Annotated in this window: 211 protein-coding genes, 4 tRNA genes, 2 rRNA genes and 4 pseudogenes (2 of these 221 running past the window's edge); 148 read left to right on the top strand and 73 right to left on the bottom strand. The window is 68.6% G+C overall.

The window, feature by feature from the left end; genetic code table 11:
• The 10 genes from V1460_RS33980 to V1460_RS33935 all read left to right on the top strand — a co-directional run.
• Positions 1 to 1,042, top strand: a 23S ribosomal RNA gene (locus V1460_RS33980) (it extends 2,080 nt beyond the left edge of the window).
• A gap of 79 nt (positions 1,043 to 1,121) precedes the next feature.
• A 5S ribosomal RNA gene (gene rrf, locus V1460_RS33975) occupies positions 1,122 to 1,238 on the top strand.
• 135 nt (positions 1,239 to 1,373) lie between these two features.
• A complete protein-coding gene (locus V1460_RS33970; RefSeq protein ID WP_338677426.1) occupies positions 1,374 to 2,018 on the top strand; it encodes an HAD family hydrolase in 645 nt (214 codons plus the stop codon).
• Positions 2,019 to 2,067: 49 nt separating this feature from the next.
• Complete coding sequence (locus V1460_RS33965; protein ID WP_338678325.1) at positions 2,068 to 3,291, top strand: MFS transporter; 1,224 nt, start codon at positions 2,068 to 2,070, stop codon at positions 3,289 to 3,291.
• Positions 3,242 to 4,417, top strand: coding sequence for an acetoin utilization protein AcuC (locus V1460_RS33960; RefSeq protein WP_338677425.1), 1,176 nt, complete (start codon positions 3,242 to 3,244; stop codon positions 4,415 to 4,417). Before V1460_RS33965 ends, V1460_RS33960 begins: the two co-directional genes overlap by 50 nt.
• Positions 4,418 to 4,587: 170 nt before the next feature.
• Positions 4,588 to 5,403: a phosphatase gene (locus V1460_RS33955; protein ID WP_338677423.1), complete on the top strand. Its 816-nt coding sequence runs from the start codon at positions 4,588 to 4,590 to the stop codon at positions 5,401 to 5,403.
• A gap of 128 nt (positions 5,404 to 5,531) precedes the next feature.
• On the top strand, positions 5,532 to 5,741 hold the full coding sequence (locus tag V1460_RS33950) for a helix-turn-helix domain-containing protein (protein ID WP_338678324.1): 210 nt from the start codon (positions 5,532 to 5,534) through the stop codon (positions 5,739 to 5,741).
• A gap of 110 nt (positions 5,742 to 5,851) precedes the next feature.
• The gene (locus V1460_RS33945; RefSeq protein WP_003948845.1) at positions 5,852 to 5,950 is read left to right on the top strand and encodes a 30S ribosomal protein bS22; all 99 of its coding nucleotides are present in this window, start codon (positions 5,852 to 5,854) and stop codon (positions 5,948 to 5,950) included.
• 291 nt (positions 5,951 to 6,241) lie between these two features.
• Entirely contained in the window at positions 6,242 to 7,297 is a 1,056-nt protein-coding gene (locus tag V1460_RS33940) for an NAD-dependent epimerase/dehydratase family protein (protein ID WP_338677421.1), read from the top strand.
• A 109-nt stretch (positions 7,298 to 7,406) separates the two neighbouring features.
• Entirely contained in the window at positions 7,407 to 8,555 is a 1,149-nt protein-coding gene (locus V1460_RS33935) for a lysophospholipid acyltransferase family protein (protein ID WP_338677420.1), read from the top strand.
• Positions 8,556 to 8,687: 132 nt separating this feature from the next.
• Here the strand turns inward: V1460_RS33935 and V1460_RS33930 are convergent, their stop codons facing one another.
• From V1460_RS33930 to V1460_RS33920, 3 genes are all read right to left on the bottom strand, one after another.
• The gene (locus V1460_RS33930) at positions 8,688 to 9,920 is read right to left on the bottom strand and encodes a DUF5667 domain-containing protein (protein ID WP_338677418.1); all 1,233 of its coding nucleotides are present in this window, start codon (positions 9,918 to 9,920) and stop codon (positions 8,688 to 8,690) included.
• Positions 9,921 to 10,236: 316 nt separating this feature from the next.
• The gene (locus V1460_RS33925) at positions 10,237 to 11,076 is read right to left on the bottom strand and encodes an ECF subfamily RNA polymerase sigma factor, BldN family (RefSeq protein ID WP_338677417.1); all 840 of its coding nucleotides are present in this window, start codon (positions 11,074 to 11,076) and stop codon (positions 10,237 to 10,239) included.
• 580 nt (positions 11,077 to 11,656) lie between these two features.
• Positions 11,657 to 12,610: an HAD-IB family hydrolase gene (locus tag V1460_RS33920; RefSeq protein ID WP_338677416.1), complete on the bottom strand. Its 954-nt coding sequence runs from the start codon at positions 12,608 to 12,610 to the stop codon at positions 11,657 to 11,659.
• A gap of 195 nt (positions 12,611 to 12,805) precedes the next feature.
• Between V1460_RS33920 and V1460_RS33915 the strand changes: the two genes are divergently transcribed.
• The 8 genes from V1460_RS33915 to V1460_RS33880 all read left to right on the top strand — a co-directional run bounded on the left by V1460_RS33915 (position 12,806) and on the right by V1460_RS33880 (position 19,999).
• Positions 12,806 to 13,090 carry a glutaredoxin family protein gene (locus tag V1460_RS33915; RefSeq protein ID WP_338677415.1) on the top strand — a complete coding sequence of 95 codons (285 nt, stop codon included), beginning with the start codon at positions 12,806 to 12,808 and terminating at the stop codon, positions 13,088 to 13,090.
• Between the two features lie 274 nt (positions 13,091 to 13,364).
• Positions 13,365 to 14,243: a redox-sensing transcriptional repressor Rex gene (locus tag V1460_RS33910; RefSeq protein WP_338677414.1), complete on the top strand. Its 879-nt coding sequence runs from the start codon at positions 13,365 to 13,367 to the stop codon at positions 14,241 to 14,243.
• Complete coding sequence (locus tag V1460_RS33905; RefSeq protein ID WP_338677413.1) at positions 14,240 to 15,610, top strand: glutamyl-tRNA reductase; 1,371 nt, start codon at positions 14,240 to 14,242, stop codon at positions 15,608 to 15,610. Before V1460_RS33910 ends, V1460_RS33905 begins: the two co-directional genes overlap by 4 nt.
• Complete coding sequence (gene hemC, locus V1460_RS33900; protein WP_338677412.1) at positions 15,607 to 16,584, top strand: hydroxymethylbilane synthase; 978 nt, start codon at positions 15,607 to 15,609, stop codon at positions 16,582 to 16,584. The genes V1460_RS33905 and hemC overlap by 4 nt, the downstream gene beginning before the upstream one ends.
• Positions 16,581 to 18,248 (top strand): bifunctional uroporphyrinogen-III C-methyltransferase/uroporphyrinogen-III synthase, encoded by a 1,668-nt coding sequence (locus tag V1460_RS33895; protein ID WP_338677411.1) that lies wholly within the window; start codon positions 16,581 to 16,583, stop codon positions 18,246 to 18,248. Before hemC ends, V1460_RS33895 begins: the two co-directional genes overlap by 4 nt.
• A gap of 213 nt (positions 18,249 to 18,461) precedes the next feature.
• Positions 18,462 to 19,460, top strand: a complete 999-nt coding sequence (hemB, locus tag V1460_RS33890) for a porphobilinogen synthase (protein WP_338677410.1) — start codon at positions 18,462 to 18,464, stop codon at positions 19,458 to 19,460.
• A 12-nt stretch (positions 19,461 to 19,472) separates the two neighbouring features.
• Complete coding sequence (locus V1460_RS33885; protein WP_338677409.1) at positions 19,473 to 19,658, top strand: hypothetical protein; 186 nt, start codon at positions 19,473 to 19,475, stop codon at positions 19,656 to 19,658.
• Positions 19,659 to 19,729: 71 nt separating this feature from the next.
• Positions 19,730 to 19,999: a DUF1876 domain-containing protein gene (locus V1460_RS33880; protein WP_338677408.1), complete on the top strand. Its 270-nt coding sequence runs from the start codon at positions 19,730 to 19,732 to the stop codon at positions 19,997 to 19,999.
• Positions 20,000 to 20,104: 105 nt separating this feature from the next.
• Here the strand turns inward: V1460_RS33880 and argS are convergent, their stop codons facing one another.
• Complete coding sequence (argS, locus tag V1460_RS33875) at positions 20,105 to 21,874, bottom strand: arginine--tRNA ligase (RefSeq protein ID WP_338677407.1); 1,770 nt, start codon at positions 21,872 to 21,874, stop codon at positions 20,105 to 20,107.
• A 312-nt stretch (positions 21,875 to 22,186) separates the two neighbouring features.
• Here argS and lysS point away from each other — a divergent pair, with 312 nt between their 5' ends.
• On the top strand, positions 22,187 to 23,929 hold the full coding sequence (lysS, locus tag V1460_RS33870; protein WP_338677406.1) for a lysine--tRNA ligase: 1,743 nt from the start codon (positions 22,187 to 22,189) through the stop codon (positions 23,927 to 23,929).
• A gap of 248 nt (positions 23,930 to 24,177) precedes the next feature.
• On the opposite strand, the gene V1460_RS33865 is transcribed toward lysS, so the two are convergent.
• From V1460_RS33865 to V1460_RS33855, 3 genes are all read right to left on the bottom strand, one after another.
• Positions 24,178 to 25,452 (bottom strand): DUF2637 domain-containing protein, encoded by a 1,275-nt coding sequence (locus V1460_RS33865; protein WP_338677404.1) that lies wholly within the window; start codon positions 25,450 to 25,452, stop codon positions 24,178 to 24,180.
• Between the two features lie 255 nt (positions 25,453 to 25,707).
• A complete protein-coding gene (locus tag V1460_RS33860) occupies positions 25,708 to 26,442 on the bottom strand; it encodes a DUF3558 domain-containing protein (RefSeq protein WP_338677403.1) in 735 nt (244 codons plus the stop codon).
• A 157-nt stretch (positions 26,443 to 26,599) separates the two neighbouring features.
• Positions 26,600 to 27,472 carry a DUF3558 domain-containing protein gene (locus tag V1460_RS33855; RefSeq protein ID WP_338677402.1) on the bottom strand — a complete coding sequence of 291 codons (873 nt, stop codon included), beginning with the start codon at positions 27,470 to 27,472 and terminating at the stop codon, positions 26,600 to 26,602.
• Positions 27,473 to 27,757: 285 nt separating this feature from the next.
• Here V1460_RS33855 and V1460_RS33850 point away from each other — a divergent pair, with 285 nt between their 5' ends.
• The 4 genes and pseudogenes from V1460_RS33850 to V1460_RS33835 all read left to right on the top strand — a co-directional run bounded on the left by V1460_RS33850 (position 27,758) and on the right by V1460_RS33835 (position 31,465).
• Positions 27,758 to 29,014 carry an RtcB family protein gene (locus V1460_RS33850; RefSeq protein ID WP_338677401.1) on the top strand — a complete coding sequence of 419 codons (1,257 nt, stop codon included), beginning with the start codon at positions 27,758 to 27,760 and terminating at the stop codon, positions 29,012 to 29,014.
• Positions 29,015 to 29,226: 212 nt separating this feature from the next.
• A pseudogene (locus tag V1460_RS33845) lies at positions 29,227 to 29,442 on the top strand (NUDIX hydrolase); the annotation flags it as partial.
• 7 nt (positions 29,443 to 29,449) lie between these two features.
• A complete protein-coding gene (locus V1460_RS33840) occupies positions 29,450 to 30,007 on the top strand; it encodes a tyrosine-type recombinase/integrase (protein WP_338678323.1) in 558 nt (185 codons plus the stop codon).
• A gap of 333 nt (positions 30,008 to 30,340) precedes the next feature.
• On the top strand, positions 30,341 to 31,465 hold the full coding sequence (locus V1460_RS33835) for an NADAR family protein (protein WP_338677400.1): 1,125 nt from the start codon (positions 30,341 to 30,343) through the stop codon (positions 31,463 to 31,465).
• A gap of 86 nt (positions 31,466 to 31,551) precedes the next feature.
• Here the strand turns inward: V1460_RS33835 and V1460_RS33830 are convergent.
• Positions 31,552 to 31,896 (bottom strand): annotated as a pseudogene (locus V1460_RS33830) (hypothetical protein); the annotation flags it as partial.
• 91 nt (positions 31,897 to 31,987) lie between these two features.
• Complete coding sequence (locus V1460_RS33825) at positions 31,988 to 33,559, bottom strand: alpha/beta hydrolase (RefSeq protein WP_338677399.1); 1,572 nt, start codon at positions 33,557 to 33,559, stop codon at positions 31,988 to 31,990.
• A 289-nt stretch (positions 33,560 to 33,848) separates the two neighbouring features.
• On the opposite strand from V1460_RS33825, the gene V1460_RS33820 reads away from it, so the two are divergent.
• Positions 33,849 to 34,124: a WhiB family transcriptional regulator gene (locus V1460_RS33820; RefSeq protein WP_338677398.1), complete on the top strand. Its 276-nt coding sequence runs from the start codon at positions 33,849 to 33,851 to the stop codon at positions 34,122 to 34,124.
• 90 nt (positions 34,125 to 34,214) lie between these two features.
• Here V1460_RS33820 and V1460_RS33815 read toward each other — a convergent pair whose 3' ends face one another.
• On the bottom strand, positions 34,215 to 34,985 hold the full coding sequence (locus tag V1460_RS33815; RefSeq protein WP_338677397.1) for an SDR family NAD(P)-dependent oxidoreductase: 771 nt from the start codon (positions 34,983 to 34,985) through the stop codon (positions 34,215 to 34,217).
• A 156-nt stretch (positions 34,986 to 35,141) separates the two neighbouring features.
• Here V1460_RS33815 and V1460_RS33810 point away from each other — a divergent pair, with 156 nt between their 5' ends.
• Positions 35,142 to 35,681: a hypothetical protein gene (locus tag V1460_RS33810; RefSeq protein ID WP_338677396.1), complete on the top strand. Its 540-nt coding sequence runs from the start codon at positions 35,142 to 35,144 to the stop codon at positions 35,679 to 35,681.
• Positions 35,682 to 35,783: 102 nt separating this feature from the next.
• Here V1460_RS33810 and V1460_RS33805 read toward each other — a convergent pair whose 3' ends face one another.
• On the bottom strand, positions 35,784 to 36,518 hold the full coding sequence (locus V1460_RS33805; RefSeq protein WP_338677395.1) for a Mut7-C RNAse domain-containing protein: 735 nt from the start codon (positions 36,516 to 36,518) through the stop codon (positions 35,784 to 35,786).
• A gap of 131 nt (positions 36,519 to 36,649) precedes the next feature.
• On the bottom strand, positions 36,650 to 36,991 hold the full coding sequence (locus V1460_RS33800) for a hypothetical protein (RefSeq protein ID WP_338677394.1): 342 nt from the start codon (positions 36,989 to 36,991) through the stop codon (positions 36,650 to 36,652).
• 268 nt (positions 36,992 to 37,259) lie between these two features.
• On the opposite strand from V1460_RS33800, the gene corA reads away from it, so the two are divergent.
• On the top strand, positions 37,260 to 38,375 hold the full coding sequence (gene corA, locus V1460_RS33795) for a magnesium/cobalt transporter CorA (RefSeq protein WP_338678322.1): 1,116 nt from the start codon (positions 37,260 to 37,262) through the stop codon (positions 38,373 to 38,375).
• Here corA and V1460_RS33790 read toward each other — a convergent pair.
• Entirely contained in the window at positions 38,342 to 38,791 is a 450-nt protein-coding gene (locus tag V1460_RS33790) for a hypothetical protein (protein ID WP_338677393.1), read from the bottom strand. The two genes, corA and V1460_RS33790, sit on opposite strands and share 34 nt — an antisense overlap.
• A gap of 557 nt (positions 38,792 to 39,348) precedes the next feature.
• On the bottom strand, positions 39,349 to 41,517 hold the full coding sequence (fxsT, locus tag V1460_RS33785) for an FxSxx-COOH system tetratricopeptide repeat protein (protein WP_338677392.1): 2,169 nt from the start codon (positions 41,515 to 41,517) through the stop codon (positions 39,349 to 39,351).
• 762 nt (positions 41,518 to 42,279) lie between these two features.
• Here fxsT and V1460_RS33780 point away from each other — a divergent pair.
• Positions 42,280 to 43,362: an SAVED domain-containing protein gene (locus tag V1460_RS33780; protein WP_338677391.1), complete on the top strand. Its 1,083-nt coding sequence runs from the start codon at positions 42,280 to 42,282 to the stop codon at positions 43,360 to 43,362.
• Positions 43,363 to 43,450: 88 nt separating this feature from the next.
• Here the strand turns inward: V1460_RS33780 and V1460_RS33775 are convergent, their stop codons facing one another.
• From V1460_RS33775 to V1460_RS33735, 9 genes are all read right to left on the bottom strand, one after another.
• Complete coding sequence (locus V1460_RS33775; protein ID WP_338677390.1) at positions 43,451 to 45,214, bottom strand: ThiF family adenylyltransferase; 1,764 nt, start codon at positions 45,212 to 45,214, stop codon at positions 43,451 to 43,453.
• Positions 45,211 to 46,203: an SMODS domain-containing nucleotidyltransferase gene (locus tag V1460_RS33770; protein WP_338677388.1), complete on the bottom strand. Its 993-nt coding sequence runs from the start codon at positions 46,201 to 46,203 to the stop codon at positions 45,211 to 45,213. The genes V1460_RS33775 and V1460_RS33770 overlap by 4 nt, the downstream gene beginning before the upstream one ends.
• A 215-nt stretch (positions 46,204 to 46,418) precedes the next feature.
• Positions 46,419 to 47,222, bottom strand: a complete 804-nt coding sequence (locus V1460_RS33765; protein ID WP_338678321.1) for an aminoglycoside phosphotransferase — start codon at positions 47,220 to 47,222, stop codon at positions 46,419 to 46,421.
• Positions 47,223 to 47,343: 121 nt separating this feature from the next.
• Positions 47,344 to 47,556: a hypothetical protein gene (locus V1460_RS33760; RefSeq protein ID WP_338677387.1), complete on the bottom strand. Its 213-nt coding sequence runs from the start codon at positions 47,554 to 47,556 to the stop codon at positions 47,344 to 47,346.
• Positions 47,553 to 48,713 (bottom strand): radical SAM protein, encoded by a 1,161-nt coding sequence (locus V1460_RS33755; RefSeq protein WP_338677386.1) that lies wholly within the window; start codon positions 48,711 to 48,713, stop codon positions 47,553 to 47,555. The genes V1460_RS33760 and V1460_RS33755 overlap by 4 nt, the downstream gene beginning before the upstream one ends.
• A gap of 103 nt (positions 48,714 to 48,816) precedes the next feature.
• Positions 48,817 to 48,957: a hypothetical protein gene (locus V1460_RS33750; protein ID WP_338677385.1), complete on the bottom strand. Its 141-nt coding sequence runs from the start codon at positions 48,955 to 48,957 to the stop codon at positions 48,817 to 48,819.
• Entirely contained in the window at positions 48,945 to 49,181 is a 237-nt protein-coding gene (locus tag V1460_RS33745) for a hypothetical protein (protein ID WP_338677384.1), read from the bottom strand. Before V1460_RS33745 ends, V1460_RS33750 begins: the two co-directional genes overlap by 13 nt.
• Positions 49,178 to 49,591 (bottom strand): hypothetical protein, encoded by a 414-nt coding sequence (locus tag V1460_RS33740; protein ID WP_338677383.1) that lies wholly within the window; start codon positions 49,589 to 49,591, stop codon positions 49,178 to 49,180. Before V1460_RS33740 ends, V1460_RS33745 begins: the two co-directional genes overlap by 4 nt.
• Complete coding sequence (locus V1460_RS33735) at positions 49,591 to 50,007, bottom strand: hypothetical protein (protein WP_338677381.1); 417 nt, start codon at positions 50,005 to 50,007, stop codon at positions 49,591 to 49,593. Before V1460_RS33735 ends, V1460_RS33740 begins: the two co-directional genes overlap by 1 nt.
• 119 nt (positions 50,008 to 50,126) lie before the next feature.
• Between V1460_RS33735 and V1460_RS33730 the strand changes: the two genes are divergently transcribed.
• From V1460_RS33730 to V1460_RS33715, 4 genes are read left to right on the top strand one after another with little or no spacing between them, the layout of a single operon-like run.
• Positions 50,127 to 51,170: a hypothetical protein gene (locus tag V1460_RS33730; protein WP_338677380.1), complete on the top strand. Its 1,044-nt coding sequence runs from the start codon at positions 50,127 to 50,129 to the stop codon at positions 51,168 to 51,170.
• Complete coding sequence (locus V1460_RS33725) at positions 51,167 to 51,856, top strand: YdcF family protein (RefSeq protein WP_338677379.1); 690 nt, start codon at positions 51,167 to 51,169, stop codon at positions 51,854 to 51,856. The genes V1460_RS33730 and V1460_RS33725 overlap by 4 nt, the downstream gene beginning before the upstream one ends.
• Before the next feature lie 28 nt (positions 51,857 to 51,884).
• The gene (locus V1460_RS33720; RefSeq protein ID WP_407077650.1) at positions 51,885 to 52,610 is read left to right on the top strand and encodes a WbqC family protein; all 726 of its coding nucleotides are present in this window, start codon (positions 51,885 to 51,887) and stop codon (positions 52,608 to 52,610) included.
• Positions 52,607 to 53,161, top strand: coding sequence for a flavoprotein (locus V1460_RS33715; RefSeq protein WP_338677377.1), 555 nt, complete (start codon positions 52,607 to 52,609; stop codon positions 53,159 to 53,161). The genes V1460_RS33720 and V1460_RS33715 overlap by 4 nt, the downstream gene beginning before the upstream one ends.
• Here the strand turns inward: V1460_RS33715 and V1460_RS33710 are convergent, their stop codons facing one another.
• The 4 genes from V1460_RS33710 to V1460_RS33695 all read right to left on the bottom strand — a co-directional run bounded on the left by V1460_RS33710 (position 53,162) and on the right by V1460_RS33695 (position 57,700).
• Positions 53,162 to 54,838 (bottom strand): mobilization protein, encoded by a 1,677-nt coding sequence (locus tag V1460_RS33710; protein WP_338677376.1) that lies wholly within the window; start codon positions 54,836 to 54,838, stop codon positions 53,162 to 53,164.
• A 4-nt stretch (positions 54,839 to 54,842) separates the two neighbouring features.
• The gene (locus tag V1460_RS33705) at positions 54,843 to 55,244 is read right to left on the bottom strand and encodes a plasmid mobilization protein (protein WP_338677375.1); all 402 of its coding nucleotides are present in this window, start codon (positions 55,242 to 55,244) and stop codon (positions 54,843 to 54,845) included.
• Between the two features lie 388 nt (positions 55,245 to 55,632).
• Positions 55,633 to 56,802, bottom strand: a complete 1,170-nt coding sequence (locus V1460_RS33700; protein ID WP_407077649.1) for a DUF3631 domain-containing protein — start codon at positions 56,800 to 56,802, stop codon at positions 55,633 to 55,635.
• 664 nt (positions 56,803 to 57,466) lie between these two features.
• The gene (locus V1460_RS33695) at positions 57,467 to 57,700 is read right to left on the bottom strand and encodes a helix-turn-helix domain-containing protein (protein ID WP_338677374.1); all 234 of its coding nucleotides are present in this window, start codon (positions 57,698 to 57,700) and stop codon (positions 57,467 to 57,469) included.
• 668 nt (positions 57,701 to 58,368) lie between these two features.
• On the opposite strand from V1460_RS33695, the gene V1460_RS33690 reads away from it, so the two are divergent.
• On the top strand, positions 58,369 to 59,706 hold the full coding sequence (locus tag V1460_RS33690) for a tyrosine-type recombinase/integrase (protein WP_338678319.1): 1,338 nt from the start codon (positions 58,369 to 58,371) through the stop codon (positions 59,704 to 59,706).
• Positions 59,707 to 59,772: 66 nt separating this feature from the next.
• Here the strand turns inward: V1460_RS33690 and V1460_RS33685 are convergent, their stop codons facing one another.
• The gene (locus V1460_RS33685; RefSeq protein ID WP_338677373.1) at positions 59,773 to 60,351 is read right to left on the bottom strand and encodes a hypothetical protein; all 579 of its coding nucleotides are present in this window, start codon (positions 60,349 to 60,351) and stop codon (positions 59,773 to 59,775) included.
• Between the two features lie 127 nt (positions 60,352 to 60,478).
• On the opposite strand from V1460_RS33685, the gene hemL reads away from it, so the two are divergent.
• The 8 genes from hemL to V1460_RS33645 all read left to right on the top strand — a co-directional run bounded on the left by hemL (position 60,479) and on the right by V1460_RS33645 (position 69,087).
• The gene (gene hemL, locus V1460_RS33680; RefSeq protein WP_338677372.1) at positions 60,479 to 61,795 is read left to right on the top strand and encodes a glutamate-1-semialdehyde 2,1-aminomutase; all 1,317 of its coding nucleotides are present in this window, start codon (positions 60,479 to 60,481) and stop codon (positions 61,793 to 61,795) included.
• Complete coding sequence (locus V1460_RS33675; RefSeq protein WP_338677371.1) at positions 61,792 to 62,484, top strand: histidine phosphatase family protein; 693 nt, start codon at positions 61,792 to 61,794, stop codon at positions 62,482 to 62,484. Before hemL ends, V1460_RS33675 begins: the two co-directional genes overlap by 4 nt.
• A 170-nt stretch (positions 62,485 to 62,654) precedes the next feature.
• Positions 62,655 to 63,926: a hypothetical protein gene (locus tag V1460_RS33670; RefSeq protein WP_338677370.1), complete on the top strand. Its 1,272-nt coding sequence runs from the start codon at positions 62,655 to 62,657 to the stop codon at positions 63,924 to 63,926.
• Between the two features lie 131 nt (positions 63,927 to 64,057).
• On the top strand, positions 64,058 to 64,666 hold the full coding sequence (locus tag V1460_RS33665; protein WP_338677369.1) for a TlpA disulfide reductase family protein: 609 nt from the start codon (positions 64,058 to 64,060) through the stop codon (positions 64,664 to 64,666).
• A gap of 1 nt (position 64,667) precedes the next feature.
• Positions 64,668 to 65,405, top strand: coding sequence for a cytochrome c biogenesis protein CcdA (locus tag V1460_RS33660; RefSeq protein WP_338677368.1), 738 nt, complete (start codon positions 64,668 to 64,670; stop codon positions 65,403 to 65,405).
• A gap of 3 nt (positions 65,406 to 65,408) precedes the next feature.
• The gene (locus V1460_RS33655) at positions 65,409 to 67,343 is read left to right on the top strand and encodes a cytochrome c biogenesis protein ResB (RefSeq protein WP_338677367.1); all 1,935 of its coding nucleotides are present in this window, start codon (positions 65,409 to 65,411) and stop codon (positions 67,341 to 67,343) included.
• Entirely contained in the window at positions 67,340 to 68,425 is a 1,086-nt protein-coding gene (gene ccsB / locus V1460_RS33650) for a c-type cytochrome biogenesis protein CcsB (protein ID WP_338677366.1), read from the top strand. The genes V1460_RS33655 and ccsB overlap by 4 nt, the downstream gene beginning before the upstream one ends.
• A 128-nt stretch (positions 68,426 to 68,553) precedes the next feature.
• The gene (locus V1460_RS33645) at positions 68,554 to 69,087 is read left to right on the top strand and encodes an SRPBCC domain-containing protein (protein ID WP_338677365.1); all 534 of its coding nucleotides are present in this window, start codon (positions 68,554 to 68,556) and stop codon (positions 69,085 to 69,087) included.
• Here V1460_RS33645 and V1460_RS33640 read toward each other — a convergent pair.
• From V1460_RS33640 to V1460_RS33630, 3 genes are all read right to left on the bottom strand, one after another.
• On the bottom strand, positions 69,074 to 70,003 hold the full coding sequence (locus V1460_RS33640) for a 2-oxoglutarate and iron-dependent oxygenase domain-containing protein (RefSeq protein ID WP_338677364.1): 930 nt from the start codon (positions 70,001 to 70,003) through the stop codon (positions 69,074 to 69,076). The two genes, V1460_RS33645 and V1460_RS33640, sit on opposite strands and share 14 nt — an antisense overlap.
• Positions 69,993 to 70,448, bottom strand: a complete 456-nt coding sequence (locus V1460_RS33635) for a nucleoside deaminase (protein WP_338677363.1) — start codon at positions 70,446 to 70,448, stop codon at positions 69,993 to 69,995. The genes V1460_RS33640 and V1460_RS33635 overlap by 11 nt, the downstream gene beginning before the upstream one ends.
• A 141-nt stretch (positions 70,449 to 70,589) precedes the next feature.
• A complete protein-coding gene (locus V1460_RS33630) occupies positions 70,590 to 71,003 on the bottom strand; it encodes a PLD nuclease N-terminal domain-containing protein (RefSeq protein ID WP_338677362.1) in 414 nt (137 codons plus the stop codon).
• An 85-nt stretch (positions 71,004 to 71,088) separates the two neighbouring features.
• Here V1460_RS33630 and V1460_RS33625 point away from each other — a divergent pair, with 85 nt between their 5' ends.
• Together V1460_RS33625 and mqnP are read left to right on the top strand one after the other, a co-directional pair.
• Positions 71,089 to 72,540: a menaquinone biosynthesis decarboxylase gene (locus V1460_RS33625; protein WP_338677361.1), complete on the top strand. Its 1,452-nt coding sequence runs from the start codon at positions 71,089 to 71,091 to the stop codon at positions 72,538 to 72,540.
• Positions 72,537 to 73,439 (top strand): menaquinone biosynthesis prenyltransferase MqnP, encoded by a 903-nt coding sequence (gene mqnP, locus V1460_RS33620; RefSeq protein ID WP_338677360.1) that lies wholly within the window; start codon positions 72,537 to 72,539, stop codon positions 73,437 to 73,439. The genes V1460_RS33625 and mqnP overlap by 4 nt, the downstream gene beginning before the upstream one ends.
• 96 nt (positions 73,440 to 73,535) lie before the next feature.
• On the opposite strand, the gene V1460_RS33615 is transcribed toward mqnP, so the two are convergent.
• Positions 73,536 to 74,168 (bottom strand): rhomboid family intramembrane serine protease, encoded by a 633-nt coding sequence (locus tag V1460_RS33615; protein ID WP_338677359.1) that lies wholly within the window; start codon positions 74,166 to 74,168, stop codon positions 73,536 to 73,538.
• 96 nt (positions 74,169 to 74,264) lie between these two features.
• On the opposite strand from V1460_RS33615, the gene V1460_RS33610 reads away from it, so the two are divergent.
• A complete protein-coding gene (locus V1460_RS33610) occupies positions 74,265 to 74,957 on the top strand; it encodes a UbiX family flavin prenyltransferase (protein ID WP_338677358.1) in 693 nt (230 codons plus the stop codon).
• Between the two features lie 19 nt (positions 74,958 to 74,976).
• Here the strand turns inward: V1460_RS33610 and V1460_RS33605 are convergent, their stop codons facing one another.
• Entirely contained in the window at positions 74,977 to 75,132 is a 156-nt protein-coding gene (locus tag V1460_RS33605) for a hypothetical protein (RefSeq protein ID WP_338677357.1), read from the bottom strand.
• 114 nt (positions 75,133 to 75,246) lie between these two features.
• On the opposite strand from V1460_RS33605, the gene V1460_RS33600 reads away from it, so the two are divergent.
• From V1460_RS33600 to V1460_RS33580, 5 genes are all read left to right on the top strand, one after another.
• The gene (locus V1460_RS33600; RefSeq protein WP_338677356.1) at positions 75,247 to 75,702 is read left to right on the top strand and encodes an Lrp/AsnC family transcriptional regulator; all 456 of its coding nucleotides are present in this window, start codon (positions 75,247 to 75,249) and stop codon (positions 75,700 to 75,702) included.
• Positions 75,703 to 75,802: 100 nt separating this feature from the next.
• Positions 75,803 to 76,966, top strand: coding sequence for an aminofutalosine synthase MqnE (gene mqnE, locus V1460_RS33595; RefSeq protein WP_338677355.1), 1,164 nt, complete (start codon positions 75,803 to 75,805; stop codon positions 76,964 to 76,966).
• Between the two features lie 144 nt (positions 76,967 to 77,110).
• A complete protein-coding gene (locus V1460_RS33590) occupies positions 77,111 to 77,635 on the top strand; it encodes a GNAT family N-acetyltransferase (RefSeq protein ID WP_338677354.1) in 525 nt (174 codons plus the stop codon).
• A gap of 87 nt (positions 77,636 to 77,722) precedes the next feature.
• A complete protein-coding gene (locus tag V1460_RS33585; protein WP_338678318.1) occupies positions 77,723 to 77,974 on the top strand; it encodes a DUF4229 domain-containing protein in 252 nt (83 codons plus the stop codon).
• Positions 77,975 to 78,337: 363 nt separating this feature from the next.
• A complete protein-coding gene (locus V1460_RS33580; protein ID WP_338677353.1) occupies positions 78,338 to 79,684 on the top strand; it encodes a dicarboxylate/amino acid:cation symporter in 1,347 nt (448 codons plus the stop codon).
• A gap of 367 nt (positions 79,685 to 80,051) precedes the next feature.
• Here the strand turns inward: V1460_RS33580 and V1460_RS33575 are convergent, their stop codons facing one another.
• From V1460_RS33575 to V1460_RS33565, 3 genes are all read right to left on the bottom strand, one after another.
• Entirely contained in the window at positions 80,052 to 80,531 is a 480-nt protein-coding gene (locus tag V1460_RS33575) for a hypothetical protein (RefSeq protein ID WP_338677352.1), read from the bottom strand.
• A 78-nt stretch (positions 80,532 to 80,609) separates the two neighbouring features.
• Entirely contained in the window at positions 80,610 to 87,131 is a 6,522-nt protein-coding gene (locus tag V1460_RS33570) for an RHS repeat-associated core domain-containing protein (protein ID WP_338677351.1), read from the bottom strand.
• Positions 87,132 to 87,337: 206 nt separating this feature from the next.
• Positions 87,338 to 91,141: a LamG-like jellyroll fold domain-containing protein gene (locus V1460_RS33565; RefSeq protein WP_338677350.1), complete on the bottom strand. Its 3,804-nt coding sequence runs from the start codon at positions 91,139 to 91,141 to the stop codon at positions 87,338 to 87,340.
• A 264-nt stretch (positions 91,142 to 91,405) separates the two neighbouring features.
• Here V1460_RS33565 and V1460_RS36535 point away from each other — a divergent pair, with 264 nt between their 5' ends.
• Positions 91,406 to 91,480 carry a 50S ribosomal protein bL37 gene (locus tag V1460_RS36535; RefSeq protein ID WP_407077648.1) on the top strand — a complete coding sequence of 25 codons (75 nt, stop codon included), beginning with the start codon at positions 91,406 to 91,408 and terminating at the stop codon, positions 91,478 to 91,480.
• 130 nt (positions 91,481 to 91,610) lie between these two features.
• Positions 91,611 to 92,252 (top strand): TetR/AcrR family transcriptional regulator, encoded by a 642-nt coding sequence (locus tag V1460_RS33560; protein WP_338678317.1) that lies wholly within the window; start codon positions 91,611 to 91,613, stop codon positions 92,250 to 92,252.
• Positions 92,253 to 92,404: 152 nt separating this feature from the next.
• Here V1460_RS33560 and V1460_RS33555 read toward each other — a convergent pair whose 3' ends face one another.
• Positions 92,405 to 92,608, bottom strand: coding sequence for a cold-shock protein (locus V1460_RS33555; protein ID WP_017948713.1), 204 nt, complete (start codon positions 92,606 to 92,608; stop codon positions 92,405 to 92,407).
• 442 nt (positions 92,609 to 93,050) lie between these two features.
• Between V1460_RS33555 and V1460_RS33550 the strand changes: the two genes are divergently transcribed.
• Positions 93,051 to 93,863, top strand: a complete 813-nt coding sequence (locus tag V1460_RS33550; RefSeq protein WP_338678316.1) for a menaquinone biosynthesis protein — start codon at positions 93,051 to 93,053, stop codon at positions 93,861 to 93,863.
• A gap of 23 nt (positions 93,864 to 93,886) precedes the next feature.
• On the opposite strand, the gene V1460_RS33545 is transcribed toward V1460_RS33550, so the two are convergent.
• Positions 93,887 to 94,954, bottom strand: coding sequence for an alpha/beta hydrolase-fold protein (locus V1460_RS33545; RefSeq protein ID WP_338677349.1), 1,068 nt, complete (start codon positions 94,952 to 94,954; stop codon positions 93,887 to 93,889).
• 257 nt (positions 94,955 to 95,211) lie between these two features.
• On the opposite strand from V1460_RS33545, the gene V1460_RS33540 reads away from it, so the two are divergent.
• The 5 genes from V1460_RS33540 (at position 95,212) to V1460_RS33520 (ending at position 100,895) form a co-directional block, all read left to right on the top strand.
• On the top strand, positions 95,212 to 96,972 hold the full coding sequence (locus V1460_RS33540; RefSeq protein ID WP_338677348.1) for a serine/threonine-protein kinase: 1,761 nt from the start codon (positions 95,212 to 95,214) through the stop codon (positions 96,970 to 96,972).
• 297 nt (positions 96,973 to 97,269) lie between these two features.
• Positions 97,270 to 98,469 (top strand): cyclic dehypoxanthinyl futalosine synthase, encoded by a 1,200-nt coding sequence (gene mqnC, locus V1460_RS33535; RefSeq protein ID WP_338677347.1) that lies wholly within the window; start codon positions 97,270 to 97,272, stop codon positions 98,467 to 98,469.
• A gap of 19 nt (positions 98,470 to 98,488) precedes the next feature.
• Positions 98,489 to 99,190, top strand: a complete 702-nt coding sequence (locus V1460_RS33530) for an imidazolonepropionase-like domain-containing protein (RefSeq protein WP_407077568.1) — start codon at positions 98,489 to 98,491, stop codon at positions 99,188 to 99,190.
• Between the two features lie 68 nt (positions 99,191 to 99,258).
• Positions 99,259 to 99,954, top strand: coding sequence for a demethylmenaquinone methyltransferase (locus tag V1460_RS33525; RefSeq protein WP_338677346.1), 696 nt, complete (start codon positions 99,259 to 99,261; stop codon positions 99,952 to 99,954).
• Positions 99,955 to 99,971: 17 nt separating this feature from the next.
• The gene (locus V1460_RS33520) at positions 99,972 to 100,895 is read left to right on the top strand and encodes a glutaminase (protein ID WP_338677345.1); all 924 of its coding nucleotides are present in this window, start codon (positions 99,972 to 99,974) and stop codon (positions 100,893 to 100,895) included.
• A gap of 142 nt (positions 100,896 to 101,037) precedes the next feature.
• On the opposite strand, the gene V1460_RS33515 is transcribed toward V1460_RS33520, so the two are convergent.
• The 3 genes from V1460_RS33515 to V1460_RS33505 form a co-directional block, all read right to left on the bottom strand.
• Entirely contained in the window at positions 101,038 to 101,550 is a 513-nt protein-coding gene (locus tag V1460_RS33515) for a nuclear transport factor 2 family protein (RefSeq protein WP_338677344.1), read from the bottom strand.
• Between the two features lie 307 nt (positions 101,551 to 101,857).
• Positions 101,858 to 102,166, bottom strand: a complete 309-nt coding sequence (locus V1460_RS33510) for a hypothetical protein (protein ID WP_338677343.1) — start codon at positions 102,164 to 102,166, stop codon at positions 101,858 to 101,860.
• A 265-nt stretch (positions 102,167 to 102,431) separates the two neighbouring features.
• Complete coding sequence (locus V1460_RS33505) at positions 102,432 to 102,974, bottom strand: GNAT family N-acetyltransferase (protein ID WP_338677342.1); 543 nt, start codon at positions 102,972 to 102,974, stop codon at positions 102,432 to 102,434.
• Positions 102,975 to 103,070: 96 nt separating this feature from the next.
• Here V1460_RS33505 and V1460_RS33500 point away from each other — a divergent pair, with 96 nt between their 5' ends.
• Complete coding sequence (locus tag V1460_RS33500) at positions 103,071 to 104,357, top strand: geranylgeranyl reductase family protein (RefSeq protein ID WP_338677341.1); 1,287 nt, start codon at positions 103,071 to 103,073, stop codon at positions 104,355 to 104,357.
• Here the strand turns inward: V1460_RS33500 and V1460_RS33495 are convergent.
• The 4 genes and pseudogenes from V1460_RS33495 to V1460_RS33480 form a co-directional block, all read right to left on the bottom strand.
• Positions 104,358 to 104,910, bottom strand: a pseudogene (locus V1460_RS33495) (VOC family protein); the annotation flags it as partial.
• A 119-nt stretch (positions 104,911 to 105,029) separates the two neighbouring features.
• Entirely contained in the window at positions 105,030 to 105,263 is a 234-nt protein-coding gene (locus V1460_RS33490) for a hypothetical protein (protein ID WP_338677340.1), read from the bottom strand.
• A gap of 487 nt (positions 105,264 to 105,750) precedes the next feature.
• Positions 105,751 to 105,948, bottom strand: coding sequence for a DUF397 domain-containing protein (locus V1460_RS33485; protein WP_338677339.1), 198 nt, complete (start codon positions 105,946 to 105,948; stop codon positions 105,751 to 105,753).
• 10 nt (positions 105,949 to 105,958) lie between these two features.
• Entirely contained in the window at positions 105,959 to 106,813 is an 855-nt protein-coding gene (locus tag V1460_RS33480) for a helix-turn-helix transcriptional regulator (protein WP_338677338.1), read from the bottom strand.
• A gap of 247 nt (positions 106,814 to 107,060) precedes the next feature.
• Between V1460_RS33480 and V1460_RS33475 the strand changes: the two genes are divergently transcribed.
• Complete coding sequence (locus V1460_RS33475; RefSeq protein ID WP_338677337.1) at positions 107,061 to 107,510, top strand: ATP-binding protein; 450 nt, start codon at positions 107,061 to 107,063, stop codon at positions 107,508 to 107,510.
• A gap of 192 nt (positions 107,511 to 107,702) precedes the next feature.
• Here the strand turns inward: V1460_RS33475 and V1460_RS33470 are convergent, their stop codons facing one another.
• Positions 107,703 to 108,497: a C40 family peptidase gene (locus V1460_RS33470; RefSeq protein WP_338677336.1), complete on the bottom strand. Its 795-nt coding sequence runs from the start codon at positions 108,495 to 108,497 to the stop codon at positions 107,703 to 107,705.
• Positions 108,498 to 109,267: 770 nt separating this feature from the next.
• On the opposite strand from V1460_RS33470, the gene V1460_RS33465 reads away from it, so the two are divergent.
• The 15 genes from V1460_RS33465 (at position 109,268) to V1460_RS33395 (ending at position 125,798) form a co-directional block, all read left to right on the top strand.
• The gene (locus V1460_RS33465) at positions 109,268 to 109,627 is read left to right on the top strand and encodes an NADH-quinone oxidoreductase subunit A (RefSeq protein WP_017948722.1); all 360 of its coding nucleotides are present in this window, start codon (positions 109,268 to 109,270) and stop codon (positions 109,625 to 109,627) included.
• 19 nt (positions 109,628 to 109,646) lie between these two features.
• Entirely contained in the window at positions 109,647 to 110,201 is a 555-nt protein-coding gene (locus tag V1460_RS33460) for an NADH-quinone oxidoreductase subunit B family protein (protein ID WP_338677335.1), read from the top strand.
• Complete coding sequence (locus V1460_RS33455) at positions 110,198 to 110,962, top strand: NADH-quinone oxidoreductase subunit C (protein WP_338677334.1); 765 nt, start codon at positions 110,198 to 110,200, stop codon at positions 110,960 to 110,962. The genes V1460_RS33460 and V1460_RS33455 overlap by 4 nt, the downstream gene beginning before the upstream one ends.
• On the top strand, positions 110,959 to 112,335 hold the full coding sequence (locus tag V1460_RS33450; RefSeq protein ID WP_338677333.1) for an NADH-quinone oxidoreductase subunit D: 1,377 nt from the start codon (positions 110,959 to 110,961) through the stop codon (positions 112,333 to 112,335). Before V1460_RS33455 ends, V1460_RS33450 begins: the two co-directional genes overlap by 4 nt.
• 17 nt (positions 112,336 to 112,352) lie before the next feature.
• The gene (gene nuoE / locus V1460_RS33445; protein WP_338678312.1) at positions 112,353 to 113,213 is read left to right on the top strand and encodes an NADH-quinone oxidoreductase subunit NuoE; all 861 of its coding nucleotides are present in this window, start codon (positions 112,353 to 112,355) and stop codon (positions 113,211 to 113,213) included.
• Positions 113,213 to 114,577 (top strand): NADH-quinone oxidoreductase subunit NuoF, encoded by a 1,365-nt coding sequence (gene nuoF / locus V1460_RS33440; RefSeq protein ID WP_338677332.1) that lies wholly within the window; start codon positions 113,213 to 113,215, stop codon positions 114,575 to 114,577. Before nuoE ends, nuoF begins: the two co-directional genes overlap by 1 nt.
• On the top strand, positions 114,574 to 117,105 hold the full coding sequence (locus V1460_RS33435; RefSeq protein WP_338677331.1) for an NADH-quinone oxidoreductase subunit G: 2,532 nt from the start codon (positions 114,574 to 114,576) through the stop codon (positions 117,103 to 117,105). Before nuoF ends, V1460_RS33435 begins: the two co-directional genes overlap by 4 nt.
• A gap of 32 nt (positions 117,106 to 117,137) precedes the next feature.
• Positions 117,138 to 118,481, top strand: coding sequence for an NADH-quinone oxidoreductase subunit NuoH (nuoH, locus tag V1460_RS33430; RefSeq protein WP_338678311.1), 1,344 nt, complete (start codon positions 117,138 to 117,140; stop codon positions 118,479 to 118,481).
• On the top strand, positions 118,474 to 119,115 hold the full coding sequence (nuoI, locus tag V1460_RS33425) for an NADH-quinone oxidoreductase subunit NuoI (protein WP_338677330.1): 642 nt from the start codon (positions 118,474 to 118,476) through the stop codon (positions 119,113 to 119,115). Before nuoH ends, nuoI begins: the two co-directional genes overlap by 8 nt.
• The gene (locus tag V1460_RS33420) at positions 119,112 to 120,032 is read left to right on the top strand and encodes an NADH-quinone oxidoreductase subunit J (RefSeq protein ID WP_338677329.1); all 921 of its coding nucleotides are present in this window, start codon (positions 119,112 to 119,114) and stop codon (positions 120,030 to 120,032) included. The genes nuoI and V1460_RS33420 overlap by 4 nt, the downstream gene beginning before the upstream one ends.
• Positions 120,029 to 120,328, top strand: a complete 300-nt coding sequence (gene nuoK / locus V1460_RS33415) for an NADH-quinone oxidoreductase subunit NuoK (RefSeq protein WP_338677328.1) — start codon at positions 120,029 to 120,031, stop codon at positions 120,326 to 120,328. Before V1460_RS33420 ends, nuoK (V1460_RS33415) begins: the two co-directional genes overlap by 4 nt.
• 14 nt (positions 120,329 to 120,342) lie before the next feature.
• A complete protein-coding gene (gene nuoL, locus V1460_RS33410; RefSeq protein WP_338677327.1) occupies positions 120,343 to 122,247 on the top strand; it encodes an NADH-quinone oxidoreductase subunit L in 1,905 nt (634 codons plus the stop codon).
• A gap of 5 nt (positions 122,248 to 122,252) precedes the next feature.
• A complete protein-coding gene (locus tag V1460_RS33405) occupies positions 122,253 to 123,824 on the top strand; it encodes an NADH-quinone oxidoreductase subunit M (RefSeq protein ID WP_338677326.1) in 1,572 nt (523 codons plus the stop codon).
• The gene (gene nuoN / locus V1460_RS33400; protein WP_338677325.1) at positions 123,821 to 125,470 is read left to right on the top strand and encodes an NADH-quinone oxidoreductase subunit NuoN; all 1,650 of its coding nucleotides are present in this window, start codon (positions 123,821 to 123,823) and stop codon (positions 125,468 to 125,470) included. Before V1460_RS33405 ends, nuoN begins: the two co-directional genes overlap by 4 nt.
• 154 nt (positions 125,471 to 125,624) lie before the next feature.
• Positions 125,625 to 125,798 (top strand): hypothetical protein, encoded by a 174-nt coding sequence (locus V1460_RS33395; protein WP_338677324.1) that lies wholly within the window; start codon positions 125,625 to 125,627, stop codon positions 125,796 to 125,798.
• A 33-nt stretch (positions 125,799 to 125,831) separates the two neighbouring features.
• Here V1460_RS33395 and V1460_RS33390 read toward each other — a convergent pair whose 3' ends face one another.
• Positions 125,832 to 126,740 (bottom strand): DUF4190 domain-containing protein, encoded by a 909-nt coding sequence (locus tag V1460_RS33390; RefSeq protein ID WP_338677323.1) that lies wholly within the window; start codon positions 126,738 to 126,740, stop codon positions 125,832 to 125,834.
• A 121-nt stretch (positions 126,741 to 126,861) separates the two neighbouring features.
• Here V1460_RS33390 and V1460_RS33385 point away from each other — a divergent pair, with 121 nt between their 5' ends.
• Entirely contained in the window at positions 126,862 to 127,227 is a 366-nt protein-coding gene (locus V1460_RS33385) for a hypothetical protein (protein ID WP_338677322.1), read from the top strand.
• 63 nt (positions 127,228 to 127,290) lie between these two features.
• Here V1460_RS33385 and fahA read toward each other — a convergent pair whose 3' ends face one another.
• Positions 127,291 to 128,520 carry a fumarylacetoacetase gene (gene fahA, locus V1460_RS33380; protein ID WP_338677321.1) on the bottom strand — a complete coding sequence of 410 codons (1,230 nt, stop codon included), beginning with the start codon at positions 128,518 to 128,520 and terminating at the stop codon, positions 127,291 to 127,293.
• A gap of 381 nt (positions 128,521 to 128,901) precedes the next feature.
• Here fahA and V1460_RS33375 point away from each other — a divergent pair, with 381 nt between their 5' ends.
• Both V1460_RS33375 and V1460_RS33370 read left to right on the top strand, forming a co-directional pair.
• Positions 128,902 to 129,912, top strand: a complete 1,011-nt coding sequence (locus tag V1460_RS33375) for a polyprenyl synthetase family protein (RefSeq protein ID WP_338677320.1) — start codon at positions 128,902 to 128,904, stop codon at positions 129,910 to 129,912.
• Between the two features lie 198 nt (positions 129,913 to 130,110).
• Positions 130,111 to 131,415, top strand: a complete 1,305-nt coding sequence (locus V1460_RS33370; protein ID WP_338677319.1) for a DUF2092 domain-containing protein — start codon at positions 130,111 to 130,113, stop codon at positions 131,413 to 131,415.
• A 115-nt stretch (positions 131,416 to 131,530) separates the two neighbouring features.
• Here the strand turns inward: V1460_RS33370 and V1460_RS33365 are convergent, their stop codons facing one another.
• The 8 genes from V1460_RS33365 to V1460_RS33330 form a co-directional block, all read right to left on the bottom strand.
• Positions 131,531 to 132,877, bottom strand: coding sequence for a M28 family metallopeptidase (locus tag V1460_RS33365; RefSeq protein WP_338677318.1), 1,347 nt, complete (start codon positions 132,875 to 132,877; stop codon positions 131,531 to 131,533).
• A 226-nt stretch (positions 132,878 to 133,103) separates the two neighbouring features.
• Complete coding sequence (locus V1460_RS33360; RefSeq protein WP_338677317.1) at positions 133,104 to 133,553, bottom strand: VOC family protein; 450 nt, start codon at positions 133,551 to 133,553, stop codon at positions 133,104 to 133,106.
• Positions 133,554 to 133,740: 187 nt separating this feature from the next.
• Positions 133,741 to 134,733 (bottom strand): EamA family transporter RarD, encoded by a 993-nt coding sequence (gene rarD / locus V1460_RS33355; protein ID WP_407077647.1) that lies wholly within the window; start codon positions 134,731 to 134,733, stop codon positions 133,741 to 133,743.
• 262 nt (positions 134,734 to 134,995) lie between these two features.
• Complete coding sequence (locus V1460_RS33350; RefSeq protein ID WP_338677314.1) at positions 134,996 to 136,057, bottom strand: 2-oxoacid:ferredoxin oxidoreductase subunit beta; 1,062 nt, start codon at positions 136,055 to 136,057, stop codon at positions 134,996 to 134,998.
• A complete protein-coding gene (locus V1460_RS33345; protein WP_338677312.1) occupies positions 136,050 to 138,080 on the bottom strand; it encodes a 2-oxoacid:acceptor oxidoreductase subunit alpha in 2,031 nt (676 codons plus the stop codon). Before V1460_RS33345 ends, V1460_RS33350 begins: the two co-directional genes overlap by 8 nt.
• A gap of 301 nt (positions 138,081 to 138,381) precedes the next feature.
• Positions 138,382 to 139,062, bottom strand: a complete 681-nt coding sequence (locus V1460_RS33340) for a response regulator transcription factor (protein ID WP_338677311.1) — start codon at positions 139,060 to 139,062, stop codon at positions 138,382 to 138,384.
• A gap of 320 nt (positions 139,063 to 139,382) precedes the next feature.
• Complete coding sequence (locus tag V1460_RS33335; protein WP_338677310.1) at positions 139,383 to 140,708, bottom strand: sensor domain-containing protein; 1,326 nt, start codon at positions 140,706 to 140,708, stop codon at positions 139,383 to 139,385.
• 234 nt (positions 140,709 to 140,942) lie between these two features.
• Positions 140,943 to 142,217, bottom strand: a complete 1,275-nt coding sequence (locus V1460_RS33330) for a sensor domain-containing protein (protein WP_338677309.1) — start codon at positions 142,215 to 142,217, stop codon at positions 140,943 to 140,945.
• Positions 142,218 to 142,462: 245 nt separating this feature from the next.
• Here V1460_RS33330 and V1460_RS33325 point away from each other — a divergent pair, with 245 nt between their 5' ends.
• The 14 genes from V1460_RS33325 (at position 142,463) to V1460_RS33260 (ending at position 154,766) form a co-directional block, all read left to right on the top strand.
• Entirely contained in the window at positions 142,463 to 142,864 is a 402-nt protein-coding gene (locus V1460_RS33325) for an NADH-quinone oxidoreductase subunit A (RefSeq protein ID WP_338677308.1), read from the top strand.
• Positions 142,855 to 143,505 carry an NADH-quinone oxidoreductase subunit B family protein gene (locus V1460_RS33320; protein WP_338677307.1) on the top strand — a complete coding sequence of 217 codons (651 nt, stop codon included), beginning with the start codon at positions 142,855 to 142,857 and terminating at the stop codon, positions 143,503 to 143,505. The genes V1460_RS33325 and V1460_RS33320 overlap by 10 nt, the downstream gene beginning before the upstream one ends.
• A complete protein-coding gene (locus tag V1460_RS33315) occupies positions 143,502 to 144,800 on the top strand; it encodes an NADH-quinone oxidoreductase subunit C (RefSeq protein ID WP_338677306.1) in 1,299 nt (432 codons plus the stop codon). Before V1460_RS33320 ends, V1460_RS33315 begins: the two co-directional genes overlap by 4 nt.
• Entirely contained in the window at positions 144,797 to 145,765 is a 969-nt protein-coding gene (locus V1460_RS33310; RefSeq protein ID WP_338677305.1) for a complex I subunit 1 family protein, read from the top strand. Before V1460_RS33315 ends, V1460_RS33310 begins: the two co-directional genes overlap by 4 nt.
• Positions 145,762 to 146,376 carry an NADH-quinone oxidoreductase subunit I gene (locus V1460_RS33305; RefSeq protein ID WP_338677304.1) on the top strand — a complete coding sequence of 205 codons (615 nt, stop codon included), beginning with the start codon at positions 145,762 to 145,764 and terminating at the stop codon, positions 146,374 to 146,376. The genes V1460_RS33310 and V1460_RS33305 overlap by 4 nt, the downstream gene beginning before the upstream one ends.
• Entirely contained in the window at positions 146,373 to 147,017 is a 645-nt protein-coding gene (locus V1460_RS33300; protein WP_338677303.1) for an NADH-quinone oxidoreductase subunit J, read from the top strand. The genes V1460_RS33305 and V1460_RS33300 overlap by 4 nt, the downstream gene beginning before the upstream one ends.
• Positions 147,017 to 147,385: an NADH-quinone oxidoreductase subunit NuoK gene (gene nuoK, locus V1460_RS33295; protein WP_338677302.1), complete on the top strand. Its 369-nt coding sequence runs from the start codon at positions 147,017 to 147,019 to the stop codon at positions 147,383 to 147,385. Before V1460_RS33300 ends, nuoK (V1460_RS33295) begins: the two co-directional genes overlap by 1 nt.
• Positions 147,382 to 149,373 (top strand): NADH-quinone oxidoreductase subunit L, encoded by a 1,992-nt coding sequence (locus V1460_RS33290; RefSeq protein ID WP_338677301.1) that lies wholly within the window; start codon positions 147,382 to 147,384, stop codon positions 149,371 to 149,373. The genes nuoK (V1460_RS33295) and V1460_RS33290 overlap by 4 nt, the downstream gene beginning before the upstream one ends.
• 27 nt (positions 149,374 to 149,400) lie before the next feature.
• Positions 149,401 to 150,963 (top strand): NADH-quinone oxidoreductase subunit M, encoded by a 1,563-nt coding sequence (locus tag V1460_RS33285; RefSeq protein ID WP_338678310.1) that lies wholly within the window; start codon positions 149,401 to 149,403, stop codon positions 150,961 to 150,963.
• Positions 150,960 to 152,585: an NADH-quinone oxidoreductase subunit N gene (locus tag V1460_RS33280; protein WP_338677299.1), complete on the top strand. Its 1,626-nt coding sequence runs from the start codon at positions 150,960 to 150,962 to the stop codon at positions 152,583 to 152,585. Before V1460_RS33285 ends, V1460_RS33280 begins: the two co-directional genes overlap by 4 nt.
• A gap of 113 nt (positions 152,586 to 152,698) precedes the next feature.
• On the top strand, positions 152,699 to 153,157 hold the full coding sequence (locus V1460_RS33275) for an MscL family protein (RefSeq protein ID WP_338677298.1): 459 nt from the start codon (positions 152,699 to 152,701) through the stop codon (positions 153,155 to 153,157).
• Between the two features lie 180 nt (positions 153,158 to 153,337).
• The gene (gene htpX, locus V1460_RS33270; RefSeq protein WP_338677297.1) at positions 153,338 to 154,201 is read left to right on the top strand and encodes a zinc metalloprotease HtpX; all 864 of its coding nucleotides are present in this window, start codon (positions 153,338 to 153,340) and stop codon (positions 154,199 to 154,201) included.
• Positions 154,198 to 154,590, top strand: coding sequence for a YccF domain-containing protein (locus tag V1460_RS33265; protein WP_338677296.1), 393 nt, complete (start codon positions 154,198 to 154,200; stop codon positions 154,588 to 154,590). Before htpX ends, V1460_RS33265 begins: the two co-directional genes overlap by 4 nt.
• 26 nt (positions 154,591 to 154,616) lie before the next feature.
• On the top strand, positions 154,617 to 154,766 hold the full coding sequence (locus V1460_RS33260; RefSeq protein WP_338677295.1) for a hypothetical protein: 150 nt from the start codon (positions 154,617 to 154,619) through the stop codon (positions 154,764 to 154,766).
• Here V1460_RS33260 and V1460_RS33255 read toward each other — a convergent pair.
• Positions 154,747 to 155,991 (bottom strand): amino acid permease, encoded by a 1,245-nt coding sequence (locus V1460_RS33255; RefSeq protein WP_338677294.1) that lies wholly within the window; start codon positions 155,989 to 155,991, stop codon positions 154,747 to 154,749. The genes V1460_RS33260 and V1460_RS33255 overlap by 20 nt on opposite strands.
• 107 nt (positions 155,992 to 156,098) lie before the next feature.
• On the opposite strand from V1460_RS33255, the gene V1460_RS33250 reads away from it, so the two are divergent.
• On the top strand, positions 156,099 to 156,368 hold the full coding sequence (locus V1460_RS33250; protein ID WP_338677293.1) for a GlsB/YeaQ/YmgE family stress response membrane protein: 270 nt from the start codon (positions 156,099 to 156,101) through the stop codon (positions 156,366 to 156,368).
• 218 nt (positions 156,369 to 156,586) lie between these two features.
• Here the strand turns inward: V1460_RS33250 and V1460_RS33245 are convergent, their stop codons facing one another.
• From V1460_RS33245 to V1460_RS33235, 3 genes are all read right to left on the bottom strand, one after another.
• Complete coding sequence (locus V1460_RS33245; protein ID WP_338677292.1) at positions 156,587 to 157,105, bottom strand: methylated-DNA--[protein]-cysteine S-methyltransferase; 519 nt, start codon at positions 157,103 to 157,105, stop codon at positions 156,587 to 156,589.
• A 571-nt stretch (positions 157,106 to 157,676) separates the two neighbouring features.
• Entirely contained in the window at positions 157,677 to 158,198 is a 522-nt protein-coding gene (locus V1460_RS33240; protein ID WP_338677290.1) for an NUDIX domain-containing protein, read from the bottom strand.
• Positions 158,195 to 159,463 carry a helix-turn-helix transcriptional regulator gene (locus V1460_RS33235; RefSeq protein WP_338677289.1) on the bottom strand — a complete coding sequence of 423 codons (1,269 nt, stop codon included), beginning with the start codon at positions 159,461 to 159,463 and terminating at the stop codon, positions 158,195 to 158,197. The genes V1460_RS33240 and V1460_RS33235 overlap by 4 nt, the downstream gene beginning before the upstream one ends.
• A 1,262-nt stretch (positions 159,464 to 160,725) precedes the next feature.
• On the opposite strand from V1460_RS33235, the gene V1460_RS33230 reads away from it, so the two are divergent.
• Positions 160,726 to 161,664 (top strand): methyltransferase domain-containing protein, encoded by a 939-nt coding sequence (locus tag V1460_RS33230; protein WP_338677288.1) that lies wholly within the window; start codon positions 160,726 to 160,728, stop codon positions 161,662 to 161,664.
• A 10-nt stretch (positions 161,665 to 161,674) separates the two neighbouring features.
• Positions 161,675 to 161,917, top strand: a complete 243-nt coding sequence (locus V1460_RS33225; protein WP_338677287.1) for a DUF6087 family protein — start codon at positions 161,675 to 161,677, stop codon at positions 161,915 to 161,917.
• A 390-nt stretch (positions 161,918 to 162,307) separates the two neighbouring features.
• Here the strand turns inward: V1460_RS33225 and V1460_RS33220 are convergent, their stop codons facing one another.
• Both V1460_RS33220 and V1460_RS33215 read right to left on the bottom strand, forming a co-directional pair.
• Entirely contained in the window at positions 162,308 to 163,858 is a 1,551-nt protein-coding gene (locus V1460_RS33220; RefSeq protein ID WP_338677286.1) for a hypothetical protein, read from the bottom strand.
• Positions 163,859 to 163,986: 128 nt separating this feature from the next.
• Positions 163,987 to 164,475: a YajQ family cyclic di-GMP-binding protein gene (locus V1460_RS33215; protein ID WP_338677285.1), complete on the bottom strand. Its 489-nt coding sequence runs from the start codon at positions 164,473 to 164,475 to the stop codon at positions 163,987 to 163,989.
• Between the two features lie 212 nt (positions 164,476 to 164,687).
• Here V1460_RS33215 and V1460_RS33210 point away from each other — a divergent pair.
• Positions 164,688 to 164,769, top strand: a tRNA-Tyr gene (locus tag V1460_RS33210).
• 235 nt (positions 164,770 to 165,004) lie between these two features.
• On the opposite strand, the gene V1460_RS33205 is transcribed toward V1460_RS33210, so the two are convergent.
• The 3 genes from V1460_RS33205 to V1460_RS33195 all read right to left on the bottom strand — a co-directional run bounded on the left by V1460_RS33205 (position 165,005) and on the right by V1460_RS33195 (position 167,371).
• Positions 165,005 to 166,588, bottom strand: coding sequence for an FG-GAP repeat protein (locus tag V1460_RS33205; RefSeq protein ID WP_338677284.1), 1,584 nt, complete (start codon positions 166,586 to 166,588; stop codon positions 165,005 to 165,007).
• 92 nt (positions 166,589 to 166,680) lie between these two features.
• Positions 166,681 to 167,130 (bottom strand): amidohydrolase family protein, encoded by a 450-nt coding sequence (locus V1460_RS33200; protein WP_338677283.1) that lies wholly within the window; start codon positions 167,128 to 167,130, stop codon positions 166,681 to 166,683.
• A 7-nt stretch (positions 167,131 to 167,137) separates the two neighbouring features.
• Positions 167,138 to 167,371, bottom strand: a complete 234-nt coding sequence (locus V1460_RS33195) for a hypothetical protein (protein WP_338677282.1) — start codon at positions 167,369 to 167,371, stop codon at positions 167,138 to 167,140.
• Positions 167,372 to 167,611: 240 nt separating this feature from the next.
• Between V1460_RS33195 and V1460_RS33190 the strand changes: the two genes are divergently transcribed.
• The 3 genes from V1460_RS33190 (at position 167,612) to V1460_RS33180 (ending at position 169,796) form a co-directional block, all read left to right on the top strand.
• Positions 167,612 to 168,307: a L,D-transpeptidase gene (locus tag V1460_RS33190; RefSeq protein WP_338677281.1), complete on the top strand. Its 696-nt coding sequence runs from the start codon at positions 167,612 to 167,614 to the stop codon at positions 168,305 to 168,307.
• A gap of 339 nt (positions 168,308 to 168,646) precedes the next feature.
• Positions 168,647 to 169,135, top strand: a complete 489-nt coding sequence (locus tag V1460_RS33185) for a hypothetical protein (protein WP_338677280.1) — start codon at positions 168,647 to 168,649, stop codon at positions 169,133 to 169,135.
• Positions 169,113 to 169,796, top strand: coding sequence for a class F sortase (locus V1460_RS33180; RefSeq protein ID WP_338677279.1), 684 nt, complete (start codon positions 169,113 to 169,115; stop codon positions 169,794 to 169,796). Before V1460_RS33185 ends, V1460_RS33180 begins: the two co-directional genes overlap by 23 nt.
• A 52-nt stretch (positions 169,797 to 169,848) precedes the next feature.
• On the opposite strand, the gene V1460_RS33175 is transcribed toward V1460_RS33180, so the two are convergent.
• Both V1460_RS33175 and V1460_RS33170 read right to left on the bottom strand, forming a co-directional pair.
• Positions 169,849 to 170,505 (bottom strand): SDR family oxidoreductase, encoded by a 657-nt coding sequence (locus tag V1460_RS33175; RefSeq protein ID WP_338677278.1) that lies wholly within the window; start codon positions 170,503 to 170,505, stop codon positions 169,849 to 169,851.
• 122 nt (positions 170,506 to 170,627) lie between these two features.
• Positions 170,628 to 172,001, bottom strand: a complete 1,374-nt coding sequence (locus V1460_RS33170; RefSeq protein ID WP_338677277.1) for an amidohydrolase family protein — start codon at positions 171,999 to 172,001, stop codon at positions 170,628 to 170,630.
• A gap of 259 nt (positions 172,002 to 172,260) precedes the next feature.
• Between V1460_RS33170 and V1460_RS33165 the strand changes: the two genes are divergently transcribed.
• From V1460_RS33165 to V1460_RS33125, 9 genes are all read left to right on the top strand, one after another.
• A tRNA-Thr gene (locus V1460_RS33165) sits at positions 172,261 to 172,333 on the top strand.
• Between the two features lie 48 nt (positions 172,334 to 172,381).
• Positions 172,382 to 172,454 (top strand) — tRNA-Met (locus V1460_RS33160).
• A gap of 124 nt (positions 172,455 to 172,578) precedes the next feature.
• Positions 172,579 to 172,743: a 50S ribosomal protein L33 gene (gene rpmG, locus V1460_RS33155; RefSeq protein ID WP_003948671.1), complete on the top strand. Its 165-nt coding sequence runs from the start codon at positions 172,579 to 172,581 to the stop codon at positions 172,741 to 172,743.
• An 88-nt stretch (positions 172,744 to 172,831) separates the two neighbouring features.
• Complete coding sequence (locus tag V1460_RS33150) at positions 172,832 to 173,284, top strand: MaoC family dehydratase N-terminal domain-containing protein (protein ID WP_338677276.1); 453 nt, start codon at positions 172,832 to 172,834, stop codon at positions 173,282 to 173,284.
• Positions 173,285 to 173,289: 5 nt separating this feature from the next.
• Entirely contained in the window at positions 173,290 to 173,718 is a 429-nt protein-coding gene (locus V1460_RS33145) for a MaoC family dehydratase (RefSeq protein ID WP_338677274.1), read from the top strand.
• 183 nt (positions 173,719 to 173,901) lie between these two features.
• Entirely contained in the window at positions 173,902 to 174,504 is a 603-nt protein-coding gene (locus V1460_RS33140) for a TetR/AcrR family transcriptional regulator (protein ID WP_338677273.1), read from the top strand.
• Positions 174,505 to 174,587: 83 nt separating this feature from the next.
• The gene (locus tag V1460_RS33135) at positions 174,588 to 176,039 is read left to right on the top strand and encodes a DHA2 family efflux MFS transporter permease subunit (RefSeq protein ID WP_338677272.1); all 1,452 of its coding nucleotides are present in this window, start codon (positions 174,588 to 174,590) and stop codon (positions 176,037 to 176,039) included.
• A 74-nt stretch (positions 176,040 to 176,113) separates the two neighbouring features.
• Positions 176,114 to 177,169 (top strand): UDP-N-acetylmuramate dehydrogenase, encoded by a 1,056-nt coding sequence (locus V1460_RS33130; RefSeq protein WP_338677271.1) that lies wholly within the window; start codon positions 176,114 to 176,116, stop codon positions 177,167 to 177,169.
• Between the two features lie 138 nt (positions 177,170 to 177,307).
• A complete protein-coding gene (locus V1460_RS33125) occupies positions 177,308 to 178,120 on the top strand; it encodes a hypothetical protein (RefSeq protein WP_338677270.1) in 813 nt (270 codons plus the stop codon).
• A gap of 123 nt (positions 178,121 to 178,243) precedes the next feature.
• Here the strand turns inward: V1460_RS33125 and V1460_RS33120 are convergent, their stop codons facing one another.
• Positions 178,244 to 179,263, bottom strand: coding sequence for an adenosine deaminase (locus V1460_RS33120; RefSeq protein WP_338677269.1), 1,020 nt, complete (start codon positions 179,261 to 179,263; stop codon positions 178,244 to 178,246).
• Positions 179,264 to 179,399: 136 nt separating this feature from the next.
• Positions 179,400 to 180,626: a pyridoxal phosphate-dependent aminotransferase gene (locus V1460_RS33115; protein ID WP_338677268.1), complete on the bottom strand. Its 1,227-nt coding sequence runs from the start codon at positions 180,624 to 180,626 to the stop codon at positions 179,400 to 179,402.
• A 288-nt stretch (positions 180,627 to 180,914) separates the two neighbouring features.
• On the opposite strand from V1460_RS33115, the gene V1460_RS33110 reads away from it, so the two are divergent.
• The 13 genes from V1460_RS33110 to tuf all read left to right on the top strand — a co-directional run bounded on the left by V1460_RS33110 (position 180,915) and on the right by tuf (position 198,157).
• Positions 180,915 to 180,987 (top strand) — tRNA-Trp (locus V1460_RS33110).
• Positions 180,988 to 181,093: 106 nt separating this feature from the next.
• On the top strand, positions 181,094 to 181,381 hold the full coding sequence (secE, locus tag V1460_RS33105; RefSeq protein ID WP_338677267.1) for a preprotein translocase subunit SecE: 288 nt from the start codon (positions 181,094 to 181,096) through the stop codon (positions 181,379 to 181,381).
• 75 nt (positions 181,382 to 181,456) lie between these two features.
• Positions 181,457 to 182,338, top strand: coding sequence for a transcription termination/antitermination protein NusG (gene nusG / locus V1460_RS33100; RefSeq protein ID WP_338677266.1), 882 nt, complete (start codon positions 181,457 to 181,459; stop codon positions 182,336 to 182,338).
• A 185-nt stretch (positions 182,339 to 182,523) separates the two neighbouring features.
• Positions 182,524 to 182,958: a 50S ribosomal protein L11 gene (rplK, locus tag V1460_RS33095; RefSeq protein WP_067282281.1), complete on the top strand. Its 435-nt coding sequence runs from the start codon at positions 182,524 to 182,526 to the stop codon at positions 182,956 to 182,958.
• Between the two features lie 80 nt (positions 182,959 to 183,038).
• Complete coding sequence (gene rplA, locus V1460_RS33090) at positions 183,039 to 183,761, top strand: 50S ribosomal protein L1 (protein WP_338677265.1); 723 nt, start codon at positions 183,039 to 183,041, stop codon at positions 183,759 to 183,761.
• Positions 183,762 to 184,304: 543 nt separating this feature from the next.
• A complete protein-coding gene (gene rplJ / locus V1460_RS33085; RefSeq protein ID WP_338677264.1) occupies positions 184,305 to 184,835 on the top strand; it encodes a 50S ribosomal protein L10 in 531 nt (176 codons plus the stop codon).
• A 114-nt stretch (positions 184,836 to 184,949) separates the two neighbouring features.
• Positions 184,950 to 185,339: a 50S ribosomal protein L7/L12 gene (gene rplL, locus V1460_RS33080; protein ID WP_338677263.1), complete on the top strand. Its 390-nt coding sequence runs from the start codon at positions 184,950 to 184,952 to the stop codon at positions 185,337 to 185,339.
• A 531-nt stretch (positions 185,340 to 185,870) separates the two neighbouring features.
• Positions 185,871 to 189,356 carry a DNA-directed RNA polymerase subunit beta gene (rpoB, locus tag V1460_RS33075; RefSeq protein ID WP_338677262.1) on the top strand — a complete coding sequence of 1,162 codons (3,486 nt, stop codon included), beginning with the start codon at positions 185,871 to 185,873 and terminating at the stop codon, positions 189,354 to 189,356.
• Between the two features lie 97 nt (positions 189,357 to 189,453).
• On the top strand, positions 189,454 to 193,365 hold the full coding sequence (locus V1460_RS33070; protein ID WP_338677261.1) for a DNA-directed RNA polymerase subunit beta': 3,912 nt from the start codon (positions 189,454 to 189,456) through the stop codon (positions 193,363 to 193,365).
• Between the two features lie 434 nt (positions 193,366 to 193,799).
• Positions 193,800 to 194,171, top strand: a complete 372-nt coding sequence (gene rpsL, locus V1460_RS33065) for a 30S ribosomal protein S12 (RefSeq protein WP_003948652.1) — start codon at positions 193,800 to 193,802, stop codon at positions 194,169 to 194,171.
• A gap of 2 nt (positions 194,172 to 194,173) precedes the next feature.
• Entirely contained in the window at positions 194,174 to 194,644 is a 471-nt protein-coding gene (gene rpsG / locus V1460_RS33060; RefSeq protein ID WP_338677260.1) for a 30S ribosomal protein S7, read from the top strand.
• A gap of 39 nt (positions 194,645 to 194,683) precedes the next feature.
• A complete protein-coding gene (gene fusA / locus V1460_RS33055) occupies positions 194,684 to 196,810 on the top strand; it encodes an elongation factor G (protein WP_338677259.1) in 2,127 nt (708 codons plus the stop codon).
• A gap of 153 nt (positions 196,811 to 196,963) precedes the next feature.
• Complete coding sequence (gene tuf / locus V1460_RS33050; protein ID WP_338677258.1) at positions 196,964 to 198,157, top strand: elongation factor Tu; 1,194 nt, start codon at positions 196,964 to 196,966, stop codon at positions 198,155 to 198,157.
• Positions 198,158 to 198,263: 106 nt separating this feature from the next.
• On the opposite strand, the gene V1460_RS33045 is transcribed toward tuf, so the two are convergent.
• The 4 genes and pseudogenes from V1460_RS33045 to V1460_RS33030 form a co-directional block, all read right to left on the bottom strand.
• Positions 198,264 to 200,450 carry a PIG-L family deacetylase gene (locus V1460_RS33045; RefSeq protein ID WP_338677257.1) on the bottom strand — a complete coding sequence of 729 codons (2,187 nt, stop codon included), beginning with the start codon at positions 200,448 to 200,450 and terminating at the stop codon, positions 198,264 to 198,266.
• A gap of 163 nt (positions 200,451 to 200,613) precedes the next feature.
• Complete coding sequence (locus V1460_RS33040) at positions 200,614 to 201,036, bottom strand: hypothetical protein (RefSeq protein WP_407077567.1); 423 nt, start codon at positions 201,034 to 201,036, stop codon at positions 200,614 to 200,616.
• Positions 201,032 to 201,473: pseudogene (locus V1460_RS33035) on the bottom strand (RNA ligase family protein); the annotation flags it as partial. The pseudogene V1460_RS33035 and the gene V1460_RS33040, both read right to left, overlap by 5 nt.
• Before the next feature lie 80 nt (positions 201,474 to 201,553).
• Positions 201,554 to 202,489 (bottom strand): hypothetical protein, encoded by a 936-nt coding sequence (locus V1460_RS33030; protein ID WP_338677256.1) that lies wholly within the window; start codon positions 202,487 to 202,489, stop codon positions 201,554 to 201,556.
• A gap of 925 nt (positions 202,490 to 203,414) precedes the next feature.
• Here V1460_RS33030 and rpsJ point away from each other — a divergent pair.
• The 29 genes from rpsJ to V1460_RS32885 all read left to right on the top strand — a co-directional run.
• Positions 203,415 to 203,723, top strand: a complete 309-nt coding sequence (gene rpsJ, locus V1460_RS33025) for a 30S ribosomal protein S10 (RefSeq protein WP_003948644.1) — start codon at positions 203,415 to 203,417, stop codon at positions 203,721 to 203,723.
• A 17-nt stretch (positions 203,724 to 203,740) separates the two neighbouring features.
• Positions 203,741 to 204,385 (top strand): 50S ribosomal protein L3, encoded by a 645-nt coding sequence (gene rplC / locus V1460_RS33020; protein ID WP_093656392.1) that lies wholly within the window; start codon positions 203,741 to 203,743, stop codon positions 204,383 to 204,385.
• Between the two features lie 8 nt (positions 204,386 to 204,393).
• Entirely contained in the window at positions 204,394 to 205,041 is a 648-nt protein-coding gene (gene rplD, locus V1460_RS33015) for a 50S ribosomal protein L4 (protein ID WP_338677255.1), read from the top strand.
• The gene (rplW, locus tag V1460_RS33010) at positions 205,041 to 205,364 is read left to right on the top strand and encodes a 50S ribosomal protein L23 (protein ID WP_338677254.1); all 324 of its coding nucleotides are present in this window, start codon (positions 205,041 to 205,043) and stop codon (positions 205,362 to 205,364) included. The genes rplD and rplW overlap by 1 nt, the downstream gene beginning before the upstream one ends.
• Positions 205,365 to 205,405: 41 nt before the next feature.
• Positions 205,406 to 206,242 carry a 50S ribosomal protein L2 gene (gene rplB, locus V1460_RS33005; RefSeq protein WP_338677253.1) on the top strand — a complete coding sequence of 279 codons (837 nt, stop codon included), beginning with the start codon at positions 205,406 to 205,408 and terminating at the stop codon, positions 206,240 to 206,242.
• A gap of 12 nt (positions 206,243 to 206,254) precedes the next feature.
• Entirely contained in the window at positions 206,255 to 206,536 is a 282-nt protein-coding gene (gene rpsS / locus V1460_RS33000) for a 30S ribosomal protein S19 (RefSeq protein ID WP_003948639.1), read from the top strand.
• Positions 206,537 to 206,578: 42 nt separating this feature from the next.
• On the top strand, positions 206,579 to 206,926 hold the full coding sequence (gene rplV / locus V1460_RS32995) for a 50S ribosomal protein L22 (RefSeq protein WP_043264895.1): 348 nt from the start codon (positions 206,579 to 206,581) through the stop codon (positions 206,924 to 206,926).
• Positions 206,926 to 207,753, top strand: a complete 828-nt coding sequence (gene rpsC, locus V1460_RS32990; protein ID WP_338677252.1) for a 30S ribosomal protein S3 — start codon at positions 206,926 to 206,928, stop codon at positions 207,751 to 207,753. The genes rplV and rpsC overlap by 1 nt, the downstream gene beginning before the upstream one ends.
• 5 nt (positions 207,754 to 207,758) lie before the next feature.
• Positions 207,759 to 208,178: a 50S ribosomal protein L16 gene (gene rplP / locus V1460_RS32985; protein WP_005313579.1), complete on the top strand. Its 420-nt coding sequence runs from the start codon at positions 207,759 to 207,761 to the stop codon at positions 208,176 to 208,178.
• The gene (gene rpmC, locus V1460_RS32980; protein ID WP_031076670.1) at positions 208,178 to 208,402 is read left to right on the top strand and encodes a 50S ribosomal protein L29; all 225 of its coding nucleotides are present in this window, start codon (positions 208,178 to 208,180) and stop codon (positions 208,400 to 208,402) included. Before rplP ends, rpmC begins: the two co-directional genes overlap by 1 nt.
• Positions 208,402 to 208,689: a 30S ribosomal protein S17 gene (gene rpsQ, locus V1460_RS32975; RefSeq protein WP_338677250.1), complete on the top strand. Its 288-nt coding sequence runs from the start codon at positions 208,402 to 208,404 to the stop codon at positions 208,687 to 208,689. The genes rpmC and rpsQ overlap by 1 nt, the downstream gene beginning before the upstream one ends.
• 135 nt (positions 208,690 to 208,824) lie before the next feature.
• The gene (rplN, locus tag V1460_RS32970) at positions 208,825 to 209,193 is read left to right on the top strand and encodes a 50S ribosomal protein L14 (RefSeq protein ID WP_003956455.1); all 369 of its coding nucleotides are present in this window, start codon (positions 208,825 to 208,827) and stop codon (positions 209,191 to 209,193) included.
• A gap of 2 nt (positions 209,194 to 209,195) precedes the next feature.
• On the top strand, positions 209,196 to 209,519 hold the full coding sequence (gene rplX, locus V1460_RS32965) for a 50S ribosomal protein L24 (RefSeq protein ID WP_338677249.1): 324 nt from the start codon (positions 209,196 to 209,198) through the stop codon (positions 209,517 to 209,519).
• Positions 209,519 to 210,076, top strand: coding sequence for a 50S ribosomal protein L5 (rplE, locus tag V1460_RS32960; RefSeq protein WP_153486744.1), 558 nt, complete (start codon positions 209,519 to 209,521; stop codon positions 210,074 to 210,076). Before rplX ends, rplE begins: the two co-directional genes overlap by 1 nt.
• A 5-nt stretch (positions 210,077 to 210,081) precedes the next feature.
• Complete coding sequence (locus tag V1460_RS32955; RefSeq protein ID WP_003956452.1) at positions 210,082 to 210,267, top strand: type Z 30S ribosomal protein S14; 186 nt, start codon at positions 210,082 to 210,084, stop codon at positions 210,265 to 210,267.
• Positions 210,268 to 210,475: 208 nt separating this feature from the next.
• Positions 210,476 to 210,874: a 30S ribosomal protein S8 gene (rpsH, locus tag V1460_RS32950; RefSeq protein WP_338677247.1), complete on the top strand. Its 399-nt coding sequence runs from the start codon at positions 210,476 to 210,478 to the stop codon at positions 210,872 to 210,874.
• A 20-nt stretch (positions 210,875 to 210,894) separates the two neighbouring features.
• Complete coding sequence (gene rplF, locus V1460_RS32945; RefSeq protein ID WP_338677246.1) at positions 210,895 to 211,434, top strand: 50S ribosomal protein L6; 540 nt, start codon at positions 210,895 to 210,897, stop codon at positions 211,432 to 211,434.
• Between the two features lie 3 nt (positions 211,435 to 211,437).
• On the top strand, positions 211,438 to 211,821 hold the full coding sequence (gene rplR / locus V1460_RS32940; protein WP_338677245.1) for a 50S ribosomal protein L18: 384 nt from the start codon (positions 211,438 to 211,440) through the stop codon (positions 211,819 to 211,821).
• A gap of 38 nt (positions 211,822 to 211,859) precedes the next feature.
• Entirely contained in the window at positions 211,860 to 212,465 is a 606-nt protein-coding gene (rpsE, locus tag V1460_RS32935) for a 30S ribosomal protein S5 (protein ID WP_005313527.1), read from the top strand.
• Positions 212,465 to 212,647: a 50S ribosomal protein L30 gene (rpmD, locus tag V1460_RS32930; RefSeq protein ID WP_338677244.1), complete on the top strand. Its 183-nt coding sequence runs from the start codon at positions 212,465 to 212,467 to the stop codon at positions 212,645 to 212,647. Before rpsE ends, rpmD begins: the two co-directional genes overlap by 1 nt.
• A gap of 2 nt (positions 212,648 to 212,649) precedes the next feature.
• On the top strand, positions 212,650 to 213,105 hold the full coding sequence (gene rplO / locus V1460_RS32925) for a 50S ribosomal protein L15 (protein WP_338677243.1): 456 nt from the start codon (positions 212,650 to 212,652) through the stop codon (positions 213,103 to 213,105).
• 288 nt (positions 213,106 to 213,393) lie between these two features.
• On the top strand, positions 213,394 to 214,713 hold the full coding sequence (secY, locus tag V1460_RS32920; RefSeq protein WP_338677242.1) for a preprotein translocase subunit SecY: 1,320 nt from the start codon (positions 213,394 to 213,396) through the stop codon (positions 214,711 to 214,713).
• The gene (locus V1460_RS32915) at positions 214,713 to 215,378 is read left to right on the top strand and encodes an adenylate kinase (protein ID WP_338677241.1); all 666 of its coding nucleotides are present in this window, start codon (positions 214,713 to 214,715) and stop codon (positions 215,376 to 215,378) included. Before secY ends, V1460_RS32915 begins: the two co-directional genes overlap by 1 nt.
• A 166-nt stretch (positions 215,379 to 215,544) precedes the next feature.
• Positions 215,545 to 216,381, top strand: coding sequence for a type I methionyl aminopeptidase (map, locus tag V1460_RS32910; protein ID WP_338677240.1), 837 nt, complete (start codon positions 215,545 to 215,547; stop codon positions 216,379 to 216,381).
• Between the two features lie 232 nt (positions 216,382 to 216,613).
• Complete coding sequence (infA, locus tag V1460_RS32905) at positions 216,614 to 216,835, top strand: translation initiation factor IF-1 (protein ID WP_003956442.1); 222 nt, start codon at positions 216,614 to 216,616, stop codon at positions 216,833 to 216,835.
• A gap of 59 nt (positions 216,836 to 216,894) precedes the next feature.
• Positions 216,895 to 217,008, top strand: coding sequence for a 50S ribosomal protein L36 (rpmJ, locus tag V1460_RS32900; RefSeq protein WP_003956441.1), 114 nt, complete (start codon positions 216,895 to 216,897; stop codon positions 217,006 to 217,008).
• A 200-nt stretch (positions 217,009 to 217,208) separates the two neighbouring features.
• A complete protein-coding gene (gene rpsM / locus V1460_RS32895) occupies positions 217,209 to 217,589 on the top strand; it encodes a 30S ribosomal protein S13 (RefSeq protein WP_004946638.1) in 381 nt (126 codons plus the stop codon).
• A gap of 89 nt (positions 217,590 to 217,678) precedes the next feature.
• Positions 217,679 to 218,083 carry a 30S ribosomal protein S11 gene (gene rpsK / locus V1460_RS32890; protein ID WP_017949643.1) on the top strand — a complete coding sequence of 135 codons (405 nt, stop codon included), beginning with the start codon at positions 217,679 to 217,681 and terminating at the stop codon, positions 218,081 to 218,083.
• A gap of 167 nt (positions 218,084 to 218,250) precedes the next feature.
• On the top strand, positions 218,251 to 219,249 hold the 5' portion of the coding sequence (locus tag V1460_RS32885) for a DNA-directed RNA polymerase subunit alpha (protein WP_023587013.1). 24 nt of this gene lie beyond the right edge of the window; only the first 999 of its 1,023 coding nucleotides appear in the window; it begins with the start codon at positions 218,251 to 218,253; the stop codon falls past the right edge of the window.

Genomic DNA, 219,249 nt, shown 5'->3' with positions numbered 1-219,249 from the left:
CTCCATTTCGGTGGGGCGAAGCTGAGAACTTAAGCGCCAGTAAACGGCGGTGGTAACTATAACCATCCTAAGGTAGCGAAATTCCTTGTCGGGTAAGTTCCGACCTGCACGAATGGCGTAACGACTTCTCGACTGTCTCAACCATAGGCCCGGTGAAATTGCACTACGAGTAAAGATGCTCGTTTCGCGCAGCAGGACGGAAAGACCCCGGGACCTTTACTACAGTTTGATATTGGTGTTCGGTTCGGCTTGTGTAGGATAGGTGGGAGACTTTGAAGCGGCCACGCCAGTGGTTGTGGAGTCGTCGTTGAAATACCACTCTGGTCGTGCTGGATGTCTAACCTGGGTCCGTGATCCGGATCAGGGACAGTGTCTGATGGGTAGTTTAACTGGGGCGGTTGCCTCCTAAAGGGTAACGGAGGCGCCCAAAGGTTCCCTCAGCCTGGTTGGCAATCAGGTGTTGAGTGTAAGTGCACAAGGGAGCTTGACTGTGAGACCGACGGGTCGAGCAGGGACGAAAGTCGGGACTAGTGATCCGGCGGTGGCTTGTGGAAGCGCCGTCGCTCAACGGATAAAAGGTACCCCGGGGATAACAGGCTGATCTTCCCCAAGAGTCCATATCGACGGGATGGTTTGGCACCTCGATGTCGGCTCGTCGCATCCTGGGGCTGGAGTCGGTCCCAAGGGTTGGGCTGTTCGCCCATTAAAGCGGTACGCGAGCTGGGTTTAGAACGTCGTGAGACAGTTCGGTCCCTATCCGCTGTGCGCGTAGGAGTCTTGAGAAGGGCTGTCCCTAGTACGAGAGGACCGGGACGGACGAACCTCTGGTGTGCCAGTTGTCCTGCCAAGGGCATGGCTGGTTGGCTACGTTCGGGAGGGATAACCGCTGAAAGCATCTAAGCGGGAAGCCTGCTTCGAGATGAGGACTCCCACCCACTTGATGGGGTAAGGCTCCCAGTAGACGACTGGGTTGATAGGCCGGATATGGAAGCACGGTAACGTGTGGAGTTGACCGGTACTAATAGGCCGAGGGCTTGTCCTCAGTTGCTCGCGTCCACTGTGTTAGTTCTGAAGTAACGAACAGGCTGTTTGCTGGTTTGTGTTGGATATCTTCATAGTGTTTCGGTGGTCATAGCGTTAGGGAAACGCCCGGTTACATTCCGAACCCGGAAGCTAAGCCTTTCAGCGCCGATGGTACTGCAGGGGGGACCCTGTGGGAGAGTAGGACACCGCCGAACAATTCTTCAGCCTCAACCCCCGGACCATGTCCGGGGGTTGAGGCATTTCTGCGTTCAGTACCGGCTCAGTGGCATCCCTGCCATGTGCGTATGGGCGCCGTGCGCTGGCTGCTGTCGACTTCCTAGTCTGGACCCATGCGCTACGACCTGGTCATCTTCGACAACGACGGCGTGCTCGTGGACAGTGAGCCGATCGCCAACACGATCCTCGCGAAGTATCTGACGGAGCTTGGCCATCCCACCTCGTACGAGGAGTCCGTACGGGACTACATGGGCTCCGCCGTGCACCGGATCCACGACCTCGTGCGGGAGCGGACCGGGAAGCCGCTGCCCGAGGACTTCGACGACACCCTGCACGCGCGGACGTTCGCCGCCTTCGAGCAAGGACTCCAGGCCGTACCGGGAGCGGGTGCGGTGCTGGAGAAACTCGTGGCCGACCGGGTCCCGTACTGCGTGGCCTCGTCGGGGAGCCATCAGCGGATCAGGGTCGGGCACCGCAGGACAGGGCTTGACACCTGGTTCCGGGACGGGAACACCTTCAGCGCTCAGGACGTGGGCCGGGGCAAGCCGGCGCCGGATCTGTTCCTGTATGCGGCCGAGCGCATGGGGGTCGCTCCCGAGCGATGTGTGGTGGTGGAGGACAGCCCCCTAGGGGTGGCCGCGGCCCGTGCCGCGGGGATGGATGTGTACGCGTTCACCGCGATGACATCGGCCGGGAAGCTCGACGGTGCCAATGGATACTTCGGGGACATGGCTGAGCTGCCCGGATTGATCCTGTGATCCATCTACCCAGGGGTAGTTGAGCGCCTTACGCTGTGCGGCCATGACCATGGCTCAAGCGGCACTTCGGCACGGCCGGACTTCGCTGGCGCTCAGCTTCGGTGCGCAGGGTGTGACCTTCGCCCTGCTGGTGACCCGGATACCCGCGATCCAGGACCGGTACGGCATATCCGACGCGCTGCTGCCGGTCTTCCTGGCCGCCGTGCCGATCCTGGCCGGTGTGGGCAGTGTGGCCACGGAGAAGGCAGTGGCGCGCATACGCCCGAGTGCCGTGTTGCGCTGGTCCCAGCCGATCGTGCTGCTGGCCCTGCTGGGCGTGGGCGCGGGCACGGAGTTGTGGCAAGCAGCCGTGGCGCTGGGGGCGTTCGGGCTGGCCGTCGGGGCCTTGGACGCGGCGATGAACATGCTCGGGGTGCGTCTTCAGCGGGAGTACGGCCGGAGCATCATGCTCGGATTCCACGCCGTGTACAGCCTGGGCGGGATCGCCGGTGCCTCGCTGGCCTGGGCCGGTGCGCACTGGGAACTTCCGCTGGTGGCGCTGTATCTGCCGGTGGTGGCGGTGCTGTTGCCGGCGGCACTCGTCGGCAGCAACTGGTACCGGGACGCGGGTCGAGGGCCCGGGGACCCGGAAGGAGTGGGGAGCGGTGGCGGTTCGCCCGTGGCGTTCTCACTGCTGCTGCCGCTGTGCCTGGTGATGACGTTCGCGTATATCGGGGACTCGACGGTCTCCAACTGGAGTGCCAAGTACCTCCAGGACGTACTGGGCAGTTCGGAGGAGTTGGCGACCGTTCCGTACAACGCCTACATGGTGACGACCTTGCTGGGCCGGACGGTCGGGGACCTGGGCGTGCGGCGCTTCGGCGCGGTGGCCGTGGTGCGCTGTGGGACGGTGCTGGCTGCTTTGGGCTTCGCGGTGGTCGCGGTGGCGCCGGGGGCATGGACGGGACTGGCGGGGTTCACCCTGCTCGGCCTCGGGCTGTGTGTCGTCGTGCCGCAGACCTTCGCCGCCGCCGGGCGGCTGTTCCCCGGCGCCAGCGACGTGGCGATCGCACGGCTGAACATCTTCAACTACGTGGGCTTCCTGATCGGCTCGCCACTGGTCGGTGCGCTGGGAGACGCCTGGAACTATCGGGGCGCGATGCTTGTGCCGATGTGCCTGGTGCTTGTGACACTGCTGTATGCCCGCTCGTTCGCGGCGGAGCCCGACCGATACGGTGGCGTTCATGAGCGGTCGCGCACGGTTGATGTGGGACGAGGCGGTCACGAAGTATGACTTCGGCCCCGGCCACCCGATGGATCCGGTACGGCTCGCACTGACCATGGGGTTGGTGCGGGCGTACGGACTCGATCGCGCGCTCGACGTGGTGGCGGCCAAACCCGCGGGTCCGTCGACGCTGCGGTTGGTCCACCGAGAGGACTATGTGGCGGCGGTGCGGACCGCGTCCCAGGATCCGGGGGCCGCCGACGAGGCATACGGTCTGGGCACCATGGACGATCCGGCCTTCGCCGGGATGCACGAGGTGGCCGCGTTGATCGCCGGGCAGTCCGTGGGTGCCGCCGAGGCGGTGTGGCGCGGGGAAGCCGCGCACGCCGTGAACTTCGCCGGAGGGCTGCACCACGCCATGCCAGGGGCGGCGTCCGGGTTCTGTATCTACAACGACGCTTCCCTCGCCATCGCGCGGCTGCTGGAACTCGGAGCCGAGCGGGTCGCCTATGTGGATGTCGACGTGCATCACGGCGACGGGGTGCAGGCGACGTTCTGGGACGATCCGAGGGTGCTGACCATCTCGCTGCACGAGCATCCGCGGACGCTGTTCCCCGGTACGGGCTGGCCCGAGGAGACGGGTGGTGAGGGCGCGGCAGAGGGATCGGCCGTGAACCTCGCTCTTCCGGCCGGGACCGGCGACCAAGGCTGGCTGCGGGCGTTCCACGCGGTGGTACCCGAACTGCTGGCCGACTTCCGGCCGCAGGCGCTGGTGACCCAGCACGGGGCCGACACACACTTCGAGGATCCGCTGGCGCATCTGGCGGTCTCGCTGGACGCCCAGCGGCTCGTGCAGGAGGCCTGCCACAGCCTGGCTCATGAGCACGTCGAAGACGCGCGATGGCTCGCTCTCGGCGGTGGCGGATACGCGGTGGTGGATGTCGTGCCGCGGTCGTGGACGCATCTCGCGGCGATCGCGGCGCACGCCCCGGTGGATCCCGAGTCCGAGGTGCCGCAGGAGTGGCGCGACGAGGTCTACGCGCGGACCCGGCAGTTGGGGCCCGGGCGTATGACGGACGGACTGACTCCCGTGTGGCGGGAGTGGGAGAGCGGGTACGACCCGGCGGACCGACTCGACCAGGCCGTAATGGCGACCAGGCGGTCCGCGTTCCCGCTGCGGGGCCTGCTGGCATAGGGGCCGTTCCGGAGGCTCTGGCCGTGAGTCCGGCCACACCGCGGGGGTTCGGACGCGGCTGCGCACCGTGAACCGTGGTGGGGGCGAACAAGGGGCGGTGCGTTACGCCGACTGTGCGGATTTGCCCGGGATTCACGGCGCGGGTGCTGTGCCTGCGGGAGCATCGGGGGGTGTTGAGCAGGGGAGCGCTTCGAGCGCATCTGTTGGCGGCGCGGCTCGCGGGTCCGGTGGCCACCTCCAGGGAGGAGAGTCTGCGCAGCTACCGGCTGTTCGCGGCCAGGGACCCCCGGGTCACGCTCGGACTCGATCCCGAATGGGTATGGAGTGAACGGGATCTGATCGCGTTGATGGCCGACAAGTGCGGTGTCTCGGACGATCCCGCCGAGGTCTCCGGTCCCGATGTGATCAATCCCGAGCGGACGCTGAACGGTCTCGATGCCTTCGCCGCGCGAGTGGCCGAGGCCGCCCGGCAGCGGACGCCGGTGCTGTTCGGGACCGGGCATCCGCACCGTCTCCTGGGGTTCTACGCCGAGCTGGCAGACGCTCTGTCGGCGGCGGGCTGTGACGTCCTCACACCAGCGCAGGGGCGATGTGTCGACATAACGACCCGGTTCGGGGTACGCACGTACAACCTCGACTACGTACGGGGAGTTGCCCTGGTGCGAGAACCGCACGCGCGGGACGCCGGTCGGCGGCTCGGTGCGCACACCCACTCACCGCTCCCGATTCGGGCCGCTCTGGAGTGTCTGGCGGAGGCCGGAGGGCCGCTTCCGGGGCTGGTCGTGGGGGACCACGGCTGGGTCTGCGGCGCAGGTCAGCTCGGGTTCGACGCCATCGGGCTGGCGGACACCGACGATCCGGCGCTGTTCGTCGGGGAGGCCGAGGGGCGGATCGCGGTCGTCGTTCCGCTTGATGACGCTGTGCGGTCCGATTACTACCGGCCGCTTACTCGCTATGTACTCAATCGAGCGTGTCTGTCACAGTAAACGGCTGAAGGCTGCTCCTCTTCCCCACTCGCACCACCCGCCCCTAGTCTGGTGAGTGAGCGCACCGCGACGAAGAGTCACCGGAGGGGAAGCCGGTGGGCGTCGTGCGCGGAAGGTACAGGTGGGTCATGTCTGCTGGCGAAAGGCCTCTCAACGAGGTCAAGTTTCTGACCGTGGCGGAAGTCGCCTCGGTGATGCGGGTGTCGAAGATGACGGTGTACCGGCTGGTGCACAGCGGTCATCTGCCGGCCATCAGGGTGGGGAGGTCTTTCCGGGTGCCGGAGCAGGCGGTTCACGAGTATCTCCGCGAGTCCTTTGTGGGGGTCGAATCCGCCTGAGACATCCCCTCGGTTACAAGCGCGTCGCTCAGGCGGGTAGGCTAGGCCGACGTAGGTCGTGTGGGCCCAGACGCCCCGCACCGAGTGAGAAGAAGTGAGCGAGGGTAGTCGTGGGCTCTGTTATCAAGAAGCGGCGCAAGCGGATGGCTAAGAAGAAGCACCGCAAGCTGCTCAAGCGCACGCGCGTGCAGCGTCGCAACAAGAAGTAAGCGACAGCTGCAGGTGTATTCGCGGCCCTTCCACCGACCCGGTGGGAGGGCCGCGGTGCGTTTGTGGCTCGTGTCGCACTCCACGGCCCGCGTATACGTTCGCGTTGCGCTCGCACCGGCGTCGGTGTCGCTCGGGCCGGTGTGCGACACCCACGTCCTCGCGTGTTCGCGTTGCCGCGCCGTACGGCGTTGGGGGCAATGAGCCGTGAAGACCGGCTCGCGGTCATCACAGCGCAACATCAACCCGCTACGGTGACGCGTAGGGGGAGAAGCGAACGGAAGGCGCTGATCTTGGGCAAGGTCGTGCTCGTCACCGGTGTGGCCCGGCAGCTCGGGGGCCGGTTCGTGCGACGTATCCAGCGGGACCCCGAAGTGGACCGAGTGGTCGGCGTGGACGCGGTGCGGCCCGAGCATCCGCTCGGCGGCGCCGACTTCGTCCGTGCGGACATCCGCCAGCCCGCCATAGCGCGCGTGCTCGCCGAGCACGGGGTCGACACGGTCGTGCACATGGACGTCACGGGTACCCCCCTGGGCTCGGGCGGCAGAGCCGTGGTCAAGGAGACCAACGTCATCGGCACCATGCAGCTGCTCGGTGCCTGCCAGAAGTCCCCGACCGTCAAGCGCCTGGTCGTGAAGTCGAGCACCAGCGTGTACGGCTCCGCTCCCCGCGATCCGGCCGTGTTCACCGAGACCACCCCGGCCAAGTCACTGCCGAGCGGCGGCTTCGCCAAGGACGCTGTGGAGGTAGAGGGGTACGTCCGGGGCTTCGCACGCCGCAGGCCTGATGTGGCGGTGTGCGTGCTGCGCTTCGCCAACATCCTCGGGCCCCGGGCCGACTCCCCGCTCTCCGACTATTTCTCGCTGCCGGTGCTGCCGACGGTGTTCGGCTACGATCCGCGCCTCCAGTTCGTCCACGAGGACGATGTCATCGAGGTGCTGGGGCTCGCGTCCCATGAGCCCCGGCGCGGCACGCTCAACAGCGGGACGTTCAACATCGCGGGCGACGGGGTGCTGCTGCTGTCGCAGTGCTCGCGGCGGCTCGGGCGTCCCACGGTGCCGGTTCTGCTGCCCGCCGTCACCTGGGTCGGTTCGGCGCTGCGTACCGTCGGCGTCACCGATTTCTCGCCTGAGCAGATCCGACTGCTCACCCACGGCCGGGTGGTGAGCACGGTCCAGATGCGCGAGACGCTCGGCTTCACGCCCGCCTATACGACGGCAGAGGCCTTCGCCGACTTCGCCCGCAGCCGGGGACCCGGGCTGCTGCCGCCCGAGAGCGTGGCGAGGGCCGTGGACGGGCTTGGCGTGCTGCCGGCGCTGATGGGTCGAACGACGACGGGCTCGGCCTAGGCACCTCGGGCTCAGCCTGTCCCTCGCGGGACCGCAGCCGCGTCGTACCAGCGGCGCCGGACAGCGCGAAGACAACCGGTAGCGCCAGATATAAGGAGCGCAGTCAACGATGGCGGACGCCAAGGTCATTCCGTTCGACGACGACCGGTCACGCACGGGCGCGTCGCAGCGCCCGGTGCGGCGGCGCCCCGGGGCAAGCCTGCGAAGGCCCCCCGCCGAGGCGGTGGCGATGCGCGAGGTGCCCTCCGGCGCGGTGCCGGGGCAATCGGAAGGTGCCGAGGGTACTGAGGGGGCCGAGGCGGCGTTCGCGGGCACGGCTGACCGCGCGGGCTCCGTGAACGGTGTGCGCGCCGTGGGCGCCACGGGGGGCGGCGGTACGACGACCACGGCGGCGGCTGGACCAGATACCGAAGGCCGCGGCAGCTGGGACCGCCGTATCGCCGGCGGACTGGCGTTTCTGCGCCGCCGGCTCACCGGCGAGTACGAGGTCGACGAGTTCGGTTACGACAAGGAGCTCACCGACCAGGTGCTGATGTCGCTCGTCCGCCCGCTGTACGAGAAGTACTTCCGGGTCGAGGTGAAGGGCATCGAGAACATCCCGTCGGACGGCGGGGCGCTCGTGGTGGCCAACCACTCCGGGACGCTCCCGCTCGACGGGCTGATGATGCAGGTCGCGGTGCACGACAACCACCCTGCGGGCCGGCACCTGAGGCTGCTGGCCGCTGATCTGGTCTTCATGCTGCCGGTGATAAACGAACTGGCGCGCAAGGCCGGGCACACGCTGGCGTGTACGGAGGACGCGGAGCGGCTGCTGAGGCAGGGCGAGGTCGTCGGGGTGATGCCCGAGGGCTTCAAGGGCATCGGGAAGCCTTTCAGCGAGCGCTACAAGCTTCAGCGCTTCGGGCGGGGCGGCTTCGTCTCGACGGCGCTGCGGGCGGGCGTGCCGATCGTGCCCTGCTCGATCGTCGGGGCTGAGGAGATCTATCCGATGATCGGCAACGCGAAGACACTGGCGCGGCTGCTGGGCTTTCCGTACTTCCCGCTGACGCCCACCTTCCCCTGGCTGGGGCCGCTGGGTGCGGTGCCGCTGCCGACGAAGTGGACCATCCAGTTCGGGGAGCCGATCGAGACCGACGGCTATCCGCCGGAAGCGGCGGAGGACCCGATGCTGATGTTCAACCTGACCGACCAGGTGCGGGAGCAGATCCAGCACACGCTGTACAAACTGCTGGTGCAGCGGCGCTCTGTCTTCTTCTGAGGTCTTCTTCCGGCACCGGGCGAAGACCGGGCGAAGACCTCAGAAGAGCTCAGAGGAAGACACACGAGTGGGGGGAGAGGCCCACAGCCTTTCCCCCCACTCGCTGCTGGTCTCACTCGCGGTCGACCGCTGCTAGCCGTCGTCGTCCTCGACGTCGAGCCCGAGATCCGGCAGCAGCCCGGGCAGCAGCGGTGGGATGGTGACATCCGGCATGGGCGGCGTCGGATTGGCGTCGGATGAGAATGGCGGGGTGACCATGTCGTCCGACGGGTCGAGCAGATCGCCAGTGCCGCCGTCGAGCAGCCCTTCGTCTTCCGGTGAGTAGCCGGAATCCGACGGGGTGGGCTGCGTGTCGTCCTGTGCCTGTCCCTGGCCCATGGTGGGCGAGGAAGGCGAGGACTGGCCCGCACCGGACGAACCGGTGGAGCTGCCGGAGCTTTCCGGACTGGCTCCGCCGCGCTGAGGTCCGGTGCTTGCCTGACCAGGTGTGGCGGGCAGCAGCGAACGGAGCGGGCCGACCTCTTGGTCTATGGCGTCGAAGACCGAGTTCACCTCGTTTCCGACGTCGTTGAGCTGGACCGGGAGACGTTCGCGCAGCCCGTTCCACACCTCGCGGTGGGAGTGGGAGAACGAGGACAGAGCCGCGATCGGGGCGAGCGAGCCGTCCCGCTCGTATGCCTGGTGAAGCAGGCGGTGGCCCTCGGAGACATCGTGGCGCATGCCTGTCAGCGCGCGCCTGACCTCGCCGAGCGACTCATGGTCCAGCTGCCCGGACCGGCCGCGCTCCATCAGCCGACGGGCCTCGCTGAGCCGGGTGGACGCCTGGTCGAGGTAGATACCGCCGCGGTCGGCGTCGTCGTCCGCCATCCCCAGCTTGAAGTCCTCCATGCCCCGCTTCAGCCCGTAGAGGGAGTCCCCCGGGAGGGCATCGGAGCTGGCGGCTGCCACTCCGCCGAAGGCGCCGGCGGCGACTCCGACGGTGAGGCCGCCCGCCGCGAGGCCCTTGGCCCAGCGGGAGCGCGGCTTCAGCTTCCGGAGCTGCGATGCCCGGTGGGCGCCGTGGCCGGAGCCTCGCTGCCCCGGTACGGCTGGGCTTGCGGGCGCACCTCCTTCAAGCGCCGTGCCCTCCAGGAGCATGGCTTCCATGGCGGCGACGAGCTGGGCTCGCTGCACCACCTTGACCTCGGGATCCAACTCGGGCTTCGGCAGCTCGCCGAGGCCGTTCGCCAGGGCCAACAGCCGTGTCCGCTCGGCCGGTTCTGCCGAAGTGTCAGGCTGTTCGGCCGCCGCGCCCAGGAGTGTCTGATCCTCCAGGGCCTGGGCGAAGGCGTTCGCCCGCCGGTGTGCCGAAACGTTCGCGATCACTGGCGGCACCTCCTCTCATCATGACGGTCGACTCCTCGGGGGGTCCGGAAGGTTGCACACCTTGAGCGCATCCACACGAAAGAGTGAGTGGCCGCGGGCGTGACGTGACCGCAGGGAGTCTGCATTCCGCACAACGAGCGGCTCGGCAGTTGGGTTACGCGCGAAGGATGATCGGACCAGTGCGTCATCAGCCGCTCACGGGTGGTGAGTTGAAGGGACGGGACGGCGTGGGGGGCTGGTGCGTGGGGGCGGTACACGAAATGGGCGCGAGGCGGGGATGCAGGGTGCGGTGGGGGCGATCTCCATGACCGGGAGATCAGCGGGCATCGTCGGGGAGCAGCCGGGCCAGGGTGCGGACGGCCCGGTACTGAAGTGTTTTGATCGCACCTTCGTTCTTGCCCATCACCCGCGCGGTCTCGGCAACCGAGAGGCCTTGGAGGAAGCGCAGGGTGACGCACTCCTGCTGCTGGGGGTTGAGCTTGCGTACCGCTTCGAGCAGTGCGGCGTTGGAGAGGGACTCCAGCACCGAGTCCTCGGGGCTGCGCTCGACCTCGTTGGCGTCGAGCATCTCCCCGGTGGTCACTTCCAGTCGGAATCGGCTCGACTTGAAGTGGTCGGCGACCAGGTTGCGAGCGATGGTGACCAGCCAGGCGCCGAAGTCCCGGCCCTGCCAGGTGAAGGTGGAGATGCGCCGGAGCGCGCGCAGGAAGGTCTCGCTGGTGAGATCCTCCGCCGTCGCCTTGCCGCCGACTCGGTAGTAGATGTAGCGGTAGACGGTGTCGCTGTACTGGTCGTAGAGCCGGCCGAAGGCCTCCGCCTCACCTGCCTGGGCCCGCTCGACCAGGTCCATCATGCGCGCGCTGTCGCTGTCCGCGCTGGGGCGGCGGGTGGTGGCCGAACTGCCGCGACCGCCCCTGCGGGCGAGCTCCCGTCCGTCGCCGGAGCCGCGCCCGTCGACGACGCCGCTGCGTGCCGGCCCCTTCTCGATGCCACCCGTGAGGGCGTAGCAGGGGCCGACAGGGCCGAAGGCGGCTGGGCTCGGCGTGGCGAAGGCGGGGACGGCGTACGCGGTGGGGACGAAGCCGCGCAAGTGGTCGGCGACCGTTGCGCGCAGCGTAGCCAGGCCCGAGGCGTCAACCCCGACGTGTGGGTACACGGGACTCCCAGAGGCAGAGCTTCCATCACGTGCAGTGCGGGACCGTTCACTCGTCATGGCGACGTGCGGGGTCCTTAATGCGTCTGAGGAGAATAACGCTTCGTACAGGCAGCGCTACACCCAGTTGCTCAAATCATCGATTCCGTCGCTTCTGTTACGACAAAGCGACGGATGTAGCGGCAATTTGTGATCGATTGCCGATCGAAATGCTTCGAGATCTGCTTTTGTACGTCACGCGTTGTGTTCATGTGCCCGCAACGACGCTGGCCACGGGCGTGCGGGGGGTGTACGGCGGAATGCGGCGTGACGTGTGCTCCGGGGTGGTCGCGGTCGGCGTGGTGTCCGCGGGGAACGGGGTGAACGCACCCGGACGAATGAACCAGCGGGGAATTCGTGCGAATGTGCCCACCGTCCAAGCGGTTGCGGGCACGAGTGGGCAGTGGGTGGCTTAGCTCGGCGTAAATTCGTTCGGAATTGTTCGGGCGCGTGTGCGTGCGGGCGCAGGTGATGGGTGCGGGACGGGTGTGAGGGCGCGGGCCGGGGGTGGCGCGGCTCCGGGCGCGGGTGGCCGCCCCGCGCGTCAGCGGCGCCGTCGGTGCAGCGCGACCGCCGCCGCCGTACCGCCCGCCAGGGCGCCCACACCGGCGGCGGCCGGGATGCCGACCTTCGCCGCCTTGCGGCCCGTGCGGTAGTCCCGCAGCCGCCAGTCGCGCTCCCGCGCGTACTTGCGCAGCTTGGTGTCAGGGTTGATCGCGTACGGGTGGCCGACCAGCGAGAGCATCGGGATGTCGTTGTGCGAGTCGCTGTACGCCGCGCAGCGCCCGAGGTCCAGGCCTTCGGCCGCGGCCAGCGCGCGCACCGCCTCGGCCTTCGCGGGGCCGTGCAGCGGCTCACCCACCAGCTTCCCGGTGTAGACGCCGTCGACGGACTCGGCGACCGTGCCGAGCGCGCCGGTCAGTCCGAGCCGTCTGGCGATGATCGTCGCGGTCTCCACGGGCGCCGCGGTGACCAGCCACACCTTCTGGCCGGCGTCGAGGTGCGCCTGGGCGAGCGCACGCGTGCCGGGCCAGATGCGGTCCGCCATGTACTCGTCGTAGATCTCCTCGCCGATCGACATCAGCTCCGAGACCCGGTGCCCTTTGACGATGGACAGCGCCGACTCGCGCACGTCCTGCATGTGCTCGGGGTCCTCGACTCCGGCGACCCGGAACCACGCCTGCTGCCAGGCGAACCTCGCCAGCTCGCGGCGCTGGAAGAACTTCCGCTTGTACAGCCCCCGGCCGAAGTGGAAGATCGCGGCGCCCTGCATGACGGTGTTGTCCAGGTCGAAGAAGGCGGCGGCCAGGGAGTCTCCGACGACCGGGAAGTCCGGCTCCCGCCGCTGTGACTCCTCACCCTCGCCGACCGCCGTCTCGGCATCGGCTGCGAGCTGCTGCGAGGTCTTGCGGGCAGCCTCGGCGGCGGCCTCGCCTGCCAGCACGCTCCGTGCGGTGGCGGAGCGCCTGCGGGGGGTGAGCCATCCCAGTCCGGCCATGGCGTGAGCATAGCCAGTCCGTCCGCCACTTCCCGACTCGCGGGGATGCGAAGGCGTGAACTCTGCGTGGCCGGGTCGTTAAGCGCGATCACCGGCGTCAGCGGTGTCGGCGGCGCTTCGTATGTGTGGCCGAAAGCACGTTCACCAACTAGTCGGTGCGACCGCGAGTAGAGGGCCGGGGCGGAGAATGGGGGCATGAGTCCTCTGCTGCGGCGCGCGAGACAAGCGAAGAAGAACCCCGCCGAACGGGTCGTGACCCTGATCGGAAAGCCCGGGTGCCATCTCTGCGACGACGCCAGGGCGGTGGTCGAGCGGGTCTGCGCGGAGACGGGGGCCGCGTGGGAGGAGAAGGACATCACGCGTGACGCGGAGCTGCACCGGGCGTACTGGGAGCAGATCCCGGTCGTACTCGTGGACGGTGAGCAGCACACCTTCTGGCGGGTGGACCCGGACCGGCTCCGCCGTGAGCTGGGGGCGTGACCCGAAAGGGGGTTACCATCGTGGGCGTTTTGCCGGTGTCTCGTGGGCGTGGGTGCAAGGAGTGTGGAGCGCGATGCCCCCATCGGGAATTCCACGGCCGGGAGCGGCGAGTGGTTCCGGAATCCCGCTTTCAGTCCGCGTGACCCCGGTCACTTTGGTCGGACAAAGCGGACACCATCTTTGTGCACGCGTTCACAAAGACATAGCCTGCATTCGACGGGGCGGTCCTGGGACGTACGGCCGCCTACAGCCTCGCTCATCCCGCAGGAGCACCGTGGCAACTGGCCGAACTCACCGACCGGCGACTCGTAGCCGAGGAATTCCCGAGGCCACCGTCGCCCGGCTTCCGCTGTACCTGCGCGCGCTGACCGCGCTGTCGGAGCGCTCCGTGCCCACGGTCTCATCGGAGGAACTGGCCGCGGCCGCCGGGGTGAACTCCGCGAAGCTGCGGAAGGACTTCTCCTACCTCGGCTCGTACGGGACCCGCGGTGTCGGCTACGACGTCGAGTACCTCGTCTACCAGATCTCCCGCGAGCTCGGCCTGACTCAGGACTGGCCGGTCGTGATCGTCGGGATCGGCAACCTCGGCGCCGCCCTCGCCAACTACGGCGGCTTCGCCTCCAGGGGCTTCCGGGTGGCCGCGCTGATCGACGCGGATCCGGCGATGGCCGGGAAGCCTGTCGCCGGGATCCCGGTCCAGCACACGGACGAGCTGGAGAAGATCATCTCGGAGAACGGCGTCTCCATCGGGGTCATCGCGACGCCCGCGGGGGCCGCCCAGCAGGTGTGCGACCGGTTGGTCGCCGCGGGTGTCACCTCCATCCTCAATTTCGCGCCCACCGTGCTCTCGGTGCCGGACGGGGTCGACGTACGCAAGGTCGATCTGTCGATCGAACTCCAGATCCTCGCGTTCCACGAGCAGCGCAAGGCCGGCGAGGACACGGACGGCGAGGCGCCCGCCGCCGTACCGCCGGTGGCCGCGCCCGCCGGGGGTCATGCGAACCCCGGGAACCCCGAGGACGCCGCAGGTGCCGGGGCCGCGGCGGGCGCCGGGCCGAGCACCGATGCCGGAACCGGCTCGGGCACGGCAACCACCACCGGATCCGGCCGGAAAGGACCCGACGGGGATGTTCCCGCCGTGATGCCGGCATGAGTCTCCTGGTCGTCGGACTCAGTCACCGCAGCGCCCCGGTCAGCGTGCTGGAGCGTGCCTCACTGTCCCCGGACACGCAGGTCAAGCTGCTCCACGACACCCTCGCCGCGGAGCCCGCCGTCGAGGCGTCCGTGCTCGCCACCTGCAACCGCATCGAGCTGTACGCCGATGTCGACAAGTTCCACGCAGGGGTCGCCGAGCTGTCCACGCTGCTCGCCCGGCACAGCGGCGTCGGCCTGGAAGAGCTGACCCCTTATCTGTACGTGCACTACGAGGACCGCGCCGTCCACCACCTCTTCTCGGTGGCCTGCGGACTCGACTCCATGGTCATCGGTGAGGGCCAGATCCTCGGCCAGATCAAGGACGCCCTCGCACTCGGCCAGGACCTGCACACAGCGGGCCGACTGCTGAACGACCTCTTCCAGCAGTCGCTGCGGGTCGGCAAGCGGGCCCACAGCGAGACCGGGATCGACCGGGCCGGGCAGTCCCTCGTCACCTTCGGGCTCGAACAGCTCGCCCAGGGTGCCGATGTGCACGCCTGGGCGCGGGGCAAGCGCGCCCTGGTCATCGGTGCGGGGTCGATGTCCTCGCTGGCCGCCGCCACTCTCGCACGCGCCGGAGTGGCCGAGGTGGTCGTCGCCAACCGGACCCGTGAGCGTGCCGAGCGGCTGGTCCGGATCCTGACCGAGCCGGGCGGTACGGGCGTGCGCGCCGGCACCGCCGACATGGCGGCGGCCGGTGACGAGCTGACACGTGCCGACATCGTGGTCTCCTGCACCGGTGCGACCGGCCTGGTGCTGGGTGTGGAAGCGGTCGAGGCCGCGCTGAAGAACCGCGAGGCACACGGCGACGGGGCACCGCTCGCGCTGCTCGACCTCGCCATGCCCCGTGACATCGACGCTGCCGTACACCGCATCGGCGGGGTCCGGCTGGTGGACATCGAGTCGCTCGCCGAAGCCTCGGCGGACGCTCCGATGGCCGCCGATGTGGACCAGGTGCGGACCATCGTCGCCGACGAGGTGGCCGCGTTCGGCGCGGCCCAGCGCGCCGCGCACATCACCCCGACCGTGGTCGCGCTGCGTGCCATGGCCGCCGACGTGGTCGCCGGTGAGGTCGCCCGCCTCGATGGCAGGCTCCCCGACCTGGACGAGCGGCAGCGTGCCGAGGTCGCCCAGACCGTGCGCCGCGTGGTCGACAAACTGCTGCACGCACCCACCGTACGGATCAAGCAGCTCGCGGCCGAGCCCGGCGGCGCCGGGTACGCGGACGCGCTGCGCACACTCTTCGACCTCGACCCGGAGACGGTCGCCGCCGTCAGCCGGGCCGACCTGAACGACGCCGACGTCAAGAACCGAGGGCGAGTATGACCGAGAAGGCCGAGAGGGCCGGCAAGGCTCTGAGGCTGGGGACCAGGCGCAGCAAGCTCGCCATGGCTCAGTCCGGGCATGTGGCGGAGGCGGTGACCCGGCTGACCGGCCGACCCGTCGAGCTCGTCGAGATCACCACGTACGGCGACACGTCCCGTGAGCACCTCGCGCAGATCGGTGGCACCGGCGTGTTCGTCACCGCGCTGCGGGACGCGCTGCTCGCCGGCGAGGTGGACTTCGCGGTGCACTCGCTGAAGGACCTGCCGACCGCGCAGCCCGACGAGCTGACGCTGGCGGCGATCCCGCTCCGCGAGGACCCGCGGGATGTGCTGATCGCACGCGACGGGCTGACCTTCGACCGGCTGCCGAACGGCGCCAGGATCGGCACCGGCTCGCCGCGGCGGACGGCCCAGCTGCACGCTCACGCACGGGCGCTCGGGCTGGAGATCGAGACCGTGCCGATCCGGGGGAACATCGACACCCGCATCGGATACGTGCGGAACGGGGAGCTGGACGCCGTGGTGCTTGCCGCGGCCGGGCTGAACCGTATCGGCAGGATCAGCGAGGTGACCGACTTCCTGTCGGTCGACGCCGTGCTGCCCGCCCCCGGCCAGGGCGCTCTGGCGGTCGAATGCCTTTCGGGCAACACCGACCTGGCCGCCGCGCTGGGCGGACTCGACGACCCGGACACCCGGGTCGCCGTGACCGCCGAGCGTTCCCTGCTCGCCGCCCTGGAGGCCGGTTGCAGCGCACCTGTGGGTGCACTCGCCGACCTGTCGGCCGACGCACAGGATGTTCATGAACTGCGCCTGCGCGGAGTCGTCGGTACCACCGACGGCTCGACGCTGGTGCAGCTGTCCACCACCGGTCCCGTACCCATGTCGCATGACGCAGCCGTGGCCATCGGCCGCGAACTCGCGGACGAGATGCTTGCCAAGGGTGCGGCCGGTCTTATGGGGGAGCGAGCACTTTGAGCCCCACCACTACTGCCACATCCGCCTTTTCGGCGTTCTCCGCACGGGGCCATGTCACCTTCCTCGGCGCCGGTCCCGGCGATCCGGGGCTGCTGACGCTGCGCGCCGTCGAGGCGCTGGCGGGCGCGGACGTACTGATCGCCGAGCCCGATGTCCTGGAGGTCGTTCGCGGCCATGCGCGGGCAGGCGTGAGCACGCCGGAGCTGACGGTTCTTGACGAGGCGTCAACAACCGCTGATGTCCCTGTGTTGAGGGATGCGGCCAATCTTGTCATGGAGGCCGCACGGGGCGGCAAGCGGGTCGTGCGTGCGGTGGGCGGTGACCCCGGGCTCGACGGAAACGCAGGCCAGGAGATGCTCGCCTGCGCAGCCGCGGGCATCCCGTTCGAGGTCGTCCCCGGTGTCGCCACCGCCGTGGGTGTGCCCGCCTATGCGGGTGTGCCACTGCGCGACGGCCAGGGCACCGATGTGCGCTTCATCGACGCGCGAACGGCCGACGAGCGCTGCTGGACCGAGGTCGGCGCCTCGGACGGCACCGTCGTGGTGTCCACCTCGCTGGACGCGGTGGCCGCCGCGGCAGGCGAGCTGGTCGCGGCCGGGCGCAAGCCCGACACCCCGCTGACGGTGACCGTGGCCGGTACGACCACGCGGCAGCGGACGTGGACGGCGACGCTCGGGACCATCGCCCAGGTGTTCAAGCAGGGGAAGGTGCTCCCGTCGCCCGAGGGGCACCGGCCGGTCATAGCCGTGGTCGGCGAGCGCAGTGCCCCGGCCCGGCGTGAGCAGCTCGCGTGGTTCGAGTCCAAGCCGCTGTTCGGCTGGCGGGTGCTCGTACCGCGGACCAAGGAGCAGGCGGCCTCGCTTTCCGACCAGCTGCGCTCATACGGCGCTGTGCCGCACGAGGTGCCGACGATCGCCGTCGAGCCGCCGCGCACGCCCCAGCAGATGGAGCGAGCGGTCAAGGGCCTGGTGACCGGTCGCTATGAGTGGATCGCCTTCACCAGCGTCAACGCGGTCAAGGCGGTGCGCGAGAAGTTCGAGGAGTACGGGCTCGACGCCCGCGCCTTCGCGGGGATCAAGGTCGCCGCGGTGGGCGAGCAGACCGCGCACGCGCTGATCGACTTCGGCGTCAAGCCGGACCTGGTGCCCAGCGGTGAGCAGTCGGCGGCCGGACTGCTGGAGGACTGGCCGCCGTACGACCCGGTCTTCGACCCGATCGACCGGGTGTTCCTGCCGCGGGCCGACATCGCCACGGAGACCCTGGTCGCCGGTCTGATCGAGCTCGGGTGGGAGGTCGACGACGTCACGGCCTACCGCACGGTGCGGGCTTCGCCGCCACCGGCGGACACCCGTGAGGCGATCAAGGGCGGCGGTTTCGACGCCGTGCTCTTCACGTCGTCGTCGACGGTGCGCAACCTGGTGGGCATCGCCGGGAAGCCGCACAACGTCACCGTGATCGCCTGTATCGGCCCCGCAACCGCCAAGACCGCGGAGGAGCACGGGCTGCGGGTGGACGTGCTGTCGCCCGAGCCTTCGGTGCACAAGCTGGCTGAGGCGCTGGCGCAGTTCGGCGCACAGCGCCGGGAGGCCGCTCTCGAGGCGGGCGACCCGGTGACCCGGCCGAGCGAGCGGCGGCCGGGTGCGCGGCGGCGGCGTACGACGTGAGCTGAGTGGCGTGTGAGGGGCCACGGGCATGCCCCCGTGGCCTCTTCGTCATATACGGCGCCGTGTGGGTCCTTGTGCACGTCCGCGCATGTGTCCGTGCGTATGGGCACTCGTGCGCGTCGTCGTCCGTGGCGTCGTGAAGGCGGTGGGGCCGCGGGTGCACCGGCGCACTGTCGGTAAGTGCGCGCACAGGACGGGCGTAACGTGGGCCGTATGACTGTGTACGGATCCTTTCCCGGCGCGCGGCCGCGACGGCTGCGTACCAGCCCCGCGATGCGCCGCATGGTCGCCGAGACCCGGCTCCATCCGGCGGACCTCATCCTTCCCGCGTTCGTCCGGGAGGGGGTGAGCGCGCCGGTGCCCATCGCTGCGATGCCCGGAGTGGTCCAGCACTCGCTGGACACGCTGCGTAAGGCCGCCGTCGAGGCTCGGGAAGCCGGTGTCTCCGGGATCATGCTGTTCGGTGTGCCTGAGGACGCCAAGAAGGACGCGGCGGGGACCGCGGGCACCGACCCGGACGGCATCCTCCAGACCGCCATCCGAGCCGTGAAGGACGAGGTCGGCGACGAGCTCGTGATCATGTCGGACCTGTGTCTGGACGAGTACACCGACCACGGCCACTGCGGTGTGCTGGACGCCGATGGCCGGGTGGACAACGACGCCACACTGGAGCGGTATGCCGAGATGGCGCAGGTCCAGGCGGATGCAGGCGTCCACGTGGTGGGCCCCAGCGGGATGATGGACGGTCAGGTCGGTGTAGTCCGGGATGCCCTGGACACCATCGGCAAGGAGGACGTCTCGATCCTCGCCTACACCGTCAAGTACTCCTCGGCCTTCTACGGGCCGTTCCGCGAGGCCGTCGGGTCCTCCCTGACGGGCGACCGCAAGACCTACCAGCAGGACCCGGCGAATCTGCGCGAGTCCCTGCGCGAGCTGGCCCTCGACCTTGAGGAGGGCGCCGACATGGTGATGGTCAAGCCCGCGGGGCCGTATCTGGATGTGCTGGCACGGGTGGCGGACGCGGTGGACGTGCCGGTGGCCGCGTACCAGATCTCCGGTGAGTACGCCATGGTCGAGGCGGCGGCCGAGAAGGGCTGGATCGACCGCGACAAGGCGATCCTGGAGGCCCTGACGGGGATCAGGCGGGCGGGTGCGCAGATGATCCTGACGTACTGGGCGACGGAGGTCGCACAGAAGCTCGACCGCGACTGACATCTCTCGACCGTGTCCGGCGTCGGGCATCTGATGCCCGACGCCCGACGTTTGAGGGCGCTCGGCTGGACCAGGGGCGACGAGAAGGACACGGTGATCATCAAGGCAGGGGCGGCAAACCCTTCAGCACCCCGTGCGATCGGGGCGCGCAAGGTGTACGACTACTGGCCCGACAAGAAGGAGTGGGTCGCCCAGTGACGTGGTGATCATCGGCCGGACGGCGCACTCTGGGAACTGGTGGTGAGTGATACCGCTGGAGGTGATCTCTCATGGAGACGCTCACCGGATGGCATGTCGAGATGGAATTCCGTGAGGACGGCGACAAGACGAAGGCCGCCGCGATGCTCCGCCTCGCCGACGGTACGGAGGTGCGGGGCCATGGCAACGCCAACCGTCACCCCTCCGACCCGGGACAGCTCAGAGTCGGCGAGGAGATCGCGGGCGGCCGGGCGCTGAAGGACATCGCGAGCCAGTTGCTGGACAAGGCGCATGACGAGATAGAGGAGGCCACGGGTCGCTCCGCGCACCCCCTGAGGTGAGGTGACCGATCGGCGACCGGACAGGTGCCGGACACAGGGCGGCCCCCGGCGATACTCGATTGCCGGGGGCCGCCCTGTGTCGTGTGTCCGACCGGCGCCGCCGCGTCAGAGGCGCTCGGGGGTCCGGATGCCCAGCAGCGCCATGCCCTGGTGCAGCGTGCGGGCGGTCAGGTCGATCAGGAACAACCGGTTCTCGAAGACCTCCACCGTGTTGTCCGCGCTGATGACCTGGCACTGGTCGTAGAAGGTCGTCAGGTGGGTGGCCAGCTGGTAGAGGTACGCGGCCAGTTTGTGCGGTTCGTACGAGGTGGCCACCTCGGCGAGCACTTCGCCGAACTGGTCCAGGTGCAGCCCGAGTGCGCGCTCGGCCGGGGCGAGCTCCAGCTCCGGGTGCGCGGCGGGCTTCGCGTCGCCCGCCTTGCGCAGGATCGACCGGATTCGGGCGTACGCGTACTGGAGGTAGACGGATGTGTCGCCGTTGAGCGACACCATCTGATCCAGGTCGAACTTGTAGTCCCGCACCGCCGAGGTCGACAGGTCGGCGTACTTCACCGCGCCGATGCCGACCTGCGCGCCGTTCTCCACGATCTCCCGCTCGCTCAGGCCGACCTTGCCGGCCTTCTCGCGCACCACGGAGGTGGCCCGGTCGATCGCCTCGTCCAGCAGGTCGACCAGCCGCACCGTCTCGCCCTCGCGGGTCTTGAACGGCTTGCCGTCCTTGCCGAGGACCGTGCCGAAGGCCAGCTGGACGGCCTTGACCTCGTCGTTCAGCCAGCCGGCCCTGCGGGCGGTCTCGAAGACCATCTTGAAGTGCAGCGACTGCCGGGCGTCCACCACGTACAGCAGGGAGTCGGCGCCGAGGTTCTGCACCCGGTCGCGGATCGCGGACAGGTCCGTGGCCGCGTAGCCGTAACCGCCGTTCGACTTCTGGACGATCAGCGGCACCGGATTGCCGTCCGGTCCTTTCACATCGTCGAAGAACACGCACAGCGCGCCTTCGGAGCGCACGGCGACCCCCGACTCCTCGAGGATCCGGCAGGTCTCGGCCAGCATGTCGTTGTAGCCGGACTCGCCGACGACATCGGGGTCGCGGATGTCCATGTCGAGCTTGTCGAAGACCGAGTAGAAGTAGATCTTCGACTCGTCCACGAACTTCTGCCAGAGGGCGAGTGTCTGCCGGTCGCCGGACTGGAGCTCCACCACCCGGCGCCTGGCCCGCTCCTTGAACTCCTCGTCGGAGTCGAACAGAGCCCGCGACGCCTTGTAGAGGCGGTTGAGGTTGGACATGGCTTCTTCGCCGGAGACGGCGGCCTCGTCCTCGTGGTCCAGCTCGTGCGGGTGCTCGATCAGATACTGGATGAGCATGCCGAACTGGGTGCCCCAGTCGCCGATGTGGTGCCGCCGGACCACCTTCTCGCCGGTGAACTCCAGGATCTGCACCATGGCGTCGCCGATCACCGCCGAACGCAGATGGCCGACGTGCATCTCCTTCGCCACGTTCGGCTGGGCGTAGTCGATCACCGTGGTGCCGGCGCCGGCCGCGAACGGAACGCCGATGCGGTCGTCGGCTGCCCGGGCGGCGAGGGTCCTCACGATCGCCTCGTCGGAGATCGTGATGTTCAGGAAGCCGGGTCCGGAGACCTCGATGTCCTTCAGCACGTCACCGGCCGGGATCGCGTCGACCACCTTGGTCGCCAGCTCGCGCGGGTTGCCCTTCAGCTTCTTGGCGAGTGCCAGGATGCCGTTGGCCTGGAAGTCGGCCCGGTCGCTTCGTCGCAGCAGCGGGTCGACGGAGCCGGCTTCCGGCAGAGCTGCCGAAAGGGCGTCCGTGAGGCGCTGCTGCACGGTCGAAGCGAGGGAAGGGACCGAGGCCATGAGCTTCCGTTCCTGTCGGTTGTCGATGAGGGGCGCCGACCGTGTCCGGCCGGTGACTGAATCGGTAGTCAAGTGTCCCACGGGGTGGCAACCCGTTTCTCCCGCCCTCGCTGCTCCTGTGGAAAACCGCGTGACGCGGCGATCGGGCTCGTGGTGCCCTGTGGACAACCTCCGGGCCCACGGATTCGTCTGGGAGAATGACCGAGCCGGACTCGACAGGGTTCAGCCCCGGGAGCGGGGAGCAAGTCCCACACAGGTCCCGCACCAGCCCCATACCCGCCCTACCAAGCATTCGCCCGAGCATCCAAGGACGTGCCGATCGTGGCTCAGAGCAGCACCGAGACCGACTGGGTCTCCCGTTTCGCGGACGATGTCATCGCCGAGTCGGAACGGCGTGCGCCCGGGAAACCGGTCGTCGTTGCCTCTGGCCTGTCCCCGTCCGGCCCCATCCATCTGGGCAATCTGCGTGAGGTGATGACGCCGCACCTGGTCGCCGACGAGATCCGCCGGCGTGGGCACGAAGTCCGTCATGTCATCTCCTGGGACGACTATGACCGTTACCGCAAGGTCCCGGACGGCATCCCGGGCATCGACAAGTCCGCCTGGGCCGAGCACATCGGCAAGCCGCTGACTTCGGTGCCCGCCCCCGAGGGCTCGCCGCATCCGAACTGGGCCGAGCACTTCAAGGCGGCGATGGTCGAGTCACTGGCCGAGCTCGGTGTCGAGTTCGACCCGATCAGCCAGACCGAGCAGTACACCACGGGTGCCTACCGCGAGCAGATCCTGCACGCCATGAAGCAGCGCGTCGTGATCGACGGGATCCTCGACCAGTACCGCACCAAGGGCAAGGCTCCCGGTAGGAAGCCGCAGCAGAAGCCGGTGGACGAGGCCGAGCTGGAGGCCGCGGAGGGCTCCGGAGCGGCGAGCGAGGACGACGGCAGCGGCGGCTCCGCGGGGTACTTCCCGTACAAGCCGTACTGCGGCAACTGCGAGAAGGACCTCACCACGGTCACCTCGTACATCGACGCGACCACCGAGCTGACGTACTCCTGCACGGCCTGCGGCTTCTCCGAGACGGTCAGGCTGAGCGAGTTCAACCGCGGCAAGCTGGTCTGGAAGGTCGACTGGCCGATGCGCTGGGCCTACGAGGGCGTGATCTTCGAGCCCAGCGGTGTGGACCACTCCTCGCCCGGTTCGTCCTTCGTCGTGGGCGGGCAGATCGTCCGTGAGATCTTCGACGGAGTCCAGCCGATCGGCCCCATGTACGCCTTCGTGGGGATCTCCGGCATGGCGAAGATGTCGTCCTCCCGCGGCGGGGTGCCGACGGCCGCCGACGCGCTGAAGATCATGGAAGCGCCGCTGCTGCGCTGGCTGTACGCACGCCGCAAGCCCAACCAGTCCTTCAAGATCGCCTTCGACCAGGAGATCCAGCGCCTGTACGACGAGTGGGACAAGCTGGAGGGCAAGGTCGCCGACGGTTCGGCGCTCCCGGCCGACGCCGCGGCGCATTCGCGCGCGGTCCGTACCGCGGCGGGCGAGCTGCCGCGTACCCCGCGCCCGCTGCCGTACCGCACGCTCGCCTCGGTCGCGGACATCACGGCCGGCCACGACGAGCAGACCCTGCGGATCCTCAGCGAGCTCGACCCGGCCAACCCGCTGAGCTCCCTGGACGTCGTCCGGCCCCGGCTCGACCGCGCGGAGAACTGGATCACCACCCAGGTCCCCGCCGACGCCCGCACCGTCGTGCGCTCCGAGCCCGACACCGAGCTGCTCGGCTCGCTGGACGACGAGGGCCGGCAGTCACTGCGGCTGCTGCTTGACGGCCTGGACTCGCACTGGTCGCTCGACGGCCTGACGACGCTGGTCTACGGCGTCCCGAAGATCATGGCGGGTCTGGCGCCTGACGCCAAGCCCACCCCGGAGCTGAAGGTCGCCCAGCGGTCCTTCTTCGCCCTGCTCTACCGCCTGCTCGTCAGCCGGGAGACCGGCCCCCGGCTGCCGACGCTGCTGCTCGCCGTGGGCGCCGACCGGGTGCGCAAGCTGCTCGCGGCCTGACGCCGTGCCCGCAAGGGCCCCGGTCGCACCGGGACGCGGTGCGACCGGGGCCCTTGTCCGCTGTCCGCGCATGGTCCGTCCAGCGGTGGGATGTCCGGTGAGGGCACATCGGCGCGGCTCACGGATCCGGAGCGGTGCCGCACGCGCGCCCCACGGTGCCGCCGCTGTTCGCCGAGGCTGGAGAGCATGGTCGTCCGAGGTCGTCCGAGGTCGTCCGTGGGAGGAGAACCGCCGTCAGCGGGCAGGCCTCAGGCGATGTGGTCTTCCATCAGTTCGTTGTTGAGGCGTGCCGCGAACCGCTCGTAGTGCTGGCTCAGATCGCGGGCCGGTAGGCGCAGCCCGTACGCGGCCTCGACGTTCGACGCGAACGCGCCGGGCGTCGGCATGCCCTCGCCCTCTATCGACTGCCGGAACACCTGGTACAGGTTCTCCTCCGACGGCAGTGCTTCCTGCACTCCCTCACCCAGGGGGCGCGTGCCGCCTGCCCCGTTCGGAACCCGGAACCGCGCCTCGGCCTCGGACGCGGCCTCGGGTGCGGGCTGGGGCGCGGGAGAGGTCGCGGGCTCTGCAGTGCGTTGCCGAGGGACCGGGACCTGCTGCGGCTGCTCCTCGTACCAAGCCTCGTATTCCGGGACCGGAGTGTAGGTGGGCTGCTCGAAGTTCGGGTCGTAGCCGCCCTGGTACTCGACGTTCTTGGGGGTGGCGAACCACTGGCTCGTGTCCTGCTCGGCGCCTGCGACCGGCGCTTGGGCCCGGGGTTGCGCCTGGGCTTGGGCTGCTCTGGTGGGTTCGAGTTCCGGCGCCGAAGCCGCGGTGACCGCCGGGTTCGGCGGCAGCAGTACGGGGTCGATTCCGGCTGCCGCGAGCCCGGACGGGGCCGTCTCGGCAAGCGGTACACCGTAGCGGGCCAGCCGCAGCGGCATCAGCGCTTCGACCGGGGCCTTGCGCCGCCAAGCCCGGCCGAACCGGGCCTGGAGCCGCGCCTGGTAGATCAGCCGCTCCTGCTCCAGCTTGATGACCTGGTCGTAGGAGCGCAGTTCCCACAACTTCATCCGGCGCCACAGTCGGAAGGTGGGCACCGGTGAGAGCAGCCAGCGGGTGAGCCTGACGCCCTCCATGTGCTTGTCGGCGGTGATGTCCGCGATCCGGCCGACCGCGTGTCGCGCGGCCTCGACCGAGACCACGAACAGCACGGGGATCACGGCGTGCATGCCGACGCCCAGCGGGTCCGGCCAGGCGGCGGCGCCGTTGAACGCGATCGTGGCGGCTGTCAGCAGCCACGCCGTCTGGCGAAGCAGCGGGAACGGGATACGGATCCAGGTCAGCAGCAGGTCGAGCGCGAGGAGTACGCAGATGCCCGCGTCGATACCGATCGGGAAGACGAGGGAGAAGCTGCCGAATCCTTTCTGCTCGGCAAGCTCGCGCACGGCGGCGTACGACCCGGCGAAGCCGATCCCGGCGATGATCACCGCACCGGCCACGACGACGCCGATCAGTATCCGGTGCGTGCGTGTCAGCTGCATCGCGGCCACCCGCGACCCCCTCCCATCAAGCCCGATATCCAGTTCCGGCGCTCAGACCGCACCGCCCATCCGGGCCACCCGGTGCGCCATGGGCGCGTGCCCCGTGCCCGGACGCGGGCCAAGCCTGGCACATGTTTCCGGAACCCGGGCCTCCAGGCAGGTGGCGATGCCCGCCGACCGCCCGCGTGCCCCCCTGGACGTCGGGGCCGGGCCGGCACGGCACCCGGCCCCGGGGCGCCGGTGAGTCGGCGGCGGCTACTTGTTGGCCGCGGCGACCGCGGACGTCGCTTCCTTGGCCGCCTTGACCGCGTCCTTCATGAGGTCGCCGGCGTCGGGCGACTTGGCCCCGGCGTAACCGGCGCCGTTGTAGCCGAGGGTCACCACGATGTTGCCGGTGCGGGCCACGATGGTCGCGTACCTGAAGGTCTCGTCCGTCTTCTTGAGCTCGAACGCGACCGCGGCCGCCTCGTCACCCACGCCCGTGGCAGTGGACTTCGCGACCTTCTTGGCGCCGTCCGTGGCCGCGGTCTTGGCAACTGCCTTCTTGAACGCCTCCTGGGCGCGCTGCTGGCCGCTGCCGAGGCTCGCGTCGGACTCGTAGCGGAGGAAGGAGACGTCGAGCCAGCGGTAGTTCGAGCCCTTGACGCCCTTGTCCTCAAGGCCGTTCCAGGAGCAGCCGCCGCGGAGGCCGGAGTCGCTTGAGGTGCCCTCGGTGCCGGCCTTGTTCTTGACCTTGGGCACCAGGTCCTCGACGGTCTTGGTGCTGAGCGACTTGCACGGGGCGGGCAGCTTGGCGTACTTCGCCGGCGCGACGGTCGCGGCCGACTCCTTGGGGGCCGGGGACTGCTGGGACGAGCCGCCAGGGGAATTGCCCGACTTACCCGTCTTGCTCTCAGTGTCCGAATCCGACGAGCAGCCGGCGACGACGAGCATCACCGGGACGGCGGCGCAGGCGAGTATGCGGGTGAGTCGCGGGGCTGATCGGTGCATGGTTCCTTCAGTCGTGAGTCGTACGGTCCGCCGGTGCGAGCCGGCGGGTGCGGCCACGGTACGCCGGACACGTTACGCGGGCGGCGGTGTCGGGGAAGATCGCGACCTGGCGCCGACCGTGGCCCGCCGCGCCTCGCGCGAGGGGGGTGCGGGCGGGTCAGTCGTTGAAGCGCTCGGCCAGATTCCGGGCCAGGGCCTGCGCCTTTTCCTGGAGCTCCCCGCTGTCGGGCACCTCCGTGATGCGGCCGGGCTGCTCCGCGTACTCGACGGTCACGATCACATTGGATGTGCGGAATACCACGCTCACCGTGCGGCGCTGGGCGGTGGAACCGGAGCGTGTGAGGACATCGTCGATGAATGCCGCGTCGCCGAGTCCGTCGAGCTCGCGGGGTTCGAGCCCGTCGGGAGTGGCCGTCGCGTCCGGGGAGCCGGAGGTGCTCGGAGAGCTCGCGGCGCGGGGTGCGCCCGAGGGGCTCTCCTCGGGCGCGGGGGTGCCCGGGGTCGTGCCGCCCGCAGGGCTCGTGGAGCCGCCGGGGGTCCCGGACCGCTGGGCCGTCTCCTCGCGGGGGCCGACGACGGGCGCGGGGAGCTGTGCCGCCTCCTGCTTGCGGGCGTAGACCCCCTGTGCCTGGTCGTCGTCGCTGACGGCGGGGTCGTACGACACCACGCGCTCGACGTCGATCCGCAACCGGTGTGAGGCCTCCGTGCCGTCGGCCTTCCAACTGCATCCGACCCTGCGGTCCGTGTCGTAGGTGATGGCGGGCGTGCCCTGTACGGCCTTCGACTGCTGGTCCGCGGGCAGTTCGGCCGCGCCGGGGAGCATCTCCAGGAGGGTGGCTGCGGGGACCGCTCCGCAGGGTTCGTAGAGCGTGCGGTACTTGCCGGGGGCGGCGGCAGGGGCTTTGGAGCTGCCCGGCTTGGTGTCGTCGCCGGACCTACTGTCGCCGGCCCCCGAGGTGCAGCCGGCGGCGAGCACGGCGAGGAGCGCCGCCAGCGCGGGTACGTACGCCTTTGCCGCCTTGCGCTGCACAGTGCCGCTCCTCTTCTCTCGTCCCGCGCCGATGGGCTGCTCAGCTCGCAGGGTCCGCCGCGAGTCCGTTCGCGGGCCCCGTCTGCGGGTCTGCCGACGGGGCTGCGGACCGGTCTGCGGACGGGTCTGCCGGGGCCTGTCGCGGGAAAACTGCTTGCCGCCCGCTGCGGGCCGGTGGACACAATGTGTATCGCACGCGCAGCCGTGAACGCCGGTCGCCCATCCCCTTTGTCGGCCCTGGACGCGGATTTGCGTTATAAAGCTTTTCGGGGGAATCGAGTGGATATGTCGTATGTAGAGGTGCCTGGAGCGAAGGTCCCGATCCGGATGTGGACGGACCCGGCCACGGTCGAGGACGTCGCGATGCAGCAGCTGCGCAACGTCGCCACACTGCCCTGGATCAAGGGCCTCGCGGTGATGCCCGACGTCCACTTCGGCAAGGGCGCGACGGTTGGCTCGGTGATCGCGATGCACGGCGCCGTCTGCCCCGCCGCCGTCGGCGTCGACATCGGCTGCGGTATGTCGGCCGTGAAGACCTCGCTGACCGCGAACGACCTGCCCGGCGACCTGTCCCGACTGCGCTCCAAGATCGAGCAGGCCATCCCGGTGGGCCGCGGAATGCACGCGGACCCTGTCGACCCGGGCCGGGTGTACGGGTTCCCCGCGAGTGGTTTCGGCGACTTCTGGTCCCGCTTCGACCATGTGGCCGACGCCGTGAAGTTCCGCCGCGAGCGGGCCACCAAGCAGATGGGCACGCTCGGTGCGGGAAACCACTTCGTGGAGTTCTGCGTCGACGAGAGCGGAACGGTGTGGCTGATGCTGCACTCGGGTTCGCGAAACATCGGCAAGGAGCTCGCCGAGTACCACATCGGCGAGGCCCGGAAACTTCCGCACAACCAGGGCCTGATCGACCGCGACCTCGCGGTGTTCGTCGCGGACACCCCGCAGATGGCGGCGTACCGAAACGACCTGTTCTGGGCGCAGGAGTACGCGCGCTACAACCGCGCGATCATGATGGGGCTGTTCCAGGAGGTCGTCCGCCGTGAATTCCGCAAGGCACGGGTGACCTTCGAGCCGGTGATCTCCTGCCAGCAGGAAGATGCCGAAGGTCGGATGAGGACCGTTGAGTACCGCCCTGGCGTGATCAGCTGCCACCACAACTATGTCAGTGAAGAACGGTACGAGGGCATGGACATGCTGGTCACCCGTAAGGGAGCGATCAGTGCGGGCTCGGGGGAGTGGGGGATCATCCCCGGGTCCATGGGTACGGAGTCGTACATCGTTCGGGGCCTGGGCAACTCGAAGTCGTTCAACTCGGCGTCGCACGGTGCTGGCCGAAGGATGAGCCGGAACGCGGCGAAGCGGAAGTTCTCCACGAAGGATCTGGAAGAGCAGACGCGGGGCGTCGAGTGCCGCAAGGACTCCGGTGTCGTGGATGAGATCCCGGCTGCGTACAAGCCGATCAGTCAGGTGATGGATCAGCAGAAGGACCTTGTGCAGGTCGTCGCGAAGCTCAAGCAGGTCATCTGCGTCAAGGGCTGACGTCCAGCACTCCACCTGATCGACAGGCCCCGGACTCTGTGTCCGGGGCTTTGTTGTCCCCGCTGATTGCGGGCCGATCTTCTGACGGCTGGCCTCGGGTCAGCACCTGCACGCCGTTCCTGTATTCGTCAAGCTGACGCGAATTCGTCTCAACGTGGCCCCCGAGGGGACCTCCTCTGCGATGCTGGGGCTGATCGAGAGGGGCAGCAGCGATGCAGTGGAAGATCCACGGGGAACGTCCGATCTACGAGAACCAGTGGGTCAACTTGTGGTTGACCGATGTGGAGCAACCGGACGGGCGCCGGTGAGAGTGCCACGTCGTCAAGCTCCGGCACCTGGCCGTGGCCGTCGTGATCAACGACAAGCGAGAGATCCTGATGATGTGGCGGCACCGCTTCATCACGGACGCGTGGGCGTGGGAGCTCCCCCAGTAGTCTGTCGCTGCTTAGTTGTGGTGGCTGCCTCGACGCCTACCCGGACGGCACCCCGCGGCTGCGACTCGCGGCCGGCAAGGCCCTCAAGGAACGCACCGTTCCGCTGCACGAGGAGGCCGCCGAGGCGATCCGCGCGCTTGTCGCCCTGCGGCAGGCCCAGCACGACCGAGGCATCCACGACCCCGATCTCGGACGCCCGGTGCGCTACCTGTTCCTGCGCAACGGCCGCCTCGCGGGCCCCGACTACCTCTTCGCCAACCCGCTGCGCGCCATCTGCCAGGAGCTGGGCATCCTCAACGGCGTGGGCAAACCCGCGATCCACCCCCACCGCTTCCGGCACACCCTGGGCACCCAGCTTGCCGAGAAGGGGGCTCGCATGCAGACCATCATGAAGGTCCTCGGCCATAAGAGCCCCGGCATGTCGATGACCTACACGCACATCTCCGACCCCACGGTCCTGGCCGACTACCAGGCCGTGCTCACGCCCGGCGCGGTCATCGCCGGTCCGCTCGCCGACACCCTGCCCTCCGGACAACTCGACCAGGACGCGCTGGACTGACTCAAGACCAACTTCTACAAGACCGAACTCGAACTCGGCCGCTGCCTGCGCCTGCCCCAGGAAGGTCCCTGCGAGTGCGACCTCTACCTGAGCTGCGCAAAGTTCGTCACGACACCCCAGTACGCGCCCCGGCTGCGGGAACGCCTCTGCGTCGAACGGCAACTGATCGCCGACGCCCGGGACCGTGGTTGGGACCGCGAGATCGAACGCCACCAGCGGATCGCCGACCGCATCGCCGGCCTCCTGGATGACCTCGGCGAACCCCGCGACGAGCCAACCACACAGCGTCGCCGGACCGATCACGTGATCGCGGAAACCACTACCCTGTCGGCCATGGCGATACGACGGTGGACATGGCGGAACGTGGATGGCGAACGCATCGAGGGAACCTGGCGGCACGCCTTCATCCGCAATGCGGGGACGTACTTCCTCACCGACCTGCTGATCTACGCCGACGGGATGGTCGACTGCTGGGGGCTGGTGACCCTGGAGGAGTTCGCCGGCAAGCTCGCATCCGGCTGGGTGGCCACCGACTTGGCTGACGGCGCTCAGGCATCGGCCCATCACCTCGCATCGTGGACGTTCGCCGAGCCGGAGATGTGGCTGACCCCCGAGATGCTGCTCGGCGAGGTCCGCGACGACATCGACCAGCTCAACGGCCGACCGGACTCCACGGCACGCTGCCTGGCCACCCTGGACACCTTCCTGAGCCAGCCGACTGAGGACAATCGGGCGGCGCTTCGCGAAGCCTACGAAGCCATCCCCGAACACCTGCGGATCTACGCCCTCGGTGACATGGACTCCAAGGACTGGCCGCTGCGGGTGCTGGTGGCAGGACCCGGGCAGCCGCTCGAAGTCCACGGTGAGGACGAAGTAGTCACCGGGGACATGCATGCCGAGGCCCTGCAGTACTTCACCGACCGGGAGCAGCAGCGCCAGCGTTTCGCCGACAAGACGCCTGTGGACGGCCAGACAGAACCCGTCGAGACCAGCGTCCTCATTAACCACACGGTCTTTCCGCGCGGCTGGCCGCAGGATCCAGGCAAACTGGTGCTGCGCAACGAGTTCCCCGCGCCCGTTACTGTAGGTGATCTGACCTACCCGACCGTCACGCATGCCTACTGGGCGCTGTCGGTTGTCGAGGAGCCTCGTCAGGCTGAGATCCTTCGTGCTGGCACCCCGTACGCCGCGCAGAAACTTGCCAAGAGCGCCACCCTGCGCGACGGCTGGCCCCAGGCACGGATGGCGATCATGGCGGACCTGCTGCGTGCGAAGTTCAACCAGCACCCCGACCTCGCCGAAGCACTGACGAGCACGGGAACAACGCGAGTGATCTACGACGATATGGACTCGACGTTCTGGGGCCAGCACGGACTGGATGGCCGCAACTGGATGGGACGGCTGCTTGAACTGGTCCGCTCCGAACTGGCGGCCGGCAAGCTGAACACGCAGTTGTGAACGGCAGAAACTGTCGGACATGGATCGCCTCGGGGGAGTGACACACGGCCGTGTGAGTCCCTCCCGGAGACCATGAAAGTGTCCAGATAAGCCACGGCTACGGGTTCCCGCCGGTACGGGGCAAGCTCGTCATAGAACTCGCGCAGGTGCCCGGCCACACGCTCTGAGGCGACCGAGGAAGCGGGCCCCAATGCGTCCGTCGCCGTCTGGCACGCCTGGTCCAACTTGCCGAGGCTGAGTTGTGTCCGGGCGAGCCAGAACGCGTGGAATGCGCGTCCTCGCTGATTGGCACTGTTCTCCCGCCTCAAGGCGTCGGCGATCAGAGGCTCAGCGGTCGCTGCCTCGCCGAGCTGCCCGTGTGTGATGCCGGTGTCGACAATGAGCTTGGTCTCGTCGAAGTAGGTCACCCACGTGGGGGGCGCTGATCCACGCGGCCTGCCGGAGTGGCTTTGGTCGGTGTCCTGTTCGGGTTGGGGTCGGGCATGTGCAGGGGGCCGTACGCTGCCGGGCAACTGGCGGCGGTCACGGTGCGGCGTCGCCCGCCGTCCCGCCGCCGCCGGTGGCGAGCCCGCCGACCGGACGTGACTCGGAGAACGGAGTCCCGTCCTGGCGGCACCTCGTGCCCTTCGGTGGGAGGCCGCCGCCGATCAGGTAGCGGCTCACATGTGCCTTGACGCAGCTGCTGGGGTTGACCAGCGCGGTGTGCCCGTAGCCGTCATGCGTGAGGAGCCGGGCGTCGGCCAGGGTCGCGGCCATGGCCTGCGCTCCCCAGTAGGGAGTCGAGGGGTCGTCAGTGGTGCCGATCACCAGTACCGGGTGTGCCGTCGGCTTGTCCCACGGCCCGCGGTAGCGGTCGGCGGCGACTGCCGGCCAGGAAGCGCAGGGCTCCGCCGCCCAGGTCCAGTAGCGCCCCGCGTCACCCGTCAGGTGGGCGCCGGCCTCCTCAAGGGCGTGGTAGGCACCCGTGTCACGAGGGTTGGGGCTGTCGGAGCACAGCACGGCTGCCGCCTGTTCATCGCCCAGGTACGGTTCCGGCTCGCGCACCGGTTGCGCGGGCGGTTGCGCGGCGGGCTGCGGGGCGCGGCCGAGCCACAGCTCCTGCAGGCGCCCGGCGAGGTCGGCCCAGCCGGGGTGGACCGCGTAGAGGCTGTTGATCGTGTCGCCGGCCGTGCGGCCGTAGGTCCACCCGCCCACGGGGTGCTCCCGCAGTCGGCGCGTCAGCCGGTCGAACTTCTCTCGTGTCGCCCGGGGGCTGCCCGCGGAGAAGGCGCAGTGGGCGCTATCGGTGGACCCGCACAGGGTGAGGAACCTGTCCAGGACCGCCGCCGCGCTGCGGTCCGACCCCATCCGCAGGAAGGTGGTCGTCCGGGGGGAGTCGTCGTCCGTGTCGCCGGTCCAGGCGCGCGGGTCCACATTGCTGTCGAGGACCATGGCGCGGATGTTGCCGGGGAAGAGGCCGGCGTAGGTCGCGCCCAGATAGGTTCCGTATGAGATCCCCAGGTAGCTGAGCTGCCGCTCGCCCACCGCCTGGCGCAGCCGGTCGAGATCGCGGGCGGTGTCGGCGGTCGACACATGCCGCAGGAGTTCGGGGTCCCGCTCGTGGCAGCGGCGGGCCAGATCCTGGTACGCGGTGATCCAGGTCCTCCGCTCCTGCTCGCCCACCGGGAATCCGGCCGGTTTGCGCGCCGCCCATGCCGTGGCGTCGGCGGGACTGGCGAAGCAGTTCACGGCGGTGCTGCTGCCGATCCCGCGGGGGTCCCAGCTGACGATGTCGAACCGCTCCCGTACCTCGCGCGGGAAGGCGTCGTACAACTGCGGCATCTGGATGGTGCCCGGTCCGCCGGGGCCGCCCGGGTTGAAGAACAGCGTTCCGATGCGCCGCCCCGGGCCGGTTGCCTTGCGCTTCACCACCGCCAGCTCGATGGCCCGCCCGCCGGGTTCGGCGTAGTCCAGCGGCACCGTCGCGGTCGCACAGTTGTATGGACTGGCCTGGACGCAGGGCTGCCAGTCCAGCTCCACCGCGGCCGCGGGGGCGCCGTCGGTCGGTGCGCTCAGGGAGTAGCTGAGGGCGGCTGCGGCGGTGAGAGCGGCCATCGGCCCGGATATGTGCATGACCCGACGACATCGTGGCCGGCCGGTGCCCGCGAGCGGGATTCGGCCGAACGGACGCGGCTCCTCGATGATTACGGAAAGTGATGGCGTGAGGTTGGGTGTTACTGGTGGTGGCGCCGACGGTCGTTGCCGGGACCCGGCTTTCAGCCAGATGTGTGATGCGTAGGCGAATCGGTGTTTCAGCTTCCGCTTGTCGGCGAGCCGAAGAGGAGCGGCAGAGAGAGCGTCGACGAAAGCAATGTGTGACAGCGACGTGGAGGAGGTACTTCCCGTGGAGCGCGAGAACTGGCGACAGGACGCCGCATGTCTCGACGAGGACCCCGACCTGTTCTTCCCGATCGGCAACAGCGGCCCGGCGCTGCTCCAGGCGGAGGAGGCCAAGGCCGTGTGCCGCGGCTGCCCGGTCCGGGAGGAGTGTCTGGCCTGGGCCATGGAGTACGGCCAGGACTCCGGAGTGTGGGGCGGCTACGGCGAGGACGAGCGCCGAGCGCTCAAGCGCCGGATGGCCAGGCAGCGATCGAAGACGACCGCGCGCAGCGCGGGCTGAGCCCTGGAGCCGGCTTGGCCGCCCGTCGGTCGTCCCTCCGTCGGTCGCTCCCGCGGCCTCGGCCGTCTCTCCCCGCGACCGGCGTGAGGGTCAGTGCTCCCGGTGGAGCTTGGTGTTCGACGCCTGCGCGCGGGGGCGGACGATCAGCAGGTCGATATTGACGTGGGAGGGACGGCTGACCGCCCAGCCGATGGTGTCGGCCACGTCCTCGGCGGTGAGGGGCTCAGCTACTCCCGCGTAGACCTTCGCGGCCTTCTCGGTGTCCCCCCGGAACCGGGTCGTGGCGAACTCCTCGGTCTTCACCAGGCCGGGGGCGATCTCGATCACCCGGACCGGTGTGCCGACGATCTCCAGCCGGAGGGTCTCGGCGAGTACGTGGGCGGCGTGTTTGGCGGCCACGTAACCGCCGCCGCCCTCGTAGGTGCCGTGGCCGGCGGTGGAGGACAGCACGACCACCGTGCCGTCGCCGCTGGCGGTGAGGGCGGGGAGCAGGGCCTGGGTGACATGGAGCGTGCCCAGCACGTTCGTGTCGTACATCCGCTGCCAGTCGGCGGGATCGCCGCTCGCCACCGGATCGGCGCCATGGGCACCGCCCGCGTTGTTCACCAGCACCTTGACCTCCCGGCCCGCGCCGTCGAGGGACGCGGCGAAGGCGTCGACCGCGTCCCGGTCGGTGACGTCGAGTGCGTAGGGCGTGGCCTGGTGGCCGGCTTCGGTGAGCTCGGTGGCGAGGGCCTCGATCCGGTCCTTGCGCCGGGCGGTGAGGAACACGTGGTAGCCCGCGGCGGCCAGCGTCCGCGCGGTGGCGGCGCCGATGCCGCTGCTCGCTCCGGTGACGACGGCGACGGGGGCGGCGGTCATGACGGCTCCTCGGGCAGATGATCGAACCAGTGGCCAAAGGTCAGGATAGGCGGACGGTGTGAAGTACCGCCCGCGCCCGGTGCTCCTGAGGTATCAGGGACGCGCCGAGCGGTTGGATGATCTGCCTTATCAGTGATGGATCGGTATCTTTCGATCATGCCGGTTATGCGGGTCATGCGCAGCAGTCTGGTTGTGGCGTCCATCGTGACGGCGGCGGTGATGCCGACCGGAAGCGCCGGCGCGGCTCCGGCTGACGCGGTGGGCGGTGCGGGTACGGCGGGTGCGGTGCCCGCATCGTTCGCGGCGGCGGTCCCGGAAGCCGACACGGCTCATCACGGCCATGCCGTGCTGTGGGAGGGCCTGCTCGACGTCTGGTTGACGAGCGAGAACCACGGACCGGACGCCGTGCCCGGTACGACGGTGTGGCTGACCTTCTCGGCGCCGCCGGGGCCCGACGCCTCGCTGCCGGACGGCTGCCTGTGGGTCGGATACCGGACGGTCCTCTGCCATACGGGAGAGCTGAGGGCCGCGAGTACGGGGCCGGGGCGCGCGCTGCGCCTGCGACTGGCCGGTGAGCCCGCGGAGGTCGTCATCGCTGTGACCACGGTGTGGAACGGCGGCGCCGTCGACCGCAACCACGCGAACGACCGGCATATCGTGCTGGTCCCGGCCACCGGCGACCGCTACACCTTCTGAAGCTCCCCTCCGGAACTCCGGAACTCCGGAACTCCGGGCCCCCGCACCTCCGGACCATATGGACTGCCGGACCCGCAGGACTGCCGGTCTGCGGGGAGCGCCCTACGCGACCGGATCGCCGAACTCGCGCAAGGCCTCCTCCACGATCGCCTCAAGCCGCGAGTGGTGCGCCCCGCGCCAGTAGACGCGCTCACAGGACCGGCACTGGGCGAACACGTCGTATGTCCGCTGAGTGCCCTGCTCCAAGTGCTGCTCGACGGTCTCCTTGCAGGCGTCCGCGAGCTCGCCGTTGCATGCCGTGCAGCGGCTCCACGGCGCGAGGGCGGGCATGAACCGCTGCAGCACGTCCCGGAGCTGGTCATCGGGGCGGTCGCTGTAGATGTACGCACCGGCCCACAGCTCCCTGCGGCGCAGCAGGCCGCGGTCCCGGGACAGCAGCACGCGCTGCTCTCGCGCCGAGAGAGCGGCCAGCGCCGGATCACCGAGATCCTCGCTCTCGTACGCCGCGTCCACCCCGAGCAGCCGCAGCCGCCGGGCGAGCGTGCCGAGGTGCACATCGAGCAGGAACCGCAGCGGTGCCCCCGGCACCTGCTGCGGCCGCTCGACGCCGAGCACCTCGATGTCCTCGCCCGCCGCCGGGATGTGCGAGACCCGCACCGGGGTGCCGTCCGCAAGCAGCCGACCGGCCTCGGTGAGCGGCACGCCGAGCGACTCCACGACATGCCCCAGCGTCGAGGAGCCGTCCGTGGTGAGCGAGGTCCGCCCCAGGCGGCGCTCCGCCGCGACGAAGAGCCGCAGCTCGGGGGCGAAGCTGATGTGGATCTCCGGTCCGTTCACGCCGTCAGCATGCCACCGGGCACCGGGTACCTTCCACGGCTTTCCGCGCGTCTGCACGGAGGCTTTCCACGCGTCTGCACGGGTGGTGGACGTGCCGGACGGCGCGACTCCGTTCGAGCGGGTGCTCGCGACTACGGGGCGTGACCCGCGGTGGAGCCCTGGCCGCTGACGACATCGTCAGGCTCGCCCGCACGGGAATCCGGCCTCGAGTTCGCCGGGTTCTCGCGGTCCTCCGGGTTCTCGGGCTTCTGGGTCGAGCAGTTCGCGTACAACGGAGCGAGCCGGGAGTACGCCTCCGTCACGATCGCCTCGGCGTCCACGAGCATCTCCCGCTCCCGCAGCCGGGCGGCGGCGTGCGTGTACGGCGACGGCGGCGCCGGATGCCGGCGCCGCCACCAGCTCTCGCACACCGCGTAGATCCCGCTGGCGCACACCGTCAGCGGAATGCACAGGACCAGCAGCGTGTCGCCCATGTCCCGTCCCCTCATGGTCTCTGCGTCGTTGCGTAGGTGCGTCTTCGCATTCTCATATGCCTTACATTCGGGCCATCGGCAGAGATGGCGTCCGGCTCAATATAGGTTCACTGTCCAAAAACATGTCCGGATGGTGCGATGGACGCTCGGCGTCAGCTCACGTACCACCGGCGTTCCCGCCCGCGACCCCCGCCATGGACAAGCCGCCGCCGTGTCGGAGAGTGTGGTCGGCGAAAGACCGCCAGTCCGCCGGGAGTCCGCCTTGTCGATGATGCGCAACCTCCGACGCGCCGTACGCCGTACGTACCGGCGGACCGTCGACCTGAGCCACCCGGCCCGCTCGCCGCTGGGAAGCTCTGTGGTCAACTGCGTGGGCTACTCGGACGGGGTACGGCAGGCCGGCGGCTGCCCGGCCGACGAGGCGCTGCGCCGGGTACGCAAGGAGAACAAGGCGGCCCCCGGCAGCAACAGCTTCGTCTGGCTCGGACTACACGAGCCGACACAGGACGAGTTCGCTTCGATCGCCGAGCTGTTCGGCCTGCATCCGCTCACCATCGAGGACGCCGTCAACCCGCACCACCGCGCCAAGGTCGTCCCGTACGACGACATGCTGCTCGCCGTGTTCAGGACCGTCTCCTACACGAAGCACGACCAGCTCACCACCACCAGCGAGGTCGCGGAGACGGGTGAGATCAAGGTGATCACCGGCCGGGACTTCGTCATCACCATCCGCTACGGCCGCCACGGCTCACTCGGTCCGCTGCGCGAGGCCCTGGAGGCCCTGCCCGACCAACTGGCCAAGGGCCCCTCGTCCGTACTGCACGCGGTGGCCGACTTCGTCGTGGACGAGTACGTCGCCGTCGCCGACGCCGTGCAGGACGACATAGACGCGGTCGAGCTCGCGGTCTTCGCCGAGTACGCCGGTCGCGGTGAGAAGGGTCGCGGCGAGGCGGGGCGTATCTACCAGCTCAAGCGTGAACTGCTGCAGTTCAAGCGGGCGATGACTCCGCTGAACCGCCCGCTGGAAGCCCTCGCCACCCAGCCCGCCACGGTCATCGCCCCTGAGATACGGCCGTACTTCAGGGATGTGGCCGACCATCTCGCCCGCGCCGTCGAGCAGATCAACGGCTTCGACTCCCTGCTCGACTCGATTCTGCAGGCGCACCTGGCCCAGATGACCGTCGCCCAGAACGAGGACATGCGCAAGATCACCGCCTGGGCGGCGATCGTGGCGGTGCCGACGATGGTCTGCGGCGTCTACGGAATGAACTTCGACCACATGCCAGAGCTGCGCTGGGCCTACGGCTATCCGGTCGTCCTCGGCGTCATGGCCGTCGCCTGCTTGGTGATCTACCGCGGTTTCCGCCGCAACGGCTGGCTCTGACCCGGAGCCGTCCGCCCGAAGCCGTCCGCCCGAAGCCCCGCTCCGACTCGGGGTCGCACCACCAGACGAAGGATCCCGGCCCTGTCTCCGACGGCGTTGCGTATGTGGTGCCGGACCTGGTCGAGGTCGAGGGCGGTACCGGAGATCGTCTCGCAGTCCCGCCCCAGCCTGCGCAGGCGCAGGGCAAGGACGCGTACGCGCCGGTTGTCGACGCGCATGCGCGTGAAATGCCCGTAGTCCGTCAGGCCGAGAGCCTGGAGGGCATCGGGTTCCACGGGCCGTCCGTTGAGTTCCCACATGGCTCCGGCATGGCGGCTATGGATCGACCGCGGTGGCTCGTAGCCGCTTTGGCAGCCACTCGCGCCGACCTCGGAGCCGTACTCCCGCCCGAGCCGGCTCCCTGCGATCAGGGCCACACCAGGCAGTACGGCTGATGCCCCGCCTCATGCAGACGATGGCTGAAATCCTGCCATTCATGCAGCGATTGGGGGCGGGAGGGCGCTGACCTGGGGATTCTTGGCGATGTGTGTGCTGACCAGGGGAAACGTCTCTCGGTAGTTCTCACTGGTCTACGCCGTTTCCCGGGCTCATGTGCCCTGGATGTGCCCTCGGGCTCACCCCAAAGGGCGCCCTGCTCGGCCGACGGGTTGGTGGTGGGAGGTGCCGCCGCCAGGGTCACTCGTGTCTTGACGTTGATGGCACGAGGTTCCGTCGTCACGACGCCAGCCTCACGTAGTTGGCGGACGGTACTGATCACTTAGGCGGGCCGGTAGACGGTCTCCAAGAGGGCGTATTGATCGATCCCCCCCCGTGCGCATGCCGCCAGGGTGGTAGGTACTGCATGCGCGCAGTCCCGTGGATACAGCTGTCAGTGCTGGCCAACCAGATGCGATCGGGCGGAATCTGGTTGGCCTGGCGCACAGCTGGAAGACTTCGCACGCTCCAATTGCCACCCGCCACCGCGAGTTCAACCTTACTTCTCTCGACAGTCTTTCCCCGACCGAGATTCATCAGGGCGTTTACGCGTCTTGGCGGCCTGATATGCATTTTTGAGGTTCTTCTGGCTAGTCAAAGTGTGGGGGTGTTCGGCGCCGAGAACGCGCTCACAGTCGGCAAGGGTGGACCGGAACAGCGAAACTGCTTTTTTATGGTCGCCAGCGTCTTGATATGCGCCTGCGAGATTCCCCCGGGAGATAATAGCATCGGGATGGTCGGCGCCGAGGGCACGCTCAAGGTCGGCCAGGGTGGACTGCAGCAAGGGAATCGCTCGCTGAAGGTCACCCATGGCCTGGTAGGCGCACGCGAGACCATGGCGGCATATTAGGGTGTCGGGGTGGTCGGCGCCGAGAATACGCTCAAGGTCGGCCAGGGTGGACTGCAGTGAGGGAATCGCCTTTTTGAAGTCGCCGACATAGCGATAAGTGGCCGCCAGGTTGAAACGGAATTTAAGTGCTTGCGGGTGGTCTGCGCCAAGGATTGTTGCAGATTCGGCGACGTTAGTCTCATTTAGCCGGATTGCAGTTTTGAAGTCACCGGCAGCCCAGTAGGCCGTGGCTAGATTACTGCGACCGACCAAGGTGTCGCTGTGCCTTGTGCCCAACATGCGCTCGTTGATCTCAAGTGCACGGCACCCAATGGCGATGCTTCGATTGATTGATCCCGTCTGATAGAGGAATGCCGAGGCGTAAGTCAGCAGGCTGGCGGTGATAGTGCCCTCCAGCTCCCCTTGGCTAAGTTCGGCGTGAACAATCAGGTGAGGCAGCAATGGGCGCGACGCCTGCCAAGTGCTGGGATCGCTCGTGAGTTTTGGTATTTGGTGCGCCAATGAACTGCTCGCGGTTCGATGGGCATCAGCGATATCTCCCGCTTGGCGGTGGGGATCTTTTGGGTCAGATGTCCGGGCGAGGGTTTGAACCAATCGATGAACGGCGATATTTCCGTCTCGCTCTCCGATCATGCTGTAGGCGGCCAATCGCCCGATAGCATTGTTTAGTGCCAGAGGGTCAATCATTTGCTCCGCATATAGGTGTCTGAATTGGTGGATTCGGCCGCGCCAGCTCTTCGCGTCGTGCTTCCCGCACTGAGATCTTAGTCGTGTCATCTTTGCCCGCAGAGCAGGCGGGTAGCGGAGATCGTCAAGCAAGCTGCGGGGGATTCCGTCAGGGGCGTACCAAGCCAGGACCCGTAGTACTTCGCCAGCTAGAGGTGTATCCCTGAGGTGATCTAACGTGATACTCCAAATTCGGGCGATAGTACGGTCCGCTTCGCCATTTTCCGTGGTGGCCGCGAACATTTCTGCCGGCCTGTTCTTGAGCAGTTCCAGATAGGATCTTGGAGAGATGCCCGTCTCTGCGCAGTAGGACGCTGCCTGCTCTACAGCCAAGGGTAGACAGCCAACTTCGGCACAGACTTCAGCGGCGCCCTCGCTGGTCCTCGTCTTTCCGTGGTTTAGAATTCGAGTGAACAACTCGATGGATTCAGGTGCTTCCAGAACGTCGAGGGCTATGGCAGAGGAAAGTTGGTGCCAGCCGGTGGCACGGCGACTGGTGATGAGGAAGCGTCCGCCTCGGCCAGCCCGATCGATGACTGGACGGATATGTTGGGGATCGTTAACGTTGTCCAGCACGATAAGCCAGTTCCGATGCGTCGCAAGCCATAGAAGAGCCCACTCCCGCAGTTCGTCAGCGCCCGTCTCCGCGCTCCTGAAAGCAGGTTGGAGGGCAACCGCGAGGTCGGCCAGCCCGGAGTCCAGGGAGGTTCGTGAATCGGCCGTGATCCACCACTGTGGAGAGCTCCGCGATCGTTTCGTGGCCCAGTACGCGGCGAGCGTGGACTTACCGACCCCTCCCAGGCCATGGAGGGCCTGCACAATCACTTCGCCCGAGGTTGCGAACGCGGCATCCAGCATGGCCAGTTGACTGTCCCGCCCAACGAATCCGTGTGGCTGCGGCACGTTACTCAACCCCGTTGGCGCCTCCAGCTTTGGAGCTCTCTTCAATGCTCCTGCGGGCAATACCGTGGTGTGCGTGTGAAAAGAATTGGAGTTCTTAACGTCTCGGCCCGCCACGATCGAGCCGCTGTCGGCATACAGGACCGGTTCCTCATGGCTGCGTTTTGTACGACGGGGCTTTCGACGACCCATCACGAGCCCCGCCGTGCTTCAGAATCCTCGACATCGCCGCCAGCCGCGATCGATCCACTGTCAGCCGACGCCCCCGTTCCTCCCGAGGGTGCGGGCGACCAGACGGATGGAGGAGCACCTGAACCAGTGTCGATGGCCTTCGAACCACGCACACTTCCACTTGATGCGATCGACCCACTGCGCGCGACGGGAGATGCCCCGCGCGCAGACTGTTGCTGAGAATGGCTCACCAAGGCCAGCGCGAACCCGGCCACTGTGAAGAACAGACTCAACACACTGCTCAACTGATCCGCCCGATCAAGTCCCAGCAAGGCGAAGAACACGACCAGAGCGATCAGACCGACAGCGGCCCCCGCCCAACGCAAGACCTTCCAGACCGTCATACAAACATCATCCCAGAACGCCCGCGTGGTCGAAGGCTGTTCACGAATGTTTCTGACTTGCGGCACCACAGGTCCTGAAGATTGCTTCCCGACTTGCTGGAGATCGTTCCCAGAAATCGAGAGCGGTTGCGCGGTCAGAAGGCCCGGCCCCGTCGTTGTCGGGAGTGGCGAATCAAACCGGGCTGTACCAGGAGGCCGTGGACGGGAACGCACAATGGTTCCGGCAGGCGTGCTCCGAGACGGGAGGCAACGTATGGCGAGGAAGGCTGCCGGGCAGGGCGGCGGGAGACGGGCCATCCCAGCGCCTGTGCGCTTGGAGGTGTGGGTGCGTAGTGGTGGTCGGTGCGCGATCTGCAACAGGTATCTGCTCGATGGTGGGATGACGGGCCGCACCGTACGGCAGGGTGAGTTGGCACACATCGTCGGCCAGCAACAGACCGCAGGCTCCCCGCGCGGTGAACACGACCTGGTGGAGCGCGACACCGCCGACAACTTGATGCTGGTTTGTGCCGACGAGCACGACGAGATCGATGCTTCCGGCACCCTGGACGTTTTCACCGTGGAACGGCTGCGCGCGCTCAAACGCGCTCACGAGGACCGCATCAAGCACGTCACCGGGCTGGCCGACGACCGGGCGACCACGGTGCTGCGGATGGTGGGCCGGGTGCGTGGCCAGGAAGTCGAGCTGACCCGGCAGACCGCCGCTACCGCGGTGATCACCTCCGGGGACCGGTTCCCACTATTCCTGGAGTCCTATGAGCGGCACGGCGTGGAGATCGACCTGCGCCACGTGGCCGGCGAGATGACGATCGATCTGCGTGACATCCCCGACGAGGAGACTGGAGGCTCGCCCTACTACCGGGCAGCCACCGCCGTCATCGACGAGGTCATCGACAACCAGCTCAACCGCGGTATCGCCCGTGACAAAGTTGCGCACTTGAGTGTTTTCGGCTTCGCCCGGCTGCCACTGCTTGTCTACCTCGGATCCCGTCTGGACGACACCGTGCCCACCGACGTCTATCAGCGTCACCGCGAAGACGAGTCCTGGTCGTGGTCTTCGACAGCGCCTGCGGTCGGCTTCGCGGTCCACCTCGACGTTGACCAGCCGCCCGCGCATGAGGCGGTGCTCGTGCTGAACATCTCAGGCACGATCCAGCCCGAGGAGGTCCCACACCAGCTCGCCGGACTGCGCCGGTACCGCATCAGCCCTGTTGATGTTGCCGCCGCGCCGGACGTGCTGCGCAATCGCGTTTCCTTGACTCAGTTCCAGGAGGTGCTGCGGTCGCTGTTCGCGGATCTGGAGGCGAGCGCCAAGCAGGTGCGGCGCCTGCACGTGCTGTTCGCGGTGCCGCTCTCGGCCGGGGTAAGCCTGGGGCGGGTACGCGACCGCCAAGTGCACCCGGCGCTGGTGCTCTACGACCGCACGCCGAGCGGATATCGACGAGCCTTGGAGATTCCCTGACGCTGGCACTCGCTGGCGATCCGATAGCCAGTTACTGCGTTCCCGTTCGCCTTGGCGACAGCGCATCCTCCAGTGCACATGGGATGGGTCAGGGCGTGGTCGGTGTCGGGTCGTGGGCCAGGAAATGGTGATGGGGCGATCCGGCTGCGTGAGGGAGCGCGATCAGATGTGTGCCCGAGCCGGGAGTGATCAGGTGCATCCCCAGGAGGGACGTCAGCGTTCCGGCGACAGCAGCCAGGTCGGCCGATGCCCCGTGGAAGGTGGGCACCGAACAGCCGCGGGTTGGTACAAGTTCGTCGCCGTCCGGGGTGTCCTGCCACAGGCGGTGGTAAAGCTCCAGGGCGGGGTCGGCCAGTACGATCTTCCCGGCGGCAGTGTCGATGCTGCTGGGCCCCTGTGCGGTGGTGGGCGCGGAGACGCTCAGCAGGCCCAAGGTGCCGGTGCGGGTGTCGGTGGCTACCTGAGCCAGGACCGGGTGGCGTCCCCCGCTAGCCGCGAGGCGATCCAGGATGTGGCCCATGGCAATGCTCACGGTCGCGTCGATAATGACTTCGGCGCCTGCCAGAGCTGTAGCGTCGGGCAGTACGCCGTCGTGGACGTGGACCGCGACGGTGTCATCCACTGCTCGCAGCCGTCGGGCCAGGGCTTGGGCTTTGGAGGCTCCAACGTCAGCCTCGACGTAGTTCTGCCGGACCAGCAGTCCGCCGGTGACTGTTCCGGGGTCGCACACCGTCACCTGTGAGGCGCCGCCACGGACGACGAACTCGGCGATCCAGGAGCCAAGGCCGCCGCAGCCCCAGACATGCACGTGTTTCCCCAAGAAGCCCCCGATGAGGCTTCCGTCATCGCGACGTGTCGTCACGGCAGGCCGTTCATCGGACACAGGGCACCATTCGATCAGTAGGTCCGGGCGGATCTGGGAGGCGTCGATGTTCAGCGCGGAACCCTGCTCGTGGGCCATGCGCCGCAGTGCATCCGCGGTAGGCGCGGGAAGACGTGCACCCAAGAGATTGGGCGGGCCGCCCGCAGGGTGCGGGACTGCCAGGATCAGGTACTGCGGCGAGCCATCGGGGTTGCGGGCCGCACTGGCCGCGAGCGTGGTCAGGATCGCCGGAGACTGGGCGACTGCCTGCGGGGAGCTTCTCCTCTGGCGATCGAACGGAGGGTTGTCCACGTAGGTCAGCAGCTCGGCAAAGGTTGAGCCGCCGCCGAGCGGCAGCGCTCCCGCAATGGTGATTACTGGCACCCGTACGGCCCTGCCTTCCGGGGGCGGACTGTAGGCCAGGTCTAGTCGGTGCTCGGTGCGCGCGATCAGGTAGCCAGTCTGGATTCGCTGGTCAGGGCCGGGAACGCGTACGACCAGCGTCGGGGTTCCGGGCGTTTGGTGAAGCACTCCGCCGACGGCGTGGTACATCGCCTTTGATGCGTTGAACTGGCCCGCTGCCGCGTCGCTCAGCCAGGACCACAGCCGGTTCAGATACGCCCGTATGCCCCCGCGCAGCGGATCCCACTCGCGGGCGGGATCCAGGAAGATGCACAGTCGGCGTCCCTGGAGGACATGCGGGTAGCCGGCGAACCTCCAGTGCTCCACTTCGACGGTGGTTGCGGACAGCGGTGAGGCCGGCAAGGTCAGGACGAACTCCTCGTGCTCCTGCAGAACCAAGCCGCCGTCAGCAGTGGCCAAGGGCCCTGTGTGAAGCCGCAGCGTCACCCTGAGCACACCGTTCTGGCCGCGGGCTGGAACTCCCACCAGACGCAGCACGTCAGGCTGTTCGGCCGCGGCCTCGCGCAGCTCGGCCAGGGCCTCTCTCTGCCAGTCCGTCGGGGCGGGTCGGTTCTTGCCGCCGCTCACCCGGCGCGACCAGGCCGCGCGACAGCGGTGACCGTGGTGGCAGCCGCGGGGAACTTGGAGCCGCTGGTTGCCGAAACCGGGGCCTTGAACTCGGGGCCGAAAAGGTTCTGCCACAGCCGTAGGCTCGTGTCCTTGTCCTCGGCGTGGTAAGCGTCGTGGATCTCGGCGGCGTGCTTGTGGATGCGGTCGCGGAAGTAGGAGTACGTGTTCTGCTCCCATCGGTGGTCGAAGGTCAGCCCAGACCCTGAGGGGTCGGCGACCGAGGGCTTGATCTCGTTGGCCTGCAGATAGGTGTCCAGGTCAGCGACGATGTGCAAGAGCGCAGTTGGCACATCACGGTAGTAGCCCGGATCGGAGAACTTCTTGTAGGCATGGACTTGGTTGCCGAGCAGCGTCGTCAGGATCACCGACCGCGTCCCGGTGAACGATCCCTTGTGGTCGCGCAGGAATTTCATCAACCGGATGACCTTGCGCAGATTCCCCTGCGCGATCTGGTCCTGAGTGCGCATCCAAGTGCTGAAGCCCTGCGAGTTGGTGTTCTCCCAGGTGTCCTCGTCGCGGTTGACGATGACCTCTCGACCGTCGACTAGCATCACGTAAGGAACGATGTCCACGTGCATGGAGTTGCTGTAGACCAGCCGCACACATCGGCACTTACGCGAGTGCGGCATGTCCTTGTAGATGCTGTGTCGATGCAGGGCCGCATACACCTCTTCGATATACGTCTTCGGGCTCTGTGACCAGTCCGGGTTCTCGGCCATCAGCAGCATCACGTCAGCATCGAACTCCGTCCCGCCGACCGGGTCGATGATCGTGCGATGCGCCCATGAGCCCTGCGGAATCTTGCCCAGGACCAGCGAGCCGATTTCCTCGTCCGCCTTCAACGCCCGGTAGATCGCCTCCACCCTGGTGTCGAGAAGGTCGAGCTTGACTTGGCCCAGGTTCACCGTGGTGCGCAAAAACTCATTGAAATGGTCGGCGAGCTGCATGGTTGTCCTCGGATTCGAACGGGCCGACCGCCCCCGGACCGCATCAGAGGATGGGAGCTGACGGCGCAACACACTTGCCTCATCCAGCCTAGGCGTCACCACTGACATCACGCCGTCGCCAGCCCAAGCGGCCCCCGGCACCCTCGTCGACACGAGCACCGCTGAGAGCCGGGCAAGTCCGTCCGAACGCGTCCCCCCTTCCCAGTACGTGGCGTCTATAGGGCCCAGTCCCGGACGCGCGCGAACTCCGCCGCTCGCTTCGCCATCCCCAACTTCCATGGTGTCCGCTCCACTTCAGCAATCTCCCGCCACAGTGCCGCCGTGGCCAAGCTGAAGGCCGCGAGTGCCTCGGCCTTTGCGTCCCGCCAGGACGAGAACCGACTTGCGAAGGCGAGGGCCTCCTCCACCGAATGCCCGGCGTCCATGAGCTGGAGGATAAGTGCGCCGGGGTCGATCCAGGCCGCCCCTCGCGTCGGCCAGGCCCAGTCGATGAGTCGTGCGCGGGCACCGGTGATCAGGACGTTGTCCGGGGCGAAGTCGGTGTGCAGGAGAGTGTTGCCCTCGAAGTAGTGCAGCGTACCTGGCGGTGCGTAGTCCGCCCACCGGTCGACGGCGTCCTTGATCCCAATGCCGGCGGGCGCTGCAAGGCCCTGCAGTTCGACAAGCGCGGTTTCCACGAGCGGCAGGTCGGGTGAGCCTGGCGTGTAGTCGGCGTGGCGGCCGTCGATCACCTCGTAGCCGAGCAAGCTCCAGCCGCCGAACTCCAGGTGCCAGTACAGGCGTGGACAGGATGCCGGCAGGTACGGAGCGACGGCTGCCTCGCGGCGTTGGGCAGCGACCTGGGGATGGTCGGCCGGGATGCCCTTCACGAAGACCCGGCCGCCGTTCGTCGCCAGGACGGAGGCGATGCCGGAGTTCATGCCGCCTTGCACGGTCACCGCTTGGTGAACGGCGCCGCTCTTGTCGGCGACGGCTCGGCGGACGTCGGCGGGTAGCTGTTCGAAGGGGATGCGGGACATGGACACGCGCGGTTCCTCAAGGGTGCTCGGGTACGGGGAATGCCGCCCCGGCCAGGGTAAGGCCGGGGCGGCACTGAGGGGGTGGAACGAGCGGGCGGCACGGGCGCCGCCCGTGATGGATCTAGTACGGCTGGTCATCCCCAGCCGAGCAGCTGCACTCGGCGCCCTCGGCAGCCTCGTCCAGGTCGGCGATGATCTGGAACTCGTCGTCCTTGATCGACGCGGCGATCAGCGGCACCGGCAGGGCGCTGGTCGGGTTGTCCGCCGGACGTCGGCCGATGGTGAGCATGACCGGTTCGCGAGGCGGGGTCAGGAGTGCGGTGGGCGGAGTCATGATCCGTAACCTCCATGTTGGCAGTAGAGCTCTCGTCGGTCCCCCGCCTCCTGGTAGAGCCTGGCCAGCGGTCGGCACGTGCGGCACGTGCCGACCTTCGTGCAGCCGGAGCATCCACCGGTGCGGAGCTGTAGGGACTCGGCGACCGCGCCGAGTCGGGGGAGGGCTTCGACGCCCTCAGTGATGAGGTTCACGCTTGGGTCGCGACCGACCTTGCAGATCGACGCGATGCCGTGCGGGTTGACGTGGAAGAACGTGTGGCCGGCGTTGCAGCCGGTGAAGACGCTACGGGCTTTGAGATGGTCCAGTGCCTGCGTCGCCAGGGGGTTCGCCTCGCCATCGATCGTGGGCGACATGTTCGTGAAGACCTGGTGCGGGAAGCCGTACGACTTCGCGAGGCACACCATCGCGTCTGTCTCGTGCGCGTTGCCGTCCGAGACGATCACGTTCAGGCGGACCGGCAACCTGTCCTCGCGGGCGGCGTCCAGGCCCATCAGGAACCGGCCGAACGCCCCGCGGTTCCGCGTCACCTTGTCGTACGTCTCGGCGGTGGCTCCGTAGACGCTCAGGGTCAGTCGGTACGGCCGGTGGCGGGCGAACAGGTCCCGGATCGGCTGCTTCCGCAGCGAGGAACCGTTGGACGAGACCTGGACCATCATCCCGAGCTGGTGGGCGTACTCGTACGCCGCGCCGAACTCGCGGTCGATCAGCGCCTCACCGCCGGTGATCTGCAACCACAAGACACCGGCGTCCCTCAGCGTCTGCAGCAGCGCCTGCTTACCGGCCCAGTCCAGGCCCTCGAACCGCTTCTCCCCGAGGTAGCAGAACTCGCAGTCGTAGTCACAGCCGAGGTTGATCTCCCATGACGCCTTGCCGTACCCGTACCGGGACCGCTCGCGGACGAGGACGACATCACCGACCGGCGACGCGGGCAACTCGGTCCCCCACGCTTCCCGCGCCGCGTCGGCCAGCCAGTCCGGGACGGATCGGCCTTCCGCGCCCGCGGCCCACAGCTCCTCGTAGCGGACCTCCGGGATGCGCACGCCGGCCGCCCGGCCGGGCTGGACTAGGAGGTACTGGGCGAGAAACGGGCTGGCCACGAGCTGCGGAGCTGCTTTCCGCCTCGGCCTCTTGGCGCTGGTGTTCGTCTCGATCATGGGACCTCCACGAGGTGGGTGCGAGGGGTTGGTCGGGCCTGGTGGTGGGCGGCGATCAGGTTGGCTGCCCGCTCGGCCGGTGGATCCCTTCTCCAAGCGCGGGTCAGGGCGTGATCCGTGCGGTCAAGGCGGCCACGCCGATCACGAAGCCGCACGAGGCGGACACGAGCACGATCAGCAGTGGTCCGGCGTAGCGGGCGGCCCGGGTGACCTGGGCGGTGACACGGTGGTTCACGGCTTCCACCAGGCCCTCCATGGCCGGGTGATGATCTCCCGGTACGTATGGTGTGAGGGATTGCGGCCACCATGCGTGAACACCCAGCTCTGCGGTTCGGCGAAGTCGGTGCCCGGCGGTGAGGTCTCGCCGCAGACCGCGCACTGCATCGCGTACGTGGTGGGCTCGGCGTCGGGTTCCCGGTCGGGCTGGAGTGTCCACTTCTTGTGGCAGATAATCGCGCGGCTGGTCATCGAACCGTCTCCAGAGCCGTGGCGACGTACGGGTGCTGGAGTGCGGTACGGAGGGCGTGCGCGTTGGTGAGGGTCTCGTCGTCGGGCAGTTCGCACCAGCCGCCGAACCAGTCGTCGATCAACGGCAGGCTGGGCGCGACGAGCCACGAGTTGGTGGTGAGATGCCGGACCGGCAGGTCGCCCCAACTCCCTGCGGTGCCGGTGTCGATGGCGTAGTAGAGGCGTTCGTTGGGCCCGTCGTAGAGCACCGGGCCGATTGCCGTGCCAGTGGCCCGCAGGTGGGCCAGGGCCAGGAAACCGACCGCTGCGGGGGTGCGTACGAGGTCCCAGCCTTCGCCGACTCGGAGGAGGCGGAGTCCGGGCACGTCGTTGACCAAGGGTGCGCTGCGCAGCGCTTCACGGACGGACATCACGTATCCCCTTGGTGCTGGAGGCCGGAGCTCACGCCGAACAGAGGCGCACGTTCCGTCGGCGGCCTGATGGGGCGAACCACGATCAGACGGGTGTCTGTTGCTGTTATCTGCCGCTGCCGCTCGGATACGACGCGCCTTGGGCCGAGGTGGCTGAGGGAAGGGACCACGGCGCCATACGTGTCGGGCAATTCGAGTGCGTCCAGGAGGCCGACGAAGGCGGGCGAGCGGACGGCAACCGTCGCCTCGCGGTCGGTGAACACACCGCTCAAGGTCAGCTCGTGCTGCCGGCAGTACTCGGTGAGGCAGCCGATGAGCGCCGCGTGGCGGGCCGGGCCGCCGGTGACATGGCGCAGGTAGCCGAAGACCTGGGGGCAGGCGACGGAGCGTCGTTCGGTGATGAGGTCGTCGTCCATGCCCACAGCGTCGGCCGTCGTGAACGGCCTCGAAATGACCTGCTGTTGTACTTCCGTTGCACTTCCCGCCCCACGTCGTCACCGAGAGTGCTTCCATACATGACGGAGGGAGGTCATCCGTGGTCAGTGTGCAGCAATGGACAGGCCGGGAGGCGAGCGCCCTGCGCGCCGCGCTGCGTATGAGCACGCGCGCATTCGCAGAGCACCTCGGTGTCGCACTGCGCACGGTCGCCAAGTGGGAGAGCCTCGGTACAGCAACCCATCCCCGCCCGGATACCCAGGCCATCCTCGACACGGCACTGGCCCGCGCGGACTCCGCTGCTCAGGCCAGGTTCGAGGCGCTGATCTTCCCCGACAGGAAGAGCGTGCGGCCGGCGGACTACGAGACCTGGACCGAGGACATCGAGCGGGCTGTGGTCTGTGTCAGCCGCCAGAACTTTCCCTTCGCCACCTCACTGTTGAACCGCTGGCTGACCCGGCACGACCCCCATCACCTGGATGACAAGGGCCTTTACTTCTACGGCCGTTCCCTCGTGCTGCTCGGCGATCTCCAACGTGACCAGGGCGCGATCCTCGGCCCGCTCTCCGCCCGGCACTCCTACATGACCGCCCGCGGCATGTTCACCGAACTCGATATCCCGCGTCGAGTGGCTCAGATCGAGCTCTCCCTCGCCGTCGTTCAGGAAATGTCCGGCCAGCTGGAAGCCTCTGCCCGGCAGTACGAACTCCTTGCAGCGGACGAGCGCTTGAGCCCTCGCGACCGTGCCAGGGCCCGGCTCTGGGTCGGTACGGCACTGAGCAAGGAGGGCAACAACGGGTACGCCACCGGCGTCATGGTGGAGGCCACTCGCTCCTTCGAGGACCTGGGTGAGCCGGAGGACTGGTCTGTTGCCCACCAAAAGCTGGCCCTGGCCCACCGAGGCGTCGGCGACCTGAAGCAGGCCCTGCACTACATCGACATCGCGCGCACCACCGGCACGGTCGACTCCCCGATGCAGCGGGTGCGGTTGGACACCGCATACGGGCACATCCTTCTGTCGGATGCGGCGACCCGGAATGATGGGCTGTCCGTCCTCGATCAGGCGGCACAGGTGGCCCGCCAGTACGGGTTGAGCCACCAGCTGCACAGTATCGAGGGCATCCGAAAGGGCCAGCAGGGATGAGCCAGGGAGTGCCAGTGCCGGAGCACGAGCAACGCCAGATCACCGACGAGCAGTTCCACGACGCGACGCTGATCTGGAACTACCACCAGATGGGCCACGAGCAGCGTCCCTGCTCGGCGGCGATCGGCCTGGGCAGCCACGACCTTGGGGTGGCCACCACGGCCGCAGACCTCTACCGCGCCGGCCTCTTCCCGGTCGTGGTGTTCAGCGGGGGCAACAGCCCCACCACCCGGGCCCGCTTCCCACGCGGTGAGGCCGTCCATTACCGCGAGCACGCCCTGAGCCTCGGGGTGCCGGACGAGGCGATCCTGGTCGAGCCCAAGGCGGCCAACACTGGCCAGAACGTCACCTTCTCCCGCGAGATGCTGGCCGAGGCCGGCATCGCGGTCGAGTCGCTGCTGCTCATCTCCAAGCCGTACATGGAACGCCGCTCGTATGCGACCTCCCGCAAGCTGTGGCCCGAGGCTGAGGTCGTGTGCGCTTCCGAGCCGCTGGAGTTGGACGACTACATCAAGTCCATCGGCGACGAGAAGCTGGTCGTCGACATGCTCGTCGGCGACCTGCAACGGGTGATCGAGTACCCGAAGCTCGGCTTCGCCGTCGAGCAGGACGTACCGGGGGATGTGTATGACGCTTACGAGCGCCTTCTGCGCGACGGATTCGACAGCCGCCTCATCGGCACCTGACCTGTCCCACGCTGGTTCGCCGGGCGGGGTGTGCGCGATCCACCAACCGAACCTGTTCCCGCGGCTGTCCACTCTGGCGAAGCTGTACGCCGCCGGCCGGTGGATCGTCCTCGACGACGTCCAGTTCGCCCGGCGCGACTATCAGCACCGGGCTCGGCTCGCAGCCCTGGACAGCCCCGCCAGGCAGCAGTGGCTCACGCTCCCCACGCACCTGCCCGATGGGCGCACGACACTGATCAGCCGGGCGCGGCTCGCCGACCCCAGCCGCTCCCGTCGCACCGTCAGCCTGCTGATTCGCCAGTACTACGGCCGCAGCCGCCACTGGCCAGCGGTGCGTGGGGTCCTGGACGCGGTTCTCGATCAGTTCGAGACCACCGACCGCGTCTCCGGCATCGCCAGGGCGTCGACGATCACGCTGCTCACCGCACTTGGCTGGAGCGGCGAAGTACTGGACAGCAGCACGATCCCGACTCGGGAAGGCCGATCAGAACGGCTCGCAGACCTGGCCGTGGCCACGAGCAGTACCCACTATCTCTGCGGCACGGGTGGCTGGCGCTACCTCGACCCGGCTCCGTTCGATGCCCACGGCATCCCGGTGCTGGCTTTCCACACTCCTGTGGAGACGGAAGACCCACTCTGGCGGTGGTCCCGAGGGATCAGCAGTCTGTGGGCGCTGAGCCAGATCGGACCGGAAGTCCTGGCCGCCATGCTGGCGGCCCAACGAGACCAACTGCTTCTGGGGGGCTTCACGTGACCGAACCGCAGGCGCCGGGCAAAAAGCCGTTCCTGTACGTCGTCGTCTGCGCGGCCGGTGTCGTCGGCGACGTCGGCAAGCTGATCACGGCTGCTCAAGAGGCGAACTGGGACGTGGGCGTGGTGGCCACCCCGCAGGGTCTGGGTTTCATCGACACGGAGGCGGTCGAGGCCCAGACCGGCTACCCGATCCGATCGGCCTGGCGCTCACCCGACGATCCTCGCCCGCTGCCACCCGCCGACGCCATCGCGGTGGCCCCGGCCACCTTCAATACCGTCAATAAGTGGGCGGCAGGGATATCCGACACTCTGGCCCTGGGCATCCTGTGCGAGGCGTACGGCATGGGCCTCCCCACTGCCGTCCTGCCGTACGTGAACTCAGCCCAGGCCGCCCATCCCGCGTACCGGCAGAGTCTGGAGCGGTTGCGCGAGATGGGCGTCCTGATCGGTTCGTACGAGCCGCACCGGCCGAAGGCCGGCGGCGGGGCAGACCGCTACTGCTGGGAGGAAGCGCTGGAGCTGCTCACTCCCAAGGCGTCCGCGCGGCCGTGATCAGCGCCGCCGTGCCGAATGGGGCTGTGAGGGAGGAGCCGCTGCCGCAGGCTGGACGGGCGTAGTCCGGGCTGCCTCGGCTCGTGGACTGGGCGGATGGCGTTCGCCGAGGCGGCGGATGCGCCAGGTCAGTGCGCGGGCGGGGCTGTGGGCGTCATCCAGGGTGCGCTGTCCGAGCGCCTGGTCGAGGACGGTGGCTGCGTTGTGTCCTGCTGCTTCGGCCTCGGCGAGCACGGTGGCGAGTGCGTCCCAGGCGGAGTCGGCCAGGATGCGCTCGGAGTGTTCCGGTACCGCCTGCTGGAGGTGGTGGGCGAAGCGGAGTTTGGTCTGCGGGCTGGGCGCCCGGCTGGCGAGGCCGACCAGGACCGGCTCGGCGACCTGCGCGTACGCCACCTGCAAGTGGAGGAGGGCCTGCTCGGCTGCCGCCTCCTGCTGTGCGTGCTGACGGATGCGGTGCCAGTGAATCGCGAACGCCACCGCGGTGAGTGCGGCATCCAGAAGCATCGCGAATCCGGCCCCGTCCCTGTCCTGGGGGCGGTCGCGCCAGATCGCCTGGACGCTGCGGCGCAGGACGCGTGTGCTGTCGAGGTCGGCGGCGATGCGGGAGCGGGTGGCGCGCTCGAAGGCGGCCGCGGCCTGTTCGAGTTCGGCCTTGAGCACCGCCGGTCCGGTGGCCGGCAGGAGGTCCAGTGCGGCGCCGAGCGCGACCAGCTGTCCGTGAGCCGTGGGGTCGTCGCTGTGGGTGAGGTGGTAGGGGATGCGTTCGGTGGCGGCGGTGGCCTGGTGCCACAGGTTGCCCGGGCGGACGGTGACAGGTTCGGGGCTGGTGGTAACGAGGCGTTGGCGGATGTTGGGGAGGGAGAGGTCGGGGGCGAGCGTGGAGCCGGAGTAGAAGACCGGCTCGCCCTTGTCATTGGTGTCGCCGGGCAGAGCGAAGTTGCAGCCGAGGGCGTCGCCGGACGGGCCGAGCTTGAGGCGCACGGCAACGCCGGTGGCGTCCAGCAGGGCGAAGAACTCGGCCTCGTCGGCCGCGGCGGCGACGGCGCGGCGGACCCGCAGGCGCAGGATCTCGCGGGTGGCCGCTTCCTGGCCCAGGCGTTTGGCCTTGAAGTGCTCCTTGCTGGTGGGGCGTTTGGCGGCGGTGCCGTCGCCCGGCTTCAGTCGCCTCAGTCCGTAGTCGACCTCGATCTGGCGGGCTTCGCGCTGGACGGCCCGCTGGTCAAAGTCGCGCTGGGGGCGGCGACCGTCCTGGCGTACGAGGGTGGCGGCGATGTGGATGTGGTCGTCGGCATGGCGGACGGCCACCCAGCGGCAGGCTTCCTCGTCGCCTTCGGGGGCGATGCCGGCGGCGGCCACGATCCGGCGGGCGATATCCCCCCACTGGGTGTCGGTGAGGATCGGGTCTTCGGGGGCGGCACGGACGGGGCAGTGCCACACGGTGTGCTTGGGTGCTTTGTCGCCGAGCATCTTCACGGGCTGGTCGAGTTGTGCGGCGAGCTGGGCCTCCACGTCCTTGGGGTCGCGGTGGGGGCTGCGGCCAGGGTCGGGGGCGAAGTCGTTCCAGGAGGCCACCAGGTGCGGGTCGATGTGTTCGCTGGCCCGGCCTTTGCCGAAGAGGTAGCCGATCGTGCGGCGTGTGGCGTGGGGCCCCTTGCCGAGGATGATCTTCGGTATCAATGGCTCACCGCCCCTCGGTGATCTGGGCGACGGCGGTGTCCACCTCGGCGATGGATGCCTCGACGCGCTCCAGGAGCCGTTGGACGGTGTCGGGGTGGGGCCAGGAGCCGTCCCTGTTGAGGTGCCATGTGAGCTGGTTGAGGTTGTTGCCGATACCGCCGAGCTGCCGGTTGGCGGCCAACAGCGCCTTGACCATGGCGCGGTAGTCGGCGACGGCTGCGGTGGGGTCGTCGGCACGGGCGGCGGCGAGCGCGCACTCGGCGACGTAGCCGCCGGGCTGCATGCGGCTCAGGGCGGCGGCGTTCTGGACGAGGGCGAATTCGTCGTCGTTGTAGCGGGGGTGGACGCGGTGCTCGCGCAGCTGCTTGTCACGCAGACGGCGACGCTGCGCCGGCTGCCGCGGCACGCTCGACGACGGCTCGCTGCCCCCAGTCCCGGTCGGCTCCCCCGGGCCGGTCGACTCCGGTGCCCCTGCGCCGGATGCCTCCGCCTCCTCTGGGGCGGGGGTCGGGTAAGGACTCCTTACCCGACAACTTGCTGCGCGTGTGACGGGGGTGGTGGCCATCTGTTCCTGGGGCATGGGGTGTTCGTGGTGCTGTTCGTGCATCGGAGTGCTCCGGTGGTGAGGGGGCGGAACGTGTGTCACGTGCGTCGCATCCGTCCCATGCCTGGTCAGGGCAGGTACGGACACTCGGGCAGGTACGGAGAAGTCCGTCCCGGTGAGGACATCCGTCCCCGCGCTGACCTGCGCGGGGACGGATGCGACGCAGTGATACGGACCCAGGGGAAGCGGGTCAGCGGGCGCGTTTGGGGCCGGTGGGGCCGCCGGGCAGGCAGATGGGCAGCTGGCCCGCCGGGGCGGTGGGCGGCTTGCCCTGGGCTGGCAGGTGCGCGGGTGTGGCGTCGTGCGCGGGGGCGGGCGCCGTGTCGGTGAGGTCGGGGCAGTGTCGGGCCCAGCTGTCGAGGAACCGGTTACGGGCGTACCCCTTGGCCTGCCTGCCCTTGTCGAACCGGTAGTTGGCCGGGCGGATGTCGAAGTCCCGGAGCATTCTGCCCAGGTGGTAGGCGTTGAGCCCGTTGGTGCCGTGCTCTGCCCAGGGTGCGTCGGGGTCTTGGAGCAGGGTGGTGACCAGATCCAGGGAGGACAGGGCTTCGGGGTTGCCGTGTGCCTCGAAGATGCGGTGTATGTCGCGCAGCAGCCGCGTCTTCAGGTTGGTCTGCTCGTCCTTGACGGCCTCGTACCGGGTCATCGCCACGCAGGCCGCACGGGCGCTCGCGGGCCAGTGGTCGCCGGCCAGGTCGGCGATGATGACCAGCGGTTCCCAGGTGTCCGCCGCCCGGTCCTCCACCGGCATGGTCGGCGCCATGCGGCCGGCCGTGCCGCGCAGCGGGCCCAGCCAGGCGGCCAGCTTGTCCCGGAGCGCGTTCAGCTGTGGTGTGGCGTAGCGCGAGCGGAACGGGGTCACCTTCTCGCCCGGCTTGCGCTTTTGCATGCGGAGCACGACCGCCCGGTCCGTGATTGTGTCGGGCAGGTCGCCGATCGAGGCCAGCGCGGCCATGGCGAAGGTCGGGTACGGGGTCGGCTTGTGCTCCGGACCGGAGATGCGCCAGGCGGGCCGGTTGCGCTGGTGTCCGGCGTTCAACAGACCGCGCAGTTCTTCGTTGTCGCCGGCCTTGCTGAAGATGGTGTCGGCTTCGTCCACCAGGATCGTGCGCGGGTTCTTGCCGATGACGCGGAAGAGTACCGCCGTGGACATGTTCACCGTCATGATCGGCTGGTGGACGGTCTCGTGGAGCACGTCCAGCACGCGGGACTTGCCGCAGCCCTTCGTCGGGCCGACGACTGCCAGACGAGGCGCGTGCTGCAGAGCGGTCTGGATGTGCGTGGCAGCCACCCACAGGGTGACCGCGGTCAGCGCCTCGTCACTGGGCAGCACGACGTACTTGCCGATGGCCGCCCGCAACTCATCCAGTAGTTCCGCACCTTCACCGGAACCCCGTTTCACGGGGTCTGACGGTCCCCGAGAAGGCCGGGGACCGGCCTCGTGATCCGGTCGCGCGTCGATGGGACCCGTCCCCTCCGGCTGGACGGTCCCCGCAGCGGGACCATCGGTCCCCAGAGACTGGCGGGGACCGTGCTCACGGTCCCCTGGTGCAACTGCCGTCTCTTGGGGATCGGTCCCCGATTTCATGCCGCTGGCCTGCGGGTTTGTGTCGGATGCTGATACGGGGACCGGGACGTGCGGGGACCGAGCAGCGGGCACTTCGCGGGGACGGTCCCCAAAAGCGGCATCTGTAGGCGGCTGGGGACGGTCCCCGTGTGCTTCCACATGCGCCGAGTGCTCGACGGTCCCCGACGCGGGGGACCGTGTGTCCTGCTGATCCTGGCGGCGCCAGGGGACGCCCTCGCCGGGGACCGCGGGAGTGGGCCAGCCGGTGGGCGAGGTGTTCGTGGTGCTGGGGGACGTAGAGTCCTCCATAGGCGTTCCTCTCCGGTGAGGGGCAGGACGGGCAAGGTCCCGCCCCTCACCAGCTCGTTCGTTCAGGGATGGGCAATCGGCAGGGGAGTCTTCGGCCCTCGGCGTTGGCGCGCCGGGGGCCGCTTCGTTGTCCGCGTCAGGGGCGGGGTCAGGCTGTGAGGTCGTACGACGTCTGGGCGTCCAGCCATGCGTCCACCTCCCGCCAGCGGTAGCGCAGGTGACGGCCGACCTTGTGGACGCTGGGGCCGATGCCCCGGTACTTCCACTGGTAGAGGGTCTTCACCGGTACCCCGAGGTACGCGGCTACGTCGGCGGGAGTGGCGAGCTGGTCACGCTCGGCGCCGACAGGGCGCGGGGAGTGGTTCGGCAATGAGGTCTCCATATCGGAATCAGGGTTTTGGATGGCAGGCGTGGGCAACACATCCACACCGCCTGGGAAGCGTCCAGAGTGAATTCTGGAACTCCCGGACACTTCCCTCGGTGTCGCCGGGGAAGACCAAAACAGTAAGGGCGGATCCCCGGTTGCCGAAATCGCTCCCATGGAAACTGAAATTTTCTGCGGCGAAGTGAACGGCTGAGGTGCTGGAATCCGGTACCTCAGCAGCTCAGAGGCGGCGCCCAGTGCTGAGAAGTGGCGCGGCTTGCCCAGTGGACATTATATCCGATAGTCGCTCAAATCGCCCAATTCTTTGACGCGGAGGGAAGGTAGCACAACCTCCCCGCCAAAACGGCTCGTGATGTGCCGGAATTTGACGAGACGAACACCACTTCGCCTCCGGGCGACTTTTGGAGAGTTTAAGAACTAACTCTTGCCACGACGGTCGCCTGCAAGTTACAGCTATTTGTCATGCCCAACCGACCTGTCGAAATAGGCCCCGCTGGCCTCCACGCCGCCCGCGCCATCGAGCACCCACGCCTCGTGCCAGCCGGCCCCAGCACCAGTTCGCCGCTCCTCCCACAGCCCTGCTGCTCCCGTGGCTGACGCACACCGCCGCGACCCACGCCGCCCCCAGTCCCCAAACCCCATCCAGGAGGCCCTTCTTGGCTGACGTGTACGACCGCTGGCACAAGTCCCACCCCAAGCCCGCCGAGGCCGAGTGCGGCGAACACAAGAGCCGTACACGGCAGATGGTCGCCACCGCCGACCACGGTGTCGGCAAGCGCTGGCAAGTCCGCTACCGCGACCTTGACGGCCGGCAGCGCAAGGAGAATTTCCACACGAAGGCCGAGGCGGACAATCGCGCCGCCGAGGTCGACGTCGAGATCCGGCGCGGCTCCTACGTCGTCCCCGCCGAGACGAAGCAGACGCTCGGTGCCTACGCGCAGAAGTGGCTCGATGCGAACTCCGTCGGCCCGACGACCGCGCTCCGCTACGAGGCGACCGTCCGCAACCACATCGTCGAGCACCTCGGCCGACGCGAGCTGCGGTCCCTCAACCAGCCCTCGATCATTCAGGGTTGGATTCGCACGCTGCAGGACGCCGAACTGGAAGTGTCGACGATCGAGGGCATCTTCGACATCCTCTCCAGCATCCTCGGCATGGCCGTGGAGGACGGGCTGCTGCCGAAGAACCCCTGCAAGGCGAAGTCGGTCAAGCTGCCGACCGCGACCAAGAAGAGGATCATCCCTTGGCCGCTGGAGCGCGTACTCGCCGTGATAGCCGGACTCCCGAAGCGCTTCCAGGCTGGCGGCAAGCTCGCCTTCGGCTGCGGCCTTCGCCAGGGCGAGGTGTTCGGCTTCGCCGTCGAGGACATCGACTTCAAGGGCGGCTGGATACACGTCAACCGTCAGGTACGGCTCGTCGGTACGAAGCCCGTCTTCGCCCTGCCCAAGGGCAACAAGATCCGGTCAGTGCCCCTGTCGGCCCAGCTCGCCGCAGCCATCAAGGCTCACATGAAGGAGTTCCCGCCGACCGCCGTCACCCTGCCCTGGGCCAAACCGGACGGCGAGCCGAAGACCTTGCGCCTCCTCTTCGTCGACGCGAAGGAGCGGGCGTACAACCGGAGCGTCTTCAACATGGGCGACTGGAAGCGCGCCCTGGCCGCCGCCGGCGTGATCCCTCCCCGCGAGCGCGGCGCGCGCTACCTCCAAGCGGCCCCGGAAGACGGCATGCACGCTCTACGTCACGCCTACGCCTCCGTGCTCCTGGATGCAGGGGAGAGCATCAAGGCGCTCTCCGAGTACCTCGGCCACTCGGACCCGGGCTTCACGCTGCGGACGTACACGCACCTGCTGCCGTCCAGTGAGACCCGCACCCGCAAGGCGATCGACGACGCCTTCACGGAAACGGAAGCCGAGGCGGAAGACGACGGCGACCCGCCCGCCGACCAGGGCACATCAGCACCCCCAGCAAAACCAATGTGCCCTCAATGTGCCCTGGCCGCCTGACGGCCCCCTCCGGCACCAACAGGGGCGAGGCCCGAAGACCCCGCCCGATCCGCAAGAAACCCCAGCTCACGGCCATACAAGGCAATAAGGCTGATGCCCCGCCTCATGCAGCCGGTGGCTGAAGTCCTGCCACTCGTGCAGCAGCTGGTACACGTTGAAAGCGTCCCGCGGCCCCCCGCGGTCCGGGACCGTCGACCAGATGAAGGCGGCGGCGCCGACCGTCTCCTCGCCGATGTCGCGCAGCGGGTCGACGACCGTCATGGGGAGCTTGACCACCGCGTAGTCCGGGTGCAGGACCACCAGCTCCAGCGGCGGCACCTTGTTGAGGGGCATCCCCTGGATGCCCGTGAGGACCATCGCGGCTATCGTCTCGGGCTTGATCTTGCTGAACATCCCGCCCATGCCGAGCTCGTCCCCGCCGAGCTCTTCCGGGCGCATCGAAATGGGCACACGGGCGGCCGTGGCGCCGTCGGGGGCGCCGAAGTATCTGTATGTGACCCCCATGCCTCGGCCACTCCTGCTCTGTACGGGCTCGCGCGTGCTCTCCACGGGCTCGGGGGACCCGTGCCGCCGGTGCCTCCCCCGCCGGGCAGGCTCGGGACCCAGGTCGTCGGTACCCTCGCCCGGTCCGCCACCGCGATGCATATCTCCACCCGACTGCTTTTTATGACGCACAGCGCAGGCCGCGCAACCCGATCATCGTGACAGTGACCTCCCCCGCGGAGGGGTGGTGAAACACCTGTCCGCAAGAACGCCTGGGGCCTCTGACACCATGGATTCCGTGAGCTTTCCCTATGACGCCCCAGTTTCGCAGACGCTTTTCGACCGCGCGTCCCTCGTGACGCCCGGCGGCGTGAACTCTCCGGTCCGCGCCTTCCGTGCCGTGGGCGGTACGCCCCGGTTCATGGTGTCCGGTGCCGGCCCGTACCTGACCGACGCGGATGGCCGCGAATATGTCGATCTTGTCTGCTCGTGGGGTCCGATGATCCTCGGACATGCCCACCCGGAGGTCGTTGCCGCAGTTCAGGCGGCTGTTGCCCGTGGTACCTCGTTCGGTACGCCGGGGGAGGGCGAGGTCACGCTCGCCGAGGAGATCGTGGCCCGGGTCGCACCGGTCGAGCAGGTGAGGCTCGTCTCGTCCGGCACGGAGGCCACCATGTCGGCGATCCGGCTCGCCCGCGGCTTCACCGGGCGCGCCAAGGTGGTCAAGTTCGCCGGCTGCTATCACGGCCATGTGGACGCGCTGCTGGCCGCGGCGGGCTCCGGGGTCGCCACCTTCGCGCTGCCCGACACCCCCGGTGTCACCGGCGCACAGGCCGGGGACACCATCGTGCTGCCGTACAACGATCTGGAATCGGTTCGTGCCGCCTTCGCCGCGCACCCCGGTGAGATCGCCTGTGTGATCACCGAGGCATCCCCGGGCAACATGGGCGTGGTCCCGCCCCTGCCCGGTTTCAACCGGGGGCTGAAGGACCTCTGCGCCGAGAGCGGCGCCCTGTACATCTCCGACGAGGTCATGACCGGTTTCCGTACCTCGAAGGCCGGCTGGTACGGCGTCGACGGGGTGGTGCCGGACCTGATGACCTTCGGCAAGGTCATGGGCGGCGGCTTCCCGGCAGCGGCGTTCGGCGGCCGGGCCGATGTGATGGGCCACCTCGCCCCCGCCGGGCCGGTCTACCAGGCGGGCACCCTCTCGGGGAACCCGATCGCCACCGCGGCGGGCCTCGCCCAGTTGCGGCTTCTCGACGACGCGGCGTACGAGAAGGTCGACACGGCCTCCCGGCGGATCCAGGCACTCGTCACCGAGGCGCTCGCCGAGGAAGGCGTGGCGCACCGGCTGCAGACCGCGAGCAACATGTTCTCGGTCTTCTTCACCGCGCACGAGGTGCGCGACTACGACGATGCCCGGAAGCAGGAGGCGTTCCGCTTCAACGCCTTCTTCCACTCGATGCTGTCGCAGGGCGTCTACCTCCCGCCGTCCGCCTTCGAATCCTGGTTCGTGTCGACCGCCCATGACGACGCGGCGATCGAGCGGATCGCGGCGGCGCTCCCGGCCGCCGCCCGCGCCGCCGCGGAGGCCACCGCATGAGCAGCATGGACATCCATACGGAAACGACCGTGGTTCATCTCATGCGCCACGGAGAAGTGCACAATCCGGATGGCGTGCTCTACGGCCGCAGGCCCGGCTACCACCTCTCCGAGCTGGGCCGGCAGATGGCCGACCGGGTCGCCGGGCACCTGGCGGACCGGGACATCACCCATGTGGTCGCCTCACCGCTGGAACGGGCGCAGGAGACCGCGACGCCGATCGCCAAGTCGCACGGTCTGATCCTGGACACCGACGAGCGGCTGATCGAGGCCGGGAACGTCTTCGAGGGCAAGACCTTCGGCGTCGGTGACGGCGCGCTGCGCAAGCCGGGCAACTGGAAGCACCTCACCAACCCGTTCCGGCCTTCCTGGGGCGAGCCCTATCGTGAGCAGGTTGACCGGATGATGGCGGCCCTGGAGGCGGCCCGCGACGCGGCCCGTGGCCACGAGGCGGTACTCGTCAGCCACCAGTTGCCGATCTGGACGCTGCGCAGCCATGTGGAGCACCGCCGCCTCTGGCACGACCCGCGCCGCAGGCAGTGCACGCTCGCCTCGCTCACCAGCTTCACCTTCCAGGGCGACCGGATCGTCTCCGTGGGCTACTCCGAGCCCGCCCGCGATCTCGTACCGGCCCATCTGCTGGCCGGGGCCAAGCCCGTGAAGGGCAAGTCGAAGGCCTTCGGGGCGTAGCGGCGGGGGTCACCTGACGCATTGCGGTGCGGGTCCCGGGAACCCTCGTCGGCGGCACGCCATCTAACACATCGGCCTGTATGCGGGCCTTGTGTGGACTGAAGGCAGTCCGGGCGTGGCCTGTACGTGGCCGGTATGGCGAAACCGCCAGGCGACAGGGACGGGACAGCATGCGCGAGATCAGCCGAAGGGGCCTGCTCGGGGCGGGACTCGGTGCTGCGGCGGCGATGGGCATCGCCGGGTGCGGCCTGGGATCCGGTACCGGGGACGCGAACGACGGGAAGGGCGGGGCCGGACGGTCCGGGGGAGCGGGGGGTGACGGCACGTCATCCGGCTCTCCAGGCAAGTCCGCCCCGCCCTTCCGTTCCATAGGTGACGGTTCGACCGCCGACACCGGGAAGCAGCCCAACCAACCGGACAAGCCCGTGCCGCTCCAGCCGGGTCAGGCTCCGCCGCAGTTCGTGGTGTTCTCCTGGGACGGCGCGGGCGAGGTCGGCAACGGCCTCTTCCCGCGGTTCCTGGAACTCGCCAGGAACCACGACGCGGCGATGACCTTCTTCCTCTCCGGTATCTATCTGCTGCCCGAGGCGAAGAAGAAGAGCTACCGGCCGCCGGGCAACCCGGTCGGCGCGTCCGACATCGGATATCTCAGCGACGATCACATAAAGGACACCCTGAAGTACGTCCGCCAGGCCTGGCAGGACGGCCACGAGATAGGCACGCACTTCAACGGGCATTTCTGCGGCGGTTCCGGCTCGGTCGGGAACTGGACCTCCGCGCAGTGGCGGAGTGAGATCGACCAGGCCGTGTCCTTCGTCACCGAGTGGAAGACGAACAGCGGCTGGACGGACATCGACCCGTTGCCCTTCGACTACCGCAGGGAACTCGTCGGCGCCCGCACCCCCTGCCTGCTCGGGCAGGACAATCTGCTGCCGACTGCGAAGGAGCTCGGCTGGCGGTATGACGCCAGCTCGCCGGGCGGTCGGCAGCAGTGGCCGCGGCAGCGGGGCGGGCTGTGGGACCTGCCGCTCCAGGCGGTGCCCTTTCCCGGGCACTCCTTCGAGGTGCTGTCGATGGACTACAACATCCTCGCCAACCAGTCGCACAACTCCACCAAGGGGAATCCGGAGCGCTATCCCGGCTGGCGCAAGCAGGCCACCCAGGCGTATCTCAACGGATTCGACCGCGCCTATGAGTCGAATCGCGCACCGCTCTTCATCGGCAATCATTTCGAGCAGTGGAACGGCGGCATCTACATGGACGCCGTCGAGGAAGCCCTGAAGGCGATGGCGGGGAAGAAGGACGTACGTCTGGTGTCGTTCCGGCAGTTCTGCGACTGGCTGGACGTCCAGGACCCGAAGGTCCTCGCCAGGCTTCGGAGTCTGGAAGTCGGTCAAGCCCCGGCAGGGGGCTGGAAGACCTTCCTGAAAGCGGCCCCCTGAACGTCAGTGATCGCCCGTGATCGCTCTCCGAGGGGCGGACATCGGCGTGCTTAGGCGTCCTTGACAAGGGGCGTTGCGGGCATGGAGGGGGGTGCGGTAGATCCCCTGAACGCCCATGCGAAACTTTTCACATGAGCCTTGTCCGCGCCCATCGACGCATCCTTCTCGCCACCGGAGCAGGCGCTCTCGTCGCCGTGCTCACGCTGTCGGCGTGCAGTGGCGACCTCAATGGCAAGTCCGGTGGCGGCAACGACACCAACTTCGTGACCGGCACCGGCGGGATCTCCACCGTCGCCAAGGGCAAGCGGACGGCGGCGCCCGAGCTGACCGGCAAGGACCTTGAGGGAAAGCCGCTGTCCCTGGCCGACTACAAGGGCAAGATCACCGTGATCAACGTCTGGGGCTCCTGGTGTGCGCCCTGCCGGGGTGAGGCGGAGTATCTGGAGAAGGTCGCCACGGACACCAAGAGCAAGGGTGTCGAGTTCGTCGGTATCAACACCCGGGACGACGAGGTCGGCGCGGCGCTCGAATTCGAGGACGATTACGGGGTCGGCTACCCGAGCTTCCACGACCCCATCGGCAAGCTGATCCTGGAATTCCCCAAGGGCAGCCTCAACCCGCAGGCCATTCCGACCACGCTCGTGCTGGACCGGGAAGGAAAGATCGCCGCCCGTGCCCTGCGCGCCGTGGACGACGAGATGCTCCGCTCCATGATCGACCCGCTGATCGCGGAGAAGTAGCGTGAACGAGACGGTCTACAGCGGTGCGCTGCTGCTCGCGCTGCCCATCGCCGTGCTGGGAGGCCTTGTCTCCTTCTTCTCCCCGTGCGTGCTGCCGCTGGTCCCCGGTTACCTCTCGTATGTGACCGGGATCACCGGCGCGGATCTGGCGGAGGCCAGGAGGGGCCGGATGGCCGCCGGGGCGCTGCTCTTCGTGCTCGGCTTCACGGCGGTCTTCGTGTCGGGCGGGGCGCTGTTCGGCTACTTCGGCGACACCCTCCAGGAGCACCGCGAGACACTCAGCATCGTCCTCGGTGTGCTGATGATCCTCATGGGGATCTTCTTCATGGGCTTGATGCCCTTCCTCACCCAGCGCGAGTTCCGGTTCCACAAGCGGCCCACGGCGGGCCTGGCCGGTGCGCCACTGCTGGGCGTGCTGTTCGGCGTCGGCTGGACCCCGTGCATCGGGCCCACACTCAGCTCCGTCAACATCCTGGCCCTGGAGCAGGGCACAGCGGCCCGCGGCGCCCTGCTCATGGTCGCGTTCTGCCTCGGGCTCGGGTTGCCGTTCGTCCTCGCCGCCGTCGCCTTCCGCAAGGCGCTCGGTGCGTTCGGATGGGTGAAGCGGCACTATGCGTGGGTGATGCGGATCGGCGGCGGCATGATGGTCGTCACCGGTCTGCTGCTGCTCACGGGTGCGTGGGACGCCCTCGTACAGGAAATGCAGGGCTGGTCCGACGGCTTCCAGGTGGGGATCTGATCCATGAGTACGACCGACACGACCGGTGAGAGCGCCACCGGTCCGCAGGTCCCCTGTGCCGGGACGCCTGAGGTCCCCGAGCAGGAGACCCCCGCCCCCGGGCAGGGCGGCACGCGTGACTCCGGTGGCACCGGCGACTCAGGTGACTCCGGTGACCTCGGCAAGGCCGGTGCGCAGCTCTCCACCGCTCCCCAGGAGCGTGCCGTGCCCGGCTCCTTCGGAGGCCCGCGCACGCCGGGCGCCGCCGGTGCCGTCGCCTGGACCTTCCGCGAGACCATCGGGTGGGTGCGCTGGTTCTGGCGCCAGCTCACCTCGATGCGGATCGCGCTGATCCTGCTCTTCCTGCTCTCGCTCGGTGCCATCCCCGGCTCCCTCATCCCGCAGAGCGACGCCGACGAGCTGAAGGTCCGCACCTGGAAGCAGAACCACGAGTTCTGGGCACCGGTCTTCGACAAGCTCCAGCTCTTCGACGTCTACGGCTCGGTGTGGTTCTCCGCGATCTACATCCTGCTGTTCGTGTCGCTCATCGGCTGCATCGTGCCGCGCACCTGGCAGTTCGTCGGCCAGCTGCGCAGCCGCCCGCCGGGCGCCCCCAAGCGGCTCACCCGGCTCCCGGCCCACACCACCTGGCGCACCGACGCCGACCCCGAGGCGGTCCGCGAGGCCGCGCTCAGGCTGCTGCGCAAGCGCCGGTTCCGCGCCCATGTCACGGGCGACGCGGTCGCTGCCGAGAAGGGCTATCTGCGCGAGGTGGGCAACCTCGTCTTCCATGTCTCGCTGATCGTCATGCTGGTGGCCTTCGCCGTCGGACAGCTGTTCAAGTCCGAGGGCGGCAAGCTGATCGTCGAGGGTAGCGGCTTCTCCAACACGCTCACCCAGTACGACGACTTCAGGTCCGGCTCGCTGTTCGACGTGGACGAGCTGGTCCCGTTCAGCTTCACCCTGGACCGGTTCACGGGTACGTACGAGGCCAAGGGACCGCAGCGGGGCACGCCGCGCACCTTCGAGGCCGCGGTGACCTACACCGAGGGCGTCGGCGGCAAGGAGCGCAAGCGGACCATCAAGGTCAACGAGCCCCTGGAGATCGACGGCGCCAAGGTCTATCTGCTCTCCCACGGCTACGCCCCGGTGGTGACCGTCCGGGACGGCAGGGGCAAGCAGGTGTACAGGGGCGCCGTGCCGTTGCTGCCCGTCGACAGCAATGTCACCTCCACCGGCGTCATCAAGGTGCGGGACGGCTACCGGGACGCGAAGGGCAAGAAGGAGCAGCTCGGCTTCCCCGCCTTCTTCGTGCCGACGTATGCGGGCAAGGGCCAGGGACAGATGTTCTCCCAGTTCCCGGGGCTGGTCTTCCCGGCGCTGAACCTCGGCGCGTACCACGGTGACCTGGGCGGCAACCGCGGAGTCCCGCAGAACGTGTACCAGCTGGACACCAGCGGGTTGACCCCGTTCAAGACCGCCCAGGGCGATGTGTTCAAGCAGACGCTGCTGCCCGGCGAGACGATGAAGCTGCCCGACGGAGCCGGCTCGGTCACCTTCGAGAAGGAGATCAAGGAGTGGGCCAGCTTCCAGGTCTCCCAGCAGCCCGGCAACAGCCTCGCCCTCGCGGGCGCCGTCGCCGCGATCGCCGGACTCGTCGGCTCGCTGTTCATCCAGCGGCGCCGGGTCTGGGTGCGCGCCGTGCGCGATGACTCCGGCACGGGGCTGACCGTGGTCGAGCTGGCAGGGCTCGGCCGCACCGAATCGGCGAAGCTGCCGGAGGAGCTGGCGGAGCTGGCCGAACTGCTGCACGCTCAGGCGCCGACCGCATCCGGGCCTGCGGCCGAATCCGATGCCGGGGCGGAAGCCGACGCATCCGAACCCGTATCCCAAGCCGAAGCCGAAGCCGAAGCCGAAGCCGAAGCCGAAGCCAAGCCTTCCGAAGGGGCCGACAAGTGACGCTCGCCGCCGCCACCAACGAGAGCCTCGCGGAGTTCAGCAACGGGCTGATCTACTCCTCGATGGCCGTCTACACGCTGGCCTTCCTCGCGCATATCGCCGAGTGGGTGTTCGGCAGCCGCAGCAAGGTCGGGCGCACCGCCGCCGCGCTGACCTCCGCCGCCCCGGCGGCCGCCGCCGCACCGGCGGTCCGTGTCACCCGGCAGGTCGGCGGCACCGGCGTCCTGGAGCACCCCAAGGTCGTCACCCGTGCGGCCGCCGGACAGCGCGACGTCCCGGACGGCCCCGGAGCGGCCGGCGGCACCGTCAAGGGCGACCTCTACGGACGGATCGCGGTCTCGCTGACCGCCCTGGCCTTCCTGGTCGAGGCCGCCGGTGTCATCACCCGCGCGCTGTCGGTGCAGAGGGCCCCCTGGGGCAACATGTACGAGTTCTCCACCACCTTCTCCACCGTGGCGGTGGGCGCCTACCTCGGCTTCCTGCTGGCGAAGAAGAACGTCCGCTGGATCGGGCTGCCGCTGGTGACCACGGTGCTGCTGGACCTCGGCATCGCCACCACCTGGCTCTACACCGAGAGCGACCAGCTCGTCCCGGCGCTCCACTCCTACTGGCTGTGGATCCACGTCTCGACCGCGATCTTCTGCGGGGCGGTCTTCTACCTCGGCTTCGTCGCGACCGCGCTCTACCTCTTCCGCGACTCGTACGAGAACAAGCTGGCCACCGGTGGCAGCCCCGGCTCCTTCGCCCGCTCGGTGCTGGAGCGGCTGCCGTCGGCGGCCAGCCTGGACAAGTTCGCGTACCGCGTCAACGCGGCGATCTTCCCGCTGTGGACCTTCACGATCATCGCCGGTGCGATCTGGGCCGGTGACGCCTGGGGCCGCTACTGGGGCTGGGACGCCAAGGAGGTCTGGTCGTTCATCACCTGGGTGGCGTACGCGTCGTATCTGCACGCCCGTGCCACCGCCGGTTGGAAGGGCCGCAAGGCTGCGTACATCGCGCTGGTCGCCTTCGCCTGCTTCCTCTTCAACTACTACGGGGTCAACCTGTTCGTGAACAGCCTGCACGGCTACGCGGGCGTCTGACCCGCGCCCACGTCCGCCCCCGCCGCCAGTCGTCCGCCTCCCGTTTCCCGGCTCCGGTCGGCGATACGCGGTCGGCCGGGTGGGCGCACGCGGTAGCGACCCCCGGCCGCTCGGGCCACGCTGGTGCCATGAGCGAACCGATCCCTCATGGCACCAGCGAGACCCGCGACGGCGGGGACGGCACCGCGACCCACCTTCTGCACTTCGTGGTGCGGCTGCCCCATCCGGTCGTACGGGTATGGGCGGCCGTCGCGACTCCGGAGGGTCTGCCGCAGTGGCTGGCGGTCGCCGACCTGCTGGAGACACACCTGGGCGGCGGGGTACGGCTGCGCTGGCTCAACGCCCCCGGCGATGTCGAGGGGACGGTGGCCACCGGGCGTGTGACCGCCTGGGACATGGAGTCCGTCGCCGAGTACACCGTCGAGCCGCACGGCCGGATCCGCTTCCACCTGGAACCGGCGCCCGCCGACTCGCTCGCGACCGTGCTGCGTTTCACCAACGAGTTCACCGGGACCGACGAGCAGCGCCTCGACAACCTGGCGGGCTGGCACCAGCACTTCGAGTACCTCGAACGGGCGCTCGACGGGCACCCCGCCGACTGGGGAGCCCGGACACCGGAACGCTTCCGCGAACTGCGCGCCGACTACCTCAGCCGACCGTGATCGAGTCCAGCTTGGCCCGCAGGTACGCGTGCGAGTCGATGCCCCGGACATCCGTGCCCGGGTCGCACTCGTAGAAGTAGACGAGCGACATCAGCTCCTCAGCCGGTATGTCGGCGGGCGGCGGCAGCACCCGGTGGCGGCCCGAGCACCAGCGGCCGTCCGTCCAGCGGGCCATCAGATCGCCGATGTTGACGGTCAGCGAACCGGGCACCCAGGGTGCGTCCTGCCAGCCTCCGGTGTCCGTGAACACCTGGAGTCCGCCCTTGCCGGCCTGCCGGTCGAGCACGGTGACCGTGCCGAAGTCGGTGTGCGGGCCGATCCGGAACTGCCCCGGCTCCGGCTCCCCGACGGTGTCACGGCCCGGATACCAGTTGATGTTGAAACCCCAGGTCGGATGGCCTGTGTGCCGGGTGAAGAAATCCTCGGGCCCACCGAGCGCGGCACCGAGCAGCCCGAGCAGACGGTCCGACAGCTCCCGCATCTGCCGCAGATACGCCTCCACGGCAGGTCTGAGCGCGGGCACCTCACGCGGCCAGTTGTTGGGCAGGAACCACTCGGCGTCCACCGCCGGGACCCCGATCGGCTCGTCCGCCGCGAAGGAAAGCGACTCCTTCAGGTCGGGCGGTGTCGGGGTGCCCTCGGCGTATGCGTTGGCCTCCGCACCCGGACCGAGCCAGCCGCGCCCGCCGACCTTGACCCCGTACGGCTCCTTGGCCGCCGGCGGCAGCTTGAAGAAGTCATGCGCCGACTCCCGGATCCGGCCGCCCAGCTCCGGGTCCACACCGTGGTCGGTGACCAGCAGGAACCCAGCGGTGCGCAGCGCGGCGTCGACGGTGGCGGCGGTCCCGGCGCGGGCGGCCGGGTCCCCGGAGAACCACGGCTCCAGGGCGATGACCGGGATCACGTCATGTGTCATCGCCGATGTCCTCGTTCCACAGCTCGGGGCTGGTACGGATGAACTCGCGCATCAGGGCCGTGCAGTCCGGGTCCTTGAGCACGATCACATCCACCCCGTGCGCGGCCAGCCAGCCCTGGGCGCCGGGAAAGGTGTCCGCCTCGCCGACCACCACCCGCGAGATGCCGAACTGCCGCACGAGCCCTGCGCAGTACCAGCAGGGGGACAGGGTGGTGACCACCGTCGTGCCCCGGTACGAGCGCCGTCGCCCCGCAGCGCGGAACGCGGCGGTCTCGGCGTGCAGTGAGGGATCACCGTCCTGTACGCGGCGGTTGCGCCCGTGGCCGAGCAGCGCGCCGTCCGGGCCGTAGAGGGCCGCGCCGATGGGGATACCGCCCTCGGCGAGCCCCGCGCGGGCTTCGTCGAGCGCGGTGGTCAGCCACCGCCGTGCCTGCTCCTGGTCCATGCGCCCACTGTCCCGCGCAGGCGGCGCCGGATGCCAGAGCGACGCGGCTTCGGGCGATGAGACCCGGTCAGGAGCAGGGAGTCAGGCGCCAGACGGGCCGACTCTCGTCAGCCGGTCAGCCGGTCAGCCGGACGGCCCTCGTCAGGCCTGGCCACCGCCGGATTCGCCGCCGTCCCGCCTGCGTCGCTCCTGCTCGCGAGCGCTGTCCTCGTCGCGCCCCGGGCCCTGCTCGCCGCTCCGCTCGCCGTCCCGTTCCCGGCCGGGCTCGACGTCCTTGGCCTGGCGGTTCTCGTCACCCAGCGACTTCAGGAACTCCGGATTGTCGTCCGGCGCCACCCATCCGCCGCCGCCGCCGCGCCGCGAAGGGCGCCGCGCCGACCGGTCCTTCCCCGCGATCAGCCAGGAGATCGACCCGACGAGCGGGAACAGCAGCACGAGGATCGCCCAGATCGGTTTGGGGATGTACCTGATCTCCTTCTCGTCCGTGGAGATGCAGTCGATGAAGGCGTAGATGCTGAGCGCCAGCGGCACCAAGAACATCAGCACCCGGAACATTGGCGGCCCCCTGCGTGCGGAGATCGGGGCCGGTTAGCGGCCCCCGTGACGGTTCCAGCCTAGCGAGTGGCAGATACTGGACGGCATGGCTTACGACGATCTTCGCTCGCTGCTGCGTGCACTGGAGCGCGAGGGCGACCTCAAGCGCATCAAGGCCGAAGTCGATCCCTACCTCGAAGTCGGGGAGATCGTCGACCGGGTCCAGAAGTCCGGCGGCCCCGCTCTGCTCTTCGAGAACGTGCGCGGTTCCGCCATGCCGCTGGCGATGAACGTCTACGGCACGGACCGCCGCCTCCTCAAGGCGCTGGGCCTGAAGTCGTACGACGAGATCAGCGCGAAGATCGGCGGGCTGCTCAAGCCCGAGCTGCCGCACGGGTTCATGGGCGTACGCGAGGCGTTCGGGAAGCTGGGCGCCATGACCCATGTGCCGCCGAAGAAGGTCAAGGACGCCCCGGTGCAGGAGGTCGTGCTGCGCGGTGACGAGGTCGATCTGGAGCAGCTGCCCGCGCTGTTCACCTGGCCCGACGACGGCGGCTCGTTCTTCAACCTGGGGCTGACCCACACCAAGGACCCCGAGACCGGCGTCCGCAACCTCGGGCTCTACCGCCTCCAGCGCCACGACAAGCGCACCATCGGCATGCACTGGCAGATCCACAAGGACAGCCGCAACCACTACCAGGTGGCGGCGCGGCGCGGTGAGAGGCTGCCGGTCGCGATCGCCTTCGGCTGCCCGCCCGCCGTGACTTACGCCTCGACCGCGCCGCTCCCCGGCGACATCGACGAGTACCTCTTCGCGGGTTTTCTCCAGGGCAAGCGGATCGAGATGGTCGACTGCAAGACCGTCCCGCTCCAGGTCCCGGCGAACGCCGAGGTCGTCATCGAGGGCTGGCTGGAGCCCGGCGAGATGCTGCCCGAGGGCCCGTTCGGCGACCACACCGGCTTCTACACCCCGCAGGAGCCCTTCCCGGCGCTGACCATCGACTGTGTGACGATGCGCCGGCGCCCGCTGCTCCAGTCGATCGTGGTCGGCCGCCCCCCGACCGAGGACGGCCCGCTGGGCCGCGCCACCGAGCGCTTCTTCCTCCCGCTGCTGAAGGTCATCGTCCCGGACATCGTGGACTACCACCTGCCCGAGGCCGGCGGCTTCCACAACTGTGCGATCGTCTCGATCGACAAGAAGTACCCGAAGCACGCCCAGAAGGTGATGCACGCCATCTGGGGCGCGCACATGATGTCGCTGACCAAGCTGATCGTGGTCGTGGACTCCGACTGCGACGTCCACGATCTGCACGAGGTCGCCTGGCGGGCCCTCGGCAACACGGACTACGCCCGCGACCTGACGGTCGTGGAGGGCCCGGTGGACCACCTTGACCACTCCTCGTACCAGCAGTTCTGGGGCGGCAAGGCGGGTGTCGACGCGACCAGGAAGTGGCTTGAGGAGGGCTACACCCGGGACGGCGGCTGGCCCGAGATGGTGCTTTCCGACCCGGACACGGCGGCGCTGGTCGACCGCCGCTGGAAGGAGTACGGCCTGTGAGCGCTTCGGCCGCGGCGGTCCCGGGTCCCGGCCGCACCAAGGCGTTCCTGCGCCTGGTGATGATCGAGCATTCCGTCTTCGCGCTGCCCTTCGCCTACATCGCCGCGCTGACGGCCATGTTCCGGATCGACGGGCGCATCGACTGGGTGACGCTGCTGCTGGTCACGGTGTGCATGGTGGGCCTGCGCACGTTCGCGATGGCCTGCAACCGGATCATCGACCGCGAGATCGACGCCCGTAACCCGCGTACCGCCAACCGCGAACTGGTGACGGGCGCCGTGTCGGTGCGGTCCGCCTGGACCGGGGCGGGCATCGCCCTGGTGGTCTTCCTGGGCGCCGCCGCCCTGCTCAACCCGCTGTGCCTGGCGCTCGCGCCGCTCGCGGTCGTCCCGATGGTGGTCTACCCGTACGGGAAGCGGTTCACGAACTACCCGCACGCCATCCTGGGCCTCGCCCAGGCCATAGGACCGGTCGGGGCGTGGCTCGCGGTCACCGGCACCTGGTCCTGGGACCCGGTGATCCTCGGCCTCGCGGTCGGCATCTGGATCGGCGGTTTCGACCTGATCTTCGCCTGCCAGGACGTCCAGGCCGACCGGGCCCACGGGGTGAAGTCGTTCCCGGCCCGCTTCGGCATTCCGGCCGCGCTGTGGGGGGCGCGGGTCTGCCATGCCGTGACCATGGGCCTGCTGGTCTGGTACGCGCTGGCGACCGGCGCCGGGCTGTTCTTCTGGGCCGGTCTGGTGATCGTCGCGGTGGCGTTCGCCTACGAGCACACGATCGTGACGCCGCACGACCTGTCCCGGCTGAACCGGGCGTTCTTCACCGTCAACGGGTTCATCGGGATTGCCCTGTTCGTGTGTGCGCTGATCGATCTGGTCGTTCGAGGTCTCACCCTGTAGCTGCCGTGCAGCTGGTCGTCGTGGAGACCGGCATCGGCAAGCTCTCCCTGCACACGGGAGGCCTTCCGGTGGCCCCAGGCGCCCCTGGCTCGCCTCCTACGCCGTGAGCGCCGCGGCGCCCGTCGCCACCCGCCGCCTGCGGAACAGGAACGCCGCCGCGACGCCGCCCAGCAGTCCGAACAGATGCGCCTGCCAGCTGATCCCGCCGTCGACGGGCAGCACGCCCCACAGGATCGAGCCGTAGAGCCCGGCCACCAGCAGTCCGATCAGCACATCGCGGACGCTGCGGTCCACGAAGCCACGCGCGAGCACATAGCCGAACAGCCCGAAGACGACACCTGACGCGCCCAGGGTGACCGAGCCGGGAGGGGAGGTCAGCCACACCCCGAGGCCCGAGGCCGCGATGACGGTCAGGACGACCCCGGCGAACCGGCCCGTTCCGGCTCCCAGCGCGGCGAGGAAGCCGAGCACCAGCAGCGGCACGCTGTTGGCGGCGACATGGCCGAAACCGTAGTGGAGGAAGGCGGCGGGCAGGATGTCCGCCAGCTCGGACGGCTCACGCGCGGTGACCCCGTACGAGTCCAGGGCATGGCCGGTGGCGAAGTCGACGATCTCCAGCACCCACAGCAGGGCGATCCAGCCGATCATCAGCACGGCGGCCGTGGCGGCGCGCCCGGCCAGTCTGCCGCCCGAGGCCGATCCCGACGGTCTCGCGGATGCTGCTGCCATGACGGCCCCCTGTGGTCCCGCGCCCTGCGTCTCCCCCGGAAACGTCCGGGGTACCTTACTCGGTTCCGCCATCACATGGCCGGATAGGCTCGATCCATGAATGACGCCAACCGCACCGCCCAGCGCACCCCGTGGGTCGTCGGGGTCTCCGGGGCATCGGGCACCCCGTATGCGGCAGCCGTGCTGCGCGGGCTGCTCGACGCGGGCGAGAGCGTGGATCTGGTGGTGTCGCGCGCGTCGCGGCTCACTCTTCTGGACGAGACGGGGATCGCCTTCCGTGACGCGCACTGGCGGGACGATCTGCGCGAGTGGCTGTCCCGCGGGGCCGACGGCAAGCCGGGTACGTTCGCGGTGGCCGATGCGGCTTTGGCGGACGTACGCCACTGGTCGGCCGGGGACCTCGCCGCCGGACCGTCGTCGGGTTCGTACCCGGTCAGGGGGATGCTGATCGTGCCGGCATCCACGGCGTGTGTCGCGGGGGTGGCGCTCGGGCTCTCGAAGGACCTGCTCCAACGTGCGGCGAGCGTGATGCTGAAGGAGCGCCGCAAGCTGGTGGTCGCGTTGCGGGAGACTCCGCTGAACGGGCAGACCCTCAGGCATCTGGTGGCGCTGGACGAGGCGGGCGCAGTGGTGCTGCCCGCCTCTCCGGCGTTCTACGCGGGCGCGACGCACATCCAGGATCTGGTGGACTTCGTCGCGGGGCGGGTGCTGGACGCGGCAGGGGTGCCGCACCGGCTGTACCGCCGCTGGGAAGGGGAGCTGGGAGGTGCCCAGTCCCGTAGTGACTGAACGAGCAGCCGGCTGAGGACTAGCGCTTCTTGGCCGCGCGACGGGCGGAGCGGGCAGAGCCCCGGTCGATGCGGTAGGCGGCAGCAGGCTGGTGGGCACGCGAGCGGTTGGCCAGCTCCTGAAGCTGCCTCATGTGGGCGTGGGCCATCTCGATCGTGTACACGGTGAGTGTCATCTCCTGTATAGATCGTTTTTGATCGTTTGAAAGATTCACAGGGTGTCGCCCCTGTGTGCCTTAGATTCTACACGTAAACTTGCGGTATCGCTGAATAATGGAAGGCTCAGGCATATGGACGCCGTGGATAGGCAGCTCATCCAGGCTCTGCGCGAGAACGGCAGGGCTTCGTACGCCGAGCTCGGCCGGCTCGTCGGACTCTCCGGTCCCTCCGTCACCGACCGCATCAACCGTCTGGAAGCCGCCGGTGTCATCACCGGCTATCGGGCCACCGTCGACTCCGCCTCGCTCGGCCTGGGTGTCACCGCGCTCGTCGGCATCTCGCTCTCCGACGCGGCCGACCACGAGGACGTGGCGCGCCGACTGCGCGACCTGGCCGAGATCGAGGACTGCTGGTTCATCGCGGGCGACGACTCGTACATGCTCAAGGTCAGGGCCGGTGACGTGGACGGCCTGGAGAAGACCATCCGCCGGCTCTCCGGGACGAAGGGCGTCTCGCGCACGCGTACGACCATCGTGCTCTCCACGAAGTGGGAGAACCGGGTCGGGCATCTGCCCGAGCAGCCCTAGGCGTAACGTGGGTGCGGCCTCCGGGGTGGTCCGGGGGCGCGGGCCCTTCAGGGGGCGGCATGCTCCAGGACGACGAAGAAGACAAGTGGGAGGCGACCGCATGGATGCGGGGCTCAAGCGCGAGCTGGAGGAGAAGGTCCGGGCCGGCGAGCGGCTGAGCCGTGAGGACGGTATCGCCCTCTACGAGTCGGACGACCTGGCCTGGCTCGGCGGCCTCGCCCACGAGGTGCGCACGCGCAAGAACGGCGACGTGGTCCACTTCAACGTCAACCGTCACCTCAACATGACGAACGTGTGCACCGCGTCGTGCGCCTACTGCTCGTTCCAGCGCAAGCCGGGCGAGAAGGACGCGTACACCATGCGCATCGAAGAGGCCGTGCGCCTCGCCAAGACGATGGAGAGCGAGAACCTCACCGAGCTCCACATCGTCAACGGCCTCCACCCCAACCTGCCGTGGCGCTACTACCCGCGCTCGCTCAGCGAGCTGAAGAAGGCGCTGCCGAACGTCTCGCTCAAGGCGTTCACGGCGACGGAGATCCACCACTTCGAGACGATCTCGGGCCTCAGCGCGAGCGAGATCCTCGACGAGCTGATCGACTCCGGTCTCGAGTCGCTGACGGGCGGCGGGGCGGAGATCTTCGACTGGGAGGTCCGGCAGCACATCGTGGACCACCGCACCCACTGGGAGGACTGGTCCCGCATCCACCGCCTCGCGCACGAGAAGGGCCTCAAGACCCCGTGCACGATGTTGTACGGGCACATCGAGGAGCCCCGCCACCGGGTGGACCACGTACTGCGGCTGCGGGAGCTCCAGGACGAGACCGGCGGCTTCCAGGTCTTCATTCCGCTGCGCTACCAGCACGACTTCGTGGACATGAAGGACGGCAAGGTCCGCAACACGCTCCAGGCGCGCACGACGATGGCGACCGGCGCGGAGGCTCTCAAGACCTTCGCCGTCTCCCGGCTGCTCTTCGACAACGTCCCGCACGTCAAGGTCTTCTGGGTGATGCACGGCGTGCAGACCGCCCAGCTGGCGCTCCAGCACGGCGCTGACGACATGGACGGCTCGGTGGTCGAGTACAAGATCACCCATGACGCCGACAACTACGGGACGCCGAACAAGCTCACCCGTGACGATCTGCTCGACCTGATCCGGGACGCCGGTTTCCGCCCGGTGGAACGGAACACGCGCTACGAGGTCATCCGCGAGTACCCGGGCCCGGACGCGGACCGCCGAGAGTCGCCGCAGCCCATGCGGGTCTGACCCGTCCCGACGGACTCCGAGGCGCCGGCCGTTGAAGCCGGCGCCTCACCTCGTCCTTGCCCCTGTGGCTGTGGCTGTGGCTGCGAGCAGGCTCACACACCCCCACAAGCGGGACAGTCCGGGCCGGTTGTTACCGTCGACCGCATGACGTTGTCCTTCCGGTTCGACCCGCCTGTGGACCCCGCCCTGCGGGACGGCCTCCTCGGGCTCTGGACCGACGTGTCCAACGCGGGCGGCGCGGTCGGCTTCGTACCGCCGGTGACGGTGGAGGACATCAGACCGGAGTGGCTCACACACCTGACGGCCCTGGCAGAGGGTCGGCGGCGACTCCTGGTCGGCTACGACGAGGAAGGCCGACCGGCCGCCGCCGTGTTCCTCGGCCACAACTCGCACCGCCTGATGCGGCACTGGATCTGGCTCTACACCGTGATGGTCCACCCGCGCCACCAGGGCAAGGGCTACGGCCGCGACCTCCTCGCGGCTGCGGAGCAGTCAGCCCGTACCCTCGAAGGCGTCGAGGCGATACGCCTCACCTGCCGCGGCGGGACGGGACTGGAGAACTTCTACGCCTCCTGCGGCTACAAGGAGGTCGGACGGGTGCCGGGCGCGATACGGGTCGCCGAAGGCGACGACCGCGACGACATCACGATGCTGTTCCCCCTGAACTGATCACCGCCGATCACAGAGAAAGAAGTCACTGCCGTGTCCGACAGCAACAGCGACAGCAAGCTCAGCCCCACCGCCCGGTACACGCTGATGCGCCTGGGCATCTTCGCCGGCTGCTTCCTCGCCCTGTGGGGCCTGGTGTACCTGCGGGTGCTGCCGCGCGGACTCGGCGACTCCAACCTGCTGTGGGTCCTCGTGCTCGCTGTGGTGATCTCGGCGCCGCTGAGCTTCGTGCTGCTGCGCAAGCAGCGGGACGCGATGTCGGCGCAGATCGCCGTGAAGGTGGACCGCGCGAAGTCCCGCCTGGACTCCAACCGCTCCCAGGAGGACGGCGCCGCGTAAAGCGTGCCGCCGGACGTAAGCTTCCTCACGTTCATCCCTGTGCCCTGCGGGCCTGAGCACTCGCTCCGGCCCGCAGGGCACAGGCGTTTCGGGGCCTCGGGCGGCACCACTGGCTCAAAGCAGTCCTTTGAGTGCCTCAAAGTCCAGGTGTTAACGTAATCGCATGACGACAGCAGTGCGCCTCCACGCAGCCATGGGCATCCCGCTCGTGGCGCGCCTGCATGTCGATCTCTGCCGCTGTATGTCCGCGGTCTGTTGCCGCTCCATCTGACCCGGCATCACAGCGGCGCAGCCCTGTTCCCAAGGCACGTGCGCCGCACCCCCATCCCCCGTATTCACCCGATACGCCACCGGAGTGTGTCCGTGTCCGCGAACTCCGCGACGCCCACCCCTGCCCGCCGCCGGATACCCGGCATCTCAGCGATCCCGTTCTGGGCCCAGATCGTCACCGGTCTCGCCCTCGGTGCCCTGCTCGGCTGGCTGGCCCGCAGCCAGGACATCGGCTGGCTGCACACGACCCTCGGCCAGATCGGCGACACCTTCGTCCAACTGCTGAAGCTGGCCGTCGCCCCGCTCGTCTTCTTCGCGATCCTGGTCTCGATCACCAACCTGCGCAAGGTCAACAACGCCGCCCGGCTGGCCGGGCGCACCCTGCTCTGGTTCATGATCACCTCGCTGATCGCCGTCGCGATCGGCCTCGCGATCGGCCTGCTCACCGACCCCGGCGCAGGCACCGGCCTCACCCCCAAGGACGGCGCCAAGCCCGAGCAGGCAGGCTCCTGGATCGACTTCCTCACCGGCATCGTCCCGACCGACGTCGTGACTCCCTTCACCGAGCTGAACGTCCTCCAGATCGTCTTCATGGCCGCCGTCGCCGGTATCGCCGCACTGAAGCTCGGCGACCGCGCCAAGCCCGTGCTCGCCCTGAGCGAAGCCGTCCTGGAACTGCTCCAGAAGGCCCTGTGGTGGGTCATCCGCCTCGCCCCGCTCGGCACCGTCGGCCTCATCGGCTACGCCATCGCCGACTACGGCTGGGGCCTCATCGGCAAGTACGCCACCTTCACCGCCGACGTCTACATCGGGTGCGCCCTGGTGCTGTTCGGCGTCTACCCGCTGCTCCTGGCGACGGTCGCCAAGCTCAACCCGCTCCAGTTCTACAAGGGCGCCTGGCCCGCCATCCAGCTCGCCTTCGTCTCCCGCTCCTCGGTCGGCACGATGCCGGTCACCCAGAAGTCCACGGAGCGTCTCGGCGTCCCGAAGGAGTACACCTCCTTCGCCGTCCCCTTCGGCGCGACCACCAAGATGGACGGCTGCGCCGCGATCTACCCGGCCCTGGCCGCGATCTTCATCGCCCAGATCTTCGACGTCCAACTCGGCGTCCAGGACTACCTGCTGATCGCCTTCGTCTCGGTCGTCGGCTCCGCCGCCACCGCGGGCCTCACCGGCGCCACGGTCATGCTGACCCTGACCCTCTCCACCCTGGGCCTGCCGCTTGAGGGCGTCGGCCTGCTGCTGGCCATCGACCCGGTCCTCGACATGATCCGCACGGCCACCAACGTCGCCGGCCAGGCCCTGGTCCCGGTCATCGTCGCGGCCCGGGAGAAGATCCTCGACCTGGACGCCTACAACTCCGCGTCCGCCTCCCCGGTGGACGAGCCCGAGCCTCGCACCACCACCGAGTCCCCGAGCACGGTCCCGGCCACGGCGTAACCGTAGCCATACCCACAGTGCCCCCGAGTCGACCGACTCGGGGGCACTGTGCTGGGCGGCGCGTGGCCACCCGCCGTGGACTGCGGTGACAGGCACGACCTGCCGTGATCCCTTACGATCCCGGAGCCCCTGGCGAGTTCGGCGGTCAGCAAGGGGCTCGACGGTTAATCGGTGATCGTGCCCAGTCGCCGGAATCCGTGGTTCTTGCCGTCGCTACTGCCGTCAGCTGTTCAGCCCTCGCGAAGTGAATCCCTCAGCGGGGAGATTTCTCGGGCTCATCCAGTCTGGGGAGTCGGTCAGGCTGCTTGGTCGTGCGGGGGTCAGCTCGATGGCCAGTTGACGGCGTATCGAGGCTGTGGGCGAAGTGTCAGCGACTCTTGGGCTTGATGCGATTGAAGCGAATGTCAAGTCCGCATGCGAGATCGGGGTCGTCTGTGGCGCAAAGAGTGTCGCCTCCATCGACCACGCTAAGGGTAATTTCGCATTCGCCTGGCTGTACACCTTCGAATGTCAGGTTGATCGCGTCACCGGAATCCGCTTCTGTGGAGACGATGACAGTGCCGCCGGGCTTGCCTTCGTCCACCCAGAAACCCCATGTGCCCGCCGTTTCACCCTTCGGGCAGGATTCGCCTCCCAGGTTGATATCCCAGTTTATGGCCGAGGTGTTGAATTGGTGATCCTCGTGAAGGGTTACTCGTTCGCCAGTTGAATTCTCCCATGTTCCAACGACCGTATTTTCTCGTACTTTCGCGAGCTTATCCTGGTTGGAACACGAGGTAAGCAAGAGTACTGCCGCGGCGTAGGCTAGGATGCCTGCTCGCTTTGCTGGTCCCAGGCGGGAAATCAAACTCTCCTCCTATCGGGATTTATGCCGGCTGCGACTAAGCCCCTTGGCCAGTCGCAGCCGGATTTTACTCTCAGTATATTACTGGGCCCAGCATACGCAGGTGTTCAGCGGCCAGCGCTCCTCCCAGGAGAAGTTCTCTCTGACTGCCGCGCCGACTGTCGTCTTGAAGGCGGGGTTCCAACTTCTTGGTACGGCGTGCGTTGCCGAATTCCAGTCAGAAAGGTTGGTCGCCGTGAATTTAAGTCGCACTGTTCCCTTTCTTCTGTCCACGGCTTTAATTTGACCTGTCGCTGTGAAGCTTCCTAGAAAGGCGTCGGCTTGATTCTTCGTGCCGAGTTTGCCGTTGCTGAAGACTCCCAAGAGGTCGTTGGCGACACCGCGCGGAGTATTCAGGCGATACCACGGGCTTCCCGGCTCTGGCCCTCGGTCCTTGTACGCGAACTTGACTGGAGCGAGGGCTGCCTCAGCGTCCATTCCCTTGTGTACGGCTTGACCGACCAGTTTGTTTCGCATTTCCGTGAAGGTCTTGTCCTTGGCAAGGCTGGCGGTGAATGCATCGCCGCCGCGAAACTCTTGCGTCGGTCCCAATGGAATTCCGCCTCCCCAGAGCCAGCCGAAGAAGAGGGAAAGGGAAGTCTCCCACCCGTTGCGCTCGCCTCCGTCATCGAGGATTCCGTAGGCCGGGCCAAGACTCTGCAGGAAGTGTTGCGCATTGCCATAGTTTGCGAGTGGTGTATCCCAGGAGCCGGTGGTGAGGTTGAGGGTGGCCCCTGGTGTCCAGCCGCCGAGGCCGCTGCCATTGGCGGTCCCGCCAGTTCCACCTGCCCCGCCATCGCCGCCCCCGGCCGGCGAGTGGTACTTGCCGTAATCGCTGTTCGGGGTGACGTTCCAGTCGCCGCCGGAAGTGGGCGAGCAGCTATAGCCGCCTGTGGCGCATTCGGCAGGCTTGAGGCCGCTGGGGTCGCTGGACGTGACCGGGGTGTTGTTGGCGTAGGCGTAGCCGTTCAGCGACTGGTGCTGGTCCAGGGCCAGGATCGGGTCCACGCTGATGAACTGGCCGATGGCCGGGTCGTATTCGCGGGCGCCGATGTGGGTGAGGCCCGTCGTCGTGTCCGCCGGTTTACCAAGGAAGCCCTTGTCGTCCGGCCATGCCTTCGGAGCGGTGCCCCGGGGGGCGCCGAACGGAGTGGTGTAGCGCTTCGTCACCGCGAGCGTGTCCATGTCGATGGCGAGGCTCGAGGTGCCGTGGTGGTCGCCGGCGAGGAAGTTGACCTTGGTGCCGGTGACGCCCTGCGCGCCGGTGCGGACCGCGATGGTCTGGCTGCCCGACGCGTAGTACCGGGTGCCGGAGAGCGTCTTGGTCGCGCCCTTGACGGTGAGGCGCACCTCCATACCGGGGAGGTACAGGACGGTGTCCCCGTCCGTCTTGTCGCTGCGGCGGATGAGGAGTTCACCGCCCGCGTCGTACAGGTAGCTCGTACCGAGTGCGGGCTTGGAGCCCGCGGCGGGCTCGGTGGTGCCGGCCAGCTCGCCCTCGGCGTTCCACTTCAGGGTCTGCTTGGCCTGGGTGCCCGGGCGCTCGGTGGTGTTGCCGGACTTGTCGTACGCGTAAGTTGCCTCGCGGGCGCCCGTGGTCTTCGCCAGCGGGTGGGGCTGGCCGTTGCTCGTGCCGTAGGCGTACGTGGTGGTCTTGTCGCCCGATGACGTGTGCTGGGTCTCGGTCCTGCGCTGGCCCGAGTCCGTGTAGGTGTAGCTGGTCCAGTACGGTGCCGCACCCGACAGGTTGGCCGTGGTGCGGCCGGATGTGGCGCAGCTCGCGGTCTTGGGCGTCCATGCCTCGGTCAGACGGCGGTCACCGTCGTACGCGAAGCACTGGTTGTCCTTCTTGCCCGTGCCGCCCATGTCGGTGTCGTCGAAGATCGATGTGACGTTGCCGGCGTCGTCCTGGGTGAAGGTGAGGTCCTGGAGCCGGTAGGCACGGTTCGGGTCGTTGACCCAGGAGTGCTTGAGCCGACGTGTGCCGTCCTCGTACTCGTAGTCGAGGTTGATCACCTTCGACGGGAGGGGACCGAGCGCCAGGCGCTGGGTCTCGCCCAGCGGGGAGTAGCTTGCGCTCTGCTGGTATTTGGCGCTGCCTGCCACCTCGTATGTGAGGCCCACACCTCTGAAGTCGTACCGGTACCCGAGCTGTTCGGCCGAGAGTCCGGCTGCGGCCGGATACCCCGTGGTCTTGGGGCTTCCGTCGAGGTAAGAGCTGCTCGTGAACGACAGAGTCTGCGGTACACCCGCGTCGACCAAGGGCTCCTTGGTCTTGTCCGGCAGGACCAACTGGCTTCCGGTGGCCCGGTACAGCGCGTCGTACGCGGTGACCTTCTGCGTGTAGGCCTTGCCCGCGGTGCCCGCGCCGCCGTCATAGCGGACGGAGGTGTGCGGCTGGCCCTTGGCCACGGTGTCGAAGGTCCAGGCGGCCAGCTTCTTGGCGTCGGTCTTCTCGGCGTCCCACAGGCCCGTCTTGCGGCCGAGGACGTCGTACTCCGACACCAGGGTCTTGGCGCGGCCGTCCTTGGTGATGACGACCTGGTCGAGCTCGTTGTACGTCGTGGTGCTCGTGCCCTTGTCCGGATCGGTGGCGCTGGTCTGGCGGCCGAACAAGTCGTAGGCGTAGCTCCATCGGGCCTTGTCCGGGCCGGTGACCGTCGCCTGCTGCCCGGCGGGCGTGTAGGTGTACGTGGTCTTGGTGTAGCCGGAACCCGTGGGCTGAGGCCCCCCGTACTCGCGCCGCTCGGTCATGCGGCCCAGAGCGTCGGTGACGACAGCGGTGGCCTGGCCACCGGTCGGCGCCGAGGTGGTCACGGTGTCACCGGTGTAGGTGGTGTTGATCTTCCAGCGGTCGGTGCTTCTGACCTTGGTCACCGCGGTGATGGCGCGGCCCGCGCCGTCATATGTCGTCGTGGTCTGCAGGGGAGGCTGGCCGCCGTCGATCTCGACGAGCTTCCCGGACGGGTCCGTGTCGTGGTCCCAGATGTCGGCTTGGGAGACGGTCGCGAGCCCGCGCTCGTCGTACACCGTCTGGGAGACGATCATTCCACCGCCCGGCGACGGCTTCTGGACCTGGCGGGGGCGGAGCAGCGGGTCGTAGATCTCGTATGTGGTGTTGTAACTTCTGCCGTCGCCCCTGATGGCACCTGTGGCAACCCAGGGCAGCTCGGTCTGGGAAAGGCTGTAGGTGTAGACGTAGTTGGGCTCGTTGCCCGCTGCGCGGGTGCTGATCGGCAGCCACACTTTGGTGACTCGGCCCAGGGCGTCGTATTGGGACTCGGTGATCTTGCTGTTCGGGTCGGTGACCTTCTTCACCGCGCCGGTCGCGAAGTCGACCAGCGTCGTCGTGGAGTGTCCCAGTGCGTTGCTGACCTTGGTCGAGGTCAGTGGTCCGGCGTCTGCCGGGGTGTAGACCGTCGTGGCCGTGAGGGTGTCGTTGGTGTCCTTGGTGGTCAGCGACCGGCCGAGGGCGTCGTACGTGGTGGTGGCGGTCTTCTGCCAGATGGGGTTGTTCAGTGCCGTGTAACCCCGGGCGCGGCCCACCCACTTCGCCTCGCCCTTGGTCGGGACCTGAGTGGAGGACCAGGTGGTCGAGTCGTAGGCGATGCCCGTGTCGGAGACGACGTCGCCCGGACGGGTCGCATCGGTCGGGAGGTCGAGAGCGTCACCGGTGACGGCGCAGGGCTTCGTGGTGACCCGGGTGCGGGACACCAGGCTGTTGATGCCGAGATCGTCGTTTCGGGCATACCAGGTGGCGGTGCACTTCTCGTCGCCGGTGACGGCGGTGTCGCCCAGGTCCTGCGACCGGTACGCCATGCCGTAGGCGTCGTAGGTCGTCTCGACGGTGCGGACACGGTCGCGCGGTGTTCCGCTGCTGGTGATGTTGGTACGGCTGTGTGTGGCGCCGGTGCGGATGAAGTGCGCCTCGGTGTCGGCGTAGGACTTGTGTTGGGTGGCGGTGCGCTTGGACCACGGGTCGTTGACGCTGCCGGACACCTCCTGTGCACCGTTGTACGTCACGGACTCACGGGTGAATCCGGCGTACTGCCCGGAGTCGGTGAGGTCGGGCGCCTTCACACCGCGGACGGCGGCGCTCTTGCGCGCCGTGGGGTCGACGGTCTTCCCGTCCGACCCGAGGACGCGGTCGCCGTTCATACCGCGCATGTAGACCGTGACGGTCTTGGATTGGGTCTTGTCCGCCAGACCCGTGAGGTGCGTGACCTTCCCGAAGCCGCGCCAGGAGGACCAGGTGCGCTCCTTGGCCGGGGTCATCGGGTCGTCGTTGTAGTGCCAGGCGCCGCCGCCCTCGTAGGCGTAGGTGTGCTGTACCGCGACGGAGCCGCTGTTCGGCGCGGTGGTGCGCACGCCCTCGACCGGGTACTTGTGGAACCAGTCGAGCGTGGGCTCCGCGCCCCCGTTGGGGGACCAGTAGACCGGGTAGCAGCGCCGGGTGTTGGTGTCGACCTTGGGCTTGGACTGCTTGGCCAGGCAGTCGGCCTGCATGTAGCTGACAACCGTCTCGGCACCGGCTTCGGAGGTGATCGTGTAGAGCCGGGGCCGGTTCAGCGGCAGGATGTCGTCGGCCGCACCGTCCACGCGGTTCGCGCGGAACTCATGGCCGAACTTCACCGGAGGCAGCGTGATGGGCGTCCCGCGCTCTCCCGTGTGACGGATCGAGGACAGCCACAGCGACTGGTCGGTCGAGTCGCCCGTGTCACCGGGGTCGAGGTAGGTCTGCTTCAGCTCCCAGGAGTCCACCCGCGCCCAACCTGGGACGGCGGCAGCCGCGTCCCAGGCCTGGGTGGTGATGCCGGTCATGCGCTGGCGCGTGTAGAAGGTGGGACCGACGTTGCCGGTGCACTTCACGTTCGCCTTGCATTCGGCGTCGAACGGAACATCCGGCCAGTTGTCCCGGGTGTCCTCGGTCAGCGAGTCGCAGCCCTTGCCGGAGGCGACGCAGCGCTCCTCGTAGTCGAACAGCACGCGGTTGGAACCGGAAGGCGAGGCGAACAGGCTGTCCTTGCGCTGTCCGTAGTGGATCTCCTTGAGGATGCCGCCCCGGACATACGGGGTACCGGTGTCGTCGTCGCCGAGCATGTCGTAGTGGTTCTGCTCGGCCGCGTACCAGTACGACGAGGCGTTGTCGTGAGTGTCCACGACGTAGTCGAGGTTCCAGCGCCAGGCCTGCTTCGCGGAGCGGCCGGCGAAGCTGCTGCCCTTCTCGTAGCCCGGCTCGCCGTCGTCGTCGCCGAAGACGGGCACGGTCCACACGGACTGGGTGGCCTCGCCGGTGCCGCCGGGCAGTTTGTTCATCCCGAAGTGGTACTGGGTGCCGTCGCCGGTGATGACCGTCCAGTACTCGCGGTTGTCGTCACCGTTGTCGGCGCCGTCGGTGCCGGAGTGGTGGATGACGGTGGAGGCGTCGTCGTTCTTCAGCCGCCACTGGCCGCTGGTGTCGTCCTTGACGAGCTCGGATGCCTTGCCGTTCAGGACCAGGGAGGCGTTCTCGTACTTCCAGCACAGATCGTGCTTGCCGTCCTGCCCGTCGTCGTCGCACGAGCCGTACTTGCGCTCGATGTAGGACGACGTGATGTCGAAGCCCTCACCGATGACGGTGCCCTGGTTGTTCGTCGAGGCGGTACGGCCGTCCACGCTCCCGGAGTCGTACGAGATCTCCAGTTTCGGCGCGGGGCCGGCGGCTGCCGGAGGTGTACGCAGCGGATACGACCAGGTGAACGTGCCAGATGAGCCTCCGGCTTCCCAGGTCGATGACGAGGCCAGCGGAGTCGCCTTGTAGTCACCGCCGCCGGACTTGGTTCCGGCGGCGACCGCCAGGACCATCGTCTGCCCTGCGGCCGATGTCGCCGAACGTGCCGCTGAGCGCGCCGCTGACGACGAGGCGAAGGTCAGCTTCGTGTCCAAGTGCTGATCGGCACGCTTGTTCGTGGACTCCAGTGGCGTACGGGTGCGGCACTTCGCCCGGTCGGGCGTGGTCAGGGCGCAGGTAGGCAGCTGGAAGAGCTGCAGGCGCCCGGCCCAGTCACCGCCGTAAGCCGACGCGAATTCGGCATAGTCGAGGCCGAGTTGTGCGCTCCCGCCGTCCGCCGGACCGGTGGCGCTGAGCACCACACCCTTCACGCCGAGCCCGGCCGCGGCCTTCTGGTCCAGCACTTGGATCTTGACGGCTTCGGCACTCTTGAGCTTGGACTTCGCTCCCTTCTCGGGCGTCGCGCGCCCCAGCGTGACCGGGAGTTCGCCGGGAGTGGCACTGGCGACCCCCTGGGCGGGCAGCTTCAGCGCGGCCGATCCGGCGGAAGGCCAGGTCACCTCGCGGGCACGGTCAGCCTGTGCCCTGCGGCTGTCGCGGCGGCCGTCTTCGGCCGCTTTGCGCATCGCCGCGGCTGTCTTCTCGTCGGTCTTCGCCTTCAACGGCCGGACGTTGTCCTCGCGATGCGAGGGTGCCTTCGCCTCGGCTACCGGCTTGGCCTCGGCGACGAAGGAGACCGGGGTCAGCAGGCCGGGCACCAGGATGATGCCCGTGACGGTCGCGATGCGCCGCATCCAGCGGCCACCACCAGGGCTCCGTCCACCAGTACGAAGAAACGATCTTGCTTGGTTCATTTCTGCTCCCCCTGCGCACGGACTCGGCGCGCGCTCGATTCCTCGCGTCCAGCGAGGACGAAGAAGATGTGAGAAGTTCTCGGCGCCGTCGGCTTCGCCGAACGGCGGGCTCGGGCGGTGTCTGTCGCCGCCCGAGCCTCAGGGCGTCAGGTGGTCCCGAGGGTTGTGCCGATGCTGCCCTCACGCAGCGCACCCGCCCAGATCCGCAGTTGGTCGAGGCTTCCGGGGAAGTGGTGGCCGACGCGCCCGGCATGGCTGCCCCGACCGGCCGCGAGCTCGTTGGACCCCTGGGTTCTGGAGGTGAGCCCGGCCGGGGCGCTGAGACTTTCGGGGTTGGCTCCGATGAACAGACGAAGCTCGCCAGGTGCTGCGCTCGCGTCCGCTGGATTCGTCAACGTCGCGTCGAAGACAGCCGTCACATCGACCGAGGAGTCGAACCCCTCGTCTCCCAGGACGTCAATTGCTCGCACCGCCGCCGTCGCCGTCACCTTCCCCGCGCCGTCCACCGCTGTGCGCTCGAAGCGCCACCGGTAGTCGGCGTGCCCGTCCTCGTCGAGATCGATCTTGTCGAGCCACAGGGCCCACGAAGACTGTCCGCCGTTCTTCTGGCCGGCGACCATCCCGCTGTAGCCGACCGGCTTGGCCAGCCACTTGGCGCGGTCGACGCGGACCCGCGCGGACACCGTGAACGACCCGGTCTCGTCCACGACGGGACCGTTCGCATAGGCGTAGCCCTTGTTCCCGTCGAGTACCAGGGTCGTGCCTCCATCCGGGAGCGCCTCCAATTCGGCTCCGTCCGAAGACAGCTTCAGCGCCGGGCGGCCGTAGCCGCTTTTGTCCCCGATCTCGGTACCAGCGGCCGATTCCGCGTTCCAGTCCGCCACGAGCGTGGTGGCCGGTGTGCCGTCATCGCCGGTGACTTCGGACTCCGCGCGGATCTCGTCGGAGCTCAGCGCGCGCTGCCACACCGCGACCTCGTCCAGCGAGCCACGGAAGTAGTTCTGGTAGCTGCCATTGGCCTTCGTCCGGCCGAACTGGAGGCCGTTCGGCGATGCCCACGGCTCGTACGCCGGTGCGGAAGCGGCGAGCCGCACGGGGCTGCCCTGCGGGCGGCCGTTGACGTACAGCTGGATGGTGTCGTCCGACTTGTCCGAGTTGCCCTTCGTGTTGAAGACTCCGGTCAGATGCGTCCACACCTTGACCGGCGGGTTCACCGCGTCACCGTAGGACACCACGTCCGCTGTGCCCGCCTCGTCCTTCGCGCCGCGGTTGAACGCCCACTTCTTGTATCCGGCGGAGTAGTAGAGCGTGAACGCCGTGTCGTGCTCGCCCGGAGCGGAGAGTACGACACGAGTGGACGACGTGTCGGTCAGGTAGGCCCAGGCGGAGACGGTGAAGGAGTCGCGGGTGTTCACCGCGGAACTCGACGTGGAGGCAAAGGCATGTTGCTGAGCCGGGTCGCTCAACGTGAGTGAGGAGTCGCCGGCGCCTCGTCGGCCGAGGCCCGACCAGTCAGCGCCTCCGTTCAGGGTCGCGTCGAAGCTGGGCTTGTCCGGACCCCCGGGTGTCGCCGAGTCCTTGGGGCCGGTGTCCCGCGCCTTCTTCGACGACTGCTGGGAGGCCGACTCCGCGAACCGCCAGCGGGCCGACTCGCTGTCGCCCGGCTTCACCTTGAAGGCGAACGTCGCCGTGTCTCCGAAGCGCTCGCGGACGTCCTTGGCCTGGACGTAGAGCCGGTGCTCGCCCGCCACCTTCGGCGTGAAGGAGACCGCGGCGGCTTGAGCCAGAGTGACGTCCTGCGCCGTGGACTTTCCCGGAACCACCCAGTAGCGGAATCCGATGACGTCCTTGTCCGCGTCGTTCGGCCGCAGACGGAACGTGCCGAGTGTGCCGGGCCCACCCTCACCCACGCATGCGGTGCAGCCGCTGTAGGGGCTGTCGGAGGCGGGATCGACCCGCGGGGCCTTGGGAGCCTCGTAGTCCGTCTTGAAGTAGCACCAGGGCGTGTAAGCCGAGGCCATGCTCGACGTCTTGCCCTCGTGCGTCCAGTACGACAGGGTGCGCATCCGAACCCGGTAGAGGATTCCGTCGGCGCGGTAGGACATGGTCACCGCCTCCAGCGTGCCGTCCGGGCTGAAGCCGGTGCTGGGGGAGGTCGCCTCCCAGGTGCCGACCCACTTCTTGCCGACCGGGTCGTAGCGCTCTGCGTCGAAGTTGGCGCGCAGCGATCCCTTGAATCCGTTGGACTGGGGCGGCACCAGGGTCTGAGTGCCCGCCTCCACCACGGGTTCCGATCGTGTGGTGATCAGTGGATCGTTCTCGGGATTGCAGTGGCGCGAGGCGCCGTAGCCGGGGATCACTCCGTAGGGGGTCGGCAGGCCGGGCCTGGGCACGTAGTTGATCTGCAGTTCGGCGTTGTCGTCGAACCGCTTCCAGGCGTCCGGGTCGCCCTCGTCCTTCGCCCGCAGCATCAGGGTGAGCCGCGACATCTTGCCGTCGGCGAAGGCCCGTACGGTGGAGGTGAGGTTCTCGTCGGGCTCAGCCGGGTTGTCCTGGAACTCGACCCAGCGGTCCGGCTGGTCGGGGTCGCAGTCGGCGCCGCGTCCTGCGGAGATGTGCCGGTCGCCCATCAGGTCCAGCTGCGCCGGACCAGGCCACTTGCTCCCCTCGGAGATGTTGTTGGTGCGCCACAGGTCGACCCATTGCGAAGTGCAGGAGAACGACCAGGTCTCGTAGGCGCGGAAGACCGCGTCCACCACGTACTTGCCGGCCAGGTTGGTCGGGGCGAACTCGAAGTACATCCGGTTGGTGTAGTTCGTGCCGCAGTACCACGGTCCCAGACGGTTGCAGTTGCCTACGCCGAGGTCTCCGTTGAAGCCGTAGAACGTGTCGCCGTCCGACGACAGGACGGTGCGTTCGGCGAGGGCGAGACCCATCGGCGGGTCGATGAAGACGGGGTAGACCGTGTCGTCGCCGCGCAGCAGTTCGAGGTCGGGGCTGACGCTGACCGTCCCGTTCCCCACGGTGACGGGGAGGGGAGCGCTGTCGTCGCCCTCGCCGGGCTGCTGGTCCTGCGACTCGGGGTCGGGCTCGGGGTTTGATTCCGAAGCGGGGTGGGCGTCGACGCGCGGCGGTGTGGCCATGGCCGCACGCAACAGCTGCGGCTGTGGACCGGCGTCCTGGTCGCCTGCCGAGTCCCACATCCGACCGGCCGGGCCGCTGAAGACGGTGTTGCCGTTCGCGTCGAGTGCCCGCATGCCACCGCCCGCGCCCCGCGTCAGACGCAGTCCTTCGCCGGCCGTCGACAGTGTGATCTTGTGGAGTGCGGGGTTGGCCGCCGCTTCGCGTGTCTTGACGACGAGCACCTCGCGGTAGCCCTCCGCCGTCGCGGTCAGTCGCAGGTCGACGCCTTCGAAGACCTCGGTATAGGTGGCGGTCGCGCCCTCGATGCTCGGCTCGGGCAGCCGGCCTTCCCGCCAGCCCAGGCGCAGGGCACCGGGTGCGCTGCCGAGGCGGATCAGTTCCCCTTCGCCGCCACCGGAGAACGCCACATCGGCCACGGCCGCCTTGGGCCCGACGGTTCCGTCGGCGCGCCGCTCCAGGTTCACGTCGACGGGTCGCCATGTTCCGTCGTCGCCCCTGACCCGCTGCGGGGTCGTGGACTGCGTCAGTGTGAACGTGCCGTCCGGGTTCGCCACCGTGGTCGAGTACGCGGTGCGCTCGGCGACGACCTCGACCGGCTCGCCAGACGTTCTTGCCCGGTCGCCGGCTGACCGCTCTGCCGTCGTCTTCGGTGTGCCGACGGATTCGGTAGCCGGAGCGGCCGCGGTGGCGCCGGTCGCCGCCGGAACGTCGGTCGCGTACGCGGGGCCTGTGAACAGGCCCAGGGCGGCAGAGCCTGCCACCAGAGCCGAAACCGAGACCCGCATGGCGCGCGGGTGTGCAGACATGGATCCCCCGTCCCCTCGGGCCTCCCCAGGCCCGTTACACAAAATGACGATCGATGAAGATCGTGGTCGCAGCGGAGTGTAGTCGGGCGCATCTGTTCAGTGAAAGCTATTTCGAGTGCTTGTTTGATTTCAATCGGGGTGAGGCTGTGACTGCTGCGTCTGGTGGGCTTGGAGGTGTCGATCGGTGAGCCGTGCATGCGGGAGAAAACGGGTGAATCTAGACTTACGCGGACGTGGGTACCCCAGGGTGAGGAGGTCTGCGCCATGTCCAAGCGAGGCAACAAGCGGCGTGCCCGTAAGAAGAGGAAGGCGAACCACGGCAAGCGTCCCAACTCCTGAGCCGTGTTCGTCCGTGTTGTCCGGGCCGGTCTCCCACGGGGGGAGACCGGCCTTAGGCTTACCGCTGAGTACATCGGGTGGGCGGGAGGCGTCGGGCGTGAGTGGTGCCGACAAGAGCAGCAGCAAGCGGATGCCGCGCGAGGTGCGGGAGAAGCAGATGCTGGACGCCGCCGTGCAGACGTTCGGGCGGCTTGGGTACCGTGCCGCGTCGATGGATGAGATAGCCGAGCTGGCCGGGGTCTCCAAGCCGCTGGTCTATCTGTATCTGAATTCCAAGGAAGACCTGTTCACGGCATGTATCCGGCGTGAGGCGGCGGCGCTGATCGTGGCGGTGCGTGCCGCCGTGGATCCCGGACTTCCGGCGGAGCGGCAGCTGTGGGAGGGGGCGACGGCGTTCTTCCGGCACACCACCGGCCATCCCGACGCCTGGGCCGTGCTGCACCGGCAGGCACGGACGCACGGGGAGCCGTTCGCGGCCGAGGTGGCCGTCATGCGGGACGAGCTCGTCGCCTTCGTGACCATGCTGATCGCAGCCGCCGCGCGGGAGACGCAGGACGCGGCGGAGCTCTCCGATCGGGACATCGCGGGTCTCGCCCAGGCGCTGGTGGGGGCGGCCGAGTCGCTCGCCCAGTGGGCGAACGACACACCGGGGACGTCCGCGCGGGAGGCGGCGTCGGTGCTGATGAACTTCGCCTGGGAGGGTCTGAACAAGCTGATGACGGGGGAGCGCTGGTCGGCGCCTTCGGCTACCGCGCCCGATGCCGCTCCCTGAGTGCCGCGTATGAGGCCGGCGGCCGAGTCCCGCCCGGCCGGAAGCGGAAAACGCGGGAGAACGGCAGGAGCCCCGTGCCGTACCCGGTGAGGTACGAGCACAGGGCTCCTTGGTACTGCTAAGTGTCGTGCGCGATCGCCGACCCTGGCTGCTTAGGCCGGGGTCACGTTCTCCGCCTGGGGACCCTTCGGGCCCTGGGTGACGTCGAAGTTCACGACCTGGTTCTCCTCGAGGGAGCGGAAGCCGGTCGCGTTGATCGCGGAGTAGTGAACGAAGACATCCGGGCCGCCGCCGTCCTGGGCGATGAAGCCGAAGCCCTTTTCAGCGTTGAACCACTTAACGGTTCCGGTAGCCATAAGCCCTCCTTGGGCCAAAGGGTTGCCCTGCTCCAGAACCTGCAAACAAGTCTGAAAACCTACAAAAGCCTGCGGGTCACATGCTCCGCAGGCTCTGTACTGCAAGGGAAACCAAACTGCAACTTGCGTTGAGCCTAGCACGCAGGGTGTTCGTTGCGGTAGAGGGAAAGATCACTTCACCCGGATGTTTGATCCCTGCTTGACGAGCTGACGTTCACGATCGGCGTGCCCCGCCCAATAGAGCGGCCGTACCAAGGTCTAGCCTCACGCTGTGGACAGTCACGCAGAACCCGTGCACACGGAACGCACAGCACGCACAGCGCCCGGAGAGCCCGCGGCGCACGCGGAACCCGCGGAAGGCGCGGAAGGCGCGGAAGGCGCCCGGAACCCCGGGCGCGCCGCCGCGGACGAGGCCCGTCGCAGCCGGCCGCGTGTCGGGCACATCCAGTTCCTGAACTGCCTCCCCCTCTACTGGGGCCTGGCCCGCACCGGCACGCTCCTCGATCTGGAGCTCACCAAGGACACGCCCGAAAAGCTATCGGAGCAGCTCGTACGGGGGGATCTTCATATCGGCCCCGTCACCCTGGTGGAGTTTCTGCGCAACGCCGACGATCTCGTGGCGTTCCCCGATATCGCGGTCGGCTGTGACGGCCCTGTCATGTCCTGTGTGATCGTGTCGCAGCTTCCGCTGGAGCAGTTGGACGGCGCGCGTGTCGCCCTGGGATCGACCTCCCGCACCTCCGTGCGCCTCGCCCAGCTGCTGCTCGCCGAGCGGTACGGCGTGTCGCCCGACTACTACTCCTGCCCCCCTGACCTGGGCGTGATGATGCAGGAGGCCGACGCGGCCGTACTGATCGGGGACGCCGCGCTGCGCGCCTCGCTGCATGACGCGCCGCGCCTGGGTCTGCGGGTCCACGACCTGGGCCAGATGTGGAAGGACTGGACGGGGCTGCCCTTCGTCTTCGCGGTGTGGGCGGTCCGCAGGGACTACCTGGCGCGCGAGCCCCAGCTCGTGCGGAAGGTCCACGAGGCGTTCCTGGCCTCGCGCGACCTCTCCCTGGAGGAGGTGGAGAAGGTCGCCGAGCAAGCCGCTCGCTGGGAGTCCTTCGACGCCGAGCTGCTGAAGCGGTACTTCACCACGCTCGACTTCCGCTTCGGCGCGGAGCAGCTCGCGGGGGTGCGGGAGTTCGCGCGCCGTACGGGGCCGACGACCGGGTTCCCCGCGGACGTGCGGGTCGAGCTGCTCGACGCCTGACCGGCGCCGGCGGCCCCGTGCGCTCAGCTGCCGGGGATCGGCGCCTGCATATGCTCGCTGATCCATTCGATCGACCCGTCCGCCATGCCCTGCACATAGGTCTTGGCGTTGTGCTCGCCGTCCTGGATGACCTGGAGCCGCGTCTTGACCGGACCCTTGGTGTAGTCCCGCACGAAGGCCTTCGCCCTCTTCAGCCCGGACTCGGCGGAGCCGGCCTGGATCGCCAGGTAGACGGCGTTGTCCTCGGTGTCCGGCTTGGCGCCCAGCGTCCGGGCGAGCCGCTCGGGGTCGTTCGCGCGCCGCTCGGCCTCGTGCCCCTCCCACAGAGGGGAGTCCGGCACGATGTCGGGGCCCGACGCGATGACCGCCTTGAACTTGTCGGGGTGTTTCAGGACGGATTTCAGGCCGACGAAAGCGCCTGACGACGATCCCATGAACGCCCAGCCGTCGCGTGATTCGAATGTCCGGAAATTGGCCTTGACGAAATCAGGGACGTCCTCGGTCATCCAGGTGCCCATTTTCGGCTGCCCGGGTATGTCGCTGCCGTCGTAGTAGTACTTGTCGTCCGGGTTGAGAACCGGCATCACGACGATGAACGGAAGGCTTTTCCCTTCCTCCGACCACTCGCTGATGCTGCTTTGGAGCTTCAGGTCGGTGCCCATCCAGTAATTGTTCGGGTAGCCGTTGCCGCCCGGGAGCGCGATGAGCACGGGGAAACCGCTGCGTGCGTACTTCGGGTCGAAGTACTGCTTCGGTGCCCAGACCCAGACCTTGCCCGTGAAACCTGACTTCTTGCCGTGCAGAGTCGTGACGCCGATCCTGGTGCCGTCGTCGATGGTGTTCTGGGTGGTGAACTCGGCCTTGGGCCCGGTCGGCAGCACGGTCCCCGGAGCCAACTCCGCCTCCTTGGGGCCGTTCTGCGAAGCCCCGCCCGCCGACTTCCCGCTCGCGGCGGCCGCCTGGGGTGACGGCGCGTCGAACGAGAGTGGCTCTCCTTCGTCCGAGCAGCCCGAGACCAGGGCCAGGGAAGCGGCGACGGCGGTGGCCGTGAGAGCCCTGGGTATGAGGGGACGGGGGCGCTGGCGGTTCATGACGTTCTCCGGGTCGATGCGTACTGTGCGTCCTGCGCGGCACTTTGCGGTGCTCGGGGGCGATCCGCGCGGCATACGCATGGAGAGATGGCGCCCGCGGTCGATCGGTTGGCCCCGGAGGGGCCCAATCGCCGGTGATCCGGTCGGCGCGGCCCTCTACGCTGTCCCGGACGGACGCAGGGGAGCGGGGCGGGAACGGCGGGAACGGCGGGAACGCGGAGCCTGCGAGAAGCGGAACCGGGAAACGGGGAGAGCGCATGCAGCCGCTGGATGCGGGAGAGCCGCGGACCATCGGTGCGTACCGACTGCTCGGCAGACTCGGTGCCGGGGGCATGGGCCGGGTGTATCTGGCCCGCACCGAGGGCGGCAGGACCGTCGCGGTCAAGGTCGTCCATCCGCATTTCGCGCTCGACGAGCGGTTCCGTGCCCGCTTCCGGCGCGAGGTGGCCGCGGCGCGCCGGGTGGGCGGTGCGTGGACGGCCCCGGTGCTGGACGCGGATCCGGAGGCACCCGTGCCGTGGGTCGCGACCGGGTATGTCGCCGGGCCCGACCTGGGGAGCGGTGTCGCCGAGCACGGTCCACTTCCGGAGCACACCGTACTCACGCTCGGTGCGGGCCTCGCCGAGGCGCTGGCGGCCGTGCACGCGCTGGGGCTCGTGCACCGGGACGTCAAGCCGTCGAACGTGCTGCTCGCGCTCGACGGGCCCCGGCTGATCGACTTCGGTATCGCCCGCGCCACCGACGCCACCGCCGCGCTCACCACCACCGGTGTCTCGGTCGGCTCGCCCGGCTATATGGCGCCCGAGCAGATCGTCGGCGCGAGCACGGGCACCGCCGCGAGTACGGGCACGGGCACGGGCGGTGTCACGGGAGCGGCCGACGTGTTCTCGCTCGGCGCGGTGCTGGCCTACGCGGCGACGGGAACGGCGCCCTTCCCCGGCGACTCATCGGCGGCGCTGCTCTACAAGGTGGTCCACGAGGAGCCCGAGCTGGGCTCGCTGACAGGCGACTTGAGAGAGATCGTCGCCGAGTGCCTGGCCAAGGACCCGGCTGCCAGGCCGACTCCGCAGGCCGTGGCGCGGCGGCTCGCCCCGGGCGGTGCGGCGGCGCTCGTGGCGGCCGGATGGCTGCCGGGCCCGGTCGTGGAGCAGGTCAGCAGGGCAGCGGTGCGACTGCTCGACCTGGAGCCGACCCCGCAGGAGGCGGGGGTGTCCGGCCCGGTGCCGTTCACCCATGAGGCGTTGGGGGTGTTCGGGCCGCCCATCGACCCTCCACCCACCGTGCCGCCCACGGCTGCCCCCACCTCCTCTCCTGCCCCCGCCTCCTCTCCTGCCCCCGCCTCCTCTCCTGTCCCGACCTCCTCTCCTGTCCCGACCTCCTCTCCTGTCCCGACCTCCTCACCTGCTCCCGGCCGCCTCTCCCTCTCCATGACGACCAGCAGGGAGGACACGGAAGGCGACCGCCCCGGCGGCGGCCGAAAGGTCAGCTGCACGGTGGCCCTGGCCGTGGCGGGGGTGTTGGCGGCGGTCACCGTCGGCGCGGGATTCGTTCTCGACCTGTTCCCCGGGACTCGGAGCGGCGGCGCCGACGCCAGTGACTCTGCCGCCGCACCGCCGAGGTCATCCGCGCCGGGGAGCCCTTCCGCCGCACCGTCCGCACAGGAGGTGCCGAAGGCGTTCACCGGCACCTGGAAGGGGCAACTCACCACCGACAAAGGCCTGCCGGGCGGGAGTCTCACCGCCGTCATCACTCAGGGCGGTCAGGGCCAGGAGGTGGTGCGCACCGCTACGAACCTGGGCCCCTTCGTCTGCCGTGGTGTGGGCAGGCTGGTCTCGGCGACGTCGAAGGAACTCCGCATCACCGAACGCCCGGACACGGAGGGCTCGTCGGGTGGTGGCGTGTGCACCGGCGGCACCGCGACGCAGACGTACGTCCTGAACGCGGACGGCACGCTTCGCTACGAGTCCGAGGAGGAGGACGCGGGCAACCCCGAGGCGACGCTGACGAAGTCGCGCTGAGCAGCCGCATCCGCGAAGGACGGCGTGCGCACCGCCTCGTCCCGCGCCCCCCGTCCCCACACCAACTCACCGCCTCGTCCCCGCAGCCCCTCGTCCCGTCGCCCCGGACGGCTCGGCGAGCCGGGCCCCGCCGATGCCCCGGAGGGTGCGTACGGGGCGCTCGGACGCCCTGACGTAGGCTGGTCCGGCCGTGCGAGGCCGGGAACGTCCGGAACGCGTACAGCACACCGCAGTAAGCCGCAGCACACCGCACCACGCCGTAGAACGCCCAGAAACACCGCCGAAAGGTGACTCCCGGTGACCGAGAAGGCCGACCTTCAGTCCGTCCTGGACCGCGCCGCCGACGGTGGGCGGATCACCCCGGAGGAGGCGCTCGACCTCTACCGGTCCGCGCCGCTGCACGCGCTGGGCGCCGCCGCCGACGCGGTGCGCCGTCGGCGCTACGCCGGTACGGAGCACATCGCGACGTACATCATCGAGCGGAACATCAACTACACCAACGTCTGCGTCACGGCCTGCCGCTTCTGCGCCTTCTACTCCGCGCCGAAGGACACCGCCAAGGGCTGGACCCGCGACCTCGACGACATCCTGCGGCGCTGCGCGGAGACCGTCGAGCTGGGCGGTACGCAGATCATGTTCCAGGGCGGGCACCACCCGGACTATGGCGTCGAGTACTACGAGAAGCACTTCGCCGCGATCAAGAAGGACTTCCCGCAGCTGGTGATCCACTCCCTCGGAGCGTCCGAGGTCGAGCACATGGCACGGATCTCCGGTGTGCCGGTCGAGGAGGCCATCGCCCGGATCCACGCGGCGGGCCTGGACTCCTTCGCCGGCGCCGGTGCCGAGCTGCTGCCGGAGCGTCCGCGCAAGGCGATCGCCCCGCTGAAGGAGTCAGGCGAGCGCTGGCTGGAGATCATGGAGATCGCGCACCGGATGGGCGTCGAGTCGACGTCCACCATGCTGATGGGCACCGGTGAGACCAACGCCGAGCGTATCGAGCACATGCGGATGATCCGTGATGTCCAGGACCGTACGGGAGGCTTCCGCGCCTTCATCCCGTACACGTACCAGCCGGAGAACAACCACCTCAAGGGCCGCACCCAGGCGACGATCTTCGAGTACCTGCGGATGATCGCGATCGCGCGGCTGTTCTTCGACAACGTGGCCCATATCCAGGGCTCCTGGCTGACCACGGGCAAGGAGATCGGCCAGCTGTCGCTGCACTACGGCGCCGACGACCTGGGCTCGATCATGCTGGAGGAGAACGTCGTCTCGTCGGCGGGTGCCAAGCACCGCTCCAACCGGCAGGAGATCATCGACCTGATCCGCAAGGCGGACCGGGTGCCCGCGCAGCGCACGACCACGTACGAGCACATCGTCGTGCACGGCGACCCGGCGAACGACCCGGTGGACGACCGGGTGGCCTCGCACATCTCGTCGACCGCGATCGAGGGCGGCACGGCACATCCCGAGCTGAAGCTGCTGAACGCCAACTGACGCCGAGCCGAGCCCAGCCGTGCTGACCATCCACGCAGCTGACCGGGTGTTCGCCGCCACCGGCAGCCCCGAGCCGCCTGCCGACGCGGTGGTGGTCGACGGCGGTGTGATCGCCGCCGTCGGCCCCCTCGAACAAGCCACCGCCGCCCACCCGGGGGCGCGGGTACGCCGTTGGCCCGGGCTGTTGCTGCCGGGGCTGGTCAACGCGGACGCGAGGGCGCTGCTGGAGGCCGCCTACCACCCGGACCCGCGAGAGGCGGACGCACTCGGCACCGAGCCGTTGACCGGCGATGCGCTCGCGGCGCTCGCCCTCGACGACGTACGCCGGGGCGGGAGCGCGCGGCGGGGACTGCAGCGCATGCTGGCCCATGGCACGACGGCCGTGGTCGGGCCCTTCACCCTGCCCGAGGTGCGCAGCGCGGTCGCCCGTTCGGGCCTGCGGGTAAGGGGGGTGAACGCCGGGGGCCCGCTGCCGCCGTCAGCGTCATCGCCGCGGCCCTCGCTCGACCCGTTCGCCGCCCGGCCGCTCGGTGCCGTGCTCGACGGTGAGCTGACCGCCGGCGCCCCCGCCGACTTCGCCGTCTTCGATGTGCCCGTATTCGATGTGTCCATGGACGAGCTGTCCGTGGACGAGCCGCCCGAGCGTGCCCTGCGCGCACACGGAGCCGTCACCTGCGTGGCGACCGTCCTGGGCGGGCGGCTGGTCTACCGGGCCCGCTGAGGACTCGTGGTGGTCCGTCCGCGTGCCCTGCCCGAGGTCCGCCCGGGACCGACCGGCACAATGGGGGCGTGACCCGAGCCTCCCTGGACAAGCAGCCGCACGAAGTCGCCTCCATGTTCGACGACGTGGCGGCGAACTACGACCTCACCAACGATGTGCTCTCGCTGGGCCAGGACCGGCGCTGGCGCAAGGAGGTCGCCGGAACCGTCGCCGCCGGCCCCGCCGAGCGGATTCTCGACCTGGCCGCGGGTACCGGTACGTCCTCGCTGCCGTTCACCCGCACCGGCGCCTATGTGGTGCCCTGCGACTTCTCCCTCGGCATGTTGAGCGAAGGCAAGAAGCGGCACCCTTGGCTGCCGCTCACCGCGGGCGACGCCACGCGGCTGCCGTTCCGGGACGGCGTGTTCGACGCGGTGACGATCTCGTTCGGGCTGCGCAACGTCCAGGACACCGACCAGGCGCTGCGCGAGCTGTACCGGGTGACCAAGCCGGGCGGAAGGGTCGTGATCTGCGAGTTCTCCCACCCCACCTGGGGCCCGTTCCGCACCGTGTACGAGGAGTACCTGATGCGGGCGCTGCCGCCCGTCGCCCGCGCGGTGTCGTCGAACCCCGACGCGTACGTGTATCTCGCCGAGTCGATCCAGTCCTGGCCCGAGCAGTCGGAGCTCGCCGGGCTGCTCCAGAATGCCGGCTGGACCAAGGTCGCCTGGCGCAACCTGAGCGGCGGCATCGTCGCCCTGCACCGCGGCAGCAAGCCGCAGTAGCAAGGCGGGCATCGCTCATGAAGCAGGCGGACGACTACCAGGAACTGCTGGGACGCATCGCCGCGGACGTGGCCCCGCTCATCGGCAGCGGCACACCCGCCGAGTACATCCCCGCGCTCGCGTCCGTCGACCCGCGCCGCTTCGGTATGGCCATCGCCGACCTCGACGGCACCGTGTACGGGGTCGGCGACTGGCGGCTGCCGTTCTCGGCGCAGTCCATCACCAAGGTCTTCGCGCTGGCGCTCGCACTCTCCCTCGACGGGGACGCGCTGTGGGAGCGGGTGGGCCGCGAGCCGTCCGGCAACCCGTTCAACTCGCTCGTGCAACTGGAGTACGAGAACGGCATCCCGCGCAATCCGTTCATCAACGCGGGAGCCCTCGTCGTCACCGACCGGCTCCAGACCCTGACCGGTGACGCCAGCAGCGATCTCCTGGAGTTCCTGCGCGCCGAGAGCGGCAACCCGGACCTGGCCTTCGACCAGGAGGTCGCCGACTCGGAGGGGGAGAACGGCGACCGCAACGCCGCACTGGCCCACTTCATGGCCTCGTACGGCAATATCGCCAATCCTGTGCCGATACTGCTCGACCACTACTTCTGGCAGTGCTCGATCAGGGCGAGCTGCGCCGATCTCGCCCTGGCAGCCCGCTTCCTGGCCCGGCACGGACTGCGCGCCGACGGCAGCCGGCTGCTGAGCCGCAGCGAGGCCAAGCAGGTCAACGCGGTGATGATGACCTGCGGTACGTATGACGCGGCGGGCGAGTTCGCCTACCGCGTCGGGCTGCCCGGCAAGAGCGGGGTGGGCGGCGGGATCGTCGCCGTCGTCCCCGGCCGCTGCACGCTGTGCGTGTGGAGCCCGGGTCTCGACCGGCGCGGCAACTCGGTGGCGGGTGTGGCCGCGCTGGACAGGTTCACGACGCTGACGGGCCTGTCGGTCTTCTGACTCTCCCCCGGCGATCCTGCGTCTGCGTCTTCGTCTTCGTCGGCGGACCTGCCGCAACCGACCGCGTCCGCCGCGACACTCCGCGGGCTGACGCGGGGCCGCGATCAGCCCGCGGTCGCCGCGGGGCGTCTCCTGGACGGGCTCAAGCCGCGGGCGGGGTCCAGTCGGCGGGCAGACCGGACTGGGCGAGGACGGCGGCGATGCTGTAGTGGTCCTGGTCGGAGGTGATACGGCAGCCGCTCTTGTTGAGGTCGAGCAGAGTGGTCATCGGGACGGCGAAGGGCTTGGGCGCGCCTTTGAGATGGCCTGAGTAGACGGCCTTGACGCTGACGCGGGTGCCGTCGCGCCGGGCAGAGCGCACCGTGACATGGACGTTGTCGATGAGGCGGTCGGCGCGCGCCTTCCACCCGGCTATCTCCTTGGGGCCGCGGAAGGTCATGCCCACGGCCTTGTCGGTGTAGGTGCCGTCGGCGGTGAACAGGGCGCCGAGCGCGGCCGGGTCGGTGCCGTTCCAGGCATGCGCCCAGTCTGCGACGATCCTCGGCGGACGCCGTTCGGCGCCGTTCTGCGCGGCGTTGGCGGTGGGGACGGTGGTGGCCGACAGGGCCACGGCGGCGGCCAGCAGGGTGAGGGCACGGGTCGGGCGGGACGTCATGATGGGGGTTCCTTCGTTGCGGTTGCGGTTGCGGTTGCGGATGGGAATGTGTTGGCGTGGCTTTCGGGGGCCGGAGTCTCGGACGACGGCGACTCCGGCGCATCGCTGACGGTCCGTCTCCCCGCGTGCCGTGTTCACGGCCTTCAGCCTCGTGTGAGGCGGTGTCCACTTTCCAGGGCTGACGCGAGGGGGTGCTGACCAGTGCTGTCCGCACCTGTCCACCGGACCTGCGGGCTTCGGGCGGTTGGGGGAGCCCCGCGAGGCCCATCTGCGCTGCGGCGGTTCGCGGACCCGGTGGGCGGCCCGGTCAGTCCCAGAGCGATATCGCGAGGACCAGGGTTGCGACCGGGATCAGCAGCCACGGCTCGGCCAGGACCATGAGCGCGGTGGAGGCCAGGGTGAAGTACGCCAGAGCCTTGGCGGCGCGCCGCTGAGCCGCCTTCTTCTTCGGGTCCTTGCCCTTCCTCAGGCCCTTGACGTGAGGCGCCGCCGTGTCGAGGGCGGCCTCCAGAAGGCTGCCCGTGGCGGTGGCAGTGCCGGCGACAGTGGCAGAGGTGGCGGTGGCGGTGGCTGCGGTCGTGGTCGCGTTTGCGGAGTTCGTGTCGGTGTTCGTCATGGTACTCAGCTTCGTCGCGATGGCACCGCGTTCGCGTCGGCGATGCCTGCCTATGCGGGCGACGACCGACGACGCCTACGTAGTGACGGCGCTCGGAGGCCGGCCGGCCCAGGGGAGACCGGATCCATCGCCGTCGGGGCGTGCCGCATTGCGGTGCGGCATACCGACGGCGGCGGAGCGCGGCAATGACACCCAAGGGTCGGCACCGACCGGCAGGCGGGTGCCCGATCGGCGTTCCGACGGTGCGGTACCTCCCTGGCAGCAGCTACCCGGCCGCGCCGTCCCGCAGATCCAGCCGGAAGCAATACCCGGTCCGCTGCGACTGCGGAGTCGTGAACGTCTCCGCCAGCTCCATACCGAGCCGCCGGGTCACCGCGATCGACCGCTCGTTCTCCGCCACCACCATCGCGACCACGCTCGGCACCCCCGCCGCCCGCAACCGCTCCAGCGTGGTGCGGGCCGCGGCGGTCGCGTAACCCAACCCCCAGGCGCGCCTGGCCAGCCGCCAGCCGATCTCGATCTCGCCCACCGGGCCCCAGGCGTGCGGCCACGGCTGCGCGCCCGTGAACCCGAGCACCGCGCCGTCCCCGTCCAGAACCGTCCAGAGGCAGTAACCGCGTTCCGCGTCATGTCTGCGCTGCCGTGCTGTCAACTCCTCGTATTCGGACAGCTCGGCGGGCGCCCCGCCGTGGAATTCCATCACCTCCGGATCGGCGAAGATCCGGTGCCAGACCAGGGCGTCCTCGTCGGTGGGCACGCGCAGCCGCACCACCGGCGCGGCGGGAGCGGCGGGAAGCGTTTCGCTCATGGGACAGCCCTTCGGTCGGCGGATCGGTACGCCCCCATAGACTGCACACGTCCAGTGCTTTTAAGCACGCGAAATCGAGTTTCGGGAGATCCCGCCGTGACCGAGCCTCTCTCCGAGCACACCGCGGATGTGATCGTCGTCGGCGCGGGTCCGGCCGGATCGACGACCGCGTACTACCTGGCCAAGGCCGGACTTGACGTCCTCCTCCTGGAGAAGACCGCGTTCCCGCGCGAGAAGGTGTGCGGTGACGGGCTCACCCCGCGTGCCACCAAGCAGCTCGTCGCCATGGGAATCGACATCTCCGAAGAGGCCGGCTGGCTGCGCAACAAGGGTCTGCGCATCATCGGCGGCGGCGTCCGGCTCCAGCTCGACTGGCCGGAGCTCGCCAGCTACCCGGACTACGGACTTGTCCGCAAGCGCGACGACTTCGACGAGCAGCTCGCCCGCCAGGCGCAGAAGGCGGGGGCGCGCCTGTACGAGCGCTGCAACGTCGGCGAGCCGATCGTGGACGACCGCACCGGCCGTATCACCGGTGTGCACGCCAAGCTGGGCGAGGAGAAGACCCCGGTCACCTTCCACGCCCCGCTGGTCGTCGCCGCCGACGGCAACTCCTCCCGGCTGTCCCTGGCGATGGGCCTGCACCGCCGCGAGGACCGCCCGATGGGTGTCGCGGTCCGCACCTACTTCACCAGCCCCCGGCACGACGACGACTACCTGGAGTCCTGGCTGGAGCTGTGGGACCGCCGGGGCCCCGGCGAGGACCGGCTGCTGCCCGGCTACGGCTGGATCTTCGGCATGGGCGACGGCACCTCCAACGTCGGCCTCGGCGTGCTCAACACCTCCGCGGCCTTCAAGGACCTGGACTGGCGCGAGGTGCTCAAGGCGTGGTGCGCGTCCATGCCGGAGGAGTGGGGTTACGTCCCCGACAACATGACCGGCCCGATCCGCGGCGCCGCCCTGCCCATGGCCTTCAACCGCCAGCCCCACTACACCCGCGGTCTGCTGCTCGTCGGCGACGCGGGCGGGCTCGTCAACCCGTTCAACGGCGAAGGCATCGCCTACGCGATGGAGTCCGGCCAGATCGCCGCCGACGTCATCGTCCAGGCCCATGCCCGCTCCACCCCGGCGCAGCGCGAACTCGCCCTGCGCAGCTACCCGAAGGTCCTCAAGGACACCTACGGCGGCTACTACACACTGGGCCGCGCCTTCGTGAAGCTCATCGGCAACCCGAGGGTCATGAAGATCGCGACCCAGCGCGGGCTGAGCCACCCGGTGCTGATGAAGTTCACGCTGAAGATGCTCGCCAACCTGACCGACCCGACGGGCGGCGACGCGATGGACAGGATCATCAACGGCCTCTCGAAGGCCGCGCCCAAGGCCTGACGGCCCGACGCCCGACGAGACGCGCCGGTCCTGGTGGTGCCCACACCAGGACCGGCACGCTCTCCTCGCCACCTCGTGCGGGGTCCGGTCCAGTGCTCCGCCCCAGAACCGGGCCATCGTCCGCGGATCCGCGCAGTCGACCACCATCGCGGCGATCGGCCCCGTGTCCCGGTAGACCTCCCGGGGCTCGAGCACACAGAACTCGTTGCCCTCGGGATCGGTGAGAGCCGTCCACGGCACTGCGCCCTGTCCCACGTCGACCTGCGTGGCGCCGAAGGCCCGGAGGCGTGCGACCAACTCCGCCTGATGAGCCGCGGACGTGGTGGCGAGATCGAGGTGCACACGGTTCTTCACCGTCGACTTTGGGCTCCGGGACGGGAACGACATTGACGCCGACGGCAACCGGATCCGGCCAGACGAGGACGCCGGAGGGGCCGACGTATGTGGTCACGCCAGTGCTGTAGGCACTCCAACCGAGCGCCTCCGCCCAGAACCGGCCGACCGCCGGAGCATCGAGAGCCTTGATGATCACGTGAACGGGTCTCAGCGGCATGCGGGTGATCCTAGGCATCCGGGCAGCGCGACAGCGGACGTCCACGCGACCGGCGGTTGGTCGCGCTTCCGGGGGTTGCCCGCGAGGACACAGGCCAGGTGCCCGGTCCGCTGGAATGCTCATGTGCGCGATCCCCCTGGTAGCGCGTGCTGTCGGTCAACCGGGCAGGTGCCGGTTGTCCGCACTGCGAGGTAGCGCACGGGCCGTACGGACCACTCGGAGACCGCCCCGCTGCCCAACACCACGGTGAATCCGCACGGCATTCCGGACGCCAGCAGACCACGCGCCGTCATCCAGCCGGACTCCGCCCATTCGACGGCCCGTTCGACCTCGCGCGGGGTCATTCCGAGCATATGAGCGCCCCTGATTTGCACACGCATGGCACGTAAGGCGTCAGCGGGGGTGCTCAGGACGCGTGGGGCCTGGATCGGCTCCGCGATCGGTGAGTTGACCGCGCTGTACCGCACGGCAGTGAGCAAGAAGCCGTGTCCGATATGGTGCTCGGCCGACGCGGAAGAGGCGGGCAATAATGCCCCGTTGATGCTTGCCAGGCAAGCCGACGTAGCCATCCTCGTCCTCCATTCATGGCGACATGATTGACCCCATGCTGATTGATCTCACGGGAAGCGCCAGCGGGAGCGACCCCCCAACAGGACTTGCTTCGAGCCAACTTGCCGCACATTTGGCGTGTTTGTGCAGGGAGCGCTGCGTCTCAACAGCGCAAAGTGACCGTACCGCTACCCTGAACAAGGTGGCAAGTGTGCCACGGGGCATACTTGGGGGGTGGCACGCAAAGATGCCCCCGCCTGGATCAGGCGGGGGCATGATTGATCCCTGGTTCTAGTTGGCGAAGTGGTCGAACTCGCCGTTCTTGACGCCCGCGATGAACGCACGCAGCTTTTCCGGCGAGGTCTTCACGATCACCTCGGGATCATCGCTCTCGCGCACCAGGATGTCGCCGTCCCTCTCGGCCAGTTCGAGGCACTGCTCTCCGCCGGTCGAGGCGCTCGACTTCTGCCACTGGATTCCGCTGTTCATTCCCTGACTCTCACAGTTCTCGTGCGGTGTGATGGATGAAACTCCGCGACTCTTCGGGGGAGAGTGCCGCTTGCCCGGCAAGATCGAGCAGGGTGCGATAGCGATGCAGGTCGGCCACTGAGTCGAGGAAGGCGCCTTTGAACAGGTTGTCGATATGGGCGGTGTCGAGCTGCGGCACCACCCCGCTCGCATACATCACAGTCTGTGTGACCTCGAAGAAATTCTCAGTCGTGAATGGGATTACCCGCACGGTCACGTCAGGCCGCTCGCTCACCGACATCACATACTCAAGCTGCTTGCGGATGACCTTCCTGCCGCCAACCCTCATGCGCAGGGCGGCCTCGTGCACGATCGTCTCGAACCTCGGTGGATCGTCACGCTCCAGTACATCGCGCCGCTTCATCCGGTGCTCGACGCGAGCCTGTACCTCGTTCTCGGGGAGAGACGGAATCACGCTGGCGAATAGCGCGTGTGCGTACTCCTCGGTCTGAAGTACACCTGGGAACGAAACCGGTTGCAGGCAGCGTAGGCCCGTTGAGTGGTGCTCGAGCTCGGCAATGTCCAGGAAGCCGGGGGCGAGTACACCCCGGTACTCGTCCCACCAGTGTTGTCCCCGGTGCTCGCGAGCGATGGCGCAGAGCGCCTCGATCAGCGGCTCGTCGTCGCAGGCGTAGAAGACTGCGAGCTTGCGAATCCGCTCCTCGCTGACTCCGATGCGCCCGGCTTCGATGTGGCTGATCTTGGCTTGATCGGTCGAAACCATTCCCGCCGCCTCGCGGGCCGTCTTGCCGGCACGCTCGCGCAGCTTGCGCAACTCGCCACCAAGGCGAACCTGGCGGGCGGTTGGGTTGTCCCTTGGCGGCATGTGTCCCTTCCCCTGTCTGCGCACAGTGTCGCGCGTAACGATGCCACGGGTCCACCCGACAGAGGTAACTCTGGGTGCCAATCTTGCTACGTGGCATACATGGCGCCTATGGTCCTGGCAGCACCACGTCGCATGCCGGTAAGACCGAAGTGCACCCGCTGACGCGCGTCTTGACGTGCCGTCATCAGGGGGCGGCCATTGCCACGGCTGGTGCGCGGCGCGTGATCAACCGCGTTGGGAGACGAGGATGACCAAGACCGACTCAACGGCGTGCGCGCCGTTCCCCTCAAGTCAGCGGTACAGCTTCACCGGTCCGAATGCGGCGATGACCGTCCGCCTCGCTCGAGACTGGGTGGCCTGCCTCATGGAGGCCCATGGCCGTCCGCGGCTGGTGGAGGCCGCGAAGCTGTGCACCTCCGAGGCGGTGACCAATACCTATCTCCACACGTGCGCCTCCGTCATCGCGGTGGACGTGTCGGTGACCGATGCCCGTGTGCTGGTGCTCGTGAAGGACGACGAGGCCGGAAAGCTGCTGCCGACCGAGCTCACCGAGGTCCCCGTGACCCGGCAGGGTGGGCGAGGGCTCCTGCTGATCGCCGCGTACGCCGAGCGCTGGAACGTGGTCCAGGGAGGCGGACGCCACAAGACCGTGTGGTTCAGCTTGACCGAGCAGACCGAGGAGCCGGTGGAGGCATGACCACCCTCGCCGTCGCCACCGGCTTGCTGGCGCTGATCGGTATCTGCCTCGCGATGCCCTCGTCAACGCGAGCAGGAGACAGGTCGAGCCGGGGTCGCGGCTCCCTGAACGGGAGGCACGACCCCGGCTGTTGCGCTATGTGCCGGATTGTCCGATCCGGCGTGTTTGCGGTCGACCGTCAGGCAGGCGACCTCAGAGCACGCGAACCGCGCCGCTCGCCGGGTAGCCGGACAGGTCCTGGATGACGACGCCCTTGCCGGGGTTCGCGGCGTCGAGGTACTGGCCGTCGCCGATGTAGACGCCGGTGTGGTAGGCCGAGCCGGCACCTCCCCAGTAGAGGATGTCGCCGACCTGGAGGTTGTCCAGGGAGACCTGGGTGCCGGCCGTCGACTGGTCCTGGGAGACACGGGGGAGGTCCACGCCGACCTGGCGGTAGGCGGCTTGGACGAGGCTGGAGCAGTCCCAGGCGTTGGGGCCGGTGGCGCCCATGACATAGGCGTCGCCGAGCTGGGCCTTCAGGAAGGAGATGACCGTCCCGACCGAACCGGAGGGAGCGGAGACGGCGCTCTTCGACGCGGAGAGCGTGGTGCGCTCGGAGCTCCGGGAGGCGCGGGTCTCGGCGCGGGCGGCCTCCTCGGCCTTCTTCTCGGCCTCGGCCTTGCGGACGGCCTCGGCCTTGGCCTTCTTGGCAGCCTTGGCCGCCTTCACGGCCGCCGCGTTCTCCTGGCTCTGCAACTCGGCGTCGAGGGCGGCGAGCTGGCTGGCCTCGGCGGAGCGGGCGACCGCGGTGGCGAGCGCCGGGGTCTCCAGGGTGAGCGCGGGCATTTCGATGGTCTCGGTCACCGGCTCGGCGTTCGCCGGTCCGGCACTACCGGCCACCGCGATGGTGCTGAGGACGCCACCGGCAACTCCGGCCCGCAGTGCGAGCTTGGATGCGCTCTGCGGACGGGGCTTCCGGTGGCTTCGTATGTGAGCGGTGTGGGACATAGGGACAACCGGTATCAGCCATCAACGGTTCCCTTCAAGGAACGTGTGTTGCGCCACAGTTACGTTCGGAATCTCGTAATCCGCTTACGTGGGAACTTTATTGACGCCGTAACGGACAAAACGGACGACCATGATCAGGGCTGTGATCATGTGCTTTCAGTAAAAGGTCCGGATTGCCCCCCGCCTACCATCCCTTCATGCCGATGGCCAAGCCCTGAATTCCCCGGAGCGATCGCGAGTGGCGCAGGTCACAGGATGATTACCGCCGCCCGCCGCCCGCCGCCCGCCGTCGTGCCGTCGCGCCGCGCCGTCGCGCCGTCGCGCCGCCGTCACTCCGTGCCGCTTCCGCCAGGGGGGTGTGGGCGCTCGTGAACGGGTGCACACGTCCACTGCCGTCCATGGGGTCCCCCGCTCGGGTGATGGGCTCCTCTATCACCCACTCCGGTGGCTCGCGAATTTGCCTGTCCGTGGTGCTGCTGGTAATGCCGTCGAGCCCCTGACCAGCGGTAACGTTCCAAAAGGTGACCTCTTGTAGTCGCTCGTGCGCTTGATGTGCAAGATCACCGCTCATCCATGTTCATGATCCTTCGTCAGGTGGTGGAGATCACAAAGTCGTTGTCGTACCCCGTGTCGCAGATCACAGACCGGCGGGCATAGGATGCGGAGCAGTCGGGCTTGTGAACTGCCTCACATACGCACGATCTTCCGAGGCGGCGGAGTAGAGCCCGGTGCGGTCCAACGGTCAAAGACGACTGGAAGGAGCGAGGAGCGTGAATGCCTACGCGCCCATCCTTGTGCTCGGCGCCCTAGGGGCAGGCTTTGCGATCTTCTCCGTGGTCATGGCCACGCTTGTCGGCCCGAAGCGCTACAACCGCGCGAAGCTCGAAGCCTATGAATGCGGCATCGAGCCCACGCCGACGCCGGCCGGAGGGGGCCGCTTCCCGATCAAGTACTACCTGACGGCGATGCTCTTCATCATCTTCGATATCGAGATCGTCTTCCTCTATCCCTGGGCCGTCAGCTTCGACGCGCTGGGGATCTTCGGGCTCGTGGAGATGCTGCTCTTCGTGCTCACCGTCTTCGTCGCCTACGCGTACGTCTGGCGGCGCGGCGGCCTGGAATGGGACTGAGGGGCTGAGGGGCACACTCATGGGACTCGAAGAGAAACTTCCGAGCGGCTTTCTGCTCACCACCGTCGAGCAGGCCGCGGGCTGGGTGCGAAAGGCGTCCGTCTTCCCCGCGACCTTCGGCCTCGCCTGCTGCGCCATCGAGATGATGACGACCGGTGCCGGGCGGTACGACCTCGCCCGCTTCGGTATGGAGGTCTTCCGCGGCTCGCCACGGCAGGCCGATCTGATGATCGTCGCCGGGCGGGTGAGCCAGAAGATGGCCCCGGTTCTGCGCCAGGTCTACGACCAGATGCCCAATCCCAAGTGGGTGATCTCCATGGGCGTATGCGCCTCATCGGGTGGAATGTTCAACAATTACGCGATTGTGCAGGGTGTTGACCACATTGTGCCGGTCGACGTCTATCTGCCGGGCTGCCCCCCGCGGCCGGAGATGCTGATGGACGCGATCCTCAAGCTCCATCACAAGATCCAGAACTCCAAGCTCGGCGTGAACGCCAAGGAAGCGGCCCGGGAAGCGGAGGAAGCGGCACTCAAGGCGCTGCCCACGATCGAGATGAAGGGGCTGCTCCGATGAGCGATGCACGCGACGACCAGCCCAACCCGGAGAAGGAGATCGCCGAGCAGAACCTGCCGGGGCAGCGCGGCGACCACGGCGAGGAGATCCGCGTCCAGCGCGGGATGTTCGGCGCCCGTGACGGCGGCGACACCTCCGGCTACGGCGGGCTCGTACGCTCCGTACGGCTGCCCGGCGCGGCCACCCGTCCGTACGGCGGACCACGCGGCCGAGGCGAGCAAGGAGTCTTCGACGAGGTGGCCGACGAGCTCGAAGGCGCCCTGGAGGAACAGGGCCTCCTGCCGGAGAACGCGATCGAGAAGACCGTGGTCGACCGGGGCGAGCTCACCTTCCATGTCGCCCGCGAGCACCTCGTCCGGGTGGCGAAGACCCTGCGCGACGACCCCGCGTTGCGCTTCGAGCTCTGCACAGGCGTGAGCGGTGTGCACTACCCCGAGGACAAGGGCCGCGAGCTGCGCGCCGTCTACCACCTGCGCTCGCTCACTCACGGACGGCTGGTCCGGCTGGAGGTCAGCGCCCCGGACACGGACCCGCACATCCCGTCACTCGTCGGGGTCTATCCGACCAACGACTGGCACGAGCGCGAGGCCTACGACTTCTTCGGCCTGGTCTTCGACGGCCACCCGGCCCTCACCCGGATCATGATGCCGGACGACTGGCAGGGCTTCCCGCAGCGCAAGGACTACCCGCTCGGCGGCATCCCCGTCGAGTACAAGGGCGCCCAGATCCCGGCTCCGGACCAGCGGAGGTCGTACTCGTGACCACCCCATCTGCCCACCCGTCACCGGACCACCGCCCCTCGTCGGGTCCCTCCGGGACGACTCTCTCGTCGGCTCGCGAGACCACCGAGGGCACCGTCTACACGGTCACCGGTGGCGACTGGGACGAGATCGCCCAGAGCGCGGCCAAGGCCGACGACGAGCGCATCGTCGTCAACATGGGCCCCCAGCACCCGTCCACCCACGGAGTGCTCCGCCTGATCCTGGAGATCGACGGCGAGACCGTCACCGAGGCGCGCTGCGGCATCGGCTACCTCCACACCGGTATCGAGAAGAACCTCGAATACCGGACCTGGACGCAGGGCACCACCTTCGTCACGCGCATGGACTATCTGACGCCGTTCTTCAACGAGACGGCGTACTGCCTCGCGGTCGAGAAGCTGCTCGGCATCGAGGACCAGATCCCGGATCGCGCCTCCGTCATCCGGGTGCTCCTCATGGAGCTCAACCGGCTCTCCTCCCACCTGGTGTGCATCGCCACCGGCGGTATGGAGCTCGGCGCCACCACGATCATGATCTACGGATTCCGTGATCGTGAACTCATTCTCGACATCTACGAGCTCATCACCGGCCTGCGGATGAACCACGCGTACATCCGTCCCGGCGGACTGGCTCAGGACCTGCCCCCGGGCGCCGTGGACCAGATCCGCGAGTTCGTGAAGAAGATGAAGAAGAACCTCCCGGAGTACGACAAGCTCGCCACCGGGAACCCGATCTTCAAGGCCCGGATGCAGGGTGTCGGCCATCTCGACCTCACCGGCTGCATGGCGCTCGGCGCGACCGGCCCGATCCTGCGTTCCACCGGCCTGCCGCACGACCTGCGCAAGTCCGACCCGTACTGCGGCTACGAGAACTACGAGTTCGACGTGCCGACCGCCGAGACCTGCGACTCCTACGGCCGCTTCCTCATCCGCCTCGAGGAGATGCGCCAGTCACTGCGGCTCGTCGAGCAGTGCCTGGACCGGCTGGCCCCGGGTCCGGTCATGGTCGCCGACAAGAAGATCGCCTGGCCCGCGCAGCTCGCGCTCGGACCCGACGGACTCGGCAACTCACTCGACCACATCAAGAAGATCATGGGCACCTCGATGGAGGCCCTGATCCACCACTTCAAGCTGGTCACCGAGGGCTTCCGGGTCCCTGCCGGGCAGGCCTACGCGGCGGTCGAGTCGCCCAAGGGCGAGCTCGGCGTCCATGTGGTCTCCGACGGCGGCACCCGCCCCTACCGGGTCCACTTCCGGGACCCCTCGTTCACCAATCTCCAGTCCATGGCGGCGATGTGCGAGGGCGGCCAGGTGGCCGACGTGATCGTCGCCGTCGCGTCCATCGACCCCGTGATGGGAGGTGTCGACCGGTGACTGACGTCAGCCTGGGGATGCCCCAGCTCCCCGCACCCGACTACCCGGCCGACGTGCGGGCCCGGCTAGAGACCGACGCCAAGGCGATCATCGCCCGCTACCCGGACAGCCGCTCCGCGCTGCTCCCGATGCTGCACCTGGTGCAGTCGGAGGAGGGCCATGTCACCCGCACCGGGATGCGGTTCTGCGCGGAGCTGCTTGACCTGACCACGGCGGAGGTCACCGCGGTCGCCACCTTCTACACCATGTACCGGCGCAAACCCTCCGGCGACTACCAGGTCGGAGTGTGCACCAACACGCTGTGCGCGGTGATGGGCGGCGACGCCATCTTCGAGGAACTCAAGGAGCACCTCGACGTCGGGAACGGCGGCACCACCGAGGACGGCAAGATCACCCTTGAGCACATCGAGTGCAACGCGGCCTGCGACTTCGCGCCCGTGGTGATGGTCAACTGGGAGTTCTTCGACAACCAGACGCCGGAGTCGGCGCGCGGGCTCGTGGACGACCTGCGGGCCGGACGGACCGTCGAACCCACCCGCGGCGCCCCGCTGTGCACCTTCAAGGACACGGCCCGCATCCTCGCCGGCTTCCCGGACGAGCGACCCGGAGCCGTCGAGGCCGGCGGCGGCGCGGGCCCGGCCTCCCTGGTCGGACTGCGGCTGGCCAAGGGCGAGGCGCCGCAGCCGAGGGTGGTCCACCCGCGCGGCGCGGCGCACTCCGGTGAACCGCCGGCCGAGCACGTCGGCTCCGCGGAACACCTCAGCTCCCATGACGCACCGCAGCAGACGTCCGCCTCGGACCCCTCGCACTCCGCGGGCCCGGTAGCCGAGGGCTCCAAGGACATCGACGACCCAAGGGACTCCAAGGAGGGGGAGTGATGACCGTGTCCACCGATTACGGGCCTGAGGCCGACGGCGGGACGAGCCCCGAGAAGCTGCTCGCACCCGTGCTCTCGGCCTTCTGGGACGACCCCGAGTCCTGGACCCTGGCCACCTACCGGCGCCACGAGGGCTACGAGGGCCTGCGCAAGGCGCTCGCGATGACCCCGGACGACCTCATCGCCTACATCAAGGACTCCGGACTGCGCGGCCGCGGCGGCGCGGGCTTCCCGACCGGGATGAAGTGGCAGTTCATCCCGCAGGGGGACGGCAAGCCGCACTACCTGGTGGTCAACGCGGACGAGTCCGAGCCCGGGACCTGCAAGGACATCCCGCTGATGTTCGCCAACCCGCACTCCCTGATCGAGGGCATCGTGATCGCCTGCTACGCGATCCGCTCCCAGCGCGCCTTCATCTACCTGCGCGGCGAGGTCGTCCCCGTACTGCGCAGGCTGCACGAAGCCGTGCGTGAGGCCTACGAGGCCGGTTACGTCGGCCGGAACATCCTGGGCAGCGGGCTCGATCTCGACATCACCGTGCACGCGGGCGCCGGCGCGTACATCTGCGGTGAGGAGACCGCGCTCCTCGACTCACTGGAAGGCAGGCGCGGCCAGCCCCGGCTGCGCCCCCCCTTCCCCGCGGTCGCCGGTCTGTACGCGTGCCCCACTGTGGTGAACAACGTCGAGTCCATCGCCTCGGTTCCCGCGATCGTGCACCGGGGCAAGGACTGGTTCCGCTCGATGGGCACCGAGAAGTCCCCGGGCTTCACGCTGTACTCGCTCAGTGGCCATGTGGCGTCGCCCGGCCAGTACGAGGCGCCGCTCGGCATCACCCTGCGCCAGCTGCTCGACATGAGCGGCGGGATGCGCCCCGGCCACCGGCTGAAGTTCTGGACCCCGGGCGGCTCGTCCACCCCGATGTTCACCGACGAGCACCTCGACGTCCCGCTCGACTACGAGGGCGTCGGCGCCGCCGGGTCGATGCTCGGCACCAAGGCACTCCAGTGCTTCGACGAGACGACCTGTGTCGTGCGGGCCGTCACCCGCTGGACCGAGTTCTACGCCCATGAGTCCTGCGGCAAGTGCACCCCCTGCCGTGAGGGCACCTACTGGCTCGTCCAACTGCTGCAGGCCATCGAGAACGGGGCGGGCAGCATGGCGGACATCGACAAGCTCGCCGACATCGCCGACAACATCAACGGCAAGTCGTTCTGCGCGCTCGGCGACGGCGCCGCCTCGCCGATCTTCTCGTCGCTCGAGTACTTCCGCGGCGAGTACGAGCAGCACATCCGCGGCAGGGGCTGCCCCTTCGACCCCGCGAAGTCCACGGCCTGGGCCGACAGGGACCTGGAGGTGCCCGCATGACCGTCACCACGTCCGCCGCGTCCGCAGGCGGCGGCAACACCGCACCCCCGCCCGACGACCTGGTCGGTCTGACCATCGACGGTGTCGAGATCAGCGTGCCCAAGGGCACCCTGGTGATCCGAGCCGCTGAGCTGCTCGGGATCGAGATCCCGCGGTTCTGCGACCACCCGCTGCTCGACCCGGTCGGCGCCTGTCGACAGTGCATCGTGGAGGTCGAGGGCCAGCGCAAGCCGATGGCGTCCTGCACCATCACCTGCACCGACGGCATGGTCGTCAGGACCCAGCTCACCTCGCCCGTGGCCGAGAAGGCGCAGCAGGGCGTGATGGAACTGCTGCTGATCAACCACCCGCTCGACTGCCCGGTCTGCGACAAGGGCGGTGAGTGCCCCCTCCAGAACCAGGCCATGTCCCACGGGCAGGCCGAGTCCAGGTTCGAGGGCAGGAAGCGCACCTACGAGAAGCCGGTCAACGTCTCCGCCCAAGTGCTGCTCGACCGCGAACGCTGCGTGCTGTGCGCGCGCTGCACCCGCTTCTCCAACCAGGTCGCCGGCGACCCGATGATCGAAATGCTCGAACGCGGTGCGCTCCAGCAGGTCGGCACCGGCGAAGGCGACCCCTTCGAGTCCTACTTCTCCGGAAACACCATCCAGATCTGCCCGGTGGGCGCGCTGACATCGGCCGCGTACCGCTTCCGCTCCCGCCCCTTCGACCTGGTGTCGTCGCCGTCGGTCTGCGAGCACTGCGCGGGCGGCTGCGCGACCCGCACCGACCACCGGCGCGGCAAGGTCATGCGGCGGCTCGCCGCCGACGACCCCGAGGTCAACGAGGAGTGGATCTGCGACAAGGGGCGCTTCGCCTTCCGCTACGCCCAGCAGCGCGACCGCCTCGCCACGCCGCTGGTCCGCAGCAAGGAGACCGGCGAGCTGGAGACGGCGAGCTGGCCGGAGGCCCTCGAGGCCGCGGCCGCCGGGCTCGCGGCGGTGCGCGGCCGGGCCGCCGTGCTGACGGGTGGCCGGCTCACGGTCGAGGACGCCTACGCGTACGCCAAGTTCGCCCGGGTCGCCCTGGACACCAACGACATCGACTTCCGGGCCCGGGTCCACTCATCCGAAGAGGCCGACTTCCTGGCCTCGTCGGTGGCCGGGCGCGGTCGGGACCTGGTCCTGGACCGCAGGGGAGCCACCTACACCTCCCTGGAGAAGGCGCCCGCGGTGCTGCTCGCGGGCTTCGAGTCAGAGGAGGAGGCACCCGGCGTCTTCCTGCGGCTGCGCAAGGCGGCCCGCAAGCACGGCCAGCGCACCTACGCACTCGCCACACATGCCACCCGCGGCCTGGTGAAGGCGTCCGGGGTGCTGCTGCCCGCCGCCCCCGGCACCGAGACCGAGTGGTTGAACGCCCTGGCATCCGGGACCGGCCTGGACGCCGACGGCGGCGCGGCCGCCGAAGCGCTGCGCGCTCCCGGAGCCGTGATCGTGGTGGGGGAGCGGCTGGCCGGAGTGCCCGGCGCGTACACGGCGGCGCTCAGGGCAGCCACCGCAACGGGAGCCCAACTGGTGTGGATTCCGCGCCGGGCAGGTGAGCGCGGCGCCGTGGAGGCGGGCGCGATCCCGTCGCTGCTGCCCGGCGGCCGTCCCGCCACCGACCCGCGTGCCCGTGAGGAGACCGCGGCGGCCTGGGGCGTACGTGAACTCCCCCACCGCTACGGCCGCGACACCGGTCAGATCGTGGAGGCCGCGGTGACCGGCGAGCTGGGAGCCCTGGTCGTCGCGGGTGTGGAGGTCGCGGACCTGCCCGACCCGGCACGGGCACGTGAGGCGCTGGACGCGGTGGGCTTCCTGGTCTCACTGGAGCTGCGGCCGTCCGAGGTGACCGAGCGGGCCGATGTGGTCTTCCCGGTCGCCGCCGTGGTCGAGAAGTCCGGCACGTTCCTCAACTGGGAAGGCAGGGCGCGGCCCTTCGAGGCGGCGCTCAAGCCCGATCAGATGGCCCGGGCGCTGCCGCCGACGGACACCAGGGTGCTGCACATGCTCGCCGACGCGCTCGATGTGCACTTCGGGCTGCCCGATCTGCGGTCGGTGCGGCGGGAGATGGACCGGCTCGGCGCCTGGAGCGGCCCCCGCGCCGCCGGGCCCGTCGAGTCGGCCCGGCCGCTGCCCCGGCCCGGCGACGGCGAGGCGATCCTCGCGGGTCACCGGATGCTGCTCGACCAGGGGCTGCTGCAGCAGGGCGACGAGGCGCTGGCGGGCACCCGGCATGCGGCCGTGGCCCGTCTCTCCGCGGCCACCGCGGCCGAGGCCGGGGTCGAGGACGGCGACCTGCTGTCCGTCACCGGGCCCGCAGGGTCCGTACGACTGCCGCTCCAGGTGACCGCGATGCCCGACCGGGTGGTCTGGCTGCCGCTCAACTCGACCGGTGGCGGGGTGCCCGGTGACACCGGCGCGGAGCCCGGCCGGCTGGTCCGTATCGGCCCGGGCGACGCACCTGGTGCCACCGCCGCAGGCGACGACGTACCGGAGGTGCGTGCGTGAACCCGACCCTCCTCGCGGCCGAGGACCTCTCGATGTTCGGACGGGACCCCTGGTGGCTCGTCGTCATCAAGGCGGTCTTCTGCTTCGCGTTCCTGATGGTGACGGTCCTGTTCTCCATCGTCTGGGAGCGCAAGGTCGTCGCCTGGATGCAGCTGCGCATCGGGCCCAACCGGCACGGCCCCTGGGGCATGCTCCAGTCCCTCGCGGACGGCGTGAAGCTGATGCTCAAGGAGGACCTGATCGTCAAGCGCGCGGACAAGGTGGTCTACGTCCTCGCGCCGATCGTCGCCGCCGTCCCGGCGTTCATGGCGATCGCGGTGATCCCCTTCGGCCCCGCGAACGACGAGATCTCGATCCTCGGCCAGCGCACCACGATGCAGCTCACCGATCTGCCGATCGCGATGCTGTACATCCTCGCGGTGGCGTCGGTCGGCATCTACGGCATCGTGCTCGCCGGTTGGTCGTCGGGCTCGACGTATCCGCTGCTCGGCGGACTGCGTTCGTGCGCGCAGATGATCTCGTACGAGATCGCCATGGGCGCGGCCTTCGCCTCCGTCTTCCTCTACTCCGGGTCGATGTCGACCTCGACCATCGTGGAGGCGCAGGCGGACCGCTGGTACGTCCTGCTGCTGCCGGTGTCGTTCCTCATCTACATCGTGACGATGATCGGCGAGACCAACCGGGCGCCGTTCGACATGCCGGAGTCCGAGGGCGACCTCGTGGGCGGCTTCAACACCGAGTACTCGTCGATCAAGTTCGCGATGTTCATGCTCGCCGAGTACGTCAACATGGTCACCGTCTCGGCGGTCTCCGTGACCCTCTTCCTCGGTGGATGGCGGGCTCCGTACCCGATCAGCACGTTCTGGGAGGGCGCGAACCACGGCTGGTGGCCGATGCTCTGGTTCGTCATCAAGGTGCAGCTGCTGCTGTTCTTCTTCATCTGGCTGCGTGGCACCCTCCCGCGCGTCCGCTACGACCAGCTGATGAAGCTCGGCTGGAGGGTGCTGATCCCGGTCTCGGTGGTCTGGCTGATGCTTGTCGCGACCGTACGGGCGCTGCGCAACGAAGGCCGGGACTTCTCCCAGATCGTGCTGTACGTGGGCGCGGCGGTGCTCGCCGTGCTGCTGCTGTCCTTCCTGGTCGACCTCTTCCGGGGCAAGAAGGAGCGGTCCGGCCGGGCGACGGCCGAAGCAGCCGAGGCGGCCGCCGCCTTCGATCCGATGGCGGGCGGGTTCCCGGTGCCTCCGCTGCCCGGACAGGAGTTGCCGCCGGTGCCCCGCAGGCGCTCGCGCACCGACCGCGAGTTGATTGTCAGTGGTGGCCCCAATACTGACAGTGACGGTTCTCGTGACGGAAAGGAGGCTGACGGTGTCTGAGCAATCCCGAGATTCCGAGGGTGCGTTCCAGAACCCGGTCGCCGGCTTCGGCGTGACCTTCAAGGCCATGTTCAAGAAGCGGCTGACCGAGCAGTATCCGGAACAGCAGAAGACGACGGCGCCGCGCTTCCACGGCCGGCACCAGCTCAACCGGCACCCGGACGGGCTGGAGAAGTGCATCGGCTGCGAGTTGTGCGCCTGGGCCTGTCCCGCCGACGCCATCTATGTGGAGGGCGCGGACAACACCGACGAGGAGCGCTATTCGCCGGGCGAGCGGTACGGCAGGGTCTACCAGATCAACTACGCCCGCTGCATCCTGTGCGGGCTGTGCATCGAGGCATGCCCGACCCGCGCGCTCACCATGACCAATGAGTTCGAGCTCGCCGACAGCTCCCGCGAGAGCCTGATCTACACCAAGGAGCAGTTGCTCGCGGGTCTTGAGCCGGGCATGGTCGACTCCCCGCACGAGATCTACCCGGGCACCGACGAGCAGGACTACTACCGGGGCCTGGTCACCGGAGCCGCTCCCGGCACCGAGCGCCAGGTCGCCGTCTCCAAGGGGGAGACGGGCGAGCCGGGCGAGTCGCGTGGGGCCGAGGAGGGGCAGCAGAAGCCGGAGGGGGTCGACGTATGAACGCCGCGACTCTCGCCGCAGCCACCTCCACCGGGGAGGCCGTGCAGTTCTGGGTGCTGGGCACGGTCGCCGTGATCGGCGCGCTGTGCACCATCCTGATGAAGAAGGCCGTCCACAGCGCGCTCTGCCTCGCCGGGACCATGATCGTCCTGGCGGTCTTCTACCTGGCCAACGGGGCGTACTTCCTCGGCATCGTCCAGGTCGTCGTCTACACCGGCGCGATCATGATGCTGTTCCTGTTCGTCGTGATGCTGGTCGGTGTGACGGCCGCGGACTCCCTGAAGGAGACCATCAAGGGGCAGCGCTGGTTGGCCGCGGCCTGCGGCATCGGTTTCGGTGTGCTGCTGATCGCCGGAATCGCCAACGCGGCACTGGCTCCCGATGCCTTCGTCGGCCTCGGCGAGGCCAACGCGAGCGGCAACGTCCAGGGCATCGCCGCCCTCATCTTCACCAAGTACGTGTTCGCCTTCGAGATCACCGGAGCCCTGCTGATCTCGGCGGCGGTCGGAGCGATGGTGCTCACCAACCGGGAGCGCACGGAACGGGCCAGCACCCAGCGGGAGCTGGCCGCGCAGCGCGTCCGCGAGGGCAAGCACCTGCCGCCCCTGCCTGCTCCGGGTGTCTACGCCCGGCACAACGCGGTGGACATCGCAGGTCTGCTTCCGGACGGCACCCCGTCGGAGCTCAGCGTCAGCAAGACCCTGCGCTCACGCGGTCAGATCCGCGATGTGTCCGGCGAGGCGCTGAACGACCTGCGTGCGCTGGAGCAGCGTTCGGAGGAGCGCCTCGGCCGCTTCCTGGACGAGCGGGCCCGGGGCGAGCACGACCGCGATGTTCGGCGCGTCGGCGGAGGCAGCGAGAGCGGGCGCGATGCGGAGCACGACAGTCGGCGTGACGGAGAGGAGGCCAAGCGGTGAACCCGGTCAACTACATCTATCTCGCCTCACTGCTGTTCACCATCGGTGCCGCGGGTGTGCTGATCAGGCGGAACGCGATCGTGGTCTTCATGTGCGTCGAGCTGATGCTCAACGCCTGCAACCTCGCGTTCGTCGCCTTCTCCCGGATGCACGGCAATCTCGACGGCCAGATCATCGCGTTCTTCACGATGGTCGTCGCCGCCGCCGAGGTCGTGGTCGGGCTGGCGATCATCGTGTTGCTGTTCCGTTCCCGCCACTCGGCCTCGGTCGACGACGCCAGCCTGATGAAGCTGTAAGGGGTCGCAGACTCGTGGACAACGCAGAGAACCTGATCGCGCTGCTGATCGCGGCGCCCCTGCTCGGTGGGGCGGTGCTGCTGCTCGGCGGGCGCCGACTCGACCGCACGGGCCACTGGATCGGCACGGCACTGGCCGCCGCTTCCTTCGTCGTCGGCGTGGTGCTGTTCGCCGACATGCTCGGCCGGCCCGGCGACGACCGCACCCTGACGCAGCATCTGTACACCTGGATTCCGGTCGAGGGCTTCCAGGCGGACGTGGCCTTCCAACTCGACCAGCTGTCGATGACCTTCGTCCTGCTGATCACCGGGGTCGGCTCGCTCATCCATCTGTACTCGGTCGGGTACATGGAGCACGACGAGCGCCGCCGCCGCTTCTTCGGCTATCTCAACCTGTTCCTCGCGGCGATGCTCCTGCTGGTGCTCGCCGACAACTACCTGCTGCTGTACGTCGGCTGGGAGGGGGTCGGTCTCGCCTCTTACCTGCTGATCGGCTTCTGGCAGCACAAGCCCAGCGCGGCCACGGCGGCCAAGAAGGCCTTCCTGGTCAACAGGGTCGGCGACATGGGCCTGTCCATCGCCATCATGCTGATGTTCACCACCTTCGGGACCTTCGCCTTCGGGCCGGTGCTGGACTCCACGGGGAAGGCGTCCGAAGGCACCCTGACCGCGCTCGGGCTGCTTCTGCTCCTCGCTGCCTGCGGCAAGTCCGCCCAGGTGCCACTCCAGTCCTGGCTCGGGGACGCGATGGAGGGCCCGACCCCGGTCTCGGCCCTGATCCACGCGGCGACCATGGTCACCGCCGGCGTCTACCTGATCACCCGCTCCAGCGACATCTTCAACGCCGCACCCACCGCCCAACTCGCGGTGGTGACGGTCGGTGCGGTCACCCTGCTCTTCGGTGCGATCATCGGTTGCGCGAAGGACGACATCAAGAAGGCGCTTGCCGGTTCGACGATGTCGCAGATCGGTTACATGATCCTGGCGGCGGGCCTCGGCCCGATCGGGTACGCCTTCGCGATCATGCACCTGGTGACCCACGGCTTCTTCAAGGCGGGGCTCTTCCTCGGCGCAGGTTCGGTCATGCACGGCATGAACGACGAGGTCGACATGCGGAAGTTCGGCGGCCTGCGGAAGTACATGCCGATCACCTTCGTCACCTTCGGGCTCGGCTACCTCGCCATCATCGGATTCCCCGGCCTGTCCGGCTTCTACTCCAAGGACAAGATCATCGAGGCCGCGTTCGCCAAGGGCGGCACCGAAGGCTGGATCCTCGGCGGCGCGGCCCTGCTGGGCGCGGGGATCACCGCGTTCTACATGACGCGGGTGATGCTGATGACCTTCTTCGGTGAGAAGCGCTGGCAGCCCGACGAGAACGGCGAACCCCCTCATCCGCACGAGTCACCGCGGACCATGACCGCGCCGATGATCGTGCTGGCCTTCGGGTCGGTCTTCGCCGGCGGGCTGTTCTCCTTCCACGAATCGTTCGTCAAGTGGCTTGAGCCGGTGACCGGGTTCGAGCACGGCCACCCGCCGATCAGTGCCGGCACCGTCACCATCAGCACCGTCGCGGTGATGCTGATCGGTGTGGCGCTCGCCTATGCCCAGTACGGACGGCGCCCGGTGCCGGTGACCGCCCCGCGCGGCTCGCTGCTCACCCGGGCCGCCCGCCGGGACCTCCTCCAGGACGACTTCAACCATGTGGTCCTGGTCCGAGGTGGCGAGCACCTCACCCGATCGCTGGTCTACGTGGACCACACCCTGGTCGACGGGGTGGTCAACGGCACGGCGGCGTCCTTCGGAGGGCTCTCGGGTCGCCTGCGCAAACTGCAGAACGGCTACGCCCGCACCTACGCGGTCTCGATGTTCGGAGGTACGGCTGTGCTGATCGCCGCGACCCTGCTGATGAGGTCGGTGTAACTGTCATGTCCTTCCCGCTCCTTACAGCAGCAGCGGCCCTGCCCGCGGTCGGCGCGATCGCGACCGCGGCCGTCCCGGCCGGGCGCAAGACGGCCGCCAAGTGGCTGGCGCTGCTCGTCTCGCTCGGTACCCTCGTGCTCGCGGGGATCATCGCCGTCCGCTTCGAGCCCGGCGGCGACCGGTACCAGCTCGTCGAATCACACTCCTGGATCAAGGACTTCGGGGTGCGGTACGAGCTGGGCGTGGACGGCATCGGGGTGGCGCTGATCGCGCTGACCGCGCTGCTGATCCCGTTCATCATCCTGGCCGGCTGGCACGACGCCGATCCTCTGGAAACCAAGTCCAGCCGCTGGCGCCCGACTCAGGGCTTCTTCGCGCTGATCCTGTCGGTCGAGGCGATGGTGATCCTCTCCTTCGAGGCCACCGACGTCTTCCTCTTCTACATCCTCTTCGAAGCCATGCTGATCCCGATGTACTTCCTCATCGGAGGTTTCGGGGACCGGGCCCACGCGGGCAGCGACGAGAACGCGGCAGCCCAGCGCTCTTACGCCGCCGTGAAGTTCCTGCTCTACAACCTGGTCGGCGGGCTGATCATGCTGGCCGCGGTGATCGGGCTCTATGTCGTCGCCGGGAACTTCTCGCTCACGGAGATCGCCGAGGCCCGGGCGGCCGGGGACCTGGAGATGTCCGCCAACGTCGAACGGCTGCTGTTCCTCGGCTTCTTCTTCGCCTTCGCGGTGAAGGCGCCGCTGTGGCCGCTGCACACCTGGCTGCCCAACGCGATGGGGGAGTCGACCGCTCCGGTGGCCGTGCTGATCACGGCGGTGGTCGACAAGGTCGGCACCTTCGCGATGCTGCGCTTCTGCCTCGGCCTGTTCCCCGAGGCGTCGAAGTGGGCCACCCCGGTGATCCTCGCCCTGGCGCTGGTCAGCATCATCTACGGAGCACTGCTCGCGGTCGGCCAGCGCGACATCAAGCGGCTGGTCGCCTACGCGTCCATCTCGCACTTCGGCTTCATCATCATGGGCATCTTCGCGATGACCAGCCAAGGCCAGTCGGGTGCCACGCTCTACATGGTCAACCACGGCATCTCCACGGCGGCGTTGATGCTGGTGGCCGGCTTCCTGATCTCGCGGCGCGGCTCCCGGCTCATCGCCGACTACGGAGGGGTGCAGAAGGTGGCCCCGGTACTCGCCGGCACCTTCCTCATCGGTGGGCTCGCCACCTTGTCGCTGCCCGGACTCGCGCCGTTCGTCAGCGAGTTCCTGGTCCTGGTCGGCACCTTCGCCCGCTATCCGGTGGTCGGCATCATCGCCACCTTCGGCATCGTGCTCGCCGCGCTCTACACCCTGGTGCTCTACCAGCGCACCATGACGGGTCCGGTGAAGGAGGAGGTCCGGGCGATGCCTGACCTGCGGCCGCGTGAGCTGGCGGTGGTCGCACCGCTGATCGCGCTGCTGATCTTCCTCGGGTTCTTCCCGGCACCCCTGACGGAGATCGTCAACCCGGCCGTGGAGCACACCATGTCCGACGTACAGCAGAAGGACCCCCAGCCCGAGGTGGAGGCGGCCAAGTGAGCACAACTGCTGTCCACAGCCTGTGGACGACCGCTGCCGAGCCGCTGGCCGAGATCCCGGCACCGCAGATCGAGTACGCCCAGCTCGCGCCCACTCTGATCGTGGTCGGCGCGGCGATCGTGGGTGTGCTGATCGAGGCATTCGTCCCGCGAAGGGGGCGCTACCCCGCACAGGTCTTCCTGTCGGTGGTGGCGCTGGCCGCCGCGTTCGCCGCGGTGGTCGGGCTCGCCGCCGGAGGGTACGGCAGCACCAAGGCGCATCTCGCCGTGATGGGCGCCATCGCGGTCGACGGCCCCGCGCTGTTCCTCCAGGGCACGATCCTGCTTGCCTCGCTGGTCGCGATCTTCACCTTCGCCGAGCGGCGACTCGACCCGCGGGCGCACGGCAGCCATGTCGACTCCTTCGCAGCCCAAGCCGCCGCCGTACCGGGCGGCGACAGTGAGAAGGCGGCGGTCAAGGCGGGGTTCACCACCACCGAGGTCTATCCGTTGGCACTGTTCGCCGTCGCCGGGATGCTGGTCTTCCCGGCGGCCAACGACCTGCTGACCTTGTTCATCGCGCTTGAGGTCTTCTCGCTGCCGCTCTACCTGCTGTGCGCCCTGGCCCGCCGCAAGCGGCTCCTGTCGCAGGAAGCGGCCATGAAGTACTTCCTGCTCGGAGCGTTCTCGTCGGCGTTCCTGCTCTTCGGTATCGCGCTCGTGTACGGATACGCGGGCTCGGTGTCCTACGCCAGGATCGCCGACGTGGTCGACGGCACGGTCAAGACCATCGACCCCGCGCTCGCCGCCACCATGGGCAACGACGCGCTGCTGCTGATCGGTGGCGCGCTGATCCTGGTCGGGCTGCTGTTCAAGGTCGGCGCGGTGCCGTTCCACATGTGGACCCCGGACGTGTACCAGGGCGCACCGACCCCGATCACGGGCTTCATGGCGGCGGCCACCAAGGTCGCGGCGTTCGGGGCGCTGCTGAGGCTGCTCTACGTGGTGCTGCCGGGGCTGCGCTGGGACTGGCGGCCGGTGATGTGGGCGGTCGCCATCGTCACCATGCTGGGCGGCGCGATCATCGCGATCACCCAGACCGACATCAAGCGGCTGCTGGCCTACTCCTCGATCGCGCACGCCGGCTTCATCCTCGCCGGTGTCATCGCGGTCACGCCGGAAGGGGTCTCGTCGGTCCTCTTCTACCTGGTGGCCTACTCCTTCGTGACGATCGGCGCGTTCGCGGTCGTCACCCTGGTGCGTGACGCGGGGGGTGAGGCCACCCATCTGTCCAAGTGGGCCGGGCTCGGACGGCGCTCGCCACTGGTCGCCGCGGTCTTCGCGCTGTTCCTGCTGGCCTTTGCCGGTATCCCGCTGACCTCAGGCTTCTCCGGGAAGTTCGCGGTCTTCAGCGCGGCGGCCGAGGGCGGTGCGGGCGCGCTGGTCGTGGTGGGTGTGATCTCGTCCGCGATCGCCGCGTTCTTCTACATCAGGGTGATCGTGCTGATGTTCTTCAGCGAGCCGAAGCCCGAGGGGCCGACGGTGGCCGTGCCGTCGCCGCTGACGATGACCACCATCGGGGTGGGTGTCGCGGTCACCGTGGTGCTGGGTGTGGCGCCCCAGTACTTCCTCGATCTGGCCGGGCAGGCGAGCGTGTTCGTCCGGTAGCCGGTGCGCGAATCGGCCGGAGGCCCGGGTACCCCTCATGAGGGGTACCCGGGCCTCCGGTTTCGCCTTGCACGGGCGGCGCGGGACCGCTCCGCGAGGACTACGCTCGATACTGGGAGGGTCCGGGGATCAGGATGGCCGGAGGAGGCTCGTCATGATCGACCAGTATCAGTACCCATACCGGTATCAGGACCAGGGACCCGAGTACACCACGCCTTCGCAGGCCGAGGGCGAGGACACGGAGTCGACCGAGGAGCAGCACCCCGTCAGCATGAGGACGACGCCGTCCCAGGCCGAAGGGGAGCGGGGAGCGGACGACGAGTCTTGACGAGCAGCCCCCGGTGAGCCGTCGTCGACCCGGTCAGGAGCCGCCGGCGGCGCGCAGCGAGCCGGTGCTGGAGCCGCTGGAGTCGGCCAGGAAGCAGGTCACTTCGCGGTCGCCGAAGGACCAGGTGGCCGGCTGCGGGTGGTAGTAGTAGAAGCTCATCGTCTTGGGCAGCTTGGTGGCGTCGCCCACGTAGTCGGTGAACAGCGCTCCACCGCACTTCTCGTTGGCGACTTGCTCGACCTTGTCGATACCGGGGTACAGGCCGTCATCCAGTTGGAAGACTCCGTAGGCCTCACCCTTGTGAGGCTCGGAGCAGGGCACGATGTCCACCCGCTGGGCGGCCTTGGCCCCGTCTTCCTCCGCGTAGTCGTCCAGGTCGTCCGTCGTGTTGAAGCAGTCCCCGGCGCGGATGTCCCGCACGTCGCTGTAACCCGGGCTGGTGACCTCGCCGCTGGTGTCGCGCTTCGGCTTGGAAGAGGTGGAAGCGTCGTCGAAGGCGCCGGAGAGCCCGAGCGCCATCACGATCGCCAGGAACAGGAGCACCGCGCCGTGGATTGCGATACCGGCGATGGCGAAGCCCTTGCCCTTCTCTCCGTTCTTGCGGATCTGGGAGAGGGCGATGATGCCGAGGATGACCGGGACGAACGGGATGCCGCAGACGATCGACATCACGAAGGACACGATGGCCAGCGCGTTCGTCTTCTGTGACGGCCCGGGCTGCCAGCTCGGTGCGCCACCGTACGGTCCGGGCTGGTCGTAGGGGCCCGGCTGACCATAAGGGCCGGGCTGTGCCGGCTGTCCGTAAGGGCCGGGCTGTGCCGGCTGGGCGTACGGGCCGGGGGCGGCGGGCTGTGCGGGCGTTCCATAGGGTCCGGGCTGTCCGGGCTGTCCGGGCTGCCCGTAGGGACCGGGGGACGAGGGCGGCGGTGGCGGTATGGACACTTCGAGAGCTCCTTGAAAGGACGGTGGGAAAAACTTATAGCCAGACCACGGCAACCCCCGGTCGGGGTCAGGCGTCCCACTCCCAGGACATACGACCTTGATCGAACACGGGGGACAACGGATGAGCGCGCCGACGGAGCGGTCGGAGAAGGACCCGCAGGAGCGGCAGGAAGAGCGCGGCGCGGGGGACCGGCAGGACCTCCGGGAGAACGACGCCCGGCAGCGGGCCGCCAGTTCCGCCGACACCTGGCCGACGGTAGTGCTGCTCCCCGCCCTTCTGCTCCTGAGGTATCTCGGCGAGCACCCGTGGGCGTACTGGACCGCGGCGGCCCTCGGCCTGCTGGGCACGATCGGTGCCGTTGTCGAGATCACCGCGGGGGTCAGGCACATCGTCCACCGGCGCCGTCCACTGGTGGCGCTCTGGGTGGTGTTCTGTCTGGCGACGGCTTTGGTGGTGCTGGCGATCAGGCTGGTCGATACGTGGTGACGCCGGCGGGCCCGTGCCGGATCACACCGGCACGGGCCCGCTCGGCCGATCTGTCACCGCGGTCTACCGAACGGCTGAGGTCACCCGCCCGGTGACCTCGCCGAGGCCGACCCGCACGCCGTCAGGACCGGGAGCCCACGCGGTGATGGTGACCTCGTCGCCGTCCTCCAGGAAGGTCCGCTTGCCTTCCGGCAGGTCGAGCGGATCCCGTCCGTTCCAGGTGAGTTCGAGGAGCGAGCCGCGCTGGTGCGGCTCGGGGCCGCTGACCGTACCGGAGCCGTAGAGATCGCCGGTGCGCAGCGAGGCGCCGTTCACGGTCATGTGCGCGAGCTGCTGTGCGGCGGTCCAGTACATCGTCGCGAACGGCGGCTCGCTGATGACCTCTCCGTTGATCGTGACCGTGATGTGCAGCTCGAAGCCGCCGGGCTCCTCGTCGCCCGAGTCGTCCAGATAGGGCAGCAGATCGAAGTCACGCGCGGGCGGGGACACCCGGGCGGCGTCGAGTGCCTCCAGCGGGGTGACCCAGGCGGACACGGAGGTGGCGAAGGACTTGCCGAGGAACGGGCCGAGCGGGACGTATTCCCAGGCCTGGATGTCGCGTGCGGACCAGTCGTTGAGCAGGTGCAGCCCGAAGACATGGTCGCGGAAACCCGACAGGGGCACGGGCCGGCCGTGCTCGCTCGGGGTGCCCACGACGAAGCCGACCTCCGCCTCGATGTCCAACTTGACCGAAGGCCCGAAGAGCGGCGCCGGGTCGGCAGGGGGCTTGCGCTGGCCGTGGGGCCGGACGACATCCGTGCCGGAGACCACGACGGTGCCGGAGCGCCCGTGGTAACCGATCGGCAGATGCTTCCAGTTGGGGGTCAGCGGCTCGCCGTCCGGCCGGAAGATGTGTCCGACGTTGGTGGCGTGGTGCTCGCTTGCGTAGAAGTCGACATAGTCGGCGACCTCGTAGGGGAGGTGCAGGGTCACCGCCGCGAGCGGGTGGAGCAGCGGCTCGATGTCCTGGCGGTGGGCCGGAACGGTCACCCATGCGGTGAGCGCGCGCCGTACGTCGCGCCAGGCCGTACGGCCCGCCGCGAGCAGCGGTCCCAGACTCGGTTGCGCGAGGAGCGCGGCATAGGGGGAGCCGAGCGTGTGTGCCGCGGCTCCGGCGTCGAGCACGTGGTTGCCGATCCGGACGCCGAGCCGGCGGCGGTCGGGCTCTGCCGCGGTGGTGAAGACCCCGTACGGGAGGTTGTGCGGGCCGAAGGGATCGCCTTCGGCCAGGTCGAGCGGGCTCTGCTCGGGCATCGGTGCTTGCCTCGCTTTCCACGTGTGTGGGGGACACGTTACGTGGGCGGTGCACCCGGCGTCAGTGCCCAACGGGCCCCTCGGGCCGGATGGGTGGAACGCCGCCCCGGAGGCATTCGTCCAGTCGGTCGGGCGGTGGCCAGTACGCGTCAAAAGCTCGTCCGGCAGCCGAGTGGTAGCCGAGCCTGTGCATGACCGGGCCCGCTGAGGAACGCTGGGGTGACAGATGCACTGCTTACGGTCTTATCAACGCATCAGTAACATATCGGGGTGGCGGGAAGGCGCCGCCGGTGATCGAAACAGGACCGGATACGCTGACTTGAGTGATGACAACGACACATCGACAATCCGTGTGATCGTCAGCAGACAGGAGTACCTCTCGTGACCGTCGTCGAGCCGTTCGGGCTGAACGTGCGGGACCAGGCTCTTGAGGCCGATGTCCAGGCCGGATTGGCGGCAGTCGAGGCCGGGCTGCTCGATGCCACCAAGAGTGAGGTGCCCTTCATCACGGAGGCCGCGCAGCACCTCGTGCGCGCCGGCGGAAAGCGATTCAGGCCGCTGCTGGTGATGCTGGCCGCGCAGTTCGGCGATCCGTACGCGCCGGGTGTCGTGCCCTCGGCCGTGGTCGTGGAGCTGACACATCTGGCTACGCTGTACCACGACGACGTGATGGACGAGGCGGATGTGCGCCGCGGCGTGGCCAGCGCCAACGCACGCTGGGGCAACTCGCTGGCCGTCCTCACCGGCGACTTCCTCTTCGCCCGTGCCTCCCACATCCTGGCGGACCTGGGGCCCGACGCCATACGGGTCCAGGCCGAGGCGTTCGAGCGACTGGTCACGGGCCAGATCCTGGAGACCGCGGGGTCGCGTGAGGACTCCGACCCCGTCGCGCACTACCTCGATGTGCTGGGTGGCAAGACCGGCTCGCTGGTCGCCGTCTCCGGGCGGATGGGCGCGATGATGGCGGGCGCCGACGAGCGCGTCGTCGACACCCTCACTCAGTACGGTGAGCGGCTCGGTGTCGCCTTCCAGCTGGCCGACGACGTACTCGACATCGCCTCCGACTCGCACGAGTCCGGAAAGACCCCCGGTACCGATCTTCGCGAGGGCGTTCCCACGCTGCCCGTGCTCCGGCTGAGGGAGCAGGCAGCGGCGCACCGGCGGCCCGATGACCTGGAGCTCGTGGAACTGCTGGACGGGGATCTGGCGGACGACGCACGGCATGCGGAGGTGCTGTCCCGGCTGCGGGTCCACCCCGCCCTCGAACGGGCACGGCAGGACACGCTGCGGTACGCGGAGGAAGCACGGGCGATGCTGGCGCCGCTGCCGGAGGGCCCGGCCAGGGCCGCTCTGGAGGACCTGTGCAACGCGGTGGTGCACCGCGCAGGCTGACCGGCCCCCTCAGCAGGGTTGACGCCTGCGGGGGCGGCGTCCCTGACGGCGTCCCCTACTGGTCGGCTGAGTTCGCGAGCCCCCGGGTCATACCGCAGCAGTACGCGGAGTTGATTCCGGGGGCTGACGCTATTCGCCGGGCGTTTTGGTCAGATGGTGTGGACGGACGACGCCGCTATCACGGAGGTAGGGCACACCATGGCACCGAACGAGAACGCAAAGGCCACTGAACAGCCCGGGGAGGTCGGCCCGGTCCGCCGGAAGGCGGCGCGGTACGCCGTCCCGGTCGCGGTGGCGGGCGTTGCCGCGGCGACCATCGGGCTGGTCCCGGCGCTCGCCGCCGTCGGAGACCCCGATCTGCCGAAGATCAGCGCACAGGAGCTCATCGAGAAGATCGCGGGGTCGGACACCCAGCAGCTGTCCGGGACGGTGAAGGTCACCACCGACCTGGGCCTCCCGGACCTGGGCGGTCTCGCGAGCGGCTTCCTGCCCGGCGCCGTGGGCGGCGGGGCTTCGGCGTCCGCCTCGCCGGACACCGCGAGCAAGCTGATGGCGCTGGCCTCGGGTACGCACAAGGTGGAGATCGCCGCCGACGGTCCTGATCGGCAGCGGATGTCGTTCGAGTCCGGTGGCGAGGAGTACAGCGTCACGCACAACGGCGCCGATGTGTGGACGTACGACGGCGCTGCCAACGAGGTCGTGCACGGGAAGGACGACGCGGCCGGCAAGGACGGCGGCAAGGGGCACCGGGGCTCCGACGAGCTGCCTGCCACCCCCAAGCAACTGGCCGACGAGGCGCTGAAGCTCGCGGGCGACACGACGGCGGTGACCGTCGACGGCACGGCGCGGATCGCCGGACGCGACGCGTACCAACTGGTCATCAAGCCCAAGCAGAGTGGCTCGACGATCGACTCGATCAAGATCGCGGTGGACGCGCAGAACGGTGTCCCGCTGAAATTCACGCTGCTGCCGAGCGACGGCGGCAAGGCCGCGGTCGACGCGGGCTTCACCAAGGTCGACTTCTCCAAGCCGGCCGCCTCTGTCTTCGACTTCACCCCGCCGAAGGGCGCGAAGGTCACCGAGGCGGATGAGCTCGCCGACCGGGCGGAGACCGGAGCGGCCGGAAAGCACGGGAAGGGCGCGGAGTCCGATGCCCCGAAGTCCGCCGGGGAGTTCGAGGGCATGGAGGACTTCACCGGTCCCGGTCAGGGGCTGAACGTCATCGGAGAGGGCTGGACCGCCATCGCGGAGTTGAAGGCTCCCGGTGGGGAGGGCGCCAGCGCGTTCAAGGACGGCAACGGGGGCAAGGGCGGCAAGGGCGATGTCCCGCCGGAGGCCGCGAAGTTCCTGGACGCGCTGGGAGACAAGGTCACGGGTGACTTCGGCACGGGCACGGTCTTCAAGACCCGTCTGGTCAATGCCCTGATGACGGACGACGGCAAGGTGTACCTCGGAGCGGTCACCTCGGACGCGCTGGTCAAGGCCGCCGACGCCGCGAAGTGACGTAGCGCGGAGGCGCTGCGCCACGAACGGGTGCGGGGCGCCCCTGACAGGGGCACCCCGCGTTCGCCGTGGCCGCGGTCATGCCCGCAGCCGTCGGCCGGCCGGCTCGGATCGCTCAGAAAGTGAGCTTCCAGCTGTCGATGTAGCCGGTGTCGTAGCGGGCCACATCCTGCACCTTGAGCTGCCAGGTGCCGTTCGCGGCCTCGCTGGACGCGTTCACCGTGTAGGTCGCGACGACGTCATCCGCCGAGTCGCTGCCGCTGGAGTTCTTCAGCCGGTACGTGCTTCCGTCCGGGGCCACCAGGTCGATGACCAGGTCACCGCGCCAGGTGTGCTTGATGTTCACGCCGACCTGGAGGGTGGACGGGGCGTTACCGGTGCGGCCGGAGACCGCCACGGACGAGGTGACCGCGCTTCCGTAGTCCGGGATGGTGACGTCGGTGGTGTTCTCGTAGACGTCGCCACCGGGCGGGACGGTCGTCCCGGCGGACAGGTTCCAGATGGCGTAGGCGATCGCGTCGCTGTTGCGGTCGAGCGCGGTGTCGCTGATGTTCGATGTGGTGTCGCAGGAGGAGTGGTAGCAGCGGTCGAATGCCTGACCCGCCGTGCCGCCCCACTTTGTGGCCTGGGCACTGGACTTGGTGTTGCTGGCGCCGGTGAACAGCCCGCCGACCGGGATGCCCACGTTCTTGAAGGAGGCGTGGTCGGAGCGGCCGTCGCCCTCGGTCTCGATCTCGGTCGGGACTCCGATGCCGGCGAAGTAGGTCTTGAAGGTCTGCTCGATGGTCGGGTCGTCGTCGTAGACGAAGTAGCCCGGGTTGGGCGACCCGATCATGTCGAAGTTCAGATAGCCCTTGACCTTGGAACGGTCCGTGGACGAAAGGCTGTTGACGTAGTACTTGGACCCGACCAGGCCCAGTTCCTCGGCACCCCACCAGGCGAACCGGAGGTGCTTCTCAGGGGTGAACTGGGCGCGCGAGACGGCAAGCGCGGTCTCCAGGATCGCAGCCGATCCTGAGCCGTTGTCGTTCATGCCCGGGCCCGAGCTGACCGAGTCGAGATGGGAGCCGGCCATCAGCACCTGGTTGCTGTCGCCACCGGGCCAGTCGGCTATCAGGTTGTAACCGGTGGAGCCGAAGTAGGTGAACTGCTGGAGGGTCGTGGTGAATCCGGCCGCGTCCAGCTTGGCCTTCACGAAGTCGATCGACGCCTTGTAGCCGGAACGGCCGTGGGCGCGGTTTCCGCCGTTGGCGGTGGCGATCGACTGGAGGTCGGTGAGGTGTGCTTTGACGTTCGTGACAGAGATGTCCGGCGGCGCGGCGACTGCCGCGACGGAGGCCGTGCTGCCGGCGCCGTTCGTGGTGCCGGCGGTGGCAGCGGCAGTCGGTACGGCCGCCGCGAGCAGTCCGGCGATGCCTATCGCGGTGCCTGTGGCGAGACGTCTGTGCACAGAGCGAATCATGTGGGGGCTCCGGGATTCCGTTCGGGGATGGGACGGAACGTGCGTGACACCCTGCGACGGCGGTGTCGCAGGGTGCTGGAGCTGTACTCGGTGCGTGTTTGTGGGGGGAATGGTCAGCGAGATGCTGACTTACCGTCAAGGGCGTAAACCGGTCAGTCGGGTCCGGTCAGCGGACGATCGGCAGCCGCTCCCTGGGCGGGCGATCGAGTCGGCCGTGGCGCTGGGGCTAATGAACGCAGAATTCGTTTCCTTCGGGATCCCGCATGACACACCACTTGCCCCCCTGTTCCCGCACGTGGTGCGCGACGGTCGCTCCCAGAGCCTCCAGCCGGGCGATCTCCCTGTCCCGCTGCCCGGGCTCCGAGTGCAGGTCGATGTGGAGGCGGTTCTTTGCCGCCTTGATCTCGGGGATCCGCTGGAACAGCAGCCGCCGGCCGAGACCGACTCCGCTGTGCTCGTCCTGGGGATCGTCCGGATGACGGACGGCGGCCAGATCCCGCCAGGCAGGGTGGCCGTGCCATTCCACGGTCAGTTCGGGCGGTACGGCACCCGATGCGAGGAGCTGCTCGATGAGCGCGCTGTTGTCTTCCGGGAGATAGCCGAGTGCTTCGGCCCAGAAGTCGGCCTGGGCGAGCGGGTCGTTCGAGTCGATGACGAGTTTCCAGTGCAGTGGCATGGGACCAGTTATAGGCGCGGCGACCGCCGTGACAGCGGGAACGGCCGGAAAGCGCACGGCAGCCGTGTGATGCCTCCACCGGCCTGGCCGGGCCGACGCGGGCGAAGCATCCCGTTCCTGCGCCCGAGACCCGGCGTTCGAAGCGCGAACGCGGGATGCTCGGGGTCAGGAGGCCCTGGGCTGGGGATCAGTCCGCCGCGGTCTCGCGCTGCACCCGAGCCGGCGTGACGTCGACGACGGGAGCCGCCCCCGTGCCCTTGCCCATGAGCGGGGCGGCGGGAGCCTCCGGAGCGGCGGCCTGGGGCGGGCTGCCCGCCCGTGCGAGCCGCTCCGCCCGTACGAGCCGTGCCCTGGTGCTGCGCGCCGTGCGCAGGGCGTCCCAGGTGAGGATGCTGAGGGCCAGCCAGACCAGCCCGAAGCCGGTCCAGCGCTCGGCGGGCATCTCCTCGTGGAAGTACACGACTCCCAGCAGGAACTGGAACACCGGTGCCAGGTACTGCAGCAGTCCGAGTGTCGACAGCGGGACACGGATCGCCGCCGCCCCGAAGCAGACCAGCGGTACGGCGGTGACCACCCCGGTGGCCGCGAGCAGCGCGGCATGGCTCGCGCCCGCCGAGGCGAAGGTGGATGAGCCCTGCGAGCCGAGCCACAGCAGATAGCCGAGCGCGGGGAGGAACTGCACGGCGGTCTCCGCGGCCAGTGACTCCAGGCCGCCGATGTTGACCTTCTTCTTGAGCAGTCCGTAGCAGGCGAACGAGAACGCCAGCACCAGCGAGATCCAGGGCGGGCGACCGTAGCCGATGGCCAGCACCACCACGGCCGCGAACCCGACACCCACGGCTCCCCACTGCGCCGGGCGCAGCCGCTCCTTCAGCAGTAGCACGCCCAGGGTGATGGTGACCAGCGGGTTGATGAAGTAGCCCAGCGAGGACTCGACCACATGGCCGGTGTTGACGGACCAGATATAGAGGCCCCAGTTGACGGTGATCACGGTGGCGGCCAGGGTGATCAGGCCCAGTCGACGCGGATCGGCCAGAAGCTCGCGAATCCAGCGTCCGCGCTTCAGCACCAGCAGCGCGACGGCCACGACCGCCAGTGACCACGTCATTCGGTGGGCGAGGATCTCAAGGGCGCCGGCCGGTTTCAGGAGTGGCCAGAAGAGCGGGACCAGGCCCCACATTCCGTAGGCGCCGATTCCGTACAGCAGACCGGCCCGCTGCTCGTTGTCCTTCACCGAACCTCCCACTGTGCCACCCGCGTGTTCGAAGGTAGCGCCGAGCGGGGTCGGCTGTCATGCCCGTATCGCCATACGGTCATGACGTCCCGGTCGAGTGCACGTGCCAAGGGCGCCGGTCCGGGATCGGGTTCCCGGATCGGCGCCCCTGAGGCGTGCGCGGCGGCGTGGTGCCGCCGTGGGTCACATCGTTCGGCCGGCCCGGCCGTCAGCCGACGACCGTCCAGGTGTCGTTCCCGGCGAGCAGCGCGCCCAGGTCTCCCTTGCCGTTCTGCTCGATCGCGGCGTCGAGCTGGTCCGACATCTGCACGTCGTACACCGGCCGCTGCACGCTGCGGAACACACCGATCGGGGTGTGGTGCAGCGTGTCCGGGTCGGCCAGCCGGGACAGCGCGAAGGCGGTCGTCGGGCTGGCGCTGTGTGCGTCGTGCACCAGGATCCGGTCCTCGTTGTCCGGGGTGACCGCGACGACCTTCAGGTCACCGGTCGCCGGATCGCGGACGACGCCCTTCTCGCGCTCGCTGCCGAAGCGGATGGGCTCGCCGTGTTCAAGGCGGATCACCGCCTCCTCGGCCTGCTGCTTGTCCTTGAGCACTTCGAAGGCGCCGTCGTTGAAGATGTTGCAGTTCTGGTAGATCTCGACCAGGGCCGTGCCCGGGTGGTCGGCCGCCGCGCGCAGTACCTCGGTGAGGTGCTTGCGGTCTGAGTCGACCGTGCGGGCCACGAAGGACGCCTCCGCCCCGATCGCCAGCGACACCGGGTTGAAGGGCGCGTCGAGCGAGCCCATCGGGGTCGACTTGGTGATCTTGCCGACCTCGGATGTGGGGCTGTACTGGCCCTTGGTCAGACCGTAGATCCGGTTGTTGAAGAGCAGGATCTTGAGGTTGACATTCCGACGCAGCGCGTGGATCAGATGGTTTCCGCCGATCGACAGCGCGTCGCCGTCGCCGGTGACCACCCAGACGCTGAGGTCGCGGCGTGAGGAGGCGAGCCCGGTCGCGATGGCGGGTGCGCGGCCGTGGATGGAGTGCATCCCGTAGGTGTTCATGTAGTACGGGAAGCGGGACGAGCAGCCGATGCCGGAGACGAAGACGATGTTCTCCTTCGCGAGCCCGAGTTCGGGCATGAAGCCCTGCACCGCCGCGAGGATCGCGTAGTCACCGCAGCCGGGGCACCACCGGACTTCCTGGTCCGATTTGAAGTCCTTCATGGACTGCTTGGCCTCGGCCTTCGGAACCAGCGACAGCAGAGTGGACGCTGTCTCAGTCATTGATGGCCTCCTTGAGAGCCGCGGCGAGCTGCTCGGCCTTGAACGGCATGCCGTTGACCTGGTTGTAGGAGTGCGCGTCGACCAGGTATCTCGCGCGGATCAGTCCGGCGAGCTGGCCGAGGTTCATCTCCGGTACCACTACCTTCTGGTAACGCTCCAGAACGTCCCCCAGATTCCCCGGGAACGGGTTGAGGTGGCGCAGATGCGCCTGTGCGATGGGCAGCCCCGCGCCGCGCAGCCTGCGTACGGCAGCGGTGATCGGCCCGTACGTCGAGCCCCAGCCGAGCACCAGCGTGCGGGCGCCGTCCGGGTCGTCGACATCGAGGTCCGGTACGTCGACGCCGTCGACCTTGGACTGCCGGATGCGGACCATGAAGTCGTGGTTGGCCGGGTCGTACGAGATGTTGCCCGTGCCGTCCTGCTTCTCGATGCCGCCGATCCGGTGTTCGAGTCCGGGGGTGCCGGGGACGGCCCAGGGCCGTGCCAGGGTGTGCGGGTCGCGCTTGTACGGCCAGAAGACGTCGGTGCCGTCCTCGGTGGTGTGGTTGGGTCCGGTGGCGAACCGGACCCGCAGGTCGGGGAGTTCGTCCAGGTCCGGGATACGCCAGGGCTCGCTGCCGTTGGCCAGGTAGCCGTCGGACAGCAGGAACACCGGGGTGCGGTACGTCAGCGCGATACGGGCCGCCTCCAGCGCGGCGTCGAAGCAGTCCGCTGGGGTCTTCGGGGCGACGATCGGGACCGGTGCCTCGCCGTTGCGGCCGTACATCGCCTGGAGCAGGTCGGCCTGCTCGGTCTTGGTGGGCAGACCGGTGGACGGGCCGCCGCGCTGGATGTCCACGATCAGCAGCGGGAGCTCCAGCGAGACGGCAAGTCCGATGGTCTCGGACTTCAGCGCCACACCGGGACCGGATGTCGTGGTCACGGCGAGCGAGCCGCCGAAGGCGGCGCCGAGCGCCGCGCCGATGCCCGCGATCTCGTCCTCGGCCTGGAAGGTCCGGACACCGAAGTTCTTGTGCTTCGAGAGCTCGTGCAGGATGTCCGACGCCGGGGTGATCGGGTAGGAGCCCAGGTAGAGCGGCAGGTCCGCTTGCTGAGACGCGGCGATCAGTCCGTAGGACAGTGCCAGGTTGCCCGAGATGTTGCGGTACGTGCCGGTCGGGAAGGCCTGAGTGGCAGGGGCGACCTCGTAGGAGACGGCGAAGTCCTCGGTGGTCTCGCCGAAGTTCCACCCCGCCCGGAAGGCTGCGACGTTCGCCTCGGCGATCTCCGGCTTCTTGGCGAACTTGCTGCGCAGAAAGGTCTCGGTGCCCTCGGTCGGCCGGTGGTACATCCAGCTCAGCAGACCCAGGGCGAACATGTTCTTGGAGCGTTCGGCCTCCTTGCGGGAGAGTCCGAACACCTTGAGCGCCTCGACGGTGAGCGTCGTCAGCGGGACGGGATGGACGTTGTACGCGTCGAGGGAGCCGTCCTCGAGCGGGCTGGTCTCGTAGCCGACCTTGGCCATGGCCCGCTTGGCGAACTCGTCCGTGTTGACGATGATTTCGCCGCCGCGCGGCACATCGCCGATGTTCGCCTTGAGCGCCGCGGGGTTCATCGCCACCAGCACGTTCGGTGCGTCGCCCGGAGTGAGGATGTCGTGGTCGGCGAAGTGCAGCTGGAACGAGGAGACGCCGGGCAGGGTGCCGGCGGGTGCCCGGATCTCAGCCGGGAAGTTCGGCAGTGTGGACAGGTCGTTTCCGAACGACGCCGTCTCCGACGTGAAACGGTCACCCGTCAGCTGCATACCGTCACCTGAGTCCCCCGCGAACCGGATGATCACGCGGTCCAGGCGGCGGACCTCCTTGGTGCCGCTGCTGCTGTCGCCGTCGTTGCCGTTGGCGCTGCCGCTGTTGTCTTTGCTGCCCTTGGCGTCGCTGTCATCGGCGCCTGCGCCGCCGGAGGATCTGCGCTGTCCCCCGACGACGGTCTCTCCGGCCGCGTCCTCGTCTGCGTGCTCGGCTGGGCTACTGACCTGGCTGGTCACTGAACTGGACCTCCTTCGAGGCGGCTGGACCGCGGCCGGCTCACCGGTCGCTCCAAGGCCAACCCTACGTCCGTAAGGGTGGCCTTCCCTGGGCCGCTCATATGCTGGACGACTTTTTGAGACGACCTGATGTCCTGGTCTGCCATGGTTCTGCTTGCCCCCGAATCTTCCCTCCAGGTGCTCCCGATCTCAGGTACCGCCGAGGCTTCCGAGCTCAGACGCTTCCGATCCCAGACACTCCCGGTCGATGCTGGGGCCACCCGCTGGGTCTCCGCTAGTTATCTGATAGGGTGTCAGATTCTCAGGAGTCGAGATAGGTCAGCACGGCCAGTACACGCCGGTGATCACCATGGCTTGGGGACAGCCCGAGCTTCAGGAAGATGTTGCTCACGTGCTTCTCCACGGCTCCGTCACTCACCACCAGCTGCCTGGCGATCGCCGAGTTCGTCCGGCCTTCCGCCATCAGGCCGAGGACCTCGCGCTCCCGGGGCGTCAGCCCGGCCAGCACGTCGTGCTTGCGGCTGCGGCCCAGCAGCTGTGCCACGACCTCGGGGTCGAGCGCGGTGCCCCCTCCGGCCACCCGGACCACGGCGTCCACGAACTCCCTGACCTCGGCCACCCGGTCCTTGAGCAGATAGCCCACACCCCGGCTGCTCCCGGCCAGCAGCTCGGTGGCGTACTGCTCCTCCACGTACTGCGACAGCACCAGCACTCCGACCCCGGGATGGTCACGGCGCAGCCGCACGGCCGCCCGGACCCCCTCGTCCGTGTGGGTCGGGGGCATCCGGACGTCGGCGACCACGGCGTCGGGCAGTGCGTCCCGCGCCGCGAGCTCGTCGATGGTCTTCAGCAGCGCGTCGGCGTCCCCGACGCCTGCCACCACCTCGTGCCCGCGGTCGGTGAGCAGCCTGGTCAGGCCCTCCCTCAGCAACACGGAGTCCTCGGCGATCACGATCCGCACCCTGTCCTCCACGACCTGCATCCCCCTGTGCCCCCATGTCTCGCCGGTATCCATCGCCGGTATGTCTCGCCTGAGCCCGTGCGCCCGTGCGCCCGGACACCGATCTGATCCGGTCCAATCCGGTCCGGGCCGTTGCCACCGGGCCCAGCATTCCAGGATCCGGTCCCCGGCGCCCCGTTACTCATGGCAAACCGCTCGGCGCGCCGCAGCGCACCGGGCGGGGCAGAGGGCGGGACCCCCGCGACGCGCCGTCGCGGGGGGCAGGCGCTCCGGGCCGCGCGCTCCTGGGCATGCGTTCGGAGGCATGCGTGCCGAGCCATGCCCCCGGGGGCGTCCGCGGATCACGCGCGCCAGGGGAGTTGGGCGGTGATGAGGGTGGGGCCGCCGGTGGGTGAGTCGGTGGTCAGTACTCCGTCGACTGCGTCCAGGCGTTCGGCGAGTCCTGTCAGTCCGCTGCCTGCTGTGATGTCGGCTCCGCCTTGGCCGTTGTCGCTGACCTGGAGTATCAGGCGGTTATGGGTGCGTCGGACGTCGACGGATGCGCGGGTTGCGCGGGCGTGCTTGCTGACGTTCTGGAGTAGTTCGGAGACGGTGAAGTAGGCGATGCCTTCGATTGCTTCGGCGGGGCGGGTCGGGAGGTCGACGGTGACGGTGACGGGGACGGTGCAGCGGGAGGCGAGGGAGGACAGGGCGGCGTTCAGTCCGCGGTCGGTGAGGACGGCCGGGTGGATGCCGCGTGCGAGGTCGCGTAGTTCCTGGAGGGCGAGTTTCACCTCGCCGTGTGCTTCGGCGACCATGTGTGCCGCGGCGTCGGGGTCCTCGTGGAGTTTTTCCTTGGCGAGGCCGAGGTCCATGGCGAGGGCGACCAGTCGTGCTTGTGCGCCGTCGTGCAGATCGCGTTCGATGCGCCGCAGGTCGGCTGCCGCGGTGTCCACGACCACACCCCGGTCCGACTCCAGCTCCACCACGCGTCCCTCCAGCCGGGACGGTCCCAGCAGCCCCGTGACCAGCAGCCGGTCCACGGTGGTGAGCCCGCGCACGATCCACGGGGTCGCGATCACCAGCAGCAGTCCCACCGCGGAGGTGGCGGTCAGCTCGGCCGGTGAGTCGAGGTAGTGGGCGTGCGTACGATCCCCGTAGAGCTGGAGCCCGTCGAGGCCGACGAACGCCGGGAACACCCAGTGCCAGAGCGGATACGTGGCGCAGGTCCAGGCGGTGGCCCAGAGCGGCAGGGCCACGGCGAACGAGAACACCGCCCACGGCATGTGCACCAGCGCGTAGAGAAGATGCCGCCAGGACGCCCCGCTCTTCAGCATCGCGCCGACCCAGGCCATGGGGCCGCCGCCGCGGGGCCGGACCGGGGCGGGGGTGCCGATACGCAGGTCGAGCAGAGTGCGTGCCCGCAGCCGTTCGAGCGCGCCGAAGCCGCGGCACATGGCGAGGGCGGCGGCCAGGACGGGGATGCCGACGAAGGTGACGACCAGCCCGGCCCCGGCCGCGACCAGGCCGAGGGCGAGACCGAAGAACACGACGCTCAGCGGCAGGCTCAGCAGGACGTAGCAGAACTCGCGCCAGGTGCGTGCCTCGAACGGTGCGCGCAGCGGTCGGGGAAGGCGACGGGAGCGGGGCGCCGGGGTGTCGGGTCCCGTCCGATAAGCCATGGCCATCGTCGTCATCCGTTTCTGCCCTGGGCCGACAGCACCGGGCTGGTCGGGGCTGGGCTGAGCTGGTCGGGGCTGGGCTGAGCCGGCCCGCTCCGTGCCGGCCCCGGCCCGGACTGCCCGGGCGGGCCGGTCAGCTGCGTCAGGTCGTGTCCCGCGGCGGCGGTACGGACTCCATGCTGCTGAGCGTGCCCCGACCGCACCATGCGGTCGGTATCCGTCTTGACCCGGGGGTTTTCCCTACCGGGAGGGAGGGACCGCCGCCCGCTCGCGCCAGGGGAGTTGGGCGGTGATGAGGGTGGGGCCGCCGGTGGGTGAGTCGGTGGTCAGTACTCCGTCGACTGCGTCCAGGCGTTCGGCGAGTCCTGTCAGTCCGCTGCCTGCTGTGATGTCGGCTCCGCCTTGGCCGTTGTCGCTGACCTGGAGTATCAGGCGGTTATGGGTGCGTCGGACGTCGACGGATGCGCGGGTTGCGCGGGCGTGCTTGCTGACGTTCTGGAGTAGTTCGGAGACGGTGAAGTAGGCGATGCCTTCGATTGCTTCGGCGGGGCGGGTCGGGAGGTCGACGGTGACGGTGACGGGGACGGTGCAGCGGGAGGCGAGGGAGGACAGGGCGGCGTTCAGTCCGCGGTCGGTGAGGACGGCCGGGTGGATGCCGCGTGCGAGGTCGCGTAGTTCCTGGAGGGCGAGTTTCACCTCGCCGTGTGCTTCGGCGACCATGTGTGCCGCGGCGTCGGGGTCCTCGTGGAGTTTTTCCTTGGCGAGGCCGAGGTCCATGGCGAGGGCGACCAGTCGTGCTTGTGCGCCGTCGTGCAGATCGCGTTCGATGCGCCGCAGGTCGGCTGCCGCGGTGTCCACGACCACACCCCGGTCCGACTCCAGCTCGGCGATCCGCCGCTCCAGCTCGTCGGAGGGCGAGAGCAGCGCGCGGACCAGGGCGCGGTCGACATTGGTCATGCCCCTGGCGATGTAAGGAAGGACCGGCCACAGGACGAAGAGCCCGGTCAGTGCCACGGTGAAGCCGACGATGCCCCAGGGCAGCCGGATGACCGCGTAGAGCACCGATCGCCAGGCGACCGGATCCTTCAGGCCCAGCCACAGCCGGGCGAAGAGCCCGTCACCCGTGCGTTTCGGCATGGCGCTCGGTTCGTCCACCATGACGCCGAGCAGCGCTCGCGCCCGTGCCCGCTCGCCCTTGCCCACCAGTCGGGAACCGGCCAGACCGAGCACCAGCAGCGGCAGGCCGACGACCGTGACGAACAGCCCCGCCCCGACGGAGACCACGGTCACCGTGTAGACGAATCCGATGACGGCGGCAGGCAGACCGGAGAGGAGATAGGCGATCTCCTTCCAGGTGTACCGGTCGTAGGCGAGACGTGCGGGCGGTGGTGCCGCGTCCCGCTTCGCGGCGCCGACGCCGGCGTGAGTGCCGGAGCCTGCGCCTGCGCCGGTGCCGATTCCGGTGCCGATTCCGGTGCCCGCGCTGTCACCGGGAGAAGTGCTGGTCACGGTCATGGGTGCCAGCCTGCCGGGTCGGATCCGCGCACGCCATGGGGTATGTGGGCCGCTGGAGAGTAGGGATATCCCCCGCGTCGAGCCGTTTCCGCGGGACCTCCGGGTGGCCGATCCCCGACCAAAGCGTGATACGGCTGCTTACCGTGCCCTTACTAGGGCCTAGACTCCCGTGCGAAAGGATCGTCGATCGCACCAGGTCGTCGTAACGATTCATCGAACGCAGGGGTAGGGAGCGAGGGACGGACGTGCCGGAACCCACCGAACCGACCGTACTCGCGGCCGACTACTTCCAGAGCTACTCGGTCGTCGGGCTGCTCGCCGTCATCGGAGTCCTCTTCGTGGCGGTGGCCTTCGGCGCGGGCCGTCTGCTGCGCCCCGCGGTGCCGACCCCCGAGAAGCTGCTCACGTACGAGTGCGGTGTAGACCCCGTCGGGGAAGGCTGGGCCCACACCCAGGTGCGCTACTACGTGTACGCCTTCCTGTACGTGATCTTCGCCGTCGACTCGATCTTCCTGTTCCCATGGGCCACGGTCTTCGCCGCGCCCGGATACGGCGCGACGACACTCGTGGAGATGTTCATCTTCCTCGGCTTCCTGGCCGTGGGACTGCTGTACGCATGGAAGAAGGGCGTCCTCACATGGACGTGACCCCACAGAAGACTCCCGAGCCCGTACTGCTTCCGGACCCGGTCACCGAGCGCGGGGGGAAGCTGGGCCTGCTCTCCCGGCTTGCCCCGGAGCCGATGAAGGTGGTCCTGAACTGGGGCCGCCGCTACAGCCTCTGGGTCTTCAACTTCGGGCTCGCCTGCTGCGCCATCGAATTCATCGCCGCGTCGATGGCACGGCACGACTTCATCCGCCTCGGCGTGATCCCCTTCGCGCCCGGACCGCGCCAGGCGGACCTGATGATCGTGTCGGGCACGGTGACCGACAAGATGGCACCGGCGGTCAAGCGGCTCTACGAGCAGATGCCGGAGCCCAAGTACGTCATCTCCTTCGGCGCCTGCTCGAACTGCGGCGGCCCCTACTGGGACTCGTACTCGGTGACCAAGGGCGTCGACCAGATCATCCCGGTCGATGTGTACGTGCCCGGTTGCCCGCCGCGGCCCGAGGCGCTGCTCCAGGGCATCCTGAAGCTCCAGGAGAAGATCGCCCGCGAGTCGCTGAGCGAGCGGTACGGCGCGGCCCCTGGCCAGGCGTCGGCCGGCCAGCTCCGCAGCGGCCTGGTCACCCCGCCTCCCGCCCCTGGCGGCACTCCGGGGCCCACCACCCCGGGAGCCGCCTCGTGAGCTCCTTCGAGACGCATATCGCCGAGCGCTTCGGGCCTGAGGCCACCGCGGAGGCGGCGTACGACCTGCTGACCGTGGACGTGCCCGCCACCGGCTGGCTGGACGCGCTGCGCACCGCCCGCGACGAGCTCGGCTGCACCTACTTCGACTGGCTCAGCGCCGTCGACGAGCCCGGCACCGGCTTCCGCGTCTGCGCGCATGTCGCGGCGCTGGGGACGCCCGGCCAGGAGGAGCACTCGGTCCGCCGTCTGCTGCTGCGCACGACGGTGCCGCACGAGGCTCCCACTCTTCCGACGGCGGTCGGTGTCTATGCGGGCGCGGCCTGGCACGAGCGCGAGACATACGAGATGTTCGGTGTCGGCTTCACCGATCACCCGCACCTCGTGCCACTGCTCCTGCCGGAGAACTTCGAAGGCCACCCGCTGCGCAAGGACTTCGTGCTCGCGGCGCGGGTCGCCAAGGCATGGCCGGGCGCCAAGGAGCCGGGGGAGTCCGAACACGGCGGACCGAAGCGCCGCCAGATGCTTCCGCCCGGTGTCCCCGACCCGAACGAGTGGGGACCGCTCAAGGGCCAGCTCCCCCCCGCCCCGGCCCGTCCCGCACGCACTCCGCGCGCCGCGGGCGCCACGGGGGAGCGCCCGGCCCGCCGTGCGCGCAGTGTGGCGGAGGGGTCCGCCAGTCAGACCGCCCCCGAGGCCGCGGCGGCAGCGTCCCCCGCTTCCGCACGTCGGGCCCGCACCGCGGCCGAGGGCTCGGCGAGCCAGCAGCCGCCCGCGGCGGCGGCGCGTCGGGCCCGCAGCGCGAGCGAGGGCTCGTCGACCCAGCGCGCGGAGGACACCGCCCCGCCCGCCCCGCCCGCTGCGAGCCCGCGCCCCCGCAGTGCCGACGCTCCATGGCACCACGCTCGCCCGGCGTTCGAAGCCGCCACGTCAGAGGCGGAATCGCCGGGCGCTTCGACGGCCGGAGAATCCGCACCGGCTCCTGAGGCGGGCGCCACCTCCGCATCGGCCTCCGAGGCGGAGACGACCGGAGCCCCGGCACCGGGAGAATCCGCACCGGCTCCTGACGCAGGGCCCGCCTCTGAGACGGGGCTCGCCCCCGAGTCCCGGACCGAGCCGGGTCCCGAGGCAGCGGCAGAGGCCGAGCCGGGCCCCGACGGTGGAGGACCTTCCGGGCTCGCGGCCGAGGCGGACCGGAAACCCGACCCCAAGTCACCGCCATCCCGCACGGCAGACGGCTCCGCCGAAGGAACCGACGCCGCACGGGCCGATTCCGAAGGAGACGACCCCGCATGAACGACGCGCTCGACGTCGCCCTGCGGCTGATCGTCGTCTTCGTCGTGTTCCTGGTCCTGCCACTGGTCATCGGGCAGACCGAGCACAAGGTGATGGCGCACATGCAGGGCCGCCTCGGTCCGATGTACGCGGGTGGTTTCCACGGCTGGGCCCAGCTGGTCGCGGACGGTGTGAAGTTCGCGCAGAAGGAGGACGTGGTCCCGGCTGACGCCGACCGACGCGTCTTCCAGCTCGCACCCGCGGTGGCGCTGCTTCCCTACCTCCTCGTCCTGGTCGCCATCCCGATCGGACCCAGCGAGGGCGCGGTCGGAGTGCTCGTCGACGCGGGCATCTTCTTCGTGCTCGCCGTGATGGGTGTCGGAGTGCTCGGCTCGCTCATGGCGGGCTGGGCGTCGGCCAACAAGTTCTCGCTGCTCGGCGCCCTGCGCACGGCCGCTCAGCTGCTCGCGTACGAGCTTCCGATGCTGCTCGCCGCGGCTTCCGTCGCCATGGCGGCGGGCACCGTCTCCCTCCCCGGCATCCTGAACGCCTTCGAATGGTGGTGGCTGCCCTGGCAGATCGTCGGCGCCATCGTCTTCTTCGTCGCCGGTCTCGCCGAGCTCCAGCGTCCACCCTTCGACATGCCGATCGCCGACTCCGAGATCATCTTCGGCGCGTACACCGAGTACACCGGACTGCGTTTCGCGCTCTTCCTGCTGGCGGAGTACGCGGGCATCGTCGTCCTCTGCGGTCTCACCACCGTCCTCTTCCTCGGCGGCTGGCACGGTCCGTTCGGTGCCGAAGGCCTCGGCTGGGCCTGGACCCTGCTCAAGACAGCCGTGCTCGCGTTCATCGTGATCTGGCTGCGGGTGACCTATCCGCGGCTGCGTGAGGACCAGCTCCAGCGCCTCGCCTGGACAACGCTCGTCCCGCTCGCCCTCGCCCAGATCGCCCTCACCGGCGTCGTGAAGGTGGTGATGCAGTGATGGCCATCCCCGGATCCGGCCTGGCCAAGGGCCTCGCGGTCACATTCCGCACGATGACCCGCAAGTCCGTGACCGCGCAGTACCCGGATGTGCAGCCCGAACTGCCGCCCCGCACCCGCGGTGTGATCGGTCTGTTCGAGGAGAACTGCACGGTCTGCATGCTCTGCGCCCGTGAGTGCCCCGACTGGTGCATCTACATCGACTCCCACAAGGAGACGGTCCCCGCGGCGACTCCCGGCGGGCGTGAGCGCAGCCGCAACGTCCTCGACCGCTTCGCGATCGACTTCTCGCTCTGCATGTACTGCGGCATCTGCATCGAGGTGTGTCCCTTCGACGCGCTGTTCTGGTCGCCGGAGTTCGAGTACGCGGAGACCGACATCCGCGAACTGACCCACGAACGGGACAAGCTCCGCGACTGGATGTGGACGGTCCCCGAGCCGCCCGCGCTCGACCCGGCGGCGGAGGAACCCAAGGAGCTCGCCGCGGCACGCAAGACGGCAGAGAAGCAGGAGGCCGAAAGGCTCGCCGCACAGCAGGCAGCAGCCGAGGGCGCCACGGCCGAGCCGGACAGCGCGGCAGAGCCCGGCACCACCGAGGAGGGACAGTCGTGAGTCCGGCAGCCCAAGCGCACGGCTTCCTCTCCCCGAGCGGCGTCGAGATCGCCTTCGTGCTGGTGGGCGTCGCGACGCTCGCCGCGGCGGTCATCACGGTGACCACCAAGCAACTGGTGCACGCCGCGCTCTGGCTGGTGGTGGCGCTCGGCGGTCTGGCCGTGGAGTACCTGCTGTTGACGGCGGAGTTCATCGCCTGGGTGCAGGTGCTGATCTACGTCGGGTCCGTCGTGGTCCTCCTCCTCTTCGGTCTGATGCTCACCAAGGCCCCCATCGGCCGCTCCCCGGACGCCGACTCGGGCAATCGAGCAGCCGCCCTGGTCGTGGCCGTCGCCTCCGCGGGTGTGCTGGTCTGGGTGGTCGTGGACGCCTTCCGCACCACTTGGATCAATCTCGACGGGCCCGCCCAGGGCTCGACCAAGGTCTCCGGCGAGATGCTGTTCCGGCACTGGGTGCTGCCGTTCGAAGCGCTCTCCGTCCTACTGCTCGCCGCATTGGTGGGGGCGATCGTCCTGTCCCGCAAGTCCGCGGCAGGGGAGCCCGGCCTCGGCGCCGCACCCGACCGCCCCGGTACGGGCGCGGGCGCTGACGTGACCGGCGCGAGCAGCGAGGCGGTCACCGCCCGAGAGGGGAAGAGCTGATGCATCTCGCCTACCCCGCGGTGCTCGCCGCCCTGCTCTTCTGCACCGGGCTCTACGGAGTGCTGGCCCGCCGCAACGCGATCCTGGTGCTGATGTCCGTCGAGCTGATGCTCAACGCGGTCAACCTCAACCTGGTCGCCTTCGATGTATGGCTGCGCGACGCCGTGCACGCGGGCCAGGCCCTGACCCTCTTCACCATCGCCATCGCCGCCGCGGAGATCGGCATCGGTCTGGCGATCGTCCTGATGGTCTACCGCAACCGTGGCACCTCGGACATCGACAAGCTCCGCGACACCGCCGAAGGGGCGCACGGCGCCGACGAGGCGGTCGAGCCCGCCCCGGCAGAGAAGGCTGAGGCCACCGCGTGACCACGACGACCCTCGCCGTACTCGTACCCCTCCTTCCTTTCCTCGGCGCCGCCGCCGGGCTGCTCACCGGCCGCACCGCACCCGGCTTCGTCCGCCCACTGGCCGTACTGCCCACCCTGGCCGCCCTCGCGCTGGCGGTACTGGTGGCGGTGCGCCAGGGCGGCGGGAAGCCGATCACGGCGTCCACCGAACTCACTCCCACGGGCTCGGTGCCCATCGACCTCGCTCTCTACCTGGACGGCTTCGCGGTCCTGGTCGCCGTGCTCGTCGGGCTCGTCGCGTCCTGCGTGCAGATCTACTCGACGGCGTATCTGCGGGACGACCCCCGCTATCCCTCCTACGCGGCACTCGTTTCGCTGTTCACCTCCGCGATGCTGCTCGTCGTCTACTCGGGCGACCTGATGGTGCTCCTGGTCGGCTGGGAGATCATGGGCATCTGCTCGTACTTCCTGGTGGGCCACTACTGGGAGACGCCCGAGGCGCGCGCTGCCTCCCTGAAGGCGTTCCTGGTCACCAAGCTCGGTGACGTCCCCTTCCTCTTCGGGTTGTTCGCCCTGGCCGTCGACGCCGGGACGTTCCAGATCAAGGGCGTACTCGGCGCCGTCGCGGCCGGATCCATCGACCACCCCACGCTGGTCGCACTGCTGCTGCTCGCCGGTGTCGCCGGCAAGTCCGCGCAGTTCCCGCTGCACACCTGGCTCCCCGACGCCATGGCAGGCCCCACTCCGGTCTCCGCTCTGATCCATGCCGCGACGATGGTCGCGGCCGGCGTCTACTTCATCGCCCGGTTGCTGCCCGTCTTCGCCGAGTCCGCCGCCGCCCTCGTCGTACTCGCCGTGATGGCCGCCGTCACGATGGTCGGCTCGGCGCTCGCCGCGCTCGCCCAGGACGACATCAAGCGGGTCCTCGCCTACTCGACCATCGGCCAGCTGGGTTACATGTCCGGCGCCCTCGCCGTCGGCGACCGCGGTGCCGCTGTCTTCCACCTCATCTCCCACGGCGCCTTCAAGGCGCTGCTGTTCCTCGCCGCCGGCGTGATCATCCATGCCACCGGCACCAACTCACTCGCCGCCATGTCCCGGATGAGCGGACTGACCAAGCGGATCCCCGACGCGTACTGGACGATGACCATCGCCCTGCTCGCGCTGGTGGCGATTCCGCCGTTCGCCGGCTTCTTCTCCAAGGAAGCCGTGCTTGTGGCCGCCGAGCACACCGCTCTCGGCGAGTCGGAATTCGCTCCCTCCAGTGCCGGCTGGACCGTCCTGGTCGCCGGGCTGCTGACCGCCCTCCTCACCGCGGCCTACGCCACCCGCCTGTGGCTGCTTGCCTTCCGCGGCCAGGGCGCACCGGCCCCGGACCATGGCAGGCAGCCCCTCGCCATGAACGCCGTGCTCTGGGTGCTCGCGGCCCCGTCACTCGGCTTCGGATTGAGCGCGGTGTTCATCGACGACTGGTTCGACGGGCGCTCGCTCACCCCGACGCTCGCCACCGCGGTGCTCGGCACCGGTGTCGCCCTGGTCGGCGCGCTGGTGACTTACGGCACCTGGCGCCACACCACGGCCATGGCTGCTCGGTCCCGGGCTGCCGCAGCCGCCACCGAGCAACCGCAGGTGGTCGCCCATCCGGACGCCGAGCCCGGCCTCGTGGAGGCGGAAGCCCTGCATCTGCCGCACCCGGCGGACGACCCCGCCGACCCCGGTCGACTGCTTCTCGGCCCGCTGCACCGCCCCGCGGCCTCGGGCTTCCACCTGGACGCCGTCTACCGCACTCTGCTCGTCCGCCCCGTCCTGGCTGGCGCCGAACTGGTCCGCTTCCTGGACCGCGAGGTCATCGACACCTATGTGCGCGCCGCCGGTACCGGCACCAACTGGCTGGGGTGGCTCGTCCGCCGTGCCCAGACCGGCAATGTGCAGACCTACCTCAGCGCCCTGCTGGCCGGCTCCGTCGTCCTGGCGATCGCCGCCGTACTCGTCGCCGCCGGAGTGTGAGCCGTGATCGATATCAGCGAATCCGTGATGCAGTTCCTTCTCGCGTTCATCGTCGTCGGCCCGCTCATCGGCGCCGCCGCCGCGCTGCTGCCCGCCCCTCCCGGGCTGAAGGGGAAGTCGCCCGAGCAGGCTGTGCTCCGGCACGGGGTGACCGTCACCGGTGTCATCCTCGCCGTCGCCGTCGTCCTCACGCTCGGCTTCGACCACGACCAGCCCTCGAAGATGCAGGCCACGACTGACATCAGCTGGATCCCGGCACTTGATGTGCGGATCCATCTCGGTGTCGACGGCATTTCGCTCCCCCTCCTCGTCCTGACCGCGCTGCTGACCTTCCTCTGCGCGCTGTACAGCTATTTCAAGATGCCCGCGGGTCCGTCCCCGAAGGCCTTCGTCGCCCTGCTGCTGGTCCTCGAGTCCGGCACTCTTGCCACCTTCGCCGTCCTCGACCTGCTGCTCTTCTTCCTCGCCTTCGAGACGGTCCTGGTCCCCATGTACTTCCTCATCGCCCGCTGGGGCGGTGAGGGCCGCCGGGCCGCGGCCTGGAAGTTCATCCTCTACACACTGCTCGGTTCGGTCGTGATGCTGCTCGGCCTGCTTCTCGTCGGAGTCAAGGCCGGCACGTTCGACATGGTGGCACTCGCCACTGACAACGGCCGCGGACTGAGTACATCCGTGCAGCTCATCGCCGTTTTCGCGATCGGTGTCGGGCTCGCTGTGAAGACCCCGATGTGGCCCCTGCACAGCTGGCTCCCGGACGCCCACACCGCTGCCCCGACCGTCGGCTCCGTCATGCTGGCCGGTGTCCTGCTGAAGATGGGCACATACGGTTTTGTTCGTATCGTTCTTCCGGTCGCGCCTGACGGTATGCAGGTCTTCGCCCCCTATCTCGCGGCCTTCGCCGTCGCCGGGATCATCTACGGTTCGCTGGCCTGCCTCGCCCTGGCCAGGCCAGGCAGCAAGGGCGACTTCAAGCGGCTGATCGCGTACTCCTCCGTCGGCCACATGGGTTTCGTCCTCCTCGGCATCGCGACCATGACCGCCACCGGCGTCAACGGCGCGCTGTTCGCCAACATCGCCCACGGCCTGATCACCGGCCTGCTCTTCTTCCTGGTCGGCGCTATCAAGGACCGCTACGGCACCGCTGACCTGGACGCACTGGCCGGAGCCACCGGCGCCGCGCTGTACGGACGCGCGCCCCGCCTCGGGGGCCTGCTGGCCTTCGCCGCCGTCGCCTCCCTCGGTCTGCCGGGGCTTGCCGGGTTCTGGGGCGAGATGCTGGCCCTGTTCGCCGCCTTCGACCCCGCGCCCGGCCTCAGTCGCCCTGCCTTCCTCACCTTCATGGTGATCGGCGGCCTCGGCACCCTGCTCACGGCCGCGTATCTGCTCATGGTCGTCCGGCGGGTCTGCATGGGCGGCACCAAGCCCGCGGGGGAGTCGGGACCCGCCGAGTTCGCCGATGTCCGGGGCTACGAATTCGCCGCCTGGACCCCGCTCGTCGCCCTCACCGTCATCGCCGGACTCTGGCCCGCGGTCCTCCTCGGTCTCACCGACCCGGCCGTGCAGAAGCTCCTCGCGGGAGGAAAGGCATGACCCCTCTGGCACCCCTGGCCACCACGCATGTGCTCGCCGCGACCCCTGTCGGGCGGGCCGCGTCTGCCGAGCCCGCCGCGTCCTCCCTGGTCCAGTCGGTCGACTGGCTCGCCATCGCCCCGCCGACCATCGCCGCCGTCGTCGGTCTGGCCATCCTGGTGGCCGACCTCTTCGTGCCCGACTCGAAGAAGGCGTACCTGGGCTACGGGGCCATCGCCGGCCTTGCCGCCGCCGTGCTGTCCCTGGCCCCGCTGCGCAAGGGCGACCGCTCCACGTTCTGCCTCACCACGGCCCCTGACGCGTGCAGCTACACGGCGGACCGTTTCGCCCTGGTCATCCAGCTCCTGGTGCTCGGAGGCGCGCTGCTCACCGCGCTGCTCTCGGTCACGGAGACCAGGAAGCGGCTGCCCGCGGGGGAGTACTGGTTCCTGCTGCTGTCTTCGGCCGCCGGTGCCGCCCTGCTGCCCGCCTCGCGCGACCTGGCCACCCTGGTCGTCGCACTCGAAGTCGCCTCGCTGCCCGCGTTCGCCCTTGTCGGCCTGCGGCGCGGCGACCGGTTGTCGAGCGAGGCGGCGCTGAAGTTCTTCCTCTCCTCGGTCACCGCCACCGCGGTGATGCTGCTGGGGGTGAGCTTCGTCTACGCGACGACCGGAAGCATGCACCTCACCCGGATCGCCGGACGTCTCGACGACGTTCCCGGACAGCTGGAGGTCCTGGCGCAGGCCGGTGTCGCCCTCACCCTCGTGGGATTCGCCTTCAAGACCGCCGCCGTGCCCTTCCACTTCTGGGTGCCCGACACCTATGTGGGCGCGCCGCTGCCCGTGGCCGCCTACCTCTCGGTGGTCGGCAAGGCCGTCGGCTTCTCGGGGCTCGTTCTGGTGACCGTCATCGCCTTCCCCGCCTACGCCGACATCTGGGGCCCCGCCCTGGCCGTCTTCGCGGCGCTGACGATGACCGTCGGCAATGTGGCGGCCGTACGCCAGTCGGCCGCACGCTCCTGGAGCGCGGTGCGGCTGCTCGCCTGGTCGTCGGTGGCGCAGGCCGGCTACATCCTGGTGCCGATCGCGGCCGCCGCGTACTCAAGCGACGACCAGATCGGCTCCACCGTCGCCTACGCCCTGATGTACGCGATCGTCAACCTCGGCGCCTTCGCCGTGGTCGCGCTGGTCGCCCGAACCAGCCCGCGGAACCGGATCGCCGACTATCGCGGCCTCTACGCCACCCGTCCGGTGACCGCCCTGGTCATGGGGTTCTTCCTGCTGTGCCTGGCGGGGCTGCCGCCCGGTGTCATCGGCCTGTTCGCCAAGGTCACGGTGTTCTCGGCGGCGGTGGACGCCGGGCTCGGCTGGCTCGCGGTGATCATGGCCGTGAACGTGGTGATCGCGCTCTACTACTACCTGCGCTGGACCGCGTTGCTGTTCCGCGCCCCCGAGGGCGCCGAGACCGGTGCCTCGGCGGAGGCGGTGAGCGGAGCCCCCGGAGACCTCGCGGCGGCCGTGCCGGTGCGCCACGGGGCTCCGGCGCTGGTCATGGCCGCGATCGCGGTCACGGCCGCAGCGGGCGTCCTGCTGTCGGGCTGGCCCCAGCTGGTGCTGCGTTTCGCTACGACCAATCTCTTCTGAGGGTCGTATGAGCGCATGAACGGGGCAGGCGGACGGGGTTCGACAAGCGGGCCCCCAACCCGGCACCGTGTCCAGCGCGCAAGGACACCGTACAGAGCAAGGGAGACCCGGTAGTGCTGAGCGGATTCAAGGATTTCATCCTCCGTGGAAACGTGATCTCGATGGCGATCGGACTGGCCGTCGGAGCGGCCTTCACGGCGGTCGTCACCGGCTTCAGCGACGCCTTCGTCATTCCGCTGATCGGCGTCGCCACCGAGGGCACAGGGGACTACAGTGAGGCGGTCTTCGAGGTCCAGGGCGTGGAGTTCCCCTACGGGTTGTTCATCAGCGCCGCGATCGCCTTCCTGATCACCGCCGCGGTGCTCTACTTCTGTGTCGTGCTCCCGATGACGAAGGTGCAGAACCGCTTCACCAAGGACGAGCCGTTCAGCATCAAGGCGGCCGTGCGCGACTGCCCCCGCTGCTACACCGAGATCCCGGCGATCGCGAGCCGCTGCGCGCACTGCACCAGCGAGGTCGAGCCCGTCCGTGAGGCCCTGCAGAAGGCCGGACTGCTGCCCGCCCAGCGCTGACCCCTGCGGGATGCCGGGTGGCGCCCCGGCCGGAGCATCACCCGAACGGAGCAGTGCGCCGCCCCCGGGGGCAAGGGAACCCGTGGCTCTCGCCTGGCGTTGACCAGTACGGGAGGGTCCACTGGAGACGGACCACGACCAGCAGAGGGTTCCCCTGCCGCACCATCTGGAGGGCGTACCGTGCACCGCCGGCACAACGGGCTGAGGACCGCCGTTCTCCTCGGGGGCTTGTCCGCCCTCATCATCGTCATCGGCAGCTTCTTCGGCCGTACGGGCCTGATCGTCGCCCTCCTGGTGGCGATCGGGACGAACGCGTACGCGTACTGGAACAGCGACAAGCTGGCGCTGCGCGCCATGCGCGCCCGCCCGGTGAGCGAGTTCGAGGCGCCCGCGCTGTACCGGATGGTCAGAGAGCTCTCCACCCAGGCCCGCCAGCCGATGCCCCGGCTCTACATCTCACCCACCCAGGCGCCCAACGCCTTCGCCACCGGCCGCAATCCGCGCAACGCGGCGGTGTGCGTCACCGAAGGCATCCTCCGGCTGTTGGACGAGCGGGAGCTGCGCGGTGTCATCGGCCATGAGCTGAGCCATGTCTACAACCGCGACATCCTGATCTCCTCCGTCGCCGGCGCCCTCGCATCCGTGATCCTGTTCCTGGTCAACTTCGCCTGGCTGATCCCGATCGGGCGCTCGAACGACGACGAGGGGCCCGGCTTCCTGGGTCTCCTGCTGATCATGATCCTGGGCCCGATCGCCGCCTCCGTGATCCAACTCGCCATCAGCCGTTCCCGTGAGTACGAGGCCGATGCATCCGGTGCCCGACTCACCGGCGACCCGCTCGCTCTGGCCGGTGCCCTGCGCAAACTGGAGACGGGCACCAAGCAGTTGCCCCTGCCGCCCGAGCCGAAGATCGAGACAGCGAGTCATATGATGATCGCCAATCCGTTTCGCCCGGGCCAGGGGCTGTCGAAGATGTTCTCCACACACCCGCCGATGGCGGAACGCATCGCCCGGCTCGAGCAGATGGCAGGACGCCGATCATGAAGACCATCCTGAACATCATCTGGCTCATCCTCTGCGGCTTCTGGATGTTCCTCGGCTATCTCCTCGCCGGTGTGCTGCTCTGCATCACGATCATCGGCATTCCGTTCGGACTCGCGGCCTTCCGCATCGGTGTGTACGCGCTCTGGCCGTTCGGCTACACCGTCGTGGAACGGCATGACGCGGGCGCGCCGTCCTGCGTCGGCAACGTGCTCTGGCTGATCCTGGCGGGCTGGTGGCTGACACTCGGGCATATCGTCACGGGCATCGCGCTCTGTCTGACGATCATCGGCATCCCGCTCGGCATCGCCAACTTCAAGCTGATCCCGGTGTCACTGCTGCCGCTGGGCAAGGAGATCGTGCCTACGGACCAGCCGTTCGCGACGCGTTGACACTGGGGCCTGCGGGGCCCGGTGCTGTGAGGCCCGATCCCGCGTTCACCCGGCACGGCGCCGCTGTCGCCCGATGCTTCGACGGTGTGACGGCGCTGCTCGACGGCGGCCCTGCCGAATCCGCGGAGACCGCCGGCGACATCGAAGCGGACGGCGTCAAGTCCGTCCTCGACTGAGCGGCGCCCGCACCGCGTACGCCACCGCCCCCAGCGCCAGCACCGCCCCACCCGCCACCACCGAGGACAGCGGCAGGCTGAACGCCAGGACCAGACAGCCCACGAGCCCGAGCGTGGCGACTACCCGCCATTCGGGACCAAGTGTCCACGCCGAGGTGTTGGCCACGGCGTAATAGAGAAGAACTCCGAAGGACGAGAAACCGATCGCACCCCGCACATCAGCCGTCGCGGCGACGACCGCCACCACCGCCCCCACGGCGAGTTCGGCGTGATGCGGCACCTGGAACCGGGGATGCACGGCAGAGAGCGTACGAGGGAGGTAGCCGTCCCGTGCCATCGCCAGCGTGGTGCGGGAGACACCGAGGATCAGCGCCAGGAGTGAACCGAGCGCGGCAACCGCAGCGCCCACCCGCACCACGGGGACGAGCCACTGAGCTCCTGCCGCCCGCACGGCGTCCGCCAGCGGCGCAGTCGCCCGACCCAGACCATCCGCCCCCAGCACGGAAAGGACCGCGATGGCGACACCCAAGTACACCAGCACAGCGATACCGAGCGCCAGCGGGATCGCGCGAGGGATCGTCCGCTCCGGATCCCGGACCTCCTCGCCGAGGGTGGCGATCCGCGCATAGCCCGCGAACGCGAAGAACAGCAGCCCGCCTGCCTGCAGCACACCCGCCGCCCCTCCGCTGCTCCCACCCGAGACCAGGTGCGCCGGATCCGCAGCCGATGACACCAGACAGGAGGTGATCACAGCCGCCAGCACCGCGAGGACGACCGCCACGATGGACCGAGTCAATCGTGCCGACTTCTGAACACCGCGGTAGTTCACGGCAGTCAGCGCCACGACCGCGGCGACCGCCACCGCATGCGCCTGGTCCGGCCAGGCGTAGGTGCCGACGGTCAGCGCCATCGCGGCACACGACGCGCTCTTGCCGACGATGAAACTCCAGCCTGCCAGATACCCCCAGAACGGGCCGAGTCGCTCGCGACCGTAGACATACGTACCGCCGGACGCCGGGTAGCGGGCCGCGAGTCCGGCCGACGCCGTGGCGTTGCAGTACGCCACGACACCGGCCAGTGCGAGTCCGACGAGCAGCAGCGCGCCGGAGCCGGCCGCCGCGGCAGCCGGTGCCATGGCCACGAACACCCCGGCTCCGACCATCGAACCCAGCCCGACGATCACAGCGTCGAACACACCCAGTGACCGTCTCAGCTCGTGTGGCATGTCCACACCCTACTGACAGCGCAACCGCGCACCGACTCCCGAGCGTCCCCGAGAGCGAGGACCCGTACAACGCGCACACCACCCTGTGCGGAGAGGTAGGCCACAGCATGGGCATCATCAGCTGGATAGTCCTGGGGCTGCTCGCCGGGATCGTCGCCAAGGTACTGCTGCCTGGGCGCGACCCGGGGGGCTTCATAGGCACCACCATCATCGGCGTAGCGGGTGCGTTCGTGGGCGGCTGGATATCGGCACACTGGCTGGACCGGCCCATCACAAAGGACTTCTACGACGGTGCCACCTGGGTCTCCGCCATCGGCGGCGCGCTCGTTCTGCTGATCGCCTACCGGATCCTGTTCGGCCACTCACGTTCACGTTGAGCGCCGCACCGGGAACTCCCGGCGGAGTCCCGGTGTGATCCAGGCATCATCGGCACCACTCGAGGGCGCCGGCCGATCACACGGCGGCCGCATGACCGGCCGACCGCACGGCTGCTCAGGCGTCGAACCCCGTCTCGCGAAAGGTGATGTAAGCCATCCGGGTATGTGCACCGCCCCAGGCGCAACCTCGGCGCGCTCTCCCGGAAACAGCCCGGTGGTCATGGGGCCAGCGCGCCTTCCAGGCCGAGCAGCCGCTCTTTGCGTTCGATGCCCCCCGCGTAACCGCGCAGGGCGCCGTCGGCGCCGATCACCCGATGGCAGGGCCGCACCACGAGCAGCGGATTGCGCCCGATCGCGGTCCCCACCGCCCGTACCCCGGCCCCCGAGGCGCCGACCTGCTCCGCGATCTGCCCGTAGGTGACGGTCCGCCCGTACGGGATCCCGTCCACCGCCCCCCAGACCCGCTGCTGGAACGCGGTGCCCCAACCCCCGCCCACCGCATGGGCGTACTCGATCGTGAAGCTCCTCAGCTCTCCGTCGAAATACGCCCGCAACTGCCTGGCGATCTCCTCGAACGCCTCCGTCGCACGCTGCCAGCCGTCCCGGACGACCGCCGCGCCCTTCTGCCCCGGCAGGGAGAGCGACACCAGAGCCACGCCGCCCAGGGCGGTGGTGGACTCCTCGCCGACCAGCAGCAGGGTGCCCAGCGGGCTGTCGATCTCCGTGTACACGGTCATGGTGTCTCCGTCCTCACCTCGTGCGTCTCGCGACTTCCGAGTCTGCACCTGCGGGTCGGGCAGGGCTGGCAGTAATCGGACATCACGTGTGCCACCGGCGGGCCCGGGTGCGGATCCGGCCGCGTACCAGGGTCAGGTCCTGGGCGGCGGCCGGAGCGTCAGGGATCCGCCTGGCCACGCTCATGCGGGGCCAGGCGTGCCTGGTCAGCGGTAGTTCACGAACTTCCCTCTCGGCCCTCTGACCTGCGCCGACGCGAGCATTAGCGCCCTGACCTGCGAAAACTACACTCAGTGGTTGCTGTCGTTTCTCAGGGTTTTCTAGGCCCATGTGCCCTGGCTGTGCCCTCACGCGCAGCCGGGGCACTGGCGTTTCGTGCCGCGAGTGCTCGCTCAGGCTATCGGGGGCGTGGGGGAGACCTGGCGGGACGGGTAGCCCGGATTCAGGAAGCGTCCCGGGAACGAGCGGGGGCCGTGGCGGCGGTCGAGCCACGCCGACAGACCAGTGGCCGCCCGAGCCGGACAGCATTGGCCGCAACACGGCGGCGTGCGTGCGCGGTAGGCGGCAAGGTTTCTACATCACGGTCACACCATCGTGGAGGTACGCAGGGATACCGGCCGAAGCGGCACGCATCGCCGCATCGAAGCGGCGGCAGAGGCGATCTTGAAGAAACGCGGCGGCTTTGTCGGGTGCGACGAACATGATCTCGGAGAGTTCGGCGTCGTGGGGACGCAACCCCTCGGCCTCCTCGTGTCCGAGGGTGCCGCCGTCGAAGATGAATGCGATCTGGTCGTCCCACGGCCCATGCGGGGGCACCCAATCGACCACCAGCAGCACACGCGGGCTGATCTCCAAGCCGAGTTCTTCGTGCAGTTCCCTCGCGGCGGCTTCATGCGGAGGCTCGTTCTCCTCGGCCATTCCGCCTGGCAGGTCCCACCCCGGCTTGTAGGTGGGGTTCACCAGCAACACGCGGCCGCCGGGATCACGTAGCAGGACGTCAGCGGCTACACGCTTGCGTGCCTGCGTGGCGTTCCCCTCCGCCAGATAGGCATTCCAAGCGACCGGATCGGTGGAGTTCGGGGCCGTGGGCCTCATACGGGTGTGCCTCCCGAGGATGGCGGGATGATGTCGGCCAGGAGCAGCATTCTGGCCCTCCTTGCGTCGTCGAAGCGCGTCAGGTACTCACGCACAGGCAGGTACCCGCGGTGGGGCTCCAGCAGCCGCCGAAGGGAGTCGAGTTCCTGAACGACCCGCACAGAACCAAGGGTCGGGCTGGTCATGAGCAATTCATGGCCGACGGTTACCGCCGCATCAAGGTCGCTCCGGTGCACGTAGATAGCGGCGAGCGTGATGCGGCTCAGTGCCAGCGAGCGGGCCCTACCGTCTTCCCGCAGGGCTACGGCACGCTCGGCGGCGGTAAGGGCCTTGTCGTACTGCCCGAGGTCCCGCAGCGTGAGGGCGGATTCGCTGGCGAGGGCGGCGGCATCGAACGGACTCAACCATGGATGCATCGCACCCGCACCCGCCGTCTCCAGGTCGCGGTGAGCGTCGTCGAGCGCCCGCATGGCTGATGCGTGCTGGTGCTCTGCGGCGAGAGCTCGGGCCCGCATCGTGTGCAGCCGCGCGGTCAAGGCCGGAATCCTCGGCCCTTGGGCAGCAAGGCCCAGCCCGCTCCGTGCCCAGCCTGCCGCTCCCGCAGCGTCGCCGGTCTGGAGGGCTAAGTGGCTACTGCTGGCGGCAACATGCGCTGCCAGCGGCAGGTCACCCGCGACGCGAGCGAGGGGAAGCGCACGCGCGAAGTGTCGGTCGGCTCGGTCATCGTGTCCCGAGTCGTGGGCCATCCACCCCGCCATCTCCGTCAGTGCCGCCGCAGCGGCGAACACCTGCGCTCCAGTGCTGGTGTCGACCAGTCGCGGCGCGACCCGGTCAGTGAGATGCCGTACGACCGCTCCGTACAGGCGCCCGCCCCCCGCCTGGCGGTCCGCATTTCGGAAGGCGTCCATGGCGGTCAGGTCATTGCCGTCCGGCCCTGCATAGTCGGAGCGTTGCTGCGGCACGGCTGCTACGGGCGGCTCCCACGCGCGGCGGCACAGGCCGAGGAGGCGGCCAGGGATGTGGAAGGCGTCCGCGATCTGCTCGAACAGCGCCAGCTTTTCAACTCGGGTGCGCCCATTCATGTAGTCGTAAAGACGCCCCTGACTGATGTCTGCTGCCGCGGCGAGGCGGCGCGTGCTTACGCCCCGTTTGTTGAGCAGTCGGAACACGGCGCCCATGTCCCGCTCGGCGCACGCCGACAGTAGGCGCGGGTCGTCGAGCAACGCGGCGACTACTGCGCGCGGGTCTTGCGGATTGCTGCTCATACCGACTCCCCCGAGTGAGCCTGCTTTGACGCCACGGCCAAACCTCCAACGGTGACCCCAAGTTGGAGTCATCCCGCGGAGTCACACCGACGCTACTCGGTGCGGTCGAATCGTCACAGCCGCTCGGGAGCCGCAATCTCCAAACACCTGTACCCGCGTGGCACGGGAACCCGCTCGCCCGGCTCCCGTAAGAGAGCGGGTTGAGCGCCCCCCAACGAAAGGAGGCATCCGGTGGTAGGTCAGGACACGTGCCTTGAAAGCGTGCAGCATCGCCTCGCCGGCCGCGAAGTCATCGACCCCAGTACTGGCCGCCGGGGCATCCTCGGCAGTGTCTTGGTAGAGCGGAACCGCGCCACGGACCGCGTGGTGAAGCGCACCGCTCATCTCCGGCCTGTTGACGGGAGCGGGTGGGAGTGGACGGCAGACCCTACAACGCTCAAACCCGCCGTGCCGGTCACCCCCGATACCCACCCGAAGGTGACGTCATGAGGGGCCAGCACGCCCGGCCCCGTGGACCAGGCCGAGCCGTCGCTGTCCTTGCCGCCCTCGGCATCGCCCCGCCCGCGCTGATCTGCACCCCCCCACGTCGGCGACGCAGCCAGCTCGCCCACCATCACGGCTCCCGACCACTCATGGACGGAGCACGACATGAGTACATCAGTCTCTGGCCCGGACATCAGCCCCACCAGGTCACCGATACACCGCGCCGAACAGCGTGCTCGAACTGCCCTCTAGAGACTGCCCTGCGGCGGGGACGATCCCACCCGTTCCCCACGGGCCCGCACACCCCGCCGCAGGGCGCACCACGCGCCGACCACCTAACCCGCAGAGAGTGAGTGGTGGTTGGTGTTGGGACGGGTCGAGAGCGCCCGAATTCCAGCAAGGGCACACCCGTCCAGCGTCATGATGGAAACCACGAAGGGAGAGAATCCAGTGGGAAACCACTCTGGAAAGCCCGCGCCCATCCAACCGCCGCCGCCCCCGCCGCCGCCGTCCCCTGACGGCAGTAGCCCGCCCGGTGATGGAGGCCACCGCAAGTGACCGCCCAACAGCACCAGGAGCGCCCCAGCCGTACTCGGCTGGGGCGCGCCCTGCTCCAGACGGGTGCGATGTCCTCAGACTGGGCACCCACGTTCGCGGCCGTCGACCGCGCCGCTTTCCTTCCCGACCTCATGTGGCCTTTCAACATGGAAACAGGGAAGGCCACCGCCGTCAGCCGGTCCGACGCCCCCGACGCCTGGCACCGGTACGCCGATGCCGACATGCCGATCGTTACCCAATGGGACGATGGCGCCCACCGCGGAACCGCCCCCGGCAACGTGCCGACGTCCAGCGCCAGCATGCCGAGCGTTGTCTACGGCGCGCTTGGTGATCTCGACGTGGACGCGGGCATGCAGGCACTCGATGTCGGAACCGGCGCGGGCGAGACAGCGGGACTGCTCGCTCACAGGCTCGGATGGCGAAGCGTCTTCACCGTCGATCTTGACCCGGCTGTATCCCGGGCCGCTCGCGAACGTCTCTGCGGCATGGGCCTTTACACCACGATGGTTATCGGCGACGGACGCGACGGCTACCTGCCAACAGCACCGTACGACCGCATCCTGGCCACCTACGCCGTGCGTGCCATCCCGCCCGCGTGGATCGCACAGACACGCCCCGGCGGGGTGATCGTCGCCCCCTACGGCACGCACTACACCAGTCGTGACGCCATCGTCCGTCTCGTCGTGAATGGCGGTACCGCATCGGGCCGCTTCACCAGGGCTGTGGAATTCATGAAGGACCGGCACGACCGGGGCAGTTGGCCGCAGCACACCGATTACGTCACCGACTGGACTGCCGCCGACAGTAGTTCCGCCGACATCGGACCGATGGAACTCGACGCCACCCAGTTCATCATCGGCCTCACCGTACCGTCGTGCACCCACACCATCTACGAGCAGCCCGACGGCAACCATGCCGCGTGGTTCTACAGCCTGAATGACCGTTCGTGGGCGGCCGTACGGTGGGCAGCCGTCGGCGAACCCGGCGAGGTCTACCAGGCTGGACCCCGCCAACTCTGGACAGAGGTAGAAGCGGCTTACCGTTGGTGGGAATCGCAGGGACAGCCAGCAGTCGACAGGTTCGGCCTCACGATCACGCCTGGCAGTGCTACACCATGGTTGGACGAACCAGACAACCGCGTACCACGCGCGCAGCGATAGGAGGGCGAGGGTGGGCGAGCAACCCGAGAATGAACCGCTAGCCGACTGGTTCGCGCGCCGCGATCGGCAGCGCGCCTCGGATCGGCAGATCGCTGGCACTCGCCGCGTTCTGCCTCTCGCCCCCGGCGTCCACGCCGCCCACGTAGCCCCTGCTGCCCCCCGCCTGCTGCTGGAGTGGGACGGGCGCACCTGGACACCGGTCGGCGTCGCTCCGGACGCCCGCGAGGCAGCACGCTTCCTCGACCCCTGCTGACGAGAGACGTCCCCTCCGCAGCCGACACCGAATGTCAGTGGGGTGCGGTATTCGCGCGCGCCCGCGCGCGCAAGGCCGCGACCGGTCGCAGCGCGACATTTTGAAGTGTGGCCGGGGGACGGCGGGGACGTGGGGGACGCACTTTCCGGGCTGCTCTCTCCCTTCTTCCCTCCTCTTCTCATCAGGACAGAGAGGAGAGGGGGGTAGAGCGTCCCCCGCGTCCTCCTGGTGGGGGCGTTCGTCCGTTTCCGCAGGCAGGAACAGGGTTTCGCGGGGACGCTGCGCGGTGCGAGACGCGTCCCCTGTCGTCCCCCACGCGTCCCCCGAGAGACGGCTGCGCCCCGGGGCGGCGGGGTGCCGTTCCGGGGCGCGTCGAGGGCGGGTGGCGGGTCATGACGGCGGGATGTAGGTCACGGCCCATGTCTTCCCGTGCTTGTTGCTGCCCGAGGTGCGGGCCACGTGGATACCTCGGGAGCGGAGCGCGGGGGCGACCTGGCGGATGCGGGCGCTGAGGACGGCGGGCGTCTTGGGCCAGCCGTCGGCGAAGCCGCGCCCGTCGCTGCCGAGCAGCCGATGTAGCTCGGCCATGGTGCCCGTCCAGCCGCCGTGCGGGAAGGCGTGAGAGGTGGCCCACTCACGCAGTGCGGCGGCAACCGGGTGCCCGTCGAGAACCGTCTCGTTCAGCGCGTCCTGTGTGGCGTTGAACGCGTCGAGGCTGCGCCAGCCGGTGACACGGTCGAGGGCGTGCAGTAGTTCGGCGAAGTCAGCCAGGCGCGGACGCTCTGTCAAGTGAGTTGCTGCATACGGGAGTTCGGCCCAGATGCCGGCGGCGAGGTCGAGCAGCGCGCCAAGAATGCGCGGATGCGCCTGCTCGTACGCCGCCCACAAGGCGCCCGCGGTGCGCCGCTTGTGCCGAGAGATGGGTGAGAGTTCGAGTGGCAACATCCGCTCGGCGAGGTCGTTGCGCAGCGCCCCGAGGTCGATCCCGGTGAGCAGTACAGGTCGCTGGTAGGTCAACACGTTCACGTCATCGTCGGTGTACAGAGCGCGCGTCACCTGCGCGTCGCCAGTGACGATGCGACACAGGGCATCGGACAACCACCCGGGCAAGCCTGAGAGGTTATCGAGGGCGAGCACCCATCCGGCGGCGGTGGTCGGCCCGAGGTCGCGCAGGTTCTCGGGCGCCTGGCGCAGGGGAGCGCGGGCGCCCTCGATGACCCCGGCGAGCATCTGCCCCGACGTGCTCTTGCCTGTGCCCTGCTCGCCCGTCAGGTACGCGACCGGCCGCGGGATATTTGGGCGCAGCGCGGCGAGCAGCCAGCCGACGGCAAGCGGCAGCGTCTCGGAGGTGAACGGCAGCAGTTCGGCGAACTCCTCGATGCCCGCGCGCCAGCCACCCGCTACCCGGTCAGGGCGCGGCAGAGGGCGCACCAGCCTGCTACGTCGCCATACGGGCCCGATCTCAGGGTCGGGATGGGTCAGTGCCCACTCGCCTGGGGCGAGGCGTACCGACTCCCCATCGGGGCGGCCGAGGTCGAGCCATGTCACGACGCCGTCGTTGGGGTCGGCGGCGATGCGCAGCGGCAGCTCGACCTCGGCCGCGTGCATGGCGAGCGCGTCGAGCGCCGCCACGGCGTCGGCGAGCGCGGACTGCGAGGGGGTGCGGTTGTGCTCAGTTACGTACGCGTGAATGAGGCGCTGCCGCAGACTGCCCGTGCCCGTACTGGCGGTGGCGCGAAGCGGTACGGCGACGGGCGGGCCGTCGTACGGCACGGCGTACGGGGCGCCGTTGTGATGCAGATAGCGGAATCTGTTCTGTCCGAGCAAGCGCAGTACCTCGGCCTGTGGCGGCTGGCGTTCCTGCTGCGGTGTGCGCGAGGGCTCCGCCGCCCGTTCCGGACGGCGGAAGGGGACCACGGAGCGTGCGGCGGCGGTCGACACCTACACGCATCTGTGGCCGGACGAGGAGGACACAACGAGGGCGGCAGTCGAGTCCGTGCTCGGTGATGTGCCCCCGTTGTGCCCTGCTCGCTCAGCCTGACCGCGTTGGTGCAGGTCAAAGGGGATCGTCAGCGGTAGTTCACGAACTGGAGCGCGAAGTCGAAGTCCTGGCCCTTCAGCAGCGCGATCACGGCCTGGAGGTCGTCCCGGCTCTTCGAGCTGACCCGCAGCTCGTCGCCCTGCACCTGAGCCTTGACGCCCTTCGGCCCCTCATCTCGGATGACCTTCGCGACCTTCTTGGCGTTCTCCTGGGAGATCCCCTCCTCGATCGAGGCGAAGATCTTGTACTCCTTGCCGGACAGCTGCGGCTCACCTGCGTCGAGGGCCTTCAGCGAGATCCCCCGCTTGATCAGCTTGGACTGGAAGACGTCGAGGATGGCGGTCACCCGCTCCTCGGAGTTCGCCTGCATCAGGATCTTTTCGCCGGACCAGGAGATCGACGCCCCGACGTTCTTGAAGTCGTAGCGCTGCGAGATCTCCTTGGCGGCCTGGTTGAGGGCGTTGTCGACCTCCTGCCGCTCGACCTTCGAGACGATGTCGAAACTGGAGTCGGCCATGTGCTGTGGCTCCTTGATGTCGTGGGCGAATCGTGGCGTGTCGGTGCCTGTACGGCCTGCCGGGCTCCGGCGGACCGCTGCGGCAAGCCTAGCCATCCGACTCCGTCGAGGCGCTGATCAATCCGGTGGCGAAGCACCCCCGCGCATCAGGTATTGTTTACGTCGTTGCCAGGGAGCACCGCCGAGAGCGGACACTCCGGCAGCGATCCCATGGCGGTGTGCCCGAGTGGCCAATGGGAGCGGACTGTAAATCCGTCGGCTTAGCCTACCCAGGTTCGAATCCTGGCGCCGCCACGCGATGAGAACGGCCCCTGTCTGTGTTTTCGCAGGCAGGGGCCGTTTCTTTTTTCGGCTGCTGGGTCGCGACCGCTCCGGCGCAGGCAAACCGTTCACCGCGATGTCGTTGGACTGGACAAGCCGGGCCCCTCGCCCTGGTGCGGGAACCCTTGCGAGGGACAGGTGCGCCGTCCGGGGCCTGATGGCGGCTCAGGCCCCGGACTCGGTCCGGCGGCGGTGGCCCGTTGACGGCTCAGCCGGCCAGGGCTGTGAAGCCGTAGCCCCAGTCGTACTGGAGTTTCGGGTCAACGGGCGCCTGAACGGCGCGGGTGGGCGCGGTGCCGGCGACCGTGCCGTCCTTCTTCGTACCGACCGACCACAGGTTCGATCGGCCGACACCGTGGACGAGGAGGGCGATCTCCGGCTGCTTGTCCCCGTTCAAGTCCGTGATCTTGAGCTCATGGCCGAAGCGGAACTTGCTCTTCGCGGGAACGACGGGCAGTCCCTTCGTCCTGTAGCCGTAGAACGCCGCGCCAGTGGAGACCACGCCCTTGGCCGAGCCCTTCAGGACGTAGATGCCGCCACCCGGCCTACCCGTGCAGCCGCCGTCGTCGCAGGCGGGGTGGTTCTCACCGTGGGCGCCCACGATCAGATCGGGGTAGCCGTCGCGGTTCAGATCGCCCACGCCGAGCGCGGAGCCGAACTGGTCCATCTGCTTCGGGGTGCCGGGCACACCCGGGCTGTCCTCGGTGAACACCTTCACCCGGCGGCTGGTGTCCACGCCCTTCGCCCCGCCGAAGGTGATGTGCACGCGGCCCGCGGTGCGCTCGGTCTCCCAGTCGGCGCCACTGTCGCCGACCGCGATATCGCCGTAGCCGTCCTTGTCGAAGTCCGCGATCACGGGACGGTTGCCGGACCGCAGTACCGTCGGTGTCGCCTTCAGGCCGGCCGAACCGCCGAGTAGCACGCGCCCCTGGGTGGAGGCGTATGCGTTGCCCGAGCCGTTGAACGCGACGAGGTCGTCCGCCGCGTCCTTGTTGATCCGTCCCGCGGCCAGCCGCTTGCTGTCCCAGTGGCCGTAATCGACCTTGAAGCCCGGGTCCACGGGCTGGACGGCAGCCGGCTTCCCGGTGGCACTGAACGGGCCTCGGAACAGGTCGAGGCGGTCCCGGTGGCCGATGACGAGATCGGTTTTGCGGTCCCCGTCGAAGTCGCCGGCCACCAGCACCGAACCGAAGTTCCCGTACTTCCGTGGGGCGTGGTCGGCGACCGCCGCTCCGCCCTTGAGGCCGGTCGGGCTGCCCCACAGCAGTGTGACCGTCCCGCTGTTGTCGTCGGTCGTGGTGCTCTGCCAGGAGGCGGAGACCGCCAGGTCGGCGTAGCCGTCCCCGTTGAAGTCGCCGTTGGCGAGCACGTCGCCGAAGCCGTTGGTCAGTGCGGCCTTGCCCGGGACACCCGGGCTGTCCTGAGTGATGATCTTCAGGCCGGTGCGTTGGGCGCCGTACTTCGAGCCGTACGAGACGGTGACGTAGCCGGCGCGCCAGCCCGCGTTCTCCTTCTCGGCGGTACCCGGCACGACCAGGTTCGCGTCAGCTTCGCTCACGGCCAGGTCGTGGTAGCCGTCGCCGTTGAAGTCGTCCGGGTAGCGGGTGGCGGCCGGTCCCCTGGACTTGGCCGACATGGTCGGCTCGACCCTCTGGGCCGTCATCTCGGCCGTGCGCTTGGTCCCGGTCGTCGTCCCGGCGGGCTGGGCCGCAGCGGCGGACGACGCCAGCAGACCACCGCTGAGCGCGCCTGCGACAGCCATCACTACGGCATGACGGATGTGCTTGTGCACGGATGTTCCCCCTGATGCGGTTGTTCTCTTCGTCAGAGAGACATCGGCGGGCGCCGAATAGTTGTACCGGCCCGTCGTCCGGGTTCGCGTGGTCAGCGCACGACCCGGCCCCGCAGGATGACCCGTTTCGGTCGCCCCAGGGTCCCGGCTGCTCCCGCTGCCGTGGGGTCCTCGTCGTAGGCGACGAGGTCGGCGGGTGCTCCGTCGACCAGTCCGGGCAGTCCCAGCCACTCCCGCGCCGTCCAGGAGGCAGCCCCGAGTGCCGCGTCGGCCGGCATTCCGGCCCGCGCCAACCGCTCTGACTCCGCGGCCACCGTGCCGCACGGGAAGCTGTCCGTTCCGGCCGGTAAGGTGACGCCTGCCTCGTGCGCGCGCCGGACGTTGTCGAGCATCCCCTGCCAGCCGTCGAGCCAGTGCGAGCGCTTCACGCTGGGTTCTCGGCCCAGCCAGCGCTCGGCGCTGTCGGCGAACACCGAAAGGGTCGGCACGAGCGCGGTGCCCTGGTCGGCCATCAGATCCAGGAGTTCGGGGTCGAGATGCATCCCGTGTTCAAGGCTGTCGGCGCCGGCCAGCACGGCGTTCCGTGAGCCCTCGGCGGTCTGGCTGCACTGCGACCCGTCCGCCGGCGGCGTGCACCGCGGCCACGGCCGCTCGCATCACGTCCAGCGGTACGGCGGGTTCGTCCCACTGCCAGTCTCCGATGATCTTGTACCAGGCCGAGGACGCCGCGGCCTCATCGACGGCCGCCTCCGGCAGTTCGCCCTCCTTGATGTCCCGGCCCACCCCGGGGGAGAACCGCCGGGGTGTCGCCAGTCAGCGACCCGCCGACCGCACACGAGGGAGATCCGGTTCCGTGTCCACCCGGCCGGGCATCCGCACCCCCGGCGGTGAAGGGCCCCGCCGGGAGCCCTGAAGCCCGGCCGTTACGGAACTGTCCCCTTCGGCCGTGCAACTACCGCCTGCCCTGCGCCGTCTATGAGGCGGAACTCGCGCCATGCGCGTACGCATAAGGAGTCGACAGCCATGGGAGCCACACGCCGACGAGGGATCGTCGCACTCGGGATCACCGCACTCGTGACCCCGCTCACTCTGGCCATGGGGACCGGGACCGCGCAGGCGGCGTCGTGCAACACGCAGACCGGTCCGTATCAGAAGCAGGTCGAGAAGTTCCTCGGCCGGCCGGTGGACGGCAAGCAGTCCGCCACCGACTGCAAGGCGATCCAGGCGTTCCAGACGAAGCACTCGATATCCCCGAACGCGGGGTATGCCGGGCCCATCACCTGGGGCGTCATGGATCTGATGAACAGGCAGAAGGCCGTCGGGAAGACCCCGAACAAGTCCGGTGCCTGCCCGACGAACAAGGGCCGGATCGCCTGCGTCAACCTGACGCTCCAGCTGAGCTGGATCCAGGACGGGTCGAAGCTGGTGTACGGGCCGGTCCCGGTGCGCACCGGAAGGAACGGGTACGAGACCCGTACCGGCCTGAAGAAGGTCTACTGGCGCAACATCGACCATGTGTCGAGCCTGTACAACGTGCCCATGCCGTACAGCCAGTTCTTCGACGGCGGCCAGGCCTTCCACTCGGTCGGCGTCAGCGTCTGGGCGCCGCCCGGCTCGCACGGGTGCGTGAACATGACCAAGACGGACGCGGCCAAGTACTGGAGCCTGCTGCGCAACGGGGACGACGTCTACGTGTACGGCCGCAAGCCCGGCACCTGAGCACCACCCTCGAACGTCTGAACCTCTGGTGGAGCCCGGCGGCAGCACGGCCGCCGGGCTCTATCACGTCTGCTGCCTGCCGAAGCCGGCGTGGGTGCGCCACCCGTTCGCCGGTTGACTCCGGCGCAGGGAGTGTCCTGTCGCCGGGTCACTCGCGACCCGCGTGAGCTGCGTTGACGACCTGACAGGCCGACAGGTCGAAGTGATCATCTCGTGTCATTTCAGGCTTTTAGTAATACGAGCTGATTTTCTTTGCACGTGAGTGCGGCGCCCCCTGCCGGGACAAGGTGTCCTGCCGCGCGCTCATCCGGAGGCTGGTGGTCGGTCATGAGGTCAGTCGTGCGCAGTACGCGTGTTCTCGTCGTCGGTGCCATGGTCGTGATCGCCTGCGGATGGCAGTCCGTCGCGACGGCCGCCGACGAGTCGGGGATCGGCGTCAGCCCGGATGTGGCGTTCCCCGGTTCGACGGTCACCGTCAGTACCACGGCCTGCGAGGGCGATGTGGCCTACGCCAAGGGGCAGGCGGAGTATGCCGGGCAGATCCATCTCACGGAGACCGGCCACGACGGCGAACTCGCGGGCGACTTCACCGTCCCCGACGACATCAAGGACGGCGTTTACGACATCACGGTCAAATGCCTGACGGGCGGTCGCGTGGAGACGAGCTATCAAGTCGCGCGCCGCCCCGACGGGGCAGTGCACGGAGGCTTCGGCGGCGCGACGGGACTGAACGGTACGGAGGTCGTCATCGGCTCCGCGCTGCTCGCCGGAGCGTCGGCCATCGGCCTGATCGCGATGCGGCGCCGTGCCGACAGCGGTTCCGTCTGAGCGGCGGGCCCGTGCCGCTCAGCGCCACACGCACGGGTCCTCGCGCAGAATCCTGATCTTCCTGGTGCCGCTCGGCATCTGGTTGCTGGTCCGCGGACTGATCGGCGAGAGCCCACCGCAGCCGTTCTCCGACCAGTCGGGGGCGCACGGCTCCGGGTCGAGTGCCGCCGACCGGGCGGCAGTCCACCGAGCGGCGCATACGCTGCCTCGTTCCACTCCGGTCAGGCTGCGCATCCCCGCCGTTCATATCGACGCGTCGATGACGACGCTGGCGCTGGACGGGAAGGGCGCGCTGCAGCTCCCGCCGCCAGGCAGCTCCAACCTGGCCGGCTGGTACTCCCGTGGTCCGGCACCCGGTGAAGCCGGAGCAGCCATCGTGGCCGGGCATGTGGACACCCCCACCGGGCCGGCCGTCTTCTACTCGCTCGGCGCGCTGCGCAAGAAGAGCACCGTCGAGATCACCCGCAAGGACCGGCGCACAGCGGTGTTCTCCGTGGATGCCGTGGAGGTGTACGCCAAGCGCTCGTTCCCGAGCCGCAAGGTCTACGGAGGCGGCTCGGCGCCCCAGTTGCGGATCGTCACCTGCGGAGGCGGATACCGGAAGTCCACGGGGTACCAGGGCAATCTGGTCGTCTACGCGAGCCTGGTCCGGGTGAGGTAGCCGCAGCCGGGCCACCGGCCGGGTCACCGCACCGTGAGAGCGGCGTAACCGCTCAGTTGCCCGCGATCGCCTTGACGGCCACCGAGACCGGGACCGACCCGCTGACCAGTTCCAGCGTCAGCCCCGCCGCGGCCGGGCTCTCGACGAGCTCTGCGAGCACCGCGGCCACGTCGTCGCGCGGCACCGGCCCGCGCCCGGTCGCAGCCTCCAGCCTGACCAGTCCCGTGCCGGCGTCGTTCGTCAGCATCCCGGGTCGCAGGACCGTCCAGTCCAGGCCGCTGCTGCCGCGTACGTAATCGTCCGCCGTGCCTTTGGCGCGCAGATACGCGTCGAACACCTCGTCGCCGGTACGGGTGGAGTCCGCGCCCATCGAGGAGACGATGAGGAACCGGCGTACGCCCGCCCGCTCGGCGGCATCCGCGGTCAGTATCGCCGCCCGCCTGTCCACTGTCTCCTTGCGTTCGGTGCCGCTGCCCGCTCCGGCGCCGGCGGCGAACACCACCCCGTCGGCGCCTTGGAGCACCTCTGCCACCTGCTCCACCGTGGCCGACTCCAGATCCAGCAGGACCGGTTCCGCACCGGCTGCCCTGAGCTCGTCGCCCTGTTCGGGTTTGCGGACGATGCCCGCGACCTCGTGCCCGCGCGCCGAGAGCAGCCTCTCCAGGCGCAGCGCGATCTGACCGTGTCCTCCCGCGATGATAATGCGCATGCTCACGACCGTACGCCGGTCGTTGCCCGGATGCGCGGGCCGGGCCACGGGGAACGGCACCCGCGGGCCGCGTGGGCGTCGGGAACGCACACCGCGCGGCTCCACACCGCACGCCCCGCCGCTCACGGCCCGGGATCCGGGCGCCCCTGGCGCGGCAGTTCGAGCGCGACAGCCGCGGCGGAGTCGCAGTACTCCCGCACGGCACTGGTCCGGGCCACCACCCGGCCGCAGTGCACCACGATCCGGCTGTACGCGAGCGACAGCACCCCCGTCAGCTCCTGTCCGCGCACCGCGAGCAATTCGGCCGGAAAGCCCGCCTCCACCCGCACCTCTGGCAGTCCCATGGCCCGCCGCGCCGTGGTGCTGACCGCCTCGTACGCCTCCAGTGCGCGCAGTCTCCCCTGCGATGCCAGCAGGAACGCCGCCTCCAGCGGATCACCGCGTCCCACCGGGTTCGCCGCGTCGCGCAGCGCCCCGCTGCCCGCCGCCACCCGCACCCCTGCCGCGCGCAGCAGCCGGGCCGGTGCGCTGCCGCGCAGTTCGGCGCCGGTGCAGCCGCCCTGAGGCAGGCAGACCACGGTGACTCCGCCGGCCGCGAGCCGGTCCGCCGTACGGGACGCCACTTCGGCGGGCAGCCGCGCGAGCCCCGCGCACGGGCCGATCGAGACCCCCTGCCGCAGTCCACCCGCCATGGTCGCGAGCCGGGCGAGCCGGGCAGGGTCATCGCCGTCGGTGTGCAGGTCCACCGGGCAGCCGTGCTCCGCCGCCATGTCCAGGACCGCTTCCGCGTAGCCGACCGGATCCGGGTCCAGATCGGGGCAGCCGCCGACCACGGAGGCACCCATCTTCATCGCGTCACGCAGCATCGCGAGGCCGTCGGCTCCGGCCACACCGGTCAGCAGCCGCGGTACTGCCACGGTGGTCAGCTCGGCCAGGCCGCGAAGCGAACGCTGTGCCTGGTGCACGGCATCGAGGGATTCCAGGCCGTGGACGCCTCCGATCCGCACATGGGAGCGCATCGCCGTGGCGCCGTGTCCGAGCTGGAGCAGCGCTGCCTCCGTGGCGCGGCGCTGGATCTCCGCGACGGCGCAGGACACCGGTCCGTCGGGCGAAGGAGCGGTGAGCGCGGTGTCGCCGTGGGTGTGCGGCTCGGCGGGAGCGGGCAGCAGCAGGTAGCCGCTCAGGTCCACGCGCGCGGAATGCGTCTTCGCGGGAGCGGGACTCGACGCGTTCGAGAAGTTCGAGGCACCGGTGGAACCGGTGTGGCCGGACGGACCGGACACGGCGGACGGACCGGCGGCGAGGCCGGAAGGGCTCAGGGGGTACAGGGGCTTCGAGCGCGGAGCGAGACTTCCGGCGGTGCCGACGGCCTCGATCCGGCCGCCGTTCAGTCGGACGTCGACCGTGCGGCCGTCGGTGAGACGGGCACCGCACAGGAGCAGCACGGTGGAGTCGGCGGTGGCTCCGCCGGGCGGCTCCGCCTGGCTGTCGGGCATGGCGCTCCTGAAGTGGCGGAAGGCGGAAGGCCTGGAGGGCGGGGGACGTCAGAAGGACCCTAGGGCGGTCCGCACCGCGCTTCGCGGAGGAGCGCAATAGTCGTACCGGTGTGGCTGTGAGTGGCGTACGAGTCGATCGGGACGGCGTGCCGGACAGGGCCCTCCGCGCCTCCGTCACCGTGCCCGAACGCCGCGGGTAACGGATCGAGTAAACGGATTTGGGCGATCGGTCGCGGACCGTGTAATGTCTTCATCGCTCGCCCCAATAGCTCAGTCGGCAGAGCGTCTCCATGGTAAGGAGAAGGTCTACGGTTCGATTCCGTATTGGGGCTCTGATGTTGGAAGATCCTCGCCCTCGGGCGAGGTGAATCCGACATCGCAGCGGTGTAGCTCAGTCGGTAGAGCAAGCGGCTCATAATCGCTGTGTCACCGGTTCAAGTCCGGTCACCGCTACACACAGTAGCCGATTGCGGGGTCGGTCCTCCGATCGGCTACTCTTTTATGCGTCCACCTTGACCATCACATGGTCATAGTGGTGCAAGCTAACAGTCCATCCGTCCGTCCAAGGAGCACTCACGTGGCTGCCACCGACGTCCGCCCGAAGATCACGCTGGCCTGCGTGGAGTGCAAGGAGCGGAACTACATCACCAAGAAGAACCGGCGCAACAACCCGGACCGTCTTGAGATGAAGAAGCACTGCCCTCGTTGCAACGCGCACACCGCGCACCGCGAGACGCGCTGAATCAGGCTCGATCACGAGGCCGCCCCCATCTTCGGGGGGCGGCCTCGTGTCGTTTCGGCAATCCAGCCACACAGGAGGTAGCGAGTCCATGGCGCTCGACCAGTCCTTCGTCGGGCGGACCTATCCGCCCACCGCGCCTTACGAGGTAGGCCGGGAGAAGATCCGGGAGTTCGCAGAGGCGGTCGGCGACACGAATCCCGTCTACACCGACCCCGACGCGGCCAAGCACCTCGGGCATTCCGATGTGATCGCCCCGCCGACCTTCGTTTTCGCGATCACCTTCAAAGCCGCGGGGCAGGTTGTCGAGGATCCGCAACTGGGCCTGGACTACAGCCGCGTGGTACACGGCGACCAGAAGTTCGCGTACACCCGCCCGGTGCGGGCGGGGGACCGGCTCACGGTCACTTCGACCATCGAGGCGATCAAGTCCCTGGCGGGCAACGACATCCTGGACATCCGCGGTGAGGTGCACGACGAGGCGGGCGAGCATGTCGTGACCGCCTGGACGAAGCTGGTGGCGCGCGCCACAGAGGAAGGCTGATCGAGATGGCGGCGAAGATCGCGTACGCGGACGTCGAGGTCGGCACCGAACTCCCGGCGCAGAGTTTTCCTGTGACCCGTGCCACGCTGGTGCGCTACGCGGGAGCGTCCGGCGACTTCAACCCCATTCACTGGAACGAGAAGTTCGCCAGGGAGGTCGGGCTGCCGGACGTCATCGCGCACGGCATGTTCACCATGGCCGTGGCCGCGCGTGTAATCACCGACTGGGCGGGCGACCCGGGTGCGGTGGTCGAGTACGGGGTCCGCTTCACCAAGCCCGTAATCGTGCCGAACGACGGCGAGGGTGCGCTCATCGAGGTCAGCGGCAAGGTCGCCGCGAAGCTCGACGACCATCAGGTGCGGGTCGATCTGACGGCGATGTCGGCGGGTCGGAAGGTGCTGGGCATGTCGCGCGCGGTCGTGCGGCTGGCCTGACGCGGCAGCGGTGTGGGGGGCGGCCGGGCAGCAAAGGCCGCCCCCCACCGCGATCCCGGGTCCACGCGCGTTCCGCGTCGCGTTCTGCTCGCTTCCGCACTCCGCCGGCCCGTCCATGAGCGCCTTTGCCGGCCGCAGTCGATCGCTTGACGAAGTTAGTGAGTGAGCACTAACTTCCCTGCCATGGTTCGGATGAGTGCAGAGGAACGGCGTGAGAGCGTCGTCCGCGCGGCGATGACCGAGTTCGCACACGGTGGCTACGCGGGTACGTCCACCGAGGTGATCGCCAAGCGGGTGGGCGTCTCCCAGCCCTATCTGTTCCGCCTTTTTCCCGGTAAGAAGGCCATCTTCCTCGCCGCTGTGCAGCGCTGCATCGCGGATATGCGCCGGGTGTTCGATGAGGCGAGCGAGGGGCTCGAAGCCGACGAGGCCGAGCAGGCCATGGCCGCGGCGTACCGCCGGATCATCGACGAGCAGCCCGAGCACCTGCTGATGCAGATGCAGACCTATGTCGCCGTGGCCGCCGCAGAAGCCGCCGGTGACCGTGAATTCGGCGAGACGGTCCGCGCCGCGTGGACGGAGCTCTGGGATGCCGTGCACCTTCCGCTCGGTGCGGACGTCGAAGCGACCACGCAGTTCATGGCCTACGGGATGCTGATCAACACGCTTCTCGCCATGGGCTTCCCGCCGGACCACCGGGTCTGGGAGGGCTTCTACGCCTCCGCGCGACCGGAGCGGGTCGAGCAGGTCGAGCAGGTCGAGCGGAACCAGCGGAAGGACGCGTAGACCGACAGGCCGGGGCGGCTGCCTCGATCTCGTCGCGTCCGGAGAAGCAGTCATCCACAACCGATCTCCAGGGGGAGGACACCGTGAAGCAGTACCCGACCGGGAGCCGCAGCTCTGCCGTTTGGACACTGGTCGTCACCAGCGCCGCCGGATTCATGGCGGCGCTCGACAACCTCGTCGTCACCACCGCACTGCCCTCCATCCGCGCCGACCTCGGCGGCTCACTGGCCGACCTCGAATGGACGGTGAACGCCTACACCCTCACGTTCGCCGTCCTCCTCATGACCGGTGCGGCGCTCGGTGACCGGTACGGCAGGCGCCGGCTGTTCATCGGCGGTCTGGCCCTCTTCACCGCAGCGTCCGCCGCCGCCGCGCTCTCCCCGGGCATCGACGAGCTGATCATCGCCCGGGCGGTACAGGGCGTCGGCGCGGCGGTCATGATGCCGCTCACCCTCACCCTGCTCATCGGGGCCGTGCCCGCCGCGCGCCGCGGCATGGCCCTCGGCGTCTTCGGTGCCGTCACCGGACTGGCCGTCGCGAGCGGCCCGCTCATCGGCGGCAGCCTCACCGAGCACCTGTCCTGGCAGTGGATCTTCTGGCTGAACGTGCCCGTAGGGGCGGCTCTGCTGCTGCTCGCGAGGCTGCGGCTCGCCGAGTCCACCGCCCCGGGCACACGACTCGACCTCATAGGCACCGTGCTCATCAGCGGCGGACTGTTCGGGATCGTCTACGCCCTGGTCAGCACGCCCTCGCACGGCTGGTCCGACGCCCGGGTGCTCATCGGGCTGATCGCGGGCGGACTGCTGACCGGCGCGTTCGTCCTGCACGGGATCAAGGGGAAGCACCCCATGCTGCCCATGCGGCTGTTCAGCGACCGCGGATTCCTCGGCATCAACATCGCGAGCCTGACGATGTTCCTCGGCATGTTCGGCTCGATCTTCCTGCTCGCCCAGTACATGCAGTCGATCGCCGGCTACTCGCCGACCGAGGCCGGACTCCGGATGCTGCCGTGGACCGGGATGCCGATGCTCGTCGCGCCCGTCGCAGGCCTTCTCACCGACCGGATCGGCGGGCGGCCCGTCGTCTTCAGCGGACTCGCCCTCCAAGCCGTGGGCCTCGCCTATTTCGCGCTGGTCCTCGCGCCCGAGGTCTCGTATGCGGCCCAGCTCCCGGCGCTGATCATCAGCGGTGTCGGTATGGCTCTGTTCTTCGCCCCGGCCGCCAACCTCCTCATGTCGAGCGTCCGCCCCGCCGAGCAGGGCATGGCGTCCGGCGCCAACAACGCGCTCCGCGAGGTCGGCGGAGCCCTCGGTGTGGCGATACTCTCCTCGGTCTTCTCGTCCCAGGGCGGCTTCGAGTCCGCCCAGGCGTTCACCGACGGTACGGTCCCGGCGCTGTGGATCGGCGCGGCGGCGGTGGCGGTGGGCGCGGCGGCGACGCTCCTCGTACCGCGCGGCAGGACGGGGGCGGCCCAGGCGACGGCCGCCCACCCGGCGGTGGCCACATCGTCAGGCCAGGAGCGGGTGCTCGTCTGAGGTCGGCCCCGCATACGACCCCCGTCGCGGACTGCGGTCCGGGCCGCCGCGGCCCGGACCGTAGTCTTGTGCCCGTGCAGGAACTCCACGATGCCCCGCTCGCCCCGCTGACCACCTTCCGCCTCGGCGGCCCGGCCGCCCGGCTCGTCACGGCCACCACCGACGACGAGGTGATCGCCACCGTCCGCGAAGCCGACGCCACCGGCACACCGCTGCTGCTGATCGGCGGCGGCAGCAACCTGGTGATCGGCGACAAGGGCTTCGAAGGCACCGCCCTGCGCATCGCCACCGCTGGATTCCAGCTCGACGGCACCTCCCTGGAGCTGGCCGCGGGGGAGGTGTGGACCGACGCTGTGGCCCGCACCGTGGAAGCCGGGCTCGCGGGCATCGAGTGCCTCGCAGGCATCCCCGGTTCGGCCGGTGCCACCCCCATCCAGAACGTGGGGGCGTACGGCCAGGAGGTCTCCAGCACCATCACCGAGGTGGTGGCGTACGACCGTCACGACGACGAGGTCGTCACCGTCCCGAACTCGGAGTGCGGCTTCGCCTACCGCCACAGCCGCTTCAAGGGCGACCCCGGCCGCTATGTCGTGCTGCGCGTCCGCTTCGAACTGGAGGACACGGGCGGGCTGTCCGCCCCGATCAAGTACGCCGAGACGGCACGCGCCCTCGGCGTCGAGCCCGGTGACCGCGTCCCGGCGGCGAAGGCGCGCGAGACCGTCCTCAAGCTGCGCGCGGGCAAGGGCATGGTCCTGGACCCCGAGGACCACGACACCTGGTCCGCCGGGTCCTTCTTCACCAACCCGATCCTGACCGCATCGGAGTACGAGACCTTCCTGAGCCGGGTTCGCGAGCGCCTCGGTGACGACGTGGCACCGCCCGCCTACCCCGCGGGCGACGGCCACACCAAGACCTCGGCGGCCTGGCTGATCGACAAGGCGGGCTTCGTGAAGGGATACGGCACGGGCCCGGCGCGTATCTCCACCAAGCACACCCTCGCCCTCACCAACCGGGGCACGGCCACCACGGAGGACCTGCTGGCCCTCGCCCGCGAGGTCGTGGCCGGAGTGCGGGACGCCTTCGGAGTCACTCTCGTGAACGAGCCGGTGACGGTCGGCGTCAGCCTCTGAGCCGTCGGCGATGCCCGTCGGCGACGGCGTCCTCCACCTCTGCGCCACGGAAATCCGGTGGAACCTCCTGAGCGGCCCATGTTGTCGAGTGGGTGACAGGGGGTCCAGGCCGGACCCTCGCTCCAGGGGGAGGCGCTCATGAGTGACAGCGGTTCGGCAGAGGGCAATTCGACAGAATACAAGGGGTTCGCGGACTTCGTGAGCCCCCGGAGGCGCACCCGGGGGCGTGCCCGTAGGCGCCTCGTGGTGGCCTGCTGCGCCGCGGCGCTGGCCGCGACGGGGGCCTGCACCGGGGCGCAGCCCGCGGAGCGCACGGCGCGGACCCCGGAATCAGCCGCCGCGATCACCAACACCGGCGACGTGGCGCAGCGACCGCTGGAGTTCGGACCGGGGGACCCGAAACCGGGCGTCAAGTACAAGCACGACCTGGTCACCAGTTGCGGTCTTCGCTACGCCCAGTTCGGCGGCGGTCAGTGGGTCAGCGACACGGACGTGGTACCACCGGCCGGCGTCTCAGGTGACCGGGTATCCGGCCACATGACGCTGACGTCGAAGAAGACCGCCCGCTTCGAATCGCCGGGGATGCGACCGCTGACCTTCCGCCCCGTGACCGGCGGCGGGCACTGCTCCATCAATCCGGCACCGGACCCGGCCAGGCCCCCGGTCCTGGAGCAGCCCCCGAAGGCCGCCGAGGTCGGCAGTAGGTTCTGGTACCCGTACGGCCTCTATCTGCACTGCGGTCTCCGCTACGCCGGGTTCGACGGCCGGGACTGGCTGACGATCCGCGACTACGAGAAGGAGACCGGAATCGACGGCAGCGGCCGTTACGCGACCATCCGCGGCTTCGCGCGGCTCGAGTCCAAGAACAGGCTCCGCTTCGACTCCCCGGGGCTCGACCCGATCGAGTTCCGCCCCGCCAAGCCAGGTGAGAAGGTGCCGATGTGCTCCTGAGGGGCCGACCTTCCCCACCCGTCGACCAGCTGCCCTGTCACGGGCCGGTGGTGCGCGGCACTTCAGCGCCGGCGCGCCACCACGGGCCTCGGGACACTCGAACCGCGCCCCGACAACTGTCCCTCACCCCTTCACCCAGGCGTCGATCCCCGCCAGCAATCCGTCCTGCACCCCCTCCGGCGCCGCCGACCCCCGAACCGACTGCCGGGCCAGTTCAGCCAGTTCCTCGTCCGTGAAGCCGTGGTGGCGCCGTGCGATCTCGTACTGCGCCGCCAGCCGCGAACCGAACAGCAGGGGGTCGTCCGCGCCCAGCGCCATCGGTACCCCGGCGTCCCAGAGCTTCCGCAGCGGTACGTCGCCGGGCTTCTCGTACACCCCGAGCGCCACGTTCGACGCCGGGCACACCTCGCAGGTCACCCCGCGCTCGGCGAGCTTGCGCAGTAGGCGGGGGTCCTCGGCGGCGCGGACGCCGTGGCCGATCCGGGAGGCGTCCAGATCGTCCAGGCAGTCCCGTACGGACGAGGGCCCGGTCAATTCGCCGCCGTGCGGGGCGGCCAGCAACCCTCCATCGCGGGCGATCGCGAAGGCGCGGTCGAAGTCCCGGGCCATGCCCCGGCGCTCGTCGTTGGACAGCCCGAAGCCCACCACGCCCCGGTCCGCGTAGCGCACCGCGAGCCGTGCGAGGGTGCGGGCGTCAAGCGGGTGCTTCATCCGGTTCGCGGCGACCAGCACCCGCATACCGAGACCGGTTTCGCGCGACGCGCTCTCCACCGCGTCGAGGATGATCTCCAGCGCCGGGATCAGCCCGCCCAGCATCGGTGCGTACGACGTCGGGTCCACCTGGATCTCCAGCCAGCCGGATCCGTCCCTGACATCCTCCTCCGCCGCCTCCCGCACCAGGCGCTGGATGTCCTCCGGCGCACGCAGACAGGAGCGCGCGATGTCGTACAGCCGCTGGAAGCGGAACCAGCCGCGCTCGTCCGTCGCGCGGAGCTTCGGCGGTTCGCCGCCGGTCAGCGCTTCCGGGAGGTGCACCCCGTACTTGTCGGCGAGTTCGAGAAGCGTGGTCGGCCGCATCGAGCCGGTGAAGTGCAGATGCAGATGGGCCTTGGGCAGAAGTGTGAGGTCTCGGACGCGCTCCATTGCAGGATCTTGCCGCACACCCGGACCGTCAGGCACCCCCTTTCACCGATCGGGTTCTTGCCCGAACGCAGAAACGGGTCCCCGGCCGTAGCCGGAGACCCGCAACCGCACAGGCACAAGCGGAACCGCGAAAGCGTCAGTCCCTGGCTTCCGCGAGCAGCTTCTGCATCCGCGAGACACCCTCGATCAGGTCCTCGTCACCGAGCGCGTAGGACAGGCGCAGATAGCCCGGCGTGCCGAACGCCTCACCGGGCACCACCGCAACCTCGGCCTCGTCCAGGATCAGTGCCGCGAGCTCCACCGAGGTCGTCGGGCGCTTGCCCCGGATCTCCTTGCCCAGCAGGCCCTTCACCGAGGGGTAGGCGTAGAAGGCGCCCTCAGGCTCGGGGCAGAGCACGCCGTCGATCTCGTTGAGCATCCGCACGATGGTCTGGCGGCGGCGATCGAAGGCCTCCCGCATCGTGGCCACCGCGTCCAGGTCGCCGGACACCGCGGCGAGCGCGGCCACCTGCGCCACGTTGGAGACATTGGATGTGGCGTGCGACTGGAGGTTGGTCGCGGCCTTCACCACGTCCTTGGGACCGATGATCCAACCCACCCGCCAGCCGGTCATGGCATAGGTCTTGGCCACACCGTTGACCACGATGCACTTGTCGCGCAGCTCGGGCACCAGCGCGGGGACCGAGGTGAACTTCGCGTCGCCGTAGACCAGGTGCTCGTAGATCTCGTCCGTCAGCACCCACAGGCCGTGCTCCAGCGCCCAGCGCGCGATCGCCTCGGTGTCCGCCTCGCTGTAGACCGCGCCGGTGGGGTTGGACGGGGACACGAAAAGGACGACCTTGGTCCGCTCGGTGCGGGCGGCTTCGAGCTGCTCCACCGACACGCGGTAGCCGGTGGTCTCGTCGGCCACGACCTCCACCGGGACACCGCCCGCGAGACGGATCGACTCCGGGTAGGTGGTCCAGTAGGGGGCCGGGACGATGACCTCGTCACCCGGGTCGAGGATCGCCGCGAAGGCCTCGTAGATCGCCTGCTTGCCGCCGTTGGTCACCAGCACCTGTGCGGGGTCGACCTCGTACCCGGAGTCACGCAGGGTCTTCTCGGCGATGGCCTTCTTGAGCTCGGGCAGGCCGCCGGCCGGGGTGTAGCGGTGGTAATTGGGGTTCGCGCATGCCTCGATGGCGGCTTCGACGATGTAGTCCGGCGTCGGGAAGTCGGGCTCGCCCGCGCCGAAGCCGATCACCGGACGCCCGGCGGCCTTGAGGGCCTTGGCCTTGGCGTCGACGGCGAGCGTCGCGGACTCGGAGATCGCGCCGATACGGGCGGAGACCCGGCGCTCGGTGGGAGGGGTTGAAGCGCTCATGGGTGCCATGGTCCCAGACCCGGCGCGACCGGGGTGCGGGGGTTTCGCGGAGCGGACCGGAAACGGCCGGGACCGATCGCATCGAACCGGACCGGCACCTGATCGGAACCCGGCCCGGACCGGTCGCGATCCCCACTCCGGGAGCGGCCGCGGGACAGCGGCGGAACACGGACAGAGACCGTCGAGGAGCTATCTGTTCGACGCATGGCCTCTGACCACGTACACTCGTGGCTCGTTGGCCCTCACCGACCACCTCATCCGATGCGGTAGGTTTGTGGGGAACCACAAAGGGTCGTAGCTCAATTGGTAGAGCACTGGTCTCCAAAACCAGCGGTTGGGGGTTCGAGTCCCTCCGGCCCTGCTACACACACCTTCGCCAGGATGTGTGCGCATGTACGTACGTGAATGCACCGCCGTGCGGCTCAACCGGGCGCGGCACGGCCACGACCCGGAATCAGGTGAGAGACGTGACGGACGCCGTGGGGTCCATCGACATGCCTGATGCCGAAGATGAGGCACCCGAGGCCCGCAAGAAGGCCCGGAAGGGCGGCAAGCGCGGAAAGAAGGGTCCCTTCGGGCGTCTCGCGCTGTTCTACCGCCAGATCATCGCAGAGCTGCGTAAGGTCGTCTGGCCAACCCGCGGTCAGCTGACGACCTACACCACCGTGGTGATCATCTTCGTCGTCGTCATGATCGGCCTTGTGACTGTGATCGACTTCGGTCTCCAGGAAGCCGTCAAGTACGTCCTCGGCTGATCCCGCGGGAGGGCGCCTCATCCGGCGCCTTTTCGCATGTTCCACCCAATCTGTATCCAGGAAGAAGCAGCCACCGTGTCTGACCCGAACCTGAACGACGCCGTTGAGCCGCGTGTAGACGAGTCCGCTGAGGACGAGCTCGACATCGTCGAGGCGGCGGACGCTGTGGACCCGGACCAGGCCGAAGCTGCTGACGCCGAGGCGGGCGAGGCCGCCGAGGAGGCCGCGGTCCACATCGAGGACGAGGCCGTCGCGGACGCCGAGGTCGATGAGGACGAGGCTTTCGACGCCGATGAGGCCGAGGCTTCGGACGAGGCCGAAGTCGGGCCCGAGGCTCCCGCCGACCCGGTCGCCGCGCTCCGCGAGGAGCTGCGCGGTCTGCCCGGCGAGTGGTACGTGATCCACACCTACGCGGGCTACGAGAAGCGCGTGAAGGCCAACCTGGAGCAGCGTGCCGTCTCGCTGAACGTCGAGGAGTTCATCTACCAGGCCGAGGTCCCCGAAGAGGAGATCGTCCAGATCAAGAACGGCGAGCGCAAGAACGTCCGGCAGAACAAGCTGCCCGGCTACGTGCTCGTCCGGATGGATCTGACGAACGAGTCCTGGGGCGTCGTCCGCAACACCCCCGGCGTCACCGGCTTCGTGGGCAACGCCTACGACCCGTACCCGCTGACCCTGGACGAGATCGTCAAGATGCTCGCCCCGGAGGCGGAGGAGAAGGCCGCCCGCGAGGCCGCCGAGGCCGAGGGTCGGCCGGCTCCGGCTCGCAAGGTCGAGGTCCAGGTGCTGGACTTCGAGGTCGGCGACTCCGTCACCGTCACCGACGGTCCGTTCGCCACCCTCCAGGCCACGATCAACGAGATCAACGCCGACTCGAAGAAGGTCAAGGGCCTGGTCGAGATCTTCGGTCGCGAGACCCCGGTCGAGCTGAGCTTCGACCAGATCCAGAAGAACTGACGAGCCCGTCGGCTCGCAGGTTCACAGGTTTCCGACCAGGTCAGAACGGCTCAATGCCGTTCTGACCTGTCGGTTTTTGGCCGCGCGGCGATACCGGCTATCGTTGTGCGGTATGCCTCCATCCGGATGACTCCGGTGGAAGTCATGCAGTTTCAGCAAACTCTCAACTGGACCCGGAGAGAGCAATGCCTCCCAAGAAGAAGAAGGTCACGGGGCTTATCAAGCTCCAGATCCAGGCCGGTGCGGCCAACCCGGCGCCGCCGGTCGGCCCCGCGCTGGGTCAGCACGGCGTCAACATCATGGAGTTCTGCAAGGCCTACAACGCCGCGACCGAGTCGCAGCGCGGTTGGGTCATCCCGGTGGAGATCACGGTCTACGAGGACCGCTCCTTCACCTTCATCACCAAGACCCCGCCGGCGTCGAGGATGATCCTCAAGGCCGCGGGTGTGGAGAAGGGCTCCGGCGAGCCGCACAAGACCAAGGTCGCCAAGCTGACGCGCGACCAGGTGCGTGAGATCGCCACCACCAAGATGCCCGACCTGAACGCCAACGACCTGGACGCCGCCGAGAAGATCATCGCCGGCACCGCCCGTTCCATGGGCATCACGGTCGAGGGCTGACAGCCCCCGCAAGACCTCAGTGGCAGGGCCAGCGCCGGCCCGGACCACGACTCCATGCCTGAGACATCACAGGAGAAGAAGTGAAGCGCAGCAAGGCTCTCCGCAACGCGGACGCCAAGGTCGACCGGGAGCGCAACTACGCCCCGCTCGAGGCCGTCCGTCTTGCGAAGGAAACCGCCTCCACCAAGTTCGACGGCACCGTCGAGGTCGCCTTCCGCCTGGGCGTTGACCCGCGCAAGGCCGACCAGATGGTCCGTGGCACCGTGAACCTTCCGCACGGCACCGGCAAGACCGCCCGGGTCCTGGTCTTCGCGACCGGTGACCGTGCTGCGGCAGCGGAAGCCGCTGGCGCCGACATCGTCGGCTCCGACGAACTGATCGACGAGGTTTCGAAGGGCCGTCTGGACTTCGACGCCGTCGTCGCCACCCCGGACCTCATGGGCAAGGTCGGCCGTCTCGGCCGCGTGCTCGGTCCCCGTGGTCTGATGCCGAACCCGAAGACCGGCACCGTGACCATGGACGTCGCCAAGGCTGTCACCGACATCAAGGGCGGCAAGATCGAGTTCCGCGTCGACAAGCACTCGAACCTGCACTTCATCATCGGCAAGGTCTCCTTCGACGAGACCAAGCTGGTGGAGAACTACGCCGCGGCGCTGGAGGAGATCCTCCGTCTGAAGCCGTCCGCCGCGAAGGGCCGCTACGTCAAGAAGGCGACCCTGACCACCACCATGGGCCCCGGCATCCCGCTGGACGCCAACCGCACCCGCAACCTCCTCGTCGAGGAGGACCCGGCAGCGGTCTGAGCCTGACCGGCTCCCAGCTGTGAACCGGCCCCGCGTCTCGCTGTGAGACGCGGGGCCGGTTTCTTGTCGTGCGTGTCCTCTGCGGTCGCCGCCCCGGCCGCAGGGACAGGGTTCGGCTGCGTCTGGGGACCGCCGGGGGCCGGGCGCGTAACGGGGCGTGACTGGGCCCCGCTGAGCCCTCCGCAGTCCGCGGAGCGCCCCGCTGCCCGCTGCCCGCCGTCCGAGGCCGAGTACCCGGCCGTATGCCGGGAGGCAGACGCCGTTGAGGGCGGATTTGCCTACCGCCGCCCCGTTCCCGTAGTCTTCCCCGGAAGCCAAAGACCGCTGGTCGTTGCCGCGCCCGTATGGGTGTGGTGGCCGAAGGATCCGCTAGCTGCGGACGACCCGCGCAGGTGACTGTGGAAGCGCTCCTGGTACGCATACGGACTCGTATGACATCCGGTTGAGCCAAGCCCCGTGCGCCTGCGCCGGGGCGTTTCGTTTTGCCCAGTCTCCTTCCTTCAGTCCACGCGGTCCGAATCACCCGGAAGGAGGCCGAGGCTCATGGCGACGCCCGACAAGGCTGCCGCGGTTGCCGAGCTGACGGACAAGTTCCGCAGCTCCAACGCCGCAGTGCTGACCGAGTACCGCGGTCTCACCGTGGCGCAGCTCAAGACGCTGCGCCGGTCGCTCGGTGAGAACGCCCAGTACGCCGTGGTGAAGAACACGCTGACCAAGATTGCGGCCAACGAGGCCGGGATCACGCTGGACGACCAGCTCTTCGCTGGTCCGACGGCCGTCGCCTTCGTCACCGGTGACCCGGTGGAGTCGGCGAAGGGGCTGCGTGACTTCGCCAAGGACAACCCGAATCTCATCATCAAGGGCGGTGTCCTTGACGGCAAGGCGCTGTCCGCCGATGAGATCAAGAAGCTCGCGGACCTCGAGTCCCGCGAGGTTCTGCTCTCCAAGCTGGCCGGTGCGTTCAAGGGCAAGCAGTCCCAGGCTGCCTCTGTCTTCCAGGCGCTCCCGTCGAAGCTCGTCCGCACCGTGGACGCGCTTCGGGCCAAGCAGGACGAGCAGGGCGGTGCCGAGTAATTCGGCTCGCTTTCCGATCCTCGCCGCATGAGGTGAGGGTCGATGCGGGCCCGACGTACGCCCGCCTTACCCAGTACACCCGGCACCAGCCGATTTAGTGGAAGGACCGCCACCATGGCGAAGCTGTCTCAGGAAGACCTGCTCGCGCAGTTCGAGGAGATGACCCTCATCGAGCTCTCCGAGTTCGTGAAGGCGTTCGAGGAGAAGTTCGACGTCACCGCCGCTGCCGCCGCCCCGGTCATGATGGCCGGCGGTGCCGCTGGTGGCGCTGCCGCCGAGGCCGTCGAGGAGCAGGACGAGTTCGACGTCATCCTCACCGGCGCCGGCGAGAAGAAGATCCAGGTCATCAAGGTCGTGCGTGAGCTCACCTCGCTGGGCCTGAAGGAGGCCAAGGACCTCGTCGACGGCACCCCGAAGCCGGTCCTCGAGAAGGTCGCCAAGGAGGCCGCTGAGAAGGCCGCCGAGTCCCTCAAGGCCGCCGGCGCCTCGGTCGAGGTCAAGTGACCCTGAGTCTTCTGACTCCCGCGCTGTAACGCGCGCACACTGAAAGGCGATCACCCAAGCGGGTGGTCGCCTTTCGGCGTTCCTGACACCTGCGGGTGGTCGTCTTGCGCCGTCGGCAGCGGAGAGTAAGGTGATCTTCGCCGTGCGCCAGGTGACGATCTCCACCAGGTGGAGGGCCTTGACGAACCGCACGTAGCGCGCAATTCTCAGGACGCGTCGTCACAACGGTCCAAGTTCGAGGCATGGATCGACGGCCGAACGGGCAGTATCGGTGTGCGTCTTCCGACGCACGGCATACCGGCGGAGTTGAGAACAACGAGGGTCGCGGAAAACCCGCCCTGGACATCAGTGGGCCAAGTGGCTACACTGACCCTTTGCGCTGCCTGTTAGCTGCCTCCTGCCCGTCACCAGGGGCATACCCTCGCCAGAGCACTGACGGCCGAATACCCGTTGACCTGGGATTTCTGGCCCTGTGCCCGGCTTGGGACCGGTACGCGCGTAGTGAGTCCGAGCCCTCGGAAGGACCCCCTCTTGGCCGCCTCGCGCAACGCCTCGACCGCGAATACGAACAACGGCGCAAGCACCGCCCCGCTGCGCATCTCCTTTGCAAAGATCAAGGAGCCCCTCGAGGTTCCGAACCTTCTCGCGTTGCAGACCGAGAGCTTTGACTGGCTGCTCGGCAACGCCGCCTGGAAGGCTCGGGTCGAGGCGGCTCTGGAGTCCGGACAGGACGTTCCCACCAAGTCCGGTCTGGAGGAGATCTTCGAGGAGATCTCGCCGATCGAGGACTTCTCCGGGTCGATGTCGCTGACTTTCCGCGACCACCGCTTCGAGCCCCCCAAGAACTCGATCGACGAGTGCAAGGAGCGCGACTTCACGTACGCCGCGCCGCTCTTCGTCACGGCCGAGTTCACCAACAACGAGACCGGCGAGATCAAGTCCCAGACGGTCTTCATGGGCGACTTCCCGCTCATGACCAACAAGGGCACCTTCGTCATCAACGGCACCGAGCGTGTCGTGGTGTCGCAGCTGGTCCGCTCGCCGGGTGTCTACTTCGACTCCTCCATCGACAAGACGTCCGACAAGGACATCTTCTCCGCCAAGATCATCCCGTCCCGGGGTGCCTGGCTGGAGATGGAGATCGACAAGCGCGACATGGTCGGTGTCCGTATCGACCGCAAGCGCAAGCAGTCCGTGACCGTCCTCCTGAAGGCGCTCGGCTGGACGACCGAGCAGATCCTCGAGGAGTTCGGCGAGTACGAGTCCATGCGCGCCACCCTGGAGAAGGACCACACCCAGGGCCAGGACGACGCGCTGCTCGACATCTACCGCAAGCTGCGCCCGGGTGAGCCCCCGACGCGTGAGGCCGCGCAGACCCTTCTTGAGAACCTGTACTTCAACCCGAAGCGCTACGACCTGGCCAAGGTCGGTCGCTACAAGGTCAACAAGAAGCTCGGCGCGGACGAGCCGCTGGATGCCGGCGTGCTCACCACCGACGACGTCATCGCGACCATCAAGTACCTGGTCAAGCTGCACGCCGGTGAGACCGAGACGGTCGGCGAGAGCGGCACGCAGATCGTGGTCGAGACGGACGACATCGACCACTTCGGCAACCGCCGTCTGCGTAACGTCGGCGAACTCATCCAGAACCAGGTCCGTACGGGTCTCGCCCGTATGGAGCGCGTCGTGCGCGAGCGCATGACCACCCAGGACGTCGAGGCGATCACGCCGCAGACCCTGATCAACATCCGGCCGGTCGTCGCCTCCATCAAGGAGTTCTTCGGCACCAGCCAGCTGTCCCAGTTCATGGACCAGAACAACCCGCTCTCGGGCCTCACCCACAAGCGCCGCCTGTCGGCGCTGGGCCCCGGCGGTCTGTCCCGTGAGCGGGCCGGCTTCGAGGTCCGCGACGTGCACCCGTCCCACTACGGACGCATGTGCCCGATCGAGACCCCCGAAGGCCCGAACATCGGTCTGATCGGTTCGCTCGCCTCGTACGGACGCGTCAACGCGTTCGGCTTCGTGGAGACCCCTTACCGCAAGGTCGTCGAGGGCCAGGTCACCGACGAGGTCGACTACCTGACCGCCGACGAGGAGGACCGCTTCGTCATCGCGCAGGCCAACGCCGCGCTCAACGACGAGCTGCGCTTCGCCGAGGCCCGTGTCCTGGTGCGCCGCCGTGGCGGCGAGGTCGACTACGTCTCGCCCGCCGACGTGGACTACATGGACGTCTCGCCGCGCCAGATGGTGTCGGTCGCGACCGCCATGATCCCGTTCCTCGAGCACGACGACGCCAACCGTGCCCTCATGGGCGCGAACATGATGCGCCAGGCCGTTCCGCTCATCAAGGCGGAGGCCCCGCTCGTCGGCACCGGCATGGAGTACCGCTGCGCCACCGACGCCGGTGACGTGGTCAAGGCCGAGAAGGACGGTGTGATCCAGGAGCTCTCCGCGGACTACATCACCGTCGCCAACGACGACGGCACGTACATCACGTACCGCCTGGCCAAGTTCGCCCGCTCCAACCAGGGCACCTCGGTCAACCAGAAGGTCGTCGTCTCCGAGGGCGACCGGGTCATCGAGGGCCAGGTGCTGGCCGACGGCCCGGCCACCGAAGACGGCGAGATGGCGCTCGGCAAGAACCTGCTCGTCGCGTTCATGCCGTGGGAGGGCCACAACTACGAGGACGCGATCATCCTGTCGCAGCGCCTCGTCCAGGACGACGTCCTCTCCTCGATCCACATCGAGGAGCACGAGGTCGACGCCCGTGACACCAAGCTCGGCCCCGAGGAGATCACCCGGGACATCCCGAACGTCTCCGAGGAGGTCCTCGCGGACCTCGACGAGCGCGGCATCATCCGGATCGGTGCCGAGGTCGTCGCCGGCGACATCCTGGTCGGCAAGGTCACCCCCAAGGGCGAGACCGAGCTGACGCCGGAAGAGCGCCTGCTCCGCGCGATCTTCGGTGAGAAGGCCCGTGAGGTCCGAGACACCTCGCTGAAGGTGCCGCACGGCGAGACCGGCAAGGTCATCGGCGTCCGCGTCTTCGACCGCGAGGAGGGCGACGAGCTTCCCCCCGGTGTGAACCAGCTGGTGCGCGTCTACGTCGCGCAGAAGCGCAAGATCACCGACGGTGACAAGCTCGCCGGCCGTCACGGCAACAAGGGCGTCATCTCCAAGATCCTCCCGATCGAGGACATGCCGTTCCTGGAGGACGGCACCCCGGTCGACATCATCCTCAACCCGCTGGGTGTCCCGTCCCGAATGAACCCGGGACAGGTCCTGGAGATCCACCTCGGCTGGCTCGCCAGCCGCGGCTGGGACGTCTCCGGCCTCGCCGACGAGTGGGCCCAGCGCCTCCAGGCCATCGGCGCCGACCAGGTCGCCCCGGGCACCAACGTCGCGACCCCGGTCTTCGACGGTGCCCGCGAGGACGAGCTGGCCGGCCTGCTCCAGCACACCATCCCGAACCGGGACGGTGACCGCATGGTGCTGCCGACCGGCAAGGCCCGGCTGTTCGACGGCCGCTCCGGCGAGCCGTTCCCGGACCCGATCTCGGTCGGGTACATGTACATCCTCAAGCTGCACCACCTGGTCGACGACAAGCTGCACGCCCGCTCGACCGGTCCGTACTCGATGATCACCCAGCAGCCGCTGGGTGGTAAGGCTCAGTTCGGCGGTCAGCGCTTCGGTGAGATGGAGGTGTGGGCGCTGGAGGCTTACGGCGCCGCATACGCCCTCCAGGAGCTGCTGACCATCAAGTCCGACGACGTCACCGGCCGCGTGAAGGTCTACGAGGCCATCGTCAAGGGCGAGAACATCCCGGAGCCCGGCATCCCCGAGTCCTTCAAGGTGCTCATCAAGGAGATGCAGTCCCTGTGCCTCAACGTGGAGGTGCTGTCCTCGGACGGTATGTCCATCGAGATGCGCGACACCGACGAGGACGTCTTCCGCGCTGCGGAGGAGCTCGGCATCGACCTGTCGCGGCGCGAGCCGAGCAGCGTCGAAGAGGTCTGACGGGAGTCCGGCGGGGCCCTCGTCCAGAGGGCCCCGCCGACCCCCAGGCCCCCGTTTCAGACCACAGACTTACGACCCTGAGAGGGATTGACGCATAGTGCTCGACGTCAACTTCTTCGACGAGCTCCGGATCGGCCTGGCCACCGCTGACGACATTCGTCAGTGGTCCCACGGCGAGGTCAAGAAGCCCGAGACCATCAACTACCGCACGCTCAAGCCGGAAAAGGACGGGCTCTTCTGCGAGAAGATCTTCGGCCCCACCCGGGACTGGGAGTGCTACTGCGGTAAGTACAAGCGCGTCCGCTTCAAGGGCATCATCTGCGAGCGGTGTGGCGTCGAGGTCACCCGTGCCAAGGTGCGCCGTGAGCGGATGGGCCACATCGAGCTCGCCGCCCCCGTCACCCACATCTGGTACTTCAAGGGTGTTCCGTCGCGTCTGGGCTACCTGCTCGACCTCGCCCCGAAGGACCTGGAGAAGGTCATCTACTTCGCGGCGTACATGATCACGTACGTCGACGAGGAGCGCCGCACCCGCGACCTGCCGTCGCTGGAGGCCCATGTCTCCGTCGAGCGCCAGCAGATCGAGAACCGCCGCGACGCCGACCTGGAGGCCCGCGCCAAGAAGCTCGAGGGCGACCTGGCCGAGCTCGAGGCCGAGGGTGCCAAGTCCGACGTGCGCCGCAAGGTGCGCGAGGGTGCCGAGCGTGAGATGAAGCAGCTGCGCGACCGCGCGCAGCGCGAGATCGACCGCCTGGACGAGGTGTGGAGCCGGTTCAAGAACCTCAAGGTCCAGGACCTCGAGGGCGACGAGCTGCTCTACCGCGAGCTGCGTGACCGCTTCGGCACGTACTTCGACGGCTCGATGGGTGCCGCGGCGCTGCAGAAGCGCCTGGAGTCCTTCGACCTGGACGAGGAGGCCGAGCGTCTCCGCGAGATCATCCGGACCGGCAAGGGCCAGAAGAAGACCCGTGCGCTCAAGCGCCTCAAGGTCGTCTCCGCCTTCCTCCAGACCAGCAACAGCCCCAAGGGCATGGTGCTGGACTGCGTCCCGGTGATCCCGCCGGACCTGCGTCCGATGGTGCAGCTGGACGGTGGCCGCTTCGCGACCTCCGACCTGAACGACCTGTACCGCCGGGTCATCAACCGGAACAACCGTCTGAAGCGTCTGCTCGACCTCGGTGCGCCCGAGATCATCGTGAACAACGAGAAGCGGATGCTCCAGGAGGCCGTCGACGCGCTGTTCGACAACGGCCGCCGCGGCCGTCCGGTCACCGGTCCCGGTAACCGCCCGCTGAAGTCCCTCAGCGACATGCTGAAGGGCAAGCAGGGCCGCTTCCGTCAGAACCTGCTCGGCAAGCGAGTCGACTACTCGGCGCGTTCCGTCATCGTCGTCGGCCCGCAGCTGAAGCTGCACCAGTGCGGTCTGCCCAAGGCCATGGCCCTGGAGCTCTTCAAGCCGTTCGTGATGAAGCGCCTGGTCGACCTGAACCACGCGCAGAACATCAAGTCGGCCAAGCGCATGGTCGAGCGCGGTCGCACCGTCGTGTACGACGTCCTCGAAGAGGTCATCGCCGAGCACCCGGTGCTGCTGAACCGTGCGCCCACGCTGCACCGCCTCGGCATCCAGGCCTTCGAACCGCAGCTGGTCGAGGGCAAGGCCATCCAGATCCACCCGCTCGTCTGCACCGCGTTCAACGCGGACTTCGACGGTGACCAGATGGCCGTGCACCTGCCGCTGTCCGCGGAGGCGCAGGCCGAGGCCCGCATCCTGATGCTGTCCTCGAACAACATCCTCAAGCCGGCCGACGGCCGTCCGGTGACCATGCCGACCCAGGACATGGTGCTGGGTCTCTTCTTCCTCACCACGGACGAGGAGGAGCGCGAGGTACGCGGCGAGGGCCGTGCGTTCAACTCCACCGCCGAAGCGATCATGGCCTTCGACGCCCGGGAGCTGTCGCTCCAGGCGAAGATCGACATCCGCTTCCCGATCGGCACCGTCCCGCCGCGTGGCTGGACCCCGCCGGTGGACGAGGAGGGCGACGACAGCCTCGGTGGCGCCTGGCAGCAGGGTGACAGCTTCCGTCTGCGGACCACCCTGGGCCGTGCGCTCTTCAACGAGCTGCTGCCCGAGGACTACCCGTTCGTCGACTACTCGGTCGGGAAGAAGCAGCTCTCCGAGATCGTCAACGACCTCGCCGAGCGCTACCCCAAGGTCATCGTGGCGGCGACGCTCGACAACCTGAAGGCGGCCGGCTTCTACTGGGCGACCCGTTCCGGTGTCACCGTCGCCATCTCCGACGTCGTCGTTCCCGAGGCGAAGAAGGAGATCGTCGCTTCGTACGAGGCCAAGGACGAGAAGGTCCAGAAGCAGTACGAGCGCGGTCTGATCACCAAGGACGAGCGCACGCAGGAGCTCATCCAGATCTGGACGCAGGCGACCAACGACGTCGCCGAGGCGATGAACGCGAACTTCCCGAAGACCAACCCCATCTTCATGATGGTGAACTCGGGTGCTCGTGGAAACATGATGCAGATGCGTCAGATCGCCGGTATGCGTGGTCTGGTGTCGAACGCAAAGAACGAGACCATCCCGCGTCCGATCAAGGCCTCGTTCCGTGAGGGCCTTTCCGTGCTGGAGTACTTCATCTCCACCCACGGTGCCCGTAAGGGTCTCGCGGACACCGCTCTGCGTACCGCCGACTCGGGCTACCTGACCCGCCGTCTGGTGGACGTCTCGCAGGACGTGATCATCCGCGAGGAGGACTGCGGCACCGAGCGCGGTCTGAAGCTGCGGATCGCCGAGCGCGGCGCCGACGGTGTGCTGCGCAAGGCGGAGGACGTCGAGACCTCCGTGTACGCGCGGATGCTCGCCGAGGACGTCGTCGTGGACGGCAAGGTCATCGCGCCGGCCAACGTCGACCTCGGTGACGTGCTCATCGACGCCCTGGTCGGGGCCGGTGTGGAGGAGGTCAAGACCCGCTCGGTCCTGACCTGTGAGTCCGCGGTCGGCACCTGTGCGTACTGCTACGGCCGTTCGCTGGCCACCGGCAAGCTGGTCGACATCGGTGAGGCGGTCGGCATCATCGCCGCCCAGTCCATCGGTGAGCCCGGCACCCAGCTGACGATGCGTACCTTCCACACCGGTGGTGTGGCCGGTGACGACATCACCCAGGGTCTGCCGCGTGTCGTCGAGCTCTTCGAAGCGCGTACCCCGAAGGGTGTCGCCCCGATCTCCGAGTCCTCCGGCCGGGTGCGGATCGAGGAGACCGAGAAGACCAAGAAGCTCGTCGTCACCCCGGACGACGGCAGCGACGAGACGGCGTTCCCGATCTCGAAGCGCGCCCGTCTGCTGGTGGGCGAGGGCGACCACGTCGAGGTGGGCCAGAAGCTCACCGTGGGTGCCACCAACCCGCACGACGTGCTGCGCATCCTCGGCCAGCGGGCCGTCCAGGTCCACCTGGTCGGCGAGGTCCAGAAGGTCTACAACTCGCAGGGCGTGTCGATCCACGACAAGCACATCGAGATCATCATCCGGCAGATGCTGCGCCGTGTGACGATCATCGAGTCCGGCGACGCGGAGCTGCTGCCGGGCGAGCTCGTGGAGCGCTCGCGCTTCGAGAAGGAGAACCGTCGCGTCGTGGAGGAAGGCGGCCACCCGGCCTCCGGCCGTCCGCAGCTGATGGGTATCACCAAGGCCTCGCTCGCCACCGAGTCGTGGCTGTCGGCGGCGTCCTTCCAGGAGACGACCAGGGTCCTGACCGACGCGGCGATCAACGCCAAGTCGGACTCCCTGATCGGCCTCAAGGAGAACGTCATCATCGGTAAGCTCATCCCGGCCGGTACGGGTCTGTCCCGCTACCGCAACATCCGGGTCGAGCCGACCGAGGAGGCCAAGGCCGCGATGTACTCGGCCGTCGGCTACGACGACATCGACTACTCGCCGTTCGGCACCGGCTCCGGCCAGGCCGTTCCGCTGGAGGACTACGACTACGGTCCGTACAACCAGTAAGCGAGCAGCTTGAGAGGGCGGCTGCCCCGCGCGATGATGCGCGGGGCAGCCGCCCTCCGGCCATTGCGGGAGGCGACGGAGAACCACGCTCCGGGTGCCGTCCGCGCGACCGTGGCTTCGTCGCCGAGCGTGCGGCGGTCGGCGAGGAAGGGCTCAGCGCACTCGTGAAGGCACTGTGAGACCCCCCCGAGCCGGGGTGGCGGGCATTTGTTTTGACCGGAGTCGATGCGCTAGGTACGCTCAGACCTTGTGCCTGGGGTGTGCCTGGGCTCGTGTGCGTGTCCTCAGCCGCACGGCGAGCCGGCATCGGCCACCGTGATCCGTGCTCTTCCAGCCTTGTGCGGAAGCCCGCCGGGTTCGACACACCCGACCGCGTGGGTCGGCGAATGTTCCAGGTTAGCTTTACTACACGGCACACAGAAACCGGAGAAGTAGTGCCTACGATCCAGCAGCTGGTCCGTAAGGGCCGGCAGGACAAGGTCGAGAAGAACAAGACGCCCGCACTCGAGGGTTCCCCTCAGCGCCGCGGCGTCTGCACGCGTGTGTTCACGACCACCCCGAAGAAGCCGAACTCGGCCCTGCGTAAGGTCGCGCGTGTGCGTCTGACCTCGGGTATCGAGGTCACGGCCTACATTCCGGGTGAGGGACACAACCTGCAGGAGCACTCCATCGTGCTCGTGCGTGGTGGCCGTGTGAAGGACCTGCCGGGTGTTCGCTACAAGATCATCCGCGGTTCGCTCGACACCCAGGGTGTCAAGAACCGCAAGCAGGCCCGCAGCCGCTACGGCGCCAAGAAGGAGAAGTAAGAATGCCTCGTAAGGGCCCCGCCCCGAAGCGCCCGGTCATCATCGACCCGGTCTACGGTTCTCCTCTGGTGACCTCGCTCATCAACAAGATCCTGCTCAACGGCAAGCGTTCCACCGCTGAGCGCATCGTCTACGGCGCCATGGAAGGCCTCCGCGAGAAGACCGGCAACGACCCGGTCATCACGCTGAAGCGCGCCCTCGAGAACGTCAAGCCGACGCTCGAGGTCAAGTCCCGCCGTGTCGGTGGTGCCACCTACCAGGTGCCGATCGAGGTCAAGCCCGGTCGTGCCTCCACGCTGGCCCTGCGCTGGCTCGTTGGCTACTCCCGCGCCCGTCGCGAGAAGACCATGACCGAGCGCCTCATGAACGAGCTGCTGGACGCCTCGAACGGCCTCGGCGCATCGGTCAAGAAGCGCGAGGACACGCACAAGATGGCCGAGTCCAACAAGGCCTTCGCGCACTACCGCTGGTAGTCGCACCCCACATCGAGACCGAGAGAAGACTGAAGCCTTATGGCTACCACTTCGCTTGACCTGGCCAAGGTCCGCAACATCGGGATCATGGCCCACATCGACGCGGGCAAGACGACCACCACCGAGCGGATCCTGTTCTACACCGGTGTCTCCTACAAGATCGGTGAAGTCCACGACGGCGCTGCCACGATGGACTGGATGGAGCAGGAGCAGGAGCGCGGCATCACGATCACGTCTGCCGCGACGACCTGCCACTGGCCGCTGGAAGACGTTGACCACACCATCAACATCATCGACACGCCGGGCCACGTCGACTTCACCGTCGAGGTGGAGCGTTCGCTCCGCGTGCTCGACGGTGCCGTGACGGTGTTCGACGGCGTCGCCGGCGTTGAGCCCCAGTCCGAGACCGTGTGGCGTCAGGCGGACCGCTACGGCGTGCCGCGTATCTGCTTCGTCAACAAGCTCGACCGCACTGGTGCCGAGTTCCACCGCTGTGTCGACATGATCGTGAACCGCCTCGGCGCCACTCCGATCGTCATGCAGCTTCCGATCGGCGCCGAGGCCGACTTCAAGGGCGTCATCGACCTCGTTCGCATGAAGGCTCTTGTCTGGTCCGCCGAGGCAACCAAGGGCGAGATGTACGACGTCGTCGACATCCCCGCCACGCACGCCGAGGCCGCTGAGGAGTGGCGCGGCAAGCTGGTCGAGACCGTCGCGGAGAACGACGAAGAGATCATGGAGCTGTACCTGGAGGGCCAGGAGCCCACCGAGGAGCAGCTGTACGCCGCGATCCGTCGTATCACCATCGCTTCCGGCAAGGGCGGCGAGACCACGGTCACCCCGGTGTTCTGTGGCACCGCGTTCAAGAACAAGGGCGTTCAGCCCCTGCTCGACGCCGTTGTGCGCTACCTCCCCTCCCCCCTGGACGTCGAGGCCATCGAGGGCCACGACGTCAAGGACCCGGAGCAGGTCGTCTCGCGCAAGCCGTCCGAGAGCGAGCCGCTGTCGGCGCTCGCCTTCAAGATCGCGAGCGACCCGCACCTCGGCAAGCTCACCTTCATCCGGGTCTACTCGGGTCGCCTGGAGGCCGGCACCGCGGTGCTGAACTCCGTCAAGGGCAAGAAGGAGCGCATCGGCAAGATCTACCGCATGCACGCGAACAAGCGTGAGGAGATCGACTCGGTGGGCGCCGGTGACATCGTCGCCGTCATGGGCCTGAAGCAGACCACCACCGGTGAGACGCTGTGCGACGAGAAGAACCCGGTGATCCTGGAGTCGATGGACTTCCCGGCGCCGGTCATCCAGGTCGCCATCGAGCCCAAGTCCAAGGGTGACCAGGAGAAGCTGGGTGTCGCCATCCAGCGTCTCGCGGAGGAGGACCCCTCCTTCCAGGTCCACTCGGACGAGGAGACCGGCCAGACCATCATCGGTGGTATGGGCGAGCTTCACCTCGATGTCCTCGTCGACCGCATGCGCCGCGAGTTCAAGGTCGAGGCCAACGTCGGCAAGCCGCAGGTCGCGTACCGCGAGACGATCCGCAAGGCCGTCGAGCGTCACGACTACACCCACAAGAAGCAGACCGGTGGCACCGGTCAGTTCGCCAAGGTGCAGATCGCGATCGAGCCGATCGAGGGTGGCGACGCCGCGTACGAGTTCGTGAACAAGGTCACCGGTGGCCGTATCCCGAAGGAGTACATCCCTTCGGTGGACGCCGGTGCGCAGGAGGCCATGCAGTTCGGCATCCTGGCCGGCTACGAGATGACGGGCGTCCGCGTCATTCTTCTCGACGGTGGCTACCACGAGGTCGACTCCTCCGAGCTCGCGTTCAAGATCGCCGGATCGCAGGCCTTCAAGGAGGCCGCGCGCAAGGCTTCGCCCGTGCTTCTCGAGCCGATGATGTCCGTCGAGGTCACCACGCCCGAGGACTACATGGGTGAGGTCATCGGCGACATCAACTCCCGCCGTGGCCAGATCCAGGCCATGGAGGAGCGCAGCGGCGCGCGCGTCGTGAAGGGCCTCGTGCCGCTGTCGGAGATGTTCGGCTACGTCGGAGACCTCCGCAGCAAGACCTCGGGTCGCGCAAGCTACTCGATGCAGTTCGACTCCTACGCCGAGGTTCCGCGGAACGTCGCCGAGGAGATCATCGCGAAGGCCAAGGGCGAGTAACTCACCCGAGTTCACGCCGTAGGCTTGACGCCGTGACCGCAGGGGCGTTCCCCGCGAACCCGTGAGGTTCGCCCCGGCGGCCGGCACCACCAGCAAAGATCACCCTGGCGCCGATGAGTAAGGCGTACAGAACCACTCCACAGGAGGACCCCAGTGGCGAAGGCGAAGTTCGAGCGGACTAAGCCGCACGTCAACATCGGCACCATCGGTCACATTGACCACGGTAAGACGACCCTCACGGCCGCCATTACCAAGGTGCTGCACGACGCGTACCCGGACCTGAACGAGGCCTCGGCCTTCGACCAGATCGACAAGGCTCCTGAGGAGCGCCAGCGCGGTATCACCATCTCCATCGCGCACGTCGAGTACCAGACCGAGTCGCGTCACTACGCCCACGTCGACTGCCCCGGTCACGCGGACTACATCAAGAACATGATCACCGGTGCTGCCCAGATGGACGGCGCCATCCTCGTGGTCGCCGCCACCGACGGCCCGATGCCGCAGACCAAGGAGCACGTGCTCCTGGCCCGCCAGGTCGGCGTTCCGTACATCGTCGTCGCCCTGAACAAGGCCGACATGGTGGACGACGAGGAGATCCTGGAGCTCGTCGAGCTCGAGGTCCGTGAGCTCCTCTCCGAGTACGAGTTCCCGGGCGACGACCTGCCGGTCGTCCGCGTCTCGGCGCTGAAGGCGCTCGAGGGCGACAAGGAGTGGGGCGAGAAGCTCCTCGGCCTGATGAAGGCCGTGGACGAGTCCATCCCGCAGCCCGAGCGCGACGTCGACAAGCCGTTCCTGATGCCGATCGAGGACGTCTTCACGATCACCGGTCGTGGCACCGTCGTCACCGGTCGTATCGAGCGCGGCATGCTCAAGGTCAACGAGACCGTCGACATCATCGGCATCAAGACCGAGAAGACCACCACCACGGTCACCGGTATCGAGATGTTCCGCAAGCTGCTCGACGAGGGCCAGGCCGGTGAGAACGTCGGTCTGCTGCTCCGCGGCATCAAGCGCGAGGACGTCGAGCGCGGCCAGGTCATCATCAAGCCGGGCTCGGTCACCCCGCACACCGAGTTCGAGGCGCAGGCCTACATCCTCTCCAAGGACGAGGGTGGCCGCCACACGCCGTTCTTCAACAACTACCGCCCGCAGTTCTACTTCCGTACCACGGACGTGACCGGCGTCGTGACCCTCCCCGAGGGCACCGAGATGGTCATGCCGGGCGACAACACCACCATGTCGGTCTCGCTGATCCAGCCGGTCGCCATGGAGGAGGGCCTGAAGTTCGCCATCCGTGAGGGTGGCCGGACCGTCGGCGCCGGCCAGGTCACCAAGATCGTCAAGTAAGTCTGACGGTTCGACCTGGTAGCTCCTCACGAGCACCAAGCGAGAGGCCCCGCACCGGAAGGTGCGGGGCCTCTTCGTCGTGTACGGGCCGGGGGCGGCCCGGGGATCAGCCGGGGGTGCCGCCCTCGGCGTACCAGGTCCATGGGCGCGCGTCCGGGCCCATACCGACCGCGGTCGAGCCCGAGCGGCCCAGGTGGAGGCTGGGGGAGCCGAGCGGCTGGGTGCCATGGGTGCGGGTCAGCCGCCTGTCGCCGCTGAGCATGAGGACCCGGCCGTTCAGATCCTGTCCGAGCAGCACTCTGCCGTTGGGGGATTCGGCCGCTTCGAGCGTGCCGTAGCCGTCGAGGGGTTCGGCGCGCTGTCGCCGAAGCGCGGGCGATGCGTCGGCCCACACCGCGCGCACGGTCGCGGACGCGGGCTCCCGGTAGTAGAGCTCGATCCCGCCGTCGCCGGTCGCCAGCGCGGTGGGCGCACCTCCCGGGACGGGGAGCCCGTCCGTACGGTTCGGCTGGAAGGTGATCTCCCCGCCGGGTCGCCGCTGCGCCCAGAGGTGCACGGTGTCGTGGCCCGCCGCGAACACGTGTACACGGCCCGAGCTGTCCACCACCGCGGACAGGCCGTCCTGCACCTCGGCGCCGCCGAGGTCGCTCCAGCGGTTCCAGCGCCCGTCCGTGTCACGGACCCGAGTGCTGAGGCCCTTGTCCGCGTTGCGTACGAAGAGATGCACCCGACCGTCGGGGGAGGTCACCGCGACGGGCACACCGACCCGCCGTCCGCGGTCCTCGTCCCGCTCCGGATTGCCCAGGCCTTGCCAGGCGAGGAACTCCCCGCCCGCGGAACGCTGTTCGAGCAGCACCACCTCGCGCCGGTTCTCGCTGCCATGGCCGCCGATGGCCGCGAAGCGCAGCCCGAACAGCAGCCGGCGGCCGTCCGGGAGCGCCGCCGAGCCCAGCGCCGGGGCGAGCGGCCCGCCACCGAGGTCCTGCGGGGCGCCCCACTGGCCGCTGCCGGGCGCCGTCTCACGCCAGCGCACGGTACGCAGCCCGAGCACCCCGTACGCCGCGAGCCGCCCGTCCTTCTCGGTGGTGACGACGGGCTCAGCGCCCGGGTAGCGGTGGTGGGTCGAGCGGACCCAGCCCTTCCTGTTGGTCAACGGGCGCCTGCCGCCCACGTTGTAGTCGCCGCAGCCCGACGCGTTGCCGCAGTCCCACCGCGGGTCGCCACCGTAGGGCACGAGCAGCGCGGCCTTGTCGCGGAGTATCCGCGGCGGGAGGTTCTTGGGCCAGTGCCGGTTGTAGTAGCCGCGGAAGGCGGTGGCGATGAAGCCGGGCACCTCGCCGCCGTCCCTTGTCGCCTCGGCGACCCAGCGCAGCAGCGCGGCCCAGCTGAAGCAGGCGACCGCCGTGTGGTCGGGGTGGTCCGAGTAGCCTGGCTGCTCGCTGTCCTTCTTGCGGGTGGCCTCGTCGCTGTGCTGGATGTCAGGGTCGGGATCCAGGGTCTGGACCACCGTGGGGCGGTACTCGTCCATGAGCCCGACGAGCACGTCGATCAGCTCGTCGTAGTCGTACGAGACGGTCTTGCGCAGCGGTGAGTCCGCGGCGACCACGGTGTGCAGGCCGAGTGCCCGGTCGTGCCAGAGGCTGCCGAGGGCGTCCCAGCGGCGTGGGGTGTGCATGGGCAGGTTGAGGAAGACCAGCTCCACCCGGCGGTGGCCGTTGGTGAGTGTGTTGATCTCGGCGCGGTGGTCGCCCCGGAGCGTCGTGACCCCGCGCCGCCAGCGGGTGAACTTGTCGAGGCCGAGCAGGGTGGCATAGGCCTGCCGCAGGCCCTGGTGGCGGGCGGACGAGTAGCCGGGGCGGTCGGCTGGGACCTCCGACTCCCCGGGTATGCGGTTGCGGCCGTCGTGGTCGCCCGCGGTGACGTACACACAGAGCAGCGGCACTCCGGAGTCCACCATCCGCTGGGTGTCCGGGTTCATGAAGTACAGGTCGTCGTCGGGGTGGGCGAGGATCTGCATCAACTGCGCGCGGTGCGAGCTGGCGATCGGCATACCCGGTGCGGGGTCGGCCATCGGGGTGGGACGGCGCGGTGACGGCACCGAGCAGGCGGTGAGGGCGGAGAGCGCGGTCACTCCGGCGAGGGCGCCGGCCAAGCCGGTGACGACGGCGCGTCTGCGGGGCCGGGTGCCGGTGGTGCCGTGACCCGATGGGGCGACCGCGAAGGTGCCACGGCCCTGATCGGATATGCCGTGAGGACTTGCCGTGGGCATGCTTCGCGCAGCGCTGTCGTTCATGTGGCCGTGCTCCGTCCGCTTCCCCCGCAGCGGGCGTTTCACGAGGCACCGTCTGCGTACTGTGTTCTCCCCCTGGCGCGGGGCTGCGGACCGGTCGAGTCCGTCACCGCGCTTGGTCAGACGGATTTTCTCAGGTCCGGGTTGCTCCGTGCTCCCGTGTCCCCTACGCCCGGAGTGCCGGACCAGCGGGCAGGGTCGGCACCTCACCCGGCCCGGCCCAGGTGAGTCCCGCACCGGGCAGTCCACGCAGCCATCGGTCGGCGATGGCGCCGAGGCGGTCGCGGTCCGGTGGGGTGCCACCCAGCCCGATGGCATAACGAGTCCGCGCCGCACCGGTGTCGGTGCCGTCGGCGGCCAACGGCCGCGGCCAGGCATGGGCGTCGGCGACGCCCGATGCCTCCAGTTCGCCGAGCAGCGCGCGGATGCGGCCGCGTACCCGGCCCTCTTCGGGCCCGGTGGGCACGGTCACGACGGCCCAGGCCGCGTGCCTGCGATGCAGCGGCGGGGCGGCCAGCACCGGACCTGCGGGTCGTCGTCGTGCCGGACGGCCTGGACGGGGCCCCACAGCTCCTGCGGCGGGAGCCATGCCACCGCCGTACGCGGCGTCGGGCGGGAATGCCGAGCTGCCGCAGGAAGTCCACGGTGCTGTCCCAGTCCAGGCACCTGCCGCCGGAGTCGCCTGCGCTGTCGTCCCAGACCGAGAGGCCGTAGAACCAGCTCTCCAACTCGCTGTACGCGAGAGAGCGCCGGGCGAACACGTTCTCGCCGCACACCCGCCACCCGTCCGGGATCCGCCTGGCGATCCGCCCCCGGAGGGCCTTCACCCAGGCCCGGGACGGATGGTGCGCGGAGTCGAGCGAACGGGTGTGCGGCCCGTCCGCGTACAACGTGGTGTTCTCGCCGTCGAGCTTCTCGGTGACCACCACATCCCGGCCCTGCAGTCCGCGCGGATCCGCGAGGCGCACGTCGTCCGAAGAGGCCCCCGGGCGACCACGGCAGGTGCGGTGTCCTCGGACCGGTGATCGGCGAACAGGGGGAGGGGCGAGGCGGGAGGACGGGGCCGGACGGCCCGGACCGGCCACACGGTGCGGCCGGCCCGGGGGCTACGCGGTCCGGGGCTGTTCGTCGCTGAAGATCTCCTCGGCGGACGAGGTGGTGACGGCCCGGATCAGCCAGGTGCGCAGGATCTCCGGGTCGTCGCAGGCGGTGATGCGCGCACGTGTCGTGTGGGAGATGTCCAGTCCGCGCCGGTCCAGCACGAGCAGGATGTCCTCGGCCCCTTGCCTGGCCTGGCCTTCCGCCCGGCCTTCCGCCCGGCCTTCCGCCCGGCCCTCGGCCCGGCCCTCGCTCCTGAGCTCCTCGGAGAGGGGCGACTTGTAGAAAGACAGGTCCACGGCCACCAACTTCCTCCACTGTTCTGCGGCAGGGTGCGTGCCCATGCCCTGTGCGATGAGTTCGACGATGGGGTAGGCGACGTCCTGCGGGGTTTCCCGCAGCACGGTGGACACGGCTTTCAGTATCGCGCCGATGCCAGGATCCTCGCGGTGTGTGATCGCCGCCAGTGTCGCGAGTACGAGGTCCTTGCGGGTCTCCGCTGGATCGGTGATGACCGGCAGGTTGTGCGGTCCCGCCACGAGGGGCCGCAGAGTGAGCGCCGGCCACTCACGGGGGCCGATGGCGAAGGGCCGTGCGGCCCACTCGGCGGTGGCCCGGTCCTGGCAGACGACCAGGAGCAGCGGTGGCATCCGGTACTTCGTGTACAGATACGACACGTAGTGCGCCCAGCTCGCGGGCTTGTGCGGGTCCTTTTTGCCCTGGGCCTCCACCGCGAGGAGGAAGGACTCGCCGTTCCTCGCGTCGAACCGCAGCAGCGTGTCGAGCCGGCGTTCGAGCGGGCTGGTCTCGGTGAGGTCGGTGGGCAGGACCGTGACCGAGGCGGGTTGAGGGAGGTCGACGCCCAGCACTTTGGAGATGCCGGACAAGAGGTCCGGGAACTCCTGGAAGATGCGGTGCATCGCCTCATGGGGCGAGCTGACCATGTGGGTCCTTGCGGGTCGCGGACAGGGTGCGAGTGCCTCTGGCACATGCCGGGCAGCTCGTGTCCGCGAGACTAGGCAGCCGACCCGCGCTGAGAACGCTCAACGTGGCGATTTCACACGCCCGAGTGAGGAGCGCTCGAAGGGTGACGGGCGGGAGCGGACCCCGAAGGCCCGCTCCCGCCGGCCTCGTTCCCGCAGACCCGTCGGACCCGCGGATTCGTCCCAGCGCCGCCCGAGTGCGCGGATGCGGTTCTCGTATTCGAGTACCTCGGTCCACTCGGACAGCCGGTACCTGGGGCCGTTCGCCGCTCCGGCGAAGGTGCCGGCAAGGGCGGCGATCGAGTCGGAGTCACCGGAGGATATGTGCGATGTCCCTCACGGGAGGGTGAAGGCGTGTCCGCGACCCGGGTGGGACGGGTGTGGCGACGCTTGTGGCGACAGTCGGGATGTCCGCGCTCACGGTCCGTACCGTGCCCGGAGTCGGCCCCTCGCGCGCCGCGGTTTGACAGTCGATCCGGGAGGGGTACCCTCTTCGGCTCGATTGGCGCCCCGCCTGGGCCGTATGGCAGACTGTCCGGGTTGCTCGGTTGAGTGCCGATGCTGCGCGCCTCCCGCCGGGAGGACCGGAAGCGAGTCCCACAGTACTCGTCACCCCTGATCAGGGGTGGAAGTACGGGAATCTTCCGGGAAGTGTCAGCGGGGTGCCGGCCAGGCACCCGGTAGGTGTTCTTCCTCCGGACCCGCGGTCCTCGGGCCCGCACCCCCTTGGTTGGGAAATCCTTCGGGAGATCTGCGTAGAGGGGATGCGACACGCCCGACCGCGTGGGTCGGAGGGGACGGTGTTCCTGAGGGCCCTTGAGGGGCTTCAGGGGCACAGCCCGCCGGGTCGTCAGAGCGTTACGAGAGACAGGACTACGAAGTAGCCATGGCGGGACAGAAGATCCGCATCCGGCTCAAGGCCTACGACCACGAGGTCATCGACTCCTCGGCGAAGAAGATCGTCGAGACGGTGACCCGCACTGGTGCGTCGGTCGCGGGCCCGGTGCCGCTGCCCACTGAGAAGAACGTGTACTGCGTCATCAAGTCGCCGCACAAGTACAAGGACTCGCGCGAGCACTTCGAGATGCGCACGCACAAGCGCCTGATCGACATCCTCGACCCGACTCCCAAGACCGTTGACTCTCTGATGCGACTCGACCTTCCGGCCGGTGTCGACATCGAGATCAAGCTCTGAGGCCGGTGATCTGAGAGATGGCTAAGCAGATCAAGGGCATCCTGGGCGAGAAGCTCGGCATGACGCAGGTGTGGGACGAGAACAACCGCGTTGTTCCGGTCACCGTCGTCAAGGCCGGCCCCAACGTCGTCACCCAGGTGCGTACCAACGACGTCGACGGCTACGAGTCGGTCCAGATCGCCTTCGGCGAGATCGACCCGCGCAAGGTGAACAAGCCCCTCAAGGGCCACTTCGCCAAGGCCGACGTCACCCCCCGTCGCCACCTCGTCGAGATCCGCACCGCGGACGCCTCCGAGTACGCGCTCGGCCAGGAGATCACCGCTGAGGTGTTCGAGGCCGGCGTCAAGGTCGACGTGACCGGCAAGAGCAAGGGCAAGGGCTTCGCCGGTGTCATGAAGCGCCACAACTTCCGTGGCCTCGGCGCCGGACACGGCACCCAGCGCAAGCACCGCTCGCCCGGTTCCATCGGTGGCTGCGCCACCCCGGGCCGTGTGTTCAAGGGCCTCCGCATGGCGGGCCGTATGGGCAACGAGCGGGTCACCACCCAGAACCTGACCGTCCACGCCGTTGACGCGGAGAAGGGTCTGCTGCTCATCAAGGGCGCGGTTCCCGGTCCGAACGGCGGCCTCGTCCTGGTCCGTACCGCGGCCAAGGGGGCCTGAGGTAACCGATGAGCACCATTGACATCCTTTCGCCCGCTGGCGAGAAGGCCGGTAGCGTCGAGCTCCCCGCGGAGATCTTCGACGCCAAGGTCAGCGTCCCGCTGATCCACCAGGTCGTCGTCGCGCAGCTGGCCGCTGCCCGCCAGGGCACGCACAAGACCAAGACCCGCGGCGAAGTCCGTGGTGGTGGCAAGAAGCCTTACCGCCAGAAGGGCACCGGCCGCGCCCGTCAGGGTTCGACCCGCGCTCCGCAGTTCGCCGGCGGTGGCGTCGTCCACGGCCCCGTGCCGCGTGACTACTCGCAGCGGACCCCGAAGAAGATGAAGGCCGCCGCCCTGCGCGGTGCCCTCACCGACCGGGCCCGCCACTCCCGCATCCACGTCGTCTCCGGCGTGGTCGAGGGTGCGGCTTCCACCAAGGCCGCCAAGACGCTGTTCGGCAAGATCTCGGAGCGCAAGAACCTGCTCCTGGTCGTCGACCGCAGCGACGAGGCCGCGTGGCTGTCCGCCCGCAATCTGCCCCAGGTGCACATCCTGGAGCCGGGGCAGCTGAACACGTACGACGTGCTCGTCTCCGACGACGTGGTCTTCACCCAGGCCGCCTTCGAGTCCTTCGTGTCCGGCCCCAAGGCCAACAATGAAGGGAGCGAGGCCTGATGTCCGAGGCCACGATCACCAGCAAGACCTTCACGGACCCGCGCGACCTGCTGATCAAGCCGGTCGTCTCCGAGAAGAGCTACGCGCTGCTGGACGAGAACAAGTACACGTTCGTCGTCGACCCGCGTGCGAACAAGACCCAGATCAAGCAGGCCGTCGAGGCGGTCTTCTCGGTCAAGGTCACCGGGGTGAACACGATCAACCGCCAGGGCAAGCGCAAGCGCACCCGCACCGGTTTCGGCAAGCGCGCCAACACCAAGCGCGCCATCGTGACCCTTGCCGAGGGCGACCGTATCGACATCTTCGGCGGTCCGGCCTCCTGACGGAGGTCCGGATCGTCCGAATATCGGACGAGGACTGAGAAATGGGTATCCGCAAGTACAAGCCGACGACTCCGGGCCGTCGTGGCTCCAGCGTCGCCGACTTCGTCGAGATCACGCGGTCCACGCCGGAGAAGTCGCTGGTCCGCCCTCTGCACAGCAAGGGCGGCCGTAACAACGCCGGTCGTGTGACCGTTCGCCACCAGGGTGGTGGCCACAAGCGCGCCTACCGTGTGATCGACTTCCGTCGTCATGACAAGGACGGCGTGCCGGCCAAGGTCGCGCACATCGAGTACGACCCCAACCGCACCGCGCGCATCGCGCTCCTGCACTACGCGGACGGCGAGAAGCGCTACATCATCGCTCCGCGTGGCCTGAACCAGGGCGACCGGATCGAGAACGGCGCCGGCGCCGACATCAAGCCCGGCAACAACCTGGCGCTGCGCAACATCCCGGTCGGTACGACCATCCACGCCATCGAGCTGCGGCCCGGCGGCGGCGCGAAGTTCGCCCGCTCCGCGGGTGCCTCCGTGCAGCTGCTGGCGAAGGAGGGCTCCATGGCCCACCTGCGCATGCCGTCCGGTGAGATCCGCCTGGTCGACGTCCGCTGCCGCGCCACTGTCGGCGAGGTCGGCAACGCCGAGCAGTCGAACATCAACTGGGGCAAGGCCGGCCGTATGCGCTGGAAGGGCGTCCGCCCGACCGTCCGCGGTGTCGCCATGAACCCGGTCGACCACCCGCACGGTGGTGGTGAGGGCAAGACCTCCGGTGGTCGCCACCCGGTCTCCCCGTGGGGTCAGAAGGAGGGTCGTACTCGTTCTCCCAAGAAGGCGAGCAACAAGTACATCGTCCGCCGCCGCAAGACGAACAAGAAGCGCTAGGAGCGGGTTTAGATGCCGCGCAGTCTCAAGAAGGGGCCCTTCGTCGACGACCACCTCATCAAGAAGGTGGACGTCCAGAACGAAGCAGGCACCAAGAACGTCATCAAGACCTGGTCCCGTCGCTCGATGATCGTCCCGGCCATGCTGGGCCACACGATCGCGGTGCACAACGGCAAGACCCACATCCCGGTGTTCGTCACCGAGTCGATGGTCGGCCACAAGCTCGGCGAGTTCTCGCCGACTCGCACCTTCCGCGGCCACGTCAAGGACGACCGGAAGTCGAAGCGCCGCTAACCGCGGGGTGGAACGACTATGACTTACACCGAAGGGACAACCATGGAAGCCAGGGCCCAGGCGCGGTACATCCGCGTCACGCCCATGAAGGCCCGCCGCGTGGTGGACCTCATCCGTGGCATGGATGCCACGGAGGCTCAGGCGGTCCTGCGTTTCGCCCCGCAGGCCGCGAGCGTGCCGGTTGGCAAGGTGCTGGACAGCGCCATCGCCAACGCCGCGCACAACTACGACCACACGGACGCCTCCACGCTGTTCATCAGCGAGGCGTACGTCGACGAGGGCCCGACCCTGAAGCGGTTCCGTCCGCGTGCCCAGGGCCGTGCCTACCGGATCCGCAAGCGGACCAGCCACATCACCGTGGTCGTCAGCAGCAAGGAAGGAACCCGGTAATGGGCCAGAAGGTAAACCCGCACGGGTTCCGGCTCGGCATCACCACGGACTTCAAGTCCCGCTGGTACGCCGACAAGCTGTACAAGGACTACGTCAAGGAAGACGTCGCCATCCGTCGGATGCTGACGTCCGGCATGGAGCGCGCCGGTATCTCGAAGGTCGAGATCGAGCGCACCCGTGACCGCGTGCGGGTGGACATCCACACCGCGCGTCCCGGCATCGTCATCGGCCGCCGCGGCGCGGAGGCCGACAAGATCCGTGGTCAGCTCGAGAAGCTCACGGGCAAGCAGGTCCAGCTGAACATCCTCGAGGTCAAGAACCCCGAGGTCGACGCTCAGCTCGTGGCCCAGGCCGTGGCCGAGCAGCTGTCCTCCCGTGTCTCCTTCCGCCGTGCCATGCGCAAGAGCATGCAGTCGGCGATGAAGGCGGGCGCCAAGGGCATCAAGATCCAGTGTGGTGGCCGTCTCGGCGGCGCCGAGATGTCCCGCTCGGAGTTCTACCGCGAGGGCCGTGTGCCGCTGCACACGCTCCGCGCGAACGTCGAGTACGGCTTCTTCGAGGCCAAGACCACCTTCGGCCGCATCGGTGTGAAGGTCTGGATCTACAAGGGCGACGTCAAGAACATCGCCGAGGTCCGCGCCGAGAACGCCGCTGCCCGCGCCGGCAACCGCCCGGCCCGTGGCGGCGCCGACCGCCCGGCCCGTGGTGGCCGCGGTGGCGAGCGTGGCGGTCGCGGTCGCAAGCCGCAGCAGGGCGCTGCTGCCGAGGCCCCCAAGGCCGAGGCCGCTGCCGCTGCTCCGGCTGAGAGCACCGGAACGGAGGCCTGACCGAAATGCTGATCCCCCGTAGGGTCAAGCACCGCAAGCAGCACCACCCCAAGCGCCGCGGCATGGCCAAGGGCGGTACGACGGTTGCGTTCGGCGAGTACGGCATCCAGGCCATGACTCCGGCGTACGTGACCAACCGCCAGATCGAGGCGGCTCGTATCGCGATGACCCGCCACATCAAGCGTGGCGGCAAGGTCTGGATCAACATCTACCCGGACCGCCCGCTGACCAAGAAGCCCGCCGAGACCCGCATGGGTTCCGGTAAGGGTTCCCCGGAGTGGTGGGTCGCGAACGTGCACCCGGGCCGGGTCATGTTCGAGCTGTCCTACCCGAACGAGAAGATTGCGCGTGAGGCTCTGACTCGTGCGGCCCACAAGCTGCCGATGAAGTGCCGGATCGTCAAGCGCGAGGCAGGTGAAGCGTGATGTCGGCCGGTACCAAGGCGTCCGAGCTGCGCGAGCTGGGCAACGAGGAGCTTGTCGCCAAGCTCCGCGAGGCCAAGGAAGAGCTGTTCAATCTCCGCTTCCAGGCGGCGACGGGCCAGCTCGAGAACCACGGCCGGCTCAAGTCCGTCCGTAAGGACATCGCCCGGATCTACACCCTGATGCGTGAGCGCGAGCTGGGCATCGAGACGGTGGAGAGCGCCTGATGAGCGAGAGCAACGTGACTGAGAAGAAGACCGAGGAGCGCGGCTTCCGCAAGACCCGTGAGGGTCTGGTCGTCAGCGACAAGATGGACAAGACCGTCGTCGTCGCCGTCGAGGACCGCGTCAAGCACGCGCTGTACGGCAAGGTCATCCGCCGTACCAACAAGCTCAAGGCGCACGACGAGCAGAACGCCGCGGGTGTCGGCGACCGCGTCCTCCTGATGGAGACCCGGCCGCTGTCCGCGACGAAGCGCTGGCGCGTCGTCGAGATCCTCGAGAAGGCCAAGTAATTTTGCGGGGGCTTCCCGATGGGAGCCCTCCGCATGCCCCCCGCTGGGGCCTCGGGCTCCAGCACTAGTTCCGCCAGGCTCCGGGGACTGTTCACGCGGTCCCCGGGGAACCGGCAGACGATCAGGAGATAAGACGTGATCCAGCAGGAGTCGCGGCTTCGCGTCGCCGACAACACTGGTGCCAAGGAGATCCTTTGCATCCGTGTTCTCGGTGGCTCGGGCCGCCGCTACGCGGGCATCGGTGACGTCATCGTCGCCACCGTCAAGGACGCGATCCCCGGTGGCAACGTGAAGAAGGGTGACGTCGTCAAGGCGGTCATCGTTCGCACCGTCAAGGAGCGCCGCCGCCAGGACGGCTCGTACATCCGCTTCGACGAGAACGCCGCCGTCATTCTGAAGAACGACGGCGACCCTCGCGGCACCCGTATCTTCGGCCCGGTGGGCCGTGAGCTGCGCGAGAAGAAGTTCATGAAGATCATCTCGCTCGCGCCGGAGGTGCTGTAAGCATGAAGATCAAGAAGGGCGACCTGGTCCAGGTCATCACCGGTAAGGACAAGGGCAAGCAGGGCAAGGTCATCGCGGCCTTCCCCCGCGAGGACCGTGTCCTGGTCGAGGGTGTCAACCGGGTCAAGAAGCACACGAAGGCCAACCAGCCGGGTCGTGCCTCGCAGGCCGGCGGCATCGTCACCACCGAGGCCCCGATCCACGTGAGCAACGTTCAGCTCGTCGTGGACAAGGACGGCAAGAAGGTCGTGACCCGCGTCGGTTACCGCTTCGACGACGAGGGCAACAAGGTTCGCGTTGCCAAGCGGACGGGTGAGGACATCTGATGGCTACCACCACCACTCCGCGTCTCAAGACGAAGTACCGCGAGGAGATCGCGGGCAAGCTGCGTGAGGAGTTCTCCTACGAGAACGTCATGCAGGTTCCCGGCCTCGTCAAGATCGTGGTCAACATGGGTGTGGGCGACGCCGCCCGCGACTCCAAGCTGATCGAGGGTGCCATCAAGGACCTCACCACGATCACCGGTCAGAAGCCGGCCGTCACCAAGGCCCGCAAGTCCATCGCGCAGTTCAAGCTGCGTGAGGGTCAGCCGATCGGTGCCCACGTCACGCTCCGTGGCGACCGCATGTGGGAGTTCCTGGACCGCACCCTGTCGCTCGCGCTGCCGCGCATCCGCGACTTCCGTGGCCTGTCCCCCAAGCAGTTCGACGGCCGTGGCAACTACACCTTCGGTCTCACGGAGCAGGTCATGTTCCACGAGATCGACCAGGACAAGATCGACCGCGTCCGGGGTATGGACATCACCGTGGTGACCACGGCGACCAACGACGCTGAGGGCCGTGCCCTTCTCCGTCACCTCGGCTTCCCGTTCAAGGAGGCGTAAGCGAGATGGCGAAGAAGGCTCTGATTGCCAAGGCTGCTCGTAAGCCCAAGTTCGGTGTGCGCGCGTACACCCGCTGCCAGCGCTGCGGTCGTCCGCACTCCGTGTACCGCAAGTTCGGCCTGTGCCGTGTGTGCCTTCGTGAGATGGCTCACCGTGGCGAGCTGCCGGGCGTGACCAAGAGCTCCTGGTAATCCCCTACTCGGGGATTACCGGAGGCTCTCGGTAAGCAACTGGTCGACGGGGCCCACCCCCACATGCCGTAGGCTTGTGGGGTTGGGCGCCCGCCGCCCATACGACTTACTACGCCGTAGGTCCCCGCGCCGCACCCGTCCCGCCCCAGTGCGGGGAGAGGGATGGCGCATACAGGAAACCCCGGCGAGAGAGGCCGAAGGCCAATTCATGACCATGACTGATCCGATCGCGGACATGCTGACCCGTCTGCGTAACGCGAACTCGGCATACCACGACTCCGTGACGATGCCGCACAGCAAGATCAAGTCGCACATCGCGGAGATCCTCCAGCAGGAGGGCTTCATCACGGGCTGGAAGGTCGAGGACGCCGAGGTCGGCAAGAACCTCGTCCTCGAGCTGAAGTTCGGTCCGAACCGTGAGCGCTCCATCGCGGGCATCAAGCGGATCTCCAAGCCCGGTCTCCGGGTCTACGCGAAGTCCACCAACCTGCCGAAGGTGCTCGGCGGCCTGGGCGTGGCGATCATCTCCACGTCGCACGGTCTGCTCACCGACAAGCAGGCGCAGAAGAAGGGCGTGGGTGGGGAAGTCCTCGCCTACGTCTGGTAGTCGGGAACGGAGGAATAGCAATGTCGCGTATCGGCAAGCTCCCCATCCCGGTTCCCGCCGGCGTGGATGTCACCATCGACGGCCGTACGGTCCAGGTGAAGGGCCCCAAGGGCACCCTGAGCCACACCGTTGCCGCGCCGATCGAGATCGTGAAGGGTGAGGACGGCGTTCTCAACGTCACCCGCCCCAACGACGAGCGTCAGAACAAGGCCCTGCACGGCCTGTCCCGCACGCTGGTGGCCAACATGATCACCGGTGTGACCACGGGATACGTCAAGGCGCTCGAGATCAGCGGTGTCGGTTACCGCGTCGCCGCGAAGGGCTCCAACCTGGAGTTCCAGCTCGGCTACAGCCACCCGATCCTGGTGGAGGCCCCCGCGGGGATCTCCTTCAAGGTCGAGTCGCCGACCAAGTTCTCGGTCGAGGGCATCGACAAGCAGAAGGTCGGCGAGGTCGCCGCGAACATCCGCAAGCTGCGCAAGCCCGACCCGTACAAGGCCAAGGGCGTGAAGTACGCGGGCGAGGTCATCCGCCGCAAGGTCGGAAAGGCTGGTAAGTAAGCCATGGCATACGGCGTGAAGATTGCCAAGGGCAAGGCCTACAAGGGCGCTTCCCTGAAGCGTCGCCACATCCGCATCCGCAAGAAGATCTCGGGTACCCCGGCGCGTCCGCGTCTGGTTGTCACCCGGTCCAACCGCGGCATCACGGCTCAGGTCATCGACGACATCGCGGGTCACACCCTCGCGTCGGCGTCCACCCTGGACTCGTCCATCCGCGGCGGCGAAGGCGACAAGTCGGCGAAGGCGAAGCAGGTCGGCCAGCTCGTGGCCGAGCGTGCCAAGGCTGCCGGCGTCGAGGCTGTCGTGTTCGACCGTGGCGGCAACCAGTACGCCGGGCGCATCGCCGCCCTGGCGGACGCCGCCCGCGAAGCCGGCTTGAAGTTCTGAGCCGTTCGTAGCTAGCGGAAAAGAGAGAGGTAAATCCAATGGCTGGACCCCAGCGCCGCGGAAGCGGTGCCGGTGGCGGCGAGCGGCGGGACCGGAAGGGCCGTGACGGCGGCGCTGCTGCCGCCGAGAAGACCGCGTACGTTGAGCGCGTTGTCGCGATCAACCGCGTCGCCAAGGTTGTGAAGGGTGGTCGTCGCTTCAGCTTCACCGCGCTGGTCGTGGTGGGCGACGGTGACGGCACCGTGGGTGTCGGTTACGGCAAGGCCAAGGAGGTGCCGGCCGCCATCGCCAAGGGTGTTGAGGAGGCCAAGAAGCACTTCTTCAAGGTCCCCCGTATCCAGGGCACCATCCCGCACCCGATCCAGGGTGAGAAGGCCGCGGGCGTCGTCCTGCTCAAGCCGGCTTCCCCCGGTACCGGTGTTATCGCCGGTGGCCCGGTGCGTGCCGTGCTCGAGTGCGCCGGCGTTCACGACATCCTGTCGAAGTCGCTCGGCTCCGACAACGCGATCAACATCGTGCACGCGACCGTGGCGGCCCTGAAGGGTCTTCAGCGTCCCGAGGAGATCGCGGCCCGCCGCGGTCTGCCCCTCGAGGACGTCGCCCCCGCGGCTCTGCTTCGTGCGCGTGCGGGAGCGGGTGCGTAATGGCCCGCCTCAAGATCACGCAGACGAAGTCGTACATCGGCAGCAAGCAGAACCACCGTGACACGCTGCGGTCGCTTGGTCTCAAAGGGATCAACACCGTGGTCGTCAAGGAGGACCGCCCCGAGTTCCGCGGAATGGTGCACACCGTCCGCCACCTCGTGACGGTCGAGGAGGTCGACTGATCATGGCGGAGCAGAACCCGCTGAAGATCCACAACCTCCGTCCCGCCCCCGGCGCCAAGACCCCCAAGACCCGTGTGGGTCGTGGTGAGGCGTCGAAGGGTAAGACGGCCGGTCGTGGTACCAAGGGTACGAAGGCTCGTTACCAGGTTCCGGAGCGCTTCGAGGGTGGGCAGATGCCCCTCCACATGCGTCTCCCGAAGCTGAAGGGCTTCAAGAACCCCTTCCGCACCGAGTACCAGGTCGTGAACCTGGACAAGCTGGCCGCGCTCTACCCGCAGGGTGGCGAGGTCACGGTGGCCGACCTGGTCGCCAAGGGTGCGGTGCGCAAGAACCAGCTCGTCAAGGTCCTTGGCCAGGGCGAGGTCTCCGTGGCGCTCCAGGTGACGGTTGACGCCGTCTCCGGTTCCGCCAAGGAGAAGATCGCCGCCGCGGGCGGCACCGTCACCGAGCTCGTCTGACGAGCCGATGGCCTGAACACCTTCCGGGGATGCCTCGTAAACGGGGCATCCCCGGTTGGTCGTTCCAAGGGGGGCACCCTCGCAGGTAAGGTGACCAGCGTTGTCACTGTATTCACCGGGGGTGTGACTCCCGCACCGCCCTCCCCGCTACTCCGGTAGGGGGGAACCAGGGCTGCAAGGGCCGCCCCATGGGCGTACCTCGCGGCTCTCGCTGCTTGACCCATACGTATTCGTCGAACCTCAAGACCGTCACCTCTGACGCTTTGCGCGGGGGTCGCAGGAGGCACCGTGCTCACCGCGTTCGCCCGGGCGTTCAAGACGCCCGACCTGCGCAAGAAGCTGCTCTTCACGCTCGGCATCATCGTGCTGTTCCGGGTCGGGGCCCACATTCCGGTCCCCGGCGTCAGCTACGAGAACGTCCAGATCTGTGTGGAGCAGGCGTCGAAGAACCAGGGAAGCCTGTTCGGCCTCGTCAACATGTTCAGCGGCGGCGCGCTGCTCCAGATCACCATCTTTGCGCTCGGCATCATGCCGTACATCACCGCGAGCATCATCCTTCAGCTGCTGACGGTGGTGATCCCGCGTCTGGAAGCCCTCAAGAAGGAGGGCCAGGCAGGTACGGCCAAGATCACGCAGTACACCCGTTACCTCACGATCGCGCTGGCGATCCTGCAGGGCACCGGCATCGTGGCCGCCGCCCGCAGCGGCGCCCTGTTCCAGGGCTGCGCCGTCGGCAGCGAGATCGTCCCGGACCAGTCGATCTTCATCACCGCCACCATGGTGATCACCATGACCGCCGGTACGGCCGTCGTCATGTGGCTCGGTGAGCTGATTACGGACCGCGGTATCGGCAACGGAATGTCGATCCTGATGTTCATCTCGATCGCCGCCGGCTTCCCCGGTGCCCTGTGGGCGATCAAGGAGAGCGGCAAGCTGGCCAAGGGCTGGATCGAGTTCGGCACCGTCATCGTGATCGGCTTCGTGATGGTGGCCCTCGTGGTGTTCGTCGAGCAGGCCCAGCGCCGTATCCCGGTGCAGTACGCCAAGCGCATGATCGGCCGCAGGTCCTACGGTGGTACGTCGACCTACATCCCGCTGAAGGTGAACCAGGCGGGTGTGATTCCTGTCATCTTCGCCTCGTCGCTGCTCTACATCCCGGCGCTGGTCGCGCAGTTCTCCAACGCCAACTCCAGCTGGAAAACCTGGATCGAAACGTACTTCGTGAAGGGCGACCACCCCTACTACATCACCGCGTACTTCCTCCTGATTGTCTTTTTCGCCTTCTTCTACGTGGCCATCTCGTTCAACCCCGAGGAAGTCGCGGACAACATGAAGAAGTATGGTGGCTTCATCCCGGGTATCCGGGCTGGTCGACCTACCGCTGAGTACTTGAGCTACGTGCTCAACCGGATCACCTGGCCGGGCTCGCTGTATCTGGGTCTGATCGCTCTTGTGCCGACGATGGCGTTGGCCGGCTTCGGTGGTGCGAACGCGAACTTCCCGTTCGGCGGCACCAGCATCCTCATCATCGTGGGTGTCGGTCTGGAGACCGTGAAGCAGATCGAGAGTCAGCTCCAGCAGCGCAACTACGAAGGGTTCCTCCGCTGATGCGAATCGTCCTCGTCGGGCCGCCCGGTGCGGGCAAGGGAACGCAGGCCGCGTTCCTCGCCAAGAACCTGTCGATCCCGCACATCTCCACGGGCGACCTCTTCCGGGCCAACATCAGCCAGGGCACCGAGCTGGGCAAGCAGGCCAAGGCGTATATGGACGCGGGCAACCTCGTGCCCGACGAGGTCACGATCGGCATGGCCAAGGGCCGCATGGAGCAGTCCGACGCGGTGAACGGCTTCCTGCTGGACGGCTTTCCGCGCAACGTCTCGCAGGCCGAGGCGCTGGACGAGATGCTCAGGACCGAGGGCATGAAGCTGGACGCGGTGCTGGACCTGGAAGTCCCCGAGGACGAGGTCGTGAAGCGGATCGCGGGCCGCCGCATCTGCCGCAACGAAAGCGCCCACGTCTTCCACGTGACCTACAGCCCGCCGCAGCAGGAAGGCGTCTGCGACGTCTGCGGCGGCGAGCTGTACCAGCGTGACGACGACTCCGAGGGGACCGTGCGCAAGCGGCTCGAGGTCTACCACACCCAGACCGAGCCGATCATCGACTACTACAAGGCCCAGGGCCTGGTGGTCACGATCTCCGCGCTCGGCAAGGTCGCCGATGTGACCGAGCGGGCCATGGAGGCCCTCCGGGGTGACCGGGCCGCGCAGGCCTGACGTCATCACCTGATCTGATTCATTCGCTGCAGCCGATACGGCCGCGGTGTCCCCTGGACGCCGCGGCCGTATCGTTGATTACCCACTCGTCGTTCCCTTCCGAGCACTCTCCGACCACGCCTCGACCACGTGTCGAGCACTCCGACCCGGAAAGGCGCCGTTCCCCATGGTGCAGATCAAGACCCCCGAGCAGATCGCGAAGATGCGTGAGGCGGGACTGGTCGTCGCCGCCATCCACGCGGCGACCCGCGTGGCCGCCGTGCCCGGCGCCACCACCCGGGATCTGGACGAGGTGGCCCGCAAGGTCATCGCGGACCACGGCGCCAAGTCCAACTTCCTGGGCTATGGCGGCTTCCCCGCCACGATCTGCACCTCGGTGAACGAGGTCGTCGTGCATGGCATCCCGGATGACAAGACGGTGCTCAAGGACGGCGACATCATCTCCATCGACGCCGGTGCGATCGTCGACGGCTGGCACGGTGACGCCGCGTTCACCGTGTTCGTCGGCGGTGGCCACGCCCCGGAGCTGATCGAGCTGTCCCGGGTGACGGAGGAGTCCATGTGGGCCGGTATCGCCGCGATGAAGGCGGGGAACCGGCTGGTCGACATCTCGCGCGCCATCGAGACCTACATCCGCCGCCAGCCCAAGCCGGGGGGCGGGCGCTACGGGATCATCGAGGAATACGGCGGCCACGGCATCGGCACCGAGATGCACATGGACCCGCACCTGCTGAACTACGTCTCCCGCAAGCGCGGCAAGGGCCCCAAGCTGGTGCCCGGTTTCTGCCTCGCCATCGAGCCGATGGTGTCGCTGGGCACCCCGCACACCGAGGTGCTCTCCGACGACTGGACCGTGATCACCACGGACGGCACCTGGTCCTCGCACTGGGAGCACTCGGTCGCGCTGACCGAGGACGGCCCGCTGGTCCTCACCGCCGTGGACGGCGGCAAGGCCAAGCTGGCGGAACTGGGCGTCACGGCTGCGCCGGACCCGCTCGCCTGACGGGCTCGGCGGGCATGCTCGTCGTGCGCCGGCGCTCGTCGAGCACGAGGTGGCACGCATTCCACCGGCTTAACGATCAGCCACGTGGGGCAAACTCCGTGGATTCGTGTTTTCCAGGGGCCTGACGTAGACTGATGCGTCGGCTCTCTTGTATCCGCATGTCCGCGTGCAGAAATGCGCGGAAACCTGCGGGCGGAGAGTCGATCAAGGTAGCCGATTCGAAGGGCGAAGCGTGGCCAAGAAGCAAGGTGCCATCGAGATCGAGGGCACCGTGATCGAGTCCCTGCCGAACGCCATGTTCAAGGTGGAGCTCCAGAACGGTCACAAGGTCCTCGCGCACATCTCCGGAAAGATGCGGATGCACTACATCCGTATCCTGCCGGACGACCGGGTCGTGGTGGAGCTCTCTCCCTACGACCTGACGCGTGGCCGGATCGTCTACCGGTACAAGTAGATCTTGCCCTCACCCCCTCCCGTGGGGTGCTGGCACTGACCCGGAGAACCTCACATCCCATGAAGGTCAAGCCGAGCGTCAAGAAGATCTGCGACAAGTGCAAGGTGATCCGCCGTCACGGCCGGGTCATGGTCATCTGCGACAACCTGCGCCACAAGCAGCGCCAGGGCTGACGCACGACCACCTGCACTTCGCAGTTACTTCGCGCGACGCGAGCAACACATGTAGATACGCAGAGCCCGCCCAGCCCGTTCAGGGTCGGCGGCACCTCCGGCGGGGGCCGGGGACCCGGACGTACCACTTCTCCCGAGGGAGCGGTCGGCGGCCGGGAGTGGTTCTGCGGAAGACCCCCGAACACCACAGGAGCCATTGAATGGCACGCGTTTCCGGTGTTGACATCCCGCGCGACAAGCGTGTGGAGGTCGCACTCACCTACGTCTTCGGTATCGGCCGCACCCAGTCGAAGGCGACTCTCGCCGCGACCGGTGTGAACCCGAACACCCGCGTTCGTGACCTGGCCGAAGAGGACCTGGTCAAGATCCGCGAGTACGTGGACGCCAACCTCAAGACCGAGGGTGACCTCCGTCGTGAGATCCAGGCCGACATCCGCCGCAAGGTCGAGATCGGCTGCTACCAGGGTCTGCGTCACCGCCGCGGTCTGCCGGTCCACGGCCAGCGCACCAGCACGAACGCCCGTACCCGCAAGGGTCCGCGTCGCGCCATCGCCGGCAAGAAGAAGCCGGGCAAGAAGTAGTCCTCAGCAGGACGCACTGGGTCTGGGGCTGCCCCAGACCCCCCAAGCGGTCTTCGCTGTAGGACCGACCACCTCCACGGGAGAAATACATGCCCCCCAAGGGACGCCAGGGCGCCGTCAAGAAGGTGCGCCGCAAGGAAAAGAAGAACGTCGCTCACGGCCACGCGCACATCAAGAGCACGTTCAACAACACGATCGTCTCGATCACGGACCCGTCCGGCAACGTGATCTCCTGGGCCTCCGCCGGCCACGTCGGCTTCAAGGGCTCGCGCAAGTCCACCCCCTTCGCCGCGCAGATGGCCGCCGAGTCGGCCGCCCGCCGCGCGCAGGAGCACGGCATGCGCAAGGTCGACGTCTTCGTCAAGGGTCCGGGCTCCGGCCGTGAGACCGCGATCCGCTCCCTCCAGGCCACCGGCCTCGAGGTCGGCTCGATCCAGGACGTCACCCCGACGCCGCACAACGGCTGCCGTCCGCCCAAGCGCCGCCGCGTCTGACGCCGCGCCGCTGCCAGGCACCGCCTCGCGTGGTCGCCTGATCCGAGTGTCCGGGCGGTACGGCCCCTTCGGGGTCGTGCCGCCCGTACCCTTGCTGTATCCGCACCTGCCCGGTGCGGCCCGTCGGGCGTCAAATAGCGGGCGCCCACGACTGAAGGATCACTGACATGCTGATCGCTCAGCGTCCGTCGCTGACCGAAGAGGTTGTCGACGAGTACCGCTCCCGGTTCGTCATCGAGCCGCTGGAGCCGGGCTTCGGTTACACCCTCGGCAACTCGCTCCGCCGTACGCTCCTCTCCTCGATCCCGGGTGCGGCGGTCACGTCCATCCGTATCGACGGTGTCCTGCACGAGTTCACCACCGTGCCGGGCGTCAAGGAGGACGTCACCGACCTCATCCTGAACATCAAGCAGCTGGTCGTCTCCTCGGAGCACGACGAGCCCGTCGTGATGTACCTGCGCAAGCAGGGCCCGGGTCTGGTCACCGCCGCCGACATCGCGCCTCCGGCCGGCGTCGAGGTGCACAACCCCGACCTCGTCCTCGCCACGCTCAACGGCAAGGGCAAGCTGGAGATGGAGCTCACCGTCGAGCGCGGTCGCGGCTACGTCTCCGCCGTGCAGAACAAGCAGGCGGGCCAGGAGATCGGCCGTATCCCGGTCGACTCCATCTACTCCCCGGTGCTCAAGGTCACGTACAAGGTCGAGGCGACCCGTGTCGAGCAGCGCACCGACTTCGACAAGCTGATCGTCGACGTCGAGACCAAGCAGGCCATGCGTCCGCGTGACGCCATGGCGTCGGCCGGTAAGACCCTGGTCGAGCTGTTCGGTCTGGCACGTGAGCTCAACATCGACGCCGAGGGCATCGACATGGGCCCGTCCCCGACGGACGCCGCCCTGGCCGCCGACCTCGCGCTGCCGATCGAGGAGCTGGAGCTCACGGTCCGCTCGTACAACTGCCTCAAGCGCGAGGGCATCCACTCCGTGGGTGAGCTCGTCGCCCGCTCCGAGGCCGATCTGCTCGACATCCGCAACTTCGGTGCGAAGTCGATCGACGAGGTCAAGGCGAAGCTGGCCGGCATGGGCCTGGCCCTCAAGGACAGCCCGCCCGGATTCGACCCGACCGCCGCCGCGGACGCCTTCGGCGCCGACGACGACGCGGACGCGGGC

Origin of the sequence: Streptomyces sp. SCSIO 30461, from assembly GCF_037023745.1 — a bacterium.
Taxonomy (GTDB): domain Bacteria; phylum Actinomycetota; class Actinomycetes; order Streptomycetales; family Streptomycetaceae; genus Streptomyces.
This window is presented reverse-complemented; position numbering and strand designations above follow the sequence as displayed.

What these genes read in the sequence shown, in the direction of transcription:
- V1460_RS33970 (WP_338677426.1), top strand. Translation starts at nt 1,374, where the DNA reads ATGCGCTACGACCTGGTCATCTTCGACAACGACGGCGTGCTCGTGGAC.
- V1460_RS33965 (WP_338678325.1), top strand. Translation starts at nt 2,068, where the DNA reads ATGGCTCAAGCGGCACTTCGGCACGGCCGGACTTCGCTGGCGCTCAGC.
- V1460_RS33960 (WP_338677425.1), top strand. Translation starts at nt 3,242, where the DNA reads ATGAGCGGTCGCGCACGGTTGATGTGGGACGAGGCGGTCACGAAGTAT.
- V1460_RS33950 (WP_338678324.1), top strand. Translation starts at nt 5,532, where the DNA reads ATGTCTGCTGGCGAAAGGCCTCTCAACGAGGTCAAGTTTCTGACCGTG.
- V1460_RS33935 (WP_338677420.1), top strand. Translation starts at nt 7,407, where the DNA reads ATGGCGGACGCCAAGGTCATTCCGTTCGACGACGACCGGTCACGCACG.
- V1460_RS33920 (WP_338677416.1), bottom strand. Translation starts at nt 12,610, where the DNA reads ATGGCCGGACTGGGATGGCTCACCCCCCGCAGGCGCTCCGCCACCGCA.
- V1460_RS33915 (WP_338677415.1), top strand. Translation starts at nt 12,806, where the DNA reads ATGAGTCCTCTGCTGCGGCGCGCGAGACAAGCGAAGAAGAACCCCGCC.
- V1460_RS33905 (WP_338677413.1), top strand. Translation starts at nt 14,240, where the DNA reads ATGAGTCTCCTGGTCGTCGGACTCAGTCACCGCAGCGCCCCGGTCAGC.
- hemC (WP_338677412.1), top strand. Translation starts at nt 15,607, where the DNA reads ATGACCGAGAAGGCCGAGAGGGCCGGCAAGGCTCTGAGGCTGGGGACC.
- hemB (WP_338677410.1), top strand. Translation starts at nt 18,462, where the DNA reads ATGACTGTGTACGGATCCTTTCCCGGCGCGCGGCCGCGACGGCTGCGT.
- V1460_RS33880 (WP_338677408.1), top strand. Translation starts at nt 19,730, where the DNA reads ATGGAGACGCTCACCGGATGGCATGTCGAGATGGAATTCCGTGAGGAC.
- argS (WP_338677407.1), bottom strand. Translation starts at nt 21,874, where the DNA reads ATGGCCTCGGTCCCTTCCCTCGCTTCGACCGTGCAGCAGCGCCTCACG.
- V1460_RS33865 (WP_338677404.1), bottom strand. Translation starts at nt 25,452, where the DNA reads ATGCAGCTGACACGCACGCACCGGATACTGATCGGCGTCGTCGTGGCC.
- V1460_RS33860 (WP_338677403.1), bottom strand. Translation starts at nt 26,442, where the DNA reads ATGCACCGATCAGCCCCGCGACTCACCCGCATACTCGCCTGCGCCGCC.
- V1460_RS33850 (WP_338677401.1), top strand. Translation starts at nt 27,758, where the DNA reads ATGTCGTATGTAGAGGTGCCTGGAGCGAAGGTCCCGATCCGGATGTGG.
- V1460_RS33835 (WP_338677400.1), top strand. Translation starts at nt 30,341, where the DNA reads ATGGCGATACGACGGTGGACATGGCGGAACGTGGATGGCGAACGCATC.
- V1460_RS33825 (WP_338677399.1), bottom strand. Translation starts at nt 33,559, where the DNA reads ATGGCCGCTCTCACCGCCGCAGCCGCCCTCAGCTACTCCCTGAGCGCA.
- V1460_RS33815 (WP_338677397.1), bottom strand. Translation starts at nt 34,985, where the DNA reads ATGACCGCCGCCCCCGTCGCCGTCGTCACCGGAGCGAGCAGCGGCATC.
- V1460_RS33810 (WP_338677396.1), top strand. Translation starts at nt 35,142, where the DNA reads ATGCCGGTTATGCGGGTCATGCGCAGCAGTCTGGTTGTGGCGTCCATC.
- V1460_RS33800 (WP_338677394.1), bottom strand. Translation starts at nt 36,991, where the DNA reads ATGGGCGACACGCTGCTGGTCCTGTGCATTCCGCTGACGGTGTGCGCC.
- corA (WP_338678322.1), top strand. Translation starts at nt 37,260, where the DNA reads ATGATGCGCAACCTCCGACGCGCCGTACGCCGTACGTACCGGCGGACC.
- fxsT (WP_338677392.1), bottom strand. Translation starts at nt 41,517, where the DNA reads ATGGGTCGTCGAAAGCCCCGTCGTACAAAACGCAGCCATGAGGAACCG.
- V1460_RS33780 (WP_338677391.1), top strand. Translation starts at nt 42,280, where the DNA reads ATGACGGGCCGCACCGTACGGCAGGGTGAGTTGGCACACATCGTCGGC.
- V1460_RS33770 (WP_338677388.1), bottom strand. Translation starts at nt 46,203, where the DNA reads ATGCAGCTCGCCGACCATTTCAATGAGTTTTTGCGCACCACGGTGAAC.
- V1460_RS33765 (WP_338678321.1), bottom strand. Translation starts at nt 47,222, where the DNA reads ATGTCCCGCATCCCCTTCGAACAGCTACCCGCCGACGTCCGCCGAGCC.
- V1460_RS33760 (WP_338677387.1), bottom strand. Translation starts at nt 47,556, where the DNA reads ATGACTCCGCCCACCGCACTCCTGACCCCGCCTCGCGAACCGGTCATG.
- V1460_RS33755 (WP_338677386.1), bottom strand. Translation starts at nt 48,713, where the DNA reads ATGATCGAGACGAACACCAGCGCCAAGAGGCCGAGGCGGAAAGCAGCT.
- V1460_RS33745 (WP_338677384.1), bottom strand. Translation starts at nt 49,181, where the DNA reads ATGACCAGCCGCGCGATTATCTGCCACAAGAAGTGGACACTCCAGCCC.
- V1460_RS33740 (WP_338677383.1), bottom strand. Translation starts at nt 49,591, where the DNA reads ATGTCCGTCCGTGAAGCGCTGCGCAGCGCACCCTTGGTCAACGACGTG.
- V1460_RS33735 (WP_338677381.1), bottom strand. Translation starts at nt 50,007, where the DNA reads ATGGACGACGACCTCATCACCGAACGACGCTCCGTCGCCTGCCCCCAG.
- V1460_RS33725 (WP_338677379.1), top strand. Translation starts at nt 51,167, where the DNA reads ATGAGCCAGGGAGTGCCAGTGCCGGAGCACGAGCAACGCCAGATCACC.
- V1460_RS33695 (WP_338677374.1), bottom strand. Translation starts at nt 57,700, where the DNA reads ATGGAGACCTCATTGCCGAACCACTCCCCGCGCCCTGTCGGCGCCGAG.
- V1460_RS33685 (WP_338677373.1), bottom strand. Translation starts at nt 60,351, where the DNA reads ATGCATCGCGGTGGCGGACCGGGCGAGGGTACCGACGACCTGGGTCCC.
- hemL (WP_338677372.1), top strand. Translation starts at nt 60,479, where the DNA reads ATGGATTCCGTGAGCTTTCCCTATGACGCCCCAGTTTCGCAGACGCTT.
- V1460_RS33675 (WP_338677371.1), top strand. Translation starts at nt 61,792, where the DNA reads ATGAGCAGCATGGACATCCATACGGAAACGACCGTGGTTCATCTCATG.
- V1460_RS33670 (WP_338677370.1), top strand. Translation starts at nt 62,655, where the DNA reads ATGCGCGAGATCAGCCGAAGGGGCCTGCTCGGGGCGGGACTCGGTGCT.
- V1460_RS33665 (WP_338677369.1), top strand. Translation starts at nt 64,058, where the DNA reads ATGAGCCTTGTCCGCGCCCATCGACGCATCCTTCTCGCCACCGGAGCA.
- V1460_RS33655 (WP_338677367.1), top strand. Translation starts at nt 65,409, where the DNA reads ATGAGTACGACCGACACGACCGGTGAGAGCGCCACCGGTCCGCAGGTC.
- V1460_RS33645 (WP_338677365.1), top strand. Translation starts at nt 68,554, where the DNA reads ATGAGCGAACCGATCCCTCATGGCACCAGCGAGACCCGCGACGGCGGG.
- V1460_RS33640 (WP_338677364.1), bottom strand. Translation starts at nt 70,003, where the DNA reads ATGACACATGACGTGATCCCGGTCATCGCCCTGGAGCCGTGGTTCTCC.
- V1460_RS33635 (WP_338677363.1), bottom strand. Translation starts at nt 70,448, where the DNA reads ATGGACCAGGAGCAGGCACGGCGGTGGCTGACCACCGCGCTCGACGAA.
- V1460_RS33630 (WP_338677362.1), bottom strand. Translation starts at nt 71,003, where the DNA reads ATGTTCCGGGTGCTGATGTTCTTGGTGCCGCTGGCGCTCAGCATCTAC.
- V1460_RS33625 (WP_338677361.1), top strand. Translation starts at nt 71,089, where the DNA reads ATGGCTTACGACGATCTTCGCTCGCTGCTGCGTGCACTGGAGCGCGAG.
- V1460_RS33615 (WP_338677359.1), bottom strand. Translation starts at nt 74,168, where the DNA reads ATGGCAGCAGCATCCGCGAGACCGTCGGGATCGGCCTCGGGCGGCAGA.
- V1460_RS33610 (WP_338677358.1), top strand. Translation starts at nt 74,265, where the DNA reads ATGAATGACGCCAACCGCACCGCCCAGCGCACCCCGTGGGTCGTCGGG.
- V1460_RS33605 (WP_338677357.1), bottom strand. Translation starts at nt 75,132, where the DNA reads ATGACACTCACCGTGTACACGATCGAGATGGCCCACGCCCACATGAGG.
- V1460_RS33600 (WP_338677356.1), top strand. Translation starts at nt 75,247, where the DNA reads ATGGACGCCGTGGATAGGCAGCTCATCCAGGCTCTGCGCGAGAACGGC.
- mqnE (WP_338677355.1), top strand. Translation starts at nt 75,803, where the DNA reads ATGGATGCGGGGCTCAAGCGCGAGCTGGAGGAGAAGGTCCGGGCCGGC.
- V1460_RS33590 (WP_338677354.1), top strand. Translation starts at nt 77,111, where the DNA reads ATGACGTTGTCCTTCCGGTTCGACCCGCCTGTGGACCCCGCCCTGCGG.
- V1460_RS33585 (WP_338678318.1), top strand. Translation starts at nt 77,723, where the DNA reads ATGCGCCTGGGCATCTTCGCCGGCTGCTTCCTCGCCCTGTGGGGCCTG.
- V1460_RS33570 (WP_338677351.1), bottom strand. Translation starts at nt 87,131, where the DNA reads ATGCGGCGCATCGCGACCGTCACGGGCATCATCCTGGTGCCCGGCCTG.
- V1460_RS33565 (WP_338677350.1), bottom strand. Translation starts at nt 91,141, where the DNA reads ATGTCTGCACACCCGCGCGCCATGCGGGTCTCGGTTTCGGCTCTGGTG.
- V1460_RS33560 (WP_338678317.1), top strand. Translation starts at nt 91,611, where the DNA reads ATGCCGCGCGAGGTGCGGGAGAAGCAGATGCTGGACGCCGCCGTGCAG.
- V1460_RS33555 (WP_017948713.1), bottom strand. Translation starts at nt 92,608, where the DNA reads ATGGCTACCGGAACCGTTAAGTGGTTCAACGCTGAAAAGGGCTTCGGC.
- V1460_RS33545 (WP_338677349.1), bottom strand. Translation starts at nt 94,954, where the DNA reads ATGAACCGCCAGCGCCCCCGTCCCCTCATACCCAGGGCTCTCACGGCC.
- V1460_RS33540 (WP_338677348.1), top strand. Translation starts at nt 95,212, where the DNA reads ATGCAGCCGCTGGATGCGGGAGAGCCGCGGACCATCGGTGCGTACCGA.
- V1460_RS33520 (WP_338677345.1), top strand. Translation starts at nt 99,972, where the DNA reads ATGAAGCAGGCGGACGACTACCAGGAACTGCTGGGACGCATCGCCGCG.
- V1460_RS33515 (WP_338677344.1), bottom strand. Translation starts at nt 101,550, where the DNA reads ATGACGTCCCGCCCGACCCGTGCCCTCACCCTGCTGGCCGCCGCCGTG.
- V1460_RS33510 (WP_338677343.1), bottom strand. Translation starts at nt 102,166, where the DNA reads ATGACGAACACCGACACGAACTCCGCAAACGCGACCACGACCGCAGCC.
- V1460_RS33505 (WP_338677342.1), bottom strand. Translation starts at nt 102,974, where the DNA reads ATGAGCGAAACGCTTCCCGCCGCTCCCGCCGCGCCGGTGGTGCGGCTG.
- V1460_RS33490 (WP_338677340.1), bottom strand. Translation starts at nt 105,263, where the DNA reads ATGCTCGGAATGACCCCGCGCGAGGTCGAACGGGCCGTCGAATGGGCG.
- V1460_RS33485 (WP_338677339.1), bottom strand. Translation starts at nt 105,948, where the DNA reads ATGAACAGCGGAATCCAGTGGCAGAAGTCGAGCGCCTCGACCGGCGGA.
- V1460_RS33480 (WP_338677338.1), bottom strand. Translation starts at nt 106,813, where the DNA reads ATGCCGCCAAGGGACAACCCAACCGCCCGCCAGGTTCGCCTTGGTGGC.
- V1460_RS33475 (WP_338677337.1), top strand. Translation starts at nt 107,061, where the DNA reads ATGACCAAGACCGACTCAACGGCGTGCGCGCCGTTCCCCTCAAGTCAG.
- V1460_RS33470 (WP_338677336.1), bottom strand. Translation starts at nt 108,497, where the DNA reads ATGTCCCACACCGCTCACATACGAAGCCACCGGAAGCCCCGTCCGCAG.
- V1460_RS33460 (WP_338677335.1), top strand. Translation starts at nt 109,647, where the DNA reads ATGGGACTCGAAGAGAAACTTCCGAGCGGCTTTCTGCTCACCACCGTC.
- V1460_RS33455 (WP_338677334.1), top strand. Translation starts at nt 110,198, where the DNA reads ATGAGCGATGCACGCGACGACCAGCCCAACCCGGAGAAGGAGATCGCC.
- nuoE (WP_338678312.1), top strand. Translation starts at nt 112,353, where the DNA reads ATGCCCCAGCTCCCCGCACCCGACTACCCGGCCGACGTGCGGGCCCGG.
- nuoF (WP_338677332.1), top strand. Translation starts at nt 113,213, where the DNA reads ATGACCGTGTCCACCGATTACGGGCCTGAGGCCGACGGCGGGACGAGC.
- V1460_RS33435 (WP_338677331.1), top strand. Translation starts at nt 114,574, where the DNA reads ATGACCGTCACCACGTCCGCCGCGTCCGCAGGCGGCGGCAACACCGCA.
- nuoH (WP_338678311.1), top strand. Translation starts at nt 117,138, where the DNA reads ATGTTCGGACGGGACCCCTGGTGGCTCGTCGTCATCAAGGCGGTCTTC.
- V1460_RS33420 (WP_338677329.1), top strand. Translation starts at nt 119,112, where the DNA reads ATGAACGCCGCGACTCTCGCCGCAGCCACCTCCACCGGGGAGGCCGTG.
- V1460_RS33405 (WP_338677326.1), top strand. Translation starts at nt 122,253, where the DNA reads ATGTCCTTCCCGCTCCTTACAGCAGCAGCGGCCCTGCCCGCGGTCGGC.
- V1460_RS33395 (WP_338677324.1), top strand. Translation starts at nt 125,625, where the DNA reads ATGATCGACCAGTATCAGTACCCATACCGGTATCAGGACCAGGGACCC.
- V1460_RS33385 (WP_338677322.1), top strand. Translation starts at nt 126,862, where the DNA reads ATGAGCGCGCCGACGGAGCGGTCGGAGAAGGACCCGCAGGAGCGGCAG.
- fahA (WP_338677321.1), bottom strand. Translation starts at nt 128,520, where the DNA reads ATGCCCGAGCAGAGCCCGCTCGACCTGGCCGAAGGCGATCCCTTCGGC.
- V1460_RS33370 (WP_338677319.1), top strand. Translation starts at nt 130,111, where the DNA reads ATGGCACCGAACGAGAACGCAAAGGCCACTGAACAGCCCGGGGAGGTC.
- V1460_RS33365 (WP_338677318.1), bottom strand. Translation starts at nt 132,877, where the DNA reads ATGATTCGCTCTGTGCACAGACGTCTCGCCACAGGCACCGCGATAGGC.
- V1460_RS33360 (WP_338677317.1), bottom strand. Translation starts at nt 133,553, where the DNA reads ATGCCACTGCACTGGAAACTCGTCATCGACTCGAACGACCCGCTCGCC.
- rarD (WP_407077647.1), bottom strand. Translation starts at nt 134,733, where the DNA reads ATGTGGGGCCTGGTCCCGCTCTTCTGGCCACTCCTGAAACCGGCCGGC.
- V1460_RS33350 (WP_338677314.1), bottom strand. Translation starts at nt 136,057, where the DNA reads ATGACTGAGACAGCGTCCACTCTGCTGTCGCTGGTTCCGAAGGCCGAG.
- V1460_RS33340 (WP_338677311.1), bottom strand. Translation starts at nt 139,062, where the DNA reads ATGCAGGTCGTGGAGGACAGGGTGCGGATCGTGATCGCCGAGGACTCC.
- V1460_RS33335 (WP_338677310.1), bottom strand. Translation starts at nt 140,708, where the DNA reads ATGGCCATGGCTTATCGGACGGGACCCGACACCCCGGCGCCCCGCTCC.
- V1460_RS33330 (WP_338677309.1), bottom strand. Translation starts at nt 142,217, where the DNA reads ATGACCGTGACCAGCACTTCTCCCGGTGACAGCGCGGGCACCGGAATC.
- V1460_RS33320 (WP_338677307.1), top strand. Translation starts at nt 142,855, where the DNA reads ATGGACGTGACCCCACAGAAGACTCCCGAGCCCGTACTGCTTCCGGAC.
- V1460_RS33310 (WP_338677305.1), top strand. Translation starts at nt 144,797, where the DNA reads ATGAACGACGCGCTCGACGTCGCCCTGCGGCTGATCGTCGTCTTCGTC.
- nuoK (WP_338677302.1), top strand. Translation starts at nt 147,017, where the DNA reads ATGCATCTCGCCTACCCCGCGGTGCTCGCCGCCCTGCTCTTCTGCACC.
- V1460_RS33285 (WP_338678310.1), top strand. Translation starts at nt 149,401, where the DNA reads ATGCAGTTCCTTCTCGCGTTCATCGTCGTCGGCCCGCTCATCGGCGCC.
- V1460_RS33280 (WP_338677299.1), top strand. Translation starts at nt 150,960, where the DNA reads ATGACCCCTCTGGCACCCCTGGCCACCACGCATGTGCTCGCCGCGACC.
- V1460_RS33265 (WP_338677296.1), top strand. Translation starts at nt 154,198, where the DNA reads ATGAAGACCATCCTGAACATCATCTGGCTCATCCTCTGCGGCTTCTGG.
- V1460_RS33255 (WP_338677294.1), bottom strand. Translation starts at nt 155,991, where the DNA reads ATGCCACACGAGCTGAGACGGTCACTGGGTGTGTTCGACGCTGTGATC.
- V1460_RS33250 (WP_338677293.1), top strand. Translation starts at nt 156,099, where the DNA reads ATGGGCATCATCAGCTGGATAGTCCTGGGGCTGCTCGCCGGGATCGTC.
- V1460_RS33245 (WP_338677292.1), bottom strand. Translation starts at nt 157,105, where the DNA reads ATGACCGTGTACACGGAGATCGACAGCCCGCTGGGCACCCTGCTGCTG.
- V1460_RS33240 (WP_338677290.1), bottom strand. Translation starts at nt 158,198, where the DNA reads ATGAGGCCCACGGCCCCGAACTCCACCGATCCGGTCGCTTGGAATGCC.
- V1460_RS33235 (WP_338677289.1), bottom strand. Translation starts at nt 159,463, where the DNA reads ATGAGCAGCAATCCGCAAGACCCGCGCGCAGTAGTCGCCGCGTTGCTC.
- V1460_RS33230 (WP_338677288.1), top strand. Translation starts at nt 160,726, where the DNA reads ATGCCGATCGTTACCCAATGGGACGATGGCGCCCACCGCGGAACCGCC.
- V1460_RS33215 (WP_338677285.1), bottom strand. Translation starts at nt 164,475, where the DNA reads ATGGCCGACTCCAGTTTCGACATCGTCTCGAAGGTCGAGCGGCAGGAG.
- V1460_RS33200 (WP_338677283.1), bottom strand. Translation starts at nt 167,130, where the DNA reads ATGCATCTCGACCCCGAACTCCTGGATCTGATGGCCGACCAGGGCACC.
- V1460_RS33190 (WP_338677281.1), top strand. Translation starts at nt 167,612, where the DNA reads ATGGGAGCCACACGCCGACGAGGGATCGTCGCACTCGGGATCACCGCA.
- V1460_RS33175 (WP_338677278.1), bottom strand. Translation starts at nt 170,505, where the DNA reads ATGCGCATTATCATCGCGGGAGGACACGGTCAGATCGCGCTGCGCCTG.
- V1460_RS33170 (WP_338677277.1), bottom strand. Translation starts at nt 172,001, where the DNA reads ATGCCCGACAGCCAGGCGGAGCCGCCCGGCGGAGCCACCGCCGACTCC.
- V1460_RS33150 (WP_338677276.1), top strand. Translation starts at nt 172,832, where the DNA reads ATGGCGCTCGACCAGTCCTTCGTCGGGCGGACCTATCCGCCCACCGCG.
- V1460_RS33145 (WP_338677274.1), top strand. Translation starts at nt 173,290, where the DNA reads ATGGCGGCGAAGATCGCGTACGCGGACGTCGAGGTCGGCACCGAACTC.
- V1460_RS33140 (WP_338677273.1), top strand. Translation starts at nt 173,902, where the DNA reads ATGGTTCGGATGAGTGCAGAGGAACGGCGTGAGAGCGTCGTCCGCGCG.
- V1460_RS33125 (WP_338677270.1), top strand. Translation starts at nt 177,308, where the DNA reads ATGAGTGACAGCGGTTCGGCAGAGGGCAATTCGACAGAATACAAGGGG.
- V1460_RS33120 (WP_338677269.1), bottom strand. Translation starts at nt 179,263, where the DNA reads ATGGAGCGCGTCCGAGACCTCACACTTCTGCCCAAGGCCCATCTGCAT.
- V1460_RS33115 (WP_338677268.1), bottom strand. Translation starts at nt 180,626, where the DNA reads ATGAGCGCTTCAACCCCTCCCACCGAGCGCCGGGTCTCCGCCCGTATC.
- rplK (WP_067282281.1), top strand. Translation starts at nt 182,524, where the DNA reads ATGCCTCCCAAGAAGAAGAAGGTCACGGGGCTTATCAAGCTCCAGATC.
- rplJ (WP_338677264.1), top strand. Translation starts at nt 184,305, where the DNA reads ATGGCGACGCCCGACAAGGCTGCCGCGGTTGCCGAGCTGACGGACAAG.
- rplL (WP_338677263.1), top strand. Translation starts at nt 184,950, where the DNA reads ATGGCGAAGCTGTCTCAGGAAGACCTGCTCGCGCAGTTCGAGGAGATG.
- rpsG (WP_338677260.1), top strand. Translation starts at nt 194,174, where the DNA reads ATGCCTCGTAAGGGCCCCGCCCCGAAGCGCCCGGTCATCATCGACCCG.
- fusA (WP_338677259.1), top strand. Translation starts at nt 194,684, where the DNA reads ATGGCTACCACTTCGCTTGACCTGGCCAAGGTCCGCAACATCGGGATC.
- V1460_RS33045 (WP_338677257.1), bottom strand. Translation starts at nt 200,450, where the DNA reads ATGAACGACAGCGCTGCGCGAAGCATGCCCACGGCAAGTCCTCACGGC.
- V1460_RS33040 (WP_407077567.1), bottom strand. Translation starts at nt 201,036, where the DNA reads ATGGCTCCCGCCGCAGGAGCTGTGGGGCCCCGTCCAGGCCGTCCGGCA.
- V1460_RS33030 (WP_338677256.1), bottom strand. Translation starts at nt 202,489, where the DNA reads ATGGTCAGCTCGCCCCATGAGGCGATGCACCGCATCTTCCAGGAGTTC.
- rpsJ (WP_003948644.1), top strand. Translation starts at nt 203,415, where the DNA reads ATGGCGGGACAGAAGATCCGCATCCGGCTCAAGGCCTACGACCACGAG.
- rplC (WP_093656392.1), top strand. Translation starts at nt 203,741, where the DNA reads ATGGCTAAGCAGATCAAGGGCATCCTGGGCGAGAAGCTCGGCATGACG.
- rplD (WP_338677255.1), top strand. Translation starts at nt 204,394, where the DNA reads ATGAGCACCATTGACATCCTTTCGCCCGCTGGCGAGAAGGCCGGTAGC.
- rplW (WP_338677254.1), top strand. Translation starts at nt 205,041, where the DNA reads ATGTCCGAGGCCACGATCACCAGCAAGACCTTCACGGACCCGCGCGAC.
- rplB (WP_338677253.1), top strand. Translation starts at nt 205,406, where the DNA reads ATGGGTATCCGCAAGTACAAGCCGACGACTCCGGGCCGTCGTGGCTCC.
- rpsS (WP_003948639.1), top strand. Translation starts at nt 206,255, where the DNA reads ATGCCGCGCAGTCTCAAGAAGGGGCCCTTCGTCGACGACCACCTCATC.
- rplV (WP_043264895.1), top strand. Translation starts at nt 206,579, where the DNA reads ATGGAAGCCAGGGCCCAGGCGCGGTACATCCGCGTCACGCCCATGAAG.
- rpsC (WP_338677252.1), top strand. Translation starts at nt 206,926, where the DNA reads ATGGGCCAGAAGGTAAACCCGCACGGGTTCCGGCTCGGCATCACCACG.
- rplP (WP_005313579.1), top strand. Translation starts at nt 207,759, where the DNA reads ATGCTGATCCCCCGTAGGGTCAAGCACCGCAAGCAGCACCACCCCAAG.
- rpmC (WP_031076670.1), top strand. Translation starts at nt 208,178, where the DNA reads ATGTCGGCCGGTACCAAGGCGTCCGAGCTGCGCGAGCTGGGCAACGAG.
- rpsQ (WP_338677250.1), top strand. Translation starts at nt 208,402, where the DNA reads ATGAGCGAGAGCAACGTGACTGAGAAGAAGACCGAGGAGCGCGGCTTC.
- rplX (WP_338677249.1), top strand. Translation starts at nt 209,196, where the DNA reads ATGAAGATCAAGAAGGGCGACCTGGTCCAGGTCATCACCGGTAAGGAC.
- rplE (WP_153486744.1), top strand. Translation starts at nt 209,519, where the DNA reads ATGGCTACCACCACCACTCCGCGTCTCAAGACGAAGTACCGCGAGGAG.
- V1460_RS32955 (WP_003956452.1), top strand. Translation starts at nt 210,082, where the DNA reads ATGGCGAAGAAGGCTCTGATTGCCAAGGCTGCTCGTAAGCCCAAGTTC.
- rpsH (WP_338677247.1), top strand. Translation starts at nt 210,476, where the DNA reads ATGACCATGACTGATCCGATCGCGGACATGCTGACCCGTCTGCGTAAC.
- rplF (WP_338677246.1), top strand. Translation starts at nt 210,895, where the DNA reads ATGTCGCGTATCGGCAAGCTCCCCATCCCGGTTCCCGCCGGCGTGGAT.
- rplR (WP_338677245.1), top strand. Translation starts at nt 211,438, where the DNA reads ATGGCATACGGCGTGAAGATTGCCAAGGGCAAGGCCTACAAGGGCGCT.
- rpsE (WP_005313527.1), top strand. Translation starts at nt 211,860, where the DNA reads ATGGCTGGACCCCAGCGCCGCGGAAGCGGTGCCGGTGGCGGCGAGCGG.
- rpmD (WP_338677244.1), top strand. Translation starts at nt 212,465, where the DNA reads ATGGCCCGCCTCAAGATCACGCAGACGAAGTCGTACATCGGCAGCAAG.
- rplO (WP_338677243.1), top strand. Translation starts at nt 212,650, where the DNA reads ATGGCGGAGCAGAACCCGCTGAAGATCCACAACCTCCGTCCCGCCCCC.
- V1460_RS32915 (WP_338677241.1), top strand. Translation starts at nt 214,713, where the DNA reads ATGCGAATCGTCCTCGTCGGGCCGCCCGGTGCGGGCAAGGGAACGCAG.
- map (WP_338677240.1), top strand. Translation starts at nt 215,545, where the DNA reads ATGGTGCAGATCAAGACCCCCGAGCAGATCGCGAAGATGCGTGAGGCG.
- rpmJ (WP_003956441.1), top strand. Translation starts at nt 216,895, where the DNA reads ATGAAGGTCAAGCCGAGCGTCAAGAAGATCTGCGACAAGTGCAAGGTG.
- rpsM (WP_004946638.1), top strand. Translation starts at nt 217,209, where the DNA reads ATGGCACGCGTTTCCGGTGTTGACATCCCGCGCGACAAGCGTGTGGAG.
- rpsK (WP_017949643.1), top strand. Translation starts at nt 217,679, where the DNA reads ATGCCCCCCAAGGGACGCCAGGGCGCCGTCAAGAAGGTGCGCCGCAAG.